Annotated in this window: 201 protein-coding genes, 3 tRNA genes, 1 rRNA gene, 1 pseudogene, 1 riboswitch and 1 other annotated feature (1 of these 208 cut by a window edge); of the genes and pseudogenes, 128 read left to right on the top strand and 78 right to left on the bottom strand. The window is 54.4% G+C overall.

The window, feature by feature from the left end:
• The 4 genes from JKP81_RS17595 to rsmC form a co-directional block, all read right to left on the bottom strand.
• Positions 1-43: transfer RNA gene (locus tag JKP81_RS17595), tRNA-Leu, on the bottom strand (it extends 44 nt beyond the left edge of the window).
• Between the two features lie 31 nt (positions 44-74).
• Positions 75-161: transfer RNA gene (locus tag JKP81_RS17590), tRNA-Leu, on the bottom strand.
• Between the two features lie 28 nt (positions 162-189).
• A tRNA-Leu gene (locus tag JKP81_RS17585) sits at positions 190-276 on the bottom strand.
• Positions 277-444: 168 nt separating this feature from the next.
• Positions 445-1,473 carry a 16S rRNA (guanine(1207)-N(2))-methyltransferase RsmC gene (gene rsmC, locus JKP81_RS17580; protein ID WP_200552728.1) on the bottom strand — a complete coding sequence of 343 codons (1,029 nt, stop codon included), beginning with the start codon at positions 1,471-1,473 and terminating at the stop codon, positions 445-447.
• Positions 1,474-1,718: 245 nt separating this feature from the next.
• Here rsmC and JKP81_RS17575 point away from each other — a divergent pair, with 245 nt between their 5' ends.
• From JKP81_RS17575 to JKP81_RS17540, 8 genes are all read left to right on the top strand, one after another.
• A complete protein-coding gene (locus JKP81_RS17575) occupies positions 1,719-2,132 on the top strand; it encodes a DNA polymerase III subunit psi (RefSeq protein WP_200552727.1) in 414 nt (137 codons plus the stop codon).
• The gene (gene rimI, locus JKP81_RS17570; protein ID WP_200552726.1) at positions 2,101-2,541 is read left to right on the top strand and encodes a ribosomal protein S18-alanine N-acetyltransferase; all 441 of its coding nucleotides are present in this window, start codon (positions 2,101-2,103) and stop codon (positions 2,539-2,541) included. Before JKP81_RS17575 ends, rimI begins: the two co-directional genes overlap by 32 nt.
• Positions 2,542-2,553: 12 nt before the next feature.
• On the top strand, positions 2,554-3,231 hold the full coding sequence (gene yjjG / locus JKP81_RS17565; RefSeq protein WP_200552725.1) for a pyrimidine 5'-nucleotidase: 678 nt from the start codon (positions 2,554-2,556) through the stop codon (positions 3,229-3,231).
• 91 nt (positions 3,232-3,322) lie between these two features.
• Positions 3,323-4,912 (top strand): peptide chain release factor 3, encoded by a 1,590-nt coding sequence (gene prfC / locus JKP81_RS17560; RefSeq protein WP_200552724.1) that lies wholly within the window; start codon positions 3,323-3,325, stop codon positions 4,910-4,912.
• Between the two features lie 384 nt (positions 4,913-5,296).
• Positions 5,297-5,914, top strand: coding sequence for a molecular chaperone OsmY (gene osmY / locus JKP81_RS17555; RefSeq protein ID WP_200552723.1), 618 nt, complete (start codon positions 5,297-5,299; stop codon positions 5,912-5,914).
• A 130-nt stretch (positions 5,915-6,044) separates the two neighbouring features.
• Positions 6,045-6,206, top strand: coding sequence for a DUF1328 domain-containing protein (locus JKP81_RS17550; protein ID WP_007373037.1), 162 nt, complete (start codon positions 6,045-6,047; stop codon positions 6,204-6,206).
• Positions 6,207-6,326: 120 nt separating this feature from the next.
• Complete coding sequence (locus tag JKP81_RS17545) at positions 6,327-7,397, top strand: patatin family protein (protein WP_200552722.1); 1,071 nt, start codon at positions 6,327-6,329, stop codon at positions 7,395-7,397.
• Complete coding sequence (locus JKP81_RS17540) at positions 7,394-8,176, top strand: TatD family hydrolase (protein WP_200552721.1); 783 nt, start codon at positions 7,394-7,396, stop codon at positions 8,174-8,176. The genes JKP81_RS17545 and JKP81_RS17540 overlap by 4 nt, the downstream gene beginning before the upstream one ends.
• Here the strand turns inward: JKP81_RS17540 and JKP81_RS17535 are convergent.
• Both JKP81_RS17535 and JKP81_RS17530 read right to left on the bottom strand, forming a co-directional pair.
• Positions 8,165-9,028: a YjjW family glycine radical enzyme activase gene (locus JKP81_RS17535; protein ID WP_200552720.1), complete on the bottom strand. Its 864-nt coding sequence runs from the start codon at positions 9,026-9,028 to the stop codon at positions 8,165-8,167. The two genes, JKP81_RS17540 and JKP81_RS17535, sit on opposite strands and share 12 nt — an antisense overlap.
• Entirely contained in the window at positions 9,000-10,550 is a 1,551-nt protein-coding gene (locus JKP81_RS17530) for a YjjI family glycine radical enzyme (protein WP_200552738.1), read from the bottom strand. Before JKP81_RS17530 ends, JKP81_RS17535 begins: the two co-directional genes overlap by 29 nt.
• A gap of 254 nt (positions 10,551-10,804) precedes the next feature.
• Here JKP81_RS17530 and deoC point away from each other — a divergent pair, with 254 nt between their 5' ends.
• The 4 genes from deoC (at position 10,805) to deoD (ending at position 15,038) form a co-directional block, all read left to right on the top strand.
• On the top strand, positions 10,805-11,584 hold the full coding sequence (gene deoC / locus JKP81_RS17525; RefSeq protein WP_065369345.1) for a deoxyribose-phosphate aldolase: 780 nt from the start codon (positions 10,805-10,807) through the stop codon (positions 11,582-11,584).
• A gap of 73 nt (positions 11,585-11,657) precedes the next feature.
• Positions 11,658-12,980: a thymidine phosphorylase gene (gene deoA / locus JKP81_RS17520; protein ID WP_200552719.1), complete on the top strand. Its 1,323-nt coding sequence runs from the start codon at positions 11,658-11,660 to the stop codon at positions 12,978-12,980.
• Between the two features lie 51 nt (positions 12,981-13,031).
• Positions 13,032-14,255 carry a phosphopentomutase gene (deoB, locus tag JKP81_RS17515; RefSeq protein WP_017457843.1) on the top strand — a complete coding sequence of 408 codons (1,224 nt, stop codon included), beginning with the start codon at positions 13,032-13,034 and terminating at the stop codon, positions 14,253-14,255.
• 63 nt (positions 14,256-14,318) lie between these two features.
• Entirely contained in the window at positions 14,319-15,038 is a 720-nt protein-coding gene (gene deoD, locus JKP81_RS17510; RefSeq protein ID WP_017457844.1) for a purine-nucleoside phosphorylase, read from the top strand.
• Between the two features lie 90 nt (positions 15,039-15,128).
• Here the strand turns inward: deoD and lplA are convergent, their stop codons facing one another.
• Entirely contained in the window at positions 15,129-16,145 is a 1,017-nt protein-coding gene (gene lplA, locus JKP81_RS17505) for a lipoate--protein ligase LplA (protein ID WP_086870396.1), read from the bottom strand.
• A gap of 49 nt (positions 16,146-16,194) precedes the next feature.
• A complete protein-coding gene (locus JKP81_RS17500) occupies positions 16,195-16,839 on the bottom strand; it encodes a YtjB family periplasmic protein (protein ID WP_017457846.1) in 645 nt (214 codons plus the stop codon).
• Positions 16,840-16,957: 118 nt separating this feature from the next.
• On the opposite strand from JKP81_RS17500, the gene serB reads away from it, so the two are divergent.
• The 3 genes from serB to nadR are packed head-to-tail and all read left to right on the top strand — an operon-like array spanning position 16,958 to position 20,577.
• A complete protein-coding gene (serB, locus tag JKP81_RS17495; RefSeq protein ID WP_200552718.1) occupies positions 16,958-17,929 on the top strand; it encodes a phosphoserine phosphatase in 972 nt (323 codons plus the stop codon).
• Between the two features lie 8 nt (positions 17,930-17,937).
• Positions 17,938-19,320 (top strand): DNA repair protein RadA, encoded by a 1,383-nt coding sequence (gene radA, locus JKP81_RS17490; RefSeq protein ID WP_200552717.1) that lies wholly within the window; start codon positions 17,938-17,940, stop codon positions 19,318-19,320.
• Positions 19,321-19,350: 30 nt separating this feature from the next.
• Positions 19,351-20,577: a multifunctional transcriptional regulator/nicotinamide-nucleotide adenylyltransferase/ribosylnicotinamide kinase NadR gene (gene nadR / locus JKP81_RS17485; protein WP_200552716.1), complete on the top strand. Its 1,227-nt coding sequence runs from the start codon at positions 19,351-19,353 to the stop codon at positions 20,575-20,577.
• A 47-nt stretch (positions 20,578-20,624) separates the two neighbouring features.
• Here the strand turns inward: nadR and JKP81_RS17480 are convergent, their stop codons facing one another.
• Both JKP81_RS17480 and ettA read right to left on the bottom strand, forming a co-directional pair.
• On the bottom strand, positions 20,625-21,119 hold the full coding sequence (locus tag JKP81_RS17480; protein ID WP_200552715.1) for a hypothetical protein: 495 nt from the start codon (positions 21,117-21,119) through the stop codon (positions 20,625-20,627).
• A gap of 325 nt (positions 21,120-21,444) precedes the next feature.
• Positions 21,445-23,112, bottom strand: a complete 1,668-nt coding sequence (gene ettA, locus JKP81_RS17475) for an energy-dependent translational throttle protein EttA (protein ID WP_017457851.1) — start codon at positions 23,110-23,112, stop codon at positions 21,445-21,447.
• 214 nt (positions 23,113-23,326) lie between these two features.
• Here ettA and sltY point away from each other — a divergent pair, with 214 nt between their 5' ends.
• A complete protein-coding gene (gene sltY / locus JKP81_RS17470; RefSeq protein ID WP_200552714.1) occupies positions 23,327-25,267 on the top strand; it encodes a murein transglycosylase in 1,941 nt (646 codons plus the stop codon).
• A 74-nt stretch (positions 25,268-25,341) separates the two neighbouring features.
• Positions 25,342-25,671 carry a trp operon repressor gene (gene trpR / locus JKP81_RS17465; RefSeq protein WP_200552713.1) on the top strand — a complete coding sequence of 110 codons (330 nt, stop codon included), beginning with the start codon at positions 25,342-25,344 and terminating at the stop codon, positions 25,669-25,671.
• Here trpR and yjjX read toward each other — a convergent pair.
• A complete protein-coding gene (gene yjjX, locus JKP81_RS17460) occupies positions 25,662-26,177 on the bottom strand; it encodes an inosine/xanthosine triphosphatase (RefSeq protein ID WP_200552712.1) in 516 nt (171 codons plus the stop codon). The two genes, trpR and yjjX, sit on opposite strands and share 10 nt — an antisense overlap.
• A gap of 99 nt (positions 26,178-26,276) precedes the next feature.
• Here yjjX and gpmB point away from each other — a divergent pair, with 99 nt between their 5' ends.
• Positions 26,277-26,924, top strand: a complete 648-nt coding sequence (gene gpmB / locus JKP81_RS17455) for a 2,3-diphosphoglycerate-dependent phosphoglycerate mutase GpmB (protein ID WP_200552711.1) — start codon at positions 26,277-26,279, stop codon at positions 26,922-26,924.
• On the opposite strand, the gene robA is transcribed toward gpmB, so the two are convergent.
• Positions 26,921-27,796 (bottom strand): MDR efflux pump AcrAB transcriptional activator RobA, encoded by an 876-nt coding sequence (robA, locus tag JKP81_RS17450; RefSeq protein WP_200552710.1) that lies wholly within the window; start codon positions 27,794-27,796, stop codon positions 26,921-26,923. The two genes, gpmB and robA, sit on opposite strands and share 4 nt — an antisense overlap.
• 214 nt (positions 27,797-28,010) lie before the next feature.
• Between robA and creA the strand changes: the two genes are divergently transcribed.
• From creA to creD, 4 genes are read left to right on the top strand one after another with little or no spacing between them, the layout of a single operon-like run.
• Positions 28,011-28,484, top strand: a complete 474-nt coding sequence (gene creA / locus JKP81_RS17445; RefSeq protein ID WP_017457857.1) for a protein CreA — start codon at positions 28,011-28,013, stop codon at positions 28,482-28,484.
• Positions 28,485-28,489: 5 nt separating this feature from the next.
• Positions 28,490-29,185 (top strand): two-component system response regulator CreB, encoded by a 696-nt coding sequence (gene creB / locus JKP81_RS17440; protein ID WP_017457858.1) that lies wholly within the window; start codon positions 28,490-28,492, stop codon positions 29,183-29,185.
• The gene (gene creC / locus JKP81_RS17435; protein WP_017457859.1) at positions 29,185-30,609 is read left to right on the top strand and encodes a two-component system sensor histidine kinase CreC; all 1,425 of its coding nucleotides are present in this window, start codon (positions 29,185-29,187) and stop codon (positions 30,607-30,609) included. Before creB ends, creC begins: the two co-directional genes overlap by 1 nt.
• A 57-nt stretch (positions 30,610-30,666) precedes the next feature.
• On the top strand, positions 30,667-32,040 hold the full coding sequence (creD, locus tag JKP81_RS17430) for a cell envelope integrity protein CreD (RefSeq protein ID WP_200552709.1): 1,374 nt from the start codon (positions 30,667-30,669) through the stop codon (positions 32,038-32,040).
• Between the two features lie 42 nt (positions 32,041-32,082).
• Here creD and arcA read toward each other — a convergent pair whose 3' ends face one another.
• Positions 32,083-32,799, bottom strand: a complete 717-nt coding sequence (gene arcA, locus JKP81_RS17425; RefSeq protein WP_013367683.1) for a two-component system response regulator ArcA — start codon at positions 32,797-32,799, stop codon at positions 32,083-32,085.
• A 94-nt stretch (positions 32,800-32,893) separates the two neighbouring features.
• On the opposite strand from arcA, the gene yjjY reads away from it, so the two are divergent.
• The 6 genes from yjjY (at position 32,894) to thrC (ending at position 39,162) form a co-directional block, all read left to right on the top strand.
• Positions 32,894-33,034, top strand: a complete 141-nt coding sequence (gene yjjY, locus JKP81_RS17420) for a protein YjjY (RefSeq protein ID WP_200552708.1) — start codon at positions 32,894-32,896, stop codon at positions 33,032-33,034.
• A gap of 398 nt (positions 33,035-33,432) precedes the next feature.
• A complete protein-coding gene (locus JKP81_RS17415; RefSeq protein ID WP_200552707.1) occupies positions 33,433-34,119 on the top strand; it encodes a tRNA/rRNA methyltransferase in 687 nt (228 codons plus the stop codon).
• Between the two features lie 211 nt (positions 34,120-34,330).
• Positions 34,331-34,399, top strand: a complete 69-nt coding sequence (gene thrL / locus JKP81_RS17410) for a thr operon leader peptide (protein ID WP_200552737.1) — start codon at positions 34,331-34,333, stop codon at positions 34,397-34,399.
• Positions 34,338-34,455: a sequence feature (Thr leader region), on the top strand. It overlaps the preceding gene by 62 nt.
• 23 nt (positions 34,456-34,478) lie before the next feature.
• Entirely contained in the window at positions 34,479-36,941 is a 2,463-nt protein-coding gene (thrA, locus tag JKP81_RS17405) for a bifunctional aspartate kinase/homoserine dehydrogenase I (protein ID WP_200552706.1), read from the top strand.
• 1 nt (position 36,942) lies between these two features.
• The gene (gene thrB / locus JKP81_RS17400; RefSeq protein ID WP_200552705.1) at positions 36,943-37,872 is read left to right on the top strand and encodes a homoserine kinase; all 930 of its coding nucleotides are present in this window, start codon (positions 36,943-36,945) and stop codon (positions 37,870-37,872) included.
• A 3-nt stretch (positions 37,873-37,875) separates the two neighbouring features.
• Positions 37,876-39,162 (top strand): threonine synthase, encoded by a 1,287-nt coding sequence (gene thrC / locus JKP81_RS17395; protein ID WP_200552704.1) that lies wholly within the window; start codon positions 37,876-37,878, stop codon positions 39,160-39,162.
• A gap of 42 nt (positions 39,163-39,204) precedes the next feature.
• On the opposite strand, the gene yaaA is transcribed toward thrC, so the two are convergent.
• Both yaaA and JKP81_RS17385 read right to left on the bottom strand, forming a co-directional pair.
• Positions 39,205-39,978 carry a peroxide stress protein YaaA gene (yaaA, locus tag JKP81_RS17390; protein WP_200552703.1) on the bottom strand — a complete coding sequence of 258 codons (774 nt, stop codon included), beginning with the start codon at positions 39,976-39,978 and terminating at the stop codon, positions 39,205-39,207.
• A gap of 80 nt (positions 39,979-40,058) precedes the next feature.
• Positions 40,059-41,489 carry a sodium:alanine symporter family protein gene (locus JKP81_RS17385; RefSeq protein WP_200552702.1) on the bottom strand — a complete coding sequence of 477 codons (1,431 nt, stop codon included), beginning with the start codon at positions 41,487-41,489 and terminating at the stop codon, positions 40,059-40,061.
• 297 nt (positions 41,490-41,786) lie between these two features.
• Between JKP81_RS17385 and tal the strand changes: the two genes are divergently transcribed.
• The 3 genes from tal to JKP81_RS17370 all read left to right on the top strand — a co-directional run bounded on the left by tal (position 41,787) and on the right by JKP81_RS17370 (position 44,869).
• Positions 41,787-42,740, top strand: a complete 954-nt coding sequence (gene tal / locus JKP81_RS17380; RefSeq protein WP_200552701.1) for a transaldolase — start codon at positions 41,787-41,789, stop codon at positions 42,738-42,740.
• 107 nt (positions 42,741-42,847) lie between these two features.
• Positions 42,848-43,435 carry a molybdopterin adenylyltransferase gene (gene mog, locus JKP81_RS17375; protein WP_200552700.1) on the top strand — a complete coding sequence of 196 codons (588 nt, stop codon included), beginning with the start codon at positions 42,848-42,850 and terminating at the stop codon, positions 43,433-43,435.
• A 126-nt stretch (positions 43,436-43,561) separates the two neighbouring features.
• The gene (locus tag JKP81_RS17370) at positions 43,562-44,869 is read left to right on the top strand and encodes an MFS transporter (RefSeq protein ID WP_200552699.1); all 1,308 of its coding nucleotides are present in this window, start codon (positions 43,562-43,564) and stop codon (positions 44,867-44,869) included.
• 49 nt (positions 44,870-44,918) lie between these two features.
• Here the strand turns inward: JKP81_RS17370 and satP are convergent, their stop codons facing one another.
• Entirely contained in the window at positions 44,919-45,485 is a 567-nt protein-coding gene (gene satP, locus JKP81_RS17365; RefSeq protein WP_200552698.1) for an acetate uptake transporter, read from the bottom strand.
• Positions 45,486-45,779: 294 nt separating this feature from the next.
• Here satP and dnaK point away from each other — a divergent pair, with 294 nt between their 5' ends.
• From dnaK to nhaR, 4 genes are all read left to right on the top strand, one after another.
• Complete coding sequence (gene dnaK / locus JKP81_RS17360) at positions 45,780-47,693, top strand: molecular chaperone DnaK (RefSeq protein ID WP_200552697.1); 1,914 nt, start codon at positions 45,780-45,782, stop codon at positions 47,691-47,693.
• Positions 47,694-47,778: 85 nt separating this feature from the next.
• Complete coding sequence (gene dnaJ / locus JKP81_RS17355) at positions 47,779-48,924, top strand: molecular chaperone DnaJ (protein ID WP_017457872.1); 1,146 nt, start codon at positions 47,779-47,781, stop codon at positions 48,922-48,924.
• 164 nt (positions 48,925-49,088) lie between these two features.
• On the top strand, positions 49,089-50,252 hold the full coding sequence (nhaA, locus tag JKP81_RS17350; protein ID WP_200552696.1) for a Na+/H+ antiporter NhaA: 1,164 nt from the start codon (positions 49,089-49,091) through the stop codon (positions 50,250-50,252).
• A gap of 21 nt (positions 50,253-50,273) precedes the next feature.
• Positions 50,274-51,173, top strand: a complete 900-nt coding sequence (nhaR, locus tag JKP81_RS17345) for a transcriptional activator NhaR (protein WP_200552695.1) — start codon at positions 50,274-50,276, stop codon at positions 51,171-51,173.
• Positions 51,174-51,220: 47 nt separating this feature from the next.
• Here nhaR and rpsT read toward each other — a convergent pair whose 3' ends face one another.
• Entirely contained in the window at positions 51,221-51,484 is a 264-nt protein-coding gene (gene rpsT, locus JKP81_RS17340; RefSeq protein WP_003856458.1) for a 30S ribosomal protein S20, read from the bottom strand.
• A gap of 326 nt (positions 51,485-51,810) precedes the next feature.
• Between rpsT and ribF the strand changes: the two genes are divergently transcribed.
• The 13 genes from ribF (at position 51,811) to folA (ending at position 67,934) form a co-directional block, all read left to right on the top strand.
• Positions 51,811-52,752, top strand: a complete 942-nt coding sequence (gene ribF, locus JKP81_RS17335; RefSeq protein WP_200552694.1) for a bifunctional riboflavin kinase/FAD synthetase — start codon at positions 51,811-51,813, stop codon at positions 52,750-52,752.
• 45 nt (positions 52,753-52,797) lie between these two features.
• Complete coding sequence (gene ileS, locus JKP81_RS17330; protein WP_200552693.1) at positions 52,798-55,614, top strand: isoleucine--tRNA ligase; 2,817 nt, start codon at positions 52,798-52,800, stop codon at positions 55,612-55,614.
• Complete coding sequence (gene lspA / locus JKP81_RS17325; RefSeq protein WP_086870449.1) at positions 55,614-56,114, top strand: signal peptidase II; 501 nt, start codon at positions 55,614-55,616, stop codon at positions 56,112-56,114. The genes ileS and lspA overlap by 1 nt, the downstream gene beginning before the upstream one ends.
• Before the next feature lie 74 nt (positions 56,115-56,188).
• A complete protein-coding gene (gene fkpB, locus JKP81_RS17320) occupies positions 56,189-56,659 on the top strand; it encodes an FKBP-type peptidyl-prolyl cis-trans isomerase (protein WP_020456500.1) in 471 nt (156 codons plus the stop codon).
• The gene (gene ispH, locus JKP81_RS17315) at positions 56,640-57,590 is read left to right on the top strand and encodes a 4-hydroxy-3-methylbut-2-enyl diphosphate reductase (RefSeq protein WP_200552692.1); all 951 of its coding nucleotides are present in this window, start codon (positions 56,640-56,642) and stop codon (positions 57,588-57,590) included. The genes fkpB and ispH overlap by 20 nt, the downstream gene beginning before the upstream one ends.
• A 76-nt stretch (positions 57,591-57,666) precedes the next feature.
• A complete protein-coding gene (rihC, locus tag JKP81_RS17310; protein ID WP_200552691.1) occupies positions 57,667-58,581 on the top strand; it encodes a ribonucleoside hydrolase RihC in 915 nt (304 codons plus the stop codon).
• Between the two features lie 136 nt (positions 58,582-58,717).
• Complete coding sequence (dapB, locus tag JKP81_RS17305) at positions 58,718-59,539, top strand: 4-hydroxy-tetrahydrodipicolinate reductase (protein ID WP_200552690.1); 822 nt, start codon at positions 58,718-58,720, stop codon at positions 59,537-59,539.
• Positions 59,540-59,993: 454 nt separating this feature from the next.
• Positions 59,994-61,142 (top strand): glutamine-hydrolyzing carbamoyl-phosphate synthase small subunit, encoded by a 1,149-nt coding sequence (carA, locus tag JKP81_RS17300; protein WP_200552689.1) that lies wholly within the window; start codon positions 59,994-59,996, stop codon positions 61,140-61,142.
• Between the two features lie 16 nt (positions 61,143-61,158).
• On the top strand, positions 61,159-64,383 hold the full coding sequence (gene carB / locus JKP81_RS17295; protein ID WP_017457886.1) for a carbamoyl-phosphate synthase large subunit: 3,225 nt from the start codon (positions 61,159-61,161) through the stop codon (positions 64,381-64,383).
• Between the two features lie 140 nt (positions 64,384-64,523).
• Entirely contained in the window at positions 64,524-64,757 is a 234-nt protein-coding gene (locus JKP81_RS17290) for a YgdI/YgdR family lipoprotein (RefSeq protein WP_200552688.1), read from the top strand.
• Positions 64,758-64,889: 132 nt separating this feature from the next.
• Positions 64,890-65,420 carry a glutathione-regulated potassium-efflux system oxidoreductase KefF gene (gene kefF, locus JKP81_RS17285; RefSeq protein ID WP_200552687.1) on the top strand — a complete coding sequence of 177 codons (531 nt, stop codon included), beginning with the start codon at positions 64,890-64,892 and terminating at the stop codon, positions 65,418-65,420.
• Positions 65,413-67,275, top strand: a complete 1,863-nt coding sequence (kefC, locus tag JKP81_RS17280) for a glutathione-regulated potassium-efflux system protein KefC (RefSeq protein WP_200552686.1) — start codon at positions 65,413-65,415, stop codon at positions 67,273-67,275. Before kefF ends, kefC begins: the two co-directional genes overlap by 8 nt.
• Before the next feature lie 179 nt (positions 67,276-67,454).
• Entirely contained in the window at positions 67,455-67,934 is a 480-nt protein-coding gene (folA, locus tag JKP81_RS17275) for a type 3 dihydrofolate reductase (protein WP_086870466.1), read from the top strand.
• Positions 67,935-68,011: 77 nt separating this feature from the next.
• Here folA and apaH read toward each other — a convergent pair whose 3' ends face one another.
• From apaH to lptD, 6 genes are read right to left on the bottom strand one after another with little or no spacing between them, the layout of a single operon-like run.
• Positions 68,012-68,860, bottom strand: coding sequence for a bis(5'-nucleosyl)-tetraphosphatase (symmetrical) ApaH (gene apaH, locus JKP81_RS17270; protein ID WP_200552685.1), 849 nt, complete (start codon positions 68,858-68,860; stop codon positions 68,012-68,014).
• A gap of 4 nt (positions 68,861-68,864) precedes the next feature.
• The gene (gene apaG / locus JKP81_RS17265; RefSeq protein WP_200552684.1) at positions 68,865-69,242 is read right to left on the bottom strand and encodes a Co2+/Mg2+ efflux protein ApaG; all 378 of its coding nucleotides are present in this window, start codon (positions 69,240-69,242) and stop codon (positions 68,865-68,867) included.
• 3 nt (positions 69,243-69,245) lie between these two features.
• A complete protein-coding gene (gene rsmA, locus JKP81_RS17260; RefSeq protein WP_017457893.1) occupies positions 69,246-70,067 on the bottom strand; it encodes a 16S rRNA (adenine(1518)-N(6)/adenine(1519)-N(6))-dimethyltransferase RsmA in 822 nt (273 codons plus the stop codon).
• Positions 70,064-71,050, bottom strand: a complete 987-nt coding sequence (gene pdxA / locus JKP81_RS17255; protein WP_200552683.1) for a 4-hydroxythreonine-4-phosphate dehydrogenase PdxA — start codon at positions 71,048-71,050, stop codon at positions 70,064-70,066. The genes rsmA and pdxA overlap by 4 nt, the downstream gene beginning before the upstream one ends.
• The gene (gene surA / locus JKP81_RS17250; RefSeq protein ID WP_200552682.1) at positions 71,050-72,336 is read right to left on the bottom strand and encodes a peptidylprolyl isomerase SurA; all 1,287 of its coding nucleotides are present in this window, start codon (positions 72,334-72,336) and stop codon (positions 71,050-71,052) included. Before surA ends, pdxA begins: the two co-directional genes overlap by 1 nt.
• Before the next feature lie 53 nt (positions 72,337-72,389).
• Entirely contained in the window at positions 72,390-74,732 is a 2,343-nt protein-coding gene (gene lptD / locus JKP81_RS17245) for an LPS assembly protein LptD (protein WP_200552681.1), read from the bottom strand.
• 196 nt (positions 74,733-74,928) lie between these two features.
• Here lptD and djlA point away from each other — a divergent pair, with 196 nt between their 5' ends.
• Complete coding sequence (gene djlA, locus JKP81_RS17240; RefSeq protein ID WP_020456517.1) at positions 74,929-75,750, top strand: co-chaperone DjlA; 822 nt, start codon at positions 74,929-74,931, stop codon at positions 75,748-75,750.
• A 40-nt stretch (positions 75,751-75,790) separates the two neighbouring features.
• On the opposite strand, the gene rluA is transcribed toward djlA, so the two are convergent.
• From rluA to araB, 6 genes are all read right to left on the bottom strand, one after another.
• Positions 75,791-76,450 carry a bifunctional tRNA pseudouridine(32) synthase/23S rRNA pseudouridine(746) synthase RluA gene (gene rluA, locus JKP81_RS17235; RefSeq protein ID WP_200552680.1) on the bottom strand — a complete coding sequence of 220 codons (660 nt, stop codon included), beginning with the start codon at positions 76,448-76,450 and terminating at the stop codon, positions 75,791-75,793.
• 10 nt (positions 76,451-76,460) lie between these two features.
• Positions 76,461-79,367 carry an RNA polymerase-associated protein RapA gene (gene rapA, locus JKP81_RS17230; protein ID WP_200552679.1) on the bottom strand — a complete coding sequence of 969 codons (2,907 nt, stop codon included), beginning with the start codon at positions 79,365-79,367 and terminating at the stop codon, positions 76,461-76,463.
• A gap of 225 nt (positions 79,368-79,592) precedes the next feature.
• Positions 79,593-81,950, bottom strand: a complete 2,358-nt coding sequence (gene polB / locus JKP81_RS17225) for a DNA polymerase II (protein WP_200552678.1) — start codon at positions 81,948-81,950, stop codon at positions 79,593-79,595.
• Positions 81,951-82,023: 73 nt separating this feature from the next.
• Positions 82,024-82,719: an L-ribulose-5-phosphate 4-epimerase gene (gene araD / locus JKP81_RS17220; protein WP_200552677.1), complete on the bottom strand. Its 696-nt coding sequence runs from the start codon at positions 82,717-82,719 to the stop codon at positions 82,024-82,026.
• 49 nt (positions 82,720-82,768) lie between these two features.
• Entirely contained in the window at positions 82,769-84,271 is a 1,503-nt protein-coding gene (gene araA / locus JKP81_RS17215) for an L-arabinose isomerase (RefSeq protein ID WP_200552676.1), read from the bottom strand.
• Positions 84,272-84,281: 10 nt separating this feature from the next.
• Positions 84,282-85,973 (bottom strand): ribulokinase, encoded by a 1,692-nt coding sequence (gene araB, locus JKP81_RS17210; RefSeq protein WP_200552675.1) that lies wholly within the window; start codon positions 85,971-85,973, stop codon positions 84,282-84,284.
• A gap of 337 nt (positions 85,974-86,310) precedes the next feature.
• Between araB and araC the strand changes: the two genes are divergently transcribed.
• Positions 86,311-87,156 carry an arabinose operon transcriptional regulator AraC gene (gene araC / locus JKP81_RS17205; RefSeq protein WP_017457904.1) on the top strand — a complete coding sequence of 282 codons (846 nt, stop codon included), beginning with the start codon at positions 86,311-86,313 and terminating at the stop codon, positions 87,154-87,156.
• A gap of 127 nt (positions 87,157-87,283) precedes the next feature.
• A complete protein-coding gene (locus JKP81_RS17200; RefSeq protein WP_200552674.1) occupies positions 87,284-88,054 on the top strand; it encodes a DedA family protein in 771 nt (256 codons plus the stop codon).
• Here JKP81_RS17200 and thiQ read toward each other — a convergent pair.
• From thiQ to sgrR, 4 genes are all read right to left on the bottom strand, one after another.
• Positions 88,048-88,749, bottom strand: a complete 702-nt coding sequence (gene thiQ, locus JKP81_RS17195; protein ID WP_045509951.1) for a thiamine ABC transporter ATP-binding protein ThiQ — start codon at positions 88,747-88,749, stop codon at positions 88,048-88,050. The two genes, JKP81_RS17200 and thiQ, sit on opposite strands and share 7 nt — an antisense overlap.
• On the bottom strand, positions 88,733-90,343 hold the full coding sequence (gene thiP / locus JKP81_RS17190; RefSeq protein ID WP_200552673.1) for a thiamine/thiamine pyrophosphate ABC transporter permease ThiP: 1,611 nt from the start codon (positions 90,341-90,343) through the stop codon (positions 88,733-88,735). Before thiP ends, thiQ begins: the two co-directional genes overlap by 17 nt.
• Complete coding sequence (gene thiB, locus JKP81_RS17185; RefSeq protein ID WP_200552672.1) at positions 90,319-91,302, bottom strand: thiamine ABC transporter substrate binding subunit; 984 nt, start codon at positions 91,300-91,302, stop codon at positions 90,319-90,321. Before thiB ends, thiP begins: the two co-directional genes overlap by 25 nt.
• 30 nt (positions 91,303-91,332) lie before the next feature.
• A riboswitch (TPP riboswitch) is annotated at positions 91,333-91,433 on the bottom strand.
• Between the two features lie 36 nt (positions 91,434-91,469).
• Positions 91,470-93,125, bottom strand: a complete 1,656-nt coding sequence (sgrR, locus tag JKP81_RS17180; RefSeq protein WP_200552671.1) for an HTH-type transcriptional regulator SgrR — start codon at positions 93,123-93,125, stop codon at positions 91,470-91,472.
• 87 nt (positions 93,126-93,212) lie between these two features.
• On the opposite strand from sgrR, the gene sgrT reads away from it, so the two are divergent.
• Both sgrT and JKP81_RS17170 read left to right on the top strand, forming a co-directional pair.
• A complete protein-coding gene (gene sgrT, locus JKP81_RS17175) occupies positions 93,213-93,365 on the top strand; it encodes a glucose uptake inhibitor SgrT (RefSeq protein ID WP_200552670.1) in 153 nt (50 codons plus the stop codon).
• 137 nt (positions 93,366-93,502) lie between these two features.
• Entirely contained in the window at positions 93,503-94,681 is a 1,179-nt protein-coding gene (locus JKP81_RS17170; RefSeq protein WP_200552669.1) for a sugar efflux transporter, read from the top strand.
• Between the two features lie 35 nt (positions 94,682-94,716).
• On the opposite strand, the gene leuD is transcribed toward JKP81_RS17170, so the two are convergent.
• From leuD to leuL, 5 genes are all read right to left on the bottom strand, one after another.
• On the bottom strand, positions 94,717-95,322 hold the full coding sequence (gene leuD, locus JKP81_RS17165) for a 3-isopropylmalate dehydratase small subunit (protein WP_200552668.1): 606 nt from the start codon (positions 95,320-95,322) through the stop codon (positions 94,717-94,719).
• 11 nt (positions 95,323-95,333) lie between these two features.
• Positions 95,334-96,731, bottom strand: coding sequence for a 3-isopropylmalate dehydratase large subunit (gene leuC, locus JKP81_RS17160; protein ID WP_200552667.1), 1,398 nt, complete (start codon positions 96,729-96,731; stop codon positions 95,334-95,336).
• Between the two features lie 2 nt (positions 96,732-96,733).
• Complete coding sequence (gene leuB, locus JKP81_RS17155) at positions 96,734-97,825, bottom strand: 3-isopropylmalate dehydrogenase (RefSeq protein ID WP_020456534.1); 1,092 nt, start codon at positions 97,823-97,825, stop codon at positions 96,734-96,736.
• Positions 97,825-99,396 carry a 2-isopropylmalate synthase gene (gene leuA / locus JKP81_RS17150; protein WP_017457915.1) on the bottom strand — a complete coding sequence of 524 codons (1,572 nt, stop codon included), beginning with the start codon at positions 99,394-99,396 and terminating at the stop codon, positions 97,825-97,827. Before leuA ends, leuB begins: the two co-directional genes overlap by 1 nt.
• Positions 99,397-99,489: 93 nt before the next feature.
• A complete protein-coding gene (gene leuL / locus JKP81_RS23775; RefSeq protein ID WP_110093646.1) occupies positions 99,490-99,576 on the bottom strand; it encodes a leu operon leader peptide in 87 nt (28 codons plus the stop codon).
• A gap of 473 nt (positions 99,577-100,049) precedes the next feature.
• Between leuL and leuO the strand changes: the two genes are divergently transcribed.
• The 23 genes from leuO (at position 100,050) to mutT (ending at position 127,288) form a co-directional block, all read left to right on the top strand.
• Complete coding sequence (gene leuO / locus JKP81_RS17140; protein ID WP_200552736.1) at positions 100,050-101,012, top strand: transcriptional regulator LeuO; 963 nt, start codon at positions 100,050-100,052, stop codon at positions 101,010-101,012.
• 387 nt (positions 101,013-101,399) lie between these two features.
• Positions 101,400-103,124 (top strand): acetolactate synthase 3 large subunit, encoded by a 1,725-nt coding sequence (ilvI, locus tag JKP81_RS17135; protein WP_200552666.1) that lies wholly within the window; start codon positions 101,400-101,402, stop codon positions 103,122-103,124.
• Positions 103,125-103,126: 2 nt separating this feature from the next.
• Positions 103,127-103,618, top strand: a complete 492-nt coding sequence (ilvN, locus tag JKP81_RS17130) for an acetolactate synthase small subunit (RefSeq protein ID WP_007373137.1) — start codon at positions 103,127-103,129, stop codon at positions 103,616-103,618.
• 177 nt (positions 103,619-103,795) lie between these two features.
• Positions 103,796-104,800 carry a catabolite repressor/activator gene (cra, locus tag JKP81_RS17125; protein ID WP_017457918.1) on the top strand — a complete coding sequence of 335 codons (1,005 nt, stop codon included), beginning with the start codon at positions 103,796-103,798 and terminating at the stop codon, positions 104,798-104,800.
• Between the two features lie 620 nt (positions 104,801-105,420).
• Positions 105,421-105,879 carry a division/cell wall cluster transcriptional repressor MraZ gene (gene mraZ, locus JKP81_RS17120; protein WP_017457919.1) on the top strand — a complete coding sequence of 153 codons (459 nt, stop codon included), beginning with the start codon at positions 105,421-105,423 and terminating at the stop codon, positions 105,877-105,879.
• A gap of 2 nt (positions 105,880-105,881) precedes the next feature.
• Positions 105,882-106,823 (top strand): 16S rRNA (cytosine(1402)-N(4))-methyltransferase RsmH, encoded by a 942-nt coding sequence (rsmH, locus tag JKP81_RS17115; RefSeq protein WP_044489787.1) that lies wholly within the window; start codon positions 105,882-105,884, stop codon positions 106,821-106,823.
• Entirely contained in the window at positions 106,820-107,185 is a 366-nt protein-coding gene (gene ftsL, locus JKP81_RS17110; protein WP_017457921.1) for a cell division protein FtsL, read from the top strand. The genes rsmH and ftsL overlap by 4 nt, the downstream gene beginning before the upstream one ends.
• Before the next feature lie 25 nt (positions 107,186-107,210).
• Positions 107,211-108,977, top strand: coding sequence for a peptidoglycan glycosyltransferase FtsI (locus JKP81_RS17105; RefSeq protein WP_200552665.1), 1,767 nt, complete (start codon positions 107,211-107,213; stop codon positions 108,975-108,977).
• Complete coding sequence (gene murE, locus JKP81_RS17100) at positions 108,964-110,451, top strand: UDP-N-acetylmuramoyl-L-alanyl-D-glutamate--2,6-diaminopimelate ligase (protein WP_200552664.1); 1,488 nt, start codon at positions 108,964-108,966, stop codon at positions 110,449-110,451. Before JKP81_RS17105 ends, murE begins: the two co-directional genes overlap by 14 nt.
• Positions 110,448-111,806: a UDP-N-acetylmuramoyl-tripeptide--D-alanyl-D-alanine ligase gene (murF, locus tag JKP81_RS17095; RefSeq protein WP_200552663.1), complete on the top strand. Its 1,359-nt coding sequence runs from the start codon at positions 110,448-110,450 to the stop codon at positions 111,804-111,806. Before murE ends, murF begins: the two co-directional genes overlap by 4 nt.
• On the top strand, positions 111,800-112,882 hold the full coding sequence (gene mraY / locus JKP81_RS17090; protein ID WP_017457925.1) for a phospho-N-acetylmuramoyl-pentapeptide-transferase: 1,083 nt from the start codon (positions 111,800-111,802) through the stop codon (positions 112,880-112,882). Before murF ends, mraY begins: the two co-directional genes overlap by 7 nt.
• 2 nt (positions 112,883-112,884) lie before the next feature.
• Positions 112,885-114,201 (top strand): UDP-N-acetylmuramoyl-L-alanine--D-glutamate ligase, encoded by a 1,317-nt coding sequence (gene murD, locus JKP81_RS17085; RefSeq protein ID WP_200552662.1) that lies wholly within the window; start codon positions 112,885-112,887, stop codon positions 114,199-114,201.
• Complete coding sequence (gene ftsW / locus JKP81_RS17080; protein ID WP_200552661.1) at positions 114,201-115,442, top strand: cell division protein FtsW; 1,242 nt, start codon at positions 114,201-114,203, stop codon at positions 115,440-115,442. The genes murD and ftsW overlap by 1 nt, the downstream gene beginning before the upstream one ends.
• Positions 115,442-116,509, top strand: a complete 1,068-nt coding sequence (gene murG / locus JKP81_RS17075) for an undecaprenyldiphospho-muramoylpentapeptide beta-N-acetylglucosaminyltransferase (protein WP_200552660.1) — start codon at positions 115,442-115,444, stop codon at positions 116,507-116,509. The genes ftsW and murG overlap by 1 nt, the downstream gene beginning before the upstream one ends.
• Before the next feature lie 56 nt (positions 116,510-116,565).
• Positions 116,566-118,041 (top strand): UDP-N-acetylmuramate--L-alanine ligase, encoded by a 1,476-nt coding sequence (gene murC / locus JKP81_RS17070; protein WP_200552659.1) that lies wholly within the window; start codon positions 116,566-116,568, stop codon positions 118,039-118,041.
• Positions 118,034-118,954, top strand: a complete 921-nt coding sequence (locus tag JKP81_RS17065; protein WP_200552658.1) for a D-alanine--D-alanine ligase — start codon at positions 118,034-118,036, stop codon at positions 118,952-118,954. The genes murC and JKP81_RS17065 overlap by 8 nt, the downstream gene beginning before the upstream one ends.
• A gap of 1 nt (position 118,955) precedes the next feature.
• A complete protein-coding gene (gene ftsQ, locus JKP81_RS17060; RefSeq protein WP_200552657.1) occupies positions 118,956-119,804 on the top strand; it encodes a cell division protein FtsQ in 849 nt (282 codons plus the stop codon).
• Positions 119,801-121,057 (top strand): cell division protein FtsA, encoded by a 1,257-nt coding sequence (gene ftsA / locus JKP81_RS17055; protein ID WP_017457932.1) that lies wholly within the window; start codon positions 119,801-119,803, stop codon positions 121,055-121,057. The genes ftsQ and ftsA overlap by 4 nt, the downstream gene beginning before the upstream one ends.
• A 61-nt stretch (positions 121,058-121,118) precedes the next feature.
• Positions 121,119-122,267, top strand: coding sequence for a cell division protein FtsZ (gene ftsZ, locus JKP81_RS17050; protein WP_007373153.1), 1,149 nt, complete (start codon positions 121,119-121,121; stop codon positions 122,265-122,267).
• A 100-nt stretch (positions 122,268-122,367) separates the two neighbouring features.
• Entirely contained in the window at positions 122,368-123,285 is a 918-nt protein-coding gene (gene lpxC, locus JKP81_RS17045) for a UDP-3-O-acyl-N-acetylglucosamine deacetylase (protein WP_200552656.1), read from the top strand.
• 279 nt (positions 123,286-123,564) lie between these two features.
• Positions 123,565-124,071 (top strand): secA translation cis-regulator SecM, encoded by a 507-nt coding sequence (secM, locus tag JKP81_RS17040; protein WP_200552655.1) that lies wholly within the window; start codon positions 123,565-123,567, stop codon positions 124,069-124,071.
• A 62-nt stretch (positions 124,072-124,133) separates the two neighbouring features.
• Positions 124,134-126,839, top strand: coding sequence for a preprotein translocase subunit SecA (gene secA / locus JKP81_RS17035; protein WP_200552654.1), 2,706 nt, complete (start codon positions 124,134-124,136; stop codon positions 126,837-126,839).
• A 59-nt stretch (positions 126,840-126,898) separates the two neighbouring features.
• Positions 126,899-127,288 carry an 8-oxo-dGTP diphosphatase MutT gene (gene mutT / locus JKP81_RS17030; RefSeq protein ID WP_020456554.1) on the top strand — a complete coding sequence of 130 codons (390 nt, stop codon included), beginning with the start codon at positions 126,899-126,901 and terminating at the stop codon, positions 127,286-127,288.
• 27 nt (positions 127,289-127,315) lie between these two features.
• Here the strand turns inward: mutT and yacG are convergent, their stop codons facing one another.
• From yacG to coaE, 3 genes are read right to left on the bottom strand one after another with little or no spacing between them, the layout of a single operon-like run.
• Positions 127,316-127,510, bottom strand: coding sequence for a DNA gyrase inhibitor YacG (gene yacG, locus JKP81_RS17025; RefSeq protein ID WP_017457937.1), 195 nt, complete (start codon positions 127,508-127,510; stop codon positions 127,316-127,318).
• 11 nt (positions 127,511-127,521) lie between these two features.
• Complete coding sequence (gene zapD, locus JKP81_RS17020) at positions 127,522-128,265, bottom strand: cell division protein ZapD (RefSeq protein WP_200552653.1); 744 nt, start codon at positions 128,263-128,265, stop codon at positions 127,522-127,524.
• Entirely contained in the window at positions 128,265-128,885 is a 621-nt protein-coding gene (gene coaE, locus JKP81_RS17015; RefSeq protein WP_200552652.1) for a dephospho-CoA kinase, read from the bottom strand. Before coaE ends, zapD begins: the two co-directional genes overlap by 1 nt.
• Before the next feature lie 319 nt (positions 128,886-129,204).
• Here coaE and JKP81_RS17010 point away from each other — a divergent pair, with 319 nt between their 5' ends.
• Complete coding sequence (locus tag JKP81_RS17010) at positions 129,205-130,248, top strand: GMP reductase (RefSeq protein ID WP_200552651.1); 1,044 nt, start codon at positions 129,205-129,207, stop codon at positions 130,246-130,248.
• Positions 130,249-130,280: 32 nt separating this feature from the next.
• Here the strand turns inward: JKP81_RS17010 and hofC are convergent, their stop codons facing one another.
• The 4 genes from hofC to nadC form a co-directional block, all read right to left on the bottom strand.
• Positions 130,281-131,483 (bottom strand): protein transport protein HofC, encoded by a 1,203-nt coding sequence (hofC, locus tag JKP81_RS17005; protein WP_200552650.1) that lies wholly within the window; start codon positions 131,481-131,483, stop codon positions 130,281-130,283.
• On the bottom strand, positions 131,473-132,867 hold the full coding sequence (gene gspE, locus JKP81_RS17000; RefSeq protein WP_200552649.1) for a type II secretion system protein GspE: 1,395 nt from the start codon (positions 132,865-132,867) through the stop codon (positions 131,473-131,475). The genes hofC and gspE overlap by 11 nt, the downstream gene beginning before the upstream one ends.
• Before the next feature lie 9 nt (positions 132,868-132,876).
• The gene (gene ppdD, locus JKP81_RS16995) at positions 132,877-133,311 is read right to left on the bottom strand and encodes a prepilin peptidase-dependent pilin (protein WP_200552648.1); all 435 of its coding nucleotides are present in this window, start codon (positions 133,309-133,311) and stop codon (positions 132,877-132,879) included.
• A gap of 176 nt (positions 133,312-133,487) precedes the next feature.
• Complete coding sequence (nadC, locus tag JKP81_RS16990; protein ID WP_200552647.1) at positions 133,488-134,381, bottom strand: carboxylating nicotinate-nucleotide diphosphorylase; 894 nt, start codon at positions 134,379-134,381, stop codon at positions 133,488-133,490.
• A 129-nt stretch (positions 134,382-134,510) separates the two neighbouring features.
• Here nadC and ampD point away from each other — a divergent pair, with 129 nt between their 5' ends.
• Positions 134,511-135,074 (top strand): 1,6-anhydro-N-acetylmuramyl-L-alanine amidase AmpD, encoded by a 564-nt coding sequence (gene ampD / locus JKP81_RS16985; RefSeq protein ID WP_200552646.1) that lies wholly within the window; start codon positions 134,511-134,513, stop codon positions 135,072-135,074.
• Complete coding sequence (gene ampE, locus JKP81_RS16980) at positions 135,071-135,925, top strand: beta-lactamase regulator AmpE (RefSeq protein WP_200552645.1); 855 nt, start codon at positions 135,071-135,073, stop codon at positions 135,923-135,925. The genes ampD and ampE overlap by 4 nt, the downstream gene beginning before the upstream one ends.
• Before the next feature lie 15 nt (positions 135,926-135,940).
• On the opposite strand, the gene JKP81_RS16975 is transcribed toward ampE, so the two are convergent.
• From JKP81_RS16975 to aroP, 3 genes are all read right to left on the bottom strand, one after another.
• Complete coding sequence (locus tag JKP81_RS16975; RefSeq protein ID WP_200552644.1) at positions 135,941-136,891, bottom strand: family 43 glycosylhydrolase; 951 nt, start codon at positions 136,889-136,891, stop codon at positions 135,941-135,943.
• A complete protein-coding gene (locus JKP81_RS16970) occupies positions 136,891-138,297 on the bottom strand; it encodes a glycoside-pentoside-hexuronide (GPH):cation symporter (protein WP_200552643.1) in 1,407 nt (468 codons plus the stop codon). The genes JKP81_RS16975 and JKP81_RS16970 overlap by 1 nt, the downstream gene beginning before the upstream one ends.
• A 172-nt stretch (positions 138,298-138,469) precedes the next feature.
• Complete coding sequence (gene aroP / locus JKP81_RS16965) at positions 138,470-139,843, bottom strand: aromatic amino acid transporter AroP (protein ID WP_200552735.1); 1,374 nt, start codon at positions 139,841-139,843, stop codon at positions 138,470-138,472.
• 534 nt (positions 139,844-140,377) lie between these two features.
• On the opposite strand from aroP, the gene pdhR reads away from it, so the two are divergent.
• The 8 genes and pseudogenes from pdhR to yacL all read left to right on the top strand — a co-directional run bounded on the left by pdhR (position 140,378) and on the right by yacL (position 152,905).
• Positions 140,378-141,142 (top strand): pyruvate dehydrogenase complex transcriptional repressor PdhR, encoded by a 765-nt coding sequence (gene pdhR / locus JKP81_RS16960; protein WP_017457950.1) that lies wholly within the window; start codon positions 140,378-140,380, stop codon positions 141,140-141,142.
• A 179-nt stretch (positions 141,143-141,321) separates the two neighbouring features.
• Positions 141,322-143,985 (top strand): pyruvate dehydrogenase (acetyl-transferring), homodimeric type, encoded by a 2,664-nt coding sequence (gene aceE / locus JKP81_RS16955; RefSeq protein ID WP_200552642.1) that lies wholly within the window; start codon positions 141,322-141,324, stop codon positions 143,983-143,985.
• Between the two features lie 14 nt (positions 143,986-143,999).
• Positions 144,000-145,904, top strand: a complete 1,905-nt coding sequence (gene aceF, locus JKP81_RS16950) for a pyruvate dehydrogenase complex dihydrolipoyllysine-residue acetyltransferase (protein ID WP_200552641.1) — start codon at positions 144,000-144,002, stop codon at positions 145,902-145,904.
• A gap of 204 nt (positions 145,905-146,108) precedes the next feature.
• Positions 146,109-147,533, top strand: a complete 1,425-nt coding sequence (lpdA, locus tag JKP81_RS16945; protein WP_025263731.1) for a dihydrolipoyl dehydrogenase — start codon at positions 146,109-146,111, stop codon at positions 147,531-147,533.
• A gap of 62 nt (positions 147,534-147,595) precedes the next feature.
• Positions 147,596-147,853: pseudogene (gene traT / locus JKP81_RS16940) on the top strand (complement resistance protein TraT); the annotation flags it as partial.
• A 187-nt stretch (positions 147,854-148,040) separates the two neighbouring features.
• Positions 148,041-149,474: a hypothetical protein gene (locus JKP81_RS16935; protein ID WP_200552640.1), complete on the top strand. Its 1,434-nt coding sequence runs from the start codon at positions 148,041-148,043 to the stop codon at positions 149,472-149,474.
• 272 nt (positions 149,475-149,746) lie between these two features.
• Complete coding sequence (gene acnB, locus JKP81_RS16930) at positions 149,747-152,344, top strand: bifunctional aconitate hydratase 2/2-methylisocitrate dehydratase (protein WP_200552639.1); 2,598 nt, start codon at positions 149,747-149,749, stop codon at positions 152,342-152,344.
• 198 nt (positions 152,345-152,542) lie between these two features.
• Entirely contained in the window at positions 152,543-152,905 is a 363-nt protein-coding gene (gene yacL / locus JKP81_RS16925; RefSeq protein WP_200552638.1) for a protein YacL, read from the top strand.
• Positions 152,906-152,934: 29 nt separating this feature from the next.
• Here yacL and speD read toward each other — a convergent pair whose 3' ends face one another.
• The 3 genes from speD to JKP81_RS16910 all read right to left on the bottom strand — a co-directional run bounded on the left by speD (position 152,935) and on the right by JKP81_RS16910 (position 155,044).
• A complete protein-coding gene (gene speD, locus JKP81_RS16920; RefSeq protein ID WP_131408025.1) occupies positions 152,935-153,729 on the bottom strand; it encodes an adenosylmethionine decarboxylase in 795 nt (264 codons plus the stop codon).
• Between the two features lie 20 nt (positions 153,730-153,749).
• On the bottom strand, positions 153,750-154,610 hold the full coding sequence (speE, locus tag JKP81_RS16915) for a polyamine aminopropyltransferase (RefSeq protein WP_200552637.1): 861 nt from the start codon (positions 154,608-154,610) through the stop codon (positions 153,750-153,752).
• Between the two features lie 86 nt (positions 154,611-154,696).
• Positions 154,697-155,044: a YacC family pilotin-like protein gene (locus JKP81_RS16910; protein WP_020456577.1), complete on the bottom strand. Its 348-nt coding sequence runs from the start codon at positions 155,042-155,044 to the stop codon at positions 154,697-154,699.
• A 144-nt stretch (positions 155,045-155,188) separates the two neighbouring features.
• Between JKP81_RS16910 and cueO the strand changes: the two genes are divergently transcribed.
• Positions 155,189-156,829 (top strand): multicopper oxidase CueO, encoded by a 1,641-nt coding sequence (cueO, locus tag JKP81_RS16905; protein WP_200552636.1) that lies wholly within the window; start codon positions 155,189-155,191, stop codon positions 156,827-156,829.
• 120 nt (positions 156,830-156,949) lie between these two features.
• Here cueO and JKP81_RS16900 read toward each other — a convergent pair whose 3' ends face one another.
• A complete protein-coding gene (locus JKP81_RS16900; RefSeq protein ID WP_200552635.1) occupies positions 156,950-159,340 on the bottom strand; it encodes a glucose/quinate/shikimate family membrane-bound PQQ-dependent dehydrogenase in 2,391 nt (796 codons plus the stop codon).
• Positions 159,341-159,542: 202 nt separating this feature from the next.
• On the opposite strand from JKP81_RS16900, the gene hpt reads away from it, so the two are divergent.
• On the top strand, positions 159,543-160,079 hold the full coding sequence (hpt, locus tag JKP81_RS16895) for a hypoxanthine phosphoribosyltransferase (protein ID WP_200552634.1): 537 nt from the start codon (positions 159,543-159,545) through the stop codon (positions 160,077-160,079).
• Positions 160,080-160,108: 29 nt separating this feature from the next.
• On the opposite strand, the gene can is transcribed toward hpt, so the two are convergent.
• A complete protein-coding gene (gene can, locus JKP81_RS16890; RefSeq protein ID WP_200552633.1) occupies positions 160,109-160,771 on the bottom strand; it encodes a carbonate dehydratase in 663 nt (220 codons plus the stop codon).
• A gap of 107 nt (positions 160,772-160,878) precedes the next feature.
• Between can and JKP81_RS16885 the strand changes: the two genes are divergently transcribed.
• The 3 genes from JKP81_RS16885 (at position 160,879) to JKP81_RS16875 (ending at position 163,952) form a co-directional block, all read left to right on the top strand.
• On the top strand, positions 160,879-161,805 hold the full coding sequence (locus tag JKP81_RS16885; RefSeq protein ID WP_200552632.1) for an ABC transporter ATP-binding protein: 927 nt from the start codon (positions 160,879-160,881) through the stop codon (positions 161,803-161,805).
• Positions 161,802-162,572 (top strand): ABC transporter permease, encoded by a 771-nt coding sequence (locus JKP81_RS16880; RefSeq protein WP_131408013.1) that lies wholly within the window; start codon positions 161,802-161,804, stop codon positions 162,570-162,572. The genes JKP81_RS16885 and JKP81_RS16880 overlap by 4 nt, the downstream gene beginning before the upstream one ends.
• A gap of 135 nt (positions 162,573-162,707) precedes the next feature.
• Entirely contained in the window at positions 162,708-163,952 is a 1,245-nt protein-coding gene (locus tag JKP81_RS16875; RefSeq protein WP_200552631.1) for a polysaccharide deacetylase family protein, read from the top strand.
• A gap of 4 nt (positions 163,953-163,956) precedes the next feature.
• On the opposite strand, the gene panD is transcribed toward JKP81_RS16875, so the two are convergent.
• From panD to thpR, 9 genes are all read right to left on the bottom strand, one after another.
• Complete coding sequence (gene panD / locus JKP81_RS16870) at positions 163,957-164,337, bottom strand: aspartate 1-decarboxylase (RefSeq protein ID WP_017457968.1); 381 nt, start codon at positions 164,335-164,337, stop codon at positions 163,957-163,959.
• Positions 164,338-164,474: 137 nt separating this feature from the next.
• Complete coding sequence (panC, locus tag JKP81_RS16865; protein ID WP_200552630.1) at positions 164,475-165,329, bottom strand: pantoate--beta-alanine ligase; 855 nt, start codon at positions 165,327-165,329, stop codon at positions 164,475-164,477.
• 11 nt (positions 165,330-165,340) lie between these two features.
• Positions 165,341-166,132 carry a 3-methyl-2-oxobutanoate hydroxymethyltransferase gene (panB, locus tag JKP81_RS16860; protein ID WP_017457970.1) on the bottom strand — a complete coding sequence of 264 codons (792 nt, stop codon included), beginning with the start codon at positions 166,130-166,132 and terminating at the stop codon, positions 165,341-165,343.
• 108 nt (positions 166,133-166,240) lie between these two features.
• Complete coding sequence (gene folK / locus JKP81_RS16855; protein WP_200552629.1) at positions 166,241-166,720, bottom strand: 2-amino-4-hydroxy-6-hydroxymethyldihydropteridine diphosphokinase; 480 nt, start codon at positions 166,718-166,720, stop codon at positions 166,241-166,243.
• The gene (gene pcnB / locus JKP81_RS16850) at positions 166,717-168,114 is read right to left on the bottom strand and encodes a polynucleotide adenylyltransferase PcnB (protein WP_340224529.1); all 1,398 of its coding nucleotides are present in this window, start codon (positions 168,112-168,114) and stop codon (positions 166,717-166,719) included. The genes folK and pcnB overlap by 4 nt, the downstream gene beginning before the upstream one ends.
• A gap of 55 nt (positions 168,115-168,169) precedes the next feature.
• Complete coding sequence (gluQRS, locus tag JKP81_RS16845) at positions 168,170-169,066, bottom strand: tRNA glutamyl-Q(34) synthetase GluQRS (RefSeq protein ID WP_200552627.1); 897 nt, start codon at positions 169,064-169,066, stop codon at positions 168,170-168,172.
• 86 nt (positions 169,067-169,152) lie between these two features.
• Positions 169,153-169,608, bottom strand: a complete 456-nt coding sequence (gene dksA, locus JKP81_RS16840; protein ID WP_007373199.1) for an RNA polymerase-binding protein DksA — start codon at positions 169,606-169,608, stop codon at positions 169,153-169,155.
• A 173-nt stretch (positions 169,609-169,781) separates the two neighbouring features.
• On the bottom strand, positions 169,782-170,486 hold the full coding sequence (sfsA, locus tag JKP81_RS16835; RefSeq protein ID WP_200552626.1) for a DNA/RNA nuclease SfsA: 705 nt from the start codon (positions 170,484-170,486) through the stop codon (positions 169,782-169,784).
• A gap of 9 nt (positions 170,487-170,495) precedes the next feature.
• Entirely contained in the window at positions 170,496-171,026 is a 531-nt protein-coding gene (gene thpR, locus JKP81_RS16830) for an RNA 2',3'-cyclic phosphodiesterase (protein WP_200552625.1), read from the bottom strand.
• 73 nt (positions 171,027-171,099) lie between these two features.
• Here thpR and hrpB point away from each other — a divergent pair, with 73 nt between their 5' ends.
• From hrpB to fhuB, 6 genes are all read left to right on the top strand, one after another.
• A complete protein-coding gene (hrpB, locus tag JKP81_RS16825; RefSeq protein ID WP_200552624.1) occupies positions 171,100-173,529 on the top strand; it encodes an ATP-dependent helicase HrpB in 2,430 nt (809 codons plus the stop codon).
• A 117-nt stretch (positions 173,530-173,646) separates the two neighbouring features.
• Positions 173,647-176,172, top strand: coding sequence for a bifunctional glycosyl transferase/transpeptidase (mrcB, locus tag JKP81_RS16820; RefSeq protein ID WP_200552623.1), 2,526 nt, complete (start codon positions 173,647-173,649; stop codon positions 176,170-176,172).
• A gap of 251 nt (positions 176,173-176,423) precedes the next feature.
• The gene (fhuA, locus tag JKP81_RS16815) at positions 176,424-178,676 is read left to right on the top strand and encodes a ferrichrome porin FhuA (RefSeq protein ID WP_200552622.1); all 2,253 of its coding nucleotides are present in this window, start codon (positions 176,424-176,426) and stop codon (positions 178,674-178,676) included.
• A 47-nt stretch (positions 178,677-178,723) separates the two neighbouring features.
• Positions 178,724-179,521, top strand: coding sequence for a Fe3+-hydroxamate ABC transporter ATP-binding protein FhuC (gene fhuC, locus JKP81_RS16810; protein WP_200552621.1), 798 nt, complete (start codon positions 178,724-178,726; stop codon positions 179,519-179,521).
• The gene (fhuD, locus tag JKP81_RS16805; RefSeq protein ID WP_200552620.1) at positions 179,521-180,411 is read left to right on the top strand and encodes a Fe(3+)-hydroxamate ABC transporter substrate-binding protein FhuD; all 891 of its coding nucleotides are present in this window, start codon (positions 179,521-179,523) and stop codon (positions 180,409-180,411) included. The genes fhuC and fhuD overlap by 1 nt, the downstream gene beginning before the upstream one ends.
• Entirely contained in the window at positions 180,408-182,390 is a 1,983-nt protein-coding gene (gene fhuB, locus JKP81_RS16800; RefSeq protein ID WP_200552619.1) for a Fe(3+)-hydroxamate ABC transporter permease FhuB, read from the top strand. Before fhuD ends, fhuB begins: the two co-directional genes overlap by 4 nt.
• A gap of 36 nt (positions 182,391-182,426) precedes the next feature.
• Here fhuB and hemL read toward each other — a convergent pair whose 3' ends face one another.
• Positions 182,427-183,707 (bottom strand): glutamate-1-semialdehyde 2,1-aminomutase, encoded by a 1,281-nt coding sequence (hemL, locus tag JKP81_RS16795; protein WP_200552618.1) that lies wholly within the window; start codon positions 183,705-183,707, stop codon positions 182,427-182,429.
• 170 nt (positions 183,708-183,877) lie between these two features.
• Between hemL and clcA the strand changes: the two genes are divergently transcribed.
• Positions 183,878-185,284 carry a H(+)/Cl(-) exchange transporter ClcA gene (clcA, locus tag JKP81_RS16790; RefSeq protein WP_200552617.1) on the top strand — a complete coding sequence of 469 codons (1,407 nt, stop codon included), beginning with the start codon at positions 183,878-183,880 and terminating at the stop codon, positions 185,282-185,284.
• Between the two features lie 81 nt (positions 185,285-185,365).
• On the top strand, positions 185,366-185,710 hold the full coding sequence (erpA, locus tag JKP81_RS16785; RefSeq protein ID WP_017457984.1) for an iron-sulfur cluster insertion protein ErpA: 345 nt from the start codon (positions 185,366-185,368) through the stop codon (positions 185,708-185,710).
• 48 nt (positions 185,711-185,758) lie between these two features.
• On the opposite strand, the gene JKP81_RS16780 is transcribed toward erpA, so the two are convergent.
• The 3 genes from JKP81_RS16780 to mtnN are packed head-to-tail and all read right to left on the bottom strand — an operon-like array spanning position 185,759 to position 187,888.
• On the bottom strand, positions 185,759-186,382 hold the full coding sequence (locus JKP81_RS16780) for a TRIC cation channel family protein (RefSeq protein WP_020456597.1): 624 nt from the start codon (positions 186,380-186,382) through the stop codon (positions 185,759-185,761).
• Between the two features lie 14 nt (positions 186,383-186,396).
• Complete coding sequence (btuF, locus tag JKP81_RS16775) at positions 186,397-187,197, bottom strand: vitamin B12 ABC transporter substrate-binding protein BtuF (RefSeq protein WP_200552616.1); 801 nt, start codon at positions 187,195-187,197, stop codon at positions 186,397-186,399.
• Positions 187,190-187,888 carry a 5'-methylthioadenosine/S-adenosylhomocysteine nucleosidase gene (mtnN, locus tag JKP81_RS16770; RefSeq protein ID WP_017457987.1) on the bottom strand — a complete coding sequence of 233 codons (699 nt, stop codon included), beginning with the start codon at positions 187,886-187,888 and terminating at the stop codon, positions 187,190-187,192. The genes btuF and mtnN overlap by 8 nt, the downstream gene beginning before the upstream one ends.
• 106 nt (positions 187,889-187,994) lie before the next feature.
• Here mtnN and dgt point away from each other — a divergent pair, with 106 nt between their 5' ends.
• From dgt to cdaR, 3 genes are all read left to right on the top strand, one after another.
• Positions 187,995-189,509 carry a dGTPase gene (gene dgt, locus JKP81_RS16765; RefSeq protein WP_200552615.1) on the top strand — a complete coding sequence of 505 codons (1,515 nt, stop codon included), beginning with the start codon at positions 187,995-187,997 and terminating at the stop codon, positions 189,507-189,509.
• A gap of 133 nt (positions 189,510-189,642) precedes the next feature.
• Positions 189,643-191,079, top strand: a complete 1,437-nt coding sequence (gene degP / locus JKP81_RS16760; protein ID WP_200552614.1) for a serine endoprotease DegP — start codon at positions 189,643-189,645, stop codon at positions 191,077-191,079.
• A 160-nt stretch (positions 191,080-191,239) separates the two neighbouring features.
• Positions 191,240-192,397 carry a DNA-binding transcriptional regulator CdaR gene (gene cdaR / locus JKP81_RS16755; RefSeq protein WP_017457990.1) on the top strand — a complete coding sequence of 386 codons (1,158 nt, stop codon included), beginning with the start codon at positions 191,240-191,242 and terminating at the stop codon, positions 192,395-192,397.
• 53 nt (positions 192,398-192,450) lie between these two features.
• Here the strand turns inward: cdaR and JKP81_RS16750 are convergent, their stop codons facing one another.
• The 4 genes from JKP81_RS16750 to map form a co-directional block, all read right to left on the bottom strand.
• Positions 192,451-192,840 (bottom strand): DUF3461 family protein, encoded by a 390-nt coding sequence (locus tag JKP81_RS16750; protein WP_017457991.1) that lies wholly within the window; start codon positions 192,838-192,840, stop codon positions 192,451-192,453.
• A gap of 121 nt (positions 192,841-192,961) precedes the next feature.
• Complete coding sequence (gene dapD / locus JKP81_RS16745) at positions 192,962-193,786, bottom strand: 2,3,4,5-tetrahydropyridine-2,6-dicarboxylate N-succinyltransferase (protein ID WP_200552613.1); 825 nt, start codon at positions 193,784-193,786, stop codon at positions 192,962-192,964.
• Between the two features lie 32 nt (positions 193,787-193,818).
• Positions 193,819-196,494: a bifunctional uridylyltransferase/uridylyl-removing protein GlnD gene (gene glnD, locus JKP81_RS16740; protein ID WP_200552612.1), complete on the bottom strand. Its 2,676-nt coding sequence runs from the start codon at positions 196,492-196,494 to the stop codon at positions 193,819-193,821.
• A 156-nt stretch (positions 196,495-196,650) separates the two neighbouring features.
• The gene (map, locus tag JKP81_RS16735; RefSeq protein ID WP_017457994.1) at positions 196,651-197,442 is read right to left on the bottom strand and encodes a type I methionyl aminopeptidase; all 792 of its coding nucleotides are present in this window, start codon (positions 197,440-197,442) and stop codon (positions 196,651-196,653) included.
• A gap of 309 nt (positions 197,443-197,751) precedes the next feature.
• Between map and rpsB the strand changes: the two genes are divergently transcribed.
• From rpsB to tilS, 20 genes are all read left to right on the top strand, one after another.
• A complete protein-coding gene (rpsB, locus tag JKP81_RS16730; RefSeq protein ID WP_017457995.1) occupies positions 197,752-198,477 on the top strand; it encodes a 30S ribosomal protein S2 in 726 nt (241 codons plus the stop codon).
• 138 nt (positions 198,478-198,615) lie between these two features.
• Positions 198,616-199,467 (top strand): translation elongation factor Ts, encoded by an 852-nt coding sequence (gene tsf, locus JKP81_RS16725; protein WP_039057386.1) that lies wholly within the window; start codon positions 198,616-198,618, stop codon positions 199,465-199,467.
• A 147-nt stretch (positions 199,468-199,614) separates the two neighbouring features.
• Positions 199,615-200,340, top strand: a complete 726-nt coding sequence (gene pyrH, locus JKP81_RS16720; protein WP_017457997.1) for a UMP kinase — start codon at positions 199,615-199,617, stop codon at positions 200,338-200,340.
• A gap of 149 nt (positions 200,341-200,489) precedes the next feature.
• A complete protein-coding gene (frr, locus tag JKP81_RS16715) occupies positions 200,490-201,047 on the top strand; it encodes a ribosome recycling factor (RefSeq protein ID WP_017457998.1) in 558 nt (185 codons plus the stop codon).
• A 97-nt stretch (positions 201,048-201,144) separates the two neighbouring features.
• On the top strand, positions 201,145-202,344 hold the full coding sequence (ispC, locus tag JKP81_RS16710; RefSeq protein WP_200552611.1) for a 1-deoxy-D-xylulose-5-phosphate reductoisomerase: 1,200 nt from the start codon (positions 201,145-201,147) through the stop codon (positions 202,342-202,344).
• Positions 202,345-202,526: 182 nt separating this feature from the next.
• Positions 202,527-203,285 carry a (2E,6E)-farnesyl-diphosphate-specific ditrans,polycis-undecaprenyl-diphosphate synthase gene (gene ispU, locus JKP81_RS16705; RefSeq protein ID WP_200552610.1) on the top strand — a complete coding sequence of 253 codons (759 nt, stop codon included), beginning with the start codon at positions 202,527-202,529 and terminating at the stop codon, positions 203,283-203,285.
• 12 nt (positions 203,286-203,297) lie between these two features.
• On the top strand, positions 203,298-204,155 hold the full coding sequence (gene cdsA, locus JKP81_RS16700; protein ID WP_200552609.1) for a phosphatidate cytidylyltransferase: 858 nt from the start codon (positions 203,298-203,300) through the stop codon (positions 204,153-204,155).
• A gap of 11 nt (positions 204,156-204,166) precedes the next feature.
• On the top strand, positions 204,167-205,516 hold the full coding sequence (gene rseP, locus JKP81_RS16695; RefSeq protein ID WP_200552608.1) for a sigma E protease regulator RseP: 1,350 nt from the start codon (positions 204,167-204,169) through the stop codon (positions 205,514-205,516).
• A gap of 31 nt (positions 205,517-205,547) precedes the next feature.
• Positions 205,548-207,965 carry an outer membrane protein assembly factor BamA gene (bamA, locus tag JKP81_RS16690; protein ID WP_200552607.1) on the top strand — a complete coding sequence of 806 codons (2,418 nt, stop codon included), beginning with the start codon at positions 205,548-205,550 and terminating at the stop codon, positions 207,963-207,965.
• A gap of 117 nt (positions 207,966-208,082) precedes the next feature.
• Positions 208,083-208,577, top strand: a complete 495-nt coding sequence (gene skp / locus JKP81_RS16685) for a molecular chaperone Skp (protein ID WP_020456611.1) — start codon at positions 208,083-208,085, stop codon at positions 208,575-208,577.
• 3 nt (positions 208,578-208,580) lie between these two features.
• Positions 208,581-209,609 carry a UDP-3-O-(3-hydroxymyristoyl)glucosamine N-acyltransferase gene (gene lpxD, locus JKP81_RS16680; RefSeq protein ID WP_200552606.1) on the top strand — a complete coding sequence of 343 codons (1,029 nt, stop codon included), beginning with the start codon at positions 208,581-208,583 and terminating at the stop codon, positions 209,607-209,609.
• Between the two features lie 161 nt (positions 209,610-209,770).
• Entirely contained in the window at positions 209,771-210,226 is a 456-nt protein-coding gene (fabZ, locus tag JKP81_RS16675) for a 3-hydroxyacyl-ACP dehydratase FabZ (RefSeq protein WP_017458006.1), read from the top strand.
• A 3-nt stretch (positions 210,227-210,229) separates the two neighbouring features.
• Positions 210,230-211,018: an acyl-ACP--UDP-N-acetylglucosamine O-acyltransferase gene (lpxA, locus tag JKP81_RS16670; RefSeq protein WP_200552605.1), complete on the top strand. Its 789-nt coding sequence runs from the start codon at positions 210,230-210,232 to the stop codon at positions 211,016-211,018.
• Positions 211,018-212,166: a lipid-A-disaccharide synthase gene (lpxB, locus tag JKP81_RS16665; RefSeq protein ID WP_200552604.1), complete on the top strand. Its 1,149-nt coding sequence runs from the start codon at positions 211,018-211,020 to the stop codon at positions 212,164-212,166. The genes lpxA and lpxB overlap by 1 nt, the downstream gene beginning before the upstream one ends.
• Entirely contained in the window at positions 212,163-212,759 is a 597-nt protein-coding gene (gene rnhB / locus JKP81_RS16660) for a ribonuclease HII (RefSeq protein ID WP_200552603.1), read from the top strand. The genes lpxB and rnhB overlap by 4 nt, the downstream gene beginning before the upstream one ends.
• Positions 212,760-212,798: 39 nt before the next feature.
• On the top strand, positions 212,799-216,281 hold the full coding sequence (gene dnaE / locus JKP81_RS16655; protein ID WP_200552602.1) for a DNA polymerase III subunit alpha: 3,483 nt from the start codon (positions 212,799-212,801) through the stop codon (positions 216,279-216,281).
• Positions 216,282-216,293: 12 nt separating this feature from the next.
• A complete protein-coding gene (gene accA / locus JKP81_RS16650) occupies positions 216,294-217,253 on the top strand; it encodes an acetyl-CoA carboxylase carboxyl transferase subunit alpha (RefSeq protein ID WP_017458011.1) in 960 nt (319 codons plus the stop codon).
• Positions 217,254-217,352: 99 nt separating this feature from the next.
• A complete protein-coding gene (locus tag JKP81_RS16645) occupies positions 217,353-219,491 on the top strand; it encodes a lysine decarboxylase LdcC (RefSeq protein ID WP_200552601.1) in 2,139 nt (712 codons plus the stop codon).
• Between the two features lie 58 nt (positions 219,492-219,549).
• A complete protein-coding gene (locus tag JKP81_RS16640; protein ID WP_200552600.1) occupies positions 219,550-219,939 on the top strand; it encodes a VOC family protein in 390 nt (129 codons plus the stop codon).
• A gap of 62 nt (positions 219,940-220,001) precedes the next feature.
• A complete protein-coding gene (tilS, locus tag JKP81_RS16635) occupies positions 220,002-221,297 on the top strand; it encodes a tRNA lysidine(34) synthetase TilS (protein ID WP_200552599.1) in 1,296 nt (431 codons plus the stop codon).
• A 27-nt stretch (positions 221,298-221,324) separates the two neighbouring features.
• Here the strand turns inward: tilS and rof are convergent, their stop codons facing one another.
• Both rof and JKP81_RS16625 read right to left on the bottom strand, forming a co-directional pair.
• Positions 221,325-221,585: a Rho-binding antiterminator gene (gene rof, locus JKP81_RS16630; protein WP_017458015.1), complete on the bottom strand. Its 261-nt coding sequence runs from the start codon at positions 221,583-221,585 to the stop codon at positions 221,325-221,327.
• Positions 221,572-221,772: a YaeP family protein gene (locus tag JKP81_RS16625; protein WP_017458016.1), complete on the bottom strand. Its 201-nt coding sequence runs from the start codon at positions 221,770-221,772 to the stop codon at positions 221,572-221,574. Before JKP81_RS16625 ends, rof begins: the two co-directional genes overlap by 14 nt.
• Before the next feature lie 195 nt (positions 221,773-221,967).
• Between JKP81_RS16625 and JKP81_RS16620 the strand changes: the two genes are divergently transcribed.
• The 3 genes from JKP81_RS16620 to nlpE are packed head-to-tail and all read left to right on the top strand — an operon-like array spanning position 221,968 to position 223,666.
• Complete coding sequence (locus JKP81_RS16620) at positions 221,968-222,516, top strand: YaeQ family protein (RefSeq protein WP_200552598.1); 549 nt, start codon at positions 221,968-221,970, stop codon at positions 222,514-222,516.
• The gene (gene arfB / locus JKP81_RS16615; protein ID WP_017458018.1) at positions 222,513-222,935 is read left to right on the top strand and encodes an alternative ribosome rescue aminoacyl-tRNA hydrolase ArfB; all 423 of its coding nucleotides are present in this window, start codon (positions 222,513-222,515) and stop codon (positions 222,933-222,935) included. The genes JKP81_RS16620 and arfB overlap by 4 nt, the downstream gene beginning before the upstream one ends.
• Before the next feature lie 35 nt (positions 222,936-222,970).
• Positions 222,971-223,666 carry an envelope stress response activation lipoprotein NlpE gene (gene nlpE / locus JKP81_RS16610; RefSeq protein ID WP_200552597.1) on the top strand — a complete coding sequence of 232 codons (696 nt, stop codon included), beginning with the start codon at positions 222,971-222,973 and terminating at the stop codon, positions 223,664-223,666.
• Between the two features lie 208 nt (positions 223,667-223,874).
• Here the strand turns inward: nlpE and proS are convergent, their stop codons facing one another.
• The 6 genes from proS to metN all read right to left on the bottom strand — a co-directional run bounded on the left by proS (position 223,875) and on the right by metN (position 229,458).
• Positions 223,875-225,593 carry a proline--tRNA ligase gene (proS, locus tag JKP81_RS16605; RefSeq protein WP_200552596.1) on the bottom strand — a complete coding sequence of 573 codons (1,719 nt, stop codon included), beginning with the start codon at positions 225,591-225,593 and terminating at the stop codon, positions 223,875-223,877.
• A 112-nt stretch (positions 225,594-225,705) separates the two neighbouring features.
• Positions 225,706-226,413 (bottom strand): tRNA (N6-threonylcarbamoyladenosine(37)-N6)-methyltransferase TrmO, encoded by a 708-nt coding sequence (tsaA, locus tag JKP81_RS16600; protein ID WP_020456625.1) that lies wholly within the window; start codon positions 226,411-226,413, stop codon positions 225,706-225,708.
• Positions 226,410-226,814 (bottom strand): Rcs stress response system protein RcsF, encoded by a 405-nt coding sequence (gene rcsF / locus JKP81_RS16595; protein ID WP_200552595.1) that lies wholly within the window; start codon positions 226,812-226,814, stop codon positions 226,410-226,412. Before rcsF ends, tsaA begins: the two co-directional genes overlap by 4 nt.
• Positions 226,815-226,922: 108 nt before the next feature.
• On the bottom strand, positions 226,923-227,738 hold the full coding sequence (metQ, locus tag JKP81_RS16590; protein ID WP_200552594.1) for a methionine ABC transporter substrate-binding lipoprotein MetQ: 816 nt from the start codon (positions 227,736-227,738) through the stop codon (positions 226,923-226,925).
• 42 nt (positions 227,739-227,780) lie between these two features.
• A complete protein-coding gene (locus tag JKP81_RS16585; RefSeq protein ID WP_017458024.1) occupies positions 227,781-228,434 on the bottom strand; it encodes a methionine ABC transporter permease MetI in 654 nt (217 codons plus the stop codon).
• A complete protein-coding gene (gene metN / locus JKP81_RS16580; RefSeq protein ID WP_017458025.1) occupies positions 228,427-229,458 on the bottom strand; it encodes a methionine ABC transporter ATP-binding protein MetN in 1,032 nt (343 codons plus the stop codon). Before metN ends, JKP81_RS16585 begins: the two co-directional genes overlap by 8 nt.
• 189 nt (positions 229,459-229,647) lie before the next feature.
• On the opposite strand from metN, the gene gmhB reads away from it, so the two are divergent.
• On the top strand, positions 229,648-230,214 hold the full coding sequence (gmhB, locus tag JKP81_RS16575; protein WP_065369262.1) for a D-glycero-beta-D-manno-heptose 1,7-bisphosphate 7-phosphatase: 567 nt from the start codon (positions 229,648-229,650) through the stop codon (positions 230,212-230,214).
• A 372-nt stretch (positions 230,215-230,586) separates the two neighbouring features.
• Positions 230,587-230,686, top strand: a 16S ribosomal RNA gene (locus JKP81_RS16570); the annotation flags it as partial.

Raw genomic sequence — 230,686 nt, 5'->3', positions numbered from 1 at the left:
TAACACCTGAAGCTAGCGCGTCTACCAATTCCGCCACCTTCGCACAGTCATCTTACTTTTTGATATCGCCTCGTTGGTGCGAGGGGGGGGACTTGAACCCCCACGTCCGTAAGAACACTAACACCTGAAGCTAGCGCGTCTACCAATTCCGCCACCTTCGCACAGTGCGAGCAATATCAACGTGGTTTATGGTGCGAGGGGGGGGACTTGAACCCCCACGTCCGTAAGGACACTAACACCTGAAGCTAGCGCGTCTACCAATTCCGCCACCTTCGCATACCATCGATACTCTTGAAGTATCGTTACCACGGAGGCGCATTCTAGATGTTTTCAACTTTTCGTCAATAGTTAATTGCACAGACTGAGGCTGATCGCTGTAAAAATGGGCGCGGCGTGACGAGGGGGTGAAATTTGCCCGAGGGATGATTCCTCCGGGCCTGCGGGTTACTTTAACGCCTGGCGCGTCATTACCGTACGGTACACTTTGAATCGACCAGTCTGCGCGATGACTTCATGGAAACCAAACGTTTGATCCAGCACGTCCGGGTAAGGCAAGAAGGCGTTCGCAACAATGCGCAGCTCACCGCCGCTGTTCAGATGGCGTACCGCACCGCGAATCAGCGTTTGCGCGGCTTCCTGGCTGGTTTGCAAACCATCATGGAATGGCGGATTGGAGATGATCATATCAAAGCGGCCCGTGACTTCTGAGAAGACATTGCTGGCGAAAACATCACCTTCAAAACCGTTCGCCGCAAGCGTTGCGCGGCTGGCTTCTACCGCCGGGGCGGAAACATCGCACAGCGTCAGGCGCACTTTCGGCGAGTGGCTGGCCAGTACCGTTGCGAGCACACCCGCGCCACAACCCACATCCAACACTTTCCCCTTGGTATGTGGCGTAAGTGTCGACAGCAGAAGTTGGCTACCGACATCCAGACCGTCGCGGCTAAATACGCCCGGCAGGGTTTTAATCGTCAGATTATCCAGCGTGTATTCGCCCCAGTAACTGTTCGGATCGAACGTCGGTTGCTTCTCAAGGCGACCGTGATATAGCCCACAGCGGCGGGCGCTATCGACTTTATTCAGCGGACAAAACTCAGCCAGCATCTGTTCGGCACTGCGCACACCGCTACGGTTTTCGCCCACCACAAAAATGTCGCTGCCCACTGGCAGTAGCGACAGCAGGTTCATCAACTGAAACAGGGCTTCCGGTTTATTTTTCGGCCAGTAGTAAATAAGCGTGTCGCTGTTACCGACGGTCTCGCTATCGGCGACCAGGCTATAACGGGCGTGTTCACCCATCTGCTGGCTTAAGGTCTGCCACTGATGGAATTGTTGCGTCCAGGCACGGCTTTCAGCGGTGTCCAGGCGAGCGGGCAGGTCATCCTGCAAATCGCCGGCAAATAAAATACGGCTTGGTTCGAAATCGTCACTGTGGCGCAGCAAGACTTCACTTGCCGGGGTATAAGCAGACATGAATGGTTCCTCTTTAAATTCAGGCGGCGATTATACACGTTATCCTCCAAACTGCCTCTTTGTTGGCTGCGTCTTCATCCCCCGGTTAATCTCCACGGGAGCCTCATTCTTGCCGCCTCGACGCAGTGTGAATGATTTTGTGTATGTCCGTTATCTTTCGCGCGGCCTCTTTACAGGCTGCGTGTTGATGGCGCAATTTCGTCGAGTTTGTTATATTTGCGCGCCTGATACAGGAGTGTTTCACGATGACTTCCCGACGCGACTGGCAATTACAGCAACTGGGCATTACCCAGTGGGTCTTGCGACGCCCGGCGGCGCTGCAGGGTGAAATTGCTATTTCGCTGCCTGCGCATATCCGGTTGGTGATGGTTTCACCAACATTGCCGACGCTGAGCGATCCATTGGTCAGCGACGTGCTGCGCGCGCTAACCGTGACGGAAGATCAAGTTCTCCAGTTAACGCCCGATCGCGTCGCCATGTTACCGCCCGAAAGCCAATGCAACAGCTGGTGGTTGGGTGTTGAAGCACAGCAGGCGCTGACGGGCGCTCAGGTCGCGACGCCGACGGTCGATGAGCTACGCACAAACCCTGCGGCTCGCGCCGCGTTATGGCAACAAATCTGCGAACATGAACACGATTTCTTCCCTCAGCACGGCTGATTTAGCCCGCGCATATCAAATAGAAACACAGGCGCATGCCTTCCCCTGGAGCGAAAAAACGCTGGCCAGCAATCAGGGAGAACGCTATCTCAACTATCGGTTGATGGTCGGAAATGAAATGGCCGCATTTGCCATTACCCAGGTGGTGCTCGACGAAGCCACGCTGTTTAACATCGCCGTTGATCCGGCCTGGCAGCGTAAAGGGCTAGGGCGCCAGTTGCTGGAACATCTGATTCATGAACTGGAAGTGCGCGATGTGCTGACGCTGTGGCTGGAAGTCCGCGCCTCTAATGTTGGCGCGATTGCACTGTACGAAAGTTTAGGTTTTAACGAAGCGACCATTCGCCGTAACTATTACCCCACTGCCAATGGGCGTGAAGACGCGATAGTGATGGCTTTAGCAATTTAAAAAGGTGATGTAATGAAATGGGACTGGATACTCTTTGATGCTGACGAAACGCTGTTTACCTTTGATGCGTTTGGTGGCTTACAACGGATGTTTCTTGACTATAGCGTGACATTCACTGATCAGGATTTTGCAGAATATCAATCGGTTAACAAACCGCTGTGGGTGGATTACCAGAACGGTGCCATCAGCGCGTTGCAGTTGCAGACCCAGCGTTTTCAGAGCTGGTCTGAACGCCTGAACGTTCCCGCCGGTTCGCTTAACGACGCATTTCTGAATGCGATGGCCGAAATCTGCGCGCCGCTGCCCGGCGCTGTATCATTACTGAACAGCCTCAAAGGCCAGGCGAAACTCGGCATCATCACTAACGGTTTCACCGCCTTGCAGCAAATTCGTCTGGAACGTACCGGTCTTCGCGACTATTTTGATTTATTAGTGATTTCCGAAGAAGTCGGCGTGGCGAAGCCCGATGCGAAGATTTTTGATTACGCGCTGCAAAAAGCGGGTAACCCGGATCGTGCGCGCGTGCTGATGGTTGGCGATACGGCTGAATCCGACATTCTTGGCGGTATTAACGCCGGGCTTTCGACCTGCTGGCTGAATGCGCACGACCGCGCGCTGCCTGAAGCCATCAACCCGACCTGGACCGTCACGTCCTTGAACGAACTGGAGCAACTCCTGTGTAAACATTGATTGTCTGCACTCCGCCGTTGAGTACAATAGCCGCATTTTTCGTATTTCATCGCGAGGCCTCAGGCCGCGCAATTACACAGAAGATTTCATTATGACGTTGTCTCCTTATTTACAAGAGGTAGCAAAGCGCCGCACGTTCGCTATCATCTCGCACCCCGATGCCGGTAAAACCACCATCACTGAAAAGGTGCTGCTGTTCGGACAGGCGATTCAAACCGCCGGTACGGTAAAAGGTCGCGGCTCCAGCCAGCATGCAAAATCCGACTGGATGGAGATGGAAAAGCAGCGTGGTATCTCTATTACCACCTCCGTGATGCAGTTCCCGTATAAAACCAGCCTGGTCAATCTGCTGGATACTCCGGGGCACGAAGACTTCTCCGAAGATACCTACCGCACTCTGACGGCGGTGGACTGCTGCCTGATGGTTATCGATGCGGCAAAAGGGGTTGAAGATCGGACCCGTAAGCTGATGGAAGTTACTCGTCTGCGCGATACGCCGATCCTGACTTTTATGAACAAACTTGACCGTGACATCCGCGATCCGATGGAACTGCTGGATGAAGTGGAAAACGAGCTGAAGATCGCCTGCGCGCCGATTACCTGGCCGATTGGCTGCGGTAAGTTGTTCAAGGGCGTTTATCACCTTTATAAAGATGAAACCTACCTGTACCAAACAGGGCAGGGCCACACCATCCAGGAAGTGCGCATCGTTAAAGGTCTGAACAACCCGGATCTGGATAACGCCGTGGGTGAAGACCTGGCACAACAGCTGCGCGATGAGCTTGAGCTGGTGCAGGGCGCATCGAACGAGTTCGATAAAGAGCTGTTCCTGAGTGGCGAAATCACACCGGTCTTTTTTGGTACCGCGCTAGGTAACTTTGGTGTTGATCATATGCTGGATGGTCTGGTGGAATGGGCGCCTGCGCCGATGCCGCGGAAAACAGACACCCGTGAAGTGAAAGCAGACGATGATAAATTCACCGGCTTTGTCTTTAAAATTCAGGCCAACATGGACCCGAAACACCGCGACCGCGTGGCGTTTATGCGCGTGGTTTCTGGTCGTTATGAAAAGGGCATGAAGTTGCGCCAGGTGCGCACCGGCAAAGATGTGGTTATCTCTGACGCGCTGACCTTTATGGCTGGCGACCGCTCTCATGTAGAAGAAGCCTATCCGGGTGACATTATTGGTCTGCATAACCACGGTACGATCCAGATTGGTGACACCTTCACTCAGGGCGAGATGATGAAGTTCACCGGTATTCCGAACTTCGCACCGGAGCTGTTCCGCCGAATCCGTCTGCGTGACCCGCTGAAGCAAAAACAGCTCCTCAAAGGTCTGGTTCAGCTTTCAGAAGAGGGCGCAGTTCAGGTGTTCCGCCCCATCGCTAACAACGATCTGATTGTCGGCGCGGTGGGTGTGCTGCAGTTTGACGTGGTGGTTTCCCGTCTGAAGAGCGAATACAACGTGGAAGCAGTGTATGAGTCTGTGAACGTGGCGACAGCACGCTGGGTTGAAAGTACTGACGTGAAGAAATTCGAGGAATTCAAACGTAAGAACGAAATGCAGCTGGCGCTCGATGGCGGTGATAACCTGACCTACATCGCCCCAACGATGGTAAACCTGAATCTGACGCAGGAACGCTATCCGGAAGTCACTTTCCACAAAACTCGCGAGCATTAATCCTTCTGCAGAGCACGGTTTACGCCGTGCTCTGTCACTTCTCCTGTCTAATTAGCCCCTTGCGGATTGTTCTTAAAACCCGTCATTTCGCCTCCATTTGTTCGTTTTTCACCCACTCGGCCATGATTTTTGTCGATTGTGATCTATATTTAACAAAGTGATGACAAATCGGGTGGGTAAAAGTCCTGTTCAATGCGTGAAGTAGAGTCTTTTATCCACTCGTTTCTTCACAAAGGAATATTAACAACTGCTTTAGCGCGATGTGCGACGGGATTGTAAACGCGCCATTAGTTGCTGAATTGGGTGGTTTTCACCACAGCAGTAGAGCGGCACGCGTTGCTGCTTGTGGCCCAAATAGTGGGCAAACCAACAGGAAGAACATCGATGACTATGAAAAAACTGACTATTTCCAAAACTCTGCTGGCCGTAATGCTGGGCTCTGTTCTGGCAAGTGGTTCCGCATTCGCTGCGGAGACTACCACCGACAAAGCGCAAAATGCTGCTTCCAGTGCAGGGGAATCAATTGATAGCTCAATGAATAAAGTCGGTGGTTTCATGGATGACAGCACCATCACCGCGAAAGTCAAAGCGGCGCTGGTGGATCATGAAGACATTAAAAGCACTGATATCTCCGTGAAAACGGACAAAAAAGTGGTCACGCTGAGCGGCTTTGTTGAAAGCCAGGCGCAGGCAGAAAAAGCCGTCTCCGTCGCGAAAGGCATTGAAGGCGTGGCTTCTGTGAGCGATAAGCTGCACGTGCGTGACGGCAAAAACAAGACCATGAAAGGTTATGCGGGTGATACCGCAACAACCAGTGAAATCAAAGCAAAACTGCTGGCCGACGATGTTGTCCCTTCCCGTAAGGTGAAGGTTGAAACCACCGATGGCGTGGTGCAGTTGTCCGGTACCGTAGATTCACAAGCACAAAGTGAACGCGCTGAAAGTATCGCCAAAGCAATCGACGGCGTTAAAAGCGTGAAGAACGATCTCAAAGTGAAGTAACTAATCCTGAAAACGTCACTACCCGGTGCAAACCGGGTATGACAAGCACGTACCAGGAAAAACATCGCCGGTGGGCATCCTGAGCGCTCACCTTAAGCGGTTGAAATTAACTATGGTAAAGGAGAGTTTTATGTTTCGTTGGGGCATTATATTTCTGGTTATCGCGTTAATTGCCGCCGCACTGGGCTTTGGTGGTCTTGCGGGTACGGCAGCAGGAGCCGCGAAAATTGTCTTTATCGTCGGTATTATCCTGTTCCTCGTCAGCCTGTTTATGGGTCGTCGGCGTCCATAGCGTATTACACGCTTAAATTTCGGTTACATTAAAGCCAGTCCTTGTGACTGGCTTTGCTGTTTCGGCTGCGGGAAAAGTGCGCTACTTTGAGATATTCAGCGCATCAATAAGGAAAGCAGAGTGGGCCAGCATATTCCCGTTACGCTCGGCAACATCGCGCCGCTGGCGTTAAAACCCTTTCGTCCGGGTCGGCTTGCACTCGTATGCGAGGGCGGTGGACAGCGCGGCATTTTTACCGCCGGGGTTCTGGACGAATTTATGCGTGCGGAATTTAATCCTTTCGATCTCTATTTCGGCAGCTCTGCCGGTGCGCAAAACCTTTCCGCTTATGTCTGCAATCAACCAGGCTACGCACGTAAAGTGATAATGCGCTACACCACGTCGCGGGAATTTTTCAATCCGGTGCGTTTTGTGCGCGGTGGCAACCTTATCGATCTCGACTGGCTGGTAGAATCAACCTCAAGTCAGATGCCGCTGGCAATGGACTACGCCGCGCGGGCTTTCGACGCGGGTAAAGCGTTTTATATGTGCGCCTGTCGGCAGGATGATTACTCCGCAGCCTATTTTTCTCCTACTCACCAGACATGGCTCGATTTGATTCGTGCTTCCAGCGCAATCCCCGGTTTTTATCGTCCGGGCGTGATGCTTGATGGCATTAATTATCTCGACGGCGGTGTCAGTGATGCCATTCCGGTGCAGGAGGCGGCAAAACGCGGTGCGAACACGATTGTGGTGATCCGTACCGTACCGTCACAAATGTACTACACGCCCCAGTGGTTCAAACGAATGGAACGCTGGCTGGGAGAGAGCAGCCTTCAATCCTTAATCAATCTGGTACAGCACCATGAGAAAAGTTACCTGGCGATCCAACGCTTTATCGAAGCACCGCCGGGTAAACTGCGTATTTTTGAAATTTATCCACCTAAGTTGCTGAACAGTATGGCGCTGGGCAGCCGTTTACCGGCGCTACGCGAGGATTATAAAATCGGGCGTTTGTGCGGGCGCTACTTCCTGGCGACGGTGGGCAAATTACTGGCGGAAACCCCGCCGCTGGTGCGCCATTCGCCGATTATCGCGCCTGCGACGCGTGTTGTTCCTCCGGCTGCGGTGGCCAACGACGCGCTGGATACGCCGCTGGTCAGCGTCGTGCAGGCCAACGATTTACCCATCAATAAAGAGGATACGGCGTGAGTTTCCGCTTTACCGATACCCACTGTCATTTCGATTTCCCGCCATTTGCCGGCGATGAAGCAGCGAGTATCGCCCGTGCGGGTGACGCCGGCGTGGAGCGCATTATTGTTCCGGCGATCGCTGCCCGTTATTTTGATCGCGTTTGCCACTTAGCACGCCAGCATACCGCGCTGTACGCCGCGCTCGGGCTACACCCGATAGTGATTGAAGAACACAGTGAGGAAAGCCTGCAACAGCTTGAGCAGATGCTTGCGGCGAAACCCGAGAAAGTGGTGGCGATAGGGGAAATTGGCCTTGATCTTTATCGCGACGAGCCGCAGTTTGAGCGCCAACAGCAGGTGTTAGACGCACAACTAAAATTGGCAAAACGCTTTGATCTGCCGGTGATCCTCCATTCACGCCGCACGCATGACAAACTGGCGATGCATTTAAAAAAACATGATTTACCTCGCCGTGGTGTGGTGCATGGTTTCGCCGGTAGCCTGCAACAAGCGCAGCGCTTTGTTGAGCTGGGTTATTGCATCGGCGTGGGCGGCACCATTACCTACCCGCGCGCCAGTAAAACCCGTGACGTAATGGCGCAGTTACCGCTTTCTGCATTGCTGCTGGAAACGGATGCGCCGGACATGCCACTCAATGGTTTTCAGGGCCAGCCCAATCGGCCTGAGCGGGCTGCGCAAGTGTTCGACATATTATGCGAGTTACGCTGCGAAACGCCGGATGTCATTGCACACGCGCTGCTGGAAAATACGCAGCGGCTCTTTGCGCTACAGATATAGCGCCGGGCGCAGCACAGTTTTCACGCCCCGATCCTGTAGTGCCTGCGCCAGCGGTTCCACATCTTCTGGCGTGGCGCTGCGCCATGTCTGCGCCTCTCCATACACGCCATGGGCATGAAAAGCGTTTAGGCGCACTGGCACCTCGCCGAGTTGATAAATAAAAGCGGTCAGCGCATCGATATGCACCAGATAATCGCTCTGTTCCGGGATCACCAGCAGGCGCAGTTCCGCTAATTTCTTCTCTGCTGCCAGTAGCCGCAGACTGGCTTTCACCTGCTCATTATCCCGTCCGGTGAGAAAACGGTGCCGCGTATTGTCCCAGGCTTTGAGATCGATCATTGCGCCGTCGCAGACCGGCAACAGCTTACGCCAGCCGGTTTCACTGAGCAGGCCGTTACTGTCCACCAGACAATTCAAATGGCGCAGTTGCGCGTCATGGCGCAATGCACAGAACAGCGCATGCAGAAACGGTAGTTGTAGCGTTGCTTCGCCGCCGCTGACAGTGATGCCTTCAATAAATAGCGCCACTTTGCGGATCTGCGCCACAACCTGTTCAACCGTCATACTCTGCGCCATCGGCGTGGCGTGCTGCGGGCACATGCGCAGGCAAGTGTCGCACTGTTCGCAACGCGTTGCGTTCCATTGCACTTGCCCTCCATTGAAGGAGAGCGCGTGTTGTGGGCAACCCGCTACACAGTCGCCGCAGTGGTTGCAGCGCCCGATAGTCCACGGGTTATGGCAATTTTTACAGCGCATATTGCAGCCCTGTAAAAACAGGGCCAGTCGGCTGCCTGGCCCGTCCACGCAAGAGAACGGGAGGATTTTACTGACGAAAGCGCATCTGCTGTTCATGGCTGACCACGCGGGGTTGTCGTTCCAGAATATGCGTGTTACGCACCGCCTCTTCACCCAGCCAGGTGGTATTGATGCGTGAGCCTTCGGTGCGGAATTTCTTGAGATCTGACAGGCGCACCATATAACCGGTGACGCGAACCAGATCGTTACCGGCTACGTTAGCGGTGAACTCGCGCATGCCGGCTTTAAACGCGCCAAGGCAGAGCTGGGCAACCGCTTGTGGGTTGCGTTTCACCGTTTCCTCGAGGGTCAAAATATCGCTGATCCCGGCTTGATACCACGCGTGATGCGGTGCGACGGTGAGCAGATGGGTAATCGGATCCGGTTCATCGCCATAAGGTATCCGCGCGCCTGGCGTGGTATCGGTGTCGGAGCTGATGCCCGATTGCGCATGGAGCATGGCGCGCTGTCGCCAGCCGTGTTTTACCGGCGTGTTTGCCACAAAGCTCGCCAGTTGTTCACTGATGCGGTAACCGAGCGCGTTGGCCTGCTCATCATTGCCGTAGCGCCCGGCAATACCGGCTTTTTCGCACAGCGTATTGACCGCTTCTGCCAGCCCATACATACCAAACATGGGCACAAAACGGTCAGCAGAAATCAGCCCTTCCTGCACCCGGAAGCTATGCTCAAAGAAACCGGATTGTTGATACAGAAAATCGCAGCGGGCATCGATAATTGCTATTTGCTGCTGGCAATAGTGCGGTAACTGATGGGTGAAAAAGTCCTCCAGCGACGCGCTGCGTTCAGCGATCACTTTCAGATTGAGGCGTACCAGCGTACTGCCGCCACCGCCCAGCGGCAGAGAGTTATAGCAACTCACAATGCCGTAGCCGCCTTTTGTGAAAATATTATCATGCACCGGACCGTTGGCGATGTGTGGTTTGCTGCACTCGCAAATATTACGCGCCACCTCCAGTAGCAGGTCGTCTGGCGTAATATCCGGGTCATAGATAAAGGTTAAGTTTGGCGCGACCTGCTTGAGTTCTGCATCCGCACGCAAAATGGCACGCGTGATGGGGGTATCGAATGGGCCAATATTGGCATGCATAAAGGCGTCTGGCAGCGTTCTGTCGAGGTAGCGCCAGAAACGTTTTATGCGGATATCGATCTCCTGTTGTGTTAGAATTCTAACATATGGTTGTAGCAGGGCATCAAGCTGGCCGAGATAGACAGGCATTGATGTCACTGATGGAACATGGTGGTAGAGGATCGTCAGCAACGAGAGAGCATCATCAAGATCTTTTGCCCCTTCCAGCTCCAGCCAGGCGGAACCGTTAGCAAGAAACTTGGCGTAATCCGGCAGTACATAACGCGGTTTGTAGGGGGCGTGCCCCTCAAACATATCGCAAATGGCACCCTCATCAAGTGCTGCGCGTGCCGCTTGTGGCAACGCCGGATAGGGCAGGGCGTTTTCCGCTTCCAGCGCCAGGAAGTGGCGCTTTTGTTCCGGTGTGAGCGTTGGGCTGGTAACAATTTGCTGGCAGTGTGACAGCAATGAAGGATCAACAGACGGGGACATCATCGTTCCTCTTCTTTCCTTAAGTGATGGCGTTGAGTGTACGGAGCCTGTTGTTTGTCACTTTTGATCCCGTCCCCTGTCAGCGCAATCATTACTGATGTGAATTTAAAAGTTTGATCAATGTCCCATTATGGTTTTGCAAACGTGCATTTGGTTTTCATTAACTGTGATGGGTGTCGAAGTGTGAATATGGGTTGATGTTAAAATACTAACAAACCCGAACAGAAAACCGGCATTACGCCGTCGGAGAGAATATGAGTGATTTAACGGCAAGCAGCCTGCGTGCGTTGAAACTGATGGACCTGACCACCCTGAATGATGATGACACCAACGAGAAAGTCATCGCCCTGTGTCATCAGGCAAAAACCCCGGTGGGCAACACCGCCGCCATCTGTATCTACCCGCGTTTTATCCCGATTGCGCGCAAAACCCTGAACGCGCAAGGTACGCCGGATGTGCGTATCGCAACAGTGACCAACTTCCCGCATGGTAACGACGATATCGACATCGCGCTGGCCGAAACGCGCGCTGCCATTGCTTACGGCGCGGATGAAGTTGATGTGGTGTTCCCGTACCGCGCGCTGATCGCCGGTAACGAGCAGGTGGGTTTTGAACTGGTGAAAGCCTGTAAAGAGGCTTGCGCGGCGGCGAACGTGCTGCTGAAAGTGATCATCGAAACCGGTGAGCTGAAAACAGAAGCGCTGATCCGTAAAGCGTCTGAAATCGCCATCAAAGCCGGTGCAGATTTCATTAAAACGTCGACCGGTAAAGTGCCGGTAAACGCGACCCCGGAAAGCGCGCGCATCATGCTGGAAGTGATTCGCGATATGGGTGTTGAGAAAACCGTTGGTTTTAAACCGGCAGGTGGCGTACGTAGCGCGGAAGATGCGCAGCAGTATCTCGCTATTGCCGACGACCTGTTTGGTGCCGATTGGGCCGATGCCCGTCACTACCGTTTTGGCGCCTCCAGCCTGCTGGCAAGCCTGCTGAAAGCGTTGGGTCACGGCGACGGTAAGAGCGCAAGCAGCTATTAATTTGTCATTGCCGGGTAGCGTATTGTTACCCGGCCTCAATGGATTTTCCGGCTTTATTCCTCAGGGGGTTACCTTGTTTCTCGCTCAAGAAATTATTCGAAAAAAACGCGATGGTCTCGCGCTGAGTGATGAAGAAATCCGTTTCTTTATCAACGGAATACGCGATAACACCGTCTCTGAAGGGCAGATTGCTGCTCTGGCAATGACCATTTTCTTCCACGATATGACGATGCCGGAGCGCGTTTCGCTAACTATGGCGATGCGGGATTCAGGCACCGTTCTGGACTGGAAACCGCTCGATCTTAACGGCCCGGTGGTGGATAAACACTCAACCGGCGGCGTGGGCGATGTTACCTCATTGATGCTCGGCCCGATGGTGGCGGCCTGCGGCGGCTACATTCCGATGATTTCCGGGCGCGGCCTTGGTCATACTGGCGGCACGCTCGACAAACTGGAAGCGATCCCGGGGTTTGATATCTTCCCGGAAGATAACCGTTTTCGCGAGATTATTAAGGATGTCGGTGTGGCGATTATCGGCCAGACCAATTCGCTGGCGCCGGCAGATAAACGTTTCTATGCCACCCGCGATATCACCGCGACAGTGGACTCTATTCCGTTAATCACCGCTTCTATCCTCGCCAAAAAACTGGCGGAAGGCCTCGATGCGCTGGTGATGGACGTCAAAGTGGGTAGCGGCGCATTTATGCCGACTTACGCCCTCTCTGAACAACTGGCGGAAGCGATTGTTGGTGTTGCCAACGGCGCTGGCGTGCGGACTACCGCGCTGCTGACCGATATGAATCAGGTGCTGGCTTCCAGTGCGGGCAACGCGGTGGAAGTGCGTGAAGCGGTGCAGTTCCTGACCGGTGAATACCGCAATCCGCGCTTGTTTGAAGTCACCATGGCGCTGTGCGTGGAGATGCTGATCTCCGGCAAACTGGCGAAAGATGACGCCGACGCGCGGGCGAAGCTGCAAGCGGTGCTGGATAACGGTAAAGCGGCCGAGGTCTTTGGTCGTATGGTTGCGGCGCAAAAAGGGCCGCGCGATTTCGTAGAAAACTACGCGAAATACCTGCCTACCGCGACGCTCAGCAAAGCGGTATATGCCGACGATGAAGGGTTTATCACGGCGATGGATACGCGCGCGCTGGGCATGGCGGTGGTGTCGATGGGCGGCGGTCGTCGCCAGGCGTCGGACACTATTGATTACAGTGTGGGCTTTACCGAGATGGTGCGTCTGGGCGAACGCGTTGATGGTCAGCGTCCGCTGGCGGTTATCCACGCCAAAGACGAAGCCAGCTGGCAAGAGGCTGCGCAGGCGGTGAAAGCGGCTATTTCGATGGGCGACAGCGCACCAAAAGAGACACCGACGGTCTATCGCCGCATTACTGAATAGCGGTATACTGATCTGATCGCTTTTTTACAAAGCACAAGGTACGGAGAACATATGAAACGTGCATTTATTATGGTGCTGGACTCTTTCGGCATCGGCGCGACCGAAGACGCGGAGCGCTTTGGCGACGTGGGTTCCGATACCCTCGGTCACATCGCTGAAGTTTGCGCGAAAGGTGAAGCCGACACCGGGCGCAAAGGCCCGCTGAATTTACCCAATCTGACCCGTCTGGGTCTGGCGAAGGCGCACGAAGGCGCAACCGGTTTTATTCCTGCCGGGATGGACGCCAACGCGGAAATCACCGGTGCTTACGCATGGGCGCATGAACTCTCTTCCGGGAAAGATACGCCGTCAGGCCACTGGGAAATCGCCGGGGTGCCGGTGCTGTTTGACTGGGGTTACTTTAGTGACACCGAGAATAGCTTCCCGCAGGAACTGCTGGATAAGCTGGTGAAACGCGCCAACCTGCCGGGTTATCTTGGCAATTGCCACTCTTCCGGTACGGTGATCCTTGACCAGCTCGGCGAAGAGCACATGAAAACCGGTAAGCCGATTTTCTACACCTCTGCCGACTCGGTGTTCCAGATTGCCTGCCACGAAGAGACCTTTGGTCTGGACAAGCTGTATGAGCTGTGCGAAATCGCGCGTGAAGAGCTGACCGAAGGCGGCTATAACATTGGCCGCGTGATTGCGCGCCCGTTTGTTGGCGACAAAGCTGGTAACTTCCAGCGTACCGGTAACCGCCATGACCTGGCCGTCGAACCTCCGTCAGCCACCGTGCTGCAAAAACTGGTCGAAGAGAAAGATGGCCACGTGGTTTCGGTCGGTAAAATCGCCGATATCTATGCCAACTGCGGCATCACCAAAAAAGTGAAAGCCACCGGCCTGGATGCGCTGTTTGACGCCACCATCAAAGAGATGAAAGAAGCCGGTGATAAGACAATCGTCTTTACCAACTTCGTCGATTTTGACTCATCATGGGGTCATCGTCGCGATGTGGCCGGTTATGCAGGTGGTCTGGAGCTGTTCGATCGCCGTTTGCCAGAGTTGATGGAATTGGTTGGCGAAGACGACATCCTGATCCTTACCGCCGATCACGGCTGCGATCCGACCTGGAAAGGCACTGACCACACCCGCGAGCACATTCCGGTGCTGGTCTACGGCCCGAAAGTGAAACCGGGCTCGCTGGGTCACCGTGACACCTTTGCGGATATTGGTCAGACTATTGCCAGGTACTTCGGCGTTTCTGATATGGAATATGGCAAGGCCATGTTCTGATGATTTTGGGCGGGAGCTTCCCGCCCTTTCTGTTTCAACGACAACGACATAAAGGAATTGACGATGGCTACCCCACATATTAATGCAGAAATGGGCGATTTCGCTGACGTAGTGTTGATGCCGGGCGACCCGCTGCGTGCAAAACATATTGCGGAAACTTTCCTCGAAGACTACCGCGAAGTAAACAATGTGCGCGGCATGCTGGGTTACACCGGCACTTATAAAGGCCGCAAAATTTCTGTTATGGGCCACGGCATGGGTATCCCGTCCTGCTCCATCTACACCAAAGAGTTGATCACTGATTTCGGCGTGAAAAAAATCATCCGTGTCGGTTCCTGCGGCGCGGTACGTATGGACGTGCAACTGCGTGATATCGTTATTGGCATGGGTGCCTGCACCGATTCCAAAGTGAACCGTATGCGTTTCAAAGACCACGATTTCGCGGCGATTGCGGATTTCGACATGGTGCGTAACGCGGTTGATGCGGCAAAAGCGCTGGGCGTAGACGCGCGCGTGGGCAACCTGTTCTCCGCCGATCTGTTCTACTCCCCGGACGGTGAAATGTTCGACGTGATGGAAAAATACGGTATCCTGGGCGTGGAAATGGAAGCGGCGGGCATTTACGGCGTAGCGGCGGAGTTCGGTGCGAAAGCGCTGACCATCTGCACCGTTTCCGACCATATTCGTACGCACGAGCAGACCACTTCCGCTGAGCGTCAGACCACGTTCAACGACATGATCAAAATTGCGCTGGAATCTGTCCTGCTGGGCGATAAAGCGTAAGTATCTTTTCTAAGGGCAGGTTCTCTGCCCTTTATTTTCAATCAACTTGATCAACTCAATCAGATAGCTGCATTGATCACTTTGATCTATTCACCGCACCGCGCTGGCAATCCATGCGGAAAGTTCGCGAAGCTCTTGTTCCTGTTCCGGAAAATCGACTAATAGCGCATCACACTCTTGTGCCAGCATATCTGCACGGTAGAGGCAGCCCTGCAAACGTGCGGCCAGCGCTTCTAACGGCGCGGGGTTCAGACTGTCGGTAAACACCTGCGTGCGGGTGATGTGGCCTTTTTCCACGTCAAAATGTAGCTCCACGCCGCCCCAGGTAAAGCGCTCATCAAGGAGATGACTGAATGCCGGTGCCTGGCCGAAGTTCCACTCCCAGCTACTCTGGCGGGCAAAGGTTTCGGCGAAATTGGGTAAGTCCGGGGTTTTATCTGGCGAGATAACTTCCGCCGTGACCCGCTCGCCATAGTGAGCGAAGAAGGCTTCGGTGATCGCTTCACAGATTTGCTGATGGGTAATGCCCGGCAGCAAATCCACAAGGTTCGCCACGCGCCCGCGCACCGACGTAATGCCTTTGGCTTGCAGCTTTTTCTTGTCCGGATTGAGGTAATTGGCCAGACGGCTGAGGTCGGCATTCAGCAACAACGTGCCGTGGTGGAAGCCGCGATCTTTGGTTTCCCGGTAGGCGGAACCAGACACTTTGCGATCGCCTTCCGCCGTTTTCACCACCAGGTCGTTGCGCCCGGAGGCTTCTGCGGTAACGCCTAGTGAATTCAGGGCATTAAGTACAATCGCCGTGGAGATGGTTTTGTCGTACTCCGGCTTTCCCGCCATAAAGGTGAAACAAGTATTGCCGAGGTCGTGAAACACCGCGCCGCCGCCGCTACTGCGCCTTGCCAGCCGCACGTTATCTTCTTCCATGCGGCGGGTATTGCACTCTTTCCACGGGTTTTGCGCCCGCCCAATGACCACCGTATCCGCGTTGCGCCATAAGAACAGTACGCGTTGCGTGGCGGGCATCTGGCGGAAAATGCACTCTTCCACCGCCAGGTTGAACCAGGGATCGTACGAGTCAGAGATAAGCAGACGAAGCGTCGACATAGCAGATTTCCTTTCTGTAACCTGTAATTTTTACCGGTAGCGGTCAGAGCTACTCTTTCTTTTGCTGCTCTTCTTCTTCCGGTACGGATTTGTTGGCCGTCAGCAAAAACGGCGACTGCTGCCAGCGCGTGCGTTTGCCCTGCAACAGGGTGCGCGTCAGCACGACGCCAATGGCCAGCGATAGCAGCAACATCAGGCGCAGAATATTGGTGGTGTTATCCACCTGCCTGGCTTCTGTCGCCAGCGTGTGCGTATCCAGCGTAAGGCGCAGGTAGCCCAGCGGGCCGCTCTTTCCCTGAATTGGCTCAACAATTTGCTGGTTGAAATAGCCGCCTGCTTTTTTGCCGTCCAGCGCCAGCCGGTCGCGCACATCAATACTTTCACCGGAGCGCGCAATCAAATCGCCTTGCGCATCGTACACCCCGGCATCCAGGATGCGGCTCTCTTCGGTAAGCTGGCGCAGCACGACGTTGATCCGTTTTTCGTCCGGGGTTTCGGTGCGCATCAGCGGCGTGAGATTCAGCGTCACCTGGCGTGCCAGCGTTCTCGCCAGCTCTTCAAACTGCGGATTGCGCTGGCGCTGATGGTTTTGGCTGAACCAGGACGCGCCCTGCATCAGCGCGACCAGCAGTGCCAGACAGATGAGGACGATTACGGCGCGATGCAGCCGAAATTTAAGTTTTGCGCGAGCCATATTCCACCTGTTGAAAATTTGAGGCTTAATGTTGCCAGAAGCGCTGGTTACAAGGTAGCCTCATGCGTTATTTTCCCCTCCGATGCTTTCTGGCGCGAACGTTTTTACAGGAGCTTTAATGCCTAACAGTTTGACCTGGTGCGATCTGCCCGATGATGTTTCTCAGTGGCCGGGATTGCCGCTCTCTTTAAGTGGTGATGAGGTAATGCCTCTGGACTATCACGCTGGTCGCAGTGGCTGGCTGCTGTATGCGCGTAATCTGGATAAGCAACGTCTGACGACCTATCAGCGCAAATTGGGTGCGGCAATGGTGATTGTTGCCGCGTGGAGCGTTGACGATTATCAGGTTCTTCGCCTGGCGGGCTCGTTGACGCCGCGCGCGACGCGCCTGGCGCACGACGAAGGTATGGACGTCGCCCCGCTGGGGAAAATTCCGCATCTGCGCTCGCCAGGCCTGCTGGTGATGGATATGGACTCCACCGCCATTCAAATCGAATGTATTGATGAGATCGCTAAACTTGCCGGCACCGGCGAAATGGTGGCGGAAGTGACCGAACGGGCGATGCGCGGCGAACTCGATTTTGCCGCCAGCCTGCGCAGCCGCGTGGCGACGCTGAAAGGCGCTGACGCCAATATTCTGCTGCAAGTGCGGGAAAAACTGCCGCTAATGCCGGGGCTGGTGCAACTGGTGTTGAAGCTGGAAACATTAGGCTGGAAAGTGGCTATCGCCTCGGGCGGCTTTACTTTCTTTGCCGATTACTTGCGCGATAAGCTGCATTTGACGGCGGCAGTCGCCAACGAACTTGAGATCATGGACGGTAAATTCACCGGCCATGTATTGGGCGATATCGTGGATGCGCAATTCAAAGCCAACACGCTGAAGCAGCTGGCTGAAAAATATGAAATTATTCCAGAGCAAACGGTAGCGATTGGCGACGGCGCGAACGATTTACCGATGATCAAAGCCGCCGGGCTCGGCATCGCGTTTCATGCCAAACCCAAAGTGAATGAGAAGGCGGAAGTCACCATTCGCCACGCCGATCTGATGGGCGTATTTTGTATTCTTTCCGGCAGTATTAATAAGAAGTAGAGGTTATTGTGGCGAAAGCTCCTAAACGCGCGTTTGTCTGTAATGAATGCGGTGCGGATTATCCGCGCTGGCAGGGGCAGTGCAGTGCCTGTCACGCATGGAACACCATTACGGAAGTGCGCGTTGCCGCTTCGCCCTCCGTGGCGCGTAATGAGCGTCTTTCCGGTTATGCGGGTAGCGCTGGCGTATCAAAAGTGCAGAAGCTGGCGGATATCAGTCTCGAAGAGCTGCCGCGTTTTTCCACCGGTTTTAAAGAGTTTGATCGCGTGCTCGGCGGCGGTGTCGTGCCCGGTAGCGCGATTCTGATTGGCGGCAACCCCGGTGCGGGGAAATCCACGTTGTTGTTGCAGACGTTGTGTAAGCTCGCCGAGCAGATGAAAACGTTGTATGTCACCGGCGAAGAGTCATTGCAGCAGGTGGCGATGCGCGCGCATCGTCTCGGGCTGCCGACTGGCAACCTCAATATGCTGTCGGAAACCAGCATCGAGCAAATCTGTATGATCGCCGAAGAGGAGCAGCCGAAGCTGATGGTGATCGACTCGATTCAGGTGATGCACATGGCTGATATTCAGTCGTCACCCGGCAGCGTGGCGCAGGTGCGTGAAACGGCGGCTTATCTGACACGTTTTGCGAAAACGCGCGGCGTGGCGATTGTGATGGTCGGCCACGTCACCAAAGACGGCTCGCTGGCCGGACCGAAGGTGCTCGAACACTGTATTGACTGCTCGGTGTTGCTTGATGGCGATGCGGATTCGCGTTTTCGCACCTTGCGCAGCCATAAAAACCGTTTCGGAGCGGTCAACGAACTCGGCGTGTTCGCCATGACCGAGCAGGGGCTGCGTGAAGTCAGCAATCCGTCGGCGATTTTCTTAAGCCGCGGCGATGAAGTGACCTCCGGCAGTTCGGTGATGGTGGTATGGGAAGGGACGCGTCCGTTGTTAGTCGAAATTCAGGCGCTGGTCGATCACTCAATGATGTCTAACCCGCGCCGTGTGGCGGTGGGGCTGGAGCAAAACCGTCTGGCAATTTTACTGGCTGTGCTGCATCGCCACGGCGGCTTGCAGATGGCGGATCAGGACGTGTTCGTCAACGTGGTTGGCGGGGTCAAAGTGACCGAAACCAGCGCCGATTTGGCGCTATTGCTGGCAATGGTCTCCAGCCTGCGCGACCGGCCGTTACCGCAGGATTTAGTGGTGTTTGGCGAAGTCGGGCTGGCGGGGGAAATTCGCCCGGTGCCCAGTGGCCAGGAGCGCATTTCAGAGGCCGCGAAGCATGGTTTCCGCCGCGCTATCGTCCCGGCAGCGAATGTGCCGAAAAAAGTGCCAGAAGGGATGCAAATCTTTGGCGTGAAGAAGCTCGCGGATGCGCTAAACGTCTTTGACGACTTATAATTGGCTAATGTTTTTTTGCAGGAGGCAACAATGTCGTCATTCGACTACTTAAAAACCGCGATTCGCCAGAAAGGTTGCACGTTACAGCAGGTAGCCGATGCCAGCGGTATGACCAAAGGCTATTTGAGCCAGCTGCTGAATGCCAAAATCAAGAGCCCCAGTGCGCAAAAACTGGAGGCGCTGCACCGCTTTCTCGATCTTGAGTTTCCCCGTCGGCAGAAAAGCATTGGCGTGGTTTTCGGCAAGTTTTACCCGCTGCACACCGGCCATATCTACTTGATCCAGCGCGCCTGTAGCCAGGTGGATGAGCTGCATATCATCCTTGGTTATGACGAAACGCGCGATCGTGAGCTGTTCGAAGACAGCGCGATGTCCCAACAGCCGACGGTGAGTGACCGTTTGCGTTGGCTGCTGCAGACTTTTAAGTACCAAAAAAATATTCGTATTCATGCCTTTAACGAAGAGGGCATGGAACCGTATCCGCACGGTTGGGATGTCTGGAGTAAAGGCATCAAAGCGTTTATGACCGAAAAAGGCATCACGCCAAACTGGATTTACACCTCCGAAGAGGCCGATGCGCCGCAGTATCGGCAACATCTGGGAATTGAAGCGGTGCTGGTCGATCCAAAGCGCACCTTTATGAATATCAGCGGTTCGCAAATCCGCGAGAACCCGTTCCGTTACTGGGATTATATTCCGACGGAGGTGAAGCCCTTTTTTGTGCGCACGGTGGCGATTCTGGGGGGAGAATCCAGTGGTAAGTCGACGCTGGTTAATAAACTTGCCAATATTTTCAATACTACCAGCGCATGGGAATATGGCCGCGATTACGTCTTTTCGCATCTTGGCGGTGACGAAATCGCGCTGCAATATTCTGATTATGACAAAATTGCCCTCGGACATGCGCAGTACATCGATTTTGCCGTGAAATACGCCAATAAAGTGGCGTTTATCGATACGGATTTTGTTACCACGCAGGCGTTCTGCAAAAAATATGAAGGACGCGAGCATCCTTTCGTTCAGGCGTTGATTGATGAATATCGTTTTGATCTGGTGATCCTGCTGGAAAATAACACGCCTTGGGTGAATGATGGACTGAGAAGTCTTGGCAGTTCTGTCGATCGTAAGGAATTTCAGGATTTGCTGGTATCAATGCTGCGGGAAAATAATATCGACTACGTGCGCGTTGAAGCCGCAGATTATGACTCGCGATTTTTACAGTGCGTCGAACTGGTTAAACAGTTAATGGGGCCGTAGGCCTGAATAACAGGCCGGTCTGGTATCTTCCACGGCCTGTATTTCGGTTAATTTGCCGGTTGATTACGAAAATTTTCCCAGCGGTTATGGACCTGCGTCAGCGCGGCGATTGACGGCTGATTCACCTTTCTCAACATATTATATTTGTGTGTACTAACCGTTTTGATATCCAACCCGCTGTGAATTAACATACTTTTCTTCTGGCCTGAACTAATGATATGGCTAAGCAGCATTCTCTCTTTTCGTGTTAGCGTGATTTGAATTTCCTGGCCTTGCTTATTTCGCCACGATTTATATTTTAACGTGCTAAATATTTCTGCTAATTTCGTGTCTTTCTTGATTTTTAAAAATGAATGTAATAAATAACATTCAAATGCATTGTCATTTTTTATTATTCTGTTTAGCGTCGATAATGTTGTGATAATAATAAAGTTATTATCAAAATCTAAAATAACGTCGTTATTATCCAGTATTATTTCTTTTTGCTTAATAAATGTCTGTAATCCGTTTTTAAGAAAAACATCTTCCGTAATGATATGCATTAATTATAACCATACGTTCATTTATTAACTGAGGTAATGAGTATCATGTTAGCGTCTGGTCTTTGCGTTAAGCAATCCAGGGACAAAAAGGCGATTGCTAAAAGCATTGGTCTATGAAAATGAGATTTCTGGATGTTTATTCTGTGGTGTGAGTTTTATTCGGAATTTTAGTTTTAGATTATTTCTGCAATGAATGCATCTGTCTCTGGATCGCGGCGAAGATAGTATGAAAACAAAAAAACTTATTTATGTGCTTATTGCAGAGGAATTCACTGAGCATTTGGGCATGAAGCGAATGGGTTTCCCCATTCGCTTTTGTGTCGGCTTATTTGGCGATACGTTTGTACTTAATACGCTTCGGCTCCAGCGCATCTGCGCCCAGCGTGCGTTTCTTATACTCTTCGTATTCGGTGAAGTTGCCTTCGAAGAACTCCACTTTGCCTTCGTCCTGGTAATCCAGAATGTGAGTGGCGATACGGTCAAGGAACCAACGGTCGTGCGAGATAACCATCGCGCAGCCCGGGAATTCAAGCAGGGCGTTTTCCAGCGCACGCAGGGTCTCGATATCCAGGTCGTTGGTCGGTTCATCAAGCAGCAACATGTTGCCGCCAACCTGTAACAGTTTTGCCAGGTGCAGACGACCGCGCTCACCGCCGGACAATTCGCCCACGCGTTTACCCTGGTCGGTGCCCTTAAAGTTGAAGCGGCCAACGTACGCGCGGCTCGGCATTTCGGTGTTACCGATACGCATAATGTCCAGCCCACCGGAAACTTCTTCCCACACGGTTTTGCTGTTATCCATTGCGTCGCGGAACTGATCAACCGAGGCCAGTTTGACGGTTTCACCCAGCGTAATGGTGCCGCCATCTGGCTGCTCCTGGCCGGACATCATGCGGAACAGCGTGGATTTACCCGCGCCGTTCGGGCCGATAATGCCGACAATCGCGCCTTTCGGCACGGAGAACGACAGGCCATCAATCAGTTGGCGATCGCCGTAGGACTTGCTGAGGTTGCTGACTTCAACCACTTTATCGCCCAGGCGAGGTCCTGGTGGAATAAACAGTTCGTTGGTTTCGTTACGTTTCTGGTATTCAGTGCTGTTGAGTTCTTCAAAGCGTGCCAGACGGGCTTTGCCCTTAGATTGACGGCCTTTCGCGCCCTGACGCACCCACTCCAGCTCTTTCTCAATGGATTTACGACGAGCCGCTTCCTGAGAAGCTTCCTGTGCCAGGCGCTGATCTTTCTGCTCCAGCCAGGAAGAGTAGTTGCCTTCCCATGGAATACCTTCGCCACGGTCAAGTTCGAGGATCCAACCGGCGACGTTATCGAGGAAGTAACGGTCGTGGGTAATCGCCACTACGGTGCCTTCAAAGTCGTGCAGGAAGCGTTCCAGCCAGGCAACGGACTCGGCGTCCAGGTGGTTGGTCGGTTCGTCGAGCAGCAGCATATCTGGCTTTTCCAGCAGCAGACGGCACAGCGCGACGCGGCGGCGTTCACCACCGGAAAGGTTGGCAATCTTTGCATCCCAGTCCGGCAGGCGCAGCGCATCGGCGGCGCGTTCCAGTTGCACATTCAGGTTATGACCGTCATGCGCCTGGATAATCTCTTCAAATTTACCTTGCTGCGCAGCCAGTTTGTCGAAGTCAGCATCCGGTTCAGCGTATTTGGCATAGACTTCGTCCAGGCCTTTCAGGGCGCTAACCACTTCAGCAACCGCTTCTTCAACCGATTCACGAACGGTTTGTTCCGGGTTCAACTGCGGTTCCTGCGGCAGGTAACCGATCTTAATGCCAGGCTGCGGGCGGGCTTCACCTTCGATGTCTGTATCGATGCCGGCCATGATGCGCAGCAGGGTAGACTTACCGGCACCGTTAAGACCCAGTACGCCGATTTTTGCGCCCGGGAAGAAGCTTAGCGAGATATTTTTCAGAATATGACGTTTCGGCGGGACAACTTTGCCGACACGATGCATGGTATATACGAATTGAGCCACGTTGGACTTCGCCTCTTTGTAATGAGAGTGGTATTCAACAGCGGAGTGTAGCCGTTTTCGCGGCTTAATCCCAGCCAACCGCGACGGGTGTGTTAAATCACGCCAGAAAGGTAAAAAAGTGTGCGCAACGTGGCGCGTTACGAGTTGCCCGGTTAGCATTAACGCATTACGCGGCATGACGCTGCAAAAACGTGACAGATAAGAGGAAAGAGCTGTGCAGAGAGCTAAACATGCCGCCTGGCGATTCGCGGCGGCCTGCGTTTGTTTGCTGTCCCTCAGCAATGTGGCGCGAGCAGATTCACTGGATGAACAACGTAACCGTTACGCGCAGATAAAAACCGCGTGGGACAACAAACAGATGGACGTGGTGCAGCAACTGCTACCCACACTACAAACGTATCCGCTTTACCCATACCTGCAATATCGTCAGATCACCGACGATCTGATGAATCAACCCGCGATTACGGTGACCAACTTTGTGCAGGCCAACCCGACCTTGCCGGCGGCGCGCACGCTGAAATCTCGCTTTGTTAATGAGCTGGCCCGGCGGCAAGACTGGCGCGGGTTGCTGGCATTCAGCCCGGAGAAACCCGCTGCTACCGAAGCGCAATGTAACTACTACTTCGCGAAGTGGAATACCGGCCAGGCAGACGAAGCCTGGGCAGGCGCCAAAGAGCTGTGGTTAAGCGGTAAAAGCCAGCCTAACGCGTGCGATCAGCTGTTTGGCGCATGGCGCGCTTCCGGGAAACAGGATCCGCTGGCGTTTCTGGAGCGTATTCGCCTGGCGATGAAAGCGGGAAATACCAAACTGGTCACGCTGCTGGCCGGGCAGATGCCGCCTGATTATCAAACCATTTCGGCGGCTATCATCAATCTTGCCAATAATCCATTGAGCGTAATGTCCTTTGCTACCACCACCGGCGCAACGGATTTTACCCGTCAGATGGCGGCGGAAGCGTTTGAAAGCGTTGCGCGTCAGGATGTGGAAAACGCCCGCCTGATGATCCCGTCGCTGGTGCAGGCGCAGCAGTTGAATGAGGAGCAAACCCAGACGCTGCGCGATATTGTCGCATGGCGGTTGATGGGCAATGACGTCACCAGCGATCAGGCGCGCTGGCGTGATGATGCGATCATGCGCTCGCAATCAGTCTCTTTACTGGAGCGCCGGGTGCGTATGGCGATTGGCAACGGCGATCGTCGTGGGCTGAATACCTGGCTTTCGCGTTTGCCGATGGACGCAAAAGAGAAAGACGAGTGGCGCTACTGGCAGGCGGATTTGTTGCTGGAGCGTGGACGCGAGGATGAAGCCAAAGAGATCCTCCACGCCCTGATGAAGCAGCGTGGTTTTTACCCGATGGCCGCTGCGCAGCGGCTGGGTGAAGATTACTCGATGCAGATAGACAAAGCGCAGGGAAATGTCTCCGCAACGCTAACGCAGGGCGCAGAAATGGCGCGCGTTCGTGAGCTGATGTACTGGGGGCTGGATAACACAGCGCGTAGTGAGTGGGCGAATCTGGTGACCAGCCGAACCCAGCAAGAGCAGGCGCAGCTGGCGCGTTATGCTTTTAATCAACACTGGTGGGATCTTAGTGTGCAGGCCACGATTGCCGGCAAGTTGTGGGATCAACTTGAAGAGCGTTTCCCGCTGGCGTATAGCGATCTTTATGCCCGCTACACCAGTGGCAAAGGGATTTCGCAAAGCTACGCGATGGCGATATCTCGCCAGGAGAGTGCCTGGAACCCAACGGCGCGCTCCCCGGTTGGCGCGGCAGGTTTAATGCAGATTATGCCGGGTACCGCCACGCACACGGTGAAGATGTTTAACATTCCCGGCTACAGCAACTCCGGCCAACTCTTTGATCCGGAAACGAATATCAACATCGGCACCAGTTATCTGCAGTATGTTTATCAGCAGTTTGGCAATAACCGCATTTTCTCATCGGCGGCTTATAACGCCGGGCCGGGAAGGGTGCGCAGCTGGCTGAACAATAGCGGCGGCAAACTGGATGCGGTGGCGTTTATTGAGAGTATCCCGTTCTCAGAAACGCGAAGCTATGTGAAAAACGTTCTGGCTTATGATGCTTATTACCGCTATTTCCTGAACGGAGATAAGCCGGTTGTCTTTAATGATGCTGAATGGCAGCGCCGTTATTGATTTCCGTGGTTTATGCTATGATGTGTACTCGCTAAAGAGTACACATCAGTAAACCTTTAACAGGGCGGCAAATTATGGCTCAGCAATCACCCTATTCTGCGGCGATGGCCGAACAGCGCGATCAGGAGTGGCAACGCTTCGTTGATCTGGTCAGGCAATCTTACGAAAAGGATCTGCACATTCCATTACTTAATCTGATGCTTACACCAGATGAGCGCGAGTCGTTGGGCACAAGAGTGCGGATCATTGAAGAACTGCTGCGCGGCGAGATGAGTCAGCGTGAACTGAAAAGCGAGCTGGGGGCAGGTATCGCGACTATTACTCGTGGATCAAACAGCCTGAAAGCTGCGCCTGCTGATTTACGTTTATGGCTGGAACAGACGCTGCTGAATACTCAGCGATAAATCGCGTTGTGAAAGGGGCTGAGCGCCAGGATCACCGCCTGGTGGTAAACGCTTTCGCGCGTGAGTTTACCTGCGGTAAAAACGCCGATGGCTCCCTCTTTGCGACCGATCTCATCAATTCCGCTATACCGCGACATTACTGGCCCGAGCGCTTCACCAGCGCGCACTTTCTGCAAAATGATCTCCGGTAGCGGCAGCGTTGCCGAGCGGGCTTCACCTTTTTGATGATTACTTTCAATAACCACCCAACTAAACGTACTGCCTTCGTCGATCCCGGCTTCGATAGCTACCCAAAAATCCGCTTCGGGGCGCACATGGCGGGCATTGGCCACGCGATTTCGTGCGCCAGTACGCGTTTCTTCACTGCCAAACGGCTGTTCCGGTACGCCGCTATCGACGGAAACGGCGTCTATATGGCAGGATCCGTCGCCGAAGATCTCGTTAAAAGCGTGCAGAATCGCCCGAATTTTCGCGGGATTGGTGGTAGCTGAGACAACATGGTGCATAATCAATAACGGTATGTTCGGAATGAGACGCGTTCTTTTACCCCGGACAGAGACCTTCCTCAGATAATAAATTCATCGCAGTATAATGGATAAAAAAGCATGTTACAGGTATACCTTGTTCGCCACGGTGAAACGCAGTGGAACGCCGAGCGTCGTATTCAAGGCCAGTCAGACAGTCCGTTAACCGAGAAAGGGGAGAAGCAGGCGTGGCAGGTGGCTGAGCGCGCAAAAGCGCTGGGCATTACCCACGTTATTGCCAGCGACCTGGGCCGAACCCGCCGGACGGCTGAGATTATCGCTGAAGTCCTTGGTTGCGATATCACCTTTGAGCCGCGTTTGCGCGAGCTGGACATGGGCGTGCTGGAACGCCGTCATATCGATTCCCTGACTGAAGAAGAAGAGAGCTGGCGTCGCCAACTGGTGAATGGCACGGCCGATGGCCGCATTCCTGATGGCGAATCGATGCAGGAGCTAAGCGATCGTATGCATGCGGCGCTGGCAACCTGCCTGGATCTTCCCGAAGGAAGCCGACCGTTGCTGGTTAGCCACGGTATGGCGCTGGGCTGCCTGGTCAGCACAATCCTTGGGCTACCTGCTTATGCTGAACGCCGCCTGCGCCTGCGCAACTGCTCTATTTCCCGCATTGATTATCAACAGAGCCCGTGGCTGGCTTCTGGCTGGGTGGTGGAAACCGCAGGAGACGTCTCGCATCTGGACGCTCCAGCGCTGGATGAGTTGCAGCGTTAACGGCGAATAGGCACCAGATACTCGCAGCGGATGTGTGATGGCGGTTCACCGTCTTCGCGTGGCTCTTCATGCTGCGGGTAAAAATGCTCAATATCCTGACCCTTACGGCGCGTGAGGTTAAGCATCGGCATGCACGTTCCGTAAACGGTCAGGATGAAATCCTGAAAACCGTGTGGTGAACCTTCATAGGCGAAGGAGATGTAGTCGCCGCCTTCCAGCAACACCGGCTGCGCGTTGCTCAGATAGCCGTTCGCCATCTCCGGCGTTAGCGCTGTGGTGTAAAACACTTCCTGTTCGTCATCTTTTTCCAGGCTTGGGCGCGGCTCATGCAGGCCATACATTTCCGGTGGAATCTTCGGTGAATTGCTCAAAAATTCCCGCCAGAACTGAATGCGCATTTGATTACGGAAATCGGAGATCTCCTCCAGCGCGCAGGTGTAGCTCTGGGTGGTGCCAATAAGTTGCATTGGCGGCAGGGTGACAAGGTCATGTTTTGGCATGGTAAATTCGCCAAGACGCATCGGCGGGCGAATGCCAAACGCGCTCCAGTCTGGTGAACGGCGATAGAGCGCAGGAGTAACAGCAAACTGTTTTTTGAAAGCGCGGGTGAAGGTTTGTTGCGAATCAAAGCGGTATTGTAGAGCAATATCCAGAATGGGGCGGGCAGTAAGGCGCAGAGCAACCGCGGATTTTGACAGACGACGCGCACGAATATAAGCGCCGATGGCATTACCGGTCACGTCTTTGAACATCCTTTGCAGGTGCCACTTGGAATAGCCTGCTTTTGCCGCCACATTATCCAAAGCGAGCGGCTGATCCAGATGGCTTTCCAGCCAGGAAAGTAAGTCGCGAATGATCCCAGCCTGATCCATACAATATCCTCTTCCTTAAAACAGCATTAACGCCTGATATCAGGCAACGGATAATAACGGGTTTTTAGGTGTTTAGCATTCGGTGTTTTTTTTGTGCACAAATACGCATTGTGACTGATTTTCATCATAAATTTTGTAAATTAGTGATCTGCAAACAGTTTCTCATTTGAAAGCTGAATAGTTGCTCAACGTAATATTCAAAAATGGTAACAATATGAAATATACAAAGTTAATCCTTCCTGCAGTAATGTTGGCCGCGCTGGGCTCTGCACATGCAGAAGAAATTGGTTCCGTGGATACGGTGTTCAAAATGTTTGGTCCGGATCACAAAATTGTGGTCGAAGCGTTTGATGATCCTGATGTGAAAAATGTCACCTGTTACATCAGTCGGGCGAAAACCGGTGGTATCAAAGGCGGGCTAGGGCTGGCAGAAGATACGTCTGATGCGGCTATCTCTTGCCAGCAGGTTGGGCCGGTTGAGTTGAGCGATAAGATCAAAAACGGTAAGGCGCAGGGCGATGTGGTTTTCCAGAAAAGGACGTCCTTAGTCTTTAAGAAATTGCAGGTGGTGCGTTTCTATGACGCGAAGCGTAACACGCTGGCATATTTAGCTTATTCCGATAAAGTGGTCGAAGGATCGCCGAAAAACGCCTTAAGTGCGGTACCCATTATTCCATGGAGTAAATAAGCCCAATGTCTACGCCGCAACCGCTGATCTGGCTGGTAGAGGATGAAACCAGCATCGCTGAAACGTTGATTTACATGTTGCAACAGGACGGTTTTGCCGTCACCGCGTTTGAGCGAGGTTTACCGGTGCTGGATGCGGCGCAGCAGCGACTGCCTGAGTTGGCGATTTTGGACGTCGGTCTGCCGGATATCAGCGGTTTTGAACTGTGTCGTCGGCTATTGGCGCGCGCACCTGCGTTGCCGGTGCTGTTTCTTACCGCGCGTAGTGATGAAGTTGACAAGCTGCTGGGGCTTGAAATGGGGGCGGATGATTACATTGCCAAACCCTTTTCACCCCGCGAAGTATGCGCCAGAGTGCGCACTGTGCTGCGCAGGTTACAAAAAGCATCTCTTCACAATGAAATGCGGCGAATCGGCCAGTTTGAGCTGGACGAGGACGCCGCGATTATTCGCTGGTGCGGCGAAACACTGCTGTTGACCCGCTACGAATTTCTTTTGTTGAAAACCTTACTGTTGGCACCTGGACGTGTTTTTTCTCGCCAGCAATTGATGGATCAGGTCTGGAGCGATGCCCAGGAGAGTTTTGATCGCACCGTTGATACTCATATCAAGACCTTGCGTGCCAAGCTACGCGCCATCAATGCCGAACTCACTCCTATCAATACGCATCGTGGTATGGGCTACAGCCTGGGGATCCGCTGATGCGCATTGGCATGCGCCTGTTGCTGGGGTATTTCCTGATCGTGGCAGTTGCCGCGTGGTTCGTGCTGTCGATCTTTGTTCAGGAGATCAAACCCGGTGTACGACGTGCCACCGAAGGTACGCTTATTGATACTGCGACACTGCTGGCGGAGCTGGCTCGCGAAGATTTGCGTTCTGGTCATGCACAGGATGGTCGACTGGCGCAGGCGTTCTCGACGTTAAATCACCAGCCAATCAATGCGCATATCAGCGGGATCCATAAAGTGCGCAATGAATATCACGTCTACATGACCGACAGTACCGGGCGCGTAGTATTTGATTCGTCTGGAAAGGCGTTGGGTCAGGATTACTCTCGCTGGAATGATGTCTGGCTTACGCTGCGCGGAGATTACGGCGCGCGTAGCTCGCTGGCGGATGCCCGTAACCCGCAGAGTACGGTGATGTATGTTGCCGCCCCGGTGACCGATCAAGGCCGCATTATCGGCGTAATCAGCGTGGGTAAGCCAAACAGCGCGATGGATCCGGTGATTAAACGCAGCGAGCGGCGCATCTTATGGGCCGGTGGCGCGCTGCTGGGTATTGCGTTGCTCATTGGTGCGGTCATGGTCTGGTGGATAAATCGCTCGATTGGCAAGCTGGCGCGCTACGCTGATTCCGTTACCGAAAACCGCCCGGTTCCTTTACCTGATTTAGGCAGCAGCGAGCTGCGTAAACTGGCGCAGGCGCTGGAAAGTATGCGTGTGAAACTGGAAGGTAAAAATTATATCGAACAGTATGTTTACGCCCTGACGCATGAACTGAAAAGCCCGCTTGCAGCCATTCGCGGCGCGGCAGAGATCCTGCGCGAAGGACCGCCGCCAGACGTTGTGACACGTTTTACCGACAATATTCTTACGCAAAATAGCCGCATGCAGAATTTGGTGGAGAAGTTGTTACACCAGGCAAAGCTGGAAAACCGGCTGGAAATTGCGTTTACGGCAGTGGATGTCAGTATGCTTTTTCGCCAATTGCAGGAGCAGCGCAGTGTGGTGTTATCGGCGAAAGGGTTAACTCTGCATATTGACGCTGCTGATGCGCTGGCTGCAGGGGATAGAGAACTACTGGCTCAGGCGTTGGGTAATTTACTCGATAACGCCATTGATTTTACACCGCCAGGTGGTGAGGTGGAGTTACGTGCCAGCCGGGAAGCTGACGCGCTGGTGTTAACGGTCAGCGACAGCGGTTCTGGTATCCCGGATTATGCTCTGCAGCGCGTTTTTGAACGCTTTTACTCGCTACCTCGTGCCGACGGGCAAAAAAGCAGTGGGCTGGGGCTGGCGTTTGTTCAGGAAGTCGCGCGGCTGCATCATGGTGATATTCGAGTCCTGAACCGCCCGCAAGGGGGTTGCGAAGCCCGGCTGACACTTCACCCACACTTCACATAACTTCAAACCCTTCACACATAGCCTCGCTACTCTGCACGCATCACTAAGGAGAAGGCTATGTTGAAATCCCCCCTGTTCTGGAAAATGGTAACGCTGCCAGGTTGTCTTTGTGTCCTGCTTATCCCGCTGACGCTGCTGAGCGGCTTAATTGGCGAACGCGCGAATTATCGTAACGATGTGACGGATACGCTGCGCCAGAGCAGCGCTGGCAGGCAAAAATTGATCGGGCCGTTGATCGCCATCCCGGTGACCGAAACGGTGGTTTCTCTGGAAAAAGCTAACGACAACGAGGCTCCCAAAGAGGTGCGGCGTAAACAGAGTTACCTCCGTTTTTGGTTACCGGAATCGCTGATGGTCAACGGAAAACAGCAGGTCGAAACCCGAAAGATCGGCATTTATGATGGGCAAATCTGGCACAGCGACATTGAGATCAACGCGGAGTTCGACCCTAAGCGGCTGGATATCAAAGCCGATGAGAATGTCTCTCTCGGCGAGCCATTTCTTGTTTTAGCGTTGAGTGATTCGCGCGGTATTGGTCAGTTGCGTACCACCAGGTTAAATGGGGAGACACTCAGTGTTGAGCCAGGAACCGGGCTGGCAAGCGATCTGCAGGGCGTGCATATGCCATTGTCGATGGCGAACTTGCAGCAACCGCTGAAGCTATCTATGGCGTTTAGTCTGAGCGGAACCGGTGATTTTTCCGTGGTACCGCTGGGGCGAAATAGCGAGATGACACTGAATGGCGACTGGCCGCATCCGGGTTTTATGGGCGATTTTCTGCCGGAACAACGCACGGTGAGCGCCAGTGGTTTTCAGGCGCACTGGCAAAGTAGCTGGTTTGCCAACAATCTGGACAGCAAAATGCGAGCTGCCGGAGCGCTGTCTGTCAGCAAAAGTTGGGAATTACCTGCTTTTAGCGTCAACATCGCCACACCTGCCGATCAGTACCAGTTGACCGACAGAGCTGTAAAATACGCGATTTTGCTGATCGTACTGACTTATCTGGCGTTTTTCGTTTTTGAGAGTTTAACTGCGCGGCAGATGCACCCAATGCAATATTTGCTGGTGGGGCTATCGCTGGTGATGTTCTACCTGGTGTTACTGGCGCTTTCTGAACATACCGGATTCACCATTGCCTGGGGTGTTGCCAGTTTGCTCGGCGCATTACTAAACGGAGTCTATTTGCAGGGCGTATTGAAAAGCTGGCGTGCGGGTTTGTCGTTTAGTATCGCGCTGTTAGTGCTTGATGCGGTGATGTGGAGCCTGTTGAACTCGGAAGATAATGCGCTGTTGCTCGGCACCGGTGTTCTGTTTATCGCCCTGAGCGCAGTGATGGTGTTGACGCGCAAGCTCGACTGGTACGCGCTTTCTGGTTCAGCGAAGAAAATACCTCAACCAGTGAGTGACGAAGAATTACGCATCTGGAAATAAAAAAAGCGGCGCTTTGCGCCGCTTTTTCATCATTATTCTGGCTTATTCCTGCAAATCACCGCAGAAACGGTAACCTTCACCGTGAATGGTGGCGATGATTTCCGGGGTATCCGGCGTCGATTCGAAATGTTTACGAATACGACGGATAGTCACGTCGACTGTACGATCGTGTGGCTTCAATTCACGACCGGTCATTTTTTTCAGCAACTCAGCACGAGATTGGATTTTGCCCGGGTTTTCGCAGAAGTGCAGCATCGCGCGGAATTCGCTGCGCGGCAGCTTATACTGCTCACCGTTCGGGCTAATCAGTGAACGGCTATTGATATCCAGTTCCCAGCCGTTGAATTTGTAGCTTTCAACGCTGCGACGTTCTTCGCTGACCGTGCCCAGATTCATGGTGCGGGACAGCAGGTTGCGCGCGCGGATAGTCAGCTCGCGTGGGTTAAACGGTTTGGTGATATAGTCGTCAGCACCAATTTCAAGGCCCAGAATCTTATCGACTTCGTTATCACGACCCGTCAGAAACATCAGCGCGACATTCGCCTGCTCGCGTAATTCACGCGCCAGCAAAAGACCGTTTTTACCCGGCAGATTGATATCCATTATCACCAGATTGATATCATTTTCAGAAAGGATCTGATGCATTTCAGCGCCATCTGTCGCTTCAAAGACATCGTAGCCTTCTGCTTCGAAAATGCTTTTTAACGTGTTGCGTGTTACCAACTCGTCTTCAACAATAAGAATGTGCGGGGTCTGCATGTTTGCTACCTAAATTGCCAACTAAATCGAAACAGGAAGTACAAAAGTCCCTGACCAGCCTGGTGCATGTCGAAAATTAACATGACGGCGTAACATGACTAAAGTACGTAATTGCGTTCTTGATGCACTTTCCATCAACGTCAACAACATCATTAGCTTGGTCGTGGGCACTTTCCCTGTGAGCCCGACAGTGTCAAAAACGGCTGTCATCCTAACCATTTTAACAGCAACATAACAGGCTAAGACGTAAATGACACCCAATAAAACTACGCTTCGTTGACATATATCAAGTTCAATTGTAGCACGTTAACAGTTTAGAGAAATCTTGATAGCCAAATGCTAGCGTTTCTTACAATTTTTCAATAAACCAACTAGTTGCGCATATTAATTGATAAACAGGGCGAATCCAATACAAGTGGGAAATTCTGTATTAAAATGCCATGAATAAACATAGGGATAAGTCCCTTCTGTTAACATCTTAGCAGGTAATATCGCTGATAAATAGTTTAGCTTTTTTTAACCGTAGACAAGGGCTAAATCAGTGATTTGTGTTACATAATTGTAAATTCGCACCGCGTAGTATGATGACAAAGGTCACATTTCCCCGTAGTCTCAGTAAGAAGAGAAAGTAAAATGCAATTAGCTGTTGTTCTTGTCTCCCCCGCGAGAGCGGAAAATGTCGGCGCCGCTGCCCGCGCCATGAAAACCATGGGGTTTAGTGATTTGCGTATTGTCGACAGCGACGCGCATTTGCAAGAAGGCGCGCGCCGCGTGGCGCACGGCTCCGGCGATATCCTTGATAATATTAAAACTTATGCAACCCTTGCCGACGCGCTGGTGGATATTCCCTTTACCATCGCCACCACGGCGCGCAGCCGGGCGAAATTCCATTACTACGCGACACCGGCGGAACTGGTTCCCTTGTTACAAGAGAAAAGCACTTGGTTGAGTAGTGCTGCGCTGGTGTTTGGTCGTGAGGATTCCGGGCTTACCAATGAAGAACTGGCACTGGCAGATATTTTAACGGGGGTTCCGATGGTGGCGGATTATCCTTCACTGAATCTCGGCCAGGCGGTGATGGTGTTCTGCTATCAATTAGCATCTTTAATGCAACATACCCCGAAAGAGGCAGCCCCGGTTGATGGCAATCAGTTACAGGCGTTGCGTTTGCGAACTCGCGGATTACTGGAAAAATTAGGCGTGGCGGATGATATTAAAATGGCCGACTGGCTCGATCAGCGTCTTGGTCTGCTGGAACAGCGCGACACCGCAATGTTGCATCGTTTGCTGCACGATATCGAAAAAAAACTCGCCGAGTAAATCACTGTCATAATGTTTTTTTATAGTTAAAGTCACTGCGATACATGGCGTGAATGATCCTAATAGGTTGAAAGTGACGCCTGTTCCAGCGCAGCCGGGAATAACGGCAAAAGGGCGAAAAATAAAAATAAATTGACTTGAGCAGGCAGATACTTTAACCAATATAGGCATACAGCACAGACAGATAATAATTACAGAGCACACAACATCCATGAAACGCATCAGCATCATTACCACAATTACAACCATCACCATTACCACAGGTAACGGTGCGGGCTGACGCGTACAGGAAACACAGAAAAAAGCCCGCACCTGAACAGTGCGGGCTTTTTTTTCGACCAAAGATTAAGGGGTAAACCATGCGAGTGTTGAAGTTCGGCGGTACATCAGTGGCAAATGCGGAGCGTTTTCTGCGCGTTGCCGATATCCTGGAAAGTAATGCCAGGCAGGGGCAGGTTGCCACCGTGCTTTCTGCCCCGGCGAAAATTACTAACCATCTGGTGGCAATGATCGAAAAAACGATTGGCGGCCAGGATGCGATTCCGAACATTAGCGACGCCGAGCGTATCTTTGCCGACCTGCTGCAAGGGCTGGCAGATGCGCAGCCGGGTTTTCCCCTCGCGCAATTGAAAGCGTTTGTTGAACAAGAGTTCGCGCAGATCAAACACGTTTTGCATGGTATCAGCCTGCTCGGCCAGTGCCCGGACAGCATCAACGCCGCGTTAATTTGCCGTGGTGAGAAACTCTCTATCGCCATCATGGCGGGGTTACTGGAAGCGCGCGGTCACAAAGTCAGCGTTATCGATCCGGTTGAGAAATTACTCGCGGTCGGCCATTACCTTGAATCAACGGTCGATATTGCTGAATCAACTCGCCGTATCGCCGCCAGCCGTATTCCTGCGGATCATATGGTGCTGATGGCCGGTTTCACCGCCGGGAACGAGAAGGGCGAACTGGTGGTGCTTGGACGCAACGGCTCCGACTACTCTGCTGCCGTGCTCGCGGCCTGTCTGCGCGCAGATTGTTGTGAGATCTGGACCGATGTCGACGGCGTTTATACCTGCGACCCGCGCCAGGTGCCAGACGCCAGGCTGCTGAAGTCGATGTCGTACCAGGAAGCTATGGAGCTTTCCTACTTCGGCGCCAAAGTTCTTCACCCTCGAACCATTACCCCCATCGCACAGTTCCAAATTCCTTGCCTGATCAAAAATACCGGAAACCCGCAAGCGCCGGGCACGCTGATTGGTGCGACCTCTGATGAAGATGGTCTGCCGGTAAAAGGCATTTCGAATCTGAATAACATGGCGATGTTCAGCGTCTCCGGCCCGGGGATGAAAGGCATGGTTGGCATGGCGGCACGTGTCTTCGCCGCGATGTCGCGCAACGGCATTTCCGTCGTGTTGATCACCCAGTCGTCCTCGGAGTACAGCATCAGCTTCTGTGTGCCGCAATCCGATTGCGCCCGGGCCCAGCGCGCGATGAGCGAAGAGTTTTATCTCGAATTGAAAGAGGGCCTGCTGGAGCCGCTGGCGGTGATGGAGCGTCTGGCGATCATTTCAGTCGTCGGCGACGGTATGCGCACGCTGCGCGGAATTTCGGCGAAGTTTTTTGCGGCGCTGGCGCGCGCGAATATTAATATTGTGGCGATTGCTCAGGGCTCCTCCGAACGCTCGATCTCCGTGGTTGTTAGCAACGATGATGCCACCACCGGCGTACGCGTCACGCACCAGATGTTATTTAACACCGACCAGGTGATTGAAGTGTTTGTGATTGGCGTCGGCGGTGTCGGCGGTGCGCTGCTGGAACAGCTTAAGCGCCAGCAAACATGGCTGAAAAACAAACATATTGATCTGCGTGTTTGCGGTGTGGCGAACTCGAAAGCGCTGTTGACCAATGTTCACGGCCTGAATCTGGATAACTGGCAAGCGGAAATGGCACAAGCCAAAGAACCGTTCAACCTGGGCCGCCTGATTCGCCTGGTGAAAGAGTATCACCTGCTGAACCCGGTGATCGTTGATTGTACTTCCAGCCAGGCAGTGGCCGACCAGTATGCGGATTTCCTGCGAGAAGGTTTTCACGTTGTGACGCCGAACAAAAAAGCCAACACCTCATCGCTGGATTATTACCACCAGTTGCGTCGCGCAGCGGAAAAATCGCGGCGTAAATTCCTGTACGACACAAACGTTGGCGCAGGCTTGCCGGTGATTGAAAACCTGCAAAACCTGCTGAACGCCGGGGACGAGTTGCAGCATTTCTCCGGTATTCTTTCCGGTTCCTTGTCGTTTATTTTCGGCAAGCTGGATGAAGGCGTGAGCCTGTCGGCGGCAACGAATCTTGCCCGCGAAATGGGCTACACCGAGCCGGATCCGCGAGATGATCTCTCCGGTATGGATGTAGCACGTAAGCTGCTGATTCTGGCGCGCGAAACCGGTCGTGAACTGGAGTTGTCGGATATCGTCATCGAACCGGTGCTGCCGGCGAGTTTTGACGATTCAGGCGATGTTGAGAGTTTTATGGCACGTCTGCCGGGGCTGGATGATGATTTTGCCGCGAGAGTCGCAAAAGCGCGCGATGAAGGTAAGGTGCTGCGTTATGTTGGCAACATTGAAGAAGATGGCACCTGTCGGGTGAAAATTGCGGAGGTTGATGGCAACGATCCGCTGTTCAAAGTGAAAAACGGCGAGAACGCGCTGGCGTTCTACAGCCACTATTACCAGCCGTTACCGCTGGTGCTGCGCGGGTATGGCGCGGGAAACGATGTGACGGCAGCGGGCGTGTTCGCCGACCTGCTGCGCACCCTGTCCTGGAAGTTAGGAGTCTGAGATGGTGAAGGTGTATGCTCCGGCCTCCAGTGCCAATATGAGCGTGGGTTTTGATGTGCTTGGCGCGGCGGTTACGCCTGTGGATGGCACATTGTTGGGCGATAATGTCAGTGTGGAAGCAGCCGATCATTTCAGCCTGAAGAATGTGGGCCGCTTCGCCAGTAAATTACCGACTGAGCCGAAAGAAAATATCGTTTATCAGTGCTGGGAACTGTTTTGTCAGGAGATCGGCAAGCAGGTTCCCGTCGCGATGACGCTGGAAAAAAACATGCCGATCGGCTCAGGGCTCGGCTCCAGTGCTTGTTCGGTGGTCGCGGCGCTGGTCGCCATGAATGAGTTCTGCAATAAGCCGCTGAACGAAACACGCATGCTGGCGCTGATGGGCGAGCTGGAAGGGCGTATTTCCGGTAGCGTGCATTACGATAACGTCGCGCCTTGCTACCTCGGCGGCATGCAATTGATGATCGAGGAAAGCGGCATTATCAGCCAGCAGGTGCCAGGCTTTGATGAGTGGCTGTGGGTTTTGGCGTATCCAGGCATTAAAGTCTCGACAGCCGAAGCGCGCGCGATCCTGCCAGCGCAATATCGCCGCCAGGATTGCATTGCTCATGGTCGCCACCTGGCGGGCTTTATCCATGCTTGCTACAGCCGTCAGCCTGCGCTGGCAGCAAAATTAATGAAAGATGTGATTGCCGAACCGTACCGCATGAAGTTGCTGCCGGGATTTGGGGAAGCACGTAAAGCAGTGGCGGATATTGGCGCGCTGGCCTGCGGGATCTCGGGTTCCGGACCAACGCTGTTTGCCTTGTGCGACAAGCCGGATACCGCTCAGCGTGTTGCCGACTGGCTCGGCAAGCACTATCTGCAAAATCAGGAAGGCTTCGTTCATATTTGCCAGCTGGACACGGCGGGCGCTCGCGTAGTGGGATAACCAATGAAACTTTACAACTTAAAAGATCATAACGAACAGGTCAGCTTTGCGCAGGCCGTCACTCAGGGGCTTGGCAAAAATCAGGGGCTGTTCTTCCCGCACGATCTGCCGGAATTTAACCTAACCGAAGTCGATGAGATGCTGGAACAGGATTTTGTCACCCGCAGCGCGAAAATCCTTGCGGCGTTTATTGGCGATGAAATTCCTGAAGATGCGCTGGAAGCCCGCGTGCGCGCTGCGTTTGCTTTCCCTGCGCCGGTAAAACCGGTGGAGAGCGATATCGGCTGCCTGGAGCTTTTCCATGGGCCTACGCTGGCGTTTAAAGATTTCGGCGGGCGTTTTATGGCGCAGATGCTGAGTGCCATCAGCGGCGACAAGCCGGTGACCATTCTGACAGCGACATCAGGCGATACGGGCGCCGCTGTGGCGCACGCCTTCTACGGAATGAAGAACGTGCGTGTGGTGATCCTCTATCCGCAGGGCAAAATCAGCCCGCTGCAGGAAAAACTATTCTGTACGCTGGGTGGCAATATCGAAACTGTCGCAATCGATGCGGACTTCGATGCCTGCCAGGCGCTGGTAAAACAGGCATTTGATGATGAAGAGCTGAAAACGGCACTGGGCTTGAACTCGGCGAACTCGATCAACATCAGCCGCCTGTTGGCGCAGATTTGTTATTACTTTGAAGCGGTTGCACAACTGCCACAGGAAGCACGTAATCAACTGGTGGTTTCCGTGCCGAGCGGGAACTTCGGCGATCTGACCGCCGGTTTGCTGGCGAAATCACTGGGGCTGCCGATCAAGCGTTTTATCGCCGCTACTAACGCTAATGACACGGTGCCGCGCTTCCTGAAAGAGGGGCAATGGCAACCTAAAGCGACGCAGGCGACATTGTCGAACGCAATGGATGTGAGCCAGCCGAATAACTGGCCGCGTGTTGAAGAGTTGTTCCGTCGTAAGATCTGGCGCTTAAACGAGCTGGGTTATGCTGCGGTCGATGACGAAACCACGAAAGCCACTATCCGCGAGCTGAAAGGCAAGGGCTACATTTCCGAACCGCATGCTGCCATCGCTTACCGTGCACTGCGCGATCAACTGCAACCGGGCGAGTACGGTCTGTTCCTCGGCACCGCGCATCCGGCGAAGTTTAAAGAGAGTGTTGAAGCGATCCTCGGCGAAACCTTGCCGCTGCCGAAAGAGTTGGCCGATCGCGCCGACTTACCTCTGCTTTCGCATCAGTTGCCTGCGGATTTCTCCGCACTGCGTCAGTTGATGATGAGCAAAGCGTAATGCCTTTGTTTCCCCTGCCAACTGGCGGGGGAAACATAACGCTTACTGCTCGTGACGCTTAAACACCATTTCGTCCTGCGCGGACGCTTCTTCATCAAAGAAATACCCTTCGCTATCAAACCCGGCTAACTGCTCCGGTTTTGTCAAACGCTGCTTAATGATGTAGCGGCTCATCAACCCGCGTGCTTTTTTGGCGTAGAAGCTGATGACCTTAAACTTGCCGTTTTTCTCATCAAGGAACACCGGCTTGATTACCCTGGCTTTCAGTTTCTGGGTTTTGACCGAGCGGAAATATTCGTCAGAGGCCAGATTGATAACAATATCGTCGCCCTGGGCGGCAATGGCGTCGTTGAGTTTGAGGGTAATGGTCTCGCCCCAGAATTGGTACAGATCCTTACCCCTGGCGTTCTCCAGTCGGATACCCATCTCCAGACGATACGGCTGCATCAGATCCAGTGGGCGCAGCACGCCGTATAACCCGGAAAGCATGCGCAGATGCTGTTGGGCAAAGTCGAAATCTGCCTCGCTGAAGGTTTCGGCTTGCAGGCCAGTGTAGACATCACCTTTGAACGCCAGAATCGCCTGGCGTGCATTTTCCGGGGTGAAATCAGGCTGCCAGTCGTGAAAGCGGGTCGCGTTAAGATCGGCGAGTTTATCGCTGATGCCCATCAGCGCTTTGATTTGCGGCGCAGAAAGTTTGCGGGCGGTCTTAATCAATTGCTGGGCGTGATCCAGCAGTTCCGGCTGGGTAAAGCGCGTGGTCGCCAGCGGGCTTTGGTAATCGAGTGTTTTAGCAGGTGAAATCAAAATCAGCATACTCAGTCCTTGCTGTGCGAGAAATTTCCGCTGACTTTAGCAAAAAAACCAACAGACTTGATCGATAGTTGCGATTAGCGCTACGAACGGGGAATGTCATCCCAGCTTCCCGGTGCCAGCTGGCGTTTGATCTCCGGGTAGCGCTTCGGATCAAAGACTGGCATGACGCCAAGTTTACGCTGGCGCTGGTAATCTCGCGCCAGCAGTCTCACCACTGGCGAAAGCAGCAGGATCGCGGTCAAGTTGGTAATGGCCATCAGCGCCATCATCACATCGGCGATATGCCAAATTATCGGCAGGCTGAAAAACGAGCCCATCAGCACCATCAGTAAAACAGCCGTGCGCAGCAACCCGATATTCCTTGCGCTATTACGGCGCAAAAAGATCAGGTTGTTTTCCGCGTAGGTGTAGTTCGCCACAATCGACGTAAACGCAAACAGCGCCACGATGGCGGCAACGAACCCCGCGCCCCAGTTTCCTGTCAGCGACACCATCGCCTGCTGCATCAATTGTGTTCCGCCGATCGCGCTGGTGGACGGCGCATTTCCCGCAAGCAGCAGAATAAGCGCACTGGCGGTACAGACCAGAAAGGTATCGGTTACGACGCCGATCATCTGCACAAAACCTTGTGCGACAGGATGTGGAGGCCATGAGGCGGCAGTGGCTGCGGCGTTGGGGGACGATCCCATCCCTGCTTCATTAGCGAGCATGCTACGTTGAAAACCGCTGGTGATGGCCTGGCTCAGGGTGTAAGCCATGGTTCCGGTTGCCGCTTCCTGCCAGCCAAAAGCGCTTTTGACAATGTTCGCAAGAACCGCAGGCAGCAGATTGGCATGCCACAGACTGACACCAAAACTGACGACAATCCAGGCCAGCGCCATTACCGGCACCAGCCACTGCATCAAGCGTGCAACGTTGTTAAGCCCTTTGAGCATGAACAGGAAAGCACAGGCAGCAAGCACGCTGCCGCTGATAAAACCGGGTACGTTCCACGCATAACGCACGGCCTGTGCCATCGCTGTTGACTGAATAGTGTTAAACACCAGGCCGTAGGTGAGCAGCAAGAAAATGGAGAACAGCACGCCCATCCAGCGCATTCCCAGCCCGCGTTCCATATACCACGCGGGGCCGCCGCGCAGTTGCTGATTGTCATCACGCTCTTTGTACAATTGCGCCAGCGAACATTCGGCAAAGCTAATGACCATGCCAATGATGGCGGAAACCCACATCCAGAAAATCGCTCCTGGGCCGCCGGTGGTCAGCGCAAACGCCACGCCCGCCAGATTGCCGCTGCCGAGCCTTGTCGCAAGGCTTAGACATAACGCCTGATACGACGAGAGTGAGCCAGGCTGTGCAATACGGCTGCTTTTCAGACTTTGGCCAAAATCGCGAATGAAACGGAAGGGGACAAACCGGCTGCGGAACGCAAACCAGATACCTGCCGCCGCCAGCAGGTAGACCATCAATGAGCCCCAAAGTATTTCACTGATGAATGAGAAAAATTCAGGCATTAACATTCCTCTTGTTGATGCCGGGGGTTGGCCTGGGGCGTGGCTTCAGGAGTGTTCGCATCACTTCGCAGGCAATTAATTGAGTGAGTTTACCATACAATTTTCAGAGCATTGTCTGCGGTTGCGCTGGCAAGGCGTCGTGTTATCATCATGGGCAGACCGGTTACATCCCCCTAACAAGTATACTCGTCATACTTCTCGTTCAGGTGAGCTGGCTGCGTTAATGCGCCAGGCGCAGCAACGCGTCGTCGGTCTTAGCGTGGAGTATTAGGGTATCGTTTAAAGAGAAATATTATCATGACGGATAAATTGACCTCCCTGCGTCAGTACACCACAGTCGTGGCTGATACCGGAGATATCGCGGCAATGAAGCTGTACCAGCCGCAGGATGCAACAACCAACCCTTCTCTGATCCTTGGGGCTGCCCAAATCCCGGAATACCGCAAACTGATTGACGACGCCGTAACCTGGGCGCGCAGCCAGAGCAGCGATCGTGCGCAGCAGGTTGTGGATGCAACAGACCGACTGGCCGTGAACATTGGTCTGGAAATCCTCAAACTGATCCCTGGCCGTATCTCCACCGAAGTGGATGCGCGCCTCTCTTACGATACCGACGCGTCCATCGCGAAAGCAAAACGCCTGATCAAAATGTACAACGATGCGGGTATCAGCAATGATCGTATCCTGATCAAACTGGCGTCCACCTGGCAGGGCATCCGTGCTGCTGAACAGCTGGAAAAAGAAGGTATCAACTGTAACCTGACGCTGCTGTTCTCCTTTGCCCAGGCGCGCGCATGTGCTGAAGCGGGCGTGTTCCTGATCTCTCCGTTCGTTGGCCGTATTCTCGACTGGTACAAAGCCAATACCGACAAGAAAGAGTACGCACCGGCAGAAGATCCGGGTGTGGTTTCCGTCACGGAAATCTACCAGTACTACAAACAGCACGGCTATGAAACCGTGGTGATGGGCGCAAGCTTCCGTAACACCGGCGAAATTATTGAGCTGGCGGGCTGCGACCGTTTGACCATCGCGCCGGCACTGCTGAAAGAGCTGTCTGAAAGCGCGGGCGCTATTGAACGTAAACTCGCTTACACCGGCGAAGTGAAAGCGCGTCCTGAGCGCATCACCGAAGCGGAATTCCTGTGGCAGCACAACCAGGATCCGATGGCAGTTGATAAACTGGCGGACGGTATCCGTAAGTTTGCCGTTGACCAGGAAAAACTGGAAAAAATGATCGGCGATCTGCTGTAATCATCAGGCGTGGCCGGGTTCCCGGTCACGCTTCTTCTCTCTGCTCTGTTTGCCTTTCCCCTCAGCGTGTATCATTTCGTTAAATTGTTTTTTTGCACGGAATGAATATGGACACACTACGCATTGGTTTAGTTTCGGTTTCCGATCGCGCCTCCAGCGGCGTTTATCAGGACAAAGGTCTGCCCGCACTTGAAGCGTGGCTGGCGAGCGCCCTGACAACCCCTTTTCAAATTGAAACTCGCCTGATCCCGGATGAACAAAGCATCATCGAACAAACTCTGTGCGAGCTGGTGGATGAAATGAGTTGCCATCTGGTGCTGACCACTGGCGGAACCGGGCCTGCGCGCCGCGATGTAACGCCGGATGCAACGCTGGCGGTAGCCGATCGCGAAATGCCCGGGTTTGGCGAGCAGATGCGGCAAATCAGCCTCAATTTCGTGCCGACCGCGATCCTTTCCCGCCAGGTCGGCGTGATCCGCAAACAGGCGCTGATACTCAATTTGCCCGGTCAGCCGAAATCGATAAAAGAGACGCTGGAAGGGCTTAAAGACCAGGATGGCACAGTGAAAGTGCCGGGTATTTTTGCTAGTGTACCGTATTGTGTACAGTTGCTGGATGGGCCATACGTCGAGACGGATCCGCAAGTAGTAGCATCTTTCAGGCCTAAAAGCGCAAGGCGAGAAACATTATCCTAAAAAAGATTCTTTTTTGAGATAAGCAGTGCCGTGTGTGGAGTGTTAATTTATTTACGGTATAGTAATTTTTAATTTACAGAATTCGTAATAATTAAATTAACACTTCCTCTTTACAAACGGTTCACTATGTCAACTTATACACGCCCTCTGAACAGACAAGACTATAAAACGTTGACGCTGGCCGCGCTGGGTGGCGCGCTGGAGTTCTACGATTTCATCATTTTCGTCTTCTTTGCCGCCGTCGTCGGTGAACTCTTTTTCCCTGCTGATATCCCGGAATGGCTGCGCCAGGTGCAGACCTTTGGCATTTTTGCTGCGGGTTATTTGGCTCGTCCGCTCGGCGGTATTGTGATGGCGCACTTCGGCGATTTGGTCGGGCGCAAGAAGATGTTTACGCTCAGTATTCTGCTAATGGCGCTGCCCACGCTGGCGATTGGTTTACTGCCAACCTATGCCTCAATGGGCATTGTTGCGCCGTTGCTGCTGCTGTTAATGCGCGTGCTGCAAGGCGCGGCGATTGGTGGTGAAGTGCCTGGCGCCTGGGTTTTTGTTGCTGAACATGTTCCGGCTCGCCGCATTGGTATTGCCTGCGGGACGTTGACTGCGGGGCTGACGGTAGGCATTTTGCTCGGTTCTGTGGTCGCTACGCTGGTGAATACCGGCATGACGCAGCAGGCTATCCACGATGGCGGCTGGCGTATTCCATTCCTGTTGGGCGGGGCGTTTGGTCTGGTGGCTATGTACTTGCGTCGTTGGTTGCAGGAAACGCCGATTTTTCTTGAGATGCAGCAGCGAAAAGCGCTGGCGCAAGAATTGCCAGTTAAATCCGTGGTACTGAAACATAAAAAAGCGGTGGTAGTTTCGATGCTGCTGACCTGGCTGTTGTCCGCCGGGATTGTGGTGGTGATCCTGATGTCGCCGGTTTGGCTACAAAAACAGTATGGCTTCGCACCAGCGCTGACGCTGCAGGCGAACAGTATCGCCACCGTGATGCTCTGTTTTGGTTGCCTTGCGGCCGGGCTGCTGGTGGACAAATTTGGTGCCAGCCGTACCTTCATCGTTGGCAGTATTCTGCTGGCCTGCTCCAGTTGGTTTTTCTATCACCTGGTCGGCAGCCATCCTGAGCAACTGTTTATTTTGTATGGCGTGGTGGGCTTGTGCGTTGGCGTGGTGGGCGCGGTACCCTACGTAATGGTACGAGCTTTCCCGGCAGAAGTGCGTTTCACCGGGATTTCATTCTCTTATAACGTTTCGTACGCCATTTTCGGCGGGCTGACGCCGATTGCCGTTACCATGCTGATGGGCGTTTCGCCGATGGCTCCCGCATGGTACGTGCTGGCGCTATCGCTGCTTGGCCTGGGATTGGGGATTTTGCTGCGTCAGGATCTTCATCACCAGGATAACGTGGCTGAAAGCGCGGTACAGCAATCATAAAAAAACGGAGCCAAATGGCTCCGTTTTGTTTTATCCGTGTACGGTGGAATTAGTGCTTCTCGCCAATTGGCAGCACGGTGCGTTCGAACTGTTCGTTCAGCACTTCGCCCATCGCCAGATAGATTGCGCTGGCACCACATACCAGACCGATCCAGCCTGCAATGTGAACAATGCCTTCGTTATCGGCCAGGTGGCCAATTGCCAGCAGCGCGAACAGCACCGTCAGGCTCAGGAAGACGAATTGCAGTGCGCGTGCGCCTTTCAGGGTGCCGAAGAACATAAACAGTGTGAATACGCCCCAGATGCCTAAATAAACGCCCAGGAAGTGGCCGTTTGTTGCATCTGCCAGCCCCATTTTCGGCAACAGCAGAATCGCCACCAGCGTCAACCAGAAAGAGCCGTAGGAGGTGAACGCGGTCAAACCGAAGGTGTTGCCTTTTTTATACTCAAGCAGGCCGGCAAAAATTTGTGCGATGCCACCATAGAAAATGCCCATCGCCAGGATAATGACATCCATCGGGAACAAACCAATATTGTGCAGGTTAAGCAGAATAGTGGTCATGCCGAAGCCCATTAAGCCCAGCGGAGCCGGATTAGCCAACTTAGTGTTGCCCATAATTCCTCAAAATAAATCAATATGAAAAGGGAAAATGAAAGCCCCGCGTCAGTATTGAGGAGGCGGGGCGCGGCATCATAAATAGCGCCATTGAACCTGTCTATGATCTGAACAGGTGTAAATTAAAAAATTTTTTACCGCTCCCCCTTGATGCGCGAGCTTGCGACCCCATCTTGTAGTCAACCGCAGTGTGTGAGCCTGAAAAAAACAATACAGGGTAGTTGAAACCGCACGTTTCGCCCTTATTACAGGTTCACAACCACATGATGACGAATTTTTAGTGGAGACGTTTAGATGGGTAAAATTATTGGTATCGACCTTGGGACAACCAACTCTTGTGTAGCCATTATGGATGGCGCTCAGGCTCGTGTGCTGGAGAACGCCGAAGGCGATCGCACCACGCCTTCTATTATCGCTTACACACAGGATGGCGAAACTCTGGTAGGTCAGCCGGCTAAACGTCAGGCAGTGACGAACCCGCAAAACACCTTGTTTGCGATCAAACGCCTGATTGGCCGTCGCTTCCAGGACGAGGAAGTCCAGCGTGACGAATCTATCATGCCGTACAAAATCATCGCAGCCGACAACGGCGATGCGTGGATTGATGTAAAAGGCACCAAAATGGCGCCGCCGCAGATCTCTGCGGAAGTGCTGAAAAAAATGAAGAAAACCGCTGAAGATTACCTGGGTGAACCGGTAACTGAAGCTGTTATCACCGTTCCGGCTTACTTTAACGATGCGCAGCGTCAGGCAACCAAAGATGCCGGCCGTATCGCAGGCCTGGAAGTTAAACGTATTATCAACGAACCAACAGCGGCAGCGCTGGCGTACGGTCTGGATAAAGAAACCGGCAACCGTACTATCGCGGTATATGACCTGGGTGGCGGTACTTTCGATATCTCTATCATCGAAATCGATGAAGTTGATGGCGAAAAAACCTTCGAAGTTCTGGCAACTAATGGTGATACCCACTTGGGTGGTGAAGACTTCGACAGCCGTCTGATCAACTACCTGGTAGAAGAGTTCAAGAAAGATCAGGGTATCGATCTGCGTAACGATCCGCTGGCGATGCAGCGTCTGAAAGAAGCGGCAGAAAAAGCGAAAATTGAGCTTTCTTCTGCGCAGCAGACCGACGTGAACCTGCCGTACATCACTGCAGATGCGACCGGTCCGAAACACATGAACATCAAAGTGACTCGCGCGAAACTGGAAAGCCTGGTTGAAGACCTGGTTAACCGTTCCATCGAGCCGCTGAAAGTTGCGCTGCAGGATGCTGGTCTGTCCGTATCTGACATCAACGACGTGATCCTGGTCGGTGGCCAGACGCGTATGCCGATGGTGCAGAAAAAAGTGGCAGAGTTCTTCGGTAAAGAGCCACGTAAAGACGTTAACCCGGACGAAGCCGTTGCTATCGGTGCTGCGGTACAGGGCGGTGTGCTGACTGGTGAAGTGAAAGACGTTCTGCTGCTGGACGTTACCCCGCTGTCGCTGGGTATCGAAACCATGGGCGGCGTAATGACTGCGCTGATCAACAAAAACACCACTATCCCGACTAAGCACAGCCAGGTGTTCTCTACTGCGGAAGACAACCAGTCTGCGGTAACCATCCATGTGCTGCAGGGTGAGCGTAAACGCGCGTCTGATAACAAATCGCTGGGCCAGTTCAATCTCGATGGCATCAACCCGTCTCCGCGCGGTATGCCGCAGATTGAAGTTACCTTCGATATCGACGCCGATGGTATTTTGCATGTGTCTGCAAAAGACAAAAATACCAACCGCGAGCAGAAGATCACCATCAAGGCTTCTTCTGGTCTGAACGAAGACGAAATCCAGAAAATGGTACGCGATGCTGAAGCAAACGCTGAAGCTGACCGTAAATTTGAAGAACTGGTGCAGACCCGTAACCAGGGCGACCACCTGCTGCACAGCACCCGTAAGCAAGTTGAAGAAGCCGGTGACAAACTGCCAGCTGAAGACAAAACTGCTATCGAGGCTGCGCTGAGCGAGCTGGAAACTGCGCTGAAAGGCGAAGACAAGGCTGACATCGAAGCGAAAATGCAGGCGCTGGCGCAGGCTTCCCAGAAACTGCTGGAAATCGCACAGCAACAGCACGCGCAGCAGCAGGCGGGCGCTGATGCTTCTGCGAACAACGCGAAAGACGACGATGTTGTTGACGCCGAGTTTGAAGAAGTAAAAGACAAAAAATAATCGCCCTGATGCAGGGTAGATAACCAGCACGGGCGTCGGGGTTTTCTCCACGCCCGTGCTCGTATGTTAAGGGGCAGATAAACCGATGGCGAAGCAAGACTATTACGAGATTTTAGGCGTTCCGAAAACTGCGGAAGAGCGTGAAATCAAAAAGGCGTATAAACGCCTGGCCATGAAATATCACCCGGACCGCAATCAGGGCGATAAAGAGGCCGAAGCCAAATTCAAAGAAATTAAAGAAGCCTACGAAGTCCTGACCGATGCCCAAAAACGTGCGGCTTACGATCAGTACGGTCATGCGGCGTTTGAACAAGGCGGCATGGGCGGTGGTGGGTTCGGTGGCGGCGGTTTTGGTGGCGGCGCGGACTTCAGCGATATTTTCGGCGACGTGTTTGGCGATATTTTCGGCGGTGGCCGTGGTCGTCAGCGCGCGGCGCGCGGCGCGGATTTGCGCTACAACATGGATTTGACGCTGGAAGAAGCCGTTCGCGGCGTCACGAAAGAGATCCGTATTCCTACGCTTGAAGAGTGCGACGTGTGCCACGGCAGCGGCGCGAAAGCGGGTACGCAGCCGCAGACCTGTCCGACGTGTCACGGTTCCGGCCAGGTGCAAATGCGCCAGGGCTTTTTTGCTGTGCAGCAGACCTGTCCGCACTGTCAGGGCAGGGGTACGCTGATTAAAGATCCGTGCAATAAATGTCACGGTCATGGCCGCGTTGAAAAATCCAAAACCCTGTCCGTTAAAATCCCGGCAGGCGTGGACACCGGCGATCGCATCCGTTTGAGCGGTGAAGGCGAAGCGGGCGAGCACGGTGCTCCGGCTGGCGACCTGTACGTTCAGGTACAAGTAAAACAGCACCCGATCTTTGAACGTGAAGGTAATAACCTGTACTGCGAAGTGCCGATCAACTTTGCCATGGCGGCGCTGGGCGGTGAAATCGAAGTGCCGACGCTGGATGGTCGCGTGAAGCTGAAAGTGCCGACCGAAACCCAGACGGGCAAGCTGTTCCGTATGCGCGGCAAAGGGGTGAAATCCGTTCGCGGCGGCGCGCAGGGCGATTTGCTGTGTCGCGTGGTAGTCGAAACGCCGGTCGGTCTGAACGACAAGCAGAAACAGCTGCTGAAAGATTTGCAGGATAGCTTTGGCGGCCCGACAGGCGAAAATAACAGCCCGCGTTCCAAAAGCTTCTTCGACGGCGTGAAGAAATTTTTTGACGATTTAACCCGTTAATCCTTCTTCATGACGCGTTATCAGGCCCGGCTTCTGCCGGGCTTTTTTATCCGCTTTTCCATTGCTCGGAAAAAGAGAGTTTATCAGCAATAATAATCTGATTTTGTCGAGGATTAGAGCGGAGTAAGATAGCCGCCACGACGTTACAGGGATCGGAGAACAAGATGAAATTATTGCAACGCTTCTTTAGCAGCGATGCCTCGGGTGGCATTGTGCTGATCATTGCGGCGGCGCTGGCGATGCTGTGCGCCAACCTCGGTGCTACGCAGGATTTATACAGCTCATTTCTGCAAACACCCGTTGAACTGAAAGTCGGCTCGCTGGAAATCAAAAAAGATATGCTGCTGTGGATCAACGATGCGTTGATGGCCATCTTTTTCCTGATGGTCGGACTGGAAGTGAAATATGAGCTGGTTCAGGGCACACTTGCCAGCCGCCAGCAGGCCGTATTTCCGGTTATCGCTGCGCTTGGCGGCATGGTGGCTCCGGCGCTGATCTTTTTGCTGTTTAATCACGATAATCCGCTGGCAAGCCACGGTTGGGCCATTCCCACCGCTACCGATATCGCCTTCGCTCTTGGGGTTCTGGCCTTGTTGGGCAACCGGGTTCCGCCCGTGTTGAAAGTGTTTTTGATGGCGCTAGCGATCATTGATGATCTGGGCGCGATTATTATTATCGCGTTGTTCTATACCAGCGACCTCTCAACGCTGGCGCTGGGTGTAGCCGCCGGCGCGATTGTTGTCCTTGCTATCATGAATGCGTTGAATATTCGACGCATTGGGCTTTACATGTTGGTCGGCGTTGTCTTGTGGACCGCGGTGCTGAAATCCGGTGTACATGCGACGCTCGCAGGTGTGGTTGTCGGTTTCTTTGTCCCACTACGCGAAGAAAAGGGTGTCTCTCCGCTCCATCAACTTGTGGACGCGATTAATCCGTGGGTTGGCTGGCTGATCCTGCCGTTGTTCGCATTCGCGAACGCGGGCGTCTCGTTACATGGAATGTCGTTGTCCGGGCTGGGAGATATTTTGCCATTGGGTATTATCGCCGGTTTGGTTATCGGCAAGCCGCTTGGGATCTCGCTGTTTTGCTGGCTGGCATTGCGTTTGAAACTGGCAAGGTTGCCGCAGGGCGCAGTGTTCAAACAAATTATGGCGGTCGGCGTGCTGTGCGGTATCGGCTTTACCATGTCGATATTTATCTCCTCGCTGGCCTTTGGCGACGCGCATGCGGAGATGGTTGCCTGGAGCAAGCTTGGGATCCTGACGGGCTCTATTATTTCGGCGGTAACAGGTTATTGTCTGCTGCGTACGCGTATTATCCGTGCCTGACGGCGAACAGGACAAAGGACGATGTCGTACATAAATTACAATCATCTCTATTACTTCTGGCATGTCTATCGTGAAGGCTCCGTCGTTGGTGCGGCGGAGGCGCTCTTCCTTACGCCACAAACCATCACCGGGCAGATCAAAGCGCTCGAAGATCGCTTACAGGGCAAGCTTTTCAAGCGTAAAGGAAGAGGGCTGGAACCCACCGAGCTGGGCGCGCTGGTTTTCCGTTACGCCGACAAAATGTTCACCCTGAGTCAGGAGATGCTCGACATCATTAACTACCGCAAAGAGTCGAACCTGCTGTTTGATGTCGGCGTCGCCGATGCGCTCTCGAAGAGGCTGGTAAGCGGTATACTCGATGCGGTTGTGCAGGAAGGGGAGCAGATTCACTTGCGCTGCTTTGAGTCCACCCATGAACTGCTACTGGAACAGTTGAGCCAGCACCAGCTTGATATGATTATCTCCGACTGCCCTATCGATTCCACGCAGCAGGAAGGGCTGTTTTCGGTAAAAATCGGCGAGTGCAGCGTCAGTTTCTGGTGCAGCGATTCGTCGCTCGAAAAACCGTTTCCGGCTTGCCTGGAAGAAAGACGCCTGTTAATACCCGGTCGACGTTCAATGCTCGGACGTAAGTTGCTGAACTGGTTTAACGCGCAGGGATTGCAGGTGGAAATATTGGGTGAGTTTGACGATGCGGCGCTGATGAAAGCCTTTGGCGCGGCGCATAACGCCATCTTTGTTGCACCGACGTCATATGCGGATGACTTCTATGCTGACGAGCGCATGGTAGAAATTGGTCGGGTGGAAAACGTGATGGAGGAGTACCACGCCATTTTCGCAGAACGGATGATCCAGCATCCGGCGGTACAGCGCATCTGCAATCGGGATTACGCCGCGCTTTTTACGCCAGTGCAGAAATAAAAAAACCCGCCGAAGCGGGTTTTTTCACAAAGCCAACAACGTAGCGATTAAGCCAGTTTGTTGATCTGCGCGGTCAGGTTAGCCTTATGGCGCGCTGCTTTGTTTTTGTGGATCAGACCTTTAGCGGCCTGGCGATCCACGATCGGTTGCATTTCGTTAAATGCATTCTGCGCAGCGGCTTTGTCGCCAGCTTCAATTGCTGCGTATACTTTCTTGATGAAAGTACGCATCATTGAGCGGCGGCTAGCGTTGTGCTTGCGAGCCTTTTCAGACTGAACGGCGCGCTTCTTAGCTGATTTGATATTAGCCAAGGTCCAACTCCCAAATATGATCTATATGGACAATTCAAAGGCCGGGGAATATGCCCTTTTCGCCTTCTTTTGTCAATGGATTTGTGCAAATAAGCGCCGTTAAGGTACAACGCTCGTTACGTATTGATGGCGCAGGATTCTAACAGCTTGCGTGTCGCGAATACAGCTTTTCCGCCAGAAAAATCGTTATCTAAGGCAGATTTTCATGGCGCAGGTAGACAGCCTGATGAAATCCTTCCCCTTTCTGCGTTGTTAAGGCAATCGTCGGTTAACGTCGCCCGCTGTACAAGGTATAATCCGACGATTTTCACTGTTTTGAGCCAGACATGAAGCTGATACGCGGCATACATAATCTCAGCCAGGCACCGCATGGGTGTGTGCTGACTATTGGTAATTTCGATGGTGTGCATAGTGGCCATCAGGCGCTATTACAAGGGCTTGGCGCTGAAGGGCGTGCCCGTGGCCTGCCGGTGGTCGTGATGATTTTTGAGCCGCAGCCGCTGGAATTGTTCGCCGGGGAAAAAGCCCCTGCGCGGCTGACCCGCCTGCGTGAAAAGCTGCGCTTGCTGGCCGATTGCGGCGTTGACTACGTGCTCTGCGTACGCTTCGATCGCCGTTTTGCGGCGCTCACCGCACAAACATTTGTCAGCGATTTGCTGGTTGAACGCCTTGGTGTGAAATTCCTCGCAGTCGGTGACGATTTCCGCTTTGGCGCTGGTCGCCAGGGGGATTTCTTGTTATTACAGAAGGCCGGTGAAAAGTACGATTTCAGCGTCACCAGCACGCAAACCTTCTGCCAGGGCGGCGTGCGCGTTAGCAGCACGGCAGTGCGGCAGGCGCTGGCGGAAGATAACCTGGAACTGGCTGCAAATTTACTTGGCCACCCCTTTACTATTTCCGGGCGCGTTGTGCACGGCGATGAACTGGGGCGCACCATTGGTTTCCCGACGGCGAACTTACCGCTGCGCCGTCAGGTCTCCCCGGTCAAAGGGGTGTATGCGGTCGAAGTGGCTGGACTGGGCGATACTGTCCTTCCCGGCGTTGCCAATATTGGCACTCGCCCAACAGTCGCGGGTGTGCGCCAGCAACTGGAAGTGCATTTGCTTGACGTTGTAATGGACCTCTACGGGCGCCATATAGATGTAGTACTGCGTAAAAAATTACGCAACGAACAGCGATTTGCCTCGCTTGACGAGCTGAAAGCGCAAATCGCCCGAGATGAGGTAGCGGCCCGCGATTTTTTTGGGCTATCTAAACCGGCTTCTTAAGGCCTGGTGGTATTAATCAAACCGAAATACGGAACCGAGAATCTGATGAGTGACTATAAATCTACCCTGAATTTGCCGGAAACAGGGTTCCCGATGCGTGGCGATCTCGCCAAACGCGAACCGGGAATGCTGGCGCGTTGGACTGATGATGACCTGTACGGCATCATCCGTGCGGCGAAAAAAGGCAAAAAAACCTTCATTCTGCATGATGGCCCTCCATATGCGAATGGCAGCATTCATATTGGTCACTCGGTTAACAAAATTCTCAAAGACATTATTGTGAAGTCCAAAGGACTCGCAGGTTTTGACTCGCCTTATGTTCCGGGGTGGGATTGCCACGGTCTGCCGATCGAGCTGAAAGTAGAGCAGGAATATGGCAAACCGGGTGAGAAGTTTACCGCCGCTGAATTCCGCGCTAAATGCCGCGAGTACGCCGCCACGCAGGTTGATGGTCAGCGTAAAGACTTTATCCGCCTCGGCGTATTAGGCGACTGGTCGCACCCTTACCTGACCATGGATTTCAAAACCGAAGCCAATATCATTCGCGCGCTCGGTAAAATCATCGGCAATGGTCACCTGCTGAAAGGCGCCAAACCGGTGCACTGGTGCGTTGACTGCCGTTCCGCACTCGCGGAAGCGGAAGTGGAGTATTACGACAAAACGTCTCCGTCTATTGATGTTGCGTTCCAGGCGGTCGATCAGGACGCAGTGAAAGCCAAATTTGGCGCTTCTACCGTTAATGGTCCAATCTCGCTGGTTATCTGGACCACCACACCATGGACGCTGCCTGCGAACCGCGCAATTTCTCTCTCTCCGGAGTTTGATTATGCGCTGGTGCAGATTGACGGTCAGGCGCTGATCCTGGCGAAAGATCTGGTCGATAGCGTGATGAAACGCATCGGCGTTGCTGATTATTCGGTGCTGGGTACGGTAAAAGGTTCCGAACTGGAACTGATGCGCTTTAAGCACCCGTTCCTCGACTTCGACGTTCCGGCGATCCTCGGCGATCACGTTACGCTGGAAGCCGGTACCGGCGCGGTGCATACCGCGGGTGGTCACGGTCCGGATGACTATACCATTAGCCTGAAATACGGTCTGGAGATCGCCAACCCGGTTGGCCCGGACGGCACATATCTGTCGGGAACTTATCCGACGCTGGATGGCGTTAACGTCTTTAAAGCGAACGATCTCATCGTGGCGCTGCTGACAGAAAAAGGCGCGCTGCTGCATGTCGAAAAAATGCAGCATAGCTACCCGTGCTGCTGGCGTCACAAGTCGCCGATCATCTTCCGCGCGACGCCACAGTGGTTCGTCAGCATGGATCAGAAAGGGCTGCGTGCGCAGTCACTGAGTGAAATCAAAGGTGTGCAGTGGATCCCGGACTGGGGCCAGGCGCGTATCGAATCGATGGTTGCTAACCGCCCGGACTGGTGTATTTCCCGTCAGCGCACCTGGGGTGTGCCGATGTCGCTGTTCGTGCATAAAGACACCGAAGAGCTGCACCCGCGCACGCTGGAACTAATTGAAGCCGTAGCCAAACGCGTTGAAGTTGACGGTATTCAGGCATGGTGGGATCTCGATCCGCGCGACATCATGGGCGACGATGCCGACAACTATGTCAAAGTGCCGGATACGCTGGACGTCTGGTTTGACTCTGGTTCAACCCACGCCTCTGTTGTCGATGTGCGCCCGGAATTCGCCGGCCATGCAGCAGATATGTATCTGGAAGGTTCGGATCAGCATCGCGGCTGGTTTATGTCCTCGCTGATGATCTCCACAGCGATGAAGGGCAAAGCGCCGTACCGCCAGGTATTAACTCACGGCTTCACCGTTGATGGTCAGGGACGCAAAATGTCCAAATCCATCGGCAATACCGTTTCACCACAGGAAGTGATGAACAAACTCGGCGCGGATATTCTGCGTCTGTGGGTGGCCTCTACCGACTACACCGGTGAGATGGCGGTCTCCGACGAGATCCTGAAACGTGCTGCCGACAGCTATCGCCGTATCCGTAATACCGCGCGCTTCCTGCTGGCGAACCTGAACGGTTTCGATCCGGCAAAAGACATGGTGAAACCGGAAGAGATGGTGGTACTGGATCGCTGGGCCGTCGGCTGTGCGAAAGCAGCACAGGAAGACATTGTTAAAGCCTACGAGTCCTACGACTTCCACGAAGTGGTACAGCGTCTGATGCGCTTCTGCTCTATCGAAATGGGTTCGTTCTATCTCGACATCATTAAAGACCGCCAGTACACCGCAAAAGCGGACAGCGTGGCCCGCCGTAGCTGCCAGACCGCGCTGTATCACATCTGTGAAGCACTGGTGCGCTGGATGGCGCCGATCATGTCTTTCACCGCCGATGAGATTTGGGGTTATCTGCCAGGTTCCCGCGAGAAATATGTGTTCACCGGTGAATGGTATGAAGGCTTGTTTGGCCTGGCTGACAGCGAAGCGATGAACGATGCTTTCTGGGACGAGTTGCTGAAAGTGCGTGGCGAAGTGAACAAAGTTATCGAGCAGGCGCGCGCCGACAAGAAAGTCGGTGGTTCGCTGGAAGCTGCGGTGACGCTGTTTGCCGAGCCGGAACTGGCAGCGAAGCTGACAGCGCTGGGCACGGAATTGCGATTTGTCCTGTTGACCTCCGGCGCGAAAGTTGCGGATTATGCCAGCGCTTCTGCGGATGCACAGCAGAGCGAGCTGCTCAAAGGGCTGAAAGTCGCATTGAGCAAAGCCGAAGGTGAGAAATGCCCGCGCTGCTGGCATTACACCACCGATGTCGGTCAGGTGGCGGAACACGCAGATATTTGCGGACGCTGTGTAAGCAACGTCGCCGGTGACGGCGAAAAACGTAAGTTTGCCTGATGAGTAAATCGATCTCTTCAACAGGGCTGCGCTGGCTATGGCTGGTGGTAGTCGTGCTGATTATCGATCTGGGCAGCAAGTACCTGATCCTCCAGAACTTTGCTCTGGGGGATACGGTGTCGCTGTTCCCGTCGCTTAATTTGCACTACGCGCGCAACTATGGCGCGGCATTCAGTTTTCTGGCGGACAGCGGCGGCTGGCAGCGCTGGTTCTTCGCGGGTATCGCTATTGGTATCTGCGTAGTGCTGGCGGTGCTGATGTATCGCGCTAAGGCCTCGCAAAAACTGAACAATATCGCCTATGCGCTGATCATTGGCGGCGCGCTGGGTAATCTATTTGATCGCCTGTGGCATGGCTTTGTCGTCGATATGATCGATTTTTATATGGGCGACTGGCATTTTGCTACCTTTAACCTTGCCGATACCGCAATTTGTATTGGCGCGGCACTCATTGTGCTGGAAGGTTTCCTTCCCTCAACGGCCGCGAAGAAACAAGCATAAGCCAACCGCTTTGTAGGCCCGGTAAGCCCATGGCTGCCGGGCAATACAACACGAAAACATAAAGAGCAACCTGCATGTCTAAATCCGTACAGAGCGATAGCGCGGTGCTGGTGCACTTCACGCTTAAGCTCGAAGATGGCTCTCTTGCCGAGTCAACCCGCAACAATGGCAAACCGGCGCTGTTTCGCCTTGGCGACGGTTCACTCTCCGAAGGACTGGAACAACATCTGCTTGGCCTGAAAGCCGGGGAGAAAAAAGTCTTTTCTCTGGAGCCAGACGCCGCATTTGGCACGCCGAGCCCGGATCTGATTCAGTACTTCTCGCGTCGCGAATTTATGGATGCCGGGGAGCCGGAAGTCGGTGCGATTATGCTCTTTACCGCAATGGATGGCAGCGAAATGCCGGGCGTGATCCGTGAAGTCAACGGTGATTCGATTACCGTCGATTTTAACCATCCGCTGGCGGGCAGAACCGTACATTTTGATATCGACGTGCTGGAAGTCGATCCGGCACTGGAGGAAACAAATGCAGATCCTGTTGGCTAACCCGCGCGGTTTTTGCGCCGGCGTTGACCGCGCTATCAGCATTGTTGAAAACGCGCTGGCTCTCTACGGCGCGCCTATTTATGTGCGCCATGAAGTGGTGCACAACCGCTATGTTGTCGATAGCCTGCGTGAACGTGGCGCAATCTTTATTGAGCAAATCAGCGAAGTGCCGGATGGCGCGATCCTGATTTTCTCCGCTCACGGCGTCTCTCAGGCGGTGCGTAACGAAGCGAAAAGCCGCGATTTGACCGTCTTTGACGCTACCTGCCCGCTGGTCACCAAAGTGCATATGGAAGTGGCGCGCGCCAGCCGTCGTGGCGAAGAAGCGATTCTGATTGGTCACGCCGGTCACCCGGAAGTAGAAGGCACCATGGGCCAGTACAGCAACCCGAAAGGGGGGATGTACCTGGTCGAATCGCCGGAAGATGTCGACACGCTGGATATCAAAGACGCAGATAAACTGTCGTTTATGACGCAAACCACGCTCTCTGTGGACGACACGTCAGATGTGATCGATGCACTGCGGGCGCGTTTCCCGCAGATTGTCGGTCCGCGCAAAGATGATATTTGCTACGCCACCACCAACCGACAGGAAGCCGTGCGCGCGCTGGCAGAGCAGGCGGAAGTGGTGCTGGTGGTCGGTTCGAAAAATTCCTCTAACTCTAACCGCCTGGCCGAGCTGGCACAGCGGATGGGAAAAGCGGCGTATCTCATCGATGACGCCTCTGATATTCAGGAAGCATGGGTAAACGGCATTAACTGCGTGGGCGTTACCGCCGGAGCTTCCGCGCCGGATATCCTGGTGCAAAATGTTATTGTCCGCTTGCAGGAATTGGGCGGCGGCGAAGCAATCCCGCTGGAAGGGCGCGAAGAGAATATTGTCTTCGAAGTGCCAAAAGAGCTGCGGGTGGATGTTCGCGAAGTCGAATAACGTTTTACGCGAAGCTTTATGCGAAGATGCCAGACTGAGTCTGGCATTTTTTATGGATAATTTTTGTGGAGGCGTTATGCGTTTACCCATGATTCTCGACACCGACCCCGGTATCGATGATGCCGTTGCCCTTGCCGCCGCGCTGTTCGCGCCGCAGTGCGATCTCAAACTTATCACCACCGTTGCCGGTAATGTTTCGCTGGAAAAAACCACCCGTAATGCGTTGCAACTGCTGAATTTCTGGCAGGCGGATATCCCGCTGGCGCAGGGTGCGGCAACCCCGCTGCTGCGACCGTTGTACAGCGCCGCCGACGTGCACGGCGAATCCGGCATGGATGGTTACGCTTTTATTGAGCATCAGCGCCAGCCGCTGGCTATCCCTGCTTTTCAGGCAATCCGTGACGTACTGCTGGCCTCGCCGGAGCCGGTAACGCTGGTCACTATCGGCCCGTTAACCAACATTGCGCTGCTGCTAACGCATTACCCGGAGTGTCAGTTCAATATTCGCCGTCTGGTGATGATGGGCGGATCTGCCGGGCGCGGCAATTTTACGCCCAATGCCGAATTTAATATTGCTATCGATCCCGAGGCCGCCGCGCGCGTGTTCAACAGCGGGCTGGAGATCGTGATGTGCGGTCTGGATGTGACCAACCGTGCAACGTTGACACCGGAATATCTGGCGGTACTGCCGGCGCTCAACAACACCGGCAAAATGTTACATGCGCTCTTTAGTCACTATCGCAGCGGCAGTATGGCGACCGGGCTGCGGATGCACGATCTCTGCGCTATCGCCTGGCTGGCGCGCCCGGAACTGTTTACGCTGAAATCCTGTTTTGTCGCTGTTGAGACTCAGGGACAATACACCGCAGGAACGACGGTGGTAGACATTGAAGGCAAACTGGGGCGGCAGCCCAATGCCCAGGTGGCGCTGGAAATCGATGTAGAGGGCTTTCGTCATTGGGTCGCCGAGGTACTGGCGATGGCACCTTAACATCATGCCTTTTACTGATATTTCCGGCTGTATATCATTAATTTCTTATTATCGGCGTTTTCGGCTGGTGGCCCCGATACGGGCTGGTTAATCTGGAAACGATTCTTACGCATTTTTTTAACAAAAGAGCACAACTATGCATGATGCACCAATCCGCGTAGCCATCGCGGGCGCTGGCGGGCGTATGGGCCGCCAGCTGATTCAGGCGGCACTGGCAATGGACGGAGTCGAACTTGGCGCGGCGCTGGAGCGTGAAGGTTCTTCTCTGCTGGGAAGCGATGCGGGTGAACTGGCGGGCGCGGCGAAAACCGGTGTGACCGTACAGAGTAGCCTTGAGGCGGTGAAAGAGGATTTTGATGTCTTTATCGATTTCACCCGCCCGGAAGGCACGCTGACACATCTCGCTTTCTGTCGCCAGCACCGTAAAGGAATGGTAATTGGCACCACCGGTTTTGATGACGCGGGCAAGCAGGCCATTACCGAGGCGGCGCAAGATATCGCCATTGTTTTTGCTGCCAACTTTAGCGTTGGCGTCAATGTCATGCTGAAGCTGCTGGAGAAAGCGGCGAAAGTCATGGGGGATTATACTGATATCGAAATTATCGAAGCGCACCATCGCTACAAAGTCGATGCTCCGTCGGGAACCGCGCTGGCGATGGGCGAGGCGATTGCTGGTGCATTGAATAAAGATTTAAAAACGTGTGCGGTTTATGCGCGCGAAGGGCATACCGGCGAGCGTGTTCCCGGCACGATTGGCTTTGCCACGGTACGTGCAGGCGACATCGTCGGCGAACATACAGCGATGTTCGCCGATATTGGCGAACGGATTGAAATCACACATAAAGCCTCCAGTCGCATGACTTTTGCCAATGGTGCGGCTCGCTCCGCTTTGTGGCTGAAAGGAAAGAATAATGGCCTTTTTGCTATGCGGGATGTGCTTGATCTCGACAATTTATAAGGTTTATTACCCATCGTGATGTGGTTGTTGCAGTCATAATTATTTGATTGCAAAGGGCAATATTTTATTGCCCTTTTATTTTCCCTTTTTCACTCTTAATTTTTACTTAACCTGTCATAATCTCTTTTTATCTCTCTATTTTGTGTTTCTCAATTGTAAATTTTGACCATCTGGTCTACTTTTTTGTTATCCCGCATTAGAAAATGCAATTTTCTCTGCGCGCAAGCGTTTTCCCTGTGAGTTTGTCTGATCTTTTTATCGATTAAAACCAGTAAAAAGGGGCAGTGGCGTAAAACAACAAGAAAAATACCGGAGAAAAGTTGACTTTTAACCGACATCTCTCCAGAATGCCGCCGTTTGCCAAAAATCCACGGCAAGCAAATTTGCATTGATTCAGGCTCTCAATATGAATTAATATGCAAATAAAGTGAGTGAATATTCTCTGGAGGGTGTTTTGATTAAGTCAGCGCTATTGGTTCTGGAAGACGGAACCCAGTTTCACGGTCGGGCCATAGGGGCAACGGGCACGGCGGTTGGGGAAGTCGTTTTCAATACTTCAATGACCGGTTATCAAGAAATCCTCACTGATCCTTCCTATTCCCGCCAAATCGTTACTCTTACTTATCCTCATATCGGCAATGTTGGCACTAACTCCGCCGACGAAGAGTCCTCTCAGGTACATGCGCAAGGCCTGGTCATTCGCGACCTGCCGCTGATTGCCAGCAACTTCCGCAGTACCGAAGACCTCTCTTCTTATCTGAAGCGTCATAACATTGTGGCGATTGCTGATATCGATACCCGTAAGTTGACTCGTCTGCTGCGTGAAAAGGGCGCGCAGAACGGCTGCATCATCGCTGGTGATAACGTTGATGCTGCGCTGGCGCTGGAAAAAGCGAAAGCCTTCCCGGGCCTGAACGGTATGGACCTGGCGAAAGAAGTCACAACGGCGGAAACCTACAGCTGGACGCAGGGCAGCTGGACACTGGCGGACGATCTGCCGCCGGCGAAGAGCGAGAGCGAGTTGCCGTACCACGTTGTGGCATACGATTACGGCGCAAAACGCAACATCCTGCGCATGCTGGTGGACAGAGGCTGCCGCCTGACGGTCGTTCCGGCGAAAACCCCGGCGGCGGATGTTCTGAAACTCAATCCGGACGGCATTTTCCTGTCCAACGGCCCAGGCGACCCGGCACCATGTGATTACGCTATCGAGGCGATTAAAACCTTCCTTGAAACGGATATTCCGGTGTTCGGTATCTGCCTGGGCCATCAACTGCTGGCGCTGGCGAGCGGTGCGAAGACGGTGAAAATGAAGTTTGGCCACCACGGCGGTAACCATCCGGTAAAAGATATCGATAACAATACCGTGATGATCACTGCGCAGAACCACGGTTTTGCGGTTGATGAATCGTCAATGCCTGCAAACCTGCGCGTAACGCACAAATCCCTGTTCGATGGTACGTTGCAAGGCATTCACCGCACCGATAAACCGGCCTTTAGTTTCCAGGGACACCCGGAAGCGAGCCCAGGCCCGCACGACGCCGCGCCGCTGTTTGACCACTTTATTGAGTTAATCGAGCAGTATCGTAATACCGCCAAATAATCAGGAGAAAAGAGCAATGCCAAAACGTACCGACCTAAAAAGCATCCTGATCCTTGGCGCTGGCCCGATTGTTATCGGCCAGGCATGTGAATTTGACTACTCTGGCGCGCAGGCGTGTAAAGCGCTGCGTGAAGAGGGTTACCGCGTCATTCTGGTGAACTCCAACCCGGCGACCATCATGACCGACCCGGAGATGGCCGATGCGACCTATATCGAGCCGATCCACTGGGAAGTGGTACGCAAAATTATCGAAAAAGAGCGCCCGGATGCGGTTCTGCCGACTATGGGCGGCCAGACCGCGCTGAACTGCGCGCTGGAACTGGAACGCCAGGGCGTGCTGGAAGAGTTTGGCGTCACCATGATTGGCGCGACTGCCGATGCGATTGATAAAGCGGAAGACCGCCGTCGCTTCGACATTGCGATGAAAAAAATCGGCCTCGACACGGCGCGTTCTGGTATCGCGCATACCATGGATGAAGCGCTGGCGGTGGCGGCGGATGTCGGCTATCCGTGCATTATTCGCCCCTCCTTTACCATGGGCGGCACCGGTGGTGGTATCGCGTATAACCGCGAAGAGTTCGAAGAGATTTGCGCCCGCGGGCTGGATCTCTCACCGACTAATGAGCTGCTGATTGATGAGTCGCTGATTGGCTGGAAAGAGTACGAGATGGAAGTGGTGCGCGATAAGAACGACAACTGCATCATTGTCTGCTCGATTGAAAACTTCGACGCCATGGGCATCCACACTGGTGACTCCATCACCGTAGCTCCCGCGCAAACGCTGACCGACAAAGAGTATCAAATCATGCGTAACGCCTCGATGGCGGTACTGCGTGAAATCGGCGTTGAAACCGGCGGCTCTAACGTACAGTTCGCGGTAAACCCGAAAAATGGCCGCCTGATTGTTATCGAAATGAACCCGCGTGTATCGCGTTCTTCGGCGCTGGCGTCGAAAGCGACCGGTTTCCCGATTGCGAAAGTGGCGGCGAAACTGGCGGTGGGTTACACGCTTGATGAGCTGATGAACGATATCACCGGCGGGCGTACCCCGGCCTCGTTCGAACCGTCTATCGACTACGTTGTGACCAAAATTCCACGCTTCAACTTCGAGAAATTTGTGGGCGCGAATGACCGCCTGACCACGCAGATGAAATCTGTGGGTGAAGTGATGGCGATTGGCCGTACCCAACAAGAATCAATGCAGAAAGCGCTGCGCGGTCTGGAAGTGGGTGCGACCGGTTTTGACCCGAAAGTGAGCCTTGAGGATCCTGAAGCCCTGACGAAAATCCGCCGCGAGCTGAAAGACGCGGGCGCTGAGCGTATCTGGTATATCGCTGATGCGTTCCGTGCGGGCTTGTCTGTGGATGGCGTATTCAACCTGACCAACATCGACCGCTGGTTCCTGGTGCAAATCGAAGAGCTGGTGCGCCTGGAAGAGCAGGTTGCAAGTGTTGGCATCAACGGTCTCGACGCTGACTTCCTGCGTACTCTGAAGCGTAAAGGTTTTGCCGATGCGCGGCTTGCAACCCTGGTCGGCGTGCGCGAAGCGGAAATCCGTAAACTGCGCGACCAGTACAACCTGCACCCGGTTTATAAGCGTGTGGATACCTGTGCGGCGGAGTTCGCGACCGATACTGCTTACATGTACTCCACCTATGAAGAAGAGTGCGAAGCCAACCCGAACCCGGATCGTGAAAAAATCATGGTGCTCGGCGGCGGGCCAAACCGTATCGGCCAGGGCATTGAGTTCGACTACTGCTGCGTACACGCGTCGCTGGCGCTGCGCGAAGATGGTTACGAGACCATCATGGTCAACTGCAACCCGGAAACCGTGTCGACCGATTACGACACATCTGACCGTCTCTACTTCGAACCGGTTACTTTCGAAGATGTGCTGGAAATTGTGCGTATCGAAAAACCGAAAGGCGTTATCGTGCAGTACGGCGGCCAGACGCCGCTGAAACTGGCGCGCGCGCTGGAAGCCGCCGGTGTCCCGGTGATTGGCACCAGCCCGGACGCTATCGACCGTGCGGAAGACCGCGAGCGCTTCCAGCATGCGGTTGAACGTCTGAAACTGAAACAGCCTGCTAACGCCACGGTGACGGCGCTGGAGCAGGCGGTTGAAAAAGCGAAAGAGATCACTTACCCGCTGGTGGTGCGTCCTTCTTACGTCCTCGGCGGTCGCGCCATGGAAATCGTCTACGACGAAATCGACCTGCGCCGCTACTTTATGACTGCGGTCAGCGTTTCCAACGATGCGCCGGTGCTGCTGGATAAGTTCCTCGACGACGCGGTGGAAGTGGATGTCGATGCGATTTGCGACGGCGAAAGCGTGCTGATTGGCGGCATCATGGAGCATATCGAACAGGCGGGCGTGCACTCTGGTGACTCCGCATGTTCGCTGCCTGCTTACACGCTGAGCCAGGAAATCCAGGATGTGATGCGCCAGCAAGTGCAGAAACTGGCGTTTGAATTGCAGGTTCGCGGCCTGATGAACGTGCAGTTTGCAGTGAAAGATAACGAAGTTTATCTGATTGAGGTTAACCCACGTGCCGCGCGTACCGTGCCGTTCGTCTCCAAAGCCACCGGCTTGCCGCTGGCAAAAGTGGCGGCGCGCGTGATGACCGGCAAAACGCTGGCTCAGCAAGGTCACACCAAAGAGATTATTCCGCCGTATTACTCAGTGAAAGAAGTGGTGCTGCCGTTTAACAAGTTCCCGGGCGTTGACCCGCTGTTAGGGCCGGAAATGCGCTCTACCGGTGAGGTGATGGGCGTGGGACGTACCTTTGCCGAAGCCTTCGCCAAAGCGCAACTGGGCAGTAACTCGACCATGAAGAAACAGGGTCGCGCGCTGCTGTCAGTACGTGAAGGGGATAAAGAGCGCGTGGTGGATCTCGCTGCGAAGCTGCTGAAACAGGGCTTTGAGCTGGATGCGACCCACGGCACGGCGATTGTGCTGGGTGAAGCGGGCATTAACCCACGTCTGGTGAATAAGGTACATGAAGGTCGTCCGCACATTCAGGATCGTATCAAGAATGGCGAATATACCTACATCATCAACACCACGGCGGGGCGTCAGGCGATTGAGGATTCCAAGCTGATTCGCCGCAGCGCGCTGCAGTATAAAGTGCATTACGACACTACGCTGAATGGCGGCTTTGCTACCGCGATGGCGCTGAATGCCGATGCCACAGAAAAAGTGATTTCCGTACAGGAAATGCACGCGCAGATTAGCAAATAATCTGCTCCCCTCTCTCCCTTGCGGAGAGAGGGTTCTCTACTCCCCCTTCAGAGTGTTCTGCATTTTCCCCACCGTTCAGTGAGTTAGCCTAAAATGGCTTAACAGACGAATGAAATTCACTGGAAAGCAGGGAGATAACCATGCGAACTAAGCTTCTGATGACCCCGATTTTTACTGCTGCAGCACTGTTTACCGTTGCCGGATGTTCCTCCAATCAGGCGGTACGCACCACTGATGGCCGCACCATTGTGACCGACGGCAAACCGCAGGTGGATAAAGACACCGGGCTGGTTTCTTATAAAAATGCAGAAACCGGAAAAACTGAGCAGATTAACCGCGATCAGGTGAAAAACATGAGCGAACTGGATAACTAATCCCTTCCTCATTTGCGGTAGCTTCGGCTGCCGCATACCTTTCCCTCATTCCCACACAGATTGCCGCTTTTAGCCAGACGATTAACTGACTACACTTTCAAGAAAAAGCGTGTAGTGAAAACAGGTTAATCAATGATCCTCATAATTTATGCCCATCCTTATCCGCAGCATTCTCATGCGAATAAGCGCATGATTGAGCAGGCAGGGACGCTGGAAAACGTTGAAATACGTTCTCTTTACGAACTCTATCCTGACTTCAATATTGACGTCGCCGCCGAGCAGGAGGCGATTTCCCGTGCCGATTTGGTTATCTGGCAACATCCGATGCAGTGGTACAGCGTGCCGCCATTATTCAAACTCTGGCTGGATAAAGTGCTGGCGCATGGCTGGGCGTATGGCCATGGTGGAACGGCGCTACGCGGCAAAAGTGTACTGTGGGCGGTGACGACCGGCGGTGGTGACAACCATTTTGATATTGGATCGCACCCCGGTTTTGATGTGCTTTCCCAGCCGCTACAGGCGACAGCGCTCTATTGCGGGATGAACTGGCTGCCGCCTTTTGCCGTGCACTGCACGTTTATCTGCGACGATGAAACGCTGCAGGCGCAGGCGCGCCATTACAAACAACGTTTACTGGAGTGGCAGGAGGTGCAGCATGGATAGTCATACGTTAATTCAGGCGCTGATCTACCTGGGATCGGCGGCACTGATCGTGCCGATCGCCATGCGCCTGGGGCTCGGGTCGGTGCTTGGCTATCTGATTGCCGGAGGCATTATTGGTCCGTGGGGATTGCGGCTGGTGACTGACGCAGAATCAATCCTCCATTTTGCAGAAATCGGTGTCGTACTGATGCTGTTTGTGATTGGCCTTGAGTTGGATCCGCAGCGTTTATGGAAACTGCGTGCGTCGGTGTTTGGCGGCGGTGCGCTGCAAATGGCCAGCTGCGGGTTGTTGCTTGGCGGATTTTGCGCGCTGCTCGGGCTACCGTGGCCGGTCGCGGTATTAATTGGTCTGACGCTGGCGTTGTCATCCACGGCAATTGCTATGCAGGCAATGAATGAGCGCAACCTGACGGTATCGCAAATGGGGCGCAGCGCCTTTTCTGTGCTGTTGTTCCAGGATATCGCCGCCATCCCGCTGGTGGCGATGATCCCCTTGCTGGCTGCCAGCGGCGGGGCGATGACGTTCAGTGCCTTCGCGCTTTCGGCGCTCAAAGTTGTCGCCGCGCTGACACTGGTGGTGCTGATCGGGCGCTATGTTGCCCGCCCGGCGCTGCGTTTTGTTGCGCGATCCGGTTTACGGGAAGTGTTCTGCGCCGTGGCACTGTTCCTGGTCTTCGGTTTTGGCTTATTGCTGGAAGAGGCGGGTTTGTCGATGGCGATGGGCGCGTTTCTTGCCGGTGTGTTGCTTGCCAGCTCTGAATATCGCCATGCGCTGGAAAGCGATATTGAGCCCTTTAAAGGTTTGTTGCTCGGGTTGTTTTTTATCGGCGTGGGGATGTCGATCGACTTTGGCACGCTGGTGACGCACCCACTGCGCATCTTATTGCTGCTGGTCGGTTTTTTGGTGATCAAAAGCGTGGTGCTGTGGCTGATTGCTCGCCCGTTACGTGTGCCCGGCAAGCAGCGATTGTGGTTTGCCGCCCTGCTGGGGCAAGGGAGTGAGTTCGCTTTTGTGGTATTTGGCACCGCGCAAACCGCGCAGGTGCTGGATAGCGAATGGGCGAAAGCGTTAACCCTGACGGTCGCGCTGTCGATGGCCGCAACGCCGCTGTTACTGGTGCTGTTGGCCCGTCTTGAAGCATCCGGTAGCCAGCAGGAGCGCGCAGCGGACGAAATCGACGAGGAAGAAGCGCGGGTCATTATTGCCGGGTTCGGACGTTTCGGGCAGATCGCCGGGCGTTTGTTGCTCTCCAGCGGCGTGAAGATGGTGGTTCTGGATCACGATCCCGATCATATTGAAACGCTGCGTAAATTCGGCATGAAGGTGTTTTATGGCGATGCGACACGCGTTGATTTGCTGGAATCTGCTGGGGCCGGGCGTGCAGAAGTATTAATTAATGCCATCGACGATCCGCAGGCCAGCCTACAATTAACGGAGCTGGCGAAAGAGCACTTCCCGGATCTGCGCATTATTGCCCGTGCCCGCGATGTCGATCACTACATTCGCTTGCGCCAGGCGGGTGTTGAGAAGCCGGAGCGTGAAACCTTCGAGGCGGCGTTGAAAACAGGAAGGCTGGCGCTGGAAGGTTTAGGGCTCGGTTCGTACGAAGCGCGTGAACGCGCCGATCATTTCCGTCGTTTTAACACCTCGATGGTGGAGGAGATGGCGCAGGTGGAAAACGATGCCCAGGCGCGCGCGGCGGTGTTTAAACGCACCAGCGCGATGCTGACGGAAATCATTTCGGAAGACAGAGCGCATCTGTCATTAACCCAGCGCCACGGTTGGCAAGGTACGGAAGAGGGGCGTCATACTGGCGATCCCGCAGACGAACCGGCGGTTAAACCGCAGGCGTAAATCGCCTCTTACGGATAACTTACTGATTCACCACGGCTGGAAAGCTGGCGGTGCAGATTCGGGGTGCGGTGCCGCCAGCAGAATAGAAAATTTTCTTATTCTTTACCTCGCGCCCCGTCGACGAAAGATTGCGCTTTCCGTATAGTGGCGACAATTTTTTGGCTTCCAGGAATGAATAAATGATCAGTTTGATTGCGGCGTTGGCAGTGGATCGCGTCATCGGCATGGAGAATGCAATGCCGTGGAACTTACCTGCCGATCTCGCCTGGTTTAAACGCAATACGTTAAACAAGCCGGTAGTAATGGGTCGCCTGACGTGGGAATCCATCGGTCGTCCGCTGCCTGGTCGTAAGAATATCGTGATCAGTAGCCAGCCGGGCACTGACGATCGCGTGCAGTGGGTGAAATCCGTTGATGAAGCGATTGCACAATGCGGTGACGCTGAAGAGATCATGGTGATTGGCGGTGGTCGTGTTTACGAGCAGTTTCTGCCGAAAGCGCAGCGTTTGTACCTGACGCACATTGATGCGGAAGTGGAAGGTGATACCCATTTCCCGGATTACGATCCGGACGACTGGGATTCCGTGTTCAGTGAGTTTCACGACGCGGACGCGCAGAATTCCCACAGTTACTGTTTTGAGATCCTTGAGCGCCGTTAATTCACTGCGCTACTGCCGTGGTTGCACGGCAACGTTATGTTTCTTCTCTTTCCCCGGCCCAGGCCGGGGAAATGATTTCAGGAGGCGATTGCCTCGCCATCACCCAAATCCATCTGGCGGTTCGATGCTTGCGTGAAGTACTGTTTATCTTCCCAGCGCAGGCAGGTGAGCACGCCACCCCAGCAGCAGCCCGTATCCAGCGCATAGATGCCTTCCGGTGTACCCGCCCCTTCCAGTGATGCCCAGTGACCAAAGGCGATACTGTATTCTTGCGCCACCGGTCCCGGAATCGAAAACCACGGTTTTAGCGGCGCGGGTGCATGCTCGGGAATGTCTTTGCAGTACATATCGAGCTGCCCGTTCGGGAAACAGTAGCGCATACGCGTAAACGCATTGGTAATAAAGCGCAGGCGGGCAAGACCGCTGAGTTCAGGCGTCCAGTGATTCGGCAGATCGCCATACATGGCGTCGAGAAAAAGCGGATAAGAGTCGCTCGACAGCACCGCCTCAATATCACGCGCGCAGTGGCGGGTTGTTTCCATATCCCACTGTGGGGTGATCCCGGCGTGCGCCATCACCAGTTTTTTCTCTTCATCGATTTGCAGCAGCGGCTGGCGGCGCAGCCAGTTAATCAGTTCGTCGGCGTCGTGCGCTTCCAGCAATGGATTGAGCCGGTCTTTAGGCTTGTTGCGACTGATGCCGGCGTAAACGGCTAGCAGGTGCAAATCGTGGTTACCCAGCACGATGCGTACGCTGTCACCGAGTGATTTGACGAAGCGCAATACTTCAAGCGAGCCAGGGCCGCGCGCGACCAGATCGCCCGTCAGCCATAAGGTGTCCTGCTCAGGTGAAAATTCAACCTGCTTTAACAGCGCGACGAGTTCATCGTAGCAACCATGAACGTCACCAATAAGGTATGTAGACATTGTATTAATGGATCAGTGTTGGAACGGCGAGTCGGAAGACCGGGATAGCGATGCGGAAGGTTGCTCCCTGCGCATCGATCATTTCGTAGTGGCCTTGCATGGTGCCCAGCGGCGTTTCAATCACCGCGCCGCTGGTATATTGATATTCGCCGCCTGGCTCAATGTGCGGCTGTACGCCAACCACACCTTCGCCCTGAACTTCCGTTGCGCGGCCATTTCCATTGGTGATCAGCCAGTAGCGTTTGAGCAGCTGGACAGGGGTTCGCCCCAGGTTCCGGATGGTAATGGTGTAAGCGAAAACATAGCGTTCATCGTCGGGAGCGGACTGAGACTCGATGTAGATGCTTTGTACCTGAACACAAACTCGGGGCGAATTGATCATACCTTAACTCTCCTTCGGCGGCGCATTCTCAGTCAGGTAGTTCGCTAACTGGCAATATTGCGCAACAGAAATATTTTCCGCGCGCATCGCCGGATCGATACCTAACGACGCCAGCACTTCAACCGTAAAGACGTTGCCGAGGCTGTTGCGAATGGTTTTACGACGCTGGTTAAACGCTTCGGTGGTAATGCGGCTCAGCGTGCGGATCTCTTTTACCGGATGCGGTAATTGAGCGTGCGGCACCAGACGAACCACAGCAGAATCCACCTTTGGCGGCGGCGCAAACGCGGTGGGCGGTACTTCCAGCACCGGAATAATCTGGCAGTAGTACTGCGCCATCACGCTTAATCGACCATACGCCTTACTGTTTGGCCCTGCAACCAGGCGATTCACCACCTCTTTTTGCAGCATAAAGTGCATGTCGGCAATGGCATCAGTATAGCTAAACAGATGGAACATCAACGGCGTGGAGATGTTATACGGTAGGTTGCCGAAAACACGCAGCGGCTGACCAATCGTTTTTGAGAGTTCGCCAAAATCCATAGTCATTGCATCTTGCTGATAAATCGTCAGTTTTGGTGCAAGGAACGGATGGGTTTGCAGGCGGGCAGCCAGATCGCGGTCAAGCTCGATGACCGTTAATTTATCCAGACGTTCGCCCACCGGTTCGGTGAGCGCGCCAAGGCCAGGGCCGATTTCGACCATAGCCTGACCCTTTTGCGGGTTGATGGCCGAGACAATACTGTCGATCACGAACTGATCGTGGAGAAAGTTTTGCCCGAAGCGTTTGCGGGCTAAGTGGCCCTGATGGACGCGAGTATTCATTGAGTATTAACAATCATTTTGATGGCGAGATTAAGCGCCGTAATAAAACTGCCGACATCCGCTGTTCCTTTGCCCGCGAGTTCAAGCGCGGTGCCGTGGTCGACGGATGTGCGAATAAAGGGTAAACCGAGGGTGATATTCACGCCACGGCCAAAGCCCTGGTATTTTAGCACGGGCAGACCCTGATCGTGGTACATCGCCAGTACGGCGTCGGCATTATCGAGGTATTTGGGCTGAAAAAGCGTGTCGGCAGGCAGCGGACCGCTTAAATTCATACCCTGCGCGCGCATTTCATTGAGCACCGGAATGATGGTATCAATCTCTTCCGTCCCCATATGACCGCCTTCACCGGCATGCGGGTTCAGGCCGCAGACCAGAATATGCGGTTGGGCGATACCGAACTTCTGTTGCAGATCTGTGTGCAGAATGCCGATCACTTCCCGCAGCAAATCAGGCGTAATAGCGTCGGCCACGGCTTTGATGGGCAAGTGTGTGGTCGCCAGCGCCACGCGTAGCTCTTCGGTTGCCAGCATCATTACCACTTTGGCGGCGTGAGAGCGCTCTTCGAAAAACTCCGTGTGCCCGGTAAACGGTGTTCCTGAATCGTTGATCACCCCTTTATGCACCGGGCCGGTAATCAGCGCGGTAAATTCGCCACTCAGGCACCCATCGCAGGCGCGGGCAAGCGTTTCAACAACATAAGAACCGTTAAGCGTATTGAGTACGCCAGCGGTAACGGGCGTATGCAGAGGAACAGGCAACAGCGTTAATGTGCCTGCCTGTTGCGGTACTGCGGCGGCCGTTGGATCGTAACCGCGCAGTTGAAGCGGTAGACCGAGCCACGAGGCCCGGTCGGTCAGCAGCGTTGCGTCTGCACAGATAACCAGTTCAACCGGCCAGTCGTGCTGGGCGAGTTGCACTACCAGATCCGGGCCAATCCCGGCGGGTTCGCCGGGAGTAATAACGACACGCTGTGTTTTCATTAATTGCTCAGAATTTTGACATAGGCGCTGGCGCGCTGTTCCTGCATCCAGGTTGCCGCTTCTTCAGAGAACTTACGGTTCATCAGCATGCGATAGGCTCTGTCTTTTTGCGCGGCGTCGGTTTTGTCGACGTTACGGCTATCCAGCATTTCGATCAGGTGCCAGCCAAAGGAGGAGTGAACCGGGCTGCTCATCTGGCCGCGTTTCAGCTTCATCAGCGCATCGCGGAAGGCCGGATCGTAAATATCCGCTGACGCCCAGCCGAGATCGCCGCCCTGGTTTGCAGAGCCCGGATCCTGTGAGAACTCTTTAGCCGCGTTAGCAAAAGTGGTTTTGCCACTCTTAATATCGGCTGCGATCTGTTCCAGTTTCACGCGTGCTTGATCGTCGCTCATGATCGGCGACGGCTTCAGCAGGATATGGCGGGCATGAACTTCCGTCACTGAGATGCTCTGCGTCTGACCGCGAAGATCGTTCACTTTCAGGATATGGAAGCCAACACCCGAGCGGATTGGGCCAATCACATCGCCTTTTTTCGCCGTGCTCAGTGCCTGAGCAAAGATACTCGGCAGCTCCTGGATTCGGCCCCAGCCCATCTGGCCGCCTTTCAGCGCTTGCTGATCGGCAGAGTAAGTGATGGCCAGTTTGCCAAAATCACCGCCATTGCGAGCTTGTTCCACAATTGAACGCGCCTGACTTTCCGCTTCGTTCACTTGATCGGAGGTTGGGTTTTCCGGCAGTGGGATCAGTATGTGGCTCAGGTTCAGCTCGGTACTGGCATCATTCTGGTTGCCCACCTGCTGCGCCAGGGCTTCGACTTCCTGTGGCAGCACCGTAACGCGACGGCGCACTTCGCCGTTACGCACTTCGGAGATGATCATCTCTTTGCGAATCTGGTTACGGTAGGTGCTGAAATTCACCCCGTCATAGGCCAGACGGCTGCGCATCTGATCCATCGTCATATTATTTTGTTTGGCAATGTCAGCAATGGCGGCGTCGAGTTGTTCGTCAGTCACTTTGACGCCCATTTTCGTGCCCATCTGCAAAATGATTTGATCCATGATCAGACGTTCAAGGATCTGGTGGCGCAGCGTTGCGTCGTCCGGTAACTGCTGCCCCGCCTGGCCTGCATTGGCCTTCACGGATTGCATCAAACCATCAACGTCACTTTCCAGCACCACGCCGTTATTGACCACGGCGGCGACTTTATCTACAACCTGAGGCGCGGCGAAACTGGTATTCGCAACCATAGCGATACCGAGAAGCAGCGTTTTCCAGTTCTTCATACCTTTTCCATTTCAATTAACCGCAATGCGGATTACGTTGCAAATCAAACAGATCACAGTGAGCTACGGTACGGCAGAATATTTGAACGCAGCATTTGTTGCGTCCCCAGACCGTAGTTGGAGCTCAGGCCACGCAGCTCAATGTTGAAACCGATGACTTTGTCATATTTGCTTTGTTCATTTTCCCAGCCGTTGATTTTGCGCTCATAGCCAACGCGAATCGCATAACAGCAGGAGTTATATTGCAGCCCCACCATCTGATCGGCAGGTTTACTGGTATTGGTATCGAAATAATACGCACCAACGATGGACCAGCGGTCCGCAATCGGCCAGCTTCCGGCGGCACCTACCTGCGAAATACCATCTTTATACTGCGCTGAAGTTGCATAGTTTGGCAGCGTTGCCTGTACGTATTCCGGGCTGGCGTAACGGTAGCTCAATTGCAGCATACGGTCTTCATCACGGCGATACTCCAGCGACGAGCTGCTGTTAGCGATATTATTCAGACGGGTGTCATACTGCACCCCGCCGCGCAGACCCCAACGATCGGAGATACGCCAGTACGTATCGCCTGCCCACACCAGCGAACCAGTTTTGTTGTCTTTCTCCCAGTTAATGTTGTCATCACCGGTACGGGACTCGGTGAAATAGTAGATTTGACCAACAGAAACGTTAAAACGTTCAACCGCCGCTTCATCATAAATGCGGGTTGTGACGCCGGTAGTCACCTGGTTCGCGGAGGCGATACGGTCCAGACCGCCATAAGTGCGATCGCGGAACAGCCCGCTGTAATCGGATTGCAGCAGGGAGGAGTCGTAGTTGTTGATGTGGCTCTGATCGCGATACGGCACATACAAGTATTGAGCGCGCGGTTCCAGCGTTTGGGTGTAGCCCTCCGCCCAGTTCATATCGCGTTCAAACACCAGCTTGCCGTCCGTTTTAAATTGCGGCATAACGCGGCTAACGGACTCTTTATAGTTGGTGTTGTTACTGGCGTTGTATGCGTCGAGGTTACTTTGCTGGTAGTGGGTCGCCAGCATTTTCACTTCGGTGTTCAGGCTGCTCCATTCATTGGACACTGGCAGGCTGAGCGTTGGTTCCAGATGAAGACGGGTTGCTTCAGGTCGGTCAGAGTTGGTATTGGTAAATTTCACCGCCTGGCCGTACATACGGAAATCAAAGGGACCCAGATCGTTGTGATACCAGTTCACGTCCACCTGCGGTAGCGCAGCGTATGAGTTGCTGCTCTGGCGGTTAAATACCTGGAACTGTTTGGTTGTCACTGTGGCATTGAAGTTCTCTACTCCATAACCCGCACTAAAAATCTGCGTGGCATAGCCGTCAGTACTGGAACCATATTTTGACGTGAAATCGTTAAAATAGTGCGGGTCGCTGACTTTGGTGTAGTCAACGTTAAAGCGCCACACTTGATCCATAACCCCGGCATGTTGCCAGTAAAACAGCCAGCGGTGACGTTCCCCTTCGGTCGGGTATTCATCCTGGAACACTTTGTCTGAAGGCAGGTAATCGAACTCAATAAGGCCTGCACCTGCCTGCGTCAGATAACGGAATTCGTTTTCCCACTGTATATTGCCCCGTTTATGGATGTAATGCGGTGTGATCGTCGCATCCATATTCGGCGCAATGTTCCAGTAGTACGGCAGATAGAACTCGAAATAGTTCGTCGTGCTGTACTTGGCATTGGGGATCAAGAAACCTGAACGGCGCTTGTCGCCGATAGGCAACTGCAAATACGGACTATAGAACACCGGCACCGGGCCGAGCTTAAAGCGCGCATTCCAGATTTCCGCAACCTGCTCCTGGCGATCCTGAATAACTTCGCTGCCGACAACGCTCCAGGTGTTTGACCCTGGCAGACAGGAGGTAAACATCCCATTGTCCAGAATGGTGTAGCGGTTTTGTCCACGCTGTTTCATCAGATCGGCGGTACCGCGACCCTGACGACCCACCATCTGGTAATCACCTTGCCAGACGTTGGTGTCTTTGGTGTTCAGGTTTGACCAACCTTTAGGACCTTTCAGGATGACCTGGTTATCGTCATAGTGCACATTACCGAGTGCATCCACTGTGCGAACCGGGTCCGTCTGACCTTCCGGCTGCTGCTGATGAAGCTGCACCTCATCGGCCTGCAAACGGCTATTTCCCTGATTAATATCGACATTGCCGGTAAAAACGGCATCGTCAGGGTAGTTGCCTTTTGCGTGATCGGCATTGATCGTCACCGGCAAATTATTGGTGTCGCCCTGTACCAGGGGTCGGTTATAGCTGGGAACGCCAAGCATACACTGCGAGGCAAGATCGGCTGCCATCCCCTGCTGGCTGTAAAGGGCGGAGCCAATCATGGTGGCCAGGAGGGTGGGGATACGTTTTTTCATACGTTGTATTTGTTGTTCCGTCATCTGTGGCTTTACGCTGGCAAACGGTCTGAGACTAACTTACTCGCCTTTGCAACGCTAGTTTTAATCCTGCCCGCGTTCGAGCCAGGGGGAGAAGACTGCGCCTGTGCATGGCATAGAATGACGGGTATGATAAAGCAAATTTTAGCCGACGGCATGACGATTTGGGGAGTATATGCAGTATTGGGGGAAAGTGGTTGGGGTTGTCATCGCTCTTTTCATGGGCGGCGGCTTTTGGGGCGCGGTTCTTGGGTTGTTAATCGGGCACTTTTTTGACAAGGCGCGCAGCCGAAAAATGGCGTGGTTTGCCAACCAGCGCGAACGTCAGACGCTCTTTTTCGCCACCACCTTCGAGGTGATGGGACATCTAACCAAATCGAAAGGCCGGGTAACTGAAGCGGATATCCAGGTCGCCAGCCTGTTTATGGATCGCATGAACCTGCACGGCGAGTCGCGCAGCGCAGCACAGCAGGCGTTTCGCGTCGGCAAAACGGATAATTACCCGTTACGCGACAAGATGCGTCAGTTTCGCAGCGTCTGCTTCGGACGTTTCGACTTGATTAGGATGTTTCTGGAAATTCAAATCCAGGCGGCTTTCGCAGATGGCTCTTTGCACCCCAGCGAACGCGAAGTGCTGTACGTAATCGCTGAGGAGCTTGGGATTTCGCGTCTGCAGTTCGATCAGTTTCTGCGCATGATGCAGGGTGGGGCGCAATTTGGCGGGGGTTACCAGCATCAGCAGCAAGCGGGCGGTGGCGGCTGGCAGCAGGCGCAACGCGGCCCGACGCTGGAAGATGCCTGTAATGTTCTGGGCGTAAAGCCGTCAGACGATGCAACCACCATCAAGCGTGCCTACCGTAAGCTGATGGGCGAGCATCATCCGGACAAACTGGTGGCGAAAGGTCTGCCGCCAGAAATGATGGAGATGGCGAAACAAAAAGCGCAGGAAATTCAGAAAGCTTACGAGTTGATTCGCGAGCAGAAGGGTTTTCGTTAACGCCATAAAACTTTCCCGGTCGTAAGACCGGGGGAGTGATTTAAAAATCCACCGGTGCTTTAAAGGTCATGCTGTTGCCAAACGCCGGGTGGGTGATGGTCAGCGTCTCTGCATGCAGCTGCAAACGCGGAGCCATTGCGAGAGCTTCTGGCGTGGCGTAAAAACGGTCACCGAGAATCGGGTGACCTAACGCTAACATATGCACACGAAGTTGATGTGAACGCCCGGTAATCGGCTTCAGACGTACGCGAGCGGTGCCATCCTCATCAAACGCCAGCACTTCATACTCGGTCTGCGCCGCTTTGCCGGTTTCAAAACACACTTTCTGCTTTGGTCTGTTCGGCCAGTCGCAAATCAGTGGCAAATCCACCAACCCTTCGGCTTTTTCCGGGTGACCCCAGACGCGCGCCAGATACTGCTTTTTCGGCTCACGTTCGCGGAACTGGCGTTTTAACTCACGCTCGGCGTCTTTGGTTAGCGCCACCACAATCACACCGCTGGTCGCCATATCCAGGCGATGTACGGATTCGGCCTGCGGGAAGTCGCGCTGAATGCGCGTCATCACGCTGTCTTTGTGCTCATCCAGACGCCCTGGCACCGACAACAAGCCGCTGGGCTTGTTGACGACCATAATGTGTTGATCCTGATAAAGAATAACCAGCCAGGGATCCTGCGGCGGATTGTAGGGTTCCATCACCATTGGGGCTCCATTATTGGTGCGTCACAACAATCAAACGCAGCGCATCGAGCCGCCAGCTCGCCTGCGCCAGGCTTTCCAGCACTTGCTGGCGGTTGCTCTCAATGGCGGCCAGTTCGTCATCGCGGATATTTGGGTTAACCGCTTTTAACGCTTCCAGGCGCGCCAGTTCCGCCGACAGTTTTTCATCCGCTTCGCTTCGCGCAGCGTCAATCAGCTCGCGCGCGGCGGCTTCCACCTGCGTTTCGCCTTTTTGCAAAATGGCGTGAACCTCCTGTTGCACCGCGTTCACCAGCTTGCTGCCGGTATGGCGATTCACCGCGCTAAGCTGGCGGTTAAAGCTTTCGAACTCCACCTGGCCGGCGAGGTTGGTGCCGTTTTTATCCACCAGCAGGCGGATCGGTGTTGACGGCAGGAAACGATTAAGTTGCAGCTGTTTCGGCGCCTGCGCTTCCACAACGTAGATCAGCTCCAGCAGCAGCGTACCAACCGGCAGCGCTTTGTTTTTCAGCAGCGAAATCGTGCTGCTGCCGGTATCGCCAGAAAGGATCAGATCCAGACCGTTACGGATGATCGGATGTTCCCAGGTGACAAACTGTGCATCTTCGCGCGAAAGGGCGACATCACGATCGAAAGTGATAGTGCAGCCATCTTCCGGCAGACCCGGGAAGTCCGGCACCAGCATGTGATCCGAGGGCGTCAGCACGATCATGTTTTCACCGCGATCGTCCTGGTTAATGCCAATGATATCGAACAGGTTCATGGCGAAGGCAATAAGCGCTGTGTCGTCGTCCTGCTCGGCAATACTTTCCGCCAGCGCCTGCGCTTTTTCACCGCCGTTAGAGTGGATCTCCAGCAAGCGGTCGCGGCCTTGTTCCAGCTGTGCTTTCAGCGCATCGTGCTGTTCACGGCAGGTTTTGATCAGCTGATCAAAACCGTCGGTATCTTCCGGTGCCGCCAGGTAGTTAATCAGCTCATTGTGAACGCTATCGTAAATAGTGCGGCCGGTCGGGCAGGTGTGCTCGAAGGCGTCCAGCCCTTCGTGATACCAGCGCACCAGCACGGACTGCGCAGTTTTCTCCAGATAAGGCACGTGGATCTGAATATCGTGCGCCTGACCAATACGATCCAGACGGCCGATGCGCTGCTCCAGCAGATCCGGGTTGAACGGCAGATCGAACATCACCAGATGGCTGGCGAACTGGAAGTTACGCCCTTCAGAACCAATTTCCGAGCACAGCAGAACCTGCGCGCCGCTGTCCTCTTCACCGAACCATGCCGCCGCGCGATCGCGTTCAATAATCGACATACCTTCATGGAACACCGCCGCGCGGATGCCTTCGCGTTCGCGCAGCACCTGCTCCAGCTGCAGCGCGGTGGCGGCTTTGGCGCAGATCACCAGCACTTTTTGCGAACGGTGGCTGGTGAGGTAGCCCATCAGCCACTCAACGCGCGGGTCGAAGTTCCACCATGTTCCGGTGTCGCCTTCAAATTCCTGATAAATCTGCTCCGGGTAGAGCATATCGCGAGCGCGCTCTTCCTGGCTTTTACGCGCGCCCATAATGCCGGAGACCTTAATCGCCGTCTGATACTGCGTTGGTAGCGGCAGCTTAACGGTGTGCAATTCGCGTTTCGGGAAACCTTTTACACCGTTACGGGTGTTGCGGAACAGCACACGGCTGGTGCCGTGTCGATCCATGAGCATGGAAATCAGTTCCTGACGCGCGGCAGTCGCGCCTTCACGATCGCTGTTGGCGGTTTGCAGCAGCGGTTCGATATCCTGCTCGCCCACCAGATCGCTCAACATATTGAGGTCATCGTTGCTCAGGCGTTCACCCGCCAGCAGCAGGGCCACGGCGTCGGCGACCGGACGGTAGTTTTGCTGCTCTTCAACGAACTGGGCGAAATCATGGAAACGGTTAGGATCCAGCAGGCGCAGGCGCGCAAAGTGGCTCTCCATCCCCAGTTGTTCCGGGGTGGCGGTCAGCAGCAGAATGCCCGGTACGCGCTCGGCCAGTTGCTCAATTGCCTGATATTCACGGCTGGCTTCGTTTTCGCTCCACACCAGGTGATGCGCTTCGTCGACCACCAGCAGATCCCATTCGGCATCGCACAGGTGCTCCAGTCGCTGCTTGTTGCGGCGCACGAAATCGAGCGAGCAAATCACCAGTTGCTCGGTCTCAAACGGGTTGTCGGCATCGTGCTGCGCTTCGGCGTAACGTTCATCGTCAAACAGGGCGAAACGCAGGTTGAAGCGGCGCAGCATTTCAACCAGCCACTGGTGTTGCAGGGTTTCCGGCACCACGATCAGGACGCGCTCAGCCGCGCCAGCAAGCAGTTGTTGATGCAGGATCATCCCGGCTTCAATGGTTTTCCCAAGGCCCACTTCATCCGCCAGCAGCACGCGCGGCGCATGGCGACGGCCCACATCGTGAGCGATGTGCAGCTGGTGCGGGATCAGGTTGGTGCGCTGGCCACGCAAGCCGCTCCACGGCATACGGTACTGCTCACTTTGGTATTTACGCGCGCGAAAACGCAGCGCAAAGCGATCCATACGGTCGATCTGCCCGGCGAATAAGCGGTCTTGCGGTTTGCTGAACACCAGTTTGCTGTCGAGCAACACTTCGCGCAGGGTGACATTGCTTTCCTGCGTATCCAGGCGTGTGCCGGTGTAAGCGAGCAGCCCGTTTTCCTCTTTTACGTCTTCAATTGTGAGCTGCCAGCCATCATGGCTGGTCACCGTATCACCGGGGTTGAACATCACGCGGGTAACCGGAGAGTCGCTGCGAGCGTACAGACGGTTTTCACCCGTGGCCGGAAAAAGGAGGGTGACCGTGCGCGCATCCATTGCGACGACTGTGCCAAGTCCGAGTTCGCTTTCCGTGTCGCTAATCCAGCGTTGACCAAGTGTAAAGGGCATAAATGAACTCTATATCTCAAATTGCAGGCAATAGTTCGTCACCGCCTGAAGGCAGGCGGGCGTATAAAATTTGGGGCCAGAAAAAGGAAGGGCGCTATGGTAAAGGAAGCAATCCCTTTCGTCACTACCTATACCTGCCGTCTTTCGCGCCGCATGGAGGCACAAACCTGAAATAGCCAGGGTATAGCGGTAGTGTTGCAAGCCGGGAAACGCGATAGATAAAACTCAAAAGAGTCCCAGCTGCCCTGTAAGTAGTGTAGCAAAGTCGTCGTCAATGAAAGGCAGAATTCCCTCGGCAACCGGCTGTAACTGTTTACTCAGGTAGTGATCGTAATCGAGCGGCGAGTGTTGGTAATCCACCGGTTCTGGCCCGCTGGTGGTCCAGACATACTTGATGGTGCCGCGGTTCTGATACTGCGCCGGGCGGCCCCGTTTGCGGTTCTCTTCATCCGCCAGCCGCGCAGCGCGCACGTGCGGCGGCACATTACGTTCATATTCGGAAAGCGCTCTGCGCAGGCGCTTGCGATAAATCAGCTGATCGTCGAGCTCGCCCGCCATCAGGCTGGCAATGGTTTCGCGGACATAGTCCTGATAAGGCTCGTTGCGAAATACGCGCAGGTAGAGCGTTTGCTGGAACTGCTGCGCCAGCGGTGTCCAGTCCGTACGGACGGTTTCCAGCCCTTTAAACACCATGCGCTGGTTCTCGCCTTCCTGAATCATCCCGGCGTAACGCTTTTTGCTGCCCTGCTCGGTGCCGCGAATGGTTGGCATCAGAAACCGGCAGAAATGGGTTTCAAACTCCAGCTCCAGCGCGCTTTCCAGTTGCTGGCTTTTAAGTTGCGCCGACCACCAGCCATTGACGTGCTCGACCAGCGCGTGGCCAATACGCGCGGCGTCCTCTTCGCTGTGGGCTTGCTTTAGCCAGACGAAGGTGGAGTCCGTGTCGCCATAGATAACGTCGTAACCCTGTGCTTCAATCAGCGCTTTGGTCTGGCGCATGATCTCGTGGCCACGCATGGTAATCGACGATGCCAGCCGCGGATCAAAAAAGCGGCAGGCGCTGGTGCCGAGCACACCGTAAAACGCATTCATAATGATCTTCAGCGCTTGCGACAGCGGCTTGTTGCCATGACGTTTGGCCTCATCGCGCCCGTGCCAGATCTGCCCGACAATCCCCGGCAGGCAATGTTTTTCACGCGAAAACCACGCACCCAGAAACCCCTCGGTGCTGTGCGCGTTATCCGGCTGCGCCATACCTTCAACCAGGCCGACGGGGTCAATCAGAAAGGTGCGGATAATAGACGGGTAGAGGCTTTTGTAATCCAGTACCAGCACCGAGTCATACAGGCCGGGGCGCGAATCCATCACATAACCGCCGGGGCTGGCCTGCGGCGGCACGCCACCGAGATTTGGCGCGACATAGCCAGCGCGGTGCATGCGCGGAAAATAGAGGTGGCTGAAGGCCGCCACCGAACCGCCGTGGCGATCGACGGGCAAACCGTTCACCGTGGCGCGTTCCAGCAGAAACGGCATGATCTCCGTCTTGTGGAAGATGCGCGTCACCAGTTCGCAATCTTTCAGGTTATAGGTGGCGAGCGCGGGTTTATCTTCTGCGAAACGTCGGTCGATCTCATCCATGCGATCCCACGGGTTATCAATCGCCTTGCCTTCGCCAAGCAGCTCTCTGGAGACGGCTTCCAGCGAGAACGAGGAGAAGTTCCAGAACGCGGATTTCAGCGCTTCAATCCCGTCAATAATCAGCCTGCCGGTGGCCTGTGCGAAGAAGACGCCATTCTTAAAACCGTGCTCGCGCCACTCCAGTTCGCTGCCGTTACGCCCGAGCGTCAGCGGTACGCGGTAGCGCTCGGCGCTTTTTTGCAGCACGCGCAAATCGAATTGCACGACGTTCCAGCCAATAATCACATCCGGATCATGCGTGGCAAACCAGGCGTTGAGTTTTTCCAGCAGTTGAGGGCGGCTGGCAACGTACTCCAGCTCAAAATCCAGCCCCTGCGCGCTGCCGTTTTCTGGGCCGAGCATGTAGACCGTGCGCTGCCCGCAGCCCTCAAGGCCGATGCAGTAAAGCTCGCCGTGGCGGCTGGTTTCGATATCCAGCGACACCCATTTCAGCGGCGGGCGATAGTGCGGGCTGGGTTTCAGCCGCGCCTCAACCAGCGCTGCACCTTGTGGCGCACCGTCAACCCACACCGGCGCGGTGATAAAGCGCTCCATCAGAAAGCGTTCCGGTGGGCGGATATCGGCTTCGTAAACGGTGATGCCGTCATCGCGCAGCAGTTTTTCAATGCGCATCAGTTGGCGATGAGCACGGCAGTAAAGGCCATATACCGGCTGGCGGTGAAAGTCGCTCAGGTTCAGCGGCGTGACGCGCCACTGCTTTTCTGAGCGCAGCAGTAGTTTTGCTTTTTCCACCTGCGCGGCGGGAATAAAGGCGACCGACTCCTGCGGTGGCAGCACGACGCGCAGCGGGCCATTATCCGTCGCCAGCCAGAACTCGACCTCGGTTCCGCCGGGGGTATCCCGCCAGTGTCGGGTTAAAATAAAACCTTCTTGCGCCTGCGCCACAGCCGTCTCTCATAAAACAAAACCAGGCGAGATTATAGCCTGGTTTGTTGTTGAGTGCTGTGGTTTTATACAGCTATTGGCCGTAGTAAGCCTTCGCACCGTGCTTACGTAAATAGTGTTTATCCAGCAGCGTTTGTTGCATGGCGGGTAACTCAGGCGCGAGCTGACGGCAGAAAATACCCATATAGGCCACTTCTTCCAGCACGATGGCATTATGGACCGCGTCATCCGCGCTTTTGCCCCATGCGAACGGGCCGTGAGAATGCACCAGCACACCGGGCATTTGCGCCGGATCGATGCCTTTTTTCTCAAAGGTTTCGACGATCACATTGCCGGTTTCCCACTCGTATTCACCGTTGATCTCCTCATCGGTCATCTTACGGGTACAGGGGATCTCGCCATAGAAATAGTCAGCATGCGTGGTGCCCGTTGCCAGGATCGGCTGACCGGCCTGCGACCAGATGGTGGCGTGGCGCGAATGGGTGTGCACAATGCCGCCGATGGTCGGAAACGCCTGGTACAGCAGACGGTGAGTCGGCGTATCGGAAGAGGGTTTTTTCGTGCCTTCAACCACGTCGCCGGTGGTGATGTTGACGACCACCATATCGTTAGCGGTCATGATGCTGTAATCGACGCCAGAAGGTTTAATCACCATCAGACCACTTGCGCGATCAACGGCACTGACGTTGCCCCATGTCAGCGTGACCAGGTTATGTTTCGGCAGCGCCAGGTTGGCTTCCAGCACCTGCTGTTTCAATGCTTCTAACATGCGTTCCTCCAGGAAAGATGGCCTGCCGCAGCAGGCCGGGTGTTCCCTGTTAACGTTTTGAACCGTAATACACTTCGTTCCAGCGCAGCGCATCTTTAAACGCAGGCAGGCGGGTGTCATTGTCGATAACCGTCAGCTCAAGATCGTGCAGCTCGCTGAACTGGCGCATATCGTCAAGCGTCAGCGCCTGGCTGAAGACGGTGTGGTGCGCGCCACCGGCGAGGATCCACGCTTCAGAGGCGGTCGGCAGATCCGGCTGCGCTTTCCACAAGGCGTTGGCGACCGGCAGTTTCGGCAGATCGTGCGGGGTTTTCACCGCCTCAACGCAGTTCACCAACAGGCGGAAACGATCGCCTAAGTCGATCAGGCTGGCGTTAATTGCCGGGCCGGTTTTGGTGGAGAAGATCAGGCGTGCCGGATCGGCTTTGCCGCCAATACCGAGGTACTGCACATCCAGCGTCGGTTTTTCGTCAATGGCGATAGAAGGGCACACTTCCAGCATGTGCGAGCCGAGCACCAGATCGTTGCCGTGTTCAAAGTGATAGGTGTAATCCTCCATAAAGGAGGTGCCGCCGTTCAGCCCGCCGGACATCACTTTCATGATGCGCAGCAGCGCGGCGGTCTTCCAGTCACCTTCACCGGCAAAACCGTAGCCTTGCTGCATCAAACGCTGTACCGCCAGGCCCGGTAGCTGTTTCAGGCCGTGCAGATCTTCAAAGGTGGTGGTGAAGGCATGGAAACCGCCCTCTTCGAGGAAGCGTTTCAGACCCAGTTCGATGCGCGCGGCGTCAAGCACGTTCTGGCGCTTATCGCCATGAACCTGCGCGGCAGCCGTCAGGCGATAGCTGCTTTCATACTCATCCACCAGCGCATTGACATCGCCATCGCTCACGGCGTTCACTACTTGCACCAGATCGCCCACGCCCCAGGTATTGACCGAGAAACCGAACTTGATCTGTGCCGCCACTTTATCGCCGTCAGTCACTGCTACTTCGCGCATGTTGTCGCCGAAACGCACTACTTTCAGCTGACGGGTATCCTGTTTTGACACTGCCTGGCGCATCCATGCGCCGATGCGTTGATGGGCGTGTTGATCCTGCCAGTGGCCGGTCACCACACTGTGCTGCTGGCGCATACGCGCGCCGATAAAGCCGAACTCGCGGCCGCCGTGCGCGGTCTGGTTGAGGTTCATAAAGTCCATGTCGATGCTGTCCCACGGCAGGGACGCATTGAACTGGGTGTGGAACTGCAGCAGCGGCTTGTTGAGGATAGCGAGGCCGTTAATCCACATTTTCGCCGGTGAGAAGGTGTGCAGCCACACCACCATCCCGGCACATTTGTCGTCGTAGTTGGCATCGCGGCAGATGTGGGTAATCTCATCCGGCGAGGTGCCCAGCGGTTTCAGCACCAGTTTGCAGGGGAGTTTCGCTTCCGCATTGAGGGCGTTGACCACCTGTTCGGCGTGCTTCGTCACCTGTTTCAGGGCTTCCGGCCCGTACAGGTGCTGGCTGCCAATGACGAACCACACTTCATAATTGTCGAAAATAGTCATGATCTTGTCCTTAATGAGTTAACGCGGCCTGCGAGACTGTCGCGGCTGAAGGGAGATAGTGTTGCTCGGCGCTCTTCGCCCACTGCTGATAGCGGCGATAGAGGCGTTCAAACTGTTGCGCCTGCGCGGTCGGTTGCAGGGTTTTTTCGATGGCGCTAGCCATTTTCAGCTGCGCCGCCGGGATATCGGCATGCACTTGTGCGGCGACAGCGGCAAAAATCGCCGCACCCAGCGCGCAGCACTGCTCAGATTCGACCACCTGTAATGGGCGGTTCAGCACATCGCAGCAGGCCTGCATTACGCCGAGGTTTTTACGTGCGATACCGCCGAGCGCCATTACGTTGTCGACGGCGATACCCTGTTCGGTGAAGCACTCCATAATGGCGCGCGCGCCGAACGCGGTGGCTGCAATCAACCCGCCAAACAGCGCCGGAGCGTCGGTGGCGAGATTCAAATCAGTAATGACCCCTTTCAAACGCTGGTTGGCGTTTGGCGTACGGCGACCGTTAAACCAGTCGAGGATCACAGGCAGATGTTCGAGCGATGGATTTTTTACCCACGCATCGGTCAGGGCAGGTAAGAGTTGTTTCTGGCTGGCTTTGATCTGCGCTTTCAGCTCCGGATGCTGCTGCGCCAGCTGTTCCAGCGGCCAGCCAAGCACGCGGCCAAACCAGGCGTAGATATCACCAAAAGCGGATTGCCCGGCTTCGAGGCCGATAAAGTCCGGCACTACGCTGCCATCGACCTGGCCACAAATACCTTTTACCGCGCGTTCACCAACGCTCTGTTTGTCGGCAATCAGAATGTCGCAGGTAGACGTGCCGATAACTTTCACCAGCGTATTCGGCTGTGCGCCCGCGCCGACTGCGCCCATATGGCAGTCGAATGCACCGCCGGAAATCACTACGGATTCAGGCAAACCAAGGCGCTGCGCCCATTCGGCAGTCAATGTGCCGACGGGTAAATCTGCGGTATAGGTGTCGGTAAACAGCGGCCAGTTGAGGTGCTTATTAATGATGGGATCGAGTTCATCAAAGAATGCGGCGGGCGGCAGGCCACCCCAGCTTTCATGCCACAGAGATTTATGCCCGGCGCTGCAGCGGCCGCGACGAATGGCTTCCGGGCGTGTGGTGCCAGAGAGCAGAGCTGGAACCCAGTCACACAGTTCGATCCACGACGCTGCAGCCTGCGCGACGGCGCTATCCGCGCGGGTGACATGCAGGATTTTTGCCCAGAACCATTCGCTGGAGTAAATGCCGCCGATGTAGCGCGAGTAGTCAGTTTTGCCGGGGGTATGGCACAAGCGGGTAATGGCTTCCGCCTCTTCGACGGCGGTGTGGTCTTTCCACAACACAAACATCGCGTTCGGGTTGTCGGCAAACTCCGGGCGCAGCGCCAGCACGCGGCCTTCGGCATCAATCGGCGCGGGGGTTGAACCGGTGCTATCAACGCCAATGCCCTTGATCTCGGCGCGTTGTGCGTCGCTCAGTTCTGCCAGCACATTTTTCAGCGCCGCTTCCATCGACTCGATGTAATCGCGCGGGTGATGGCGAAATTGGTTATGCGGCGCATCGCAATAACGTCCCTCCTGCCAGCGTGGATACCACTCGACGCTGGTAGCGATCTCCGCCCCGGATGTGCAGTCTACCGCCAGCGCACGTACTGAATCGCTGCCGAAATCGAGGCCAATTGTGATTGCCATGTATCTTGCTCCATGAAGAATAACCGTTAGAAAAACGATAGTGAGCGGCGGCAAAAACCGTCAGGCAGGATCCGCTAATCTTATGGATTAAAATGCTATGGCATCGCAAAGTGTGACGCTGTGCAAAAATTCGATGTGGACATTTCTGCCGCCTTTATAGACACTTCCGTTATCCCTTTTTGCCCTGTTCAGCGGTGTTAAAAAGGCGTAATCGCTTTTGTCTGGCGGGATTAGACAATTGGCGTGTTTATGCCCCTTGCCTGCGGGCGGCTGAGGAATGACGGGATTCTCAATATGGACAATTGGTTTCTTTACCAGGTGCGGGAGTATTGTGTTTATGGCTGAATCACAGAACGATCCACTGCTGCCAGGGTACTCGTTTAATGCGCACCTGGTGGCGGGGCTGACCCCCATTGAAGCCGACGGTTATCTCGATTTTTTTATCGACAGGCCGCTGGGCATGAAGGGCTATATCCTGAATCTCACCGTGCGCGGCGAGGGTGTGGTGATGAACCATGGCAAGCAGTTTGTTTGCCGTCCTGGCGATATCCTGCTTTTTCCGCCGGGAGAAATTCACCACTACGGACGTCATCCTGATGCCACCGAGTGGTATCACCAGTGGGTTTACTTCCGTCCACGCGCCTACTGGCACGAGTGGCTGAACTGGCCGACCCTGTTCGCGCAAACCGGTTTTTACCGCCCTGATGATGCCCATATGGAGCGTTTTCGTGAGCTTTTCGCGCAAATTATCGATGCCGGGCAAAGCGTTGGGCGCTATGCGGAACATCTGGCGATAAACCTGCTGGAGCAGTTGCTACTGCGGCGCATGGAAGCAATTAACGAATCGCTGCACCCGCCGCTGGATAACCGCGTGCGCGACGCTTGCCAGTACATTAGCGATCACCTGGCGGATAACCATTTTGATATCGCAAGCGTTGCCCAGCACGTCTGTTTGTCGCCTTCGCGCCTGTCCCACCTTTTTCGTCAGCAACTGGGCGTAAGTGTGCTGAGCTGGCGCGAAGATCAGCGCATCAGCCAGGCAAAATTACTGCTTAGCACCACGCGAATGCCGATTGCCAGCGTAGGACGCAATGTTGGTTTTGACGATCAGCTCTATTTCTCGCGGGTTTTTAAAAAATGTACCGGTGCCAGCCCCAGTGAATTCCGCGCGGGATGTGAATAAAAAGTAAAGAATGGCAATGAAAGGTTCTGCAATGTGACATAACCGGTAAAATTTTCAGATAATTGAAAGCTTGACGCTCGCGGATGACCTCCGGAGAATCCAGCGTTCATTCTGAACAGGACACCTTATGGAAGCGTTGCTGGAACACTTTATTACCCAATCTGCCACGTATTCGCTGGTGGCAATTATGCTGGTGGCGTTTTTTGAGTCGCTGGCGTTAGTCGGGCTGATTTTACCCGGCACGGTAATGATGGCGGCGCTTGGCGCGCTGATCGGCAGCGGTGAAGTGAACTTCTGGCATGCGTGGCTGGCAGGGATTGTCGGCTGCCTGCTCGGCGACTGGATCTCCTTCTGGCTGGGCTGGCGTTTTAAAGGGCCGCTGCACCGCTGGTCGTTTATGAAAAAAAACAAAGCGCTGCTTGATAAAACCGAACACGCGCTGCATCAGCACAGCGTATTTACCATTCTGGTTGGCCGTTTTGTCGGGCCGACACGCCCATTGATCCCGATGGTTGCCGGCATGTTGGATCTGCCCATCCGCAAGTTTTTGCCGCCGAACATTGTTGGCTGCCTGCTGTGGCCGCCGTTCTACTTCCTGCCCGGTATTCTGGCCGGTGCGGCAATTGATATTCCCGGCGATATGCAAAGCGGCAACTTCAAATGGCTTTTGCTGCTGACCGCGCTGCTGCTGTGGCTGGCCTGCTGGTTATGCTGGCGGTTATGGCGCGCGGGGAAATCCGGTGTTGACCGTTTGACAAACTACCTGCCACGTCGTCGCCTGCTTTGGCTGGCACCGGGCACGCTGGTGGTTGCTGTCGCTGCGGCGGTCGCGCTGGCGCAGCATCCGCTGATGCCGATTTACCTCAACATTTTGGGCAACGTTGTTCGCGGTCACTGACCGCGAATTCCCAGCAAACCAGACGCGGACGATTTGCCGCTAAGCAACTCGTCCGTGTTGCCATCCCACGCAATGCGCCCGTCAGCAATCACCAGCGAACGTTCGGCAATCCGCGCTGCATCCTCCACACTGTGCGACACCATCAGCAGCGTTAACCGCTGTCGCTGACATACTGACTGTACCAGCGCGAGCATCTCCTGGCGCAGCGCCGGGTCGAGTGCGGAAAAGGGTTCATCAAGCAATAACACCGGCTGCTCACGCACCAGGCAGCGCGCCAGTGCCACGCGTTGACGCTGACCACCGGAAAGCTGCTCCGGCAGGCGCGCCAGCAGTGATTCCAGCCCCATCGTTTCGGCGATCTGCTCCAGTTTATGCTGCTGGTCGCTATTTAGCTTCAGGCCCGGGTTTAACCCCAGTCCGATGTTTTGCCGCACAGTAAGATGAGTAAAGAGGTTATTTTCCTGAAACAGCATCGATACCGGGCGCTGCGAGGGTGTGGTATGCGTGTGATCTTCGCCTGCGATGGTTATCGTGCCGCTGGCGGGAGTAAGAAACCCGGCTACCAGGTTCAGCAGCGTGCTTTTCCCCGCGCCGCTTGGGCCGAGAACGGCAATCTGCTCGCCCCGGGTAACAGAGAGGGAAAAGCGCATTGGCAGATGGTGATAAAGCCAGGTGACATCAGTCAGTCTTAGCATGGTGGCCCGGAAGTTTTTCAATCACGGTGAATAAGAAAAAGCACAGCAGCAACAAGATGAGCGCGGTCACCGCGCCATCCTGGCTGCGGTACGACCCAATCTGCTGATAGAGATAAAACGGCAGCGTGCGAAAGTCGTCATTACCAAATAAGGCGACCACGCCGAAGTCGCCAATCGACAGCACGCAGGCAAACGCCAGCGCCTGGGCCAGCGGGCGTTTCAGCGCGCGTAATTCGACCACGCGCAGGCGCTGAAAACCCTGCATTCCCAGCGACTGGCACAGCATGCTATAGCGGGAAGTCAGGTCACGCATCGGGTTTTCCAGCACTTTCAGTGCATAAGGAATGGCCATCAGCGCATTGGTGAAAATGACGATGCCATTGGCGGAGGTGGGCAGGCCAACGCTGTTATTGAGCAGCAGAAAGAAGCCGGTCGCCAGCACGATCCCTGGCATGGCGAGGATCAACATGCCGCTGATTTCCAGCGCTTGCCCGGCCATGTTTTGCTGGCGCGCGCGTAACTCCCGGCTGCTCCACAACAGCATCATGGTCAGCACAACGCACAATAGCCCTGCGCCCAGTGCGATGCGCAGTGACGTCCACACCGCTTGCCACAGAACTGGCTCCGCCAGCACTTTCACCAGGCTCAGATTGAGGCCATCGACAATCACTGCCAGCAGCGGCGGCAGCAGTAATAGCAAGGCCAGCACAATCAGCGTGATATCCGCGACCTTGCTGAACAGTCGATCCTCCGGGTTGCGCCAGCCAGTAATCTGATGACTGCCCACGGCGATCGCTTTACTCATGCGCTGGCTGAGCAGCACCAGCCCGAGACAGCAGATCATCTGGATCAGCGCCAGCATTGCCGCGCGGGCGGGATCAAAATCGAAGCTGAGCGCCTGGTAGATGGCCAGTTCAATGGTGGTAGCCTGCGGCCCGCCGCCCAGCGATAGCACGGTGGCGAAACTGGCGAAGCAGAGCATAAAAATCAACGCGGCGACTGGCGGGATCTGGCGGCGTAACCACGGCCATTCGACAAAACGGAAGAATGCCCAGCCACGCATACCAAGTTGCGCGGCAAGCTGGCGCTGCTCGCCGGGGATCTGCTCCAGCGTTTGTAGCAGCAGGCGCGAGGCCATCGGCAAATTAAAAAAAACGTGCGCCAGCAGAATGCCTTGCAAGCCATACGGCGAGAATGTCCACTCTACGCCAAGCGCGTGCCAGAGCGTTGCCAGCCAGCCCTGGCGGCCATATACACTGAGAATGCCGAACACGGCGACCAGCACCGGCAGGATCAGCGTCATGGCGCACAGTCGCAGCAAGGCGAGACGGCCAGGGAAACGCCGCCGGTAGAGCGCGCGGGCAAGAAAAATCGCCGGTACGACAGAGAGCAGCGCGGAGAGAAACGCCTGCCAGAAGGAGAAACGCACCACATGCCACAGGTAACTGTCTTGTAAAAAGTCAGCCAGCCCGCTGAACGGGGCGTTTTGCCACAGCGCAAGAAACGCAGCCAGCGCCACCGCCACCATCAGTGTGGCGGCGGTGAGGCCGGGCAGCAGCCAGCCAGCAATCAGCGGCTGACGGCGCGTTGCCATGCATTAATCCAAGTTGCGCGCTGGGTCGCGACCTCCTGCGAAGAGTATTCCAGCGAAGTTTGCGGTTTAACCAGCTGGTCGAAGCCCGCGGGTAGCGTCACATTGGTGACCGGGTACATCCAGTTACCGCTCGGGATAGTGTTCTGGAACGCGGGCGAAACCATAAACTTGAGGAATTTTTCCGCCAGTTCCGGCTGTTTACTGGCTGCGGTACGGGCGGCAACTTCAACCTGCAAATAGTGACCTTCGCTGAAATTCGCCGCCGCGTAGTTGTCTTTCTTCTCTTCAATAATGTGGTAAGCCGGAGAGGTGGTGTAGCTCAGTACCAGGTCGCTTTCCCCTTTCAGGAACAAGCCGTAAGCTTCGCTCCAGCCTTTGGTGACGGTGACCGTTTTGGCCGCCAGTTTCTGCCACGCTTGCGGCGCGTTGTCGCCATAGACTTTCTGCATCCACAGCAGCAGGCCGAGGCCTGGCGTGCTGGTGCGCGGATCTTCGTAGATAACGCGCCATTTCTGATCGCTTTCGACCAGCTCTTTCAGGCTTTTTGGCGGGTTTTTCAGTTTGTTTTTATCGTAGACAAACGCAAACCAGCCGTAGTCGAACGGTACAAAAGTATCGTTCTTCCAGTCGCCAGGCACGTTAACCGCATCGGTAGCGACGCCGCTTTTAGCGAACAGTTTGGTTTGTGTCGCGGCTTCAAGCAGGTTGTTATCCAGCCCCAGCACCACGTCGGCTTTGCTGTTTTTGCCTTCCATGCGCAGGCGGTTAAGCAGCGAAACGCCATCTTCCAGCGCCACGAATTTCAGCTCGCAGTTGCAGTCGCTTTCAAAAGCTTTTTTTACCGCAGGCCCTGGCCCCCAGTCGGCAGAGAAGGAGTCGTAGGTGTAAACGGTCAGAACGGGTTTTGCAAAAACAGGCGCTGCGATCAGCAGCAGGAACGGCAGTGATTTTTTTAACACTTTGCACCTCAAAATGGGTGGCAAAGGATTTTGAGAGTCAGCCTCAAATCCCTTCGCCGGCGTTATCCGGATCAGGTTCGACGGGTATTTTCTCAGCACACGCGCATGGCGCAGCACCCCGTTGAGAACGCCGCTATTGTAATGATTTGGTAAAAAATGCGAAAGCCTTATGGATCCGGTGGCGCAAACCAGGCGGATTTAAAGTCGAACCAGCCCAGCGTGTTCATGCGCAGCCCGCGCATGGTGCGCTGTCCCTGAATCCTCAGCCAGTGGTGGATCAGCGGTACGATGGCTTTACTGGCGAGCAACTGCTGCGACCAGACGGCAAGATTCATCTCCCCGTTGCGCCATTTTGCGGCATCTGCCTGCCAGTCGAGCGGAATACAGTGCTGTAACAGTGGCACTTCGTAGAGGTTAGCGAACACCGAGAAATCCAGCGGCAGCGTGAAATTGGCGCTATTAAGCCAGATATCGCTTTCAGCTTCGCCCCGGTGCCATTCGGCGTAATCCACTTCCTGCACGATAAGCTTCACGCCGTGTTCGGCCAGCAACGTGCTCATGGTGCGTGAAAGCGCCTCGTGTTCATTGTGTTCGCGGTAGAAGGTAATGGTGAGCGTTTCCAGACCGGCCGGTTTCTCACCGCCGCCGGGGCGCGCATGGTGCCAGCGCGGCAGTAAACCGTAAGCCGGAAACCAGTAACGCTGATACTGCTCATTGGCGTGCCACAGCAGATTGGTGGGCGAGAGCACATGGCTGACCCACTCTCTGACCGCCGGATTAGCGCCGCGGCTGGATCGCGCATCAAACAGCAGATAATAACAGCCCTCCTCGAGGCGGCTTTCCACCGCTTTTTCGCCATCGGTTGGCCCCTCAAGCGTCAGGCCGCTGGTCGGTTCATCGCTCAGATCCGGCAACACCCAGACGTTGACTTCATCGATCAAGGCGCGAAAGCCGAAGTAGTCATCAAAGGCGTGGATTTTTAGCTGGTTAGTGGTATTGCGCGTCACGGCGTAAGGACCGGTACCAATCGGCTGGCTGGCGAAATTGCTCATCGTGTTCCATTCACGCGGCAAAATCATGGCGGGCACATGGCCCATCAACCACGGCAGCCAGTTATCCGGCTGGCTGAGATGAATATCCAGCGTCCAGGGTGTCGGCGAGATCACTTCGCGGATATGTGAGTAGAGCGGCAGGGCAGTGGCGCGTTCCAGCGATGCAATCACATCGCTCATTTCCAGCTCGCGGCCATGATGAAAATGAATGCCGGGGCGTAAATAAAATCGCCAGTGCAAAGGGGAAATCAGCTTCCAGTGGTGAGCGATATCCGCTTCCAGTTCCCCGTTTTCCTCATTTATACGCGTCAGCGCACTGAAGATTTGTCGCGCTATATGGGTTTCGGAACGACGCAATGCGCTACCTGGCAGCAGGTTGCGCAGCGGGCGGTAGTAAAGCACCCGCAGAATATGTCGCCCCTGGCGAAAACTGCGGCCGAGATGCGAAACCAGCATCTGGCGCACGGCCTTTTTATCGCCGACCAGTTGCACCAGTTGATCGATACGATCCTGCTCCAGCAGGTCTTCGGCGCGCTGTTGCTGGAGCGCAAGGCCGGTATAAAGGAAGGTGAGCCGCGAACGTTTGCCGCGGCCGGCTTCCGCATCCCATGTCAGCCAGCCGCGCGCCTGCATGGTGTTAAGCAAGGTGCGCATATGGCGGCGCGAACAGCTAAGCAGCTCCGCCAGCTCGTTGAGCGTGGTTTCTTGTGACTTCCCATCGCAGCATTGCCACAGACGGATGAACTGTTGTTGCAGGCGGCCGGACGACATAAAAGGGGAACTCCTGATGAAAACTCAGCAATTTATTTATCCCTATATTAAGCCAATACTTCTCTGCGATGAAAGCGAGGAGGTCATATGCTGGGATCATCCATACGACGGTTTTATCTGGACTATTTTCACGCCACGCAGGATGCGGGCTGGCTCGCCCGCCTGAGCGCACGGCAGCGCCTGAAAATGCTGGAAGAGCTGATGCAGTGGGAAGTGACAACGCCGGTCTCGAAAGACTGAATCGCCGACATCATGTGTGACTGAGTATTCAGTGCGAATGCACCCGCCAGCAAAACGTTTTTTGCTGGCTTTTTTCGTTTATGCTGACAGCCGCCTTTTACGCTTTCACTTTTTCCCGTTTTAACAAGGAAACATTCATGCTCTGGTTAATGACGATGGGGCGCCGCCTGAATGGCGTTTACGTCGCTTTTATGATCGTCGCCTTTATGATGGGAGTCGCCGGAGCGCTGCAGGCACCGACGCTCAGCCTGTTTCTGAGCCGGGAAGTGGGTGCTGAGCCGTTCTGGGTCGGGCTGTTTTATACCATCAATGCTATTGCCGGGATCGTGGTCAGCCTTGGGCTGGCAAAACGATCCGACAATCGGGGCGACAGGCGCAAATTGATCCTCTTTTGTTGCCTGATGGCGGTGGGCAATGCGCTGTTATTCGCCTTTAACCGCCACTATCTGACGCTTATCACCTGCGGTGTGCTGCTGGCGTCGCTGGCAAATACCGCCATGCCGCAGCTTTTCGCGCTGGCGCGCGAGTATGCGGACAGTTCCGCACGCGAAGTGGTGATGTTCAGTTCTGTCATGCGCGCGCAGCTCTCGCTGGCGTGGGTGATTGGCCCGCCGCTGGCGTTTATGCTGGCGCTTAATTATGGCTTTACCGCCATGTTTTCCATTGCCGCCGGGATTTTCGTTATCAGCCTGGTGCTGGTGGCGTTCTGGCTGCCTTCGGTAACGCGCATTGAACAACCCGCCGACGTGGCGGTGACGCAGGTCAGCGGCTGGAGCGATAAAAATGTACGCATGCTGTTTATTGCCTCCACGTTGATGTGGACCTGCAACACCATGTACATCATTGATATGCCGCTGTGGATTAGCCTGGAATTAGGGCTGCCCGACAAACTGGCCGGGATTTTAATGGGTACGGCGGCAGGGCTGGAGATCCCGGCGATGATCCTGGCAGGATTTTTTGTTAAACGCATTGGCAAACGGCGCATGATGGTCACTGCCGTTGCGGCGGGTGTGCTGTTCTACATTGGCTTGATTTTTTTCCACAGCCAGACGGCGTTACTTTCCCTGCAACTGTTTAATGCGGTGTTTATCGGCATTATCGCCGGGATTGGCATGTTGTGGTTTCAGGATCTGATGCCAGGGCGGGCTGGTTCGGCGACAACGCTGTTTACCAACAGTATTTCGACCGGCGTGATCCTGGCCGGGGTGATCCAGGGGGCGCTGGCGCAAAGCTATGGCCACGGTGCGGTTTATATCGGCATTGCGGTGATTTCAGTGGTGACGCTGTGGCTGACCAGCCGCGTTAAAGATGTTTAAGCGAAAAAAAGCCCGGAAACCGGGCCTTTTTTCGGTTAGCGCATAAAAGCGGGCTGTTTATTTTCGTAAGCGGCGATGGCATCGTCGTGTTGTAACGTCAGACCGATGCTGTCCAGACCGTTCAGCATGCAGTGACGGCGGAAGGCGTCAATCGAGAAGCTGTAAGACTTCCCGCCCGCTTTCACCACTTGCGCTTGCAGATCCACCTCAAAGGTAATGCCCGGATTGCTCTGCACCAGCGTAAAGAGCTCATCCACTTCTTGATCGCTCAACGTTACCGGCAGCAGTTGGTTGTTAAAGCTGTTGCCGTAGAAGATGTCGGCGAAACTCGGCGCAATCACCACCTTGAAACCGTAATCGGTTAACGCCCACGGCGCGTGTTCACGTGATGAACCGCAGCCGAAGTTTTCCCGCGCCAGCAAAATCGACGCGCCTTTGTATTGCGGGAAGTTCAGCACGAACTCCGGGTTTGGCTGTTGGCCCTTGTCATCCAGAAAACGCCAGTCGTTAAACAGATGAGCGCCAAAACCGGTGCGCGTAACCTTCTGCAAAAACTGCTTCGGGATAATGGCGTCGGTATCCACATTCGCGGCATCCAGCGGAACCACCAGGCCGGTATGTTGGGTAAATTTCTCTGCCATGGTTGTTCTCCTTACAAGCTGCGAATATCAGCGAAATGGCCGGTCACGGCGGCGGCAGCGGCCATCGCCGGGCTGACCAGATGCGTGCGCCCGCCGCGGCCCTGGCGGCCTTCAAAGTTACGGTTACTGGTTGATGCGCAACGTTCACCCGGATTCAGGCGATCGTTATTCATGGCCAGGCACATGGAGCAGCCCGGCAAGCGCCACTCAAAACCGGCTTCAATAAAAATCTTGTCCAGACCTTCGGCTTCCGCCTGCGCTTTCACCGGACCGGAGCCGGGCACAACCAGCGCCTGTACGCCCGGCGCGACTTTGCGCCCTTTGGCGATTTCCGCCGCTGCACGCAAATCTTCAATGCGCGAGTTGGTGCATGAGCCGATAAAGACTTTGTCGATAGCCACTTCCGTTAACGGTACACCGGGTTTCAGCCCCATGTAGGCCAGCGCTTTTTCTGCGGACGCGCGCTCAACCGGATCGGCGAACGAGGCCGGATCGGGAATGATATCGGTCACTGAAATAACCTGGCCTGGATTGGTGCCCCAGGTCACCTGCGGGGCGATCTCTTCGGCCTGCAACGTAACTACGGTGTCGAAAACTGCACCTTCGTCGGTATGCAGGGTTTTCCACCAGGCGACCGCATCATCGAAGTCTTTGCCCTTCGGCGCATGCAAACGGCCCTGCACGTAGTTAAAGGTGGTTTCATCCGGGGCGACCAGGCCGGCTTTGGCGCCCATCTCAATCGCCATATTGCACAGCGTCATCCGGCCTTCCATGCTCAGCGCACGGATAGCGTCACCGCAGAACTCAACCACGTGCCCGGTGCCGCCGGCGCTGCCGGTTTTACCAATGATCGCCAGCACGATATCTTTCGCGGTGATCCCAGGTGCGGCCGTACCTTTGACTTCGATCTTCATGGTTTTGGCGCGACCCTGCTTCAGGGTTTGCGTCGCCAGAACGTGTTCCACTTCCGATGTACCGATACCGAAAGCCAGCGCGCCAAATGCGCCGTGGGTGGCGGTGTGGGAATCGCCGCAAACGATGGTCATACCGGGCAGGGTGATGCCCTGTTCCGGCCCCATCACGTGGACAATGCCCTGATATGGGTGGTTCAGGTCGTACAACTCAACGCCGAATTCGTTGCAGTTTTTGATCAACTCCTGCATCTGAATGCGCGCCATCTCGCCGGAAGCGTTGATATCTTTGGTTTGCGTCGAGACGTTGTGATCCATCGTCGCGAAGGTTTTACCCGGCTGGCGCACCGGACGGTGGTGCGCGCGCAGCCCATCGAACGCCTGCGGTGATGTCACTTCATGCACCAGGTGGCGATCGATATACAACAGTGGGGTTTCGTTCGGCGCTTCATAGACCACGTGGGCGTCAAACAACTTTTCGTACAAACTCTTAGCCATGATTACACCCCTTCAGCGACATAACGAGCGATGATGTCGCCCATCTCATCGGTACTGACAGCGGCGGCGCCACGGGCTAAGTCGCCGGTGCGCACACCTTCTTCTAATGCACGATTGATAGCACCTTCGATGGCATCCGCCGCGTCGCCTGCATTCAGGCTGTAACGCAGCAGCAGCGCCAGCGACAGGATCTGCGCAATCGGGTTGGCGATATTTTTCCCGGCGATATCCGGTGCGGAGCCGCCTGCCGGTTCATACAGACCAAAACCTTGTTCATTCAGGCTGGCGGAAGGCAGCATGCCCATCGAACCGGTGATCATGGCGCACTCGTCGGAAAGAATGTCGCCGAACAGGTTGGAGCACAGCAGCACGTCAAACTGGGACGGATCTTTAATCAGCTGCATGGTGGCGTTGTCGATGTACATATGCGCCAGTTCAACGTCCGGGTATTCCCCCGCGATTTCATTGACGATTTCGCGCCACAGCAGCGAGGTTTGCAACACGTTGGCTTTATCAATCGAGTGCACTTTTTTGCGGCGTTTACGCGCTGATTCAAAGGCGATACGCGCAATGCGCTCGATTTCAAAACGGTGATAGATCTCGGTATCAAACGCTTTTTCATGCTGACCGCTGCCTTCGCGACCTTTCGGTTGACCGAAGTAGATACCACCGGTCAGTTCACGCACGCACAGAATGTCGAAGCCGTTGGCGGCGATGTCTTCGCGCAGCGGACAGAATGCTTCCAGCCCCTGATACAGTTTTGCCGGGCGCAAATTGCTGAATAATTTGAAGTGTTTACGCAGCGGCAGCAGCGCGCCGCGCTCCGGCTGTTGCGCCGGAGGCAGGTTTTCCCATTTCGGCCCGCCGACAGAGCCGAACAGAATCGCATCGGCTTGTTCGCAGCCTTCAACCGTGGCCTGTGGCAGCGGGTTACCATGACGATCGATGGCAATGCCGCCGACATCATAATGGCTGGTGGAAATACGCATACCAAAACGGTTACGCACGGCTTCCAGTACTTTCAGCGCTTGTGCCATCACTTCCGGACCGATACCGTCGCCCGGCAACACAGCAATATGGTAATTCTTCGACATCACACGGTTTCCTTGTTGTTTTCTTTGTTCTGAGCCTGGCGTTGCAACTCTTTTTCGACTTCAGCGGCGCGCCAGATATTGTTCAGCACATGCACCATGGCTTTGGCGGAAGACTCCACAATATCGGTCGCCAGACCGACGCCGTGGAAGCGGCGACCGTTGTAGTTGACCACGATATCAACCTGACCCAGCGCGTCTTTGCCCTGGCCTTTGGCGCTCAAATCGTATTTCACCAGTTCGATATCATAGGCCGTCACACGGTTAATGGCCTGGTAGACCGCATCGACCGGGCCGTTGCCGTTGGCGGCTTCGGCTTTGATCTCTTCGCCACACGCCAGCTTCACGGACGCGGTGGCAATATCGTTGGAGCCGGACTGCACGCTGAAGTAATCCAGGCGGAAATGTTCTGGCTCTTCCTGCTGTTTATTGATGAATGCCAGCGCTTCCAGATCGTAATCAAAGACCTGGCCTTTTTTATCCGCCAGCTTCAGGAAGGCGTCGTACAGGTTATCCAGGTTGTAGTCGGCTTCTTTATAGCCCATCTCTTCCATGCGGTGTTTCACTGCCGCGCGACCGGAGCGGGAGGTCAGGTTCAACTGAACCTGGTTCAGGCCGATGGATTCCGGGGTCATGATTTCGTAGTTTTCGCGGTTTTTCAGCACGCCATCCTGGTGAATACCGGAGGAGTGGGCGAATGCGCCGGTGCCAACAATCGCTTTGTTCGCCGGGATCGGCATATTGCAAATCTGGCTGACGGTCTGACTGGTGCGCCAGATTTCATGGTGATTGATTTGGGTGTGCACGTTCATGATGTCTTTGCGCACTTTGATCGCCATGATCACCTCTTCCAGCGAGCAGTTACCGGCACGTTCGCCGATACCGTTCATTGCGCCTTCTACCTGGCGCGCGCCGGCATGGACTGCGGCGATGGCGTTGCCCACAGCTAAGCCTAAATCGTCATGGGTGTGAACAGAGATAATCGCTTTATCGATATTTGGCACACGTTCGTACAGACCGGAGATGATATTGGCGAACTCGAACGGCATGGTGTAGCCGACGGTGTCCGGTATGTTGATGGTTTTCGCACCGGCATTGATAGCGGCTTCAACGACGCGCGCCAGATCGGCAATCGGGGTGCGGCCTGCATCTTCACAGGAAAATTCCACGTCGTCGGTATAGTTACGGGCGCGTTTAACCATATAGATTGCACGTTCGATCACTTCATCCAGCGTGCTGCGCAGCTTAGTGGCGATATGCATCGGCGAGGTGGCGATGAAGGTGTGGATACGAAACGCTTCGGCAACTTTTAAGGATTCCGCAGCAACGTCGATATCTTTTTCGACGCAGCGGGCGAGGGCGCAAACGCGGCTGTTTTTCACCTGGCGCGCAATGGTTTGTACGGATTCAAAATCGCCCGGGGAAGAGACCGGAAAACCCACTTCCATCACATCGACGCCCATACGCTCCAGCGCCAGGGCGATTTGCAGCTTCTCTTTTACGCTCAGGCTCGCCTGTAACGCCTGTTCACCATCACGTAATGTGGTATCGAAAATAACGACTTGCTGGCTCATGGTTTAGGTCCTTTGTCTCTTAGGTCGCCTCGCTACGAGCATAAAAAAACCCGCGCCAAGGCGCGGGTTCTTAGTCTTAACTGGAAGGACGATTCAACTCAGAATGTCGCCCACCGGTCTACCGCGCACGAGAGATGCGTTTAGTAGTAGTAGACCAGCGAAACCGACGTTGCGAATCATGAATCATGCTCCAGGTGAATGCGATATGCTTTTAGTGGTACTGGATACGTAAGTTAATGTCAACCCCTCGCCTGAAAAGCGCGTCTGAAGAGCGCTGATTATTTTGTTGCGCTTTAGTTAATAATTCTGCCTGTGTAACGGAAATGCGTTTTTCCTGCTTACGAATGGCCGTTTGTAACAGGTGTAATGCATTATTTAACGTCTTGCGTAAAAGCGAAGTGAATCGTCGATTGAGTTGTTAAGGAAAACAGCGATAGAGATATATTTTTATTGAGATTACAGAATGTTTGCCAGCGTAAAAATATATGAAGAGTTCCATTGATTTAAGATGAAATAGTAAATTTCATTCGCCATGAAAATAAAACAGGAGCTTTATATATTCCTAATTTGTCAAACCGTACTTCTAATAATGCTATATGCGTGATAAATCATCTTCCTGAATATTATTATTACGCAGGTCGAGGGAGCTCATGATGACGACGGATTGCAAAATACCTGGTGAAGACGTTTATAATCAGCACATTAATGAAGAGGGGAAACCGCAGTTACGTTCTGTCGATCTCAATTTACTGACTGTTTTTGATGCAGTAATGCAGGAGCAAAATATCACCCGCGCGGCACATGCTCTGGGAATGTCCCAGCCCGCAGTGAGTAATGCTGTTGCGCGTCTTAAGGTTATGTTTAATGACGAACTTTTTGTTCGCTATGGTCGTGGGATCCAGCCAACCGCACGCTCATATCAACTTTTTGGTTCTATCCGCCAGGCACTGCAACTGGTGCAAAATGAACTGCCCGGCTCCGGATTCGATCCGCTTAGTAGTGAACGCGTATTTAATCTTTGTGTTTGTAGCCCGCTGGATAATCTTTTAACGTCAGCAATTTACAACAGCGTGGAGAAAATCGCCCCCGGTATTAATTTGGTGTTTAAATCCGATCTTAATCACAGCACCGAGCACCAGTTGCGTTATCAGGAAATTGAGTTTGTGATTGGTTACGAAGAGTTTCGCCGACCAGAATTTACATGTATCCCGCTATTTAATGATGAAATGGTGCTGGTCGTCAGCCATCAGCATCCCCGCCTTAATACGCTCACCACAGAAAACGCCGTCTTCAGAGAACAGCATGCTGTGGTTTCGCTGGACCGATATGCGTCATTTAGCCAGCCATGGTATGACAGCGTAGATAAACGCAGTTGTATCGCTTACCAGGGGATGGCGCTAACCAGCGTATTAAGCGTGGTCTCGCAAACACATCTGGTAGCGATTGCACCGCGCTGGTTAGTGAAGACGTTTGCAGAAGGGCTGGATTTAGAGATGCTGCCGCTACCGTTAGATCTCAAGAGTCGAACATGTTATCTCTCCTGGCACGAAGCCGCGGGCAGAGATAAGGGCCATCAATGGATGGAAGAGCTTCTGGTGTCGGTATGTAGCCATTAACCATAGGGCAGAATCATCCAGCGGTGAAAATGCCTGGTTATTCTGCTCTCTTTTTTTCTGGCAGTATTTTGTCCTGATTTACGTCTGTCGCAATGACAGACGATGTTGCAAAAATGGATCAATTACTGGACAACTTCGTATTCGGATGATGAATGGTCATCGTCTTTGCTTATCATAGATGTTTCCACCAATTCTCAGTTTTTGACGTCGTTTTTTCACTTTTACGCAGGGTTCGCCGTCAGGCCTTGCTAATTGCCTGCCAGATTTTGAGCGGTTATGGTAACTGCCATTCATAATCAGAGTGCAGGGATTTCCTGTTCTGAACAGAGCGACAGCGCGGAAATGATTTTCGCCGTCAGTCGACAAACGTAAGCCTGGAGGCAAAGCATGGAGATGTTGTCTGGAGCCGAGATGGTCGTCCGATCGCTTATCGATCAAGGCGTAAAGAAAGTATTCGGCTATCCCGGAGGCGCGGTTCTTGATATCTACGATGCCCTGCATACCGTCGGCGGTATTGAACACGTGCTGGTTCGCCACGAACAGGCGGCAGTACATATGGCCGATGGTCTGGCACGCGCGACGGGTGAAGTGGGCGTGGTGCTGGTAACTTCGGGCCCCGGCGCGACCAACGCCATCACCGGCATCGCCACGGCATATATGGATTCTATTCCGCTGGTGGTGCTCTCCGGTCAGGTTGCAACGTCTTTGATTGGCTATGATGCTTTCCAGGAGTGCGACATGGTGGGGATCTCCCGCCCGGTGGTTAAGCACAGTTTTTTAGTCAAGCAAACGGAAGATATTCCCGGTGTATTAAAGAAAGCGTTCTGGCTTGCCGCCAGCGGTCGTCCTGGACCGGTAGTGGTGGATTTGCCGAAAGACATTATGAACCCGGCCAATAAGCTGCCTTACGTCTGGCCGGAATCCGTCAGCATGCGTTCCTATAACCCGACAACTCAGGGACATAAAGGGCAGATTAAGCGCGCATTACAAACGCTGGCGGCGGCGAAAAAGCCGGTGGTCTATGTTGGCGGTGGCGCGATCAATTCTGCCTGCGAAGCACAGCTACGCCAGCTTGCTGAAAAACTGAATTTACCGGTGGTCTCTTCATTGATGGGGCTGGGGGCATTTCCTGCTTCTCACCGACAGGCGCTCGGCATGCTGGGTATGCACGGGACTTACGAAGCCAATATGACGATGCACCATTCAGACGTCATCTTTGCTGTTGGCGTGCGTTTTGACGATCGCACCACTAACAATCTGGCGAAATATTGCCCGGATGCGACGGTGCTGCATATCGATATTGATCCTACGTCCATTTCCAAAACCGTGCAGGCAGATATCCCGATTGTGGGTGATGCGCGGCTGGTGCTGGAACAGATGCTGGAATTGCTGGAGCAGGAAGCGTATCCGCAGCCGTTAGATGAGATGCGCGACTGGTGGCTGCGTATCGATCAATGGCGCGCCCGCCAGTGCCTGAAATACGATACCCAAAGTGAGAGCATTAAACCGCAGGCGGTGATTGAAGCGGCCTGGCGCCTGACGAAAGGCGAGGCTTATGTGACATCTGATGTCGGTCAACACCAGATGTTCGCTGCGCTCTACTACCGTTTTGATAAGCCGCGCCGCTGGATCAACTCCGGGGGGCTCGGCACGATGGGATTCGGTTTGCCTGCTGCGCTCGGCGTGAAGATGGCGTTGCCGGATGAGACGGTGATTTGCGTGACCGGCGACGGCAGTATCCAGATGAATATTCAGGAGCTTTCTACCGCATTACAGTATGAATTGCCGGTGCTGGTGCTCAATCTGAACAACCGTTACCTGGGCATGGTCAAGCAGTGGCAGGACATGATTTATTCTGGTCGCCATTCGCAATCGTATATGGAATCGTTGCCTGATTTCGCCCGCCTGGCAGAAGCTTATGGGCACGTTGGGATCCGCATTTCGCGCCCGGATGAGCTGGAAGCGAAGCTCGCTGAAGCACTGGAGCAGGTGAAGAACAATCGCCTGGTGTTTGTTGACGTTACCGTTGACGGTAGTGAACACGTTTATCCGATGCAGATCCGCGGTGGCGGTATGGATGAGATGTGGTTAAGCAAAACGGAGAGAACCTGATTATGCGCCGGATATTGTCTGTATTACTGGAAAATGAATCGGGCGCGTTATCGCGCGTGATTGGGCTGTTCTCTCAGCGTGGTTACAACATTGAAAGCCTGACGGTTGCACCAACCGATGATCCGACGTTATCAAGAATGACGATCCAGACCGTTGGCGATCAGAAAGTGCTTGAGCAGATCGAAAAGCAACTGCACAAACTGGTCGATGTTTTGCGCGTTAATGAATTGGGACAAGGCGCGTATGTTGAGCGCGAGATTATGCTGGTGAAGATCCAGGCCAGCGGTTACGGGCGTGAAGAGGTGAAACGCAACGCGGAAATTTTCCGTGGACAAATCATTGACGTCACCCCGTCTATTTATACGGTTCAGCTTGCCGGGACCAGCGACAAACTGGATGCGTTTCTGGCGACGATCCGCGATGTCGCAAAAATCGTTGAAGTCGCGCGGTCTGGCGTGGTGGGGTTATCTCGCGGCGACAAAATCATGCGTTGATCGTGATCGTTCTCTCCATTTATCCGCCCGGCCTCTTACGCCGGGCTTTTTTTTGCGAAATCATACGGAACCCGATACGAAAGCGGTTGCCGCAGTGAGTATTCTGCGCTTAGATGTTATGGAAATTAGCCTATATCCCTAAAAAGGTTATGGAGTGCATTATTTTAAGGGGCAATTGTGAAACTGGATGAAATCGCCCGGCTAGCCGGCGTCTCACGAACCACGGCCAGCTACGTCATAAATGGTAAGGCGAAGCAGTATCGTGTCAGCGACAAAACCGTCGAGAAAGTGATGGCGGTTGTTCGTGAGCATAACTACCACCCGAACGCGGTGGCGGCTGGGCTGCGAGCAGGACGAACTCGCTCGATTGGGTTGGTTATTCCCGATCTTGAAAACACGAGCTACACGCGTATTGCCAACTATCTGGAGCGTCAGGCGCGTCAGCGCGGCTATCAGCTTCTGATTGCCTGCTCTGAAGATCAGCCTGACAACGAAATGCGTTGCATTGAACATTTGCTGCAACGGCAAGTGGACGCGATCATCGTGTCTACTTCGTTGCCGCCGGAGCATCCGTTCTACCAACGGTGGGCGAATGACTCCTTCCCGATCGTCGCACTCGACCGCGCGCTGGATCGTGAACACTTCACCAGCGTCGTCGGTGCCGATCAGGATGATTCGGAAATGTTGGCGGAAGAGCTGCGTAAATTCCCGGCGGAGCGTGTGCTTTACCTTGGCGCTTTACCAGAGCTGTCGGTGAGCTTTCTGCGTGAGCAAGGCTTTCGCACCGCGTGGAAAGACGATCCGCGTGAGGTTCAGTATCTCTACGCCAACAGTTATGAGCGGGAAGCCGCTGCGCAGCTGTTTGAAAAATGGCTGGAAACTAACCCGATGCCGCAAGCGATGTTTATCACCTCGTTTGCCTTATTACAGGGTGTGCTGGATGTGACGCTGCGTCGCGATGGCAAGCTGCCATCTGATTTGGCGATTGCCACGTTCGGCGATCATGAATTGCTGGATTTCCTGCAATGCCCGGTGCTCGCGGTGGCCCAGCGTCATCGCGATGTGGCGGAACGCGTTCTGGAGATCGTGCTGGCAAGTCTTGACGAGCCACGTAAACCGAAAGCGGGGCTTAGCCGCATTCGCCGTAATCTCTACCGTCGCGGCATACTTAGCCGGGTATAGTTTCGGGTGAAAGGCAGCGAGCGCTGCCTTTTTACTATTCACCGCTTACCTTTAATCAAATTATTGTTGAGACTCTCCTAAGATAAATCCTTAATTTCCCAATGGCTGCTGTTAATTTATTTTGCCCATTTCTTAAAAAAGATTTTTAAAGAGTAATTGAGAAGTAACTTATCCCGATTTTTGTATTGAATTGTTACATCAAAAAAAGACCACATGCATTGAATTAACGTTCATTTATCGCGTTGAGATTTTATCACTGTGGAAGTGCCGCCGCGCTATGTGCGCGTTGATGTAACTGGTGCTGTTAACTCTGTTCAATATGTCTTAAAATGCCGCCCGCGTCGCAAACTGACACTTTATATTTCGCGCGCAGAAATTGAATGGTTTTAAACGCGTGGGCGCATATTCTGTTTTTTTTCTTGCAAATATTCATGACGTTAATTTGCCTCGTAAGCTGAGCACTATTTCACCGACGCAGATATTCACTGCGAATAAGGGATCTTTTGTTCTGGTTAGCCATTGCGCTGGCTTGACAAGCTTTTCCTCCGCTCCGTAAACTCCCTCAGTGGGGATTTGTGGGATAAAGTGGTGTAAAAGGGTCACCTGGGGGTGAATCGGAAATGTTCCGTGGAGCGACGTTAGTCAATCTCGACAGCAAAGGGCGGTTATCCGTTCCCACCCGATATCGGGATTTGCTGCAGGAGAATGCCTCCGGTCAAATGGTTTGCACCATTGACATCCGTCACTCATGCCTGCTGCTTTACCCTTTGCCCGAATGGGAAATTATCGAGCAAAAACTGTCGCGTCTGTCGAGCATGAATCCGCTCGAACGGCGCGTACAACGTTTGTTGCTGGGGCATGCCAGCGAGTGCCAGATGGACAGCGCCGGGCGCATTTTGATTGCGCCTGTTTTACGGCAACACGCCGGATTAACGAAAGAAGTGATGCTGGTCGGGCAGTTCAATAAATTTGAGCTGTGGGACGAAACGACCTGGTATCAACAGGTCAAGGAAGATATCGACGCTGAGCAATCGGGTTCCGAAGCGCTTTCGGATCGGTTGCAGGATTTGTCTCTGTAATGATGATGGAAAATTTTAAACACACGACGGTGCTGCTGGATGAGGCCGTTAACGGCCTGAATATTCGTCCGGATGGCATTTACATCGATGGCACTTTTGGTCGTGGTGGCCACTCGCGCTTGATCCTCTCCCAACTGGGAGCGGAAGGACGCTTGCTGGCGATCGATCGCGATCCGCAGGCGATTGCTGTAGCACAAACCATTGATGATCCCCGCTTCTCCATCATTCATGGTCCTTTTTCCGCGCTTGCTGATTATGTCAGCGAGCGCGACCTTATTGGCAAGATCGACGGCATTCTCCTCGATCTTGGCGTCTCTTCACCGCAGCTTGACGATCCGGAACGCGGCTTTTCCTTTATGCGTGATGGCCCGTTAGATATGCGTATGGATCCCACTCGCGGCCAGTCTGCCGCCGAATGGTTACAAACCGCTGATGAAGCCGATATCGCCTGGGTTTTAAAAACCTTCGGCGAGGAGCGCTTTGCCAAACGTATTGCCCGCGCCATTGTCGAGCGCAACCGTCTCGATCCCATGACCCGTACCAAAGAACTGGCGGAAGTGGTGGCGGCAGCAACACCGGTGAAGGACAAATTCAAACATCCCGCGACCCGTACCTTCCAGGCGGTGCGTATTTGGGTGAACAGTGAACTGGAAGAGATAGAGCTGGCGCTAAAAAACTCGCTCGGCGTGCTTGCCCCGGGAGGGCGGCTTTCGATTATCAGCTTCCATTCACTGGAAGACCGCATTGTGAAACGCTTTATGCGTGAGCAAAGCCGCGGCCCGCAGGTTCCTGCCGGGTTGCCGATGACCGAAGAGCAACTCAGGAAACTGGGTGGCCGTCAACTGCGAGCCTTAGGAAAGTTGATGCCGGGTGAAGAAGAAGTGGCTGAAAACCCACGTGCCCGTAGTTCAGTTCTGCGCATTGCAGAGAGGACGAACGCATGATCGGCAGAGTGACAGAGACCCTGAGCAAAGTGAAGGGATCGTTAGGAAGCAACGAGCGCCATGCTTTGCCTGGCGTGATCGGCGACGATCTTTTGCGATTTGGGAAACTGCCACTCTGCTTGTTCATTTGCATCATCATGACGGCAGTGACGGTGGTCACCACCGCACATCACACGCGTTTATTAACCGCACAGCGTGAACAATTGGTTATTGAGCGCGACGCGCTGGATATCGAATGGCGCAACCTGATCCTTGAAGAGAACGCGCTCGGCGACCATAGCCGGGTTGAACGGATCGCCACAGAAAAGCTGCAAATGCAGCATGTCGATCCCTCACAGGAAAATATTGTGGTGCAGAAATAGAGATGAATAAGGGATCACGCAACGCATGAAAGCAGCGGCGAAAACGCTTAAACCGAAACGCCAGGAAGAACAGGCCAACTTTGTCAGTTGGCGTTTTGCGTTGCTTTGCGGTTGTATTCTGCTGGCATTGATGTTCCTGCTCGGGCGCGTTGCCTATCTGCAAGTCGTCAATCCGGACATGCTGGTGCGTGAAGGGGATATGCGTTCCCTGCGTGTACAAGAAGTTGCGACATCGCGCGGGATGATAACCGACCGTTCGGGCCGTCCTCTGGCGGTGAGTGTGCCGGTGAAAGCCATCTGGGCGGATCCGAAGGAACTGCACGATGCGGGCGGTGTGACGCTGGATAATCGCTGGAAAGCGCTCTCTGACGCACTGAATATGCCACTCGACCAGCTTGCTTCACGCATCAATGCCAACCCGAAGATGCGTTTTATTTATCTGGCGCGTCAGGTCAATCCGGATCTCGGCGATTACATCAAGAAACTGAAATTACCCGGTATTCATCTGCGTGAAGAGTCTCGCCGTTACTATCCATCCGGTGAAGTAACCGCTCACCTCATTGGTTTTACCAACGTCGATAGCCAGGGCATTGAAGGCGTTGAGAAGAGCTTTGATAAATGGCTCACCGGGCAACCGGGCGAACGCATTGTGCGTAAAGACCGCTACGGGCGCGTGATTGAAGATATTTCGTCTACCGACAGCCAGGCGGCGCATAATCTTGCATTAAGTATTGATGAGCGTTTGCAGGCGCTGGTCTATCGCGAGCTGAATAACGCTGTGGCGTTTAACAAAGCGGAGTCGGGCAGCGCCGTGCTGGTGGATGTGAACACCGGCGAAGTATTGGCCATGGCCAACAGCCCTTCCTACAACCCAAACAACTTCTCCGGCACGTCGAAAGACGCGATGCGTAACCGCGCCATTACCGACGTATTTGAACCGGGTTCCACCGTGAAACCGATGGTGGTCATGACCGCATTACAGCGCGGTGTGGTGACGCCAAATACGGTGCTGAATACGGTGCCTTATCGTATTAACGGCCATGAAATCAAAGACGTGGCGCGATACAGTGAATTAACCCTCACCGGGGTCTTACAGAAGTCGAGTAATGTCGGCGTTTCTAAGCTGGCGTTAGCGATGCCCTCCTCAGCGTTAGTAGATACTTACTCACGTTTTGGCCTGGGAAAAACGACCAATTTGGGGATGGTCGGGGAACGCAGTGGCTTATTTCCTCAAAAACAACGGTGGTCTGACATAGAGAGGGCCACCTTCTCTTTCGGCTACGGGCTAATGGTAACGCCGTTACAGTTAGCGCGAGTCTACGCAACCATTGGCAGCTACGGCATTTATCGCCCGCTGTCGATCACCAAAGTTGATCCGCCAGTTCCGGGCGAACGCATCTTCAACGAATCCATTGTCCGCACCGTTGTGCACATGATGGAGAGCGTGGCGCTGCCAGGCGGCGGCGGGGTGAAAGCCGCCATCAAAGGTTATCGCATCGCGATTAAAACCGGTACGGCGAAAAAAGTCGGCCCCGATGGCCGCTATATCAATAAATACATTGCATACACCGCTGGCGTCGCGCCTGCCAGCCGCCCGCGCTTTGCGCTGGTGGTGGTCATCAACGATCCGCAAGCGGGTAAATACTACGGTGGCGCCGTGTCCGCGCCGGTCTTTGGTGCCATCATGGGCGGCGTTCTGCGCACCATGAACATTGAGCCGGATGCGCTGACCACGGGCGAAAAAAGTGAATTTGTAATTAATCAAGGCGAGGGATCAGGTGGCAGATCGTAATTTGCGCGACCTTCTCGCTCCGTGGGTGCCAATGCTACCTGCGCGAGCGCTACGAGAGATGACACTCGACAGCCGTGTGGCTGCCTCGGGCGATCTTTTTGTGGCAGTGGTCGGTCATCAGGCGGACGGGCGTCGATATATCCCGCAGGCGATTGCGCAAGGTGTTGCTGCCATTATTGCTGAAGCGAAAGATGAAGCAAATGACGGTGAAATTCGTGAAATACACGGTGTTCCGGTCATTTACCTCAGCCAGTTAAATGAGCGCCTTTCCGCGCTGGCAGGTCGTTTTTACGGCGAGCCTTCCGAGCAACTACGCCTTATCGGCGTAACCGGTACTAACGGTAAAACCACCACCACGCAGTTACTGGCACAGTGGAGCCAACTGCTTGGCGAAACCAGCGCGGTGATGGGCACGGTGGGTAACGGTCTGCTCGGTAACGTCGTGCCGACGGAAAATACCACCGGATCAGCTGTCGACGTTCAGCATGTCATTGCCGGGCTGGTGGCGCAAAAAGCGACCTTTGCCGCGATGGAAGTCTCTTCCCACGGCCTGGTTCAGCATCGCGTGGCGGCACTGAAATTTGCCGCCAGCGTGTTCACCAACTTAAGCCGCGATCACCTGGATTATCACGGTGATATGACGAACTACGAAGCGGCGAAATGGCTGTTGTTCTCTTCTCATCATTATGGTCAGGCGATCATTAATGCCGACGACGAAGTTGGCCGTCGCTGGCTGGCCAAATTACCGGACGCCGTTGCGGTATCGATGGAAGAAAATATCAACCCGGACTGTCATGGACGCTGGTTAAAAGCGGTAAACGTTGATTACCACGATAGTGGCGCGACGATCCATTTCGACTCCTCATGGGGCGAAGGTGAAATTGAAAGCCGCCTGATGGGGGCGTTTAACGTCAGTAACTTGCTGCTGGCGCTGGCAACGCTGCTGGCGCTGGGTTACCCGCTGAGTGAACTGCTGAAAACCGCATCCCGTCTGCAACCGGTTTGCGGTCGTATGGAAGTGTTCAGTGCGCCGGGTAAACCGACCGTGGTTGTCGATTATGCCCACACACCGGATGCGCTGGAAAAAGCGCTGCAGGCGGCGCGTCTGCACTGCACGGGCAAATTGTGGTGCGTGTTTGGCTGCGGCGGCGATCGCGATAAAGGCAAACGACCATTAATGGGCGCGATTGCCGAGCAATTCTCTGATGTCCCGGTCGTGACGGATGACAACCCGCGCACCGAAGAGCCGCGCGCCATTATTAACGACATCCTTGCGGGCATGCTGGATGCGGGCCAGGCGCGCGTGGTGGAAGGCCGCGCGGAAGCGGTGACCAATGCCATCATGCAAGCCAAAGAGAATGATGTCGTGCTGCTGGCCGGTAAAGGCCATGAAGATTATCAGATTGTGGGTACGCGCCGTCTGGATTACTCCGACCGCGTCACCGCTGCGCGTTTGCTGGGGGTAGTGGCATGATTAGCGTAACGCTGAGTCAACTTACCCGCACGCTGCACGCGGAACTGCACGGACAGGATGTGGTGATTGAGGCGGTAACCAGCGACACACGTAAACTGACGCCGGGCTGCCTGTTTGTCGCTCTGAAAGGCGAGCGTTTTGATGCTCACGACTTCGCAGATAAAGCGAAAGAGGGTGGCGCGGGCGCGCTGCTGGTGAGCCGCAAACTGGATATCGACCTGCCGCAGTTAGTGGTGCAGGACACCCGCCAGGCCTTTGGTGAGCTGGCTGCCTGGGTTCGCCAGCAAGTGCCAACGCGCGTGGTGGCGCTGACCGGTTCTTCCGGCAAGACGTCAGTGAAAGAGATGACCGCCGCCATTCTCAGCGAATGTGGCAATACGCTCTACACCGCAGGCAACCTCAACAATGATATTGGCGTGCCAATGACCTTGTTGCGCCTGACTAAAGAGCACCAGTTTGCGGTGATTGAACTGGGTGCGAACCACCAGGGTGAAATCGCATGGACTGTTGGGCTGACGCGCCCGGAAGCGGCACTGGTTAATAACCTGGCGGCAGCGCATCTGGAAGGCTTTGGCTCGCTTGCCGGTGTGGCGAAAGCGAAAGGCGAAATCTACACCGGTCTGCCCGCTAACGGTATCGCCATTATGAATGCCGACAATAATGACTGGCTGAACTGGCAGAGCATTATTGGCGATCGCAACGTCTGGCGCTTCTCTCCCAACGCGGCAAACAGCGATTTTACCGCGACGAACGTGCATGTGACTTCACATGGCACCGAGTTCACCCTGCAAACCCCAACCGGCAATGTGGATGTCACGCTGCCTCTGCCGGGTCGCCACAATATCGCCAATTCGCTGGCCGCAACGGCGCTGGCGATGGCGGTTGGCGCAAGCCTGGATGCGGTAAAACGTGGGCTGGCAAACCTGAAAGCGGTGCCGGGGCGCTTATTCCCGGTGCAGTTGGGTGAAAACCAACTGCTGCTGGATGACACCTATAACGCCAACGTCGGTTCCATGACCGCAGCCGCCAACGTGTTGTCCGAAATGCCAGGCTACCGGGTGATGGTGGTTGGCGATATGGCTGAACTGGGTGATGAGAGCGAAGCGTGTCACATACAGGTTGGTGAAGCAGCGAAAGCCGTTGGCATTGATAAAGTTCTGAGCGTCGGCACGTTGAGCGAGGTGTTGAGCAAAGCCAGCGGCGTAGGCGAGCATTTTAACGATAAAGCAGCAGTGACAGCGCGCTTAAAAGCGCTTATCGCTGAGCAGAAAATTATTACTATTTTGGTGAAAGGTTCACGTAGCTCCGCCATGGAAGAGGTGGTACGCGAATTACAGGAGAACGGGACATGTTAGTGTGGCTGGCCGAACATTTGGTCAAATATTATTCCGGCTTTAACGTCTTTTCCTATTTGACGTTTCGCGCCATTGTCAGCCTGCTGACCGCGCTCTTCATCTCATTGTGGATGGGACCGCGCATGATAGCCCGCTTGCAAAAACTCTCTTTTGGCCAGGTGGTGCGTACCGATGGTCCGGAATCGCACTTCAGCAAACGCGGCACGCCAACGATGGGCGGGATCATGATCCTGACCGCGATTGTGGTTTCTGTTGTGCTGTGGGCGTATCCCTCCAACCCCTACGTCTGGTGTGTTCTTGTCGTGCTGGTGGGTTACGGCGCGATTGGTTTTGTCGATGACTACCGCAAAGTGGTGCGCAAAGACACTAAAGGCCTGATTGCACGCTGGAAGTATTTCTGGATGTCCGTCATCGCGCTGGGCGTAGCGTTTGCGCTCTATCTGGCGGGCAAAGATACACCCGCGACCGAGCTGGTGGTGCCGTTCTTTAAAGATGTCATGCCGCAACTGGGCATGTTTTACATTCTGCTGGCTTATTTCGTGATTGTTGGCACCGGTAACGCGGTCAACTTGACGGATGGCCTGGATGGCCTGGCGATTATGCCGACGGTCTTCGTTGCCGGTGGTTTTGCGCTGGTGGCATGGGCGACCGGCAACATGAATTTTGCTAACTACCTGCACATTCCTTATCTGCGTCACGCAGGGGAACTGGTGATTGTCTGTACGGCGATTGTCGGCGCAGGGTTGGGGTTCTTGTGGTTTAACACCTATCCGGCACAGGTCTTTATGGGCGATGTCGGTTCACTGGCGCTGGGCGGCGCGCTGGGCATTATCGCCGTGCTGCTGCGCCAGGAGTTCCTGCTGGTGATCATGGGTGGGGTGTTTGTGGTGGAAACACTGTCGGTCATTTTGCAGGTCGGTTCATTCAAACTGCGTGGCCAACGTATTTTCCGTATGGCGCCGATTCATCACCACTATGAATTGAAAGGCTGGCCGGAACCGCGCGTGATCGTGCGCTTCTGGATTATTTCGCTGATGCTGGTGCTGATTGGCCTGGCAACGCTGAAGGTACGTTAATCATGGCTGATTACCAGGGTAAAAAAGTCGTCATCATCGGTTTGGGTCTCACAGGCCTTTCCTGCGTGGACTTTTTCCTCGCACGCGGTGTCACGCCGCGAGTGATGGATACGCGCGTTTCTCCGCCGGGGCTGGACAAGCTGCCGGAGGCAGTGGAGCGCCATCTTGGTAGTCTTAACGATGACTGGTTGCTGGCCGCCGATCTGGTTGTTGCAAGCCCGGGCATCGCGTTGGCGCATCCTTCTTTGAGCACGGCGGCAGATGCTGGCGTTGAGATTGTTGGCGATATCGAGCTGTTTTGCCGTGAAGCGCAGGCACCGGTTATCGCGATTACCGGTTCCAACGGTAAAAGTACCGTGACAAAGCTGGTCGGAGAGATGGCTGAAGCTGCCGGGGTGAACGTCGGGGTTGGTGGCAATATCGGTCTGCCGGCGCTGATGCTCCTCGACGATGAGCGCGAACTCTATGTGCTTGAGCTTTCCAGCTTCCAGTTGGAAACGACGTCAAGCCTGCACGCGGCGGCGGCCACCATCCTGAACGTCACGGAAGATCATATGGATCGCTATCCGTTTGGGTTGCAGCAATATCGTGCCGCCAAGCTGCGCGTCTATGAAAACGCGAAAGTGTGCGTGGTGAATGCTGATGACGCGTTGACGATGCCGGTACGCGGCGCTGATGAACGTTGTGTCAGTTTTGGCGTTGATGTTGGTGATTATCACTTAAACCGCCAACAGGGTGAAACCTGGCTGCGCGTGAAAGGTGAGAAAGTGCTGAACGTGGCAGAGATGAAACTGAGCGGCCAGCACAACTACACCAACGCGCTGGCAGCGCTGGCGCTGGCTGATGCCGTCGGTTTACCGCGCGCCAGCAGCCTGAAAGCGCTGACGACGTTTACCGGGCTGGCGCACCGCTTCCAGCTGGCGCTGGAGCATAACGGCGTGCGCTGGATTAACGACTCGAAAGCAACGAATGTCGGCAGTACTGAAGCGGCATTAAATGGTTTGCATATCGACGGCACGCTGCATTTGCTGCTCGGCGGCGACGGGAAGTCAGCTGATTTCTCGCCGCTGAAGCGTTATCTGGGCGGCGATCGTATCCGTCTTTACTGCTTCGGCCGTGACGGCGCGGAGCTGGCAGCGCTGCGTCCGGAAATCGCGGATCAAACCGAGACAATGGATCAGGCCATGCGGCTAATCGCGACACGTGTACAGCCGGGCGATATGGTGCTGCTGTCACCCGCTTGCGCCAGCCTCGATCAGTTTAAGAATTTCGAACAACGGGGCGATGTCTTTACCCGTCTGGCGCAGGAGTTAGGCTGATGCGTTTAACGCTCCCCCGCCCAAGAATGCCGCGCCTGCCTGGATTTAGCATCCTGGCCTGGCTGTTCGCGGCGTTAAAAGGCTGGGTCATGGGCTCGCGACAGAAGGACACCGACAGCCTGGTCATGTATGACCGTACGCTGCTGTGGCTGACGCTGGGTCTTGCGGCAATCGGCTTCATCATGGTGACGTCGGCGTCGATGCCTGTTGGGCAGCGCCTGACGGACGATCCGTTCTTCTTTGCCAAGCGTCACGCGCTGTATCTGTTCCTGGCGTTTTGTATGTCGATGGTGACATTGCGGCTGCCAATGGATTTCTGGCAAAAATACAGCTCAGCAATGTTGATCGCCGCGATCATCATGCTGCTGGTGGTGCTGGTTGTGGGGAGTTCGATCAACGGGGCATCGCGCTGGATTGACCTCGGGCTGATGCGTTTCCAGCCAGCGGAGTTCACCAAGCTGTCGCTGTTCTGCTATCTGGCGAACTACCTGGTGCGCAAAGTCGACGAAGTGCGAAACAACCTGCGCGGCTTCTTAAAACCGATGGGCGTGATCCTGGTGCTGGCGGTGTTGCTGCTGGCGCAGCCGGACCTTGGTACGGTGGTTGTACTGTTTATTACCACGCTGGCGATGCTGTTCCTGGCGGGGGCGAAATTGTGGCAGTTCATCGCCATTATCGGGATGGGTATTTCCGCAGTGGTGCTACTGATCCTTGCCGAACCTTATCGTATCCGCCGCGTAACGTCGTTCTGGAACCCGTGGGAAGATCCCTTTGGTAGCGGTTATCAGCTTACCCAGTCGTTAATGGCGTTTGGTCGCGGTGAATTGTGGGGCCAGGGTTTAGGTAATTCGGTTCAGAAACTGGAGTATCTGCCGGAAGCACACACCGACTTTATCTTCTCTATTATCGGCGAAGAACTCGGTTATATCGGTGTGGTAGTGGCACTTTTAATGGTATTCTTCGTCGCTTTCCGCGCCATGTCTATCGGGCGTAAAGCGCTGGAAATCGATCATCGCTTTTCTGGTTTTCTGGCCTGCTCAATAGGTATCTGGTTTAGCTTCCAGGCGCTGGTTAACGTTGGTGCAGCAGCAGGTATGCTGCCGACCAAAGGGTTGACGCTGCCGCTTATCAGTTACGGTGGTTCCAGTTTATTAATTATGTCAGTGGCGATTACGCTGCTGCTACGCATAGATTATGAAACGCGTCTGGAGAAAGCCCAGGCGTTTACACGAGGTGTGTGATGAGTGGTCAACCAAAGCGGTTAATGGTGATGGCGGGCGGTACCGGCGGGCATGTGTTCCCCGGTCTTGCGGTCGCGCACCATTTGATGGATCAGGGCTGGCAAGTACGCTGGCTCGGAACCGCCGATCGCATGGAGGCTGACCTGGTGCCGAAACACGGCATTGAGATCGATTTCATCCGCATCTCTGGTCTGCGCGGCAAAGGTATTAAGGCGCAGTTGCTGGCACCAGTGCGTATCTTCAATGCCTGGCGTCAGGCGCGTGCGATTATGCAGCGCTTTAAGCCTGATGTGGTGCTGGGGATGGGCGGCTATGTTTCCGGTCCCGGCGGGCTCGCGGCCTGGTCGCTCGGCATTCCGGTGGTGCTGCATGAGCAAAACGGCATTGCCGGTTTGACCAACAAATGGCTGGCGAAAATCGCCACCAAAGTGATGCAGGCGTTTCCGGGTGCGTTCCCGACTGCGGAAGTCGTTGGAAACCCGGTGCGTGTCGATGTGCTGGCATTGCCATTGCCGCAGCAGCGCTTGCCCGGCCGTGAAGGCCCGGTGCGGGTGCTGGTTGTTGGTGGTTCGCAAGGCGCACGCGTGCTTAACCAGACGATGCCGCAGGTCGCGGCAAAGTTAGGGGCGGCGGTCACTATCTGGCATCAGAGCGGGAAGGGTGCCCAGCAGGAGGTTGAGCGAGCTTATGCAAGCGCTGGCGAACCTCAGCATAAAGTTACTGAGTTTATTGACGATATGGCACAAGCCTATGCGTGGGCGGATGTCGTGGTTTGCCGCTCTGGTGCATTAACGGTCAGCGAGATCGCCGCAGCAGGTTTACCGGCGCTGTTTGTACCGTTCCAGCACAAAGACAGGCAGCAGTACTGGAATGCCTTGCCGCTGGAAAAAGCGGGCGCGGCAAAAATTCTGGAGCAGCCGCAATTTACCGTTGATGCGGTGGCTACAACGCTCGCGGGCTGGAACCGCGAAGCATTACTGGAGATGGCCGAACGCGCGCGCGCGGCAGCCATCCCCGATGCTACCGAACGGGTGGCAAACGAAGTGAGCCTGGCAGCTCAGGCATAAATACTGGCGACGCCTTTTGCGTCGCGCAAATTTAAGTAGTCGATGGCGTTTAGAGAATGAATACACAAGAACTGGCGAAACTGCGTTCAATCGTGCCCGAGATGCGTCGCGTCCGGCACATTCACTTTGTCGGCATTGGCGGTGCTGGCATGGGCGGTATTGCCGAAGTGCTGGCCAACGAAGGCTACCAGATTAGCGGCTCCGATTTGGCGCCGAATCCGGTTACGCAGCAATTGACGTCGCTTGGCGCCACGATTTATTTCAACCACCGCCCGGAAAACGTGAGCGATGCGAGCGTTGTGGTGGTATCCAGCGCGATCTCTGCCGATAACCCGGAAATCGTAGCGGCGCATGAAGCGCGCATTCCGGTGATCCGCCGCGCAGAGATGCTGGCGGAATTAATGCGTTTTCGCCACGGCATTGCCATTGCCGGTACGCACGGCAAAACGACCACCACCGCGATGGTGGCAAGTATTTATGCAGAAGCCGGGCTGGACCCGACTTTTGTTAATGGTGGCCTGGTTAAAGCCGCTGGCGTGCATGCGCGCCTGGGGCACAGCCGTTACCTGATTGCGGAAGCGGATGAGAGCGATGCCTCGTTCCTGCATCTGCAGCCGATGGTGGCGATTGTCACCAATATCGAAGCTGACCATATGGATACTTACCAGGGCGACTTCGAAAATTTAAAAACGACCTTTATCAACTTCCTGCACAACCTGCCGTTCTATGGCCGTGCGGTAATGTGCGTCGACGATCCGGTGATTCGTGAGCTGTTGCCGCGCGTAGGTCGCCAGATTACCACCTACGGTTTCAGTGATGATGCAGATGTTCGCGTGGAAAACTACCGTCAGGTTGGGCCGCAGGGGCACTTTACGTTGGTGCGTCAGGATAAACCGGAACTGCGCGTGACTCTGAATGCGCCAGGTCGCCATAACGCGTTAAACGCGGCGGCGGCTGTTGCGGTAGCGACGGAAGAGGGGATCGAAGATGACGCGATCCTGCGCGCGCTGGAAAGCTTCCAGGGCACAGGCCGCCGTTTTGATTTCCTTGGTGAATACCCGCTGCAAGAGGTAAACGGTAAAACCGGTACCGCGATGCTGGTTGACGATTATGGTCACCATCCGACAGAAGTGGATGCCACTATCAAAGCGGCGCGTGCGGGCTGGCCGGATAAAAACCTGGTGATGTTGTTTCAGCCGCACCGCTACACGCGTACTCGTGATCTGTATGACGATTTTGCCAATGTGCTGACCCAGGTGGATTCACTGCTGATGCTGGAAGTTTATCCGGCGGGTGAAGCGGCGATCCCTGGCGCAGATAGCCGTTCTCTGTGCCGCACTATTCGCGGACGCGGCAAGATCGATCCGATTCTGGTGTCCGATCCGGCGCAGGTTGCCGCGATGCTGGCACCGGTGCTGACCGGCAACGATCTGATCCTGATCCAGGGAGCCGGTAACGTCGGTAAGATTGCGCGCAGCCTGGCAGAGAGCAAACTGAAACCGCAGATTGTGGAGGAGGAGCGCCGTGGCTGAGAAAGTAGCGGTTCTGCTGGGCGGAACCTCCGCCGAGCGTGACGTTTCGCTTAATTCCGGTGCAGCGGTGCTGGCAGGTTTGCGTGAAGGCGGCATTGATGCGCATGGTGTGGATCCGCGCGATGTGGATGTCACCCGCCTGAAAGAGATGGGTTTCAGTAAAGCGTTTATCGCCTTGCATGGCCGCGGTGGTGAAGATGGCACCCTGCAGGGTCTGCTGGAATTAACCGATATTCCTTATACCGGAAGCGGTGTGATGGCCTCGGCGATTTCGATGGATAAAGGGCGCAGCAAGCTGCTGTGGCAGGGGGCGGGGTTGCCCGTTGCGCCGTGGGTAGCACTGACGCGCAGCGAATTTGAATCAGGCCTGAAAACTATTGATATTCAACGCATTGAGGTGCTGGGGTTACCTGTTATTGTCAAGCCCAGCCGCGAAGGCTCAAGCGTCGGGATGTCAAAGGTCGATAAAAGTGAAGGACTGCATGCTGCATTAGCGCTTGCATTTCAACATGATGATGAAGTTCTGATTGAAAAATGGCTCAGTGGACCTGAATTTACCGTCGCCCTGCTTGGAAATGAAATTTTACCGTCGATTCGTATTCAACCGGCGGGAATCTTCTATGATTATGAGGCGAAATATCTCTCTGATGAGACGAAGTATTTTTGCCCATCAGGTCTGGAAGCGGACGATGAAGCCGCATTACATGTCCTGGTGCGTGAAGCCTGGCAAGTTTTAGGCTGCCGTGGTTGGGGCCGTATTGATGTCATGCTGGACAGCGATGGACAATTTTATTTGCTGGAAGCGAATACCTCGCCAGGAATGACCAGCCACAGCCTGGTGCCGATGGCGGCACGTCAGGCAGGGTTGAGCTTTTCCCAGTTAGTTGTTCGTATTCTGGAATTGGCGGAGTGATATGTCACAGGCTGCGCTGAACACGCGAAACCGCGAAGCGGAGGCTGTCAAAATCTCTCGCCGCAACAATGGAACGCGTCTTGCAGGTATCGTATTCCTGCTGACGGTGCTGTGCACTGTGTTGGTGAGTGGCTGGGTGGTACTGGGCTGGATGGACGACGCGCAGCGTTTGCCGTTATCAAAGCTGGTGTTGACAGGCGATCGTCATTACACCCGCAATGATGATATTCGCCAGTCTATTTTGGCGTTGGGCGCGCCCGGCACGTTTATGACGCAGGACGTTAACATCATTCAAAGCCAGATAGAACGTCTGCCCTGGATCAAGCAGGCGAGCGTCAGAAAACAGTGGCCAGACGAATTGAAGATTCATCTGGTTGAATATGTGCCCATTGCGCGGTGGAATGATCAACATATGGTGGATGTGGACGGCAACGCATTTAGCGTGCCGGCCGAACGAACCAGTAAACAGATTTTACCGATGTTGTACGGCCCTGAAGGGAGCGAAAGCGAAGTATTACAAGGCTACCGTGACATGGGGCAAGTGCTGGCAAAGGATAAATTCACGTTAAAAGAGGCGGCGATGACCGCGCGGCGTTCGTGGCAAGTAACGCTCAGCAATGACATCAAGCTTAATCTGGGCCGTGGCGATACGATGAAACGTCTGGCGCGCTTTATAGAACTCTACCCGGTTCTCCAGCAGCAGGCGCAAACGGATGGCAAAGAGATTAGCTACGTGGATTTACGCTATGACTCAGGTGCGGCCGTAGGCTGGAAAGCGGCCCCTGTTCAGGAACCGAATCAGCAGCAAAATCAGGCACAACAGAATCAGGCACAGGCAGAGCAACAATGATCAAGGCGACGGACAGAAAACTGGTAGTAGGACTGGAGATTGGCACCGCGAAGGTCGCCGCTTTAGTAGGGGAAGTTCTGCCCGACGGTATTGTGAATATCATTGGCGTAGGCAGTTGTCCGTCTCGTGGGATGGATAAAGGCGGAGTGAACGATCTGGAATCGGTGGTGAAATGCGTTCAGCGCGCTATCGATCAGGCTGAATTGATGGCCGATTGCCAGATTTCATCGGTCTACCTTGCGCTCTCGGGGAAGCATATTAGCTGTCAGAACGAGATTGGTATGGTGCCAATTTCGGAAGAAGAAGTTACGCAGGAAGATGTGGAGAACGTTGTGCATACGGCTAAATCGGTACGTGTGCGCGATGAACACCGTGTTTTACATGTGATTCCGCAGGAGTACGCTATCGACTACCAGGAAGGGATCAAAAACCCGGTAGGTCTGTCTGGCGTACGCATGCAGGCGAAAGTGCATTTGATTACTTGCCATAACGACATGGCGAAAAACATCGTTAAAGCCGTTGAACGATGTGGTTTGAAAGTTGACCAACTTATTTTTGCCGGACTGGCTTCCAGCTACTCCGTGCTGACTGAAGATGAACGTGAGCTGGGTGTCTGCGTTGTCGACATCGGCGGTGGTACAATGGATATGGCGGTTTATACCGGCGGCGCGCTGCGTCATACCAAAGTTATCCCTTATGCCGGGAACGTAGTAACCAGCGACATTGCGTATGCCTTTGGTACACCGCCGAGCGATGCAGAGGCCATTAAAGTTCGCCACGGTTGTGCGCTGGGTTCGCTGGTTGGCAAAGACGAGAGCGTTGAGGTGCCGAGTGTCGGCGGCCGTCCGCCACGTAGCCTGCAGCGTCAGACGCTGGCAGACGTTATAGAGCCGCGCTACACCGAGCTGCTCAACCTGGTGAACGACGAAATTTTGCAGTTACAGGAACAGCTTCGCCAACAAGGTGTGAAACATCATCTTGCGGCGGGGATTGTGTTGACCGGCGGAGCGGCGCAAATGGAAGGTCTGGCGGCCTGCGCGCAGCGCGTGTTCCATACGCAGGTGCGTATTGGTGCGCCGCTCAATATTACTGGTTTAACGGATTACGCCCAGGAGCCGTACTATTCAACGGCGGTGGGGCTGCTGCACTACGGGAAAGAGACCCATTTAAGTGGTGAAGCAGAAGTTGAAAAACGCGTGTCAGTCGGTTCGTGGTTCAAACGAATCAACAGCTGGCTGCGAAAAGAGTTTTAATTTTTTTCAGAGACCGTAGAGAATTAACGGTTTCAGGCGACAGGCACAACGGAGAGAGATTATGTTTGAACCGATGGAATTAACCAACGACGCGGTGATTAAAGTCATCGGCGTCGGTGGCGGCGGCGGTAACGCCGTAGAGCATATGGTGCGCGAGCGCATTGAAGGGGTTGAGTTCTTCGCGGTGAATACCGACGCTCAGGCGTTGCGTAAAACAGCGGTGGGGCAAACCATTCAGATCGGTGGCGGTATCACCAAAGGTCTGGGCGCTGGAGCAAACCCTGAAGTTGGCCGTAACGCGGCGGAAGAGGATCGTGAAGCGCTGCGCGCTGCGCTGGAAGGCGCTGACATGGTCTTTATCGCAGCGGGTATGGGCGGCGGTACCGGTACCGGTGCGGCACCTGTAGTGGCTGAAGTTGCAAAAGATCTGGGTATCCTGACCGTTGCTGTCGTGACTAAGCCTTTCAATTTTGAAGGCAAGAAGCGTATGGCATTTGCGGAGCAGGGGATCACTGAGCTGTCCAAGCATGTGGACTCGCTGATCACCATCCCTAATGACAAGCTGCTGAAAGTGCTGGGTCGTGGTATTTCGCTGCTGGATGCATTTGGCGCGGCGAATGATGTGCTGAAAGGCGCAGTGCAGGGTATTGCCGAACTGATTACCCGTCCGGGTCTGATGAACGTCGACTTTGCTGACGTGCGCACCGTGATGTCCGAAATGGGCTACGCGATGATGGGCTCTGGCGTTGCCAGCGGCGAAGATCGCGCGGAAGAAGCGGCCGAAATGGCCATTTCCAGCCCGTTGCTGGAAGATATCGATCTGTCTGGTGCGCGTGGTGTACTGGTTAACATCACGGCGGGCTTCGACCTGCGTCTGGATGAGTTCGAGACCGTTGGTAACACTATCCGTGCGTTTGCATCGGATAACGCAACCGTGGTTATCGGTACTTCCCTTGATCCGGATATGAACGACGAACTGCGTGTTACTGTTGTAGCGACTGGTATAGGTATGGACAAGCGTCCGGAAATTACCCTGGTCACCAATAAACAAGCGCAGCAGCCGGTAATGGATCGCTATCAGCAGCACGGCATGCAGCCGATGCAGCAGGAGCAGAAACCAGCGAAAGTGGTTAACGACAATACGCCGCAGACCACTAAAGAGCCTGATTATCTGGATATTCCAGCGTTTTTGCGTAAGCAAGCAGATTAAGAATTTGCTGGAAGTTGGGCTTCGTCGCTCTTTGTGCTAAACTGGCCGTCCAATTGTGTTATACAATTTGGATGGATTGGTAATTAGGCGAGATTATACGATGATCAAACAAAGGACACTTAAACGTATCGTTCAGGCGACTGGTGTCGGTTTACATACCGGCAAGAAAGTCACACTGACGTTGCGCCCTGCGCCGGCAAATACCGGGGTCATCTATCGTCGCACTGACTTAAATCCACCGGTAGACTTCCCGGCTGATGCTAAATCTGTGCGTGATACAATGCTCTGTACTTGTCTGGTCAATGAGCATGACGTGCGGATTTCAACCGTTGAGCACTTAAATGCTGCTCTGGCGGGCTTAGGCATCGACAACATTATTGTTGAAGTTGACGCGCCTGAAATTCCGATTATGGATGGCAGTGCAGCACCATTCGTTTACCTGCTGTTGGATGCGGGGCTCGAAGAGCTGAGCAGCGCCAAAAAATTTGTTCGCATCAAAGAAACGGTGCGAGTTGAAGACGGTGACAAGTGGGCTGAGTTTAAACCGCATAACGGTTTTACACTGGACTTCACCATCGACTTTAACCACCCGGCGATTGATGCCAGTACGCAACGTTACGCAATGAACTTCTCTGCCGACGCGTTTATGCGCCAGATTAGTCGTGCGCGTACCTTCGGTTTCATGCGTGATATCGAATACCTCCAGTCTCGTGGACTGTGCCTGGGCGGTAGCTTCGATTGTGCCATCGTAGTTGATGATTATCGCGTACTGAACGAAGACGGCCTGCGTTTCGAAGATGAATTTGTTCGTCACAAAATGCTGGACGCAATTGGCGATCTGTTCATGTGTGGTCACAACATTATTGGTGCATTTACCGCTTATAAATCCGGTCATGCGTTGAATAATAAATTGTTGCAGGCTGTTCTGGCGAAACAGGAAGCTTGGGAATATGTGACTTTCGAAGACGAAGCAGAACTGCCGCTGGCATTCAAAGCCCCGTCAATGGTTCTGGCGTAACGCCATAACCTCAAAATCGACTGGTTAACCTGGCACTCTCTCCGGTCAGGGAAACCAGTCGTTTTTATTTGTACATTTCATCAAAAACGCAAGTGCGCGGATCCAATTCAAAACCTATCTTCCCGCTTTTTCTAGTGCGACTGCTGCTTTCCTGTCCAGTTTTCAACCTTGCAACGCCCGAATACTGCTGTGGCGTGGTGGCTTTAGTGGTAAGATTTGGGGCGCAAAACGACATACACTGACGCATTTTGAGACATGCGTTATTTTAGGGTGGAGCAAGTGAGCGGAATACTGACGCGCTGGCGACAATTTGGCAGACGCTATTTCTGGCCGCATCTCTTATTAGGGATGGTCGCGGCGAGTTTTGGTTTACCTGCGCTTGCCAGTAACACAGAAACAGCTCAGCCTGCACGCGAAACGACCCGCAATCACGATAACGCCAGCGCGGTCAATTTCAGCAGTTTTGCCTTGCTGGAAGCGAAACGCCGCCCGAACTTCACTGTCGACTATTGGCACCAGCATGCCATTCGCACCGTTATTCGTCACCTTTCGTTCGCTATGGCACCGCAAGCGCTGCCGGTGGCAACGGAAGAGCCGCTGCCGATTCAGGCACATCATCTTGCTTTGCTGGACACGTTAAGCGCGCTGCTGACGCAGGAAAGCAAGCCGCCAGCAATTGTTCGTCTTGCTGCCCAAGCCACCTTCGTACCGCATACCGCGTTTCGCGTTTCCACCTGGATAAGCCAGGTACAAGGTATCCGCGCCGGGCCTCAGCGTCTCAGCTAAAAAAACGAGTCTTTTTATCCATTTTTTTAGCTCCGTAAAACGGGGCGCTTGAGATTTTTATTATGCTTACCAATTTGTTAACTAAAGTATTCGGTAGTCGTAACGATCGTACGCTGCGTCGCATGCGTAAGACTGTTGCCCAGATTAACGCCATGGAACCGGCCATGGAGCAGCTCAGCGATGACGAGCTGAAAGGTAAAACTGCTGAGTTTCGCGCGCGTCTGGAAAAAGGCGAAAGCGTAGATAGCCTGCTGCCAGAAGCATTCGCCGTCGTGCGAGAAGCGAGCAAACGCGTGTTCGGTATGCGCCATTTCGACGTACAGCTGCTGGGCGGTATGGTTCTTAACGATCGCTGTATCGCAGAGATGCGTACCGGTGAAGGTAAAACGTTAACCGCAACATTGCCGGCCTACCTGAACGCCCTGAGCGGTAAAGGCGTGCACGTCGTAACGGTGAACGACTATCTGGCGCAACGTGACGCCGAAAATAACCGTCCACTGTTTGAATTCCTCGGCCTGAGCGTTGGTATCAACCTGCCGGGCATGCCGTCTGTCGCTAAGCGCGAAGCCTATGCCGCTGACATTACTTACGGTACAAACAACGAATACGGTTTCGATTACCTGCGCGATAACATGGCGTTCAGCCCTGAAGAACGCGTGCAACGTAAACTGCACTACGCGCTGGTAGATGAGGTCGACTCCATTCTGATCGATGAAGCGCGTACTCCGTTGATCATCTCTGGTCCGGCGGAAGACAGCTCCGATCTGTATAAAAAAGTGAACAAAATCATTCCGCACCTGATTCGTCAGGAGAAAGAAGATTCTGACACTTTCCAGGGCGAAGGTCACTTCTCGGTAGACGAAAAAGCGCGTCAGGTTACCCTAACCGAACGTGGTCTGGTGCTGATTGAAGAACTGCTGGTGAAAGAAGGCATCATGGAAGAGGGTGAGTCGCTCTACTCTCCAGCGAATATCATGCTGATGCACCACGTCACTGCCGCTCTGCGTGCGCACGTGCTGTTTACCCGCGATGTGGACTACATCGTGAAAGATGGCGAAGTCATCATCGTTGACGAACACACCGGGCGTACCATGCAGGGACGTCGCTGGTCCGATGGTCTGCACCAGGCCGTTGAAGCCAAAGAAGGCGTGGAAATCCAGAATGAAAACCAGACTCTGGCCTCCATTACCTTCCAGAACTATTTCCGTCTGTATGAAAAACTTGCCGGGATGACCGGTACTGCGGATACCGAAGCGTTCGAATTCAGTTCAATCTATAAACTGGATACCGTTGTCGTTCCGACTAACCGCCCGATGATCCGTAAAGATATGCCGGATCTGGTCTATATGACCGAAGCGGAGAAAATTCAGGCGATTATCGAAGACATCAAAGAGCGTACGGCTAAAGGTCAGCCAGTTCTGGTGGGGACTATCTCCATCGAAAAATCAGAAGTTGTGTCTAATGAGCTGACAAAAGCGGGCATCAAGCACAACGTTCTGAACGCCAAATTCCATGCCAAAGAAGCCGATATCGTGGCGCAAGCGGGTTACACCGGTGCGGTGACCATTGCGACGAACATGGCCGGTCGTGGTACGGATATCGTGCTGGGCGGGAGCTGGCAGGCTGAACTGGCGGAGATCGAAGATCCAACTCCTGAGCAGATCGCCAAAGTGAAAGCCGACTGGCAGGTGCGTCACGACGCAGTACTGGCGGCAGGCGGCCTGCATATTATCGGTACTGAGCGTCATGAATCACGTCGTATCGATAACCAGTTGCGTGGTCGTTCCGGTCGTCAGGGCGACGCGGGTTCCTCCCGTTTCTACCTCTCCATGGAAGATGCGCTGATGCGTATTTTCGCCTCCGACCGCGTTTCCGGCATGATGCGTAAGCTGGGGATGAAACCGGGCGAAGCGATTGAACATCCATGGGTCACCAAAGCTATTGCCAACGCACAGCGTAAAGTGGAAAGCCGCAACTTTGATATTCGTAAGCAACTGCTGGAATACGATGATGTGGCCAACGATCAGCGTCGCGCGATTTACACCCAGCGTAACGAATTGCTGGATGTGTCTGACGTCAGCGAAACGATTACCAGCATCCGTGAAGATGTCTTTAAAGCTACTATTGACGGCCATATTCCACCGCAGTCGCTGGAAGAGATGTGGGATGTCCCTGGTCTGCAGGAACGCCTGAAAAACGACTTCGACCTCGACCTGCCGATCGCAGAATGGCTGGATAAAGAGCCAGATCTGCATGAAGAAACGTTGCGTGAACGTATTCTGCAAAGTGCGGTAGAAACCTATCAGCGCAAAGAGGAAGTTGTTGGCGCGGAGATGATGCGTCACTTCGAAAAAGGCGTAATGCTGCAAACGCTCGATTCTCTGTGGAAAGAGCACCTGGCAGCGATGGATTATCTGCGTCAGGGTATCCACCTGCGTGGTTATGCGCAAAAAGATCCGAAGCAGGAATATAAGCGTGAATCTTTCGCCATGTTTGCTGCAATGCTGGAGTCGCTGAAATACGAAGTCATCAGCACGCTGAGTAAGGTTCAGGTGCGTATGCCGGAAGAAGTGGAAGAGATGGAGCAGCAGCGCCGTCAGGAAGCTGAACGTCTGGCGCAGATGCAGCAACTGAGCCACCAGGATGACGAATCCGCCGCTGCGGCAGAACTTGCCGCGCAAACTGGCGAACGCAAAGTTGGGCGCAATGATCCATGCCCATGTGGTTCTGGTAAAAAATACAAACAGTGCCACGGGCGTCTGGCATAACCCGTTGATAATAATTACTAAGGCGCAGATATCTGCGCCTTTTTTATGGGATCTGCAGAATGAAAATACTCAACATCGCCGTAGGGATCATCCGTAATCCACAAGGAGAGATTTTTATTACCCGCCGAGCCGCCGATGCGCATATGGCAAATAAACTGGAATTCCCGGGCGGAAAGATTGAAGCCGGTGAAACACCGGAGCAAGCCATGATCCGCGAATTACAGGAAGAAGTAGGGATAACGCCTGTTGAAGCGGTACTGTTTGATAAGCTGGAATATCAGTTCCCGGATCGCCATATCACGTTGTGGTTTTGGCTGGTCGAGCGCTGGGAAGGGCAGCCCTGGGGTAAAGAGGGGCAGCCAGGCGAGTGGATAGCGCAGGATAAGCTGAATGCGGAAGATTTCCCGCCGGCGAATGAACCCGTTATAACCCGGCTGGCGCAGCGCTAAGCAACGCGCCAGCAGGTTCGTTGGCGATTACGGCTGTTCTTCACTCCAGTCATCGCTGTCGGAGAGATCGCCTGAACTTGGAATACGCTTCTCTTCTGCTGCCCATTCGCCTAAGTCAATAAGCTGGCAGCGTTTGGAGCAGAAGGGGCGAAACGGGCTTTCTTCACCCCAGACCACAGATTTGCCGCAGGTTGGGCAGTTAACCATCGTAGCTTCAGTCATTACGGAACTCCTTAACAGCAGGCCAGTTCAAAATCCAGCCGCTCCGGTACCAGGCCGTTTTCGCTGTCGAGGGGCATAAAACGAATAGCAAAGCGGCTCTTATGGCCGGAAATTTGTGGATATAAACGTTCTTTCAAAGGCAACTGCAGGCGCAACAAATCGGCATCTTCGCCATTGTCCTGGTAAAAACCATTCAGGCTGGTCTGGCGACGAAATGGTGCAGCATTGCGAATAAGGTCGAGGATCAGAGACAACGTTGCGCGCAGTGGCTCAAGACTCGCAAGCCATAATTCGATTTGCGCATCTCGCTGTTCTTGCGGTAAATGCAGCCACATATGCAAGGTGGGTAAATCGAAACTACAACATCCGCCGGGGATGCTCAGGCGCTGGCGCACCAGTCCAATCAGGCGATCTTCACGTAATAACTGACCGATGCGCGGCGCGGTCATCAGCACAGCGCCGCTCTCTTTCAACTGTTGGCGGATAACCTCAATACGATTAAGATCAACACCGGGTACTTCGCTCCAGGCGCGCAGTTTACGCTGCTGGCGCTCCAGTTCTTTCAGTAATTCAGTGCGGGTATCGCCCCGCTCAAACACATCCAGCAATTCACCTACGTTGCGGAAAAAATGCAGCGCGCCAGCGTGATCGCTCACCGGTAAATGAACCGAAAGTTGTTGCAGTAAAAACTCAACGCGCAGCCAGGTACGCATCTTTTCGTTAAGCGGATGTTCAAAAAGGATGTGGGTGTGCATTACGGTTTTTCCTGTGATACGGCCTGCGAAGCATAGTGTAGATAGGCTGCATGCAGGCGGGCAACATCCGATGCTATCGCATCTGGTGCGCCATTATTGTCAATAACATCATCCGCGATGGCAAGTCGCGCTTCACGTGAGGCCTGGGCCGCGAGAATTTTTTCTGCATGTTCGCGGCTGACGCCATCACGCTGCATGGTGCGTGAAATCTGTGTCTCAACCGGGACGTCAATGACTAAAACGCGATCGGCTTTATCATAAAGCTGGTTTTCCACCAGCAACGGAACAACCCACAGTACATAAGGTGACGTCGCTTGCGCAATCTGGCGTTGGGTCAGTTTTTGAATAAGCGGGTGGAGCAAACCATTTAACCAGTCTTTATCGGCTGGAGATGCAAAAATATGTTCGCGCAACAAACGACGATTCAGTGAGCCGTCCTTGAGAAGCATTTCAGCGCCGAAATGCCCGACAATGGCGCGTAATGCTTCGCTTCCGGGCTCCACAACCTGTCGTGCAATAATATCCGCGTCGATAACATTAACACCCAATGCAGCGAAGGCATTTGCCACGGTGCTTTTACCGCTGCCGATGCCGCCAGTTAACGCGACCGTATACCCCATAACACTGAGTCCTAAAATAGCCTGCCATTGATCACTATGCGCTTTTTTCCCTGCTTTCGTAACGATATTTTGCCGTCTCTGGTAAGGGAAAAACGCAAAAGTGCTAATATAATTATTAAGTTATTCAGTTAGTTGTGATTAAAGCAAGCGACAATGAAATCAATTAACCCAAACTTGCCTGTTCACCAGGTAAATTTATAGGATTGTAGCGTAAAAAAAGAGAATTTCGCAGTCTTGCGCGACCCTTATTAGCGCGTATGATAGCGTCACTGGAGTTGTGAGTTTGTCATGTCGCCATTAACCCCAGGAATCTGCACACATGCGTATTGAAGAAGATCTGAAATTAGGTTTTAAAGACGTTCTTATCCGCCCTAAACGTTCTACCCTCAAAAGCCGTTCCGATGTCGAACTGGAACGCAAATTCACATTTAAACATTCCGGGATGAACTGGTCCGGCGTACCCGTTATCGCTGCCAATATGGATACCGTTGGCACGTTCGCGATGGCGAAAGCGTTGGCGACCTTCGATATTCTTACCGCTGTACACAAACACTACTCTGTTGAAGACTGGAAAGCCTTTGTTCAGCGTGAGTCTGCAGATGTGCTGCGTCATGTGATGGTTTCTACTGGTACATCCGATGCTGATTTCGAAAAAACCAAACAGATCCTCGCGTTACATGCAGATCTGAATTTTGTATGCATCGATGTGGCGAACGGTTACTCAGAACATTTTGTGCAATTCGTTGCGAAAGCGCGTGAAGCCTGGCCGAATAAAACCATCTGTGCCGGTAACGTCGTAACGGGTGAAATGTGTGAGGAACTCATTCTTTCCGGCGCCGACATCGTGAAAGTGGGTATCGGCCCGGGTTCCGTATGTACCACACGTGTGAAAACTGGCGTTGGTTACCCTCAGTTGTCTGCGGTGATCGAGTGTGCCGACGCGGCTCACGGCCTCGGCGGCCAGATTGTCAGTGATGGCGGCTGTACCGTGCCTGGCGATGTGGCGAAAGCTTTCGGCGGCGGCGCGGATTTCGTCATGCTCGGCGGTATGCTGGCGGGCCATGAAGAGAGCGGTGGCACCATTGTTGAAGAAAACGGTGAGAAATTCATGCTTTTCTATGGCATGAGCTCCGAATCCGCCATGAATCGCCACGTTGGTGGTGTTGCCGGTTACCGTGCGGCGGAAGGCAAAACCGTGAAGCTGACGCTGCGTGGCCCGGTGGAAAATACCGCTCGCGATATCCTCGGCGGTTTGCGTTCTGCCTGTACTTATGTTGGTGCTTCTCGCCTGAAAGAGCTGACCAAACGAACCACCTTTATCCGCGTTCAGGAGCAGGAAAACCGCGTTTTCAATAGCCTCTGATAGTTTTGCAGGCGCACAACGTTGCGCCTGCATTATCCGCCACCACTCATCGCATCTCCCAGATGAAAGATGGGCAAATACATTGCCACAACTAATACCCCGATAATCAGCCCTGTCACCACCAGTAATAGCGGTTCCAGTACTGCTGCCAGACCATCAGCCTGACGCTGGGTTTGCTCGCTATGATGTTGCGCCAGATTCTCCAGCATACTATCCAGCGCGCCAGAAACTTCCCCTGTGCGAACGAGTTGAATACACAACGGCGGGAATTCACCGCTCTGTTGTAACGCCACCGAAATCGCCGCACCCTGGGTAATTTCCTGATGCGCGCGTTGCAGCACCGCCTGCCAGTAAGGGCAGGAGACGGTTTCCCGTACGCTCTCCAGCCCTTGCAAAAACGCGATCCCCGCACGCTGCGTTAGCGCCAGGACGGTAAATATCTGGCTCAGGCGCTGTCCACGAATCAGCGGGCCAATGATTGGGCATGCCAGAAGTAACCGCTGTCGATGGCGTTGCCAGCCTGTATGGTTGCGCAGCATCCGTAAAGCACCGCTTGTTAATAACGCGCAAACCATTAAGGGCAGAGCCGCTTGCTGCATGATCGCAGCACCCGCAATGACGCCTCGCGTCAGCATCGGCAGCGGAGTATTGAATGTCCGGTAAACGGCCGTAAATTCCGGCAGTACCAGATAGATCATTGCCAGCACCACGGCGGCAGTCAGTGCGAGGATGATTAACGGATAGCGCAGCGCTTTTTTCACCTTAAGCGTTAGCTCTCGTTGCGCTTTTTGCTGACTGGCGAATTTAAAGCAGCACTCATCCAGCTTGCCGGTTAATTCCCCGGTGCGAATCATCGCCAGCCAAAGCGGTGGAAACACCTCCGGCCATTGGCGCAGCGCAGCGGAGAAGGTTTCACCCTGTTCCAGCGCCTGTGCCAGGTGATGTAACAATGCGCGCCATTGCTTTGCAGGATGCTGTTCAGCCAGAAGTTGTAACCCTTCCGGCAACGTTAGTCCTGCCCGCAGTAAGGTTGCCAGTTGATGAAGTAACTGGCTGCTGTGGTCCGGCTTCCAGAGTGCACGCCGTATGACGCAGCGTTTTATCGCAAGCGGATGGATTTGCTGTCGGTACAACAGCAATAGCGTGCTGGTGCGGCTTTCGCTCCAGAACAGGCCGCTTTGCAGTTCACCGCTTTTCTCAAGCCCGGACCATTGCCAGAGTTGTTTACTTGCCATCCGGGAAACCCAATATACGCACCAGTTCCTCGAACGTGGTCAGCCCTTGTTCAACGGCGAGGCAGCCATGCTGAAAAAGCGTGGTCATCCCACCTGCGCGTGCTCGCTGTTCAATCTCATCTGCGCTGAGATCGCTGGCGATGGCCTGGCGAACGTCCGGGGTAATGGCGAGCACTTCGAATAACGCGACGCGTCCATAGAAACCGTGGTAGCACTGTTCACAACCTTCGGCGCGCCAGCGAGGCAGCGGACGCGGCCACAGATTGCCGGGCAAATGGTTGTTTTCCACTCCCAGTTTTCGGCAATGCGGGCACAGCTTTCTCACCAGCCGCTGTGCGACAACCAGCGATAAGGCGGAGGAGATCATCCAGCGTGCAACCCCCATTTGCTGGATGCGCACCAGCGTTTCGCTGGTGGAGTTGGTGTGTAATGTCGACAGCACCAGGTGGCCGGTTTGTGCGGCTTTAATGGCGATTTCCGCCGTTTCGCCATCGCGGATTTCACCGACCATGATGATATCGGGATCCTGGCGCAGTAAGGCGCGCAGTACGTTTTGAAAGGTCAACCCGGCACGCGGGTTTATCTGCGTCTGATTCAAACCGTTCAGTGGGATCTCGACCGGATCTTCAACGCTACAAATGTTAACTTCCTGCTTGTTACGCGCCTGAAGTGCGCTGTATAGCGTCACTGTTTTACCACTGCCGGTCGGTCCGGTGACCAGCAACAGCCCCTGTGGTTGCGCCAGCGCGTTATTAAAAAGCGCCAGTTGCGCTTCTGTCATACCAAGGGCGGCGATCTCCAGCGCCTGGTTAACCTGGTGCAAAAGCCGTAAGACGACTTTTTCGCCGTGGCGACAGGGCAGGGTTGCGATACGAAACGAAACGGACTGCCCCGACAACTCGACATTGAACTGTCCATCCTGCGGAAGCCGTCGTTCGGCAATATCAAGATTACCGAGCACTTTTAGCCTTGCCGTCAGGGTGCTGGCAAGTGAGCCGGGGAGCGGCGACATAGCATGCAGTACCCCGTCGACACGCAGGCGAATAACATACTGGGTTTCGCCGGGTTCAAAATGAATGTCGGAGGCTCGCAGCATCAGTGCCTGTTGCAGCGTGTAGTTTAAAATTTCTACCGCAGAGCCGCTCTCTTCTGTGGGTTCTTGTATTACCGGTACTGGGGGCTGCGCGGTTACCTGCTGGTGCTTATCCATCTGTTCTGGTGTCCAGCAGCGGATATCGATGCGTTTTTGCACCGCGAATTGCAGGGATTCCATCAACTCTGTGCTGGGGCTATCCACGACGGCAATAGTGAGCACATCGATTTCGTTATTGAGCACAACCGCATTGTGGCGCTGGCAGAGCGCGATAAGTTTGTCCTCTTTCATTGCTGCTCCTTAGCGTCCGGTACGGAAAACATCTTCGCAAGCCTGCTGCAAGGCGCTATCCGCTTGCGTGTTACACGTGCGCGTCCAACCCTGCATGCCTTCTGCACTGTTCCACTGTGGTGTCATGACCACGCTAAGCCCGTTCAGGCTTTCTTGCCCGGTCAGCGTGACGATACCTTTTGCAACGCTCATGGCAGAAACATATCGCGTGGTTGTCGGGGCAGGAATGCCATTACTACTGGCATCGCAGGTTTCTAAGCCACCGCGCTCAAGCGCGCATAACTCGATTGCGGTGCGATAGGGAACATAGGCTTGCAGCATGTCGGTTAGTGCGGCTTTACGCAGGTAGCTTTGGTAGGCGGGAATACCGATAGCGCTCAAAATCGCAATGATGCCGATAACCACCATTAGCTCAATTAAGGTGAATCCTTGCTGTCTGTTCATAAACGGCTCCTTGTTTTGAGCCGCTACTCTGTCAGCCCCCGGACTGGCAGGCGAGCAGTAAAAATAAGAGTGGGAAAGAGGCTTCCAGCGTTGTTGATGAAATTGCAGTTCACAACAAAAAAGGTGCGAGATAACGCGCAAAAAAAACGGGCCAGCGGCCCGTTCAAGAGCGAGGACTAGCGAAAGCGCATTGACAGGTCGAGCGCACGAACATGTTTGGTGAGCGCACCGACCGAGATGTAATCAACCCCGGTTTCGGCGTATTCGCGCAGGGTTTCCTGCGTCACGTTGCCGGAAACTTCCAGCCGTGCCTGGCCGTGGGTGCGCTTCACGGCTTCACGCATTTGTTCGGTGGCGAAGTTATCCAGCATGATGATATCCGCGCCGGCTTTCAGGGCGTCATCCAGCTCTTCCAGCGATTCCACCTCGACTTCAACCGGCACATCCGGATGCATCCAGAAGGCTTGTTCAACGGCCTTACGTACAGAACCCGCAGCGATAATATGGTTCTCTTTGATCAGAAATGCATCGGAAAGGCCAAGCCGGTGGTTCGCGCCGCCGCCGCACAGTACCGCGTATTTCAGCGCAGTGCGCAGCCCCGGCAGTGTTTTGCGGGTATCCAGTAGTTGTGTTTTGGTACCGCTGAGTAGATCCACATAGCGGCGCACTTCGCTGGCGACACCGGAAAGTGTCTGGACAAAATTGAGCGCGGTACGTTCGCCGGTCAACAACACGCGCGAAGGGCCTTCAAGCTCAAATAGCGGCTGGTCGGCGCGAATCGTATCACCATCCGCGACATGCCAGGTGATAGTGACGTCATCGCCCGCCAGTTGAATAAAGACCTCTTCAACCCAACGCTTGCCACAGAATACGCCGTCTTCACGGGTGATGATCACCGCCTGAGAGCGGTTCTCTGGCGGTAACAATTGCGCGGTAATGTCGTTATTTGCATCGACTTCTCCACCCAGGTCTTCACGCAGCGCCTGAGCAACTGCGGCGGGGATATCCAGCTCGATGCGTTCGAGCAGCGCGTCACGTCGGTGATCGGGGTTATAGCGGCGAGGCGGCATGGTAAACTCCAAAAAGGGTAACGAATCACAAAGTTAGGTGATGTCCTGCTGGCAACGCCATTACGGGACACAGTGCAAACATGCTACTCTGAAGCGTGTTTCAGCACCATCCTCTATAAGGAGTTCCTTATGCAGTTACGCAAGGGCTGGCTGGTCGAGGCGCGGCATGTGCCGTCTCCCCATTTTGATTGCCGCCCGGACGATGAACAGCCTTCATTGCTGGTGGTACATAATATTAGCTTGCCACCCGGCAAATTTGGCGGCCCATGGATAGACGCGCTGTTCACCGGCACGCTGGATGCCAGCGCCGATCCCTTCTTTGAAGAGATTGTTCATCTGCGTGTTTCCGCGCACTGCCTGATTCGCCGCGACGGCGAAATTGTGCAGTATGTGCCTTTCGATAAGCGCGCCTGGCATGCGGGCATCTCTTCGTATCATGGGCGGGAACGCTGTAACGACTTTTCCATTGGTATCGAGCTCGAAGGCACCGATCATCTGCCTTATACCGATGCGCAATACCGCCAACTGGCGGCAGTGACACGAACGGTGATTGAGCTTTACCCGTCAATTGCCGACAATATGACCGGGCATAGCGATATCGCCCCCGAACGCAAGACCGATCCCGGGCCGGCTTTTGATTGGGCAAGATTCCGTGCGTTGGTTGCCGGTATGTCAGAAAAGGAGATGCCATGACGTTATTCACTCTGTTGCTGGTATTAGCAGCAGAACGGCTGTTTAAACTGGGCGAGCACTGGCAACTGGATCATCGGATGGAAGTGCTGTTCCGGCGGGTAAAACACTACTCCATGTTCAGAACGTTGCTGATGACCGCGATGGCGATGCTGGTTACCTTCCTGATTTTGCGTGCATTGTATGGGCTGTTTTTCAATGTGCCGCTGCTGGTGGTGTGGATTTTGCTCGGCGTGTTGTGTATCGGTGCGGGTAAAGTGCGGCTGCATTATCACGCCTATCTGAAAGCGGCGGCGCGCAATGACGCGCATGCCCACACGGCAATGGCCAATGAGCTGACGCTGATCCACGGTGTGCCGCCTGGCTGCGATGAGCGCGAGTTTCTACGTGAGTTGCAGAACGCGCTGGTATGGATCAACTTCCGTTTTTATCTCGCGCCAATATTCTGGTTTATCGTCGGTGCGTCGTGGGGGCCTGTGTTGCTGGTCGGTTATGCGTCACTGCGTGCGTGGCAATACTGGCTGGCGCGATACAAAACGCCAAACGAGCGTCAACAGTCGGGCATTGATGCGATTTTGCATCTGCTGGATTGGGTGCCGGTGCGCCTGGCGGGTGTGGTCTATGCGCTGGTCGGGCACGGTGAAAAAGCGCTGCCGGCCTGGTTTGCGTCGTTGGGCGATCGCTATACTTCGCAATACCAGGTGCTGACGCGTCTTGCGCAGTTTTCGCTGGCGCGCGAGCCGCACACCGATAAAGTCGAAACGCCGAAAGCCGCTGTCTCAATGGCGAAGAAAACGTCGCTGGTGCTGGTGGTCGTGGTGGCGCTGTTAACGATTTACGGCACGCTGATTTAACCGCGTGCCGCAGTATCACTGATTATCTGCCGCCGGGATGCCGAAATCGGGCATCCCGTTTTCTTGCCAGCGGATTGTTTTCAGGCGGGTATGGCGATTGGGATCGTAAAGCGGATCGCCTTCAATTTCGGTGTAGTTCCGTGCGTGGTAGACCAGCACATCTTCCCCTTCCGGCGTTTGCGTAAAACTGTTGTGCCCCGGGCCGTACTGGCGGTTTTCATAACTGGTTTTAAACACCGGCTGCGGCGATTTATGCCAGTTCGCCACATCCTGCGGGTTGGCGTTGATATCAATCCACAACAAGCCCATACAGTAGTTTTCGTCGGTGGCGCTGGCGGAATAACTCACAAAGAGTTTATCGCCGTGGAACAATACCGCCGGGCCTTCATTGACCAGAAAACCACGACGCTCCCAGTCAAACTCTGGTTTGCTTAACATTACCGGTTCGCCTTTCAGCGTCCACGGATTTTCCATTTCCGCCAGGTAGAGGTTGGAGTTACCGGCAATATCCGGCGCTTTTTGCGCCCACAGATACCAGCGTTTCCCCTGGTGTTCGAACGTGGTGGCATCGAGTGCAAACGTATCGAAAGGGGTTGTTACCTGGCCTTTTTCGACCCAGCGACCGCTGAGCGGATCGGTATCGGCACACTCCAGCACAAACATGCGGTGCTGGAACATATTCAGCGCATCCAGCGCCTTGGTCCAGGTCGCGGCAAAGTACAGATACCATTTGCCATCAATGTGGTGCAGTTCCGGTGCCCAGATGAGTTCGCTCATCGGGCCGCTTTGCGGTTTGCGCCAGACTACCACGCCCTCGGCTCCCCGCAGGCCTTCCAGCGTACTGGCGCGGCGGATCTCCAGCCGGTCATATTCTGGCACCGAGGCAACGAAGTAGTACTCGCCCTGATGGTGCAGGATAAACGGGTCGGCGCGCTGTTCAATAAACGGGTTCGGCCAGTTGTTCATTATGCATTCCTTACGTTATCGCCCGCCGGTAGGTGCTGATTTTCGGTCAGTTCATGGTAGTTGATACGGCGTTTTTCCAGATCCGCCTGGATCTGTTTCATCAGTTCACGGTCGACTTTCAGCAAGCGCACCACGCCTGCGGTGATCAGATATCCCACGCCTGGAATAATGGTAAACAGCAGCATGATGCCGTTAATGGCGCTGGCGCTTTGCTGTTTGGCGCCTGCGTCATAGCCGTACCAGGAGAGCAGGAAACCGACCATCGCCCCGGCAACTGCCAGCCCCACTTTCAGGAAGAACAGGTTGCCAGAGAAACTAATACCGGTAATGCGTTTGCCGGTTTTCCACTCGCCGTAATCATCAACATCGGCCATCAACGACCAGTGCAGCGGGGAAGGGATCTGATGCAGAATGTTCAGCAGGAAGTAGAGCACCACAATCAGCACCGTGGCGTGCGGGTCAAAGAAGTAAAAGGCGCAGGAGAAGAACGCCAGCACGATATTGGTCCAGAAGAACACTTTCAGCTTACACCAGCGGTCGGTCAGCACTTTTGCCAGCATACTGCCGAGCATCATGCCGACAACGCCAAGGCTGATAAACATCGTCGCGAAATGGGTGCTTTCCCCCATCACCCAGGTAACGTAATACATGGTGGCCGCCATGCGGATAAAACCCGGGCAAACGTTGCAGAGCGTCAGCAGCAGAATGCGTACCCACTGATCGTTTTTCCACACATCTTTGAAGTCTTTCTTCAGATCATCATTGGTTGGCACCGCCGGGCGGATACGTTCGCGTACGGTAGCAAAACAGAACAGGAACATACACATGCCGATAAACGCCAGCACCGTCATCGCCATCTGATAGCCTTTGGCTTTATCCGCACCGCCGAACCACTCGGCCATCGGCAGCAGCGTGAGCGACAGCAGCAGGGTTGCAATACCGACCATCACAAAGCGATACGACTGGCAGGCGACACGCTCTTTCGGATCGTTGGTGATCACACCGCCCAGCGAGCAGTAGGGGATATTGATCGCGGTATAGGTCAGCGACAACAAGAAATAGGTGATAAAGGCATAGATAACTTTGCTGTTATACGTCCATTCCGGCGTGGTAAACATCAGCACGCTGAAGACGGCGTAAGGTACGGCTATCCACAATAGCCACGGGCGAAAACGACCATATTTGCTTTGTGTCCGGTCAGCGAGCGCCCCCATCAGCGGGTCGGTCACCGCATCAATCACGCGAATCGACAGCAGTAATACCCCGACCAGCGCAGGTGCGAGGCCGAAGATATCAGTATAGAAATAGTTAACAAACAGCATGATAGCGCCAAAGATGATGTTGCATCCGGCGTCGCCCATGCCATAGCCAATCTTTTCTTTAACAGACAGTTTGTTGTTGTCCATTGCCGGTTCTCCCTTTGAGATATGGCATGAAGTATTCGCCTGTAAATTTTTGTTTGCGTAGCAGGATCAGGCCGCAGAGATGGACAAAATGGCTATGTAAAGGAAAGTGTGAGGAAGGTAACACAGTAATAACAACCCTCTCCCGGGCAGGAGAGGGCAGAACGGGTAAGGATTAATTCGCTTTCACGGCATTGGCGTTTTTCTGCTTCAGCAGGTAGCCGACGCCAAGGATGGCGATCCACACCGGGATCAGGTAAACCGAGATCGCCATGCCGTCTGTCATCAGCATGATTACCAGTACCGCAGCCATAAAGAGCAGGCAGATCCAGTTCCCTAGCGGGTAGAACAGCGCCGGGAAGCGCGGCGTAACCCCTTGCTGTTGCCTGGCGCGGCGAAAACGCATGTGAGCCAGGCTAATCATCGCCCAGTTGATCACCAGCGCGGAAACCACCAGCGCCATCAGCAAACCAAACGCGGATTCCGGGGCGAAGTAGTTGATCAGCACACACAGCGCGGTAAACAGTGCAGAGGTGATGATGGTGTTCACCGGCACGCCACGTTTATCCACTTGTTGCAGCATTTTCGGCGCGTTGCCCTGTTTCGCCAGACCGAACAGCATACGGCTGTTGCAGTATACGCAGCTGTTATAAACCGACAGCGCGGCAGTCAGCACCACAATGTTCAACGCGTTGGCCACAAACGAGTCGCCCAGTTCATGGAAGATCAGCACAAACGGGCTGGTGTCAGCCGTAACACGCGTCCACGGCAGCAGTGAGAGCAGCACGGCCAGCGAACCCACATAGAAAATCAGAATGCGGTAGATAACCTGGTTGGTGGCTTTCGGAATGCTTTGTTCCGGGTTATCGGCTTCTGCGGCGGTGATCCCCACCAGCTCCAGACCACCGAAGGAGAACATGATGATAGCCATCATCATCACCAGCCCACCGATACCGTGTGGCAGGAAGCCGCCCTGATCCCACAGGTTACGCACGGTGGCTTGCGGACCCGCGCTACCGCTAAACAGCAACCAGCCGCCAAAGACGATCATCGCCACAACCGCGAAAACCTTAATAATGGCGAACCAGAACTCCATCTCACCAAACACTTTCACGTTGGTCAGGTTGATAGCGTTGATAATGACAAAGAACACGGCGGCGGAGACCCAGGTTGGAATTTCTGGCCACCAGAACTGAACATATTTCCCGACGGCAGTCAGCTCCGCCATCGCCACCAGCACGTACAGCACCCAATAGTTCCAGCCGGAAGCAAAACCTGCAAAGTTGCCCCAATATTTATAAGCGAAGTGGCTGAATGAACCTGCTACCGGCTCTTCAACCACCATTTCGCCAAGCTGGCGCATGATGAGAAACGCGATAAAACCGGCAATGGCATAACCCAGGATTATCCCCGGACCGGCAGATTGAATGACGGATGCGCTGCCCAGAAACAGGCCAGTCCCAATAGCGCCACCCAGCGCGATAAGCTGAATGTGGCGGTTCTTAAGGCCGCGCTTTAGCTGATCGCCGTGCTGTTGACCTTCCATTATGAAACCTCGTGTGTGGTTGTTATTTGTACGCTGCGGTTTGCGTGTAATAAATAAATTCCGTTTTTTGTATTTTTTAGTTTACGAAATGTCGACGTTTTTTTTCGTCAATCCCTTTCATAGGACTCAGAATAGTGTTAAGTGCGTGGGAATGCATCTGCTTTATGAATCTCTGATGACGAGCGGATAAAAAAGAAACCGTTTCTGCGTACCCCATCTACCTCCTCAATGAACTTATTTCTGTGTTTTATGCATATTAAAAGAATAACCATTCATATATTCATCAACTGAATCGGTTCATATGCCTTAATTGGCGTTTCAGGAAAGTTAAAACTGCCTCTTTCGTGGTAAACGAGGCATTTGTGCAAGGTTACATCTTTGAAACGCTATTTCTGTAACATTGTTAAAATGTGCGTGGTTTCCTGATTTCAATCAAAACCTGTATGGACAGAAGGTGAATACTTTGTTACTTTAGCGTCAAGAACATGAAATTGGTAAGACCAATTTACTCCGGGCGAGTGGTAGAGACAGGGAACAATGGCCTACAGCAAAATCCGCCAACCAAAACTTTCCGATGTGATTGAGCAGCAACTGGAGTTTTTGATTCTCGAAGGTACGTTGCGTCCCGGCGAGAAACTGCCTCCAGAGCGCGAACTGGCCAAACAGTTCGATGTTTCTCGTCCTTCACTGCGCGAGGCCATTCAGCGCCTCGAAGCGAAAGGCCTGCTCCTTCGTCGCCAGGGTGGCGGTACTTTTGTCCAAAGCAGTCTGTGGCAAAGCTTCAGCGATCCGCTGGTTGAGCTTCTGGCCGATCATCCCGAATCCCAGTTTGACCTGCTTGAAACCCGCCACGCGCTGGAAGGCATTGCTGCATATTACGCGGCGCTGCGCAGCACCGATGAAGACAAAGCGCGGATTAGCGAGCTGCACCAGGCCATTGAGCGGGCGCAGCAGTCCGGGGATTTGGACGCGGAATCCAGTGCCGTCGTGCAGTATCAAATAGCCGTAACCGAGGCGGCACATAATGTTGTGCTGCTTCATCTGCTACGCTGCATGGAGCCCATGTTGGCGCAAAACGTTCGTCAGAACTTTGAATTGCTGTACGCGCGCCGCGAAATGCTGCCGCTTGTCAGCAACCATCGCTCGAGTATTTTCGCGGCGATCATGGCCGGAAAGCCGGAAGAGGCGCGTGAAGCGTCGCACCGCCACCTGGCGTTTATTGAAGAGATTTTGCTGGATCGTAGCCGTGAGCAGAGCCGTCGTGAACGCTCGCTTCGCCGGTTAGAGCAGAGAAAGAATTAAGATTTTCTGGTGCAGGTTGTACCGGAAGAGTTGTAACACCAGCGCCAAACTTTAGAGCGCGGCAACTAAACGCAGAACCTGTCTTATTGCACTTTTGTGGTTTGAACGAAAAGGCATGAGAATGCAATGGGACAGGTTCCAGACAAATCAACGTATTAGATAGATAAGGAATACCCCCCATGTCAGAACGTTTCCAAAATGACGTGGATCCGATCGAAACTCGCGACTGGCAACAGGCGATCGAATCGGTCATCCGTGAAGAAGGTGTTGAGCGTGCTCAGTATCTGATTGACCAGCTCCTTTCTGAAGCCCGCAAAGGCGGTGTGAAAGTGGCAGCTGGCACAGGGGCGAGCAACTATGTAAACACTATTGCCGTTGAAGATGAACCGGAATATCCGGGCAATCTGGAACTGGAACGCCGCATTCGTTCAGCTATCCGCTGGAACGCCATCATGACGGTTCTGCGCGCGTCCAAAAAAGACCTTGAGCTGGGCGGCCACATGGCGTCCTTCCAGTCTTCCGCGACCGTTTATGAAGTTTGCTTCAACCACTTCTTCCGCGCGCGTAACGAGAAAGACGGCGGCGATCTGGTCTATTTCCAGGGCCACATCTCTCCGGGCATCTACGCACGTGCATTCCTGGAAGGTCGTCTGACTGAAGAGCAGATGAACAACTTCCGTCAGGAAGTTCACGGTAAAGGCCTCTCCTCTTACCCGCACCCGAAACTGATGCCGGAATTCTGGCAGTTCCCGACCGTATCCATGGGCCTGGGCCCGATTGGTGCGATCTATCAGGCGAAATTCCTGAAATATCTGGAACACCGTGGTCTGAAAGATACCTCTGAACAAACCGTTTACGCATTCCTGGGCGACGGTGAGATGGATGAGCCGGAATCCAAAGGCGCTATCACCATCGCCACCCGTGAAAAACTGGACAACCTGTGCTTCATCATCAACTGTAACCTGCAGCGTCTGGATGGCCCGGTAACCGGTAACGGCAAAATCATCAACGAACTGGAAGGCATCTTCGCAGGTGCTGGCTGGAACGTTATCAAGGTGATGTGGGGCGGTCGTTGGGATGAACTGCTGCGTAAAGATACCAGCGGTAAACTGATCCAACTGATGAACGAAACCGTCGACGGCGACTACCAGACCTTCAAATCCAAAGATGGCGCGTACGTTCGTGAGCACTTCTTCGGTAAATACCCGGAAACCGCAGCGCTGGTTGCAGACTGGACTGATGAGCAGATCTGGGCACTGAACCGTGGCGGCCACGATCCGAAGAAAGTTTACGCGGCACTGAAAAAAGCGCGTGAAACCAAAGGCAAAGCGACTGTTATCCTGGCCCACACCATCAAAGGTTACGGCATGGGCGATACCGCGGAAGGTAAAAACATCGCTCACCAGGTTAAGAAAATGAACATGGACGGCGTGCGTTATATCCGCGATCGTTTCAATGTTCCGGTTACCGATGAGCAGGTTGAAAACCTCTCTTACATCACCTTCCCGGAAGGTTCTGAAGAGCACAAATACCTGCACGAACGTCGCCAGGCGCTGAAAGGCTACCTGCCGTCTCGTCAGCCGAACTTCACCGAAAAACTGGATCTGCCTGCGCTGGAAGACTTCTCTCAGCTGCTGGAAGAGCAGAACAAAGAGATCTCCACCACTATCGCTTTCGTTCGTGCCCTGAACGTGATGCTGAAGAACAAGTCGATCAAAGATCGCCTGGTGCCGATTATCGCCGACGAAGCGCGTACTTTCGGTATGGAAGGTCTGTTCCGTCAGATTGGTATTTACAGCCCGAACGGCCAGCAGTACACCCCGCAGGACCGTGAGCAGGTTGCTTACTACAAAGAAGACGAGAAAGGTCAGATCCTGCAGGAAGGTATCAACGAACTGGGTGCTGGCGCATCCTGGCTGGCGGCTGCGACCTCTTACAGCACCAACAACCTGCCGATGATCCCGTTCTACATCTACTACTCCATGTTCGGGTTCCAGCGTATCGGCGACCTGTGCTGGCAGGCTGGCGACCAGCAGGCTCGCGGCTTCCTGGTAGGTGGTACTTCCGGTCGTACTACGCTGAACGGCGAAGGTCTGCAGCACGAAGATGGTCATAGCCACATTCAGTCGCTGACTATCCCGAACTGTATCTCTTACGACCCGTCTTACGCGTACGAAGTGGCAGTCATCATGCATGACGGTCTGACCCGTATGTACGGCGAGAAACAAGAGAACGTTTACTACTACATCACCACGCTGAACGAAAACTACCACATGCCGGCCATGCCGGAAGGTGCCGAGGAAGGTATCCGTAAAGGTATCTACAAACTCGAAACTGTTGCCGGTAGCAAAGGTAAAGTTCAGTTGTTGGGCTCTGGTTCTATCCTGCGTCACGTGCGTGAAGCAGCGCAGATTCTGGCGAACGACTACGGCGTGGGCTCTGACGTGTACAGCGTTACCTCCTTCACTGAACTGGCGCGTGATGGCCAGGATTGTGAGCGCTGGAACATGCTGCACCCGCTGGAAACGCCGCGCGTTCCGTACATCGCTCAGGTGATGAACGACGCACCGGCTGTGGCATCAACTGACTATATGAAACTGTTCGCCGAGCAGGTTCGTACTTACGTACCGGCTGATGATTACCGCGTACTGGGTACTGATGGCTTCGGTCGCTCCGACAGCCGTGAAAACCTGCGTCACCACTTCGAAGTTGATGCTTCTTACGTAGTGGTAGCAGCACTGGGCGAACTGGCTAAACGTGGCGAAATCGACAAGAAAGTGGTGGCGGAAGCAATCACCAAATTCAACATCGATGCAGAAAAAGTTAACCCGCGTCTGGCGTAAGAGGTAAAGAGATAATGGCTATCGAAATCAAAGTACCGGACATCGGGTCTGATGAAGTTGAAATCACCGAGATTCTGGTCAAAGTAGGCGACACCGTTTCCGCTGAACAGTCGCTGATCACCGTAGAAGGCGACAAAGCCTCTATGGAAGTTCCGTCTCCGCAGGCTGGCGTTGTTAAAGAGATCAAAGTCTCTGTTGGCGACAAAACCGAGACGGGCAAACTGATCATGATTTTCGATTCCGCCGATGGTGCAGCAGCCGCTGCACCTGCTCCGGCAGAAGAGAAGAAAGAGGCCGCTCCGGCCGCTGCTGCACCAGCAACCGCGGCAGCAAAAGAAGTGAACGTGCCTGACATCGGCGGTGACGAAGTTGAAGTCACCGAAATCCTGGTGAAAGTGGGCGACACCGTTGCGGCAGAACAATCTCTGATTACCGTAGAGGGCGACAAAGCCTCTATGGAAGTTCCGGCGCCGTTCGCAGGCACCGTGAAAGAGATCAAAATCAACACCGGCGATAAAGTTTCTACCGGCTCGCTGATCATGGTCTTTGAAGTGGCGGGTGCTGCACCTGCTGCGGCTCCGGCTCAGGCAGCCGCTCCGGCTGCGGCGAGCGCACCGGCAGCTGCGGCTGGCCCGAAAGAGGTCAACGTACCGGATATCGGCGGCGACGAAGTTGAAGTGACCGAAGTGCTGGTGAAAGTGGGCGACAAAGTCTCCGCTGAACAGTCGCTGATCACCGTAGAAGGCGACAAAGCCTCTATGGAAGTCCCGGCACCGTTCGCAGGTACTGTGAAAGAGCTGAAAGTGAATGTGGGCGACAAAGTCTCCACTGGCTCGCTGATCATGGTGTTTGAAGTGGAAGGCGCTGCGCCTACCGCCGCTCCGGCTGCCGCTGCTGCTCCGTCATCTGCTGCTGCCCCGGCTCAGGCTGCTAAACCTGCGGCGGCTCCTGCTGCGAAAGCAGAAGGTAAATCTGACTTCGCGGAAAACGATGCTTACGTTCACGCTACCCCGCTAATCCGCCGCCTGGCGCGCGAGTTCGGCGTTAACCTGGCGAAAGTGAAAGGCACCGGTCGTAAAGGCCGTATCCTGCGCGAAGACGTTCAGGCTTACGTGAAAGACGCGGTGAAACGTGCGGAATCTGCACCTGCTGCTGGCGCAACTGGCGGTTCTCTGCCGGGTCTGCTGCCGTGGCCGAAAGTGGACTTCAGCAAGTTCGGCGAAATCGAAGAAGTGGAACTGGGCCGTATCCAGAAAATCTCTGGTGCTAACCTGAGCCGTAACTGGGTGATGATCCCGCACGTTACGCACTTCGACAAAACCGATATCACCGATCTGGAAGCGTTCCGTAAACAGCAGAACGCCGAAGCTGAGAAGCGCAAACTGGATGTGAAATTCACCCCGGTTGTCTTCATCATGAAAGCCGTTGCTGCCGCGCTTGAGCAAATGCCTCGCTTCAACAGCTCGCTGTCTGAAGATGCACAGCGTCTGACGCTGAAGAAATACATCAACATCGGTGTTGCGGTGGATACTCCGAACGGTCTGGTTGTTCCGGTCTTTAAAGACGTGAACAAGAAGAGCATTACCGAGCTGTCTCGCGAACTGACCGTGATTTCCAAGAAAGCGCGTGACGGTAAGTTGACCGCTGGCGAAATGCAGGGCGGTTGTTTCACCATCTCCAGCATCGGTGGCCTGGGGACTACCCACTTCGCACCGATTGTTAACGCACCGGAAGTCGCTATCCTGGGCGTCTCCAAATCTGCAATGGAGCCGGTCTGGAACGGTAAAGAGTTCGTACCGCGTCTGATGATGCCGATTTCGCTCTCCTTCGACCACCGTGTGATTGACGGTGCTGATGGTGCGCGCTTTATCACCATCATCAACAACATGCTGTCTGACATTCGCCGTCTGGTGATGTAATCGAAGAAGCCGGCCTGACGGCCGGCTTTTTTCTGATAATCTCATAAGGCTGTTGAGGTTATCAGGGGCAAAAGGACAAATCGTTTGCCGTTTGTTGTTTCAAAATTGTTAACAATTTTGTAAACTGCGGGCGGATAGAACGTCCCGGTGGATGAAGGGCGACATGAAGTACCCCTGACCGCCGGAAATCAATAAGAGGTCATGATGAGTACTGAAATCAAAACTCAGGTCGTGGTACTTGGGGCAGGCCCGGCAGGTTACTCTGCTGCCTTCCGTTGCGCTGATTTAGGTCTGGAAACCGTCATCGTTGAACGTTACAACACTCTCGGCGGTGTTTGTCTGAATGTGGGTTGTATCCCTTCTAAAGCGCTGCTGCACGTTGCAAAAGTTATCGAAGAAGCCAAAGCGCTGGCTGAACACGGTATCGTCTTCGGCGAACCGAAAACCGATATCGACAAGATTCGTACCTGGAAAGAGAAAGTTATCACTCAGCTGACCGGCGGTCTGGCGGGTATGGCCAAAGGCCGTAAAGTGAAAGTGGTTAACGGTCTGGGTAAATTCACCGGGGCGAACACCCTGGAAGTGGAAGGCGAAAACGGCAAAACCGTAATCAACTTCGACAACGCTATCATCGCGGCGGGTTCCCGTCCGATCCAGCTGCCGTTCATTCCGCATGAAGATCCGCGCGTATGGGATTCTACCGACGCTCTGGAGCTGAAATCTGTACCAAAACGTCTGCTGGTTATGGGTGGCGGTATCATCGGTCTGGAAATGGGTACTGTGTACCATGCGCTGGGTTCAGAGATTGACGTGGTTGAAATGTTCGACCAGGTTATCCCGGCTGCTGACAAAGACATCGTGAAAGTCTTCACCAAACGCATCGGTAAGAAATTCAACCTGATGCTGGAAACCAAAGTGACCGCCGTTGAAGCGAAAGAAGACGGCATTTACGTTTCCATGGAAGGCAAAAAAGCCCCTGCTGAAGCGCAGCGTTATGACGCCGTGCTGGTGGCTATCGGTCGTGTGCCGAACGGTAAAAACCTCGACGCTGGCAAAGCAGGCGTGGAAGTGGACGACCGTGGCTTTATCCGTGTTGATAAACAGTTGCGCACCAACGTGCCGCACATCTTCGCTATCGGCGATATCGTCGGTCAGCCGATGCTGGCGCACAAAGGCGTGCATGAAGGCCACGTGGCCGCTGAAGTTATCGCCGGTAAAAAACACTACTTCGATCCGAAAGTTATCCCGTCTATCGCCTATACCGAGCCGGAAGTTGCATGGGTGGGTCTGACCGAGAAAGAAGCGAAAGAGAAAGGCATCAGCTACGAAACCGCCACCTTCCCGTGGGCTGCTTCTGGCCGTGCTATCGCTTCTGATTGCGCTGACGGTATGACCAAACTGATTTTCGACAAAGAGACGCACCGTGTTATCGGTGGCGCGATTGTCGGCACCAACGGCGGCGAGCTGCTGGGTGAAATCGGTCTGGCTATCGAAATGGGCTGCGATGCGGAAGATATCGCGCTGACCATTCACGCGCACCCGACGCTGCATGAATCCGTCGGTCTGGCGGCTGAAGTGTTCGAAGGTAGCATTACCGACCTGCCGAACCCGAAAGCGAAGAAAAAGTAAGTTTCGCCAGTTTACGATAAGGCAGCCTGCGGGCTGCTTTTTTTTGCCTCTTTTCCGTTGACTGGAGCCCGGCCCGCGTGCTGAAAGTCGACAAACTGGATCTGCGTGAAACCCAGAGATACCTGAAAAGTGGTTACGAAGGTGCGGCGCTGCGTCAGGGCACTTCCGGTATCAAGCTGCAAACCAGCACCGAAGAAGGCAACCGTGCGAAATACCAGACGCGTGTTGTGTCTAGCGCGAACAAAGTGAACCTGAAATTCGAAGAAGCCAAACCGGCTCTCGAAGCCCAACTGGCGAAATCAGTCGCTAACATCATGTAAGCCGTCTTTGCATTCCGCATGAGGAATGCATGGGTAGCCTAAAATAGGCGAGTCAGGTAACTGGCTCGCTTTTTTAATTGCGTTTCGTGATGAATTTAGAGATTTCATCCGCAAAGTATAAAGATTGTGCAAAAACTGCCGATGTTAGATTGCTACCACTATCGGTGAGAGAGGGAGTTTCATCGTCATGATCCGCGGACTTAGTTTTGCCTTACAGCTGCCTTCTGTGACGCGCGTTAGCGCGACAACCCAGGTTGGCGCTGCTGCTCGTGCCGCCAACAGCAATAATGCCGTCGCCAACAATAACACCTCGGCGAAAGTGATGTTCGGTAGCCAGACTTCAGAGATTTCGGCGGTTTATAGCCTGTCACCGAAAAAAATGAGTACCAATGTTGCACAGCAGTCCAACCCTATTATCGAAGGGCTGATGCAATCGGCCCTGGGCAGTGCTTCGGTTTCCTCAATGGCTGGCCTTGGCAGCGCGCTGCTTGACAACCTGAAAGAGAACCGTGGTGATTTCACCCAGGCACTGACTGGGGTGAGCGCTGAATTGGGTGCCAGTGCCGGTGCGAATAAATCTGCGGTGACGCTCAGCATTGCCACCAAATCCGGCTCGACCGTTCACCTGACGATGACCCAGCAGGACAATGGCATCGCGGTTGAGGTAAAAACGGAGGGCGACTCGCTAAATGATGATGATGCTGCGGCAGTGGCGAACCTCGGCAACGCATTAAGTAAAGCGCTCAGCGGGCTGGGGCAGCAACCGCCGAAACTGGATATCACCGGTTTAACCAACTTTGATAGCAATCGGTTGAAATCCGTCGATCTGAAAACCGATATCCGCAATGGCGATGATTCGCTGCAGTCGCTTAATTTCCATGCCGATGACAAAGCGCGCTCCGTTGCCTACCAGGATGGCGACTACTCGCTGAAGATGAGCAGCGATATGTCCAAACCTGCGCTCTCCGGGAGCTACGGCCAACAGCAGCTGGCGCTGAAAGCGTATGACGATAAATTCGATAAAGCGCGTATTGCCGGTAATGGCGATCGTGGTCAGATGGAAGCGATGAAATCCGTCTTCCGCGCGCTCAACATCACTCGCGATGCGGAAAGCGCTAAAGTCGCTCCAGGCCAAAATCTCACTCTTGATACGAGCGGCGTTTCGCAATTAAGCGGGCTGAATGATTTTTCGCTGTCGCTGGTGCAAACCGAGAAATCACCTAATCCGCTGCATGAAGAAGAGAAAGATCGCTTCGCTTACACCGCCTCGCAGTCTTCCGAAGAGCAGACCCGCGATGACGGCTCAAAAACCATAAAACAGACGACGCGCAGCCATCTGAGCGCCGCCTGGCATGAGGCTATTGACCCATCGATTCCGCTGGCGCTGAACAAAATGAAGTCTTCGCAAAACTACTTCTACCATCTGGTGGAAAACGATGAAGAGAACACCACCACGCTCAACTATAACGGTCGCGGGCAACTGGCAAGCGTCGGTCATAACGAGCAGGTGAACAACCGCTCAACGGTGCAAAAATACGTGCTGGATAAACTGGTTGATCAAACCGTCACCCCGGAAAAGTATTCCAACAGTAACGTGCGTTCGTTGTTAGGTTCGGTGTAACAGCTGCGTAACGAAACGGCCCTGCGGGGCCGTTTTTCATTCCAGTGGGCGAGGATTCTCTGTCGTTAAAACCTTCTCCCGCCTGCTTTATTCCGTCCTTAACGATTCAGCAAGTATTTAATGTTGCTTTTTTGTAAACAGATTAACACCCCCTGAAAATCCTGCTATGCTGCCCGACGCGGTTCGCGGATTTACCCTACAAACTGCTGTCTCACAGGAGCGTGAAGAGAAACGCCTGCCGCATTATGACAATGAGAGCGAGGAGAACCGTCGTGCTAGAAGAATACCGTAAGCACGTAGCTGAACGTGCCGCTGAGGGGATTGCGCCAAAACCATTAGATGCAACCCAAATGGCAGGGCTTGTCGAGCTGCTGAAGAATCCGCCTGCTGGCGAAGAAGAGTTTCTGATTGACCTGCTGGCTAACCGTGTCCCACCGGGCGTTGATGAAGCTGCCTATGTAAAAGCAGGTTTCCTTGCCGCTATCGCCAAAGGCGATGCCACCTCCCCACTGGTTACCCCTGAAAAAGCGATTGAACTGCTGGGCACCATGCAGGGCGGCTATAACATTCATCCGCTGATTGACGCGCTGGAAAGCGAAAAGCTTGCGCCGATCGCCGCCAAAGCCTTGTCCCACACGCTGCTGATGTTCGATAACTTCTACGACGTGGAAGAGAAAGCGAAAGCGGGCAACGCGTACGCCAAACAAGTGATGCAGTCCTGGGCTGATGCCGAATGGTTCCTGAGCCGCCCGGCGCTGGCCGAGAAAATCACTGTTACCGTTTTCAAAGTAACGGGTGAAACCAATACTGATGACCTTTCCCCGGCACCGGATGCCTGGTCGCGCCCGGATATCCCGCTGCATGCGCTGGCGATGCTGAAAAACGCCCGTGAAGGCATTGAGCCGGATCAGCCGGGTAGCGTTGGCCCGATCAAACAGATCGAGCAGCTGGCGAAAAAAGGTTTCCCGCTGGCCTATGTGGGCGACGTTGTGGGTACCGGTTCTTCGCGTAAATCCGCCACCAACTCGGTGCTGTGGTTTATGGGCGACGACATTCCGTTTGTGCCGAACAAACGTGGTGGCGGCCTGGTGCTGGGCGGCAAAATTGCGCCAATTTTCTTTAACACCATGGAAGATGCCGGCGCGCTGCCGATCGAAGTGGATGTTAACAGCCTGAACATGGGCGACGTGATTGACGTTTACCCGTTCAAAGGCGAAGTACGTAATCACGAAACCGGCGAACTGCTGGCGAGCTTTGAGCTGAAAACCGAAGTGCTGATTGACGAAGTGCGCGCCGGTGGCCGTATTCCGCTGATTATCGGCCGTGGCTTGACCACCAAAGCGCGTGAAGCGCTGGGCCTGCCGCACAGCGACGTTTTCCGTCAGGCGAAAGATGTGGCGGAAAGCAACCGCGGTTATTCGCTGGCGCAAAAAATGGTTGGCCGTGCCTGCGGTGTGGCGGGTGTCCGCCCTGGCGCTTACTGCGAACCAAAAATGACCTCTGTGGGTTCTCAGGACACCACCGGGCCGATGACGCGTGATGAGCTGAAAGACCTGGCGTGCCTGGGCTTCTCGTCCGATCTGGTGATGCAGTCCTTCTGCCACACGGCGGCGTATCCGAAGCCGGTTGACGTGACCACACACCACACGCTGCCGGACTTCATTATGAACCGTGGCGGTGTTTCGCTGCGTCCGGGCGACGGCGTTATCCACTCGTGGCTGAACCGCATGCTGCTGCCGGATACCGTCGGTACCGGTGGCGATTCGCATACCCGTTTCCCGATTGGTATCTCCTTCCCGGCGGGTTCTGGTCTGGTGGCGTTTGCCGCCGCGACCGGCGTGATGCCGCTGGATATGCCGGAATCGGTGCTGGTGCGCTTCAAAGGTAAAATGCAGCCGGGCATTACGCTGCGCGATCTGGTGCATGCGATCCCGCTGTACGCGATCAAACAGGGGCTGCTGACCGTTGAGAAGAAGGGTAAGAAAAACATCTTCTCCGGCCGCATTCTGGAGATCGAAGGTCTGCCGGATCTGAAAGTCGAGCAGGCGTTTGAGCTGACCGATGCCTCTGCTGAGCGTTCCGCTGCCGGTTGTACCATTAAGCTGAACAAAGAGCCGATTATCGAGTATCTGAACTCCAACATCGTGCTGCTGAAGTGGATGATTGCCGAAGGCTACGGCGACCGCCGTACGCTGGAGCGCCGTATCCAGGGCATGGAGAAATGGCTGGCCGATCCGCAACTGCTGGAAGCGGATGCAGACGCGGAATACGCAGCGGTGATCGATATCGATCTGGCGGAAATCAAAGAGCCGATCCTCTGTGCGCCGAACGATCCGGACGACGCGCGTCTGCTCTCTGACGTTCAGGGCGCGAGCATCGACGAAGTGTTCATCGGTTCCTGCATGACCAACATCGGTCACTTCCGCGCTGCCGGTAAACTGCTGGACAGCCATAAAGGCCAGTTGCCGACCCGCTTGTGGGTTGCGCCGCCGACCCGTATGGACGCCGCGCAGTTAACCGAAGAGGGCTACTACAGCGTGTTTGGTAAGAGCGGGGCGCGTATTGAAATTCCGGGTTGCTCCCTGTGTATGGGTAACCAGGCGCGTGTCGCAGACGGCGCGACGGTGGTGTCCACCTCGACCCGTAACTTCCCGAACCGTTTAGGTACCGGTGCGAACGTCTACCTGGCTTCTGCGGAGCTGGCGGCGGTTTCGGCGCTGATCGGTAAACTGCCAACGCCGGATGAGTATCTCAACTTTATGGCGCAGGTAGATAAAACCGCTGTCGATACTTACCGTTACCTCAACTTTGACCAGTTGAACCAGTACACCGAAAAAGCGGACGGCGTGATTTTCCAGACTGCCGTCTGATAACGAAGGCCACCCTGCGGGGTGGCTTTTTTTTTGCCCGCCTGTTGTTATTCCCGTCGCTAAAACGCCTGCCGCGCTTATTTTCTCCACACCTGAGCGGTTATTTTTCCTCGCTTCCGGCCGCTGCGCTTTTTTTCTTGTATTGTGCTGCGATAATTACAGCATAGGCGGCTATCTGGCCTGCATGAGGAAGCGAATATGGATTACGAATTTTTGCGTGATATCACCGGAGTGGTAAAGGTGCGCATGTCGATGGGCCACGAAGTGGTGGGGCACTGGTTCAATGAAGAAGTGAAAGAGAACCTGGCGCTGCTCGATGAAGTGGAGCAGGCGGCGAAAACGGTGAAAGGAAGTGAACGTTCCTGGCAACGTGCGGGTCATGAGTACACGCTGTGGCTGGATGGCGAAGAGGTGATGATTCGCGCGAACCAGCTGGAATTTTCCGGCGATGAAATAGAAGAGGGAATGAGCTACTACGACGAAGAGAGCCTGTCGCTGTGCGGCGTTGAGGATTTTCTTCAGGTGGTGGCGGCCTACCGGCAATTCCTCCAGCAGCGTTAATCAGGGCGCGTCCTTGCGCCCCTGCTGCGTTACACGGCCGGAATGTTGCGCCCGTAGTAGATCTCGCGCATCTCTTTCCACAGCGCTTCGGTGATCTCTTTACGCTCTTGCGGCGTTAAATCTTCCGGTTTGGTATGAAACATGTAGTGCTTAAGGTCGAACTCTTTAAGCAACATCTTGGTATGGAAGATATTTTCCTGATACACGTTGACGTCCACCATGTCATACAGCGATTTCATGTCATCCGACATAAAGTTCTGAATCGAATTAATCTCATGATCGATAAAGTGTTTCAGGCCGTTGACGTCGCGGGTAAAGCCGCGCACGCGGTAGTCGACGGTGACAATATCGGATTCGAGCTGGTGGATCAGGTAATTCAGCGCTTTCAGCGGTGAAATCACGCCGCAGGTTGAGACTTCAATATCCGCGCGGAAAGTGCACAAACCGCCTTCCGGGTGGCTTTCCGGGTAGGTGTGCACGCAGATATGGCTTTTATCCAGATGTGCGACGACCGCTTCTGGCAGCGGGCCAGGGTGCTCGGTTTTGTCGATAAGTTGCGGATCGACAGGCTCTTCGCTCACCAGAATGGTTACGCTCGCGCCTTGCGGCTCGTAATCCTGGCGGGCAATGTTCAAAATATTCGCGCCAATGATGTTACAGGTTTCCGTGAGGATCTCCGTCAAACGGTTGGCGTTGTAGAGTTCATCGATATAGGCAATATAGCCATCACGCTCTTCTGCGGTTTTGGCATAGCAAATGTCGTAGATACAAAAACTCAGGCTTTTGGTCAGGTTGTTAAAGCCATGTAGTTTAAGCTTTTTCAATTTTTATCACCCCCTTAGTGTTACTGTGCAGCCAGTGCATCATGTAAATATTGCGGCAGGGCAAAGGCTGCCGTATGAATCGCCGGGTTGTAGTAGCGGCAGGTGAGATTGGCGCTGCGGAAACGAGCGGCAATGATCTCGGTTGAGAGATGGCGCAGTGCTTCGTTATCCGTGGCCCAGGCGAACGTCATAATGCCGCCGTAATAGGTTGGCACCGCCGCCTGATAGAAGCCGACATCGCTGAAATAGTGACCGAGCTTGCGGTGGCTGTCGACCGCTTCATCTTGCTGTAAGAAGCTGACGCCGTTTTGCGCAACGAAGATCCCGCCAGGGGTCAGGCAGCGTTTGCAGCCTTCATAAAACGCAGAGGTGAACAAGCTCTCGCCAGGCCCGATAGGATCGGTACAGTCCGAGATAATCACGTCAAACGTTTGGTCAGTGTGAGTAACAAAATTTACGCCGTCGTCGATCACCAGCGTAAAACGCGGATCGTCATAGGCGCCTGCATTGTGCTTTGGCAGATACTGGCGGCAGAAAGAGACGACGCCAGCGTCGATTTCTACCATGGTGATGGTTTCAATATTTTTATGGCGGGTGACTTCGCGCAGCATCGCGCCGTCGCCGCCGCCGATGATCAGCACGTGTTTCGCGTGGCCGTGCGCCAGCAGCGGAACATGGGTCATCATTTCGTGATAGATAAACTCGTCGCGTTCGGTGGTTTGCACCACGCCATCCAGTGCCATAACGCGGCCAAAAGCGGCGTTCTCGAAAATAATCAGATCCTGATGATCGGTCTTTTCGTGATACAGCACCTTATCAACGGCAAAGTATTGACCAAAATGGTCGTGCAGCGTCTCTTGCCATACGTTGTTATCGGCCATCGGTAGCTCCTTTGTTAACACCCGCGAAAAACGGGCGCAACATCATAGCTAACTCTGATTAGCGATGCACGGTCAAAAGTTCACCGTTATTTGACGTAGGCGAGGAGGCTCAGGGAGTCGCGGGCGAGGGCTTTACATTTTTTCGCAGTCGGAATGCCAATACCGCTGAGATCGCGGTAACTCTCTTCGCCAAGCGATTTCATGTCCCACGTGTCATAGTTGCTGAGATCCCACTGGTTTTGCTGGGCGAAAAAAACCAGTGCGCGGCGGATCTGCCCATTCGGTAAGTTGTTATAACCGCAGTCGTTTTTCAAAAATACAAACACTGCCGTGAGATCGGCCATGTCTTCAGCTTCGGATTCACTCAGGGCGTAACTGTTGGCGGAGACAGCCAGCAAGCTGCCCAGGACAATTGTTCTGAAAAACGTCTTCATTATTTCTACCACGGCGTAACGGAATTTAAACGTTAGCACAGTCCGGATATGGCGACGATATTTATTATTGCCTCTTTTCTTGACCTTCCGGCAGGGGGAGGGTTTAAGCTCAAAAGATGACCTGCAATCGATAAGGAAATGCCCATGCAACGCCGAGATTTCTTGAAATATTCCGCTGCGCTGGGGGCGATGAGCGCGCTGCCGTTATGGAGCCGTTCGCTGTTCGCCGCTGAGCGCCCCGCATTGCCTGTACCACCGTTACTTGCCGCCGACGCGCAAAACCGCATCGCGTTAACGGTGCAGGCGGGCGAAACCCTGTTTGGCAATAAACGCGCCGCTACCTGGGGATACAACGGTGCGCTGTTAGGCCCGGCGCTTCAGCTCCGTCAGGGGCGTGAGGTGACCGTTGAGATCCGTAATACGCTGGCCGAAGAGACCACCGTGCACTGGCACGGCGTTGAGGTGCCGGGCGAGGTTGATGGCGGGCCGCAAGGCATCATCAAACCTGGCGGTAGCCGAACGGTGACGTTTACCCCGACACAGCAGGCGGCGACTTGCTGGTTCCACCCGCATCAACACGGCAAAACTGGTCGACAAGTGGCGATGGGGCTGGCAGGGCTGGTGCTGATTGAGGATGAGAACAGCCGTAAATTGCGTCTGCCGCAACAGTGGGGCATTGATGACGTGCCGGTCATCGTGCAGGACAAAAAATTCACCGCCAACGGGCAGATTGACTACCAACTGGATGTGATGAGCGCGGCCATTGGCTGGTTTGGCGATACTCTGCTCACCAACGGTGCCCTTTATCCGCAGCATTCCGCCCCGCGCGGCTGGCTGCGCTTGCGTTTATTGAACGGCTGCAATGCCCGCTCGCTGAAGTTTGCCACCAGCGATCAACGCCCGTTGTATGTGGTAGCCAGCGACGGCGGTTTGCTCAGTGAACCGGTGAAAGTGAGCGAATTACCGGTGCTGATGGGCGAGCGCTTTGAAGTATTGGTTGATACCAGCAATGGTAAGCCGTTTGATCTGCTGACCTTACCGGTTCAGCAGATGGGGATGACCGTTGCGCCGTTTGACCAGCCGCAACCAGTGCTGCGCATCCAGCCATTACAGGTGACCGCTTCCGGCACGTTACCGGATACGCTGGCGACACTGCCGGGCTTACCCGCGCTTGAAGGATTAACACAGCGCACCTTGCAACTGTCGATGGATCCGATGCTCGACATGATGGGCATGCAGGCGCTACAGCAGAAGTATGGTGATAGCGCGATGGCCGGAATGATGGACCACGGGCAGATGGGTCACGGGCAGATGGGGCACGGGCAGATGGACCACGGGCAGATGGGCAATATGCAAATGGGTCATGGTCAGATGGACCATAGCCAGATGGGTAACATGCAAATGGATAGCGGCCAGATGAACCACGGCGGCAAAGGCTTTGATTTCCACAACGCCAACCGCATCAACGGCAAAGCGTTTGATATGGCGACGCCGCAATTTGCCGCGCAGAAAGGGCAATATGAGCGCTGGGTGATCTCCGGCGAGGGGGACATGATGTTGCACCCGTTCCATATTCACGGCACGCAGTTCCGCATTCTGTCGGAAAATGGCAAACCGCCAGCGGCACATCGCGCAGGCTGGAAAGATACGGTTGAAGTGTATGGCGCACGCAGCGAAGTGTTAGTGCGTTTCCAGCATGACGCGCCGAAAGAATTTGCCTATATGGCGCACTGCCACCTGCTGGAACATGAAGATACCGGGATGATGTTAGGATTTACGGTTTAACTTTCCGCTTCATGCCGGCGGCTGCCGGTTGCAGAAAAGAAAATCCCCTCATGCCAGACGGCAGAGGGGATTTTTTATAGCCTGTAATATTTACCTTTCCCGTTCAGGGATAGGAGGGAATTACTTTGCGTCATCCGGCAACGCGTAAGCGACAATGTAGTCGCCCATCTTGGTGCCGAACGAACCGTGACCGCCTGCGGAAATGACCACGTACTGCTTGCCATTCACTTCATAGGTCATCGGTGTTGCCTGACCACCGGCCGGCAAACGGCCCTGCCACAGTTTTTCACCGTTGCTCATGTTATAAGCGCGCAGGTAGTTATCTGCGGTCGCAGCGATAAACAGCACATTACCGGCGGTGGAAATTGGGCCGCCGAGCATCGGCATCCCCATATTGAACGGCACCGGAACCGGCATCGGGAACGGCATGCTGTCTTGCGGTGTACCAATACGTTTTTTCCATACCACCTGGTTGGTTTTCAGATCCAGTGCGGAAATGTAACCCCAGGCCGGTTGTTTACAAGGCAGACCGAACGGCGAGAGGAACGGGTTCAGCGTCACGCCAAACGGCACGCCATACTGCGGCTGAATACCGGATTCCGAACCGGTGCCTTTCGCGTCTTTCGGCGGCTCCATCGGGTTGCCTGGGCCGCGCGGGATCAGTTTTGACACAAACGGCAGCGCCATTGGGTTGGCAATCGCCACCTGACGGTTTGGATCAACGGAGATACCGCCCCATTCGAACATCCCCAGGTTACCCGGGAATACCAGCGTGCCCTGCTCAGATGGCGGCGTGAAGATACCTTCATAGCGCATCTGGTGGAACATTACGCGGCACACCAGTTGGTCGAACATGGTGGCGCCCCACATATCCGCGCCGCTCAGGTTTTTCTTCGGACGGAAACTCAGGTCGGAGAAGGGCTGCGTTTTGGCTACGTAATCGCCTTTTGCCGCGCCTTGCGGAACCGGTTTTTCCGGTGCCGGAACCACCAGCTTACCGTTGGTACGATCGAGAACGAAAATGTTGCCGGTTTTCGCCGGCGCGTAGATCACCGGCACGGTCTTGCCGTTCATGGTAATGTCCGCCAGCGTCGGCTGGGACGGCATATCCATATCCCACAGATCGTGGTGTACGGTCTGGTAGCTCCAGGCGAGCTTACCGGTGGTTGCATTCAGCGCAACGATCGAGCTGGCATAGCGCTCCTGTTCCGGCGTGCGGTTGCCGCCCCAGATATCCGGAGTGGTGACGCCCATCGGCAGATAGACTAAATCCAGTTTCGCGTCATAGGCCGCAGGTGCCCATGAGTTCGGCGAGTTAAAGGTGAAAGTGTGTTCATCCGACGGGATCGCGTTAGGATCCTTCGCACCCGGATCGAAGGCCCACAGCAATTTCCCGGTGTTCACATCGAAACCACGGATAACGCCAGAGGTTTCACGGGTTGAGAAGTTATCCGTTACCGAACCGGCAATCACGATGGTTTTATCGGTGATGATCGGCGGAGACGTTGGCTCATACAGACCCGGCGTGGTGTCCGGCATATTGGTCTGCAGATTCAGGATCCCTTTGTTGGCAAAGGTTTCGCACAGCTTGCCGTTATCCGCATTCAGTGCAAACAGACGGCCATCGTTCACCGGCAAAATAATGCGGCGCGGGCAGTCTGCGACTACATCCGGGCTGGCGTTATCGGCACGGGCTTCATGATACGAAACGCCGCGGCAGGTCACGTGCTGGAACGAAGGATTGGTGTTCAGCTGCGGATCGAAGTGCCACTTCTCTTTGCCGGTGGCGGCATCAATCGCAAACAAACGCTGGTGCGCGGTACACAGGAACAGCGTGTCGCCCACCTTAATTGGCGTCACTTCGTTGGTGATTTCACCGGGATCGTTTGGCATTTTCAGGTCGCCGGTGCGGAACACCCAGGCTTCCTTCAGGTTTTTTACGTTATCGGCATTGATCTGTTTCAGCGGCGAGTAACGCTGGCCTTCCTGGTTACGGCCATAGGCTGGCCAGTCACTATCGGCTACCTGTGAAATCGGCGCTGCCGGTGTGGCATCGGCGCTCAGGGTGCCGTGAACTTCTTGCGGATCGTTGAAACCCGCCCAGGTAAGAATGCCGCCGCTAATTAACAGCGCCACCACCAGCGCGGCTACCGCACCGCTGGATGGCACAATCAACCGCCGCCAGACAAACGGGAGAATCAGCCAGATACCGAAGAAGACGAGAATGTCGCTACGCGGCGTCAGCGCCCAGAAGTCGAAACCGACTTCCCACACGCCCCAAATCATGGTTGCCAGCAGCAGGGCGGCATACAGCCACAGCGCGGCGCGCTTCCCTTTCCACAATAGCCATGTCACGCCGAGCATGACCAGACCGGCGATGGGGTAGTACCAGGAACCGCCAATGCTAACGAGCCAGACCCCACCAATTAAAAGATACAGCCCGCAGAAGGCTGCAAAGAGCGTCGTCAGCGTGACAAGCAGCCGCGACTGTTGAGTTTTTGTTTCCGCCATAAAACACATCCGTTGATTTGTTAATATTTTGATAGCAAGTAATTATAGGAGTTAACAAGTGTGACCGTCATCACAAAATGAGCTTTGTAGCGGAATAACACGTAACAATCTTTTTGCTGGTATACTGCGCACCTTGCGTTTCAATCACTGGTTTAAGCGCCGGTATTGAGTGATTTACTCTTTAAATCATATGGTTAGTAAAATGAAACACACTGTTGAAGTGATGATCCCGGAAGCGGAGATCAAAGCGCGTATCGCTGAGCTGGGTCGTCAAATCACTGAGCGTTATAAAGATAGCGGCAGCGAAATGGTGCTGGTTGGGTTACTGCGCGGCTCGTTTATGTTTATGGCTGACCTGTGCCGTGAAGTGCAGGTGTCGCATGAAGTCGACTTTATGACCGCCTCCAGCTACGGCAGCAGCATGTCCACCACTCGCGATGTGAAAATCTTAAAAGATCTCGACGAAGATATTCGTGGCAAAGACGTGCTGATCGTTGAAGACATTATCGATTCGGGTAACACGCTGTCGAAAGTGCGCGAGATCCTGCGCCTGCGCGAGCCAAAATCGCTGGCGATTTGTACCCTGCTGGATAAACCGTCGCGTCGTGAAGTGGATGTGCCGGTCGAATTCGTCGGTTTTGCTATCCCGGACGAGTTTGTGGTGGGTTACGGAATTGATTACGCACAGCGTTATCGTCATCTGCCGTATGTCGGCAAAGTGGTGATGCTGGACGAGTAAAAAAACGGGGCCAATAATGGCCCCGATTGTTATTTGTGGTTGCTGTGCTTCTGACTCAGGTTTGACACGCCCTGGCGATAGCGCTGTTCCAGCGTTTCGCGGTTAGTGGCGGTGACGTCCAGATTGCGCAACAGACCATCGTGAATACCGTAGGCCCAGCCGTGAATCGTCACTTTCTGGCCACGTTTCCACGCGGATTGCATGATGGTTGAATGGCCCAGGTTGTAGACCTGTTCCATCACGTTCAGCTCGCACAGCGTGTCGAGACGACGCTCCGGCGGCATTTCGCCCAGCAGCGAGCTATGTTTAAACCAGATATCGCGAATGTGCAGCAGCCAGTTGTTGATTAGACCCAGTTCCGGGTTTTCAACCGCCGCTTGTACGCCGCCGCAACCGTAGTGACCGCAGATGATAATGTGCTCAACTTCCAGCACATCCACCGCGTACTGCACCACGGAAAGGCAGTTCAGATCGGTATGGATAACCAGGTTTGCAACATTACGGTGTACAAAAAGTTCACCCGGTTCGAGCCCGGTAAGACGTTCTGCGGGTACGCGTGAGTCGGAGCATCCAATCCAGAGAAAGCGCGGCTTCTGTGCTTGCGCCAGTGTTTCGAAAAATCCAGGATCTTCTTCCACCAGCATTTTTGACCATAGTGCATTGTTGCTGATGAGTGTATCTATGTCTTTCATGGAGGTTAACGACCTGTAACCAGATAAGTGCGTTGCGCTAATATAGGTGAACTCTCCGTCTTTTTAAACCACACATCGAGTGTAAGAAAACAGGTAAGTGATAATTCATGACCATTGCACTGGAGCTTGAGCAGCTTAAAAAAACCTATCCGGGCGGCGTTCAGGCGCTGCGCGGCATTGATTTACAAGTAGAAGCAGGCGATTTCTACGCGCTTCTCGGACCAAATGGTGCCGGCAAATCCACCACCATTGGCATTATCAGTTCGCTGGTAAATAAATCTTCCGGGCGCGTTAGCGTCTTTGGTTACGACCTCGAAAAAGACGTGGTGAACGCGAAACGCCAACTGGGGCTGGTGCCGCAGGAGTTCAACTTTAACCCGTTTGAAACCGTGCAGCAGATCGTCGTTAACCAGGCGGGTTACTACGGTGTCGACCGTAAAGATGCGCTCGTGCGTAGCGAAAAGTACCTCGATCAGCTCGATTTGTGGGAAAAACGCAACGAACGTGCGCGGATGCTTTCCGGCGGCATGAAGCGTCGTCTGATGATTGCCCGCGCGCTGATGCACGAGCCAAAACTGCTGATCCTCGACGAGCCAACCGCGGGTGTCGATATCGAACTGCGCCGCTCAATGTGGGGCTTTTTGAAAGATCTCAACGATAAAGGCACCACCATCATTCTGACGACGCACTATCTGGAAGAAGCGGAGATGCTGTGTCGCAACATCGGCATCATTCAGCGTGGCGATCTGATTGAAAACACCTCAATGAAAACGCTGCTGTCGAAGCTGAAATCCGAGACATTTATTCTCGATTTAGCGCCGAAAAGTCCGCTGCCGAAGCTGGAAGGGTATCAATACCGGCTAGTGGATACGTCCACGCTTGAGGTGGAAGTGCTGCGCGAGCAGGGCGTGAACAGCGTGTTCAGCCAGCTTAGCGCGCAGGGCGTGCAGGTATTGAGTATGCGTAACAAAGCCAACCGTCTCGAAGAGCTGTTCGTCACGCTGGTTCATGACAGAAAAGGAGAAAGCGCATGATGCAGCTGTTCTGGGTGGCGCTGAAGAGCATTTGGTACAAAGAGATCCAGCGTTTTATGCGCATTTGGGTGCAAACACTGGTGCCGCCGGTGATCACCATGACGCTCTATTTTATTATTTTCGGCAACCTGATCGGTTCGCGTATCGGTGAAATGCACGGCTTTACCTACATGCAGTTTATCGTGCCGGGTCTAATCATGATGGCGGTGATCACCAACGCGTATGCCAATGTGGCATCGTCATTCTTTAGCGCCAAGTTCCAGCGCAATATCGAGGAACTGCTGGTGGCACCGGTGCCAACGCATGTCATTATCGCCGGGTATGTTGGCGGCGGCGTGGCGCGCGGGCTGTGTGTGGGCATCCTGGTAACGGCGGTTTCGCTGTTTTTCGTGCCATTTCAGGTGCATTCGTGGTTGTTTGTTGGTCTGACTTTGCTGCTGACGGCGGTGCTGTTTTCACTGGCCGGGCTGTTGAATGCGGTATTTGCCAAAACCTTTGATGACATCAGCCTGATCCCGACCTTTGTGCTGACGCCGCTGACGTATCTGGGCGGGGTGTTCTATTCCCTGACGCTGTTGCCGCCATTCTGGCAGGCGCTGTCGCACCTTAACCCGATTGTGTACATGATTAGCGGCTTCCGTTTTGGTTTCCTCGGCATTTCCGATGTGCCGCTGTTTACCACCGTGGGGGTTTTAGTGGTGTTTATCATCGCCTTTTACCTGCTGTGCTGGTATCTGATCAACCGCGGACGCGGGCTGCGTAGCTAAGCCAGACCGCAACGGCTCTCTTCTCTGGAAGAGAGCCAATCCTCAGGATTAGGCTGTTTTTTAGCCTGCTCATTGCCGTTGGTTTCTCCCGTTCTGTTGCTACAATAGGTGCAGTTTTTCTATTCGGTCCGTCTCATGTCTCGTTTGATTACCCTTATGCTGTTGCTGGTTGCCTGGAGCGCGTCTGCCAGTATTGTCAGCGAACAACGCATTCCCGCGCGCTATATGCAAACCACCGAAGATGCCGATATCTGGGCGCAGGTAGGGGACAGAGTCGTAACCGTCGGCAATATTCGTGCCGGGCAGATCCTGGCGGTGGTGCCGGGGGCGGAGGATTATTACGCGTTTCGCTTTGGCTTCGGCAGTGGATTTATTGACCGGGGTCATCTTGGCACAGTGTCAGGTAATGAACGGGTAGAAGATACGCTTGGCGATCTGAATAAGCCGCTCAGTAATCAAAACCTGATCACCTGGCAGGATACGCCGCTCTACACGTCGCCGGATATCACCAGTAAGCAGGTTGGTACGCTGGCGGAAAACCTGCGTTACCCGATAATCGATAAGCTGAAAGACCGCCTGAACCAGACCTGGTTTCAGATCCGCATCGGCAACCGGCTGGCGTGGATCAGCAGTCTGGATGCACAAGAAGACAGCGGCATTCCGGTACTGACTTATCACCACATCTTGCGCGATGAAGAAAATACCCGCTTTCGCCACACCTCGACCACTACGTCAGTACGTGCTTTTACCAACCAGATGACCTGGCTGCGCGATCAGGGTTACACCACCTTGTCGATGTACCAGCTTGAAGGTTATGTGCGTAACCGCATGAATTTGCCTGCGCGTTCAGTAGTGATCACCTTTGATGATGGGCTGAAATCGGTCAGCCGTTACGCCTGGCCAATCCTGCGCGAATACGGCTTTAAAGCGACGGCGTTTATCATTTCGTCACGCATCAAGCTCAAGCCGCAGCCGTGGGATCCGAAATTCCTGCAGTTTATGAGCGTGTCGGAGCTGAATCAGATTCAGGATGTGTTCGATGTGCAGTCACATACCCATTTCCTGCACCGGGTTGATGAAGCGATGCACCCGATTTTGCTTAGCCGTAACTACCACAATATTTTGTTCGATTTTAAACGCTCACGTCGCGCGCTGGCACAGTTCAACCCGCATGTGCTCTATCTGGCCTATCCTTTTGGCGTGTATGACGATAAAGCGGTGAAAGCGGCGAATGACGCAGGTTTTCATCTGGCGGTGACCACGGTGCGTGGCAAGGTGAAACCGGGAGATAACCCGTTTTTACTGAAACGGTTGTACGTGCTGAGAACGGATTCGCTGGAGACAATGTCGCGGCTGATCAGTAATCAGCCGCAGGGGTAGGGCATCAGGCAACCTGAACCGGCACGGCTTTCGCGGTGCGTTTCATCTCGTTGTCGCCATCAAAATAGGCCACTTTCGGCTGCCAGTTACGGGCAACTTCATCCGGCACGGTGACGTAGCTGGCGATAATCAGGATATCGCCGACGTCTGCGCAGTGCGCTGCCGCACCGTTAACCGAGATAATGCGTGAACCGCGCTCGCCGGCAATCGCGTAGGTTGAAAAGCGTTTGCCGTTGGTCACGTTATAAATGTCGATGGCTTCGTATTCCAGAATACCGGCCGCCTCAAGGAAATCCTGGTCAATCGCGCAGGAACCTTCGTAGTGCAGGTCGGCCTGCGTCACTTTGACGCGGTGGAGCTTGCCTTGCAGCATCGTGCGAATCATAAGTTAAACCTTCATTACTGATAATTAACCTGAAAATGGAGGGCGGCTCCCTGCGAATCCCTCGTGTGCTCGCGCCACATCCTGACGGGCGTAAGGGCAAGCCAGGAGTGGAGTATTGCCCGATTTTTTCGCCCTGTCTAGCGGGCTAACTCAACCACTTTGTTGTCGATAAGCCGCGCCTGACCAAGCCAGGCCGCCATCAAAATCACCGCGCGTTTACTGCCCTCAGACAGCGCCAGCAGCGTATCTGCATCGCGGATCTGAATATCATCGGCGCGCAGACCCGCGTCGTTGATCTCCTGCCCGGCAATGGCAATCAGCTCCTCTTCATTGCGCTCGCCCGCCAGCAGTTTATCGGCAATCGAATTCATCACTTTGCTGAGCGCCGGGGCGATTTTGCGCTGTTCGGCGGTGAGATAGCCATTACGTGAACTCAGCGCGAGGCCATCTTTTGCGCGCACGGTCGGCACGCCAACAATCTCAATGTCGTAGCCCATATCGGCCACCATTTTGCGGATCAGCTGCAATTGCTGGTAATCCTTCTCGCCAAAGCAGGCGATATCCGGTTGTACCAGGTTGAACAGTTTGCTGACGATGGTCGACACACCGCGGAAATGACCCGGACGGCTTGCACCTTCCAGCATGGTGGAGATACCCGGCACATCAACATAGGTTTGGGTGTCGGTGCCCTGCGGGTAGATATCCGCCGGTGCGGGGGCGAAAACCAGATCGACTTTGCGCTTGTTCAGCTTTTCGCAATCTTCCTGCAAGGTGCGTGGGTAGCGCACTAAATCATCCGGGCGGTCGAACTGCATTGGGTTAACGAAAATACTCACTACCACCACATCGGCACGGGTTTTCGCTTCGTCGACCAGCTTCATATGGCCATCGTGCAGGTTGCCCATCGTTGGCACCAGCGCAATACGCTTGCCTTCCTGACGCAGTCTGCGGATGTGCTGGCGCAGCAGCGGGAGGGTTTCAATAATCAACACAACTAAGCTCCTTAATGGAAACTGTGTTCTTCACCCGGATAGGCTCCGGATTCGACGTCGGCAACATACTGCCTGACCGCTGCGCGCATGTCGCCTGCTTCACTGAGGAAATTTTTCGCGAATTTCGGGATATGTCCGCCGGTAATGCCGAACGCATCATGCATCACCAGAATCTGGCCGTCGGTGACATTACCTGCGCCAATACCAATTACCGGAATGGTTAACGCCGCTGTGATACGCTGTGCCAGCTCAACGGGAATACACTCCAGCACCAGCAGCTGCGCGCCTGCGGCTTCCAGCGCCAGCGCATCGTCAAGCAGCCCTTGTGCTGCGTCGCCGCGCCCCTGCACTTTATAACCACCGAAAATATTAACGGACTGCGGCGTCAAACCCAGGTGGCCGCACACCGGCACGGCGCGCTCGGTCAGCATTTTCACCGTCGGTGCCAGCCAGCGGCCGCCTTCTATTTTCACCATATTGGCACCTGCGCGCATGACCACGGCGGCGTTTTCAAACGCCTGCTCTGGCGTGGCATAGGCCATAAACGGCAGATCGGCGAGCAGCAGGCAGGCCGGTGCGCCACGGCGAACAGCCTGCGTGTGATAAGCGATATCGGCAACCGTTACCGGCAGGGTGGAGTCGTGACCTTGTACCGTCATCCCTAACGAATCACCAACCAGCATCACGTTAATCCCTTCTTCGGCAAACAGTTTCGCGAAGCTGTAGTCGTATGCGGTGATAGTGGCGAAGCGTCTTTTTTCCTGCTTGCACTTGTGCAGCCAGGAGATGGTGGTGGGTTTCATAGCGTTTCCTGATAGTCGAAAGCGATTCTGGCGCATTCTAGCAGCAACCATCAGGTGGGCAATGATTTTAGGCAAGCGGTGAGCGCGGGGTGTGAAGAAAGCGGGAGATTACCAGGCGTCGGGTTTTGGCGCGTTCAGGCTTGCAAGAATTTCCTGCAACGATGTGCCGTCCGGGAAGCGCAGATCGGGCGCAATTTCAAACAGCGGCCACAGCATAAAACCCCGGTTTTTCATGTCGTAGTGCGGCACCGTCAGGCGTTCTGTATTCAGGGTGAGATCGCCAAACAGCATGATATCGAGATCGAGCGTACGCGGCCCCCAACGTTCTGCTTTACGCACGCGGCCTTGCTGAAGCTCAATGCGTTGCGTGTGATCGAGCAATGTTTCTGGCTCAAGGGCGGTTTCCAGCGCCACGGCGGCATTGAGGTAGTCCGGTTGATCCGGCGGGCCAAGCGGGGGAGTGCGGTATAATGAAGAGACCGCCACGATGCGGCTTTGTGGGATCTCTCCGAGGGCGGTCATCGCGGCGTTAACCTGGTCGAGCGGTGACGCCAGGTTGCTACCGAGCGCGATATACGCGAGGGTCATGCGCTACCTTCGCGGCGCGGCGCGCGTTTGCGCGGGCGGCGGTGGCGACGGCGTTCTGCCGGCTCATCGCCTAAATCATTGAGCATATCTTTCTGGGCTGGCGGTGCGGAAACCTGGAATTCACCCCACCATTTCGCCAGACGTTGCAGCTCGCCGTTATTTTCGGCTTCGGCGCGCAGCGCCAGTAAATCATAGGCCGCGCGGAATTTCGGGTGTTCCATCAGTTTCCATGAGCGCTTGCCCTGGCGACGGGACATCCGCAACTGCAACTGCCAGATATCACGGATCAGCGTGGTGATGCGTTTCGGGATCGCCAGTGAACGGCACGCTTCATCCAGCACGTCGTTCATCGCCAGTGCGAAAGCGTCGTAATAGGCAAGCCCGCCTTCCTGGGTAATGCGCTGGGCGTTTTCCAGCAGCGGATACCAGAACATGGCAGCAAACAAAAACGCCGGATTGACGCGCATGTCGTTGCGAATGCGGTTGTCGGTATTCTTCAGCACCTGGTCAATAATCCGCTCCATTGGGCTGTCGCCTTTTTCGGTGAAGTAGCGGGTGATGCTGGGGAACAACGGCTGGAACAGACCATATTCACGCAGTAAACGGCAGGTTTCGTAACCGTAGCCGGCCTGCAGCAGTTTCAGCGATTCCTCAAACAGGCGCGCCGGAGGAACATCGTTAATCAGCGTTGCCAGGCGCGGGATCGGCTCGGCGGTCTCTTCGCTGATACGCATATTGAGCTTGGCGGCAAAGCGCACCGCGCGCAGCATGCGCACCGGATCTTCGCGATAGCGGGTTTCCGGGTTGCCGATCAGGCGAATCACACCTTCTTCTAAATCACGCATACCGCCGACGTAATCACGTACGGTGAAATCAGCAACGCTGTAATAAAGGCTGTTAATGGTGAAGTCGCGGCGCTGGGCATCTTCTTCGATGGATCCGAAAATGTTGTCGCGCAGCAGCATGCCATTCTGCCCGCGCTGGGAGATGGTGCGATCGGTTTGTTGTTCGTCGTGATGACCACGGAATGTGGCGACTTCAATGATTTCCGGCCCGAACATCACATGCGCGAGGCGGAAACGGCGGCCAACCAGGCGGCAGTTGCGGAACAGTTTACGCACCTGGTCCGGCGTTGCGCTGGTGGTCACGTCAAAATCTTTTGGTTTTTTGCCCAGCAATAAATCGCGCACGCCGCCGCCTACCAGGTAAGCGTCGTAGCCCGCTTTATTCAGACGATAGAGCACCTTGAGCGCATTTTCACTGATATCTTTGCGGGAAATAGCGTGCTGCTCACGCGGAATAACCGTCATCTGCGGTTGGGCCATAGCCTCAACGACCATGCTCTCTTCGCGGCTTAGCACCTTGCGGCAAAAATTAGCGACTCGGGTAAAAATAGTACACCTCGGTAGTGTCAAACATCAGGACAAAAAAATAGCGGCTAATCATAGCTCAGCGCGAGCCGTTTGAGAATGCTGTATTCGCATCCACGGCATCTGGCACTCGACAAAGCGTCCAGTTTTCCACCGCTTTTTGCAGCAGCGCGTCGATGCGCAGATCCTGCCACTCATTTGTTACATCCTGGTTCAAAAATTGTAAAGCCCTGATTATTACCGGGCGCGGATCGCCTTCCGGCAACGCAGGGGCGTGGTTTTGCTTGGAAAGCTTATTTCCCTGCTCATTGAGCGCCAGCGGCAAATGAATGTATGTCGGCACCGGCCAGCCAAACTGGTTATAAAGGGAGATTTGCCGCACCGTGGGTTCTATCAGATCCGCGCCGCGCACAATTTCCGTGACGCCCTGAAAATGGTCATCGACCACCACTGCAAGGTTGTAGGCAAACAGTCCGTCACGGCGGTGAATAATAAAATCTTCCCGCGCCAGTTTTTCGTCGGCGGTGATGCGCCCGCGTAATTTATCGTCGAAGTGCAGGACCGGATGCTGCTGTACCAGCCGTACGGCGGCGTTTTGCGGACCATTTTGTAATGTCCGGCAATGTCCATCGTACGTGCCGCCGATGCTTTGGATGCGCGCGCGCGTGCAGGTACAAAAATAGCTCTGCCCGTTGCGTTGTAAGGTGGCGAGCGCCTCGCGGTAGGCGTCATGGCGCCGGGATTGCCACAGCACATCGCCGTCCCAGTGCAGACCATAATGCTCAAGCTGGCGAAGAATGGTATTTGCCGCGCCGGGAACTTCTCTGGGGGGATCGATATCTTCGATGCGAACAAGCCAGCTGCCGTGGCTGGCGCGGGCTTGCAGATAGCTGCCGAGAGCAGCAATTAACGAACCAAAATGCAGTTCACCGGACGGGGATGGCGCAAAGCGCCCAATATAGTGTGATTCAGGCATGTCGCTGGCAAAATATAGGCGGGAATCGATCCCGCCGTATAGGGCGCACCACGCCTTAGCGGTGCGCCGTTGAAGACGTCAGGGGATTAACCCGCCATCTGTTTTTCGCGGATTTCCGCCAGGGTTTTGCAGTCGATGCACAGGTCGGCAGTCGGACGTGCTTCCAGACGACGGATACCAATTTCAACGCCACAGGATTCGCAGAAGCCGAAATCTTCGTCTTCCACTTTTTTCAGCGTCTTCTCGATCTTTTTAATCAACTTGCGCTCGCGATCACGGTTACGCAGTTCGAGGCTAAACTCTTCTTCCTGAGCGGCACGATCGACCGGATCGGGGAAGTTAGCTGCTTCGTCCTGCATGTGCGTGACGGTGCGATCGACTTCATCCCTAAGTTGATTACGCCATGCTTCAAGAATACGCTTGAAGTGCGCCAGCTGGGCTTCGTTCATATACTCTTCGCCCGGTTTCTCTTGATACGGCTCCACCCCAGCGATGGCGAGAATACTCAGGGACGATGTTTTACGGTTTTGCCCTTCTTGCATGTTGCTTCTCCTTAACACGCACTATCGATCCCCGTGTGGGGGAAAAATCAGGCCGCTATAAATAGCAGATGCTTTTACGGATGGCAAATATCTAAACGTAACACTTGACAACCCTGTGAAGAAAAGCGTATTTGCGCACGCGACCAAATCACTTACTCGTCAAAAGCTTGCCTTTATACCGTAAAAGGTAGTGGCAACTTAAGAGTGATATTATCGGCAGAAAGTTCCGCTTTATAAGCGATAACTTCTACGCCCCGGTGTTGTGCCTCATTCAATAATCGTGCGTATTCCTCGTCAATATGGCGTGCCGGAGAAAAATGTTCAACGGCGGAGTGCAGAACAGCAAACAGAATTACCGCGCGATCGCCGTTGGCCGCGACGCTCATTAATTCCCGTAAATGCTTCTGTCCTCGCAGGGTGACGGCATCCGGGAAGTAGCCTGACTGCTGCTCGGCGAGCGTGACCGATTTCACTTCAATATAGCAGTTGCGCCGGTCATCCGCCTGTAACAGAAAATCAATTCTGCTACCTTCCGCACCATATTTTACTTCGCTTTTCAGCACGCTATATCCGCTGAGTTCAGGCACCTGGTCAGCAAGTATTGCTTCTTTTGTCAGCATATTTGCCCGCTGAGTATTGACGCAAATAAATGCCCCTTGTTGGGTTTGGGATAATTCCCACGTATGGGCATATTTGCGCTTAGGATTATTCGACGTGGAATACCAGACCGTGTCGCCTGGCGTCGCACAACCGGTCATCGCACCAGTATTTGGGCAATGCAGCGTGAGGGTTTCCCCTTCAGGCGTGACCACATCCGCAAGGAAGCGTTTGTAACGCTGAATCAGCGTGGCGGATTTAAGCGGCGGGGAAAAATCCATGGGAAATCCTTATTTTTTAAGCGTCCAGCGATGCAACGGCGTGTAGCGGGTTCGCCCCTGGATAAATTGTGATTCATACAATGCGAACGCCGTCACCGGAAACGACCAGTGAAAACCCGGCGGTGGAATAGTGACAGCATGGCTGGCGTCGCGCAGCAGCGTAATGTGGGGGTGAAACGGCTGCGGGCTTTGGTAGCACCCGCTGCGAGAAGCCTGGGCGCGGAGCATATCCGCCAGCTGCAGCAACCCGCGCGGTGGCTGGCGTGAACCGAGCCAGACTACGCGCGAGCGCAGCCATTGTCCGGCATCATCCAGCGTGAGCGTGAAACCGGGCTGGTGTATCCGTCCGGCCAGCGCTTCCAGTGCGCGCTGTTTTTCCGCGCTGATTTCGCCGAGAAACGCCAGCGTCAGATGCAGATTCGCCGCTGCAATCGGTCGCCCCGCATCCGGCGGGAACTGCTGTGCGCGCCATTGCACCACCTGCGTCTGAATATCCGCAGGGAGTTCAAGGGCGAAAAACAGCCTTTTAGGTTCAGACATGGCAGGCTCGAGGTCAAAGGTTTACGGCGATGTTATACTGCTGGCCGGCTTATGTTAACCCTCCGGAGCTTTTGTGTCCTCACTGCCAGTCGCCGCCGTTCTGCCCGAGATTCTTTCTGCCCTGCGCGCCGCGCCACAGGTGCTGTTAAGCGCGCCCACCGGCGCAGGGAAATCGACCTGGTTGCCGTTGCAACTGCTGCAACAAGGCGACATTACTGGTCGTATTTTGCTGCTTGAGCCGCGTCGGCTGGCGGCGCGCAATGTGGCACAGCGGCTGGCGGAACTGCTTGATGAAAAGCCTGGCGAAACCGTGGGTTACCGGATGCGTGCGGAAACCTGCGTGGGGCCAAATACCCGGCTCGAAGTGGTGACAGAAGGGATTTTGACGCGGTTGGTTCAGCAAGATCCAGAACTCAGCGGCGTAGGGCTGGTGATCCTCGATGAGTTTCACGAGCGCAGCCTGCAAGCGGATCTCGCCCTGGCGCTGCTATTGGACGTGCAGCAAGGGTTGCGCGATGACCTCAAACTGCTGGTGATGTCGGCAACGCTTGATAATGCGCGTTTACAAGCGCTGCTGCCGGATGCGCCAGTCATTGTTTCTGCTGGGCGTACCTATCCGGTTGAGCAACGCTATCAGCCTTTGCCGACTCATCTTCGTTTTGACGAGGCGATTGCCCAGGCGACAGCGGAACTACTGCGTAATGAAGCCGGTTCGCTGCTGCTGTTTTTACCCGGTGTCGGTGAAATCCAGCGTGTGCAGGAGCAACTAGCTTCCCGCGTCGGCAGCGATGTTCTCCTCTGCCCGCTTTATGGCGCGCTGCCGCTCAGTGAGCAGCGCAAAGCCATTTTGCCCGCGCCTGCCGGGCAACGAAAAGTGGTGCTTGCTACCAATATTGCCGAAACCAGTTTGACCATCGAAGGCATTCGCCTGGTGGTGGATAGCGCCCAGGAGCGCGTCGCGCGGTTTGATGCCCGCAGTGGCTTAACCCGGTTGTTGACGCAACGCATTAGTGTTGCTTCGATGACGCAGCGCGCCGGGCGTGCCGGTCGACTTGAGCCTGGTATTTGCGTGCATTTACTGAGTAAAGAGCAGGCGGAACGCGCGGCGGCGCAGAGCAGCCCTGAAATAGTGAGTAGTGATTTATCCGGGCTGTTGATGGAATTAATACAGTGGGGATGCCAGGATCCTGCCCAGCTTAACTGGCTGGATCTGCCGCCAGCGGTGAATCTCGCGGCGGCGCGCAAGCTACTCAGCCAGTTGCAGGCGCTTGAGGAAGGTCGGCTGACGCCGTTTGGGCAACGCATGGCGGCGCTCGGTAACGATCCGCGCCTGGCTGCGATGCTGGCAGCGGCAAACGGTCGAGACGAAATTGCCACGGCGGCGAAGCTGGCGGCGATTCTGGAAGAGCCACCGCGCGGTGCAAACAGTGACTTAAGCGCGGCGTTTTCACGCAACCAGCCAAACTGGCAGCAGCGCGCGCGCCAGCTGGCTCGCCGCCTGAAAAGCAGTGATGGCGAGCCGAACAACACCGTCCTTGCGCCGTTGCTGGCAAGCGCCTTTGCCGATCGCATTGCCCGCCGGCGCGGCCAGGAAGGTCGCTATCAACTGGCGAACGGCATGGGCGCCACGCTGGATGCAGATGATGCACTCAACCGTCACGAGTGGCTGATAGCTCCACTGTTGTTGCAGGGTAGCGCATCGCCGGATGCGCGGATCTTGCTGGCGCTGCCGCTGGATATCGACGCGCTTGTCACCCGCTGCCCACATTTATTGCAGCAGTCCGACACGGTTGAGTGGGACGAGGCGCAGGGCACGTTAAAAGCGTTTCGCCGCAGCCAGATAGGCCAATTGACGTTAAAAGTGCAGCCGCTGGCGAAACCCTCGGAAGAGGAGTTGCATCAGGCGATGCTGAACGGCATTCGTGATAAGGGCTTGCGGGTACTGAACTGGACGCCGGATGCCGAGCAATTGCGCTTGCGATTACACTGTGCGGCGAAGTGGCTGCCGGAAGTTGACTGGCCCGCAGTCGATGAGACCTCGCTGCTGGAAAATCTTGAACAGTGGTTATTGCCGCAAATGAGCGGTATCCGTTCGTTGCGTGAGCTGAAAGCGCTTGATGTTACGCAAGCGTTACAAAATGCGATGCCGTGGTCATTACGTCAACGTCTGGATAGTGAGCTGCCTGCGCATTACACTGTGCCGACGGGAAGCCGGATAGCGATTCGTTATCACGAAGATAACCCGCCAGCGCTGGCGGTGCGTATGCAGGAGATGTTTGGCGAAGCGACAACGCCGACTATCGCGCAAGGGCGCGTGGCACTGGTGCTGGAACTGCTGTCCCCTGCGCAACGTCCGCTGCAAATCACCCGTGATTTAAGCGCGTTTTGGGCGGGCGCGTATCGCGAAGTGCAAAAAGAGATGAAAGGGCGCTACCCGAAGCATGTCTGGCCGGACGATCCGGCTAATACGGCACCGACGCGGCGCACCAAAAAATATTCGTAACCGCGATGGGCTTCTTGCCATCAAACAGTGCGATAAATTGAGAGATTTCTTCTTCTGCCCTGGTGCGGAAGAGTTGAGAATCAGGCCCTTGCGCCTGAAAGTTGCGGAGAGTAAAGCATGGCGGGGAATGACCGCGAGCCAATTGGACGCAAGGGTAAACCAGCGCGTCCGGCGAAAGAGAAAATCAGCCGTCGTCGACTTCGGGAAGAGGAGTACGACGAGTATGAAGATGACGATGAAGACGAGGAACCGATGCCGAAAAAAGGAAGAGGCAAAGGCAAGAAGCCACGCGGCAAACGCGGCTGGTTCTGGCTGCTGTTAAAAATTGCCATCGTTCTGGCCGTGCTGTGCGCCATTTATGGCGTTTATCTGGATCAAAAAATCCGTGCCCGTATCGACGGAAAAGTCTGGCAACTGCCTGCCGCGGTGTATGGCCGTATGGTCAACCTCGAACCGGATATGGCAATCAGTAAAAACGAGATGGTGAAACTGCTGGAAGCCACGCAGTACCGCCAGGTGACGAAGATGACGCGTCCCGGCGAGTTTACTGTGCAGGCGAAAAGCATTGAGATGATCCGCCGTCCGTTTGATTTCCCGGATAGTAAAGAAGGGCAGGTGCGCGCGCGTCTGACCTTTGACGGCTCTCGTCTGGAAACCATCGAGAATATGGACAGCAACCGCCAGTTCGGTTTCTTCCGCCTCGATCCGCGTCTGATAACCATGCTCTCTTCGCCTAATGGCGAGCAGCGTTTGTTCGTGCCGCGCAATGGCTTCCCGGATCTGCTGGTGGATACGCTGCTGGCGACCGAAGACCGTCACTTTTACGAGCACGATGGCATCAGCTTTTACTCCATTGGTCGTGCGGTGCTGGCGAACCTGACCGCCGGACGCACTGTGCAGGGGGCGAGTACGCTGACGCAACAGCTGGTGAAAAACCTGTTCCTCAGCAGCGAGCGCTCCTACTGGCGTAAAGCCAACGAAGCCTATATGGCGCTGATTATGGATGCCCGCTACAGCAAAGATCGTATTCTTGAGCTGTATATGAACGAGGTGTACCTCGGTCAGAGCGGCGACAACGAGATCCGCGGCTTCCCGCTGGCGAGCCTCTACTATTTTGGCCGCCCGGTGGAAGAGCTGAGCCTTGATCAGCAGGCATTGCTGGTGGGGATGGTTAAAGGCGCGTCAATCTACAACCCGTGGCGTAACCCGAAACTGGCGCTGGAGCGTCGTAACCTGGTGCTGCGTTTGCTGCAACAGCAAAACGTTATCGACCAGGAGCTGTATGACATGCTGAGCGCGCGTCCGCTCGGTGTGCAGCCGCGCGGCGGGGTGATTTCACCGCAGCCGGCATTTATGCAGATGGTACGCCAGGAGTTGCAGGCCAAACTCGGCGATAAGGTGAAAGATCTCTCCGGCGTGAAGATCTTCACTACCTTTGATTCCGTGGCGCAGGACGCCGCCGAAAAAGCCGCCGTGGAAGGTATTCCGCTGCTGATCAAACAGCGCAAGCTGACCGATCTTGAAACGGCAATGGTGGTGGTTGACCGCTACACCGGTGAAGTCCGCGCGATGGTCGGTGGTGCGACGCCGCAGTTCGCGGGTTATAACCGTGCGATGCAGGCGCGCCGCTCCATTGGTTCGCTGGCGAAACCTGCAACCTATCTGACAGCGCTGAGCCAGCCGAACATCTATCGCCTGAATACCTGGATTGCCGATGCGCCGATTTCACTGCGCTTGTCTAACGGCCAGGTGTGGGCACCGCAGAATGATGACCGTCGTTTTAGTGGCCAGGTGATGCTGGTCGATGCGCTGACCCGTTCGATGAACGTACCGACGGTGAACCTCGGGATGGCGGTAGGGTTGCCTGCGGTGACGGACACCTGGCAGAAACTCGGCGCGCCGAAAGATCAGCTGACCGGCATGCCGTCTATGCTGCTCGGTGCGCTGAACCTGACGCCAATTGAAGTGGCGCAGGCTTTCCAGACCATCGCCAGCGGCGGTAACCGCGCACCGCTTTCCGCGCTGCGTTCGGTGATTGCTGAAGACGGCACGGTGCTGTATCAGAGCTTCCCGCAGGCCGAACGGGCCGTACCGGCGCAGGCAGCGTACATGACGTTGTGGACGATGCAGCAGGTTGTCCAGCGCGGCACCGGCCGTCAGCTTGGCGCGAAGTATCCGGGCCTGCATCTGGCGGGTAAAACCGGTACCACCAACAACAACGTTGATACCTGGTTTGCAGGTATCGACGGGCGCGAAGTGACGATTACCTGGGTTGGCCGCGATAATAACCAGCCGACGAAATTGTATGGTGCCAGCGGCGCGATGGCGATTTACCAGCGGTATCTGGAAAACCAGTCGCCGATCCCGCTGGATCTGACGCCGCCGGAAGACATCACCAATATGGGCGTTGATGACATGGGTAATTTCGTTTGCGGCGGTGGCGGGGTGCGCCAGCTTCCGGTCTGGACGACCAGCCCGGAAACGCTGTGCCAGCAAAACCAGGTGCAGCCGCAAACCGGCAATCCGTTTGACCAGTCCCAGCAGCCGCAGCAACCGGCGCAGCAGCCTCAACAGCCGCCGCAGCAGGAGCAGAAAAGCGATGGCGTTGCAGGCTGGATCAAAGAGATGTTCGGCGGTAACTAATTTTCTGCCGTGACAAGACCTGAAACCCCCGATGCAACATCGGGGGTTTTTTAATGTCCGAAACATGCAAATAACGTTGTATTAAACCCCTGTTAACCACCTGCTTTTCGTCTGGTTATTTCTTCATCCTTCAGGCCGTTTCAGGCGGCTTACTGCTTGCTATGCGCACAGCGCTTCGCATATTATGCTGCGGTCATAATAATAATTCTCGTTTACGTTATCATTCACTCATTTGAATCAGAGATAAACTAATGGCGCGTCCTAACACTGCTCAGCCAGTCAACACTACGCTGCGTAAAATCGCAGTTGTAGTAGCCACAGCGGTTAGCGGCATGTCTGTTTACGCACAGGCTGCAACAACCCAAAAAGAAGAAACCATCACCGTTACCACCAGCGCCGCTCCGCAGGAAAGCGCATGGGGACCGGCGGCGACTATTGCCGCGAAACACACGGCGACGGCCACGAAAACCGATATGCCGCTGGAGAAAACACCACAATCCATCTCCGTGGTGACCAGCGAAGAGATCGCGCTGCATCAGCCGAAATCGGTAAAAGAAGCCCTCAGTTATACGCCCGGTGTCGCGGTTGGTACGCGTGGCGCATCCAATACCTATGACTACCTGATTATTCGTGGTTTTGCCGCCGATGGGCAGAGCCAGAACAACTACCTCGACGGGTTGAAGATGCAGGGCAACTTCTACAACGACGCGGTTATTGATCCTTATATGGTTGAGCGGGCGGAAATCCTGCGCGGCCCCACTTCTGTGCTGTACGGAAAAAGCAGCCCGGGTGGCCTGTTGAATATGGTCAGCAAGCGCCCGACCACTACACCGCTGTATGAAGTGCAGTTTAAAGCCGGCACCAATAACCTGTTCCAGACCGGCTTTGATTTTAGCGACGCGCTTGATGATGACGGTGTTTTCTCCTATCGCTTAACCGGGCTGGCGCGTTCTGCTAACGCACAGCAGGAAGGGGCAAAAGAACAGCGCTACACCATTGCGCCATCGTTTAGCTGGCGTCCTGATGACAAGACCAACTTCACTTTCTTGTCCTATTTCCAGAACGAGCCGGATACCGGCTATTACGGTTGGTTGCCGAAAGAGGGGACCGTTGAGCCGCTGCCAAACGGCAAGCGTTTATCGACCGATTTCAACGAAGGTGCGAAGAACAACACCTATTCCCGTAATGAGAAAATGGTGGGTTACAGCTTCGAACACGCGTTCGACGACACCTTTACTGTGCGCCAGAATCTGCGTTACGCGCAAAACAAAACCTCGCAAAACAGCGTGTACGGTTACGGTATGTGCTCGGATCCACTCTATTCAAGCAATCCATCAACCAGCCCGTGCGCAGGTATCGCCCAGTCTGAATGGGGACATTACCTGACGCGTCAGTACGTGATTGATAGCGAGAAATTGCAGAACTTCTCTGTTGATACGCAACTGCAAAGTACTTTCTCCACCGGCGATATTGATCATATCCTGCTGACCGGTGTCGATTACATGCGTATGCGCAACGACATCAACTCGTGGTTTGGCTATGCCGGTTCTGTTGCACCGTCGGATATTTATAATCTGGATCGCAGCGATTTCGACTTTGACGCGCATTCCACGCCTTCCGGTGCTTACCAAATCCTGAACCGCCAGCAGCAAACAGGGCTTTATGCTCAGGATCAGGCGCAGTGGGATAAAGTGCTGGTGACGCTGGGCGGACGTTACGATTGGGCTAAACAGAGCGCGTACAACCGCATCTCTGACACCACAACAAAACGCGACGATAACCAGTTCACCTGGCGCGGCGGCGTTAACTACCTGTTCGATAACGGTGTAACACCGTATTTCAGCTACAGCGAATCGTTCGAACCAGCCTCTACTTCAGGGGCGAGCGGTGCGATCTTTGCACCATCGAAAGGCAAGCAATACGAAGCCGGCGTGAAATACAGCCCGAAAGATCGTCCGATTGTGTTGACCGGCGCGGTCTATCAGCTCACCAAGAGCAACAACCTGATGGCCGATCCTGCGGGTTCTTTCTGGTCGGTTGAGGGCGGTGAAATTCGCGCGCGTGGCGTTGAAATCGAAGCCAAAGCGGCGCTGTCAGCCAACCTGAATATGGTCGGTTCTTACACCTATACGCAGGCGGAATACACCACCGACACCAATTACAAAGGCAACACCCCGGCGCAGGTGCCAAAACACATGGCATCGTTGTGGGGCGACTATACCTTCTACGACGGTGCGCTCTCTGGCCTGACATTAGGCACTGGCGCTCGCTTGACCGGTTCCAGCTATGGCGATCCAGCGAACTCCTTCAAGGTGGGTAGCTACACGGTTGTCGATGCGCTGGTTCGTTACGATCTGGCTCGCTTCGGTATGGCTGGTTCCAACGTGGCGGTTCACGTCAACAACCTGCTCGATCGTGAATACGTCGCAAGCTGCTTTAACACCTATGGCTGCTTCTGGGGCGCAGAACGCCAGGTGGTGGCGACAGCAACCTTCCGCTTCTAATCTCTCTTCGGGCACGGTTCGCCGTGCCCATTTATAAGTTGGCAATCATGCAGGAAAACAACGCGCTTCCCGATACCACCTTTCAACTTAGCGATGTCACCTTTCGTGTGCCTGGTCGCACGCTGCTGCACCCGCTGTCGCTGACCTTTCCGGTAGGAAAAGTTACAGGCTTGATTGGTCATAACGGCTCCGGTAAATCCACACTGCTGAAAATGCTTGGCCGCCACCAGCCGCCATCGGACGGTGATATTTCGCTGGATGGCCAACCGCTTGCTAGCTGGAGCAGCAAAGCCTTTGCCCGCAAAGTGGCCTACTTGCCGCAGCAGTTGCCACAGGCGGAAGGGATGACGGTTCGTGAACTGGTGGCGATTGGCCGTTACCCGTGGCACGGGGCGTTGGGGCGCTTTGGCATTGCGGACAGAGAAAAAGTGGAAGAGGCGATTGCGCTGGTGGGCTTAAAACCGCTGGCGCACCGCCTGGTCGATAGCCTCTCCGGCGGCGAACGCCAGCGCGCGTGGATCGCCATGCTGGTAGCACAAGACAGCCGCTGCCTGCTACTCGATGAACCTACCTCGGCGCTGGACATCGCCCATCAGGTAGATGTGCTGGCGCTGGTGCACCGCTTGAGCCAGCAGCGCGGGCTGACGGTGATTGCCGTGCTGCACGATATCAATATGGCGGCGCGGTATTGCGATTATCTGGTGGCGCTGCGAGGTGGTGAGATGATCGCCGAAGGTACGCCGGAAGTATTAATGCGCGCCGAAACGCTGGAACACATTTACGGTATCCCGATGGGGATCCTGCCGCATCCTGCGGGTGCAGCACCGGTGAGTTTTGTTTACTGATGACTGGATTACATCACATTAGCCGGCGTCGCTTACTGACGGCGATGGCGCTCTCCCCCCTGTTGTGGAACATGCGCAGCGCGCAAGCCGCGGCGATCGATCCGACGCGTATTGTCGCGCTGGAGTGGTTGCCGGTTGAATTGCTGCTGGCGCTTGGCGTCGCGCCTTATGGCATTGCGGATGTGCAGAGTTACAACTTGTGGGTCAACGAGCCTGCGCTGCCCGCTTCGGTGATTGACGTTGGGCTGCGTACCGAGCCGAATCTCGAATTATTGACGCAAATGAAACCTTCCTGGCTGGTGTGGTCGGCAGGTTATGGCCCTTCAGAAGCGAAGCTGGCGAAAATCGCGCCGGGGCGCGGCTTCACGTTTAGCGATGGCAAAAAGCCGCTGGCGATGGCGAAGCACTCGTTAAACGAGATGGCGCAGATCCTGAATCTGGAAGCGGCGGCGAAAAAACATCTCGACGAATTTGATGCCCTGATCGAAGCGCGAAAACCGCATTTTGCGCGTCGCGGCGACCGCCCTTTGTTGATGATCACCTTGCTCGACCCGCGCCATGTGCTGGCGTTCGGACCGAACTGCCTGTTCCAGGAAGTGCTCGATTGCATGGGCATTCGTAACGCCTGGCACGGCGAAACCTCTTTCTGGGGCAGCGTGGCGGTGGGTATCGACCGGCTGGCGGAATACAAAGACGTTGATGTTATCTGTTTCGATCATGGTAACGAGCAGGATATGCAAAAACTGATGGCGACGCCGTTGTGGCAGGCGATGCCCTTCGTGCGCGCCGGGCGTTTCCAGCGGGTGCCGGCGGTCTGGTTTTATGGCGCGACGCTGTCGGCGATGCATTTTACCCGCGTGCTGGATAATGCGCTGGGAGGCCGGGCATGAACCGACGTGTTTCGCCTTTCCCCGCGTTACTGCTGACGGTGCTGTTTATCATTGCCGCCGTACTTACGTGGAACAATTTAACTATCGCTTTGCCGCGCGCTCAGTGGGCGCAGGCCTTCGTCGCGCCGGACATCAACTTTATCGATCAGATGCTGTTCCACTACAGTTTGTTGCCGCGCCTGGTGGTTTCTCTGCTGGTCGGCGCCGGGCTTGGTCTGGTCGGTGTGCTGTTTCAGCAGGTGCTGCGTAACCCGCTTGCCGAACCGACAACGCTGGGTGTGGCAACCGGGGCGCAACTGGGCGTCACCATTACTACGCTGTGGGCGATCCCCGGCGTGCTGGCTTCACATTTTGCCGCGCTGGCCGGGGCGTGTGCGGTCGGTGCGCTGGTGTTTGGCGTGGCCTGGGGAAAGCGTTTGTCGCCGGTGACACTGATCCTCGCCGGTCTGGTGGTGAGCCTCTATTGTGGGGCGATTAATCAACTGCTGGCGCTGTTCCATCACGATCAACTGCAAAGCATGTTTTTATGGAGCACCGGGACGCTAACGCAAACCGACTGGAGCATTGTGCAGCGATTGTGGCCGCAACTGCTTGGCTGTGCGGTGTTAACGCTGCTGTTGTTGCGCCCGCTAACGCTGATGGGGCTGGATGATGGCGTTGCGCGAAATCTTGGCCTGGCACTGTCGCTGGCTCGCCTGGCGGCGCTGATGCTGGCGATTGCGCTGAGTGCGTTGCTGGTCAATGCGGTCGGCATTATCGGTTTTATCGGCCTGTTTGCACCGCTGCTGGCGAAAATGCTCGGCGCGCGTCGGTTGTTGTCGCGCTTGCTGCTGGCACCGCTGATTGGCGCGCTGATCCTCTGGCTCTCCGATCAAGTTATCTGGTGGCTGACACGCGTGTGGATGGAAGTTTCCACTGGTTCGATCACCGCGCTGATTGGTGCGCCGCTGCTGTTGTGGTTGTTGCCGCGCCTGCGCAGCATGAGCGCACCCGCGATGGATGCCGGGGATAACGTGGCTGTTGAGCGCCAGCAGGTACAGTGGTTTGCGCTGGGTGGTTTAGTGCTTCTGTTGCTGGCGATGGGGTTAGCGCTGACGTTCGGGCGTGACGCCACAGGCTGGCAGTTTGCCAGCGGTCAATTACTTGACGAACTGATGCCATGGCGCTGGCCGCGCATTGTCGCCGCGCTCACCGCCGGCGTGATGCTGGCGGTGGCGGGCTGTATTATTCAGCGCCTGACCGGCAACCCGATGGCCAGCCCGGAAGTGCTGGGGATAAGCTCAGGCGCGGCGTTTGGCGTGGTATTGATGTTGTTTTTCGTACCGGGTAACGCGTTTGGCTGGCTGATGCCCGCCGGGAGTGTGGGGGCCGCGGTGACGTTGCTGATTATTATGGTTGCCGCCGGGCGCGGTGGCTTTTCGCCGCACCGCATGCTGCTGGCAGGGATGGCGCTGAGCACGGCGTTTACCATGCTGCTGATGATGCTGCAGGCAAGCGGCGATCCGCGTATGGCGACGATCCTGACGTGGATTTCCGGTAGCACTTACCACGCGTCCGGCGAGCAGGTTTTACATACTGGCGTGATGATGGTGATTTTGCTGGCGCTGACACCGCTGTGTCGCCGCTGGTTAATGATCTTACCGCTCGGTGGTGATACCGCGCGTTCAGTCGGGATGGCGCTGACACCGTCACGCGTCGGCCTGTTATTACTGGCGGCAGCGCTCACGGCAACGGCGACCATGACCATTGGCCCACTGAGTTTTGTTGGTCTGATGGCACCGCATATCGCGCGAATGATGGGTTTTCGCCGCACGATGCCGCATATGGTGATTTCGGCGCTGGTGGGGGGATTGCTGCTGGTGTTTGCCGACTGGTGCGGGCGGATGCTGCTGTTTCCGTTTCAGATCCCCGCCGGGTTGCTGTCGACCTTTATCGGCGCGCCATACTTTATCTATTTGCTGAGAAAGCAGAGCCGCTAAAAGCGTGCCTCTCCCGTCGGGGAGAGGCTTTGCGGATTATAATTTGGCGAACACGCGACGCGCGGCATCGATAGTGTTGTCAATGTCCTCTTCACTGTGCGCGACAGACATAAAGCCCGCTTCAAACGCTGACGGCGCAAGGTATACGCCTTCTTCCAGCATCAGATGGAAGAAGCGTTTAAAACGCTCTACGTCGCACTTCACCACATCCTGATAGCTGGTCACGCTTTCGGCATCGGTAAAGAACAGGCCAAACATCCCACCGACATGGTTAACCACCAGCGGAATGCCGGCTTCCTGCGCGGCGTCCAGCAGGCCGCTGGCCAGTTGTGTAGTCAGCTCGGTCAGCGTGGCGTGAATGCCCGGCTGGGCGACTTCGGTTAAACAGGCATAGCCTGCTGCCATAGCAATCGGGTTGCCGGAGAGCGTACCCGCCTGGTAGACCGGGCCGGTAGGTGCCAGCGCGTCCATCACCTCACGACGCCCGCCAAATGCGCCAACCGGCATGCCGCCGCCGATGATTTTGCCAAGGCAGGTCAGATCCGGTGTGACACCGTAATAATCCTGCGCACCCGCCAGCGCGACGCGGAAACCAGTCATCACTTCATCAATGATCAGCAGCGCGCCGAACTCATCGCACAGCGCGCGCAGGCCCGGCAGGAATTCCGGCAGTGGCGGCACGCAGTTCATGTTTCCGGCGACCGGTTCGACGATGATACAGGCGATATCCTGCGGATATTGCTCAAACGCTGCGCGTACTGAACTCAGATCGTTATAGGTGCAGGTCAGGGTGTGTTTGGCGAAATCAGCCGGTACGCCCGGCGAGTTCGGCTGACCGAGCGTCAGCGCACCGGAACCGGCTTTCACCAGCAGGCAGTCGGCGTGGCCGTGGTAGCAGCCTTCGAATTTGATGATTTTGTCGCGGCCGGTAAACCCGCGCGCCAGACGAATGGCGCTCATCGTCGCTTCGGTACCAGAGTTCACCATACGCACCATATCCATGGTCGGCACCAGTTCGGTGACCAGCTGCGCCATTTTGACTTCCATTTCGGTAGGTGCGCCAAAGCTCAGGCCGCGGCTGGCCGCTTCGATCACCGCATTGCGAATTGCCGGGTGGTTGTGACCAAGCACCATTGGCCCCCAGGATCCGACGTAATCGATATAGGCTTTGCCGTCGACATCATACAAATAAGCACCGTCAGCACGCTCGATAAACAGCGGCGTACCGCCCACGCCGGTAAAGGCGCGTACTGGTGAGTTTACACCGCCCGGGATAAGCTCACGCGCTGCGTTATAGAGGTTTTCAGACTTACTCATGCTTTTCATTCCTGGTTCGTGGAAAAATCAATGCTGGTCATTCTATGTGATTACGGGAATGTTATGAAAGTTTTGCCCCGGTGAAACGACATATTTTGCAGGGATTTTGCCCGCGACGCGGCGGCGCTTGCCGGGTAAAATGCCCCTTTTGTATTACTTATCGAAGATCAATGTCAGCACAAATCCCTTCATTTGAACAACAGCAGGTTGAGCAACGGCGACGCCGCAATATCATGCGCCAGATGCTGCAACGCGATAAAACGCCGCTGGCGATTTTGCTGGTTGCCGCCGTTGCGGGCGCAGCCACCGGATTGGTGGGCGTCTTTTTTGAAAAAGCTGTGAACGCGGTGTTGAACGCGCGCATTGGCGCGCTGGCGCAGATGGCGGACAGCGCTCTGGTATGGCCGCTGGCATTTATTGGCTCGGCGGTGCTGGCGATGATTGGCTATTTCCTGGTACGGCGATTCGCGCCCGAAGCAGGTGGTTCGGGGATCCCGGAAATTGAAGGTGCGCTGGAGGAGCTGCGTCCGGTGCGCTGGTGGCGAGTCTTACCGGTTAAGTTTTTCGGCGGTATGGGAACGCTTGGCGCGGGCATGGTGCTGGGTAGAGAAGGGCCAACCGTGCAGATTGGCGGCAATATCGGGCGCATGATGAGCGATCTGTTTCGCCTGCGTAGCGGTGAAGCGCGTCATACGTTGCTGGCGACCGGCGCGGCAGCCGGGCTTTCCGCCGCGTTTAACGCGCCGCTGGCGGGCATTCTTTTCATCATTGAAGAGATGCGTTCGCAGTTTCATTACAACCTGATCTCGATTAAAGCCGTATTCACCGGCGTGATTATGTCGAGCATTGTCTTTCGCGTGTTTAACGGCGAGGCAGCGGTAATTGACGTCGGTAAGCTCAGCAATGCGCCGGTGAATACACTGTGGCTTTATCTGGTGCTGGGTATGATTTTTGGCGCTATCGGACCGTTATTTAACACGCTGGTGTTGCGCACCCAGGATCTGTTTCAGCGTATCCACGGCGGGCATACCGGTAAATGGGTGTTGATTGGCGGTGTCATTGGCGGTTGCTGCGGGATGCTTGGGTTGATTGCGCCCGCGCTTTCCGGCGGTGGTTTTGCGCTTATCCCGATTGCGACCGCTGGTAATTATACCGTCGGCGCACTGCTGTTTATTTTCCTGATTCGTGTGGCAACCACGTTACTCTGTTTTAGCTCCGGCGCACCGGGCGGCATATTTGCGCCGATGCTGGCACTTGGCACGGTATTAGGCATGGCGTTCGGTAGCGCGAGCGCAGTGATTTTTCCGCATTATCAGCTCGATGCGGGGACATTCGCCATTGCCGGAATGGGCGCATTACTGGCCGCGTCGCTGCGTGCGCCGCTGACCGGCATCGTGCTAGTTCTGGAAATGACTGACAATTATCAGCTTATTTTGCCAATGATCATTACCTGTCTTGGTGCGACACTGTTAGCACAGTTTTTGGGCGGGAAACCGCTCTATTCCGCGATCCTGGCACGCACACTTGCCAGGCAGGATGCGGCTCGCGAAAGTGAGTTGCCGCGGGAGAATACTTGAACGATTTAGTAGCGTATTGGATAATAGCTGAAAAGGTCGGGTTACTATTTGACCAGATCGCAGTATCAACGGGAGCAAGACATGAGTGATGACGTAGCGTTGCCGCTGCAGTTTACCGACGCAGCAGCCAACAAAGTAAAAAACCTGATTGCGGACGAAGATAACCCAAATCTGAAGCTGCGTGTCTACATCACCGGTGGTGGTTGCAGCGGCTTCCAGTATGGTTTTACCTTTGACGATCAAATCAACGATGGTGATATGACCATTGAGAAGCAAGGCGTAGGCCTGGTGGTTGACCCGATGAGTCTGCAATATCTGGTTGGTGGTTCAGTTGATTACACCGAAGGTCTGGAAGGTTCCCGCTTTGTGGTGACTAACCCGAATGCGACCAGCACCTGCGGTTGCGGTTCTTCTTTCAGTATTTAATGAATCCCTTCATGCATAAAAAGCCGTGTCACTGACACGGCTTTTTTGTTATCTGCCTGATTCATCCAGCGCAAAAGTGGGTAGCTTCAGGTGCCAGCGAATCGCCGCCAGCCTGATAACCAGCGTGACCACCATGCCCAGCATACTTGCCGTTTCCAGCGGTACGGCAAAGAAGTGATACGCCGTTGCATGGACAATGCCACCCGCAATACAGGCGGTGGCGTAGATTTCGGTACGCAGGATCATCGGCACTTCGCGCGCCAGCACATCACGAATGATACCGCCGCCGACACCGGTGACCACGCCCATACAAATTGCCACCAGCGGGCCGGTTTCAGCGAGAAAGGCTTTGTTCACGCCAATGCCGACAAACACCGCCAGCCCGACGGCATCCAGCACCGGTAATATCCATTTCGGCAAGCGGCGCGGCTGGCGTACCAGCACAATGGTCAACATGCAGGTCACCATTGCCACGACTAAATCCGTCGGATCTTTAACCCAGAATACCGGGCCGTGCGCCAGCGCCATATCGCGGATCGTCCCGCCACCAACGGCGGTCACGACGCCGAGTACCAGCACACCGAACGGATCCATTCGCAGTTTTCCCGCCAACAGAACGCCTGAAATTGCAAATACGGCGGTGCCGATAATATCCAGCCAGTAAACCAGCATGGTGAATTCCCCGGTTATTTCACCTGCGCAAGGGCAGTACAGAGTTGTTGAGCGGCGAGGATAATACGCGGGCTTGCCCGTTCAAACCAGTCACCGTGCAGAGAAATAATCGGCACATTGAGCTGGTTTCGCCAGAACTGTTCGATTCGCGGGATCTCTTTTTCATCACCCGTTACCACGATCGCCTGCGGCTGGCGCGCCAGCACCTGTTCACGGCTCACTTGTGGCCACGGTACGCGGCTGGCGGCAAAGATATTTTCCCCGCCACACAGCTCCAGCACCTGGTTCTGGATCGAACCTTTTCCGCTGGTAAATAGCGGCTGCGCGCCAAATTGCAGGAACACACGCTTTTTCGGCAGGCTGGCGTAACGGGTTTTCAATTCGTTGTACTGAGAAAGCAGCTTTTGCGCCGCCTGTTCCGCCTGCTGTGGATGCAGGCTGTATGCTTTGAGCTTACGCAATGTGTCGATGACCTGCTCAATGGTGATCGCATCCACCCACATTACGGTGATACCGAACTGCTTGAGCTGATTCACCTGACGTTCGGTATTGCCGCCGCGCCATGCCAGCACCAGATCCGGTTTCAGCGCGACAATACGTTCCAGATTCATTCCTTGCCAGCTGGCCACCTGCTCAATCTGCCTGGCTTGTGGCGGGTAATCGGAATAGCTGCTGACGCCGACAGGCGTAATGCCCGCCGCGAAAAGCAGTTCGGTATTGGCTGGTGACAGTGAGATAACACGTGGCGCGGCAAAAAGCCACGCCGGAAGCAGAATCAGCAGGGCGGCAAGCGCCCTGAAAAGAGAGTTAGCCACGCGCCAGTTTCTGTACCAGGGTTTCAACCATCAGGCTGGATTGTTTCGCAGCCACGACCAGGAACTCGTCAAAGCTCAGGTGGGATTCCTGATCCGCTACGTCGGAAATGGCGCGGACCACCACAAACGGTACGCCGTAGTTATGGCAAACGTGCGCGATGGCGGTCGCTTCCATCTCAACGGCGATCGCTTGCGGGAAGTTGTGGCGGATTTTCGCCAGACCATCGGCACCATTAATAAAGGCATCGCCGCTGACGATCAGACCGCGTACGGCGTGCAAATTCAGCTCGCCAATGCAGGCTTCGGCTGCGGCAATCAATTTGTCGTCTGCTTTGAAACCCGCCGGGCAACCGGGTAATTGACCAATATCATAGCCAAAAGCGGTTACGTCAGCATCGTGATAACGCGCTTCGTCGGAAACCACGATATCGCCCACTTTCAGCGTGGCTGCAAGGCCACCGGCTGAACCGGTGTTGATAATCACATCCGGCTGGCAGCGCTCCAGCAGCAGCGTCGCGCCCATGGCGGCAGCCACTTTACCAATGCCGGATTTCAGTAGCGCAACCTCTGTACCATTCAGCGTACCGGTGTAGATTTCGCTCCCGCCGACGTTCAGCGTCTGACGGTTCTCGATTTTGTCACGCAGCAGCGTAACTTCTTCTTCCATTGCACCAATAATGCCAATTTTCATGGAGATACTCGCTAATGTGATAAGACAGGATTACGTTTTCAGGGCATAGTCTATCATGGCATACACAATTGCATGATATCCCGTGACGCTAAGCACAGGAGAGGAAATGGCAGAGATCGACTTTCGCAACAAGATAAACTGGCGCCGCCGCTACCGTTCGCCGCAGGGTGTAAAAACCGAACGTGAAATACTGCGCATCTTCGAAAGCGATCGTGGGCGCATTATTAACTCTGCCGCCATCCGACGTTTGCAGCAAAAAACCCAGGTTTTCCCGCTGGAGCGTAACGCGGCGGTGCGCACGCGTTTGACGCATTCGCTGGAAGTTCAGCAAGTGGGGCGTTATATCGCCAAAGAGATTTTGAGCCGCCTGAAAGAGCAGCGCCTGCTGGAAACTTACGGTCTGGATGAATTGACCGGGCCGTTCGAAAGCATCGTTGAGATGGCGTGCCTGATGCATGACATTGGCAACCCGCCGTTTGGCCATTTCGGCGAAGCGGCTATCAATGACTGGTTCCGCCAGCGCCTGGCGCCGGATGATGCGGTGAGCCAACCGCTGTCGGACGATCGCTGCGAAGTGGTGGCGCTGAAATTGCGCGAAGGCGAAGACACACTGAACGCATTACGCCGGAAAGTGCGCCATGATTTAAGCCATTTCGAAGGTAATGCGCAGGGTATCCGCCTGGTTCATACATTAATGCGTATGAACCTAACCTGGGCGCAGGTCGGCTGTATTTTAAAATATACGCGTCCGGCGTGGTGGATTGGTGAACCGCCGGCGTCACACAGCTATTTAATGAAAAAACCGGGCTACTATTTTTCTGAAGAAGCCTATGTAGAACGGCTGCGTAAAGAATTAAACCTTGATACTTACAGCCGCTTTCCGCTGACGTGGATAATGGAAGCGGCGGATGATATTTCCTATTGCGTGGCGGATTTAGAAGATGCGGTAGAAAAACGGATATTTAGCGCGGAGCAACTTTATCAGCATCTTTATGACGCCTGGGGTGAGCATGAAAAAGGATCGTTGTTTGCTCAGGTTGTCGAAAACGCGTGGGAGAAATCACGCGCTAATTCGATGAGCCGTAGCGCGGAAGATCAATTTTTCATGTATCTGCGCGTCAATACGCTGAATAAACTGGTGCCGTACGCGGCACAGCGTTTTATTGATAACTTGCCGCAGATTTTCAGCGGCGAATTCAATCATGCGTTACTGGAAGATGAAAGCAGCTTTAGTCAGCTACTTGAATTATATAAAAATGTCGCCATAAAACAGGTGTTCAGCCATCCCGACGTTGAGCAACTGGAATTACAGGGCTATCGCGTCATCAGCGGGTTGCTGGATATTTATCGTCCGCTGTTACAATTATCGACGGCGGATTTTTCCGAGCTGGTGGAAAAAGAGCGTTTGCGTCGTTTCCCGATTGAATCGCGCCTGTTTCAAAAACTTTCGACGCGCCACCGGCTAGCCTATGTTGAGGCGGTGAGCAAATTATCGTCCGACGCGGCAGAGTATCCGGTGCTGGAGTATTATCACCGTTGTCGATTAATTCAGGATTATATTAGCGGGATGACGGATCTATATTCATGGGATGAATATCGTCGTTTGATGGCGGTGGAATAACGCCGTTGAATTGTAAAGAACGACAATAAATTTTTACTTTTTCCAGACACTTAATGCCTGAACTTCACGCTATAAATCGACTCTGAGTGACACATACACAGCAGTTTGCGTTAATCGGTAAAGAGTGAGAGACATGAAAAAAACCACGTTAGCAATGAGTGCACTGGCTTTGAGTTTAAGTTTAGCGCTGTCTCCTCTGTCGGCTATGGCAGCGGAAACAGCATCGTCTACAGCTGCGACATCGCAACAAATGCCTAGCCTCGCGCCGATGCTGGAAAAAGTGATGCCGTCGGTGGTGAGTATCAATGTTGAGGGCAGCACCACGGTAAACACACCGCGTATGCCGCGCAACTTCCAGCAGTTCTTTGGTGATAATTCACCGTTCTGCCAGGATGGTTCTCCGTTCCAGAGCTCGCCGTTCTGCCAGGGCGGCGGCGCACCGGGCGGGCGGGGTGATAGCCAGCAGCAGAAATTTATGGCGCTGGGTTCCGGCGTGATTATTGATGCGGCGAAAGGCTATGTGGTGACCAACAACCACGTGGTTGATAACGCCAACACCATCAAAGTGCAATTAAGTGACGGGCGTAAATTTGACGCCAAAGTGGTGGGTAAAGACCCGCGTTCCGACATTGCGCTGATTCAGATTCAGGACCCGAAAAATCTGACCGCGATTAAACTGGCGGATTCCGATGCGCTGCGCGTGGGGGATTACACCGTGGCGATTGGTAACCCGTTTGGCCTCGGTGAAACGGTGACTTCCGGGATTGTCTCTGCGCTGGGACGCAGCGGCCTGAATGCGGAAAACTACGAAAACTTTATCCAGACGGATGCAGCGATCAACCGCGGTAACTCCGGCGGCGCGCTGGTGAACCTGAATGGCGAACTGATCGGTATTAACACCGCGATCCTCGCACCGGATGGTGGCAACATCGGTATCGGTTTTGCGATCCCAAGTAACATGGTGAAAAACCTCACCGGCCAGATGGTCGAGTTCGGTCAGGTTCGCCGTGGTGAACTGGGCATTATGGGTACTGAACTGAACTCTGAGCTGGCGAAAGCGATGAAAGTCGATGCGCAGCGCGGGGCGTTTGTCAGCCAGGTGATGCCGAATTCTGCCGCCGCGAAAGCCGGCGTGAAAGCCGGGGATGTGATTACTTCTCTGAACGGTAAACCGATTAGTAGCTTCGCCGCATTGCGTGCGGAAGTCGGTTCAATGCCGATCGGCAGCAAAGTCGCGCTGGGCCTGCTGCGCGATGGCAAACCGGTGAACATTACGCTCGAGTTGCAACAAAGCAGCCAGAACCAGGTTGATTCCAGCACCATCTTTAGCGGTATTGAAGGTGCGGAGATGAGCAACAAAGGCAAAGATGGCGGCGTAGTGGTCAACACGGTGAAAGCCAATACCCCGGCCGCGCAGATTGGCCTGAAAAAAGGCGATGTGATTGTTGGCGCGAACCAGCAGCCGGTGAAAAACATCGCTGAACTGCGCAAAATCCTCGACAGTAAACCTTCGGTGCTGGCGTTGAACATTCAACGCGGTGACACCTCTATTTATCTGCTGATGCAGTAATCCGCTGTAAACCCTCTTCCCTGAGCAGGGGAAGAGGGTCTTTCCCCTGTTTTGTGAAGCTTTCCACAACTCCATACTTCTGAATGTCGCTTTGTGCATTTGCACAGTGCGTACGGTAATGTTCTTCCCTATGCTTGGGCTCTGCACACGGGAGGGTTACATGGCTGGCTGGCATCTTGATACCAAAATGGCACAGGATATCGTGGCGCGCACGATGCGCATCATCGATACGAACATTAACGTGATGGATGCACGCGGTCGCATCATTGGTAGTGGTGACCGCGAACGTATTGGTGAATTGCACGAAGGCGCGCTGCTGGTGCTCTCGCAAGGGCGAGTGGTGGATATCGACGATGCGGTTGCTCGCCATCTGCATGGTGTGCGTCAGGGTATCAACCTGCCGTTACGTCTTGAAGGCGAAATCGTGGGCGTTATTGGCCTGACGGGTGAACCGGAAACGTTGCGCAAATACGGCGAATTAGTCTGCATGACCGCCGAGATGATGCTGGAACAATCCCGTCTGATGCATCTGTTGGCGCAGGATAGCCGTTTGCGCGAAGAGCTGGTCATGAACCTGATCCAGGCGGAAGAGCACACGCCCGCATTGACCGAATGGGCGCAGCGTTTAGGCATTGATTTAAACCAGCCGCGCGTGGTGGCGGTGGTGGAAGTGGATAGCGGCCAGTTGGGCGTGGATAGCGCCATGGCCGAGTTGCAGCAACTGCAAAATGCCCTCACCACCCCTGAGCGCAACAACCTGATTGCCATTGTTTCGCTGACCGAGATGGTAGTACTAAAACCGGCACTGAACCAGTTTGGGCGCTGGGATGCGGAAGATCACCGCAAGCGGGTAGAACAGCTGATCACGCGTATGAAAGAGAACGGGCAGTTGCGTTTTCGCGTCTCGCTGGGCAATTACTTCACCGGCCCTGGCAGCATTGCCCGTTCTTACCGTACAGCGCGCACTACCATGATGGTGGGTAAACAACGTATGCCGGAAAGCCGTAGCTATTTTTACCAGGATTTGATGTTACCGGTATTGCTCGACAGCTTACGCGGCGGTTGGCAGGCCAACGAGCTGGCACGTCCGTTGTCGCGGTTAAAAGCAATGGATAATAACGGCCTGCTGCGTCGCACGCTGGCGGCATGGTTTCGCCACAATGTGCAGCCGCTGGCAACGTCTAAGGCGCTGTTCATTCATCGCAATACGCTGGAATATCGTTTGAACCGAATCTCGGAACTGACCGGACTGGATTTGGGGAACTTCGATGACAGGTTGCTGCTGTATGTGGCGCTGCAGTTAGACGAACAACATTAAAAATGATGTTGTGCCGGGTAGTGAGCCCGGCACAATGCGTTAGAACCCGCGATTTATTTCCCGCGCGTCAGCTTTTCAAGATCGGATTCGATTTCGTTGATCTTGTTGGTAACAACGCTTTCCAGGTGGCGCAGATCGTCCAGGATCTTACGTTTCAGATCCACTTCCGTGCGATCGCGCTGGCAGATTTGATCCAATTCATCAATTACATAGCGCAGGTTCGGGCTGATTTCCTGCACCTCTTTATACCCTTGGCCGACGCCGTCGGCGACAACGGTTTTACGCTGGCGCGGGTATTTGAATTTGACGCTTTTGGCAAAAAACTCGCCTTTATCCTTATGAAAATAGATTTTCAAAATATCGTTATTGGCTTCCTGGCGGAGGCTATAGCGATCGATTTCATCGGGATTGGTAATGCCTAAACTTTTCAGATTATCGTACATAGCGGTACCCTTAAGCTCAACATAACCTATGAATAATTAACGAAAAAATCTATTTTTGCCACCTGTGAATGCAAAAAAGGCGGGATATATCACCCTCTTCCGGACAGGAAGAGGGACAGACTTAGTCGATGGTGCGCAGCAGTTCGTTAATACCGACTTTGCCGCGCGTTTTCGCATCCACTTTTTTCACGATTACCGCGCAATACAGGCTGTATTTGCCATCTTTAGACGGCAGGTTGCCGGAAACAACCACTGAGCCCGCCGGTACGCGGCCATAATGCACTTCGCCGGTTTCACGATCGTAAATACGCGTGCTCTGGCCGATGTACACACCCATCGAGATAACAGAACCTTCTTCAACGATAACACCTTCGACCACTTCAGAACGTGCGCCGATAAAGCAGTTATCTTCAATGATAGTCGGGTTTGCCTGCAGTGGTTCCAGAACACCGCCAATACCCACACCACCAGAGAGGTGAACGTTTTTACCGATCTGCGCACAAGAGCCGACGGTTGCCCAGGTATCAACCATCGTGCCTTCATCAACGTAGGCGCCGATATTGACATAAGACGGCATTAGCACGGTATTGCGAGCGATAAACGCGCCCTGACGCACCGCTGCTGGCGGCACTACGCGGAAACCTTCTTTCTGGAAACGCGTTTCATCGTAGTCGGCGAATTTCATCGGGACTTTATCGAAGTAGCGGCTTTCCGCACCGTCGATAACCTGGTTATCGTTAATGCGGAAAGAGAGCAGAACCGCTTTCTTCAGCCACTGGTGGGTGACCCACTGACCATCGATTTTTTCTGCGACGCGAAGTGCGCCGGAATCGAGCAGGGCAATAACCTGATTCACCGCTTCACGGGTAACGGTATCGGCATTTGCCGGGGTGATCTCTGCGCGACGCTCGAAAGCGGCTTCAATAACGTTCTGTAACTGCTGCATTGTTTACTCTTTCCATCTGTGTAAAAAAATAATCACCCTTTATCGTTTGGATTGAGGGCCTCTGTCAACCGTTGTTGTACCTCCTTTTGCAGCGCATTATTAAGGCCACGCCGGTCGGCTGTCGCGATTATAAATAAATCTTCTACTCGCTCACCAATGGTTGTAATTCTCGCCCCGTGCAGCGAAATTCCCAGATCCGCAAACACCTGCCCGACGCGGGCAAGCAGCCCCGGCTGGTCAAGGGCAATCAATTCAAGAAACGATTTTCTGTCGGTATGGGTCGGCAGGAAATTCACTTCGGTATCGACGGTAAAGTGGCGCAATTTGGCAGGCTGGCGGCGCGGTTGTGGCGGCTGCCAGGTGTGTTGCGTAATGGCCTGTTCCAGCCCGAAACAAATCGCGTCGTGGCGATCGGCGGAAAGCGGGCTGCCGTCCGGCTCCAGCACAATAAAGGTGTCCATTGCCATGCCGTCGCGGGTGGTAAAAATCTGCGCGTCATGAACGCTGAGGTTGCGACGATCAAGCTCGGCGCACACCGCTGCAAACAGATACGGGCGATCCGGGCTCCAGATAAAAATCTCGGTGCCGCCGCGCGTAGCTTGTGGGCTGAGCAAAATCATCGGCTTGCTCAGATCATGCTGCAGCAGGTGCCGCGCATGCCAGGCGAGCTGGTTTGGGCTATGGCGAACAAAATAGTTCGCCCGACAGCGCGCCCAAATCTGATGCAACTGCTCTTCATCTATATTGTCCATGCGCAGCAACGCCAGCGCCTGAAGCTGGTGATGGCGCACGCGTTCGCGCATATCCGGCGTGTTTTGCATGCCGCGACGCAACTGTTTTTCAGTGGCGAAATAGAGTTCGCGTAGCAAGCTCTGCTTCCAGCTGTTCCACAGGGTTTCGTTGGTGGCACAGATATCCGCCACGGTCAGACAGACGAGGAAGCGCAGACGGTTTTCCGTTTGCACCTCTTCGGCAAACTGCTTGATCACTTCCGGATCCTGAATATCACGGCGCTGGGCGGTGACCGACATCAACAGATGATGGCGCACCAGCCAGGCAACCAGCTGGGTTTCGCGAGAATTCAAACCGTGCAATTCAGCGAACTTCAGCACATCTTGCGCACCCAGCACGGAGTGGTCGCCGCCGCGGCCTTTGGCGATATCATGGAACAACGCCGCAATCAGGATCAGCTCCGGGTGGGTCAAACGCGGCCACAGCTCCACGCATAGAGGGTGCTTATTTCTCGTCTCTTCTTTGGCAAAACTTTCCAGCTTCAGCAATACGCGAATAGTGTGCTCATCGACGGTATAGGCATGGAAGAGGTCAAACTGCATCTGGCCGACGATGTGCGACCACTGCGGCATATAAGCCCACAACACGCTGTGGCGGTGCATGGGCAGCAAACCACGGCTGACGGCGCCTGGATGGCGCAACATGCTGAGGAAAATGGATCGCGCTTCGGCGATATAACACAGCGGCTGCGTCAGATGGCGGCGGGCATGGCGCAAGTGGCGCAGCGTAGTGGAGTAGATGCCGGTAATGGTGCTGTTGCGCACCATGATATAGAACATGCGCAGGATGGCCTGCGGCTCACGGATAAACAGCGTTTCGTCACGCAGATCGATAAGCGAACCGCGTAGTTGAAATTCATCGTCAATCGGGCGCGGTTTCTCATCGGTGGTCAGCGCCAGAATCGCTTCATCGAAAAGCTGTAACAGCATCTGGTTCAGCTCCGCAACGCGGCGGGTGACGCGGAAGAAATCCTTCATCATATGTTCGACAGGCTGGTTGCCTTCACCGACATAATTCAGACGCTGCGCTACGCTCAGTTGGCGATCGAACAGCAGGCGGTTGTCGTAGCGACTCACTTCCAAATGCAGCGCAAAACGGATGCGCCAAAGCAGGTGCAGACACTCGTTTAGCTCATTACGCTCGGCTTCGGTCAGAAAGCCAAAGCCCACCATTTCATCCAGCGACGTGGCACCAAAGTGACGGCGAGCAACCCATTGCAGGGTGTGAATATCGCGCAGACCGCCAGGGCTACTTTTTATGTCGGGTTCCAGGTTATAACTGGTGCCGTGATAACGCTGGTGGCGCTCGTTTTGTTCCGCCACTTTTGCCGGGAAAAAAGTTTCCGATGGCCAGAAGCTGTCGCTAAAAATATGCTTTTGCAGTTCCAGAAACAGCGCGACGTCGCCAATCAGCAGACGTGATTCAATTAAGTTGGTCGCGACAGTGAGATCCGATAACCCTTCCTGTAAGCACTCATCCAGCGTACGAACGCTGTGTCCCACTTCGAGTTTGACATCCCACAGCAGCGTGAGCAGTTCGCCAATTTTCTGCGCTTGTTCGTCGGAAAGTTTGGTACGGCTGAGGATCAGTAAATCAATATCCGATAGCGGGTGCAGTTCGCCGCGACCGTAACCGCCGACCGCTACCAGCGCGGTATCACTGACGTCGCCAAAACCGTACTCCAGCCATAAGCGTTGCAGAAGTTGATCAATAAATTCGGTGCGCGCTTCAATTAATTGCTCGGCTGAAATTCCGGCGTCAAAGACGTGCCCGAGCCACTGCTGGAAAGCCTCAATATGCGCTTTGATATTGGCGCACTGGAATTCGTCTTGTGACCAAACCCCTGGATATTCAGGCTGGCCGGGAAGGGTGGGTTGTACCGCGCTGACAAATTGTTCTGAAGTGATGTTGCTCATTATGGGCCACCCGTCTGGAGTGCATATGCATAGCAAAACAACTTAAAAGAGATAATGAAAAATGAAAAGTCGTTTATATGTATGACGCTGCAGGGAAGAGCGGTAAAAAAAACGGCCCGCAGAGCGGACCGTTTATCGCGTTTGGTCATGTCAGAATCAGGCGGCAGTCAGCACGGCGTCGATGGTGTCATCTTTGCGCAGTGTCAGGATTTCGCAGCCGGTTTCGGTGACCACTATCGTGTGCTCATACTGTGCAGACAGGCTGCGGTCTTTGGTTTTCACCGTCCAGCCATCTTTCATGGTGCGAATACGGTAATCACCTGCGTTTACCATCGGCTCGACGGTAAACGTCATGCCCGCTTGCAGCACCACGCCACCATCGTCCGCATCATAGTGCAGCACCTGCGGCTCTTCATGGAAGCCGCGACCAATACCATGACCGCAGTATTCGCGCACGACGGAGAAGCCCTGAGCTTCGACATATTTCTGAATTGCTGCGCCAAGGGTGCGCAGACGGATACCCGGTTTGACCATGCGCAGCGCCAGATAGAGGCTCTCCTGCGTGATATGGCACAGACGCTCCCCCAAAATAGTCGGCTTACCGACGATAAACATTTTGGAGGTGTCGCCGTGATACTCATCTTTAATTACGGTCACGTCGATATTGACGATATCGCCATCTTTCAGCAGTTTTTCGTCATCCGGAATACCGTGGCACACCACTTCGTTAATAGAGATGCACACCGATTTCGGAAAGCCGTGATAACCAAGGCAGGCGGAAATGGCATGCTGCTCTTTGACAATGTAGTCGTTGCAGATGCGATCGAGTTCACCCGTGCTGACGCCCGGCTTAATGTACGGTTCAATCATTTCCAGCACTTCGGCGGCGAGTCGGCCCGCGACGCGCATTTTTTCGATTTCTTCAGGTGTCTTAATAGAGATAGCCATGGAATGTGTCCATCAGTGTCGATTTTTTCGACTATACCAGGATTAGTGCTGTCAATGGTAACAGTCGAGCAACTGTTGTGCCAAATCGAGAATCATTAACAGCACGCTGCGTCAACAACTATTGGTTTCCGGCGGTGTTTTATGGTATAAAGCGCGCCGGACTTCCGTTCCTGTTTTGGGATGGGAGCCACAAATCTCACTTTGTGTAATAACACACACGTATCGGCACATATTCCGGGGTGCCCTTCGGGGTCGGTAATATGGGATACGTGGAGGCATAACCCCAACTTTTATATAGAGGTTTTAAACATGGCAACTGTTTCCATGCGCGACATGCTCAAGGCTGGTGTTCACTTTGGTCACCAGACCCGTTACTGGAACCCGAAAATGAAGCCGTTCATCTTCGGTGCGCGTAACAAAGTTCACATCATCAACCTTGAGAAAACTGTACCGATGTTCAACGAAGCGCTGGCTGAGCTGAACAAAATTGCTGCTCGTAAAGGCAAAATCCTGATCGTTGGTACTAAACGCGCTGCAAGCGAAGCGGTGAAAGAAGCTGCTCAGAACTGCGACCAGTTCTTCGTGAACCATCGCTGGCTGGGCGGTATGCTGACTAACTGGAAAACCGTTCGTCAGTCCATCAAACGTCTGAAAGACCTGGAAACTCAGTCTCAAGACGGTACCTTCGACAAGCTGACCAAGAAAGAAGCGCTGATGCGCACTCGTGAGCTGGACAAGCTGGAAAACAGCCTGGGCGGTATCAAAGACATGGGCGGCCTGCCGGACGCACTGTTTGTTATCGACGCTGACCACGAGCACATCGCAATCAAAGAAGCAAACAACCTGGGTATCCCGGTATTTGCTATCGTTGATACCAACTCCGATCCGGACGGCGTTGACTTCGTTATCCCGGGTAACGATGACGCAATCCGTGCTGTTAGCCTGTACCTGAATGCCGTTGCTGCTACCGTTCGTGAAGGCCGTTCTTCGGATCTGGCTACTCAGGCGGAAGAAAGCTTCGTAGAAGCTGAGTAATAAGGCACGCTCGTTGAGCCCCTTATTGAGCAGGTAGTACCGAGTTTGGTTAGGGGGCCTGTTAATGGCCCCCTTTTTCACTTTTACGCCTGTTTGGTTGCAAACCGTGCAGGTCATATCTCTCCCGAGGAATAAAGAATGGCTGAAATTACCGCATCCCTGGTAAAAGAGCTGCGTGAACGTACTGGCGCAGGCATGATGGATTGCAAAAAAGCGCTGACTGAAGCGAACGGCGACATCGAGCTGGCGATCGAGAACATGCGTAAGTCTGGTGCGATCAAAGCGGCGAAAAAAGCAGGCAACGTTGCTGCTGACGGCGTGATCATCACCAAAATCGACGGCACCTACGGCATCATTCTGGAAGTTAACTGCCAGACTGACTTCGTGGCAAAAGACGGTGGTTTCCAGGCATTTGCTAACAAAGTTCTGGACGCAGCGGTTGCTGGCAAAATCACTGACGTTGAAGTTCTGAAAGCGCAGTTCGAAGAAGAGCGCGTTGCACTGGTTGCTAAAATCGGTGAGAACATCAACATCCGTCGCGTTTCCGCTCTGGAAGGCGAAGTGCTGGGTTCTTACCAGCATGGCGCGCGTATCGGTGTTCTGGTTGCGGCTAAAGGCGCTGATGGCGAGCTGGTTAAACAGCTGGCAATGCACATCGCTGCAAGCAAGCCGGAATTCGTTAAACCGGAAGATGTATCCGCTGAAGTAGTAGAAAAAGAGTACCAGGTTCAGCTGGATATCGCCATGCAGTCTGGCAAACCGAAAGAAATCGCAGAGAAAATGGTTGAAGGCCGCATGAAGAAATTCACCGGCGAAGTTTCTCTGACTGGCCAGCCTTTCGTTATGGATCCGAGCAAATCTGTTGCTCAGCTGCTGAAAGAGCACAATGCTGACGTAACTGGCTTCATCCGCTTCGAAGTGGGCGAAGGCATCGAGAAAGTTGAGACTGACTTCGCAGCAGAAGTTGCTGCAATGTCCAAGCAGTCTTAATCAATAAAAGGAGCCGCCTGAGGGCGGCTTCTTTTTATGCCCTTCATCTGAAAATCAGCCAGCACACTAGTGTTTGCGCTGGCAGGCGACGTATCATAAGCGCCGGTATTAACCCCGTCCAATTGTTGACAGTCTCAGGAAAGAAACATGGCTACCAATGCAAAACCCGTCTACAAACGCATTCTGCTTAAGCTGAGCGGCGAAGCGCTCCAGGGATCCGAAGGCTTCGGTATTGACGCGAGCATTCTTGACCGTATGGCGCAGGAAATTAAAGAGCTGGTCGAACTTGGGGTTCAGGTTGGCGTGGTGATTGGTGGCGGCAACCTGTTCCGTGGGGCGGGTCTGGCGAAAGCGGGTATGAACCGCGTAGTGGGCGACCACATGGGTATGCTGGCGACCGTGATGAACGGCCTGGCAATGCGTGATGCGCTGCATCGTGCCTATGTGAACGCACGTCTGATGTCCGCGTTCCCGTTAAATGGCGTTTGCGACAATTACAGCTGGGCAGAGGCGATTAGCCTGCTGCGCAACAACCGCGTGGTCATTTTCAGCGCCGGTACAGGTAACCCGTTCTTCACTACCGATTCCGCGGCGTGCCTGCGCGGTATTGAGATTGAAGCGGATGTGGTGCTGAAAGCGACCAAAGTGGACGGCGTGTTTACTGCCGATCCGGTGCTCGATCCGACCGCCACGCTGTGCGAACAGCTGAGCTACAGCGAAGTGCTGGATAAAGAACTGAAAGTGATGGATCTGGCGGCCTTTACGCTGGCTCGCGACCATAAATTGCCGATTCGCGTGTTCAACATGAACAAACCTGGCGCGCTGCGTCGTGTTGTCATGGGCGAAAAAGAAGGCACATTGATTACGGAATAATTCCCGTAAGCAATAAATAAAGGTAAGATTCCGCTTTAATTTATTGAGCAGTTCTTTCTGGCATCTTCAGGGTGCCTAAAATTGAACAGGCTATACTTAGCACACCCGCCGTATGGCCTGCCTGCGACAAGATTTCAAGGATCCGTAACGTGATTAGCGATATCAGAAAAGATGCTGAAGTACGCATGGATAAATGCGTCGAAGCGTTCAAAACTCAAATCAGCAAAGTGCGTACTGGCCGCGCTTCTCCGAGCCTGCTGGATGGCATCGTTGTGGAATACTACGGTACGCCGACTCCGCTGCGCCAACTGGCTAGCGTCACCGTCGAAGACTCCCGTACGCTGAAAATCAACGTGTTTGACCGCTCAATGAGTCCGGCTGTTGAAAAAGCGATTTTGACCTCTGATCTCGGTTTAAACCCGAGCTCTGCGGGTAGCGATATTCGCGTTCCGCTGCCTGCACTGACGGAAGAACGTCGTAAAGATCTGATCAAAGTCGTACGCGGCGAAGCTGAACAAGCGCGTGTTGCGGTACGTAACGTTCGTCGTGACGCGAACGATAAAGTGAAAGCACTGCTGAAAGATAAAGAGATCAGTGAAGACGACGATCGTCGTTCTCAGGATGACGTACAGAAGCTGACCGATGCTGCAATCAAAAAAGTGGATGCGGCGCTGGCGGATAAAGAAGCAGAACTGATGCAGTTCTGATTCGAAACAAACCGACTAAAACGCCGTACAGAGAGCCGCGAGAGTGGCTTTGCTGGCGGCGTTTTGCTTTTTATCTTTGCAACGTTGCGAGCGTTTCATGAAGCATTTAACTCTTCTGGGCTCAACGGGTTCTATTGGTTGCAGCACGCTGGCCGTGGTTCGCCACAATCCCGATCGTTTCTCCGTTACTGCGCTGGTTGCCGGTAAAAATGTTACCCGCATGGTTGAGCAGTGCCTTGAGTTTTCTCCCAAATTTGCGGTGATGGACGATGACGAAAGCGCGCAACAGGTAAAGCGTGCTTTGCGGGAACATGGTAGCCGAACAGAAGTGCTGAGCGGCCAACAGGCAGCCTGTGAAATGGCGGCGCTGAGCGGCGTCGATCAGGTGATGGCGGCCATTGTGGGCGCTGCGGGCCTGGTGCCAACGCTTGCTGCTATTCGTGCCGGAAAAACGGTGCTGCTGGCGAATAAAGAGGCTCTGGTGACGTGTGGTCGCTTGTTTATGGACGCGGTGAAGGAGAGCGGGGCACAGCTTTTACCGGTGGACAGCGAGCATAACGCTATTTTTCAGAGTTTACCGGAAACAATTCAACATAACCTGGGGTACGCTGATCTGGAGCAGAATGGCGTTTCGTCTATTCTGCTTACCGGGTCTGGTGGCCCGTTCCGGGAGACACCGCTTTCCGATCTGACCGCAATGACGCCGGATCAGGCGTGTCGGCACCCGAACTGGTCAATGGGGCGCAAGATCTCCGTTGACTCCGCCACTATGATGAATAAAGGTCTGGAATACATTGAAGCGCGCTGGTTGTTTAATGCCTCTGCCCGCCAGATGGAAGTGTTGATTCATCCGCAATCGGTGATCCATTCCATGGTGCGTTACCAGGATGGCAGTGTATTGGCACAACTGGGTGAGCCGGATATGCGTACGCCCATCGCTCATACGATGGCCTGGCCGGAACGAGTGCCGTCAGGTGTTAATGCCCTCGATTTTTGCAAACTAAGTTCGTTAAGTTTCGCGCAGCCCGATTTTGACCGCTATCCTTGCCTGAAGCTGGCCATTGATGCTTCAGATGAGGGGCAGGCGGCAACAACGGCGCTCAACGCGGCGAATGAGGTCACTGTTTCGGCATTCCTGGCATCTGCTATCCGTTTCACAGATATTGCCGCCCTGAATCTTTCTGTGCTTGAACAGATGGATTTGCGCGAACCGCAGAGCATTGATGACGTGCTGGCTGTGGATGCACAGGCACGCGACGTTGCGCAAAAACAAGTGATGCGCCTCGCAAGCCAGTGATATTACAGCGATGAGTGACGGTGCTATTTGTTAGCGTTGGGCTTCGGTGATATAGTCTGCGCCACAAAATTGCCAGTTGATATGATGGCGTTTGGTGTAAGCCGTGGTTTACACGGCTTTTTTGCGTAAAGGCTTTGTATTCCTGAGTACCGCTAAATCCTTTTCAGGGACTAAAACGCGTTATGTTGTCTGCTAACCAACCGATAAGCGAAAGTTTGCCAACGCATGGCTGCCGCCATGTAGCGATAATTATGGATGGCAATGGTCGCTGGGCGAAAAGACAAGGGAAACTCCGGGCTTTTGGTCATCGGGCCGGAGCGAAGTCTGTACGCCGTGCGGTCTCTTTTGCCGCCAATAATGGTATTGATGCGCTGACGCTTTATGCTTTTAGTAGCGAGAACTGGAATCGCCCGGCGCAGGAAGTGAGTGCGCTGATGGAGTTGTTTGTGTGGGCGCTGGATAGCGAAGTAAAAAGCTTGCACCGTCATAATGTGCGTTTACGCATTATTGGCGATACCAGTCGTTTTAATACGCGTTTGCAGGAGAGAATCCGCAAAGCGGAAGCGTTAACCGCCCAGAACACCGGGCTGACGCTGAATATCGCAGCGAACTATGGTGGACGCTGGGATATCGTACAGGGAGTACGGCTGCTTGCCGAGCAGGTGCAGGAAGGGCTTTTGCGCCCGGATCAAATTGATGAAGAAACGCTCAATAAGCAAGTCTGCATGCACGAGCTGGCTCCAGTAGATTTAGTGATTAGGACTGGTGGAGAACATCGCATAAGTAATTTTTTACTTTGGCAAATTGCCTATGCCGAACTTTACTTTACAGATGTTCTTTGGCCCGATTTTGATGAACAAGACTTTGAAGGTGCGCTGCATGCCTTTGCCAATCGAGAGCGTCGTTTCGGCGGTACCGAGCCAGGTGGCGACAAAGCCTGATGGGGGTTGCTTTTGCTGAAGTATCGCCTGATTTCTGCTTTTGTATTAATACCCATTGTTATTGCAGCGCTTTTTTTGCTGCCGCCGGTGGGATTCGCGATCGTTACGCTCGCTGTTTGCATGCTCGCTGCGTGGGAGTGGGGGCAACTGAGCGGCTTTACTTCCCGGACTCAGCGGGTTTGGTTGGCTGTATTATGCGGGTTTTTACTCGCGCTTATGCTGTTTACGCTGCCGGAGTATCACCATAATACCCATCATCCCCTGGTGACGATCTCGCTCTGGGCCTCTCTGGCCTGGTGGCTGGTGGCGTTGGTGCTGGTGCTAAGTTACCCGGCATCCGCCGCGGCGTGGCGCCATTCTAAAATTTTGCGCCTGATTTTCGGTATCTTGACGATTATCCCTTTTTTCTGGGGCATGCTGGCGCTGCGCGTATGGCATTACGATGTAAATCACTATAGTGGCGCGCTGTGGTTGCTGTATGTGATGATTCTCGTTTGGGGAGCAGATTCAGGCGCTTATATGTTTGGCAAACTATTTGGCAAACATAAGCTTGCACCGAAAGTCTCGCCGGGAAAAACCTGGCAAGGTTTCCTGGGGGGCCTGCTGACGGCGGGTATTATCTCCTGGGGCTACGGCGCATGGGCGAATCTGGATGTGACCTCATCTACGCTCTTTATTTGCTCATTGGTCGCGGCGTTAGCCTCTGTATTGGGCGATCTCACGGAAAGTATGTTCAAGCGTGAAGCCGGAATTAAAGATAGTGGGCATCTAATTCCGGGCCATGGCGGTATACTGGATCGCATTGACAGCCTGACAGCGGCAGTTCCTGTATTTGCCTGCCTGTTATTGCTGGTTTTCAGGACGATTTGACGGAAGGTTTTATGCTGAGCATTCTCTGGAATCTGGCGGCGTTCATTGTTGCGCTTGGTGTATTGATCACCGTGCATGAATTTGGCCATTTCTGGGTTGCTCGCCGCTGTGGCGTGCGGGTTGAGCGTTTTTCCATCGGTTTTGGTAAAGCGCTCTGGCGTCGCACCGACAAACACGGTACCGAATTTGTCATCGCCCTGATCCCCCTGGGCGGTTATGTCAAAATGCTGGATGAGCGTGTTGAGGCTGTTGCGCCGGAAATGCGCCACTACGCTTTCAATAATAAAACGGTTGGCCAGCGCGCCGCCGTTATTGCTGCCGGTCCCATCGCTAACTTTATCTTTGCCATCTTCGCTTACTGGCTGGTGTTTATCATCGGTGTCCCTGGAGTTCGTCCGGTTGTTGGTGAAATAACGCCCAACTCTATCGCTGCAAACGCGCAAATTGCACCCGGCACGGAACTTAAAGCGATTGATGGCATCGAAACGCCTGATTGGGATGCTGTGCGCTTACAGTTGGTGTCTAAAATCGGCGATAGCCAGACGACCGTCAGCGTAGCGCCATTCGGCAGCAACCATCGACAGGAAAAAGTGCTGGATTTACGTCACTGGGCCTTTGCGCCTGATAAAGACGATCCGGTTATGTCGCTCGGGATTCGTCCTCGTGCGGCGCAGCTTGAACCGGTGCTTGCGGAGGTGCAACCCGGTTCCGCTGCCAGCAAAGCGGGTTTGCAAGCTGGCGACAGGATCGTTAAAGTCGATGGTCAGCAGTTAACGCAGTGGATGACGTTCGTTACGCTGGTACGGGATAACCCAGGTACGTCGTTAGCGCTGGAAGTGGAAAGGCAAGGGGCTCCCTTGTCTTTGACGTTGATACCGGATACAAAGCCCGGTAGCAAGGCAGAAGGGTTTGCGGGCGTGGTGCCCAAAGTCATTCCTCTGCCAGATGAATACAAAACAGTACGCCAGTACGGGCCATTTAGCGCCATCGTTGAAGCCACGGATAAAACCTGGCAGTTGATGAAGCTAACGGTCAGTATGTTGGGGAAATTGATCACCGGTGATGTAAAACTGAACAACCTCAGTGGGCCGATTTCTATCGCTCAGGGGGCTGGGATGTCAGCGGAGTTCGGGTTGATTTACTACCTGATGTTCCTTGCTTTGATAAGCGTGAACTTGGGCATCATTAACCTGTTCCCTCTGCCTGTTCTTGACGGCGGGCATCTGCTGTTTTTAGCGATTGAGAAGCTGAAGGGCGGACCGGTATCCGAGCGAGTTCAAGACTTTAGTTATCGCATTGGCTCTATCTTGCTGGTGCTGTTAATGGGGCTTGCACTTTTCAATGATTTCTCTCGCTTGTAAGAGAGTTTGTTAGGAAGAACGCATAATAACGATGGCGATGAAAAAGTTGCTCATAGCGTCGCTGCTGTTTAGCAGCGCCACCGTATACGGTGCTGATGGATTCGTAGTGAAGGATATTCATTTCGAAGGCCTACAGCGTGTCGCCGTTGGTGCGGCCCTCCTCAGTATGCCAGTTCGTCCTGGCGATACGGTGAATGATGAAGATATCAGTAACACCATTCGCGCGTTGTTTGCCACCGGCAACTTCGAGGATGTTCGTGTCCTGCGTGATGGTGATACGCTCCTCGTTCAGGTGAAAGAACGTCCGACAATCGCCAGCATCACCTTCTCCGGCAACAAGTCGGTGAAAGATGACATGCTGAAACAGAATCTTGAAGCTTCTGGCGTCCGTGTGGGTGAATCACTGGATCGCACCACCCTCTCCGATATCGAAAAGGGGCTGGAGGACTTCTACTACAGCGTGGGTAAGTACAGCGCCAGCGTCAAAGCTGTCGTCACCCCATTACCGCGTAACCGGGTTGACCTGAAGCTGGTCTTCCAGGAAGGCGTTTCCGCGCAAATCCAACAGATTAATATTGTCGGCAACCATGCCTTCACGACCGAACAGCTGATCTCCACGTTCCAGCTGCGCGACGAAGTGCCGTGGTGGAACGTTGTCGGCGATCGTAAATACCAGAAACAGAAACTGGCGGGCGACCTGGAAACCCTGCGCAGCTACTATCTGGATCGTGGTTACGCACGTTTCAACATTGATTCGACGCAGGTTAGCCTGACGCCGGACAAAAAAGGCATCTACATTACGGTTAACGTGACCGAGGGCGATCAGTACAAGCTCTCTGGTGTGCAGGTTAGCGGTAATCTCGCAGGACACTCTGCGGAAATTGAAAGCCTGACGAAAATCGAGCCGGGCGAGCTGTATAACGGCGCCAAAGTGACCAAAATGGAAGATGACATTAAAAAGCTTCTTGGTCGCTATGGTTATGCCTACCCGCGTGTTCAATCGCAGCCTGAAATCAACGACACGGACAAAACGGTTAAGCTGCATATCAACGTTGATGCTGGCAACCGCTTCTACGTGCGTAAGATCCGCTTTGAAGGTAACGACACTTCTAAAGATTCCGTACTGCGTCGCGAAATGCGCCAGATGGAAGGGGCGTGGCTGGGCAGCGATCTGGTCGATCAGGGTAAAGAGCGTCTGAACCGTTTGGGCTATTTTGAAACTGTCGATACGGAAACCCAGCGTATTCCGGGTAGCCCGGATCAGGTTGATGTCGTTTATAAGGTGAAAGAGCGTAACACCGGTAGCTTTAACTTCGGCGTTGGCTACGGCACCGAGAGTGGCGTCAGCTTCCAGGTTGGCGTTCAGCAGGATAACTGGTTAGGTACCGGTTACTCTGTCGGTATCAGCGGAACCAAAAACGACTACCAGACTTACTCTGAGTTCTCCGTCACCAACCCGTACTTTACGGTGGATGGCGTGAGCCTCGGCGGTCGTATCTTCTATAACGACTTTAAAGCGGATGATGCGGATCTGTCGTCGTATACCAACAAGAGTTACGGCCTTGATGGTACGCTCGGTTTCCCGATCAACGAATACAACACGCTGCGCGCTGGCTTAGGCTATGTTCATAACAGCCTGTCGAAGATGGAACCGCAGGTGGCAATGTGGCGCTATCTGGACTCCGTGGGGCAGAATGCCAGCACGCAAAACGACAGCAACGGTTATTCGGCGGATGATTTCACCTTTAACTACGGCTGGACTTACAACAACCTTGACCGTGGTTATTTCCCGACGAAGGGTTCGCGCGTCAACCTGAACGGTAAAGTGACGGTACCGGGCTCAGATAATGAGTTCTACAAAGTTACTGTCGACACCGCTTCCTACTTCCCGATTGACGACGATCACAAATGGGTGGTCTTAGGTCGTACACGTTGGGGATACGGTGATGGTTTAGGTGGCAAAGAGATGCCGTTCTATGAGAACTTCTACGCAGGTGGCTCCAGCACCGTGCGTGGCTTCCAGTCCAACAACATTGGTCCGAAAGCGGTTTACTACGGCGGGAACAACCAGAGCAACTGTAAGAACACTGTTGCAGACTCACTCTGTAAGTCTGATGATGCGGTGGGCGGTAACGCAATGGGCGTGGTTAGCGCCGAGCTGATTACACCAACGCCGTTTATCAGTGATAAATACGCCAACTCTGTGCGTACCTCGTTCTTCTGGGATGCAGGTAGCGTGTGGGATACAAACTGGCAAAATACCGCGCAGATGAAAGCGCTGGGTATTCCGGATTATAGCGATCCGAGCAATATCCGCATGTCTGCCGGTATCGCATTACAATGGATGTCCCCATTGGGGCCGTTGGTTTTCTCCTACGCCCAGCCGTTTAAAAAGTACGATGGAGACAAAGCGGAACAGTTCCAGTTTAACATTGGTAAAACCTGGTAACGCCGTACTGCAATGGAATGCACCAGCAGTGTAGTGATGGCTGAGGCTTTCAATGGAAAGCCCAGCCACGCAAAGAACTGTACCTCCGGGTACAAACGGGATGGTAAGGAGTTAATTGTGAAAAAGTTGTTATTAGCTGCAGGTTTCGGTTTGGCAATGGCTGCGTCAGCTCAGGCCGCTGACAAAATTGCGATTGTCGATATGGGTAGCCTGCTGCAGCAGGTTGCGCAGACTTCCGGCGTTTCTCAGACCATGAAAAACGAATTCGGCGGTCGCGCAAGCGAACTGCAAAGCATGGAATCCGACCTGCAAGCAAAAGCACAGCGTTTGCAGCGCGATGGTTCCACGATGAAAGCAAGCGATCGCAGCAAGCTGGAAAAAGACATCACTTCTGGCCGTCAGGCATTCGCTCAAAAAGCGCAGGCTTTCGAACAGGATCAGGCTCGCCGTTCTAATGAAGAACGCGGCAAGCTGGTGACTCGTATCCAGACCGCAGTGAAAAAAGTGGCTTCTGATCAGGGTGTTGATCTGGTTATTCCTTCCAACGCCGTTATTTACAACAGCAACGATGTAAAAGACATCACTGCTGATGTACTGAAACAGGTTAAATAAGTAATGCCTTCAATTCGACTGGCTGATTTAGCTCAGCAGTTGGATGCAGAACTACACGGTGATGGCGATATCGTCATCACCGGCGTTGCGTCCATGCAATCTGCCGTAGCAGGCCACATCACTTTCATGGTCAATCCTAAGTACCGTGAACACCTGACTGCATGTCAGGCCTCTGCCGTTGTAATGACGCAGGACGATCTTCCCTTTGCCAACAGCGCTGCGCTGGTCGTAAAAAATCCGTACCTGACCTACGCACGTATGGCGCAAATCCTTGATACCACGCCGCAGCCTGCGCAGAACATCGCGCCAGGAGCAGTGATTGATCCTACGGCTAAGCTTGGTAGCAACGTAGCAATTGGCGCGAACGCCGTGATCGAATCCGGCGTCAGCCTGGGCGATAACGTCGTCATCGGCCCGGGTTGCTTCGTTGGGAAAAATACGAAAATTGGCGCGGGTTCGCGTCTGTGGGCCAATGTGTCCATTTACCATGAGATTGAGATCGGTGAAAATTGCCTGATCCAATCCGGCACGGTGATAGGTTCCGATGGCTTTGGCTATGCCAACGATCGTGGCAACTGGGTTAAAATCCCACAGCTTGGTCGCGTCATTATCGGCAATAACGTTGAGATCGGCGCATGTACGACTATCGATCGTGGTGCGCTGGATGATACCTGCATTGGTAACGGCGTCATCATTGATAACCAGTGTCAGATTGCACATAACGTTGTGATTGGCGACAATACCGCGGTTGCCGGTGGCGTCATCATGGCGGGTAGTTTGAAAATTGGTCGCTATTGCATGATTGGCGGCGCCAGCGTAATCAACGGGCACATGGAAATTTGCGACAAGGTTACCGTAACGGGGATGGGGATGGTCATGCGTCCTATCACTGAGCCGGGTATTTACTCCTCAGGTATCCCGTTGCAACCGAACAAAGTGTGGCGAAAAACCGCAGCCCTGGTGATGAATATCGATGATATGAGCAAGCGCCTGAAAGCTGTCGAGCGCAAGGTTAATCAACAAGACGAATAATTCATCCGCATAACGCTTGTACACAGAAGAATTCGGGGGACAGAAAAGCCTCTGCACCTCGAAGAATAAAGTGTATATACTTCCCGGCCTGTTGGCATTCTTATGATTGCCGCGGGCCGTGTTATTATTGCTTTTTAGTATATTTGGACAGGAAGAGTATTTTGACTACTGACACTCATACTCTGCACATTGAAGAGATCCTCGAGCTTCTGCCGCACCGCTACCCGTTCTTACTGGTTGATCGCGTGCTGGATTTTGAAGAAGGTCGTTTTCTGCGCGCAGTCAAAAATGTTTCGGTAAACGAGCCGTTTTTCCAGGGGCACTTCCCTGGCAAACCGATTTTCCCGGGCGTGCTGATCCTTGAAGCAATGGCGCAGGCAACCGGTATTCTGGCGTTTAAAAGCGTTGGTAAACTGGAGCCGGGTGAGCTGTATTACTTCGCCGGTATCGACGAAGCGCGCTTTAAGCGTCCTGTTGTGCCAGGCGATCAGATGATCATGGAAGTCACTTTCGAAAAAACCCGCCGTGGCCTGACCCGTTTTAAAGGGGTTGCGCTGGTAGACGGTAAAATTGTTTGTGAAGCTACTATGATGTGTGCACGTAGCCGGGAGGCCTGATACGTGATTGATAAAACCGCCTTTATTCATCCTACCGCCATTGTTGAAGACGGTGCCGTTATTGGTGCTAACGCTCATATTGGCCCATTTTGTATTGTGGGACCTCACGTTGAAATTGGTGAGGGTACCGTACTGAAATCTCACGTCGTCGTGAATGGTCATACGACTATTGGTCGTGACAACGAGATTTATCAGTTCGCCTCCATCGGCGAGGTTAACCAGGATTTAAAATATGCTGGTGAACCGACTCGTGTGGAAATTGGCGATCGCAACCGCATTCGCGAAAGCGTCACCATCCACCGTGGCACAGTACAGGGTGGTGGGTTGACGAAGGTGGGCAGCGATAACCTGCTGATGATCAACGCGCACGTTGCGCACGATTGCACCGTTGGAAATCGCTGTATCCTCGCAAATAACGCAACGCTGGCGGGTCATGTTTCCGTCGACGACTTTGCAATCATCGGCGGCATGACCGCAGTGCATCAGTTCTGCATTATCGGTGCACACGTGATGGTTGGCGGCTGTTCTGGCGTTGCCCAGGACGTACCGCCTTACGTGATCGCTCAGGGCAACCATGCCACACCATTCGGTGTGAACATTGAAGGCCTGAAACGTCGTGGCTTTAGCAGAGAAGCGTTAGTGGCTATCCGTAATGCGTACAAATTGCTGTACCGCAGCGGTAAAACGCTGGAAGAGGCGAAACCGGAAATTGCTGAGCTTGCTGCTAAGCATCCGGAGGTTGACGCATTCATGCGGTTCTTTGAGCGCTCAACACGTGGTTTGATCCGTTAATGATCGACGCGCGTCCTCTTACGATAGCCCTCGTCGCCGGAGAAACCTCCGGCGATATTCTTGGTGCCGGTCTTATCCGTGCGCTGCGAGCTCGCCTGCCGAACGCGCGTTTTGTCGGCGTCGCGGGGCCGCGTATGCAGGCCGAAGGCTGCGAAGCCTGGTATGAAATGGAAGAGCTGGCGGTAATGGGCATCGTTGAGGTGCTGGGCCGTTTGCGCCGTTTGCTGCATATTCGCGCCGATTTAACCCGTCGTTTTAGCAAATTGAAACCGGATGTCTTTGTCGGCATCGACGCGCCGGATTTCAATATTACCCTCGAAGGTAATCTGAAACAGCAGGGTATTAAAACCATCCATTATGTCAGCCCGTCGGTCTGGGCGTGGCGACAAAAACGCGTTTTCAAAATCGGCAGAGCCACCAATCTGGTGCTCGCGTTTCTGCCTTTCGAAAAAGCGTTTTACGATAAATTTAACGTACCGTGTCGTTTTATTGGCCATACCATGGCGGATGCCATGCCGCTGGATCCCGATAAGAACGCGGCGCGGGCGCACATTGGGATTGCTGATAACGTGCATTGTCTGGCTTTACTGCCGGGCAGTCGCGGGGCGGAAGTCGAAATGCTAAGTGCAGACTTCCTGCGCACCGCGCAATTGTTGCGTGAGCGCTACGCCGATCTTGAAGTGGTTGTTCCGTTGGTCAATGCGAAACGGCGCGAACAGTTTGAACGCATCAAAGCGGAAGTCGCACCCGAGCTGCCGGTGCATATGCTTGATGGCCAGGCGCGGGAAGCGATGATCGCCGCAGATGCCGCACTGCTGGCTTCAGGAACCGCTGCGCTGGAGTGCATGCTGGCGAAATGCCCGATGGTGGTTGGCTATCGGATGAAGCCTTTCACTTTCTGGCTGGCAAAACGGCTGGTAAAAACGCCTTATGTGTCGCTGCCAAACTTGCTTGCCGGGCGTGAGCTGGTTAAAGAGTTGCTCCAGGATGAATGCAATCCCCAGGCGCTCGCTGCTGCGCTGGAACCCTTGCTGGCCAACGGCAAAACCAGCCACGAGATGCACGACATTTTCCGCGAGCTGCATTTGCAGATTCGCTGTAATGCCGATGAACAGGCGGCTGACGCCGTACTGGAGTTAGCACAATGATAGAGTTTGTTTATCCGCATACGCATTTGGTTGCGGGTGTGGATGAAGTCGGTCGCGGCCCGCTGGTGGGCGCGGTGGTGACAGCGGCGGTGATCCTCGATCCCGAGCGTCCTATTGTCGGTCTGAACGATTCTAAAAAATTATCCGAAAAACGCCGTTTGTCGCTCTGCGATGAGATCAAAGAGAAAGCGCTGGCCTGGAGTCTTGGCCGCGCGGAGCCGCATGAAATCGACGCGTTGAACATTTTGCATGCCACCATGCTGGCGATGCAGCGCGCTGTTGCCGGGCTGGCAATCGCGCCCGAGTTCGTGCTGATCGACGGTAACCGTTGCCCGGCTTTGCCGATGCCTTCGCTGGCGGTGGTAAAAGGCGATAGCCGTGTCGCAGAAATCAGCGCCGCGTCGATTCTCGCCAAAGTGACCCGCGATGCGGAGATGGCCGAACTTGATATCATTTTTCCGCAATATGGCTTTGCGCAGCATAAAGGCTATCCTACGGCTTTCCATCTGGAGAGACTGGCGGAGCACGGCGCAACCGAGCATCACCGACGTAGCTTTGCGCCGGTCAAACGCGCGTTGGGTCTTGTGTCCTGATTCTTGTGAACGTGAAATAAACCAGGCTGGGATCTAAAAATGGCTGAACCACGTTTCGTACACCTGCGGGTGCATAGCGACTATTCCATGATTGACGGGCTGGCGAAAACCGGGCCGCTGGTGAAAAAGGCGGCCGCGCTCGGCATGCCTGCGCTGGCGATCACCGATTTTACCAACCTGTGTGGTCTGGTGAAGTTTTACGGAACGGCGCACGGTGCCGGGATGAAGCCTATCGTCGGTGCTGATTTTCATGTGCAAAGCGATCTGCTTGGCGACGAGCTGACGCAGCTCACCGTTCTCGCTCTCAACAACACCGGTTATCAAAACCTGACGCTGCTTATTTCGCGCGCCTACCAGCGTGGTTATGGCGCGCTCGGCCCGTGGATTGACCGCGACTGGCTGCTGGAGCTCAATGAAGGGTTGATTCTGCTTTCCGGCGGGCGCATGGGCGACGTGGGTAAAAGCGTGCTGCGCGGCAATAGCGCACTGGTTGAGCAGTGTCTTGAGTTCTATAAAACCCATTTTCACGATCGCTACTACCTGGAGCTGATCCGTACGGGGCGAGCGGACGAAGAGTCTTACCTGCATGCCGCCGTCGCGCTGGCAGAAGAGCATGGCTTGCCGGTTGTTGCGACCAATGATGTGCGGTTTATTGATGCCGGCGACTTCGACGCCCATGAGATCCGCGTCGCGATCCACGACGGTTTTACCCTTGACGATCCTAAACGCCCGCGTAACTATTCGCCGCAGCAATACATGCGCAGCGAAGAGGAGATGTGCGAACTCTTCTCGGATATCCCGGAAGCGCTGGAGAACACGGTCGAAATCGCCAAACGCTGTAACGTCACCGTGCGTCTGGGCGAATACTTCCTGCCGCAGTTCCCGACGGGCGAGATGACCACCGAGGATTTCCTCGTGGCGAAATCCAAAGAGGGGCTGGAAGAACGACTGGCATTCCTCTTCCCGGATGAGAACGTGCGCGCTGAAAAGCGCCCGCCTTACGATGAACGTCTCGATATTGAACTCCAGGTTATCAACCAGATGGGGTTCCCGGGCTACTTCCTCATCGTGATGGAGTTTATCCAGTGGTCGAAAGACAACGGCGTGCCGGTAGGGCCGGGCCGTGGTTCCGGTGCAGGTTCGCTGGTAGCTTATGCGCTGAAAATTACCGACCTCGATCCGCTTGAGTTTGACCTACTGTTCGAACGTTTCCTTAACCCGGAACGTGTGTCGATGCCTGACTTCGACGTCGATTTCTGCATGGAAAAACGCGACCAGGTTATCGAGCACGTGGCGGATATGTACGGGCGCGATGCGGTATCGCAGATCATCACCTTTGGTACCATGGCGGCGAAAGCGGTTATCCGCGACGTTGGCCGCGTGCTTGGTCACCCATATGGCTTTGTCGACCGAATTTCAAAACTGGTCCCACCCGATCCAGGGATGACGCTGGCTAAAGCGTTTGAAGCCGAACCGCAACTGCCGGAAATTTACGAAGCCGACGAAGAGGTCAAAGCGCTGATCGATATGGCGCGCAAGCTGGAAGGGGTTACGCGAAACGCAGGGAAACACGCCGGTGGTGTGGTTATCGCGCCAACCAAAATCACCGACTTTGCGCCGTTGTATTGTGATGAAGCCGGTCAGCACCCGGTTACCCAGTTCGATAAAAACGACGTGGAATATGCGGGTCTGGTGAAGTTCGACTTCCTCGGGCTGCGTACGCTGACCATCATTAACTGGGCGCTGGAGATGATTAACGCCCGGCGTGAGAAGAACGGCGAGCCACCGCTGGATATCGCCGCTATTCCGCTGGATGACAAGAAAAGTTTCGACATGCTGCAACGCTCGGAAACCACAGCGGTTTTCCAGCTAGAATCCCGCGGCATGAAAGACCTGATCAAACGCCTGCAGCCTGACTGCTTCGAAGATATGATCGCACTGGTGGCGCTGTTCCGTCCGGGTCCGCTGCAATCAGGCATGGTGGATAACTTCATCGACCGTAAACACGGGCGTGAAGAGATCTCTTACCCGGATGTTCAATGGCAGCATGAGAGCCTGAAGCCGGTGCTGGAGCCAACCTACGGTATCATTCTGTATCAGGAACAGGTGATGCAGATTGCGCAGGTACTTTCGGGTTACACGCTTGGTGGTGCGGATATGCTGCGCCGTGCGATGGGTAAGAAAAAGCCGGAAGAGATGGCCAAGCAGCGCGGCACGTTTGAGGAAGGCGCGAAGAAAAACGGCGTCGACGGCGAACTGGCGATGAAAATCTTCGATCTGGTGGAAAAATTCGCTGGTTACGGATTTAACAAATCGCACTCTGCCGCCTATGCTTTGGTGTCATACCAGACGCTGTGGCTGAAGGCGCACTATCCGGCTGAGTTTATGGCGGCTGTAATGACCGCCGATATGGACAACACCGAGAAAGTGGTTGGCCTGGTCGATGAGTGCTGGCGCATGGGGCTGAAAATTCTGCCGCCGGATATCAACTCAGGTCTGTACCATTTCCACGTCAACGACGATGGCGAAATTGTTTACGGCATTGGCGCGATCAAAGGCGTGGGTGAAGGCCCGATCGAGGCGATCATTGAAGCACGTAACAACGGCGGCTATTTCCGTGAACTGTTTGATCTATGTGCCCGCACCGATATCAAAAAACTCAACCGCCGGGTGCTGGAAAAACTGATTATGTCCGGGGCGTTTGATCGCCTTGGCCCGCATCGCGCCGCGCTAATGAACGCGCTGGGCGATGCGCTGAAAGCCGCCGATCAGCACTCGAAAGCCGAGGCGATTGGGCAGGCGGATATGTTTGGCGTGCTGGCAGAAGAGCCGGAGCAGATCGAGCAGTCCTACGCCAGTTGCCAGCCGTGGCCGGAACAGGTGGTGCTGGACGGCGAGCGTGAAACGTTAGGGTTGTACCTGACAGGTCACCCGATTAACCAGTATTTAAAAGAAATTGAGCGCTATGTCGGAGGCTACCGGCTGAAAGACATGCATCCGACCGAACGTGGGAAAGTGACCACGGCGGCGGGGCTCGTCATTGCCGCGCGGGTTATGGTCACCAAGCGCGGCAATCGTATCGGCATCTGTACCCTGGATGACCGTTCCGGGCGTCTTGAAGTGATGTTGTTCACTGACGCCCTGGATAAATACCAGCAACTGCTGGAAAAAGACCGCATACTTATCGTCAGCGGACAGGTCAGCTTTGATGACTTCAGTGGGGGGCTTAAAATGACCGCCCGCGAAGTGATGGACATTGACGAAGCCCGGGAAAAATATGCCCGTGGACTTGCTATCTCGCTGACGGACAGGCAAATTGATGACCAGCTTTTAAACCGACTCCGTCAGTCTCTGGAACCCCACCGTTCGGGAACCATTCCAGTACATCTCTACTATCAGAGGGCGGATGCGCGCGCGCGATTACGCTTCGGCGCAACGTGGCGTGTCTCTCCGAGCGATCGTTTACTCAACGATCTGCGTGGCCTCATAGGTTCGGAGCAGGTGGAACTGGAGTTTGACTAATACAGGAATACTATGAGTCTGAATTTCCTTGATTTCGAACAGCCGATTGCTGAGCTGGAAGCGAAAATCGATTCTCTGACCGCCGTTGGCCGTCAGGATGAAAAACTGGATATTAACATCGACGAAGAAGTGCATCGTCTGCGTGAAAAAAGCGTTGAGCTGACACGTAAAATTTTCGCCGATCTTGGCGCATGGCAGGTCGCGCAGCTGGCTCGCCATCCGCTGCGTCCATACACCCTGGATTATGTCCGCCTGGCTTTCGACGAGTTCGATGAACTGGCTGGCGATCGTGCTTACGCTGACGATAAAGCCATCGTTGGCGGTATCGCGCGTCTGGATGGGCGTCCGGTGATGATCATCGGCCACCAGAAAGGCCGCGAAACCAAAGAGAAAATCCGCCGTAACTTCGGTATGCCGGCACCGGAAGGCTATCGCAAAGCGCTGCGCCTGATGGAAATGGCAGAGCGCTTCAACATGCCGATCATTACCTTTATCGACACGCCGGGTGCTTATCCGGGCGTGGGCGCGGAAGAGCGTGGTCAGTCTGAAGCGATCGCGCGTAACCTGCGTGAAATGTCCCGTCTGAACGTGCCGGTTATCTGCACCGTGATCGGCGAAGGCGGCTCCGGCGGCGCGCTGGCAATTGGCGTGGGCGATAAAGTGAATATGCTGCAATACAGCACCTATTCTGTTATCTCTCCGGAAGGTTGCGCATCAATTCTGTGGAAAAGCGCCGACAAAGCGCCGCTGGCTGCCGAAGCGATGGGGATTATCGCACCGCGTCTGAAAGAGCTGAAATTAATCGACTCGATCATTCCGGAACCGTTGGGCGGCGCTCACCGTAACCCGGAAACCATGGCGGCTTCGCTGAAAGCGCAACTGCTGGCCGATCTGGCCGATCTGGATGTGCTGAGCAAAGACGATCTGCGTAACCGCCGTTACCAGCGTCTGATGAGCTACGGCTACGCCTGATCCTCATCCCACTCTGAAAAGCCGCACCGCTGTGCGGCTTTTTTTATACCTGCCGTTTAGCTCAACTATGCTTAGCTAAGGTTTTTAACGGAGGTAACCGTGAATATTATTGCCATCATGGGACCACATGGCGTTTTCTATAAAGATGAGCCAATTAAGGAGCTGGAGCAGGCATTACAGGCCCAGGGTTTTCAGCTTATCTGGCCGCAAAACAGCACCGACTTACTGAAATTTATCGAACACAACCCGCGCATCTGCGGCGTTATCTTTGACTGGGACGAGTACTCCCTCGATCTGTGCAGCGAAATCAATCAGCTTAACGAATATCTCCCGCTGTACGCCTTTATCAATACCCACTCGACGATGGACGTCAGTATCCAGGATATGCGCATGGCGTTGTGGTTTTTCGAATATGCGCTGGGCGTGTCCGAAGATATAGCAACGCGTATCGGCCAGTACACCCGCGAGTACCTCGAAACCATTACGCCGCCGTTTACCCGCGCGCTGTTCACCTACGTTAAAGAGGGCAAATATACCTTTTGTACGCCGGGGCATATGGCGGGCACGGCTTATCAGAAAAGCCCGGTTGGCTGCCTGTTTTACGATTTTTTCGGCGGCAATACGTTAAAAGCGGATGTCTCTATTTCAGTCACGGAGTTGGGCTCGTTACTGGATCACACTGGCCCGCATCTGGAAGCCGAAGAGTATATCGCCCGCACCTTTGGCGCGGAGCAGAGCTACATGGTCACCAACGGTACGTCCACGTCGAATAAAATTGTCGGCATGTATGCCGCTCCGGCGGGCAGTACATTATTGATTGACCGTAACTGCCATAAGTCACTGGCACATCTGCTGATGATGAGCGATGTTACGCCGCTATGGCTGAAACCAGGGCGCAATGCATTGGGAATTTTGGGCGGTATTCCACGTCGTGAATTTACCCATGCCAGCATCGAACAGAAGGTGGCAAAAACGGCGGGCGCGCGCTGGCCGGTACACGCCGTGATCACTAACTCCACCTATGACGGACTGTTGTATAACACCGACTGGATCAAAAAGACGCTGGATGTGCCGTCGATCCACTTCGATTCTGCCTGGGTTCCTTATACCAATTTCCACCCGATCTACGCCGGGAAAAGCGGTATGAGCGGCGAGCGGGTGCCGGGAAAAGTGTTCTTTGAAACCCAGTCGACGCACAAAATGCTGGCGGCATTTTCGCAGGCGTCGCTGATTCATATTAAAGGTGAATATGATGAAGACACCTTTAACGAAGCATTTATGATGCACACCACCACCTCGCCGAGTTATCCGCTGGTGGCCTCCATCGAAACGGCGGCTGCGATGCTGCGCGGTAATCCCGGCAAACGTCTGATTAACCGTTCCGTCGAGCGCGCGCTGCATTTCCGTAAAGAAGTTCAGCGGCTGAAAGATGAAGCCGATGGCTGGTTCTTTGATATCTGGCAGCCAGAAGAGATTGAAGAGGCGGACTGCTGGCCGGTTGCGCCCGGGGAAGCATGGCACGGTTTCCGCGATGCAGATGCCGACCATATGTTTCTCGATCCGGTTAAAGTGACCATTCTGACGCCGGGGATGGACGAGCAGGGGAATATGAGCGATGACGGGATCCCGGCGGCGCTGGTGGCGAAGTTTCTTGATGAGCGCGGCGTGGTGGTCGAGAAAACCGGGCCCTATAATTTGCTATTCCTGTTCAGCATTGGCATTGATAAAACCCGCGCGATGGGTTTGCTGCGTGGGTTGATGGAGTTTAAACGCGCTTACGATCTGAATCTGCGCGTGAAGAATATACTGCCGGATCTCTACGCCGAAGATCCGGATTTCTACCGCAATATGCGCATTCAGGATCTGGCGCAGGGGATCCATAAGCTCATACGCCAGCACGATCTCCCTCGTTTAATGCTGCAAGCGTTTGATGTGTTACCGGAAATGAAGCTGACGCCGCACCAGGCCTGGCAGCGGCAAATTCAGGGCGAGGTGGAAACCATTGAACTTGAGCGACTGATAGGGCGAATTTCAGCGAATATGATCCTGCCTTATCCGCCAGGCGTGCCGCTGGTGATGCCCGGCGAAATGATCACCGAAGCGAGCAGAGCCGTGCTGGATTTCCTGCTGATGCTTTGCGCTATTGGCCGCCACTATCCCGGTTTTGAGACGGATATTCATGGCGCGAAGCGAGACGAAGAGGGCGTTTATCGGGTACGAGTCCTAAAAAACCGCTGAGCTATTGCGGGCGAACACCGGCAGGCGTAACGTTCTGGCATTCAGAAAAGGAGAGACTATGCTGGGTTTAAAACAGGTTCATCATATTGCCATCATTGCTACGGACTACGCGAAGAGCAAAGCGTTTTACTGCGATATTCTGGGGTTTACGCTGCAAAGCGAGGTCTACCGCGAAGCACGTGATTCATGGAAAGGCGACCTGGCGCTGAACGGTCAGTATGTGATTGAGCTGTTTTCTTTCCCGTTCCCGCCTGCGCGCCCCAGCCGGCCAGAAGCCTGCGGGTTACGCCATCTGGCGTTTAGCGTTGATGACATCGACAAGGCGGTGGCGCATCTGGCTGCTCACGGTGTGCCGTGCGAAGAAATTCGCATCGATCCTTACACCGATAAACGCTTCACCTTCTTTACCGATCCTGATGGCCTGCCGCTCGAGCTTTACCAGCAGTAATACTTGCCACTTCCGCTAATGCCCGGTAACGTGCCGGGCAATACTCCGTTTTGATAATCGCTATGACCACGCCCTTTTTTGCATCAATGCCGACCACATCGCGCCAGTTTCTGGTGGCGTTTAGCGGTGGGCTGGATTCAACCGTCCTGCTGCATAAATTGATGCTTTGGCGTCAGCAATTACCCGAACTCAGGCTGCGCGCCATTCATATTCATCACGGGCTTAGTCCGCATGCCGATGCATGGGCGGAGCATTGTGAGGATATTTGCGCGCGCTGGCAGATCCCGCTTAGTGTCGTTCGTGTTCAAGTGGTGAATAACGGGGAAGGAATCGAAGCGCAGGCGCGAAATGCGCGTTATCAGGCGTTTGCGGATGCATTGATGCCTGGTGAAGTGCTGGTTACGGCTCAGCATCTGGACGATCAATGCGAGACGTTTCTGCTGGCGTTAAAACGTGGCAGCGGGCCTGCCGGGCTGGCGGCGATGCCCGAAAGTATGCCTTTTGCCGGAACCCAGCTTATTCGCCCGTTACTGACACAAACCCGTGCTGAGCTGCACCAGTGGGCGCTTCACCATGCGCTGTCATGGATTGAGGATGAAAGTAACGCCGACGCCAGCTTTGATCGCAATTTTTTGCGCTTGCAGGTTTTACCGGTGCTGGCGGCGCGCTGGCCGCATTTCGCCGACGCCGTTGCGCGCAGCGCCGCGCTGTGTGGCGAGCAAGAGCAGTTACTTGATGAGTTACTGGCAGAAGAACTTGATGCGGCTACGACGGCTGAAGGGGCGCTGGAGCTTGTCCCTCTTTACAGGCTAAGCGATGCGCGCCGTCGGGCGCTGCTGCGCCGCTGGCTGGCGCAGCGCGGTGCGGCTATGCCGTCACGCGCCATGCTCGATCGTTTGTGGCAGGAAGTGGCGCTGGCGCGTGAAGATGCTTCGCCGTGTTTGCGCCTGGGCGAATTTGAGGTACGTCGTTATCAGTCGAGCTTGTGGTGGATCCGCGCCATTGACAGTCAACGCGATACGCAACTGCCGTGGGTTGCGCCTTTCGAACCGCTAACATTACCGGCAGGTCTTGGCGAGTTGTCGCTATTGGCGGGTGGAGACATTCGCCCCCCCAATACTGAAGAGGCGGTTTCGATCCGTTTTCAGGCACCCGGTATGTTGCATATCGTCGGGCGCAGCGGCGGACGCAAGCTGAAGAAAATCTGGCAGGAGCTTGGTGTGGCGCCCTGGCGACGCGATACCACGCCGCTGCTGTTTTATGGCGAAACGTTGATGGCGGCGGCAGGGTTATTCGTTACGCAAGAAGGGGCGAAAAGCGCAGAGCAAACGGGCGTACGTATTGAGTGGCGAAGATAACGGGCAACTGGCGCTGCCCGCAAAATGTCAGGACTCGCTCACCACAACGGTGCCGATTTCAGGATGGCTGAAGCTGGCAATTTTATCGAGACGCAGTTCGCGCGCTGCACCTGCGACATCAACCACCAGATACTCCACATTTTTACGTGAGACTAAATCGTTGGCTTTGGCGCTGAGCACCTCGCCGTCTTTCATTTCCAGCTTCAATAAAAGATGATGCTGGCAGGCGAGCTCAAGGTTGTCATAGTCATCACAGTTGATGGGTTGATAGGCATCATTCATTGACATAATCGCTCACCAGTAAGTTCGCGGCAGCATACGCCGCCTTTTCCCTGACCGACTCTGAAAGGGTGTCATCCGACGCCATTTCATTCAGCACTTTCAACACGCACCCCAGCGCATCCGGGATATACCCTAAATCTCCGCTGGCGATTTCCGCATAACGTCTGCGTACTAACTCACAATAATTGTTCACATCACCTCCTGTCAGCAACCTGACTTTACTGTGAGATAACACTAAGCCTACGAAGTTAAACTCTGTTTAGCAAGGTGACTATACCACAGCTTATTCGTCATTATCAGGGCGATGAATACCCACTGCGACAAGAGATAACAGCGCCTTATGCTTATATTCGCTACAATAGCGACCATTTTATGAAGGAGCGGTGATATGGCATTAAAAGCGACAATTTATAAAGCGACGGTGAACGTTGCCGATTTGGATCGTAATCAGTTTTTAGATGCAACGCTGACGCTGGCTCGCCATCCTTCCGAGACGCAAGAACGCATGATGCTGCGCCTGCTGGCGTGGATGAAATATGCGGATGAACGCCTGCAATTTACCCGCGGTCTCAGCGCTGACGATGAACCGGAACTCTGGTTACGCAATGATTATCTGGGTATCGATTTGTGGATTGAGCTGGGCCTGCCGGATGAAAAACGTCTAAAGAAAGCCTGCTCACAGGCGAAAGAGGTGGCGCTTTTTACCTATAATTCACGCGCGGCGCAGATCTGGTGGCAGCAGAATCAGTCGCGCTGTTCGGCATTTAGTAATCTGAGCATCTGGTATCTGGATGATGCGCAGCTGGCCGGTTTGAGTGCGTTTGCCAGCGATCGCACCATGACGCTGCAAGCAACTTTGCAGGATGGCGCTATCTGGTTATCGGATGAGAGTCAGAACCTGGAGATCCACCTTGAAGCCTGGCAGCAGCCGCAATGATTGAGATCTCCCGTTCGGTCTCCATTGCTGACGACGAGCTGGAAATCACGGCAGTGCGGTCGCAGGGTGCGGGCGGTCAACATGTCAATAAGAGCTCAACGGCGATCCACCTGCGTTTTGACATTCGGGCTTCAAGCCTGCCAGAGTATTACAAAGCGCGTTTACTGGAAGCGTCGCACCATCTGATTAGCAGTGAAGGCTGGGTGGTGATAAAAGCACAGGAATATCGCAGCCAGGAGATGAACCGCGAAGCGGCAATCGCTCGCCTGGTGGCGTTAATTAAAGAATTAACCGTTGTGCAAAAGAGCCGTCGGGCAACGCGTCCAACCCGTGCGTCGAAAGAGCGCCGGTTATCGGGCAAGGCGCAAAAGTCGTCGGTAAAGGCGTTACGCGGTAAAGTTCGTGGCCATGAAGGCTGACGGGTACTAACAGAATTGAGCATAAGGAATCGGGTGTGAAAAAAGCGATTTTATCTGTGCTGGCAGGGTGTACGCTCTTTGCGCTTTTCGGATGTAACAACCGTGGCGATGTTGAGACGGTGCAGCCAGCACACGTTGAAGAATTGAAACCGATGCAGCAAAGCTGGCGCGGTGTATTGCACTGCGCGGATTGCGAAGGCATTGAAACCTCTCTGTTTCTGGATAAAGACGGGAGCTGGGTGATGAACCAGCGCTATCAGGGAGGAAAAGCGCCCTCGGTGTTTGCCACGTATGGGAACTGGGCGCGCACGGCGGATAAACTGATCCTCACTGATACGCACGGTGATAAAACCTTTTTCCGCGCCAAAGGCGAGGCGCTGGAGATGCTCGATCAGCAAGGCAATCCCATTACTTCTCAGCTCAATTACACGTTACAGCCAGTAAAAGCCGCGCTACCGGCGACGCCGATGGCGATGCGCGGCATGTATATGTACATGGCTGATGCGGCGATATTTACCGATTGTGCAACCGGCAAGAAGGTAACCGTTGCCAGCAATGCACAGCTTGAGCGCGACTATGCGGCAGCGCGCGGAACAGAAACCAAACCGATTCTGCTGGTGGTTGAAGGGCATTTTACCGTTGAGCCAAACCCGGACACCGGTGCGGCGCAAAAAGTGTTGGTAACGAATAAGCGCGGCAAGTTTAGCCCCAATAAAGGCTGTGATGATTAAGCGTTAGCAGCGCAAAACCCGCCTTCACAGAAGGCGGTATGTTTTATCGTGAAGGGCATGCGAAACCTGCGTTTACGATGAAACCTCTGTTGGTCATGCCGGATTTAAACGCAGCAATAATAAGGCAGAGCCAAAATCGGATACCCGGTATGTGGTATTTCGGTAGTTATAAAAAAGCCCCGCAGAGCGGGGCGTTTTGTTGGGGCGCTTAGCCTTTGATGGCTTTGACCAGATAATCGAGGATATCCCCGGTTTTGATCAGCTGTTTCTCGCCATTGCGACGGTATTTATATTCGATATCGTCGTTGTCGAGGTTACGATCGCCAATCACCACCGTATGCGGGATACCGATCAGTTCCATATCGGCAAACATCACACCCGGGCGCTCTTTACGATCGTCCATCAGCACTTCAATACCCTGCGCACGCAGCTCGGCGTAGAGTTTCTCCGCCAGTTCCTGCACGCGATAAGATTTGTGCATGTTCATTGGCAGCAGCGCGACCTGGAACGGCGCAATGGCGTCAGGCCAGATGATCCCGCGCTCGTCGTTGTTCTGCTCAATGGCCGCAGCCACAACACGCGTTACACCGATACCGTAGCAACCCATGGTCAGGATCTGGTTACGCCCATCTTCACCCTGCACGGCGGCGTTCAGCGCCTGGGAGTACTTGGTGCCCAGCTGGAAGATGTGACCGACTTCGATACCGCGCTTGATAAGCAGCGTACCTTTGCCATCCGGGCTCGGATCGCCGGCAACAACATTACGGATATCTGCCACTTCCGGGGTCGCTACATCACGATCCCAGTTGATGCCGAAGTAGTGTTTGCCATCGATATTCGCGCCAGCAGAGAAATCGCTCATCGCCGCAACGGTACGGTCAATCACAACCGGAACCGGTATGTTCACCGGGCCGAGCGAGCCAGGGCCTGCGTTCACTACCGCGCGGATTTCCGCTTCGGTGGCGAAGGTCAACGGCGCGGCAACCTGCGGTAGTTTTTCCGCTTTAACTTCGTTCAGCTCATGATCGCCGCGTACCAGCAGCGCAACCAGCGGGGAGCTGCTGCCTTCAACGGCTTTAACCAGCAGGGTTTTCACGGTTTTTTCAATCGGCAGGTTGAACTGCTCAACCAGCTCAGCGATGGTTTTGGCGTTCGGCGTGTCAACCAGCGTCATTTCCTGCGTTGCAGCAGCGCGCGGTTCTTTCGGTGCCAGCGCTTCGGCAAACTCAATGTTGGCGGCAAAATCGGATGAGTCAGAGAAGATCACATCGTCTTCACCGCTCTGCGCCAGCACCTGGAATTCGTGCGAGGCGCTACCGCCGATCGAGCCGGTATCTGCCTGTACGGCGCGGAAATCCAGACCCATACGGCTGAAGATTTTGCTGTAGGCGGCGTACATTGCATCGTACGTCTCCTGCAACGATTCCTGTGAAGTATGGAAAGAGTAGGCATCTTTCATCAGGAATTCGCGTGAGCGCATGACGCCAAAACGCGGGCGCACTTCATCACGGAACTTGGTCTGGATCTGGAAGAAGTTCAGCGGCAACTGCTTGTACGAGTTCAGCTCGTTACGAATCAGGTCGGTGATCACTTCTTCATGCGTTGGGCCGAGGACAAACGGACGATCGCCGCGATCGACAAAACGCAGCAGTTCCGGGCCATATTGCTCCCAGCGGCCGCTTTCCTGCCACAGGTCGGCGGGCTGCACTACTGGCATGGACACCTCAATCGCACCGGCGTTATTCATCTCTTCACGCACGATGTTTTCGACTTTTTTCAGAACGCGCAAACCGGTTGGCAGCCAGGTGTATAACCCGGAGGCCAGTTTGCGGATCATCCCGGCGCGCAGCATCAGCTGGTGGCTGATGACTTCGGCGTCGGCAGGTGTCTCCTTCAGAGTGGAGAGCAAGTATTGGCTAGTACGCATGTTGTTACGGTTCCATTTGGACAATCGGAACAGGCCTAAGGCAGGCCTGACACAGAAAAAAGTGGTTTAGTTTATCAGCCTGGCGGAGATGCCAAAAGAGAGGGGGATAAAATTAGCGCGCTTCGAGCGCAAACACTTCAAAGCCGCCATCGGTTACGCGCCAGCGCACGTTAAAATCCAACAGCCAGACGGCGTAGGTTTTTCCCTGCTCTTCCCCTTTTTTATAAGCCGGGCGCGGATCCTGCGCCAGCACTTCGCACAGAAAGGTTTTGAAATGCGGGTAGCGCTTTTCAAGCCCACTAAGCTGCGCTTCGACATCCGGCGTAAAAGTGACGGCTACATCAGCAGAAGGTGCCTGTTGCGCGTAGCTAGCTTGCGCATCGGGCAAGGCTTCAGCAAACGGCAAATAGGGCTTGATATCCACCACCGGCGTGCCATCAACCAGATCAAGACTGCCAAGTTGTAAAATCACCTGATCTTTCTGGCAGCGGATGCCGTGCAACTCAACCAGCGACATGCCGATCGGGTTAGGCCGGAAGGTTGAACGCGTGGCGAACACACCCATTCTCGCGTTTCCTCCCAGCCTGGGCGGACGCACGGTGGGTCGCCAGCCGCCTTCCATCGTTTGATGAAAAACGAAAAGCACCCACAGATGGCTGAACTCTTCAAGGCCGCGCACGGCATCGGGCTGGTTATAAGGAGGAAGCAAGTGAAGTTCGCCGCCGCCGTGTTTCACCAGACCTGGCTGGCGCGGTACGGCAAACTTCTCTTTATACGGTGAGCGGATTACGCCGATTTGCTCGAAAGCAAATGTACTCATTTGGATGAGATATTCAGTGCAGAACCGACACAAACTGCCTGACGGTAGCAACCTGGCGTGCCGCTGGTCACTTCGCAGCTGTGCTGCAGAACTGCGTTAGCTTTCAGCTTAGATGCATTGATTTGCATGCGTTTACGCGCGGTAGGGATATTCGGCGGAGAGTCCTGGTTAGTAGCCTGGCAGGATTCACCGGTGACTTCGCCCAGATCGCGGAATGGTTTACCCACCAGTTCAGTGGCATCCGTAATAACCCGTACAGGGGTAGGACGCGTGACTTTCGGTTTCTCCGGTTCTGCCTTGGGCGCCGCAGCGGTGCTTTTTACAGGTTCGACAGGAGATCTGCTTAGCAAGGAGCAGCCACTTAGCATGAGTGCTAATAAACAGATCGGTAAAGCACGCATAATATATCCTCGAAGTAATTTTCTTAACGCCGCTTATTGAATCAGGCGCGTGCACAAATGACAAGGCGGGCTTGCGCCCGCCTTGAATGATATTACAGACTGAGGAGATTACCAGCCTTTCACTGCGCCGCCGTTGAAGACTTTATTTGCCGCTTCGCTGACTTCGTCAGACTGATAAGCCTGGACGAATTTCTTCACGTTTTCCGCGTCTTTGTTATCTTCGCGTGCGACGATCAGGTTGACGTACGGGGAGTCTTTATCTTCAACGAAGATGCCGTCTTTTTCCGGCGTCAGGCCAATCTGGCTGGCGTAAGTGGTGTTGATGACCGCCAGAGCAATCTGCGCATCGTCCAGTGAACGCGGCAGTTGCGGGGCTTCCAGTTCAACAATCTTCAGGTTTTTCGGGTTTTCGGTGATATCCAGCACGGATGGCAGCAGACCCACGCCATCTTTCAGTTTGATAAGACCTTGTTTTTGCAGCAACAGCAGGGAACGGCCAAGGTTGGTTGGGTCGTTCGGAACGGCTACCTGAGAACCATCCTGCAACTCAGACAGGGCTTTGATTTTTTTGGAGTAGCCAGCGATCGGGTAAACGAAAGTGTTGCCGACTGGAACCAGTTTGAAGCCACGGTCTTTGATCTGCTGATCCAGATACGGTTTATGCTGGAAGGCGTTCGCGTCAATGTCGCCTTTACTCAGCGCTTCGTTCGGCAGCACGTAGTCGTTAAAGGTAACCAGCTCAACGTCCAGACCATATTTCTCTTTTGCGACTTTCTGCGCAACTTCAGCAACTTGCTGTTCGGCACCCACAATCACACCGACTTTGATGTGATTCGGATCTTTTTCGTCCTGGCCGCAACCTGCCAGTGCCAGAGAACCCAGCAGAGCACCAACTGCTGCAAAGGTCTTGAATTTAAAAGCCATGATATTTTCCTTTCTATCTGAGTCGTTATGTTGTGTGTAACGTTATTTATGCGTCACAGCCCGGACGATACGATCGCCAGCGAACTGAATTAAGTAAACCAGAACCACGAGCAATATCAGTACGGTATTCATCACTAATGGATTGTAGGTCACGTAGCCGTATTGGATACCCAACTGACCTAAACCGCCCGCACCGACAGCACCGCCCATTGCGGAGTAACCCACCAGAGTAATCAGCGTAATGGTCGCCGCGTTAATCAGCCCTGGCAGCGCTTCTGGCAGCAGAACTTTGCGAATGATCTGCATGGGAGTTGCGCCCATTGCGCGTGATGCTTCGATCAGACCCGCAGGCAGCTCCAGCAGAGTATTTTCTACCATGCGGGCAATAAACGGTGCGGCGCCTACGGTCAGTGGAACGATAACCGCATACAGACCAATAGATGTGCCAACAATCACGCGGGTGAAAGGAATCATCCACACCAGCAAAATGATAAACGGGATGGAGCGGAAAATATTCACCAGTGCGGAAATCACGCGATACAACCCCGGGTTTTGCATGATCTGACCCGGACGGGTCACATACAGCAGCACACCGAACGGCAGACCGACGATAAAACCCAGCAGGCCTGAAGCAAAGGTCATAAATAAAGTTTCCCAGATGCTGCGGGCAAAAAGCCACATCATTGCCTCAGACATAACCGAGTACCTCTACTTTTACATGGTGTTCTTGCAGCCAGGCGATCGCCGCCTGCGTATCCTCAGCGGTGCCGTGCATTTCGGTCAACATAATGCCGAACTTCACGCCGCCCGCGTAATCCATCTGCGCGCTGATGATATTGTTGTTCACGTTAAAACGACGCGCCGTTTCTGAAAGCAGCGGGGCATCGACGGATTGACCGGTAAACTCCATCCGCAGCATCGGTACGCTGTCCGCTTGCGGCTGTGCCTGTAAGCGTTGCAGGTAATCTTCCGGAATATCGAGGTGCAGTGTGGACTGGATAAACTGCTGCGCCAGCGGTGTTTTCGGATGGGAGAACACTTCGCTCACCGTATCCTGCTCAATCAGCTCACCGTTGCTGATCACTGCCACGCAATCACAAATGCGTTTTACCACATCCATTTCATGCGTAATGAGCAGAATGGTCAGCCCGAGGCGACGGTTAATGTCCTTCAGCAGTTCAAGAATAGAACGTGTTGTGGCCGGATCCAGTGCGCTGGTGGCTTCATCGCATAACAACACTTTCGGGTTGCTGGCCAGCGCACGAGCAATGGCGACGCGCTGTTTTTGCCCCCCGGAAAGATTGGCCGGGTAGCTGTCGTGCTTATCTGCCAGACCTACCAGATCGAGAAGTTCTGTTACCCGGCGATTGATCTCTTCGCGCGAGGTGTTATCCAGCTCCAGCGGTAAAGCAACGTTACCGAAAACGGTTCGCGAAGAGAGCAGGTTGAAGTGCTGGAAGATCATGCCAATTTGGCGACGCGCTTTGGTTAATTCCGCTTCTGACAGCTGCGTCAGATCCTGGCCGTCAACCAGAACGCTGCCCTGCGATGGGCGTTCAAGCAAGTTCACGCAGCGGATAAGCGTACTTTTCCCCGCACCTGACGCGCCAATAACGCCATAAATCTGGCCAGCAGGAACGTGCAGGCTAACGTTGTTCAGCGCCTGAATCGTACGGTTCCCCTGCTGGAACACTTTGGTGATATTCGAAAGTTTAATCATTAGATTATTTTTATCGTATGAGAGTTAGCCGTGGCATTTTCTTCTGCCGGTTACGACTTTCAGCCGTAAACAGGGCGGATGGTAAGGCATCCAGACGTCTAAATCAATGTCACTCATCAACGATGAGCACTTTCCTGTGTAGCGAAACATGAGATACTAAGAACATATGCCTTTTTCAGGAGCAAACCCGTGGCAAAGTCTGTACCCGCTATTTTTCTCGATCGTGATGGCACTATTAATGTTGATCACGGCTATGTCCATGAGATCGACGAATTCGAATTTATTGATGGCGTTATTGACGCCATGCGCGAACTGAAAGAAATGGGTTATGCGTTGGTGCTGGTGACTAACCAGTCTGGTATTGCGCGCGGGAAATTCACCGAGGCGCAGTTTGAAACGTTAACTGAATGGATGGACTGGTCTTTAGCCGATCGCGGTGTTGATTTGGATGGTATCTACTATTGTCCACACCACCCGCAAGGAACAGTAGAAGAGTTCCGCCAGGTTTGCGACTGCCGTAAACCGCACCCGGGCATGCTCATTTCGGCGCGCGATTTTCTGCACATTGATATGGCCGCTTCTTATATGGTTGGCGATAAGCTGGAAGATATGCAGGCGGCATCTGCCGCACAGGTAGGAACAAAAGTACTGGTACGCACCGGTAAACCTGTTACGCCGGAAGCTGAAAAAAGTGCCGATTGGGTGATTAATAGCCTCGCGGAGCTGCCTGCAGCCATTAAAAAGCATCAAAAATAGCCTTTATGACGAAAAGATGAGCGGTTGAAATAAAAATGCATTTTTCCGCTTGTCATTCAGCTCTAGCTCCCTATAATGCGCCTCCATCGACACGGCGGATGTGAATCACTTCACACAAACAGCCGGTTCGGTTGAAGAGAAAAAATCCTGAAAATCAGGGTTGACTCTGAAAGAGGAAAGCGTAATATACGCCACCTCGCGACAGAGCGCTGAAGCGCGTCGCACCTGCTCTTTAACAATTTATCAGACAATCTGTGTGGGCACTCAGGGTGACTGGATTCTTAACGTCCTCGGACGAAAAATGAATACCAAGTCTCAACGAGTGAACACGTAATTCATTACGGAGTTTAATTCATTGAGCATCAAACTTTTAAATTGAAGAGTTTGATCATGGCTCAGATTGAACGCTGGCGGCAGGCCTAACACATGCAAGTCGAACGGTAGCACAGAGAGCTTGCTCTCGGGTGACGAG

The sequence above is a fragment of the Kosakonia sp. LAM2021 genome (genome assembly GCF_016620385.1).
GTDB classification, from domain to species: Bacteria; Pseudomonadota; Gammaproteobacteria; order Enterobacterales; family Enterobacteriaceae; genus Kosakonia; species Kosakonia sacchari.
This window is presented reverse-complemented; position numbering and strand designations above follow the sequence as displayed.

Coding starts and splice junctions, on each gene's coding strand:
- rsmC (WP_200552728.1), bottom strand. CDS start 1,473: ATGTCTGCTTATACCCCGGCAAGTGAAGTCTTGCTGCGCCACAGTGAC.
- JKP81_RS17575 (WP_200552727.1), top strand. CDS start 1,719: ATGACTTCCCGACGCGACTGGCAATTACAGCAACTGGGCATTACCCAG.
- rimI (WP_200552726.1), top strand. CDS start 2,101: ATGAACACGATTTCTTCCCTCAGCACGGCTGATTTAGCCCGCGCATAT.
- yjjG (WP_200552725.1), top strand. CDS start 2,554: ATGAAATGGGACTGGATACTCTTTGATGCTGACGAAACGCTGTTTACC.
- prfC (WP_200552724.1), top strand. CDS start 3,323: ATGACGTTGTCTCCTTATTTACAAGAGGTAGCAAAGCGCCGCACGTTC.
- osmY (WP_200552723.1), top strand. CDS start 5,297: ATGACTATGAAAAAACTGACTATTTCCAAAACTCTGCTGGCCGTAATG.
- JKP81_RS17550 (WP_007373037.1), top strand. CDS start 6,045: ATGTTTCGTTGGGGCATTATATTTCTGGTTATCGCGTTAATTGCCGCC.
- JKP81_RS17535 (WP_200552720.1), bottom strand. CDS start 9,028: ATGAACAGCAGATGCGCTTTCGTCAGTAAAATCCTCCCGTTCTCTTGC.
- JKP81_RS17530 (WP_200552738.1), bottom strand. CDS start 10,550: ATGTCCCCGTCTGTTGATCCTTCATTGCTGTCACACTGCCAGCAAATT.
- deoC (WP_065369345.1), top strand. CDS start 10,805: ATGAGTGATTTAACGGCAAGCAGCCTGCGTGCGTTGAAACTGATGGAC.
- deoB (WP_017457843.1), top strand. CDS start 13,032: ATGAAACGTGCATTTATTATGGTGCTGGACTCTTTCGGCATCGGCGCG.
- deoD (WP_017457844.1), top strand. CDS start 14,319: ATGGCTACCCCACATATTAATGCAGAAATGGGCGATTTCGCTGACGTA.
- lplA (WP_086870396.1), bottom strand. CDS start 16,145: ATGTCGACGCTTCGTCTGCTTATCTCTGACTCGTACGATCCCTGGTTC.
- JKP81_RS17500 (WP_017457846.1), bottom strand. CDS start 16,839: ATGGCTCGCGCAAAACTTAAATTTCGGCTGCATCGCGCCGTAATCGTC.
- serB (WP_200552718.1), top strand. CDS start 16,958: ATGCCTAACAGTTTGACCTGGTGCGATCTGCCCGATGATGTTTCTCAG.
- nadR (WP_200552716.1), top strand. CDS start 19,351: ATGTCGTCATTCGACTACTTAAAAACCGCGATTCGCCAGAAAGGTTGC.
- JKP81_RS17480 (WP_200552715.1), bottom strand. CDS start 21,119: ATGCATATCATTACGGAAGATGTTTTTCTTAAAAACGGATTACAGACA.
- trpR (WP_200552713.1), top strand. CDS start 25,342: ATGGCTCAGCAATCACCCTATTCTGCGGCGATGGCCGAACAGCGCGAT.
- yjjX (WP_200552712.1), bottom strand. CDS start 26,177: ATGCACCATGTTGTCTCAGCTACCACCAATCCCGCGAAAATTCGGGCG.
- gpmB (WP_200552711.1), top strand. CDS start 26,277: ATGTTACAGGTATACCTTGTTCGCCACGGTGAAACGCAGTGGAACGCC.
- robA (WP_200552710.1), bottom strand. CDS start 27,796: ATGGATCAGGCTGGGATCATTCGCGACTTACTTTCCTGGCTGGAAAGC.
- creA (WP_017457857.1), top strand. CDS start 28,011: ATGAAATATACAAAGTTAATCCTTCCTGCAGTAATGTTGGCCGCGCTG.
- creB (WP_017457858.1), top strand. CDS start 28,490: ATGTCTACGCCGCAACCGCTGATCTGGCTGGTAGAGGATGAAACCAGC.
- creC (WP_017457859.1), top strand. CDS start 29,185: ATGCGCATTGGCATGCGCCTGTTGCTGGGGTATTTCCTGATCGTGGCA.
- creD (WP_200552709.1), top strand. CDS start 30,667: ATGTTGAAATCCCCCCTGTTCTGGAAAATGGTAACGCTGCCAGGTTGT.
- arcA (WP_013367683.1), bottom strand. CDS start 32,799: ATGCAGACCCCGCACATTCTTATTGTTGAAGACGAGTTGGTAACACGC.
- yjjY (WP_200552708.1), top strand. CDS start 32,894: ATGACTAAAGTACGTAATTGCGTTCTTGATGCACTTTCCATCAACGTC.
- JKP81_RS17415 (WP_200552707.1), top strand. CDS start 33,433: ATGCAATTAGCTGTTGTTCTTGTCTCCCCCGCGAGAGCGGAAAATGTC.
- thrA (WP_200552706.1), top strand. CDS start 34,479: ATGCGAGTGTTGAAGTTCGGCGGTACATCAGTGGCAAATGCGGAGCGT.
- thrB (WP_200552705.1), top strand. CDS start 36,943: ATGGTGAAGGTGTATGCTCCGGCCTCCAGTGCCAATATGAGCGTGGGT.
- thrC (WP_200552704.1), top strand. CDS start 37,876: ATGAAACTTTACAACTTAAAAGATCATAACGAACAGGTCAGCTTTGCG.
- yaaA (WP_200552703.1), bottom strand. CDS start 39,978: ATGCTGATTTTGATTTCACCTGCTAAAACACTCGATTACCAAAGCCCG.
- JKP81_RS17385 (WP_200552702.1), bottom strand. CDS start 41,489: ATGCCTGAATTTTTCTCATTCATCAGTGAAATACTTTGGGGCTCATTG.
- tal (WP_200552701.1), top strand. CDS start 41,787: ATGACGGATAAATTGACCTCCCTGCGTCAGTACACCACAGTCGTGGCT.
- mog (WP_200552700.1), top strand. CDS start 42,848: ATGGACACACTACGCATTGGTTTAGTTTCGGTTTCCGATCGCGCCTCC.
- JKP81_RS17370 (WP_200552699.1), top strand. CDS start 43,562: ATGTCAACTTATACACGCCCTCTGAACAGACAAGACTATAAAACGTTG.
- satP (WP_200552698.1), bottom strand. CDS start 45,485: ATGGGCAACACTAAGTTGGCTAATCCGGCTCCGCTGGGCTTAATGGGC.
- dnaK (WP_200552697.1), top strand. CDS start 45,780: ATGGGTAAAATTATTGGTATCGACCTTGGGACAACCAACTCTTGTGTA.
- dnaJ (WP_017457872.1), top strand. CDS start 47,779: ATGGCGAAGCAAGACTATTACGAGATTTTAGGCGTTCCGAAAACTGCG.
- nhaA (WP_200552696.1), top strand. CDS start 49,089: ATGAAATTATTGCAACGCTTCTTTAGCAGCGATGCCTCGGGTGGCATT.
- nhaR (WP_200552695.1), top strand. CDS start 50,274: ATGTCGTACATAAATTACAATCATCTCTATTACTTCTGGCATGTCTAT.
- ribF (WP_200552694.1), top strand. CDS start 51,811: ATGAAGCTGATACGCGGCATACATAATCTCAGCCAGGCACCGCATGGG.
- ileS (WP_200552693.1), top strand. CDS start 52,798: ATGAGTGACTATAAATCTACCCTGAATTTGCCGGAAACAGGGTTCCCG.
- lspA (WP_086870449.1), top strand. CDS start 55,614: ATGAGTAAATCGATCTCTTCAACAGGGCTGCGCTGGCTATGGCTGGTG.
- fkpB (WP_020456500.1), top strand. CDS start 56,189: ATGTCTAAATCCGTACAGAGCGATAGCGCGGTGCTGGTGCACTTCACG.
- ispH (WP_200552692.1), top strand. CDS start 56,640: ATGCAGATCCTGTTGGCTAACCCGCGCGGTTTTTGCGCCGGCGTTGAC.
- rihC (WP_200552691.1), top strand. CDS start 57,667: ATGCGTTTACCCATGATTCTCGACACCGACCCCGGTATCGATGATGCC.
- dapB (WP_200552690.1), top strand. CDS start 58,718: ATGCATGATGCACCAATCCGCGTAGCCATCGCGGGCGCTGGCGGGCGT.
- carB (WP_017457886.1), top strand. CDS start 61,159: ATGCCAAAACGTACCGACCTAAAAAGCATCCTGATCCTTGGCGCTGGC.
- JKP81_RS17290 (WP_200552688.1), top strand. CDS start 64,524: ATGCGAACTAAGCTTCTGATGACCCCGATTTTTACTGCTGCAGCACTG.
- kefF (WP_200552687.1), top strand. CDS start 64,890: ATGATCCTCATAATTTATGCCCATCCTTATCCGCAGCATTCTCATGCG.
- kefC (WP_200552686.1), top strand. CDS start 65,413: ATGGATAGTCATACGTTAATTCAGGCGCTGATCTACCTGGGATCGGCG.
- folA (WP_086870466.1), top strand. CDS start 67,455: ATGATCAGTTTGATTGCGGCGTTGGCAGTGGATCGCGTCATCGGCATG.
- apaH (WP_200552685.1), bottom strand. CDS start 68,860: ATGTCTACATACCTTATTGGTGACGTTCATGGTTGCTACGATGAACTC.
- apaG (WP_200552684.1), bottom strand. CDS start 69,242: ATGATCAATTCGCCCCGAGTTTGTGTTCAGGTACAAAGCATCTACATC.
- rsmA (WP_017457893.1), bottom strand. CDS start 70,067: ATGAATACTCGCGTCCATCAGGGCCACTTAGCCCGCAAACGCTTCGGG.
- pdxA (WP_200552683.1), bottom strand. CDS start 71,050: ATGAAAACACAGCGTGTCGTTATTACTCCCGGCGAACCCGCCGGGATT.
- surA (WP_200552682.1), bottom strand. CDS start 72,336: ATGAAGAACTGGAAAACGCTGCTTCTCGGTATCGCTATGGTTGCGAAT.
- lptD (WP_200552681.1), bottom strand. CDS start 74,732: ATGAAAAAACGTATCCCCACCCTCCTGGCCACCATGATTGGCTCCGCC.
- djlA (WP_020456517.1), top strand. CDS start 74,929: ATGCAGTATTGGGGGAAAGTGGTTGGGGTTGTCATCGCTCTTTTCATG.
- rluA (WP_200552680.1), bottom strand. CDS start 76,450: ATGGTGATGGAACCCTACAATCCGCCGCAGGATCCCTGGCTGGTTATT.
- rapA (WP_200552679.1), bottom strand. CDS start 79,367: ATGCCCTTTACACTTGGTCAACGCTGGATTAGCGACACGGAAAGCGAA.
- araD (WP_200552677.1), bottom strand. CDS start 82,719: ATGTTAGAAGCATTGAAACAGCAGGTGCTGGAAGCCAACCTGGCGCTG.
- araA (WP_200552676.1), bottom strand. CDS start 84,271: ATGACTATTTTCGACAATTATGAAGTGTGGTTCGTCATTGGCAGCCAG.
- araB (WP_200552675.1), bottom strand. CDS start 85,973: ATGGCAATCACAATTGGCCTCGATTTCGGCAGCGATTCAGTACGTGCG.
- araC (WP_017457904.1), top strand. CDS start 86,311: ATGGCTGAATCACAGAACGATCCACTGCTGCCAGGGTACTCGTTTAAT.
- JKP81_RS17200 (WP_200552674.1), top strand. CDS start 87,284: ATGGAAGCGTTGCTGGAACACTTTATTACCCAATCTGCCACGTATTCG.
- thiQ (WP_045509951.1), bottom strand. CDS start 88,749: ATGCTAAGACTGACTGATGTCACCTGGCTTTATCACCATCTGCCAATG.
- thiP (WP_200552673.1), bottom strand. CDS start 90,343: ATGGCAACGCGCCGTCAGCCGCTGATTGCTGGCTGGCTGCTGCCCGGC.
- sgrR (WP_200552671.1), bottom strand. CDS start 93,125: ATGTCGTCCGGCCGCCTGCAACAACAGTTCATCCGTCTGTGGCAATGC.
- sgrT (WP_200552670.1), top strand. CDS start 93,213: ATGCTGGGATCATCCATACGACGGTTTTATCTGGACTATTTTCACGCC.
- JKP81_RS17170 (WP_200552669.1), top strand. CDS start 93,503: ATGCTCTGGTTAATGACGATGGGGCGCCGCCTGAATGGCGTTTACGTC.
- leuD (WP_200552668.1), bottom strand. CDS start 95,322: ATGGCAGAGAAATTTACCCAACATACCGGCCTGGTGGTTCCGCTGGAT.
- leuC (WP_200552667.1), bottom strand. CDS start 96,731: ATGGCTAAGAGTTTGTACGAAAAGTTGTTTGACGCCCACGTGGTCTAT.
- leuB (WP_020456534.1), bottom strand. CDS start 97,825: ATGTCGAAGAATTACCATATTGCTGTGTTGCCGGGCGACGGTATCGGT.
- leuA (WP_017457915.1), bottom strand. CDS start 99,396: ATGAGCCAGCAAGTCGTTATTTTCGATACCACATTACGTGATGGTGAA.
- leuL (WP_110093646.1), bottom strand. CDS start 99,576: ATGATTCGCAACGTCGGTTTCGCTGGTCTACTACTACTAAACGCATCT.
- leuO (WP_200552736.1), top strand. CDS start 100,050: ATGACGACGGATTGCAAAATACCTGGTGAAGACGTTTATAATCAGCAC.
- ilvI (WP_200552666.1), top strand. CDS start 101,400: ATGGAGATGTTGTCTGGAGCCGAGATGGTCGTCCGATCGCTTATCGAT.
- ilvN (WP_007373137.1), top strand. CDS start 103,127: ATGCGCCGGATATTGTCTGTATTACTGGAAAATGAATCGGGCGCGTTA.
- mraZ (WP_017457919.1), top strand. CDS start 105,421: ATGTTCCGTGGAGCGACGTTAGTCAATCTCGACAGCAAAGGGCGGTTA.
- rsmH (WP_044489787.1), top strand. CDS start 105,882: ATGATGGAAAATTTTAAACACACGACGGTGCTGCTGGATGAGGCCGTT.
- ftsL (WP_017457921.1), top strand. CDS start 106,820: ATGATCGGCAGAGTGACAGAGACCCTGAGCAAAGTGAAGGGATCGTTA.
- JKP81_RS17105 (WP_200552665.1), top strand. CDS start 107,211: ATGAAAGCAGCGGCGAAAACGCTTAAACCGAAACGCCAGGAAGAACAG.
- murF (WP_200552663.1), top strand. CDS start 110,448: ATGATTAGCGTAACGCTGAGTCAACTTACCCGCACGCTGCACGCGGAA.
- mraY (WP_017457925.1), top strand. CDS start 111,800: ATGTTAGTGTGGCTGGCCGAACATTTGGTCAAATATTATTCCGGCTTT.
- murD (WP_200552662.1), top strand. CDS start 112,885: ATGGCTGATTACCAGGGTAAAAAAGTCGTCATCATCGGTTTGGGTCTC.
- ftsW (WP_200552661.1), top strand. CDS start 114,201: ATGCGTTTAACGCTCCCCCGCCCAAGAATGCCGCGCCTGCCTGGATTT.
- murG (WP_200552660.1), top strand. CDS start 115,442: ATGAGTGGTCAACCAAAGCGGTTAATGGTGATGGCGGGCGGTACCGGC.
- murC (WP_200552659.1), top strand. CDS start 116,566: ATGAATACACAAGAACTGGCGAAACTGCGTTCAATCGTGCCCGAGATG.
- ftsQ (WP_200552657.1), top strand. CDS start 118,956: ATGTCACAGGCTGCGCTGAACACGCGAAACCGCGAAGCGGAGGCTGTC.
- ftsA (WP_017457932.1), top strand. CDS start 119,801: ATGATCAAGGCGACGGACAGAAAACTGGTAGTAGGACTGGAGATTGGC.
- ftsZ (WP_007373153.1), top strand. CDS start 121,119: ATGTTTGAACCGATGGAATTAACCAACGACGCGGTGATTAAAGTCATC.
- lpxC (WP_200552656.1), top strand. CDS start 122,368: ATGATCAAACAAAGGACACTTAAACGTATCGTTCAGGCGACTGGTGTC.
- secA (WP_200552654.1), top strand. CDS start 124,134: ATGCTTACCAATTTGTTAACTAAAGTATTCGGTAGTCGTAACGATCGT.
- mutT (WP_020456554.1), top strand. CDS start 126,899: ATGAAAATACTCAACATCGCCGTAGGGATCATCCGTAATCCACAAGGA.
- yacG (WP_017457937.1), bottom strand. CDS start 127,510: ATGACTGAAGCTACGATGGTTAACTGCCCAACCTGCGGCAAATCTGTG.
- zapD (WP_200552653.1), bottom strand. CDS start 128,265: ATGCACACCCACATCCTTTTTGAACATCCGCTTAACGAAAAGATGCGT.
- coaE (WP_200552652.1), bottom strand. CDS start 128,885: ATGGGGTATACGGTCGCGTTAACTGGCGGCATCGGCAGCGGTAAAAGC.
- JKP81_RS17010 (WP_200552651.1), top strand. CDS start 129,205: ATGCGTATTGAAGAAGATCTGAAATTAGGTTTTAAAGACGTTCTTATC.
- hofC (WP_200552650.1), bottom strand. CDS start 131,483: ATGGCAAGTAAACAACTCTGGCAATGGTCCGGGCTTGAGAAAAGCGGT.
- gspE (WP_200552649.1), bottom strand. CDS start 132,867: ATGAAAGAGGACAAACTTATCGCGCTCTGCCAGCGCCACAATGCGGTT.
- ppdD (WP_200552648.1), bottom strand. CDS start 133,311: ATGAACAGACAGCAAGGATTCACCTTAATTGAGCTAATGGTGGTTATC.
- nadC (WP_200552647.1), bottom strand. CDS start 134,381: ATGCCGCCTCGCCGCTATAACCCCGATCACCGACGTGACGCGCTGCTC.
- ampD (WP_200552646.1), top strand. CDS start 134,511: ATGCAGTTACGCAAGGGCTGGCTGGTCGAGGCGCGGCATGTGCCGTCT.
- ampE (WP_200552645.1), top strand. CDS start 135,071: ATGACGTTATTCACTCTGTTGCTGGTATTAGCAGCAGAACGGCTGTTT.
- JKP81_RS16975 (WP_200552644.1), bottom strand. CDS start 136,891: ATGAACAACTGGCCGAACCCGTTTATTGAACAGCGCGCCGACCCGTTT.
- JKP81_RS16970 (WP_200552643.1), bottom strand. CDS start 138,297: ATGGACAACAACAAACTGTCTGTTAAAGAAAAGATTGGCTATGGCATG.
- pdhR (WP_017457950.1), top strand. CDS start 140,378: ATGGCCTACAGCAAAATCCGCCAACCAAAACTTTCCGATGTGATTGAG.
- aceE (WP_200552642.1), top strand. CDS start 141,322: ATGTCAGAACGTTTCCAAAATGACGTGGATCCGATCGAAACTCGCGAC.
- aceF (WP_200552641.1), top strand. CDS start 144,000: ATGGCTATCGAAATCAAAGTACCGGACATCGGGTCTGATGAAGTTGAA.
- lpdA (WP_025263731.1), top strand. CDS start 146,109: ATGAGTACTGAAATCAAAACTCAGGTCGTGGTACTTGGGGCAGGCCCG.
- JKP81_RS16935 (WP_200552640.1), top strand. CDS start 148,041: ATGATCCGCGGACTTAGTTTTGCCTTACAGCTGCCTTCTGTGACGCGC.
- yacL (WP_200552638.1), top strand. CDS start 152,543: ATGGATTACGAATTTTTGCGTGATATCACCGGAGTGGTAAAGGTGCGC.
- speE (WP_200552637.1), bottom strand. CDS start 154,610: ATGGCCGATAACAACGTATGGCAAGAGACGCTGCACGACCATTTTGGT.
- JKP81_RS16910 (WP_020456577.1), bottom strand. CDS start 155,044: ATGAAGACGTTTTTCAGAACAATTGTCCTGGGCAGCTTGCTGGCTGTC.
- cueO (WP_200552636.1), top strand. CDS start 155,189: ATGCAACGCCGAGATTTCTTGAAATATTCCGCTGCGCTGGGGGCGATG.
- JKP81_RS16900 (WP_200552635.1), bottom strand. CDS start 159,340: ATGGCGGAAACAAAAACTCAACAGTCGCGGCTGCTTGTCACGCTGACG.
- hpt (WP_200552634.1), top strand. CDS start 159,543: ATGAAACACACTGTTGAAGTGATGATCCCGGAAGCGGAGATCAAAGCG.
- can (WP_200552633.1), bottom strand. CDS start 160,771: ATGAAAGACATAGATACACTCATCAGCAACAATGCACTATGGTCAAAA.
- JKP81_RS16885 (WP_200552632.1), top strand. CDS start 160,879: ATGACCATTGCACTGGAGCTTGAGCAGCTTAAAAAAACCTATCCGGGC.
- JKP81_RS16880 (WP_131408013.1), top strand. CDS start 161,802: ATGATGCAGCTGTTCTGGGTGGCGCTGAAGAGCATTTGGTACAAAGAG.
- JKP81_RS16875 (WP_200552631.1), top strand. CDS start 162,708: ATGTCTCGTTTGATTACCCTTATGCTGTTGCTGGTTGCCTGGAGCGCG.
- panD (WP_017457968.1), bottom strand. CDS start 164,337: ATGATTCGCACGATGCTGCAAGGCAAGCTCCACCGCGTCAAAGTGACG.
- panB (WP_017457970.1), bottom strand. CDS start 166,132: ATGAAACCCACCACCATCTCCTGGCTGCACAAGTGCAAGCAGGAAAAA.
- folK (WP_200552629.1), bottom strand. CDS start 166,720: ATGACCCTCGCGTATATCGCGCTCGGTAGCAACCTGGCGTCACCGCTC.
- gluQRS (WP_200552627.1), bottom strand. CDS start 169,066: ATGCCTGAATCACACTATATTGGGCGCTTTGCGCCATCCCCGTCCGGT.
- dksA (WP_007373199.1), bottom strand. CDS start 169,608: ATGCAAGAAGGGCAAAACCGTAAAACATCGTCCCTGAGTATTCTCGCC.
- sfsA (WP_200552626.1), bottom strand. CDS start 170,486: ATGGATTTTTCCCCGCCGCTTAAATCCGCCACGCTGATTCAGCGTTAC.
- thpR (WP_200552625.1), bottom strand. CDS start 171,026: ATGTCTGAACCTAAAAGGCTGTTTTTCGCCCTTGAACTCCCTGCGGAT.
- mrcB (WP_200552623.1), top strand. CDS start 173,647: ATGGCGGGGAATGACCGCGAGCCAATTGGACGCAAGGGTAAACCAGCG.
- fhuA (WP_200552622.1), top strand. CDS start 176,424: ATGGCGCGTCCTAACACTGCTCAGCCAGTCAACACTACGCTGCGTAAA.
- fhuC (WP_200552621.1), top strand. CDS start 178,724: ATGCAGGAAAACAACGCGCTTCCCGATACCACCTTTCAACTTAGCGAT.
- fhuD (WP_200552620.1), top strand. CDS start 179,521: ATGACTGGATTACATCACATTAGCCGGCGTCGCTTACTGACGGCGATG.
- fhuB (WP_200552619.1), top strand. CDS start 180,408: ATGAACCGACGTGTTTCGCCTTTCCCCGCGTTACTGCTGACGGTGCTG.
- hemL (WP_200552618.1), bottom strand. CDS start 183,707: ATGAGTAAGTCTGAAAACCTCTATAACGCAGCGCGTGAGCTTATCCCG.
- clcA (WP_200552617.1), top strand. CDS start 183,878: ATGTCAGCACAAATCCCTTCATTTGAACAACAGCAGGTTGAGCAACGG.
- erpA (WP_017457984.1), top strand. CDS start 185,366: ATGAGTGATGACGTAGCGTTGCCGCTGCAGTTTACCGACGCAGCAGCC.
- JKP81_RS16780 (WP_020456597.1), bottom strand. CDS start 186,382: ATGCTGGTTTACTGGCTGGATATTATCGGCACCGCCGTATTTGCAATT.
- mtnN (WP_017457987.1), bottom strand. CDS start 187,888: ATGAAAATTGGCATTATTGGTGCAATGGAAGAAGAAGTTACGCTGCTG.
- dgt (WP_200552615.1), top strand. CDS start 187,995: ATGGCAGAGATCGACTTTCGCAACAAGATAAACTGGCGCCGCCGCTAC.
- degP (WP_200552614.1), top strand. CDS start 189,643: ATGAAAAAAACCACGTTAGCAATGAGTGCACTGGCTTTGAGTTTAAGT.
- cdaR (WP_017457990.1), top strand. CDS start 191,240: ATGGCTGGCTGGCATCTTGATACCAAAATGGCACAGGATATCGTGGCG.
- JKP81_RS16750 (WP_017457991.1), bottom strand. CDS start 192,840: ATGTACGATAATCTGAAAAGTTTAGGCATTACCAATCCCGATGAAATC.
- dapD (WP_200552613.1), bottom strand. CDS start 193,786: ATGCAGCAGTTACAGAACGTTATTGAAGCCGCTTTCGAGCGTCGCGCA.
- glnD (WP_200552612.1), bottom strand. CDS start 196,494: ATGAGCAACATCACTTCAGAACAATTTGTCAGCGCGGTACAACCCACC.
- map (WP_017457994.1), bottom strand. CDS start 197,442: ATGGCTATCTCTATTAAGACACCTGAAGAAATCGAAAAAATGCGCGTC.
- rpsB (WP_017457995.1), top strand. CDS start 197,752: ATGGCAACTGTTTCCATGCGCGACATGCTCAAGGCTGGTGTTCACTTT.
- tsf (WP_039057386.1), top strand. CDS start 198,616: ATGGCTGAAATTACCGCATCCCTGGTAAAAGAGCTGCGTGAACGTACT.
- pyrH (WP_017457997.1), top strand. CDS start 199,615: ATGGCTACCAATGCAAAACCCGTCTACAAACGCATTCTGCTTAAGCTG.
- ispC (WP_200552611.1), top strand. CDS start 201,145: ATGAAGCATTTAACTCTTCTGGGCTCAACGGGTTCTATTGGTTGCAGC.
- ispU (WP_200552610.1), top strand. CDS start 202,527: ATGTTGTCTGCTAACCAACCGATAAGCGAAAGTTTGCCAACGCATGGC.
- rseP (WP_200552608.1), top strand. CDS start 204,167: ATGCTGAGCATTCTCTGGAATCTGGCGGCGTTCATTGTTGCGCTTGGT.
- bamA (WP_200552607.1), top strand. CDS start 205,548: ATGGCGATGAAAAAGTTGCTCATAGCGTCGCTGCTGTTTAGCAGCGCC.
- lpxD (WP_200552606.1), top strand. CDS start 208,581: ATGCCTTCAATTCGACTGGCTGATTTAGCTCAGCAGTTGGATGCAGAA.
- lpxB (WP_200552604.1), top strand. CDS start 211,018: ATGATCGACGCGCGTCCTCTTACGATAGCCCTCGTCGCCGGAGAAACC.
- rnhB (WP_200552603.1), top strand. CDS start 212,163: ATGATAGAGTTTGTTTATCCGCATACGCATTTGGTTGCGGGTGTGGAT.
- dnaE (WP_200552602.1), top strand. CDS start 212,799: ATGGCTGAACCACGTTTCGTACACCTGCGGGTGCATAGCGACTATTCC.
- accA (WP_017458011.1), top strand. CDS start 216,294: ATGAGTCTGAATTTCCTTGATTTCGAACAGCCGATTGCTGAGCTGGAA.
- JKP81_RS16640 (WP_200552600.1), top strand. CDS start 219,550: ATGCTGGGTTTAAAACAGGTTCATCATATTGCCATCATTGCTACGGAC.
- tilS (WP_200552599.1), top strand. CDS start 220,002: ATGACCACGCCCTTTTTTGCATCAATGCCGACCACATCGCGCCAGTTT.
- rof (WP_017458015.1), bottom strand. CDS start 221,585: ATGTCAATGAATGATGCCTATCAACCCATCAACTGTGATGACTATGAC.
- JKP81_RS16620 (WP_200552598.1), top strand. CDS start 221,968: ATGGCATTAAAAGCGACAATTTATAAAGCGACGGTGAACGTTGCCGAT.
- arfB (WP_017458018.1), top strand. CDS start 222,513: ATGATTGAGATCTCCCGTTCGGTCTCCATTGCTGACGACGAGCTGGAA.
- proS (WP_200552596.1), bottom strand. CDS start 225,593: ATGCGTACTAGCCAATACTTGCTCTCCACTCTGAAGGAGACACCTGCC.
- tsaA (WP_020456625.1), bottom strand. CDS start 226,413: ATGAGTACATTTGCTTTCGAGCAAATCGGCGTAATCCGCTCACCGTAT.
- rcsF (WP_200552595.1), bottom strand. CDS start 226,814: ATGCGTGCTTTACCGATCTGTTTATTAGCACTCATGCTAAGTGGCTGC.
- metQ (WP_200552594.1), bottom strand. CDS start 227,738: ATGGCTTTTAAATTCAAGACCTTTGCAGCAGTTGGTGCTCTGCTGGGT.
- JKP81_RS16585 (WP_017458024.1), bottom strand. CDS start 228,434: ATGTCTGAGGCAATGATGTGGCTTTTTGCCCGCAGCATCTGGGAAACT.
- metN (WP_017458025.1), bottom strand. CDS start 229,458: ATGATTAAACTTTCGAATATCACCAAAGTGTTCCAGCAGGGGAACCGT.